This window comes from Mycetocola sp. BIGb0189, from assembly GCF_024810155.1.
GTDB lineage: Bacteria > Actinomycetota > Actinomycetes > Actinomycetales > Microbacteriaceae > Mycetocola > Mycetocola lacteus.
Genome location: NZ_JANUED010000003.1, coordinates 56,677 through 283,040 on the forward strand (window position 1 = coordinate 56,677; position 226,364 = coordinate 283,040).

Genomic DNA, 226,364 nt, shown 5'->3' on the forward strand with positions numbered 1-226,364 from the left:
AGGTGGACGCCGATGTGGCCGCCGCCCTCGAGGCGCGCTTCCTGCTGACCCGCCACAAGCGTGCGCTTCCGGTCACCCCGGATGACACCTGGTGGGTCGCCGGCTAACCCCCGAAACCCACGTCTCCGATGGCCTCCGCGAGCATACTCGCGGGGGCCATCGTCGGCGTCTCGGCCGCCAGATTTCCCCAGGGGAGAAGGGCGATCAGCACCAGCACGGCGACCACAACCAGCAGGATCAGGACACCAAAGACCCGCCGCAGCAGGGGCTTGAGCGCCTCGGCATGCTTGGAACGAGCACGCGCAGTGTCGCGGTCATCGACTCCCAGCTCGCGCTGCATGACCGGTACCAACGTCTTGAACGCCCGGCTGGCTGCCCAGTACCGTCTGCGCGCGAGCAACGCCTCGGCCACATCGCTGCGCGAATCCAGGGTGTCGCGGTGGGTCGGACCCAGGACGCGTGCGCGATCTCGCGCCACCGCCCGGTAGATCGCCTCGGCCTCCTCATGCCGACCCAGAATCGTGAGTCGGCGTCCAAGCCGTGAGCGCAGTCCCAGCGCGTCGGCGGAATCGGGCGCAAACGCGGTCGCGCGGGCGATCGCCGCCCGCTGCTCGACCATGCTCTGCTCGATGTCTCCATTCTGGAAGAGGCCCTGGGCGAGGCGGCCCTGCAGCATCGCAAACCCGAGCGGGTCGGCATCGGGATCCAGGTACGGAATCACCTCACGATAGGCGGCCACGGCCTCGGCGGGTGAGCCGATACGGAACACGGCATCGGCCACGCCGCGGCGGGCCTGAAGGGTTTCCGGATGGGTGGGTCCCGCCACCTCGCTAAACGTGTCGGCTGCCTGACGGAAGGCGACCAGGGCGTCGGCAAAGCGACGCTGATCGGCCAGCAGGATCGCCCGCCGCAGCGAGATGCGCGCACCGGAGAGCCCGGCAGCCCCCTCACCCAGCGAGGCAAGGGACTCGGCGACCACCGCGCTGGAGGCCTCGGTGTTACCCCGTGCTCGCTCCACATCGGCCAGGTTGTCCACCGTATCCAGGGTGCGCGGATCCTCGGGGCCGAACACGCGGGTGCGGTCGGCCAGGAGGGCGCGGAAGCGTTCGGCCGCATCCTCCAGATGCCCGGCGCGATACGCCGTCCAGGCACGTGCGCTGCGCGAGGAGAGCGCCTCGGTGCTATCGGGTCCCTGCGCCGCGATCCGGGCTTCGATCAAACGATCGAGCTCGGTGATGGCCAGGTCGTAGTCGCCGAGATGTTCGTGTTCACGAGCCAGGTTGTGGCGGGTGGTGAGAATATCGGGGTCCGCATCGGCCGTGCGTTGGCGGCGAGCCTCGTCGGTCACGTCGATGTCCGCCATCTGGTTGCGCAGGAGTTGGATCCACTCGTTTCGGGCGCGGTCATGCTGATCCAGTTCGCAGGCGATGAGGGCCAGGTTACCCAGCACCCGTCGATTTCCCGGAGTGTTTTCGGTCAGTGCCTGGGCGCGCAGCGGTTCCAGGAGACGCTGCGCCTCAATGTAGCGATCCGCGCGAATATAGGCGACCGCCAGATCATTCTGACTGGCCGGATCCTCCGGGGTGCTCAACTCACGCAGAATCGAGATGGCTTCGTCATCCCGGCCCACATCGGTCAGGGTCATGGCGAGTCGGCGACGCACCACGTCGCGAGATGCCGGGGTGATTTCGGGGATATCCAGTGCAGCCTGGAAGGTGGCGATGGCCTCATCGGTGGCACCCAGCGTACGCAGGGTGAAGGCAATCCGGTCGCGATTTTCCAGGATGTCGTCGGGGGTGCCCTCCTGGGAAATCAGATCGTCCAGGCGTCGATACTCCTCGAGGGCGCGTGCGTGACGCAGCGTATCGATCAGACGTGCAGCCCAGCGCTGCCGCATCAGGATCACGGCCTCATCGCCCGCACCCGCCTCCGTGGTGAGGCGTTCGATCGAGGAGGTGAAGACCTCATCGAGGGTGTCGCCGGTGAGTGCCCCCTCCAGCTCGCCGCGTTCGGTGATCACGATGCGTCGACGCAGGATTGTGCCCAGCAGGTCGGGATGCGGGTGGGTGCGAAGATCATCCAGCAGATCGGTATAGGCGATCTCGGCGTCTCCATAGCGCCCCAGGAGCCCCAGCAGATACGCCACATCCTCGCGGACATCCAGGGTCGTGACCGCTCGCGGTCCATCGGACTGTTCCAGTGCGATCAGAGCCGCGCGATAGGACTCCAGGGCCGCCTCGTAGTCGCCCGAGGTGCTGGCGATTCCGGCCACGATGCGGTGCGAACGAACGGTGTCTGGATGTAGGGGCCCCAGGGCCGAGAGGCGCCGATCTCGTAGGTCGTGGGCCATCTCCAGGGCCTGCGGATAGCGGGTGAGATCGGCGGTCAGCCGCACCCGAATTTCGCGCACCCGGAATGCCTCAACCGCATCCTCACCGGCGACCGCCTCGATGTCCGCAAGCAGACGCGTGCTCTCGGTGAGGGCCGCGTCCTGCTCGCCCGAAAAGGCGGTCGCCAGGACCCATTCGACCCGGGCACCCAGGGATTCGGCGGAGTCGGCACCATTGAGCACGCTCCACTGCCGGGAAACCTGTGCCCACAGATCGGCGGCCTCATCATCGCGGTCGATCATATAGAGCAGCGCGGCCTTTGCCGCTAACGCACGGGTGGCCTCGGCCGAACCCGCCGCGCTCAGCGAGGCGGTCGCAATATGTTCGTCCAGAATCTCAAGTGCGCGAACGGTCCCCTCGCTGCGCAGGAGCTGAAGGAGTTCTTCTCGAGAATCAAAACTCATCGGAGGCCTTTCGCGGGATGTGCGCCTAGCCTACTCCGAGCGGATTAGAGCGGGTGCGGGGTATTGCGCTCGGGGTCGGTGCTGGCGGCGCGTGCCGAGGGATCGATAGCCGCAACATCGTCGATCAGCTGCTGGGTACGGGTGTCGGCACCGAGCACCGCGCCCTCGGAGGCCGCGCTCTCGGAGGCCGCGGGCGCGGCGACCCAGGCGTCGGAGGAGGGGGACACCCGCGGGTTTTCGGTGACGTCGGTGCGCCAGCGCAGCAGGTCTTCCTCGAAGACCTTCTTGGCGCGACGCGGCTTGTTCTGCCACTCGATCAGGCGGTCACGGAACTCGGCCACCACCGGATCCAGCTGGAAGCCGAAGGCCGAGGAGTTGCGCTTGAGTTCGGCCAGCTGATGTGCGGACCAGTTGGCCGCCAGGGCCGACCCGTAGACGGGAAGCAGGCGCAGGGTGATGTCTGCCTGACCTACGGCACGGTCGGCGAGGACCTGTTCCTGCGGGGTGAGCGAAGCCCACACGGCGGCCTCGGTGGAGGCATCCACCAGGGCCGCGATGGCCGCGGTTTTTGCGTCGCGGTCGCGGCGATTGATCAGCGCACGGATGGCCCCGCGCACGATCAGGCCGGAGACAATCACCGACACCAGAATGGCGACCGCGGTGACGGCGGCGGAGAACAGGGTCGGGTGGGCTGCGTCCGAGCCAATCCAGGAGATAAAGTCGTGCCAGGTGTCCATAGTTCGCACCCTACCCGCGATCTTGTCGCTCGGGCCGTGCCGCGGCCACCGTGTCGCGAAATTTTGCGGGAATTTCCCACCCAAGCACGCGTCGGGGCCGTTTGTTAGGCGCAGCGCAGGCAGTCGACCGCGTCATCCGCGGACCAGAACTCCCCGAGCGGAGTGAAGGACCCCGCTAGGGGGCTGAAGCGCTTGGCCACAAAGACCTCGCCCTCGGGGGTGTCCCGGGCTTCAAGATGGCCCACGATGCGGTCATCGCGCGCGATGACGCGCCACAGGGCGGGGCGTACCGGGTGCAGGCGCAGGCCTCCGTGGGCCTGGATGAGCGTCGGAGTTGTCATGTGAATGACGGTACGTCCACCCACCGACACCGGGACACGCCCGAACCCGGGGCGCGAATCCGGTGAAAGGCCGTGAATGCATCACGTCTGGAATGCGCGGGCCCCGGTGCGGGTTATAGTCGCAGAGAATACGTGCCCGCGGGCGGGTAGGGAAAGGACTGAAATCATGACCACGAGTTTTGTTTTGGCCGGCGGATGCTTCTGGTGTCTGGACGCGGTCTATCGCACCCTGGATGGCGTGAGCGAGGTGGTGTCCGGGTACACCGGCGGCACAACCCCCAACCCCAGCTATGAGGCCGTCTGCACCGGGCATACCGGTCACGCCGAGGTGGTTCGGGTGGTGTTTGACGAGAGCGTGATTCCCGCGGACATCATCCTGGATGCGTTCTTCACCCTGCATGACCCGCGTCAGCTCAACCGTCAGGGCAACGATGTGGGCACCCAGTACCGCTCGGCAATGTTCTACACCGATGAGGCCCAGCGCGAGCTGTTTGAGGCCGCCCGGGAACGTGCCGCCGATATTTGGGACGGTGAGGTGGTGACCGAGATTTCGCCGCTGGGGGAGTTCTTCGACGCCGAGGACTACCACCAGGACTTCTTCGCCAAGAACCCGGGCCAGGGATACTGCCTGGCGGTGGCCGTACCCAAGGTTAATAAGGTACGTCGCCGCTTCGCCGAGTACATCGTCAGCTAGCGAGCCACCGGGGTTATCCCCAGGCGCGGCCATGATTGGGGTTATCCCCAACCGTGGCCGCGTCGTGGTTTTTTGACCCGCCTTCGCCAAGACTGAAAACGGTTGCTCCCGCGAGGCTCCCTACCCATCCGGCACACACCTGGTCTCGCGGGGGCATCCGATTGGCCGTGGGGACGCACAGTAGCGGCCCGGTGCGCCCGTGTTTTCATCGTTCATGCGTACAATCGGAGGCACGCGTGCCGGGACCCACCCCGTGCGTCGTGAGAATTTTCCAAGAGAGAGATGGTGGCCCCGTGAAGATGACCCGGAGCGTGCGTGTTGGACTGGTACTGGCAGCCGCACTCGCCCTGGCCGGATGTACGGCAACCCCCACCCCTCGGCCGTCGGCCACGGCGAGCTCCGGCACCAGCGAGGCCCCCGCGGTGCCCGCCGAGCTCAAGCCCGAGGGTACCGCCGAGGAAAACCTGCCCTTCTTCGACCAGGTGAACCGTGCCACGGTCGCGGCCAAACCCGAGGCCGTCGGAAAAGACCTGATCGACGGTCTGGTCGCCGCCGGATTTGATAAGGCGGCGATGCAGGTATCCGAGGATAAGACCACGCTGGGCCGTCCGGTGGACGCCATCGAGTTTGCGGTCCTCTGGAAGGATCAGTGCCTGGTGGGTCAGTTCGGTGCCACGGTGCAGGGCTATCACTCCACGGTGCAGCCCAAGCTGGACAACGGCGGTTGCCTCATCGGCAAGACGCGCACGATCGACTGGTAACACTCCGAATCGTTGCCGGCGGGTGACGAACCGGGGAAGCCTGCGCGGCCCGCCGTCGTTTCGGGCTGACGTGGACGCCGATCCCCACTAGACTGGTGTCGATATGGCTGAATACATTTACTCGATGGTCCGCGCCCGCAAGGCGGTTGGCGACAAGGTTATTCTCGACGACGTCACCATGGCGTTCCTCCCCGGAGCGAAGATTGGTGTGGTTGGTCCGAACGGTGCCGGTAAGTCCACGATCCTGAAGATCATGGCGGGCCTCGACACCCCCAGCAACGGTGACGCAAAGCTCACCCCCGGTTTCACCGTGGGCATCCTCATGCAGGAGCCCGAACTGGATGAGACCAAGACCGTGCTGCAGAACGTGCAGGATGGCCTCGGTGAAATCAAGGTTCAGGTAGACCGCTTCAACGCGATCTCCGCCGAGATGGCCGAGCCCGACGCCGACTTCGACGCGCTGCTGGAGGAGATGGGCAAGCTGCAGGAGGCCATCGACGCCGCCGACGCCTGGGACCTCGACTCCCAGCTGGAGCAGGCCATGGACGCCCTGCGTTGCCCGCCCGGTGACGCCGAGATCTCCAACCTCTCCGGTGGTGAGAAGCGCCGCGTTGCGCTCTGCAAGCTCCTGCTGCAGAAGCCCGACCTGCTGCTGCTCGATGAGCCCACCAACCACCTCGACGCCGAGAGCGTGCTGTGGCTTGAGCAGCACCTGTCCAAGTACCCCGGTGCGGTCATGGCCGTGACCCACGACCGGTACTTCCTCGACCACGTGGCCGGTTGGATCTGTGAGGTCGACCGCGGTCGCCTGTACCCCTACGAGGGCAACTACTCGACCTACCTGGAGAAGAAGGCCGAGCGTCTGCAGGTCCAGGGCAAGAAGGACGCCAAGCTGGCCAAGCGCCTGACCGAGGAACTCGAGTGGGTGCGCTCCAACGCCAAGGGTCGTCAGACCAAGTCGAAGGCTCGTCTGGCTCGCTACGAGGAGATGGCGGCCGAGGCCGAGCGGACCCGGAAGTTGGACTTCGAGGAGATTCAGATCCCCGCGGGTCCGCGTCTGGGCTCGGTTGTGCTCGAGGCCAAGAACCTGAACAAGGGCTTCGGCGACCGCACCCTGATCGACGGTCTGAGCTTCTCGCTGCCGCGTAACGGTATCGTCGGAATCATCGGCCCCAACGGTGTGGGTAAGACCACCCTGTTCAAGACCATCGTGGGCATCGAGCCGCTGGATGGCGGCGAGCTCAAGGTTGGCGAGACCGTCAAGCTGAGCTACGTTGACCAGTCCCGTGGCGGCATCGACCCGGAGAAGACCCTGTGGGAGGTTGTGTCCGACGGACTCGACTACATCCAGGTGGGCAACGTCGAGATCCCCTCGCGCGCCTACGTCTCGACCTTCGGATTCAAGGGTCCGGACCAGCAGAAGAAGGCCGGGGTGCTCTCCGGTGGTGAGCGCAACCGTCTGAACCTGGCGCTGACCCTGAAGCAGGGTGGAAACCTCCTGCTGCTCGATGAGCCCACCAACGACCTCGACGTGGAAACCCTCTCGAGCCTCGAGAACGCCCTGCTGGAGTTCCCCGGTTGCGCCGTGGTCATCACCCACGACCGGTGGTTCCTGGACCGCATCGCGACCCACATTCTCGCGTATGAGGGCACCGAGGAGAACCCGGCCTCCTGGTACTGGTTCGAGGGTAACTTCGAATCCTACGAGGAGAACAAGATCGAGCGTCTCGGCCCCGACGCCGCGAAGCCGTCGCGCGCCTCGTACCGCAAGCTCACCCGCGACTAGCTGATTCTCGGCGGTCTGCGGCGGGGAAACCCGCCCAGGCCGCCGTTTTTCATTCCCCGATGGAGGTTCTGTTATGAAGATTGATGTGCCACTGCCCCTGCGCTGGTCGGACCTGGACGCCTACAACCACGTCAACAACGTGGAGTTTTTCCGCCTGCTGGAGGAGGCCCGCGTGCGGGTGTTCTGGACCCGGCAGCCCGGGGAATCCGATCTGCCCGCCGATCTGGCGGTCATCTCGGCCGAGGCCGGCTCGGGCATCATGACCCTGATCGGGTCGCAGCGGATCGAATATTTGGCACCGCTGTCCTACCGCCAGAAGCCCATCATCATTCGCCTGTGGGTGGCGCGTCTGGGTGGTGCCTCGATGGAGGTGCACTACGAGGTGCGGGACGGCGCCGCCGAGGATGCCACGGTTTTTGCGATCGCCTCGACCACGATGGTCCTGGTGGATGCCGCCTCGGGTCGACCGATGCGGGTACCCGCCGAACAGCGTGAGGCGTGGACGCCGCTGCTGGAGGACCCGGTGGTCTTCCGCGAACGCTAGCCACAACCGGAAACGGCCCCGATTATTCGGGGCCGTTTCTGCGTGTGGAGCCTAGTCGCGCGCGTCGGGGACCCGAACCATGCCCTCCTGGGCGATGCTGGCAACCAGGTTTCCGGCACGGTCAAAGATCTTCCCGCGGGACAGGCCGCGACCGCCGCGAGCCGAAATCGACTCCTGGACGTACAGCAGCCACTCGTCGGCGCGGGCCGGACGATGCCACCACATCGCGTGGTCCAGGCTGGCAATCTTCAGGCCCGGGGTGGCCCAGGGGATGCCGTGGGCGCGCAGGATCGGCTCCAGGATCGTATAGTCGCTGGCATAGGCGATGGCGGCGCGGTGCAGCAGGTCGTTATCCGGCATGTCTCCCAGGACACGCATCCAGACGGCCTGGTGCGGGGTCTTTTCGGGCACCTGGAAGTAGATCGGCGTGGGGATGTGTCGAATATCGAAGGCGCGGCCGGTGGCCCACTGCTTGGCCACCGGGTTGTCGATGCCGGCGAGCATATCGGCGGCGCTGGGCAGCGTTTCGGGATCGGGGATGCCCGCGGGCATCTCATCCTGGTGTTCGAGGCCCGGATCCTCGTCCTGGAACGAGGCGATCATCGAAAAGATCGGGCGTCCGTCCTGATAGGCCTGGGTGCGCCGGGTGCTGAAGGAGCGACCGTCGTGGATGCGGTCCACCGAGAAGGTGATCGGCAGATCGACGTTGCCGGGCCGCAGGAAGTAGCCGTGCATCGAGTGCACAAACCGGTCATCCGCCACGGTGCGGGCGGCGGCCACCACGGACTGTGCGAGTACCTGTCCACCAAAGACGCGTCCGCCGGGGGCCCACTCCGAGGGTCCGGTGAAGATGTCCTCGCTGGTTCGGGCACCGGTATCGGTCAGATCCAGCGCGTGCAGCAGCGAGTCGAGAGGGGCAGACATAGAACTCCTTGTTGGTAAAACCTACGGGCTCTAGTTTAGGCCGCCTCGCGACGGCGGGTTGGGAATGCCGGGGCGTCCCGGATAGTTTAGAGGTGTGATGGATACCTCCTTTACCCTGGCCGATTCCGAAACCCGATCCGACCTGAGCGTGTTTGTGCAACGCGCCGGACGCGTGGATCGGGAGGCTGTGCGCCTGGTGGGCGCCGGGGGAGTGCTCGCGGTGTCCAGCCCGGTTTTGGTCCCGCGCGGCATCCTGTCCAGCGGACCCACGATCCTCGGGCTGCGCACGTTTGCGCTGGCCGAGGACGCCTCCTTTGACACCGTGGTGGCTCCCGCCTCGGTTCTGGAACGGTTGGCCCGGCTCGATGCGCTGGGGACCGCGCTGCACGAGGTGCGCCTGCCTCCCGCCGAGGTTCGCGCCTCCTGGTCGGGAATCGCCGCGCCGCGCGGGGGCTGGGAGCGCACCGGAAGCGTGAGCGCGGGGGTACTGCGGGCCGGTGCCCGCGCCGGGGTCGCCGAGATTGCCGCCGCGCTGCCCGCCAATGCCGGGGATCCCATCGTGGCCGGGGTGCGCATGGGCGTCTGGGGACGCGACCTTGAGGACGCCCCGGGCCTTCCCGGCGGCGTGGCCTTCGCCGCCGATGCGCTGGGTTTCCTGGGACCCGATGACGCCGAGGAACTTGCGATTTTCACCTCCGGGTCCTGGACCCGAATCACCAGCCTGCGCGGTCACGTCCTGGTGCGTCGCTCGGGCGGCGGCCTGCTGGTGAACTAGTGTCGCGGCCGGTATCGACACGCTGTGACGAGTCGCGGCGGGACACATCCTCGGCTCATCTCCGCCCGAGGCTTGCCCGTCACCGGGCCTGCTCGGATAATAGGGTGATGGACCTGCCCTTGCCGCCCAGCGCCCCGACGATTCCGATCCGGGAAGATCTGCGGCTTCGCCCGTGGCGCGTCGGCGACGAGGATGTCTTGACCGCCGCCTGCCAGGACCCGGAGATTCAGCGCTGGACCACGATCCCCACCCCGTACACCCGCGAGAATGCCGACTTTTTCTTGGAGATTACCGCGAGCGATTGGGCGTCGGGCGCCGGCGGGTCGCTGGCGCTGGTGAACCCGAGGGAGGACGTTCCGTTTGGCTCATTCGGTTTTGTGAGTATCCGCGCCGACCATCGAGCCGCCGAGATCGGTTACTGGCTCGCAGCTGAGCAGCGCGGCCACGGCTATGCGTCCTCCGCGGTGATCGCGCTGAGCGAGTACGCGCTGGGTCTGGTCGGCCTGGACGAGGTATACCTGCGCATTGATCCGCTCAACCTTGCTTCGGCGGCCGTGGCTCGCCGCGCCGGATTCGAACGCACCGAGACCGCGGTGGCCGATGCCCGGACCCCCGAGCTACTCGACACCTACACCCGCTTCGCCGCGCGCGCTGGACACTCCGCCCGCTAGTCCCGGGAGCGAGTCTCGCCGCGCGCCGCGTCGTGTGGCGTTTGGGTTACTCCTCGAACGTGTTGACCATCGCGGTGGCGGCACGGGAGAGGTAGTCCCAGAGGATCGCGTCATCGGCGGGGGAGAGGTTCATCTTGTCGACCCCGGCGCGCATGTGGATCAGCCAGCGGTCGCGCGCGGCGGGGTTCACCTTGAACGCGTTGTGACGCATGCGCAGGCGGGGGTGACCGCGCTGCTCGGAGTATGTGGTGGGTCCGCCCCAGTACTGCTCCAGGAACATCAGCATGCGCTCGGTCGCCGGCCCCAGATCTTCCTCGGGGTACATCGGGCGGAGGATCGGGTCGTCGGCGATGCCGCGATAGAACTCGTTCACCAGGATCTCAAAGGCCGGGCGGCCGCCAAAGCGCTCATAGTCGGTGCGACCGAGCAGGTTTTTGGGATACTGACCCTCGGGGGTGGACATAACGCTCCTTCTCAATCCTCCGGCACGTATCCGGCCGGGCACCTGGGTGCCCTTCCAGCCTACTCGGTGGGCGGAGTCTGCCCCGCCGGGTTATCCCCGGTGGACTTGCGTCGCGGCGCACGCTTGGAGGCGGGCTTGTCATCCGCCGGCGGCTTGGTGAGGCTCTGGTTGACGGTTCCGATCGGGCGGGTGCGCGGCGGCTTGGCCCCGAGGACGCTGCCCGCGCTGTCGAAGCCGGACAGGACCACGGCCTCGAGCGAAGTGAGCGGCACTTCCTGCTCGCGGAAGTCCTGGAACAGGCGGGTGCGCAGCTCGCGGGAGACATCATCCTTGGCGGCGGTGCGGGTTTTGACCACCACGCGTACCACCAGGGCGTCGGCCGACACCGACTCGATGCCCCAGACCTCGGGGCGATCGATGATGCGCGAGCGCCACTTCGGCGTGTGGGCGAGCGTGTTTGCGGTTTCCAGCGCCAGCTCCTGGGCGTGAACCACATCGGAGGTGTAGGGCACCGCGAGGTCCACGATCACGCGGGACCATCCCTGAGAGGTGTTTCCCACTCGGAGGACCTCGCCGTTGCGGACAAACCAGAGTGTGCCGTTGACGTCGCGAATCTGTGTGACCCGGATTCCCACCCGCTCCACTACGCCGGTGGCGAGGGTGGTGGCGCCGCCAAGCTCCACCACGTCGCCCACGCCCAGCTGATCCTCCATCACCATGAACAGGCCGTTGAAGACGTCCTTGACGATGTTCTGCGCACCAAAACCGAGGCCGGCACCGAGGGCCGCGGTGAGCAGGGAGAGTGAGCCGATGAGCTTATCGTCAATCACGTTGACGATCATCACGATAGCGATAATCACCACGACCACGTTGACGATGTTGCTCATCACGGTGCCCAGGGTGCGGGTGCGCTGGACCAGTCGGACCGCGGCGAGCGGGGAGACACTCAGCGCCTGCGTGTCCTCGGCTCCCTGGTTCTTTTTGACGCCGTTGACGATCTGGCTGACCACCCGGCGGATGAACAGGCGCAGAATCCACGATGCGATGATGGCGCCCGCGATGATCAGTGCTACCTGCACAAGCTTGCCCAGCGGGCTCAGCATGAAGGCGCCGATGGTGTCCCAGATGTTCTGTACGACGACGTCCGGGGTGGTGGGGGTGTCCGGTGTGGTTGCCATGCCTGAAAGTGTAGCGGCGGGCACCCGGGAGATCCTGGATGCCCGCCGCTAACGGGTGGTGTCGCGCGTGGCGACCGCCGAATGTACCGGCTTTAGATTAGCCCTGAGCGTCGCGTAGATTGGCCCTGAGCGTCGCGTGGATTAGCCCTGAGCGTCGCGCTCGCGTGCCGCCAGGGCGCGCTCGGTGCCGGCGACGGCCTCGAGAACGATCCGGCGCAGTGCGGCGGGGCGCTCGGCGTTGGCCGCGAGCCAGGCGTGGGCGGCGTCGCGCAGATCGGAGTCGATCAGCGCGGACGGGTACAGGCCCGAGATCAGCGGTTCGGCCACGTGGTAGGCACGCTTTTCCCACAGGTCGGCGATGGCGTCGAAGTACAGGGTGCGGAAGGGCTCCTGATCGGCGGCATCGTGCAGACGCTGGAAGCCCAGCGTGGTGGCCGAGACGATGGCGTTGGCGGCGGAGTCATCCACCACCACGCTGTCCCAGGCGCGCTGCTTGGCGGCGACACCCGGCAGGGCGGCGCGAGCCTGAGCGGCGGCCTTGGCTCCACCGGCGGTGTTGTCGGCGGCCAGGGCGGCGTCGATCTCGGCGTCACCCACGCGACCACCGGTTGCCAGGGCGCTCAGCAGCTCCCAACGCAGGTCGGTGTCCACGGTCAGCTCGGCGAGGGTCTCGCTCCCGTCCAGCAGGGCGGCGACCACGTCGAGGTGAGCGTCGGTGTTGGAGACGGCGGCGAAGAACTTCACGAACTGGAACTGGGCGTCGCTGCCGGCCTCGGCACCGCGGGCCAGGGCCAGCAGGCCGTCGCCCACCTTGGCCAGGGTCTCCTCGCGGGTGTCCTCGGCCACATAGGCCTCGGCCGCGAGCAGCAGCTGGTTCAGGGTGGTGCGCAGGGTGGTGGACTCGGTCTCGGTGGCGATGTGGTTCAGCACCAGGTCGACGTAGTCGCGGGCCGGGGTCTCGGCATCGCGCGTGGCGTCCCAGGCGCTGCTCCACACCAGGGCACGGGCCAGCGGGTCACTGATGTCGGCGAGGTGCTGTGTAGCAACCTCAAGGGAGGCGGCATCCAGACGAATCTTGGCGTAGGCCAGGTCGTCGTCGTTCAGCAGGACGAGGTCCGGACGGGTGCGACCGATCAGCTCGGCCACCTCGGTGCGCTCGCCATCCACGTCGAGTTCCAGACGGTTCTCGCGGACCAGCTTGCCGTCGACCAGGTTGTAGAACCCGATGGCCAGGCGGTGCGGGCGGATGGTGGGGTAGTCGGCCGCGGCGCTCTGCAGGATCGCGAACGAGGTGATCACGCCGGCCTCGTCAACCTCAATCTCGGGACGCAGCGTGTTGACGCCGGCGGTCTCCAGCCACAGGGTCGACCACTCGGAGAGGTCGCGGCCCGAGGCCTTTTCCAGCTCAACCAGCAGGTCGGCCAGCACGGTGTTGCCGAAGGCGTGCTTCTTGAAGTACGCGGAGACACCGGCGTAGAACGCGTCGATGCCAACCCAGGCGGCGAGCTGCTTGAGTACCGATCCACCCTTGGCGTAGGTGATGCCGTCGAAGTTCACCAGCACGTCGTTGAGGTCGTTGATCTCGGCGACGATCGGGTGGGTCGAGGGCAGCTGGTCCTGACGGTACGCCCAGGCCTTCTCCATGGCGGCGAAGGTGGTCCATGCCTCGGTCCACTCGGTGGCCTCGGCGGTGGCGATGGTCGATGCCCACTCGGCGAAGGACTCATTCAGCCACAGGTCGTTCCACCAGCGCATGGTCACGAGGTCTCCGAACCACATGTGGGCCAGCTCGTGCAGTACGGTGACCACGCGACGCTCCTTGATGGCGTCGGTGACCTTGGAGCGGAAGACGTAGGTCTCGGTGAAGGTGACCGCACCGGCGTTTTCCATGGCACCCATGTTGTACTCGGGCACAAACATCTGGTCGTACTTGGCGAAGGGGTAGGGCACGTCGAACTTGTCTTCGAAGAAGGTGAAGCCCTCGCGGGTCTTGTCGAAGATGTAGTCGGCGTCCATGTACTCGGCCATCGAGGCGCGGGCGAAGACACCCAGCGGGATCACGCGGCCATCGCTCGAGGTGAGCTCCGAGCGCCAGACCTGGTACGGACCGGCCACCAGGGCGGTGATGTACGAGGAGATGCGCGGGGTAGGCTCAAAGCTCCAGGTGCCCGACCCGTTGCCGTTGTCCACAGGATCGGGGGTGGGGGAGTTGGAGATGACCTGCCAGGCCAGCGGCGCGGTCACGGTGAAGATGAAGGCTGCCTTGAGGTCGGGCTGCTCGAAGACCGCGTAGACCTGGCGGGAGTCGGGAACCTCGAACTGGCTGTAGAGGTAAACCTCGTTGTCGGCGGGGTCGACGAAGCGGTGCAGGCCCTGACCGGTGTTGGTGTAGGCGTGGTCGGCGTCGACCACCAGCACGTTGTGCTCGGCCAGGCCGGCCAGCGCGATGCGGCTGTCATCGTTGATGGCGGCCACGTCCAGCGCGGTGCCGTTCAGGGTGACCGAGTGTACGGTGCGGGTCACGGCGTCGATGAAGGTCGAGCTGCCCGGGGTCGCGGTGAACGTCACGGTGCTCACGGTGCGGAAGACCTCGTCACCGGTGGTGAGGTCAATGTTGATGTCGTAGGACTCGACCGAGACGATGGAGGCGCGCTCGGCGGCCTCGGTCCGGGTCAGGTTTTCTCCGGGCAATTTCACTCCTTGCAGTGGATGGGATTGTGTCCAACATTCAGCGTACCGCGTGATCGGCCCGGAATACCGGGGTTGTGGAAAGCCCGCGGTGTGTGACGACTTGTGGAGGAAAGACACGCCGGGTATTGTTCTAGTTGAAGTAGAACAAGTGGAGGTGGAATGTTTCTGACGGTAGATCCACAATCGCCGGTCACGCTCTATGAGCAGCTTGCGGCGAGCGTACGCGCGGGCATCCTAGACGGCAGCATTGCCCACGGCGAGCGCCTGCCCAGTGCCCGCGAACTCGCCGGATCCCTCGACCTGAACGTGCACACGGTGCTGCGTGCGTACCAGGCTCTGCGCGAGGAGGGGCTGCTCGATCTGCGCCGTGGCCGCGGTGCCGTCATCACCGCGCCCAGTCGAGATCTGGCCGAGGTGACGGCGGCGCTGGACGCCCTGATCGGCGCCGCGAGCGCCGCCAGAATCGGCCCCGACACCCTTATCTCGCTTGTTCGCGCCCGCTTATCATCCACCCAGACCACCCAGGAAGGCCCCCGATGAACCTCACCGTCACCCCCACTCGCACCGCGGCCCAGACCCGGCTGGTGGCACTGTTTGCCCTGATCCTTCCCGCCCTGGCCGGTCTCGCCGCGGCGGGGCTGATTCGCGCCTGGCGCGATGACCTGCCCGCCGAGGTGATCACCCACTGGGGTCTCGCCGGCGAGGCAAATGGCTGGACCTCGGTCGCCTGGCTCCCCGTGGCGGTGGGACTCCCGATACTCGGGGTCGCGCTGCTTCTGGGCCTGCTGATTCTGCTTCCCAGCGCCGCGCGCGGTGGACGCCTGGGCATCGCCCTGCGCTCGGGGTTTTCCTGCCTGATTGGTGGGCTCCTGGCCGCCCTGCTTCCCGCGACCGTGATCCGTCAACGCACGGGACCGGGCCAGGATGATCCGTCGGTGCTGATTCCATTTTTTGTGGTGGCCGTCGCCTGGGTAGCGCTCAGCGTCCTCGGGACCATCCTCATCCGGCGGGCGTTTCCCGCCGATGTCGCGACGCCCGAGAGCGAGGCGAACGCCCCAACTCTGGACCTCCCCGCCGATGCCCGTGCGGTGTGGATCGCCTCCGCCTCCATCGGCACCCTGATGCGGGTGGTACTCGGTGTGGTCCTGCTCGGCCTGATCACGCTGCTGGCCTGGCAGCTACTGGTGGATTCCGAATTCAACCCGGTCGCCGCGATCATCACCGCGGTCATCGTGGTGGTGCTGGTGTCGGTCCTCTCGATGTTCTCGTGGCGGTTGCGGGCCGATCGGGCGGGCTTCCGCGCGCACGCGACCCTCGGCTGGCCTCGGGTGGAGATTCCACTCGACGAGATCGTGGGCGCACACGTGGTGGAGGTCAACCCGGTCGCCGACTTCGGTGGATGGGGATGGCGCGTGGGCGCTAACAGACGACTGGGGATCATCCTGCGTTCCGGCTCCGCCCTCGAGGTAGAGCGTCGGGACGGGCGGCGCCTGGTTATCACCCTGGCCGACCCGCAGACTCCCGCGGCTCTGCTGAACACCCTGGTGCAGCGAGGCAAGTGGCCCGCGACTGCCGCGGACTAGCCCCGCGCGGCCACTGCGCCGTTCCGTATCTGTCGCGGACTCACCCTGCGCGGTCAATGCGACATTATGCGACGCGGCCCATGCTCGGCGCAGACCCGGGGGTTACGGTGAGGGGGAACCCGACACACACCTGTGACAATCGGGTTCACCCCGATGATTCGTGCCACCTGCAGGCCGAGATCATCCGCACCGGTGGCGATTGAACCCCCTTCTCGCCACCGGTGTATTCCCGGTAGGCTCGGATCACCCGCCGAGCAAGGAGCCCGTGATGAGTGCAGAGGATGCAGCCACCCCGACCGGATCGCGTGTGCGCACCCGGGCTCGACTGTTGTTTTTGGTGCCACCGATGATTCCCGGGGTGATCGGTTCCCTGGTGCTGGCCCTCTGGTCTCCGCGTTTGCCCGTGCAGGTGGTGTCGCAGTGGTCGATGATCACGGGCGAGGCAACCAGTACCATCCCGCTGGGCTGGACCATCGTGTTCCCGCTGCTATTTGCGCTGCTCATCACGCTGATCATCGCGGTGCCCGCATTCTGGGTCATCCGTGGACAGACCCCGGCCAATACGATCGCCGTGCAGCAGGGCATCGGGACGGCTATCGCCGGGGTCGGCGTGGTGATCCTGCTGTCGATAACCGTGCTGCAGCTCAATCGTGACGGACAGACCTGGGCCAACTCGGTCCTCCCGATCCTGATCGCCGGGGCGCTGTGGTGCATCATCGCGAGTGTGGCCGCGGCCAGGGTCCGCCGGATCATCCCCAAACTGCGCGCCGTCCGCGTGGAGAACGGGTAAATTCCCCTCCGCTCCTGCGCAAATTCCCAGCCTTGCCGATTGCGCATGCGTGGCGTTCACGAATGCGATTGAATAGGGACATGGATACCGTAGATTTCTGGTTTGACCCGTCGTGCCCCTGGGCCTGGATGACCTCCCGCTGGGTCGATAATGTGTCCGCGCAGCGTGAGCTGAATGTGACCTGGCACCCGATGAGCCTCGCCGTGCTCAACGAAAACAACGCCGACCTCACCGAGGAGCGTCGTGCGGGCCTGGCCAAGGTGCTGCGGTACAACCGCCTGGTGACCGGTGTGGCCGAAGAGGTCGGCCCCGAGCACATCAAGCCGCTGTACGACGCCCTGGGCACCCGCATTCACCCGGGTGGACGCACCGATCAGGATGCGATCATCGCCGAGGCGCTCGCCGAGGTGGGCCTGGATGCCGGCCTGGCTGCCCTCGCCGATTCCGAGGCGCACGATGTCGCGCTGCGTGAGAGCCACGGCAGCGGAATCGCGCTGGTGGGTCAGGATGTGGGCACCCCGATTATCGCCGTCAACGGCACCGCCTTCTTCGGTCCGGTCATCTCCCCGGCACCCGCCGGCGAGGAGGCCCTGCGCCTCTGGGACGGAGTGCTCGCGGTATCCTCGTACCCGGGCTTCTTTGAGCTCAAGCGCTCGCGCACCGTCGGCCCCATCTTCAACTAAAGGATTTTCACGAATCATGCGTATTCACGTCGCCACCGATCACGCCGGCCTCGAATTTAGTCGCGCGCTGCAGGACCACCTGGTGAGCCTGGGCCACGAGGTGGTGGACCACGGTCCCACCTCCTACGATGCCCTGGATGATTACCCGGCCTTCTGCATCAACGCGGCCGCCGCGACCGTGGCCGACCAGCGTGCCGGCGTTCAGGCGCTCGGTGTGGTGTTTGGCGGATCGGGCAACGGCGAGGCCATCGCCGCCAACAAGGTTGAGGGTGTGCGCGCCGCGCTGGTGTGGAACCACTCCACCGCCACGCTGGCTCGCGATCACAACGACGCCAACGTCATCTCGATCGGCGCCCGCCAGCACGAGGAGTCCGAGGTGCTCGCCTTCGTGGAGGCCTTCATCGCCGAGCCCTTCTCGCAGGATGAGCGTCACGTGCGTCGCATTGCACAGCTGGCCGAGTATGAGACCACCGGTGATATCGCCGGTAAGGGTGTCGAGCGCCCGGTTTCGCGCGGCTAGTCGACCGTGCCCGAGGGACACTCCGTACACCGCATCGCGCGGCAGTTTGAACGCAATTTTCTGAACACCCCCGTGTTTGCATCGAGCCCGCAGGGGCGCTTTGCCGAGGGTGCCGAGGTCCTTAGCGGTCATGAACTGCTGCGAGTGGACGCGGTCGGAAAGCAGATGTTTGCCGAGTTTGATGGGGACCTCTGGCTGCGGGTGCACCTCGGGCTCTACGGGGCGTGGGATTTTGCCGGAAGTATCACCACCGATCCCACGATTGCCAGCGCATCGGGGCGGATGGGGCAGACCAACCAGCGCGGAACCGCGCTGGATCCCGGACTGCTGATCGATCGCGGCGGGGAGGACTCGATCGCCTCGATCGGCGCTCCGCGCAACGCCCGGATGCGCATGTCCGAGCAGACCAAGGCGCTGGCCGGCACCGAGGACGAGACGTTCCCACCGGAACCGGTGGGCCAGGTGCGCCTGCGCCTCCTCACCGAGACCGCGGTGGCGGACCTGCGCGGCCCGACCGCGTGCGAGGTCATGACCCCGGACGCGGTTCAGGCAAAGATCGACTCCCTGGGCCCGGATCCGCTGACCGATGACTCGGCCGCGGCCGAGGAGAAGTTTGTGGCCGCCGTACGCAAGCGGCAGGTCGCCATCGGGCAGCTGCTGATGGACCAGTCGGTGGTCGCCGGGATCGGCAACGTCTATCGCGCCGAAATGCTCTTCCGGGCCGCGCTCAACCCGCATATCCCGGGCAAGCAGGTCCCCGAGGATGTGGTGCGTGGGCTCTGGCGCGACTGGGGTGTGCTGCTGCGGATCGGCGTGGAAACCGGCCAGATGATGACCATGGACGACCTGGATCCCGAAGCCTATGTGGCGGCGATGGGGAACCTCGCCGATCGGCACTGGGTCTACCGCCGGGCCGGTCTGCCGTGCCGACGCTGCGGCACCAACATCGCCCTTGAGGTGATGCAGGCCCGCAAACTCTACTGGTGTCCCGGCTGCCAGCTCTAGACACAACACGAACCCCGGTCCACTCGGACCGGGGTTCGTGTTTTTAGCGTGGTGCAAAAACCTCTAGCGCAGCGCGGAAATCGCGTGCACCAGGTTTTTGGCTTGACGCAGGCGTGCCTCGTAGGTCGCGCCCACCACCAGCAGGAGGACTCCGCCAAGCCCCGCCCACACCGCCCAGGAGAGGGTGTCGGTGATGGCGCGAATCAGCGGGAACGCCTGCACGATGACGTGTGCGAGGAGCACAGCGGTGCCGATCACAAACGGTGCTTGGAGCCTGCCCAGCACACCCCAGAGCACCAGGGCAATGCACACCACGCCCAGCCCCACCAGGCGGGTGGGGTACGGATCCACCCAGCCGGCGATCAGGGAAATCACGGTACCCAGGGCGAGTGGCAGCCCGAGCACGGGCATACTGCGCAGGGCCGGGGCGCGGCGCAGCACCAAGATTCCGATCCCGGTGGCGGCGAGGATCGCGGGTGCAACCCCGAGTTCGGCCGCGGCGTGGGCCAGCAGTCCGGCCAGGATTCCATACACGCCGGACACCGTCAATGCGGTGATCCAGAATGCCCTGCCCCAGCGTGAGAGCGCATAACCGGCGACCGCGATGATGGCAAAGAGGATCGCCAGGAGCAGCAGCGTCGTGCGCCGATGATCGGTGCCGACAACGCTCATCACACTCACCACGACAAGCGCGGCAAATCCGATCAGACCAATCGCCGAGTCGACCCTCCCGAAGGATTCGCGCCGCATTCTGGGCAGGAAGATCAGGACCAGCGCCACGAGCATGCACGTCCACAGTTCCTCGGGGCTCGGGAAGGCCGAGCGTTCTGGACCGGTGAGGAACAGGGCCCGGACGCTCGCGACAACCAGCAGGGTGCCCGCCGTCGGCCAGAGGGTCAGCATGCGCACCGGCAGGTTGCGCCACTCGGCGGGGAGGAACCGCGCGGCTCCGGCCAGGAGTAGGGCAACCAGGCCGATGAGCAGGGCGTTGACATCCCCAAACCGAATACCGTCGATCGCCACGCTGAGGGCCGCACCGCCCGCCACGATTCCCAGGCCCAGGGCCGCACCCGAGGGCTTGGGGTGGACCGGGTTGCGCGCGATGGTCAGCAGAATCAGCAGGGCAAACAGTGCCGCCGAGGGAACCACATAGGCGCTGGCCGTCTCGATCTGGGCCCGGCCCAGGGCAACCCAGAGCGCACAGCTGGCGATTCCCAGGGCGAGGACCAGTTGAAAGCGCCGTGGCCCGCTGGGATGCAGCAGCGGATTTCCGTGTGCACCGGCGGATATACCCGCGGCCACCGCCAGAATCGGCAGCGCGGCCCAGGCGTCTGGAAGGTTCAGCCCGGCAAGGAAAACCGGTAGGGCGATGAGCAGAAGGGACACATCGGTGATGACCCGGACCCAGGGGATCTCACTCAGCCGGGTCGAACCGGAGGTGAGCGGGTGTGCCAGGCGGCGCACCGCGGCGGCAGGAGCACCCAGGAAACGCTCGCGCAGCGGAGTGTTTCCCGCCACGCTGAGCAGCAGCACCAGGATTGCCAGCGGAATGGTCACCTGCACACCGGCACTGAGCGATAGCGCGGCCACGGCCAGCGCGGTGAGCAGGATCGTGGTGCCAATGAGGAGTTGCCGCATCCCGGTGTGAATGCGCGCGGGACGCAGCACCGGCACCAACGCCCCGAAAACGCCCACCACGGGGAGCAGCGCGCGCAGCAGGTCGGGACGAGGCTCAACGATCAGTCCGGCCGCAAAAAACATGCCCGCCACGATCAGGAGGAACGCGGCACCGACTCCGGCAAGACGCGCCTCGGAGGCCCCGGCGGAACTCACCCGGAAGCGGCGCGAGAGCGGGGGAATCACGCTGAGTAGGATCGCGATAGCCGAGGCATACACCATCTCCCAGCCCGCCACGATCGTGAGGGATGCCGGGGCCTGCGCCAGTACGATGCGCCAGACCAGAGCGATCCCGAGCACGAAGGCCCCGAGGGACAGGATCCAGCGCTGGTGGATCGGGGTGGCATCCTGCGGATCCTGTTCGGCACGGATTCGCCAGAGGATAACCGCGGCCAGCGTCAACGTCAGGATCCCGATGCTCGCGATCGGCTCGGAGGGGGACCGCACCAGGGCCAGGAGTATGCTCGCGCCGGCGAGCGCGGCCGGGACGAGCCAGAAGGTCACCCCGGGGAGGCGTCGCGGCAGACGGATGGATGTTTCGGCCAGTAGCAGGACAATCACCAGGATGAGCGCGGACTGGGCGAACCGCGACTCCAGCGCGAACACGCTGAGGGTGGCCGCCAGGGTGGCCGCGGCGAGGAGCCAGGGCAGGACATCACGCAGGGCGCGCAGGCGTTGAGCGGCATATCCCAGCGGGACCAGGGCGATCACCAGCATCGCCAGCCCGGGAAGGGCGGTGCCGAGGAAGTCGGCCGCGTGCGGCGACGCCGATTCGGCGGCCCGTTCGGAGACATACCAGCCCAGGGCGCTCAGGGTCACCACGGCCGAGACGACCCAGCCGGTCCACCCGGGGAGCAACGTGGCCGGGGAAGGTTCCTCTCCGCGGCGAGTGAGGAACCAGATGCCCGCGGCGGTTACCGCGCTGGAGAGGACCACCGTTAACAGCGCGGGGAGTGCCGGCGGGGAGAAGGCCTGGGCGACCTCAAATAGTGTGCTCCCGAGCAGCCCCAGCGGGGTGAGCGCGCCCAGGAGGGCGGCTCCCGTGCGCCCGGCTATGCGGAGCGCCGGCGACGAGGTGAGGAGGGCAAAGCCCAGCCAGGCCAGCGCGGTCGCGCCCAACAGGAGGACGAGGAGGATGCTGCCGCTTTGGGAGACCCCAATCACACTGCAGGTGGCGACGCTCACGAAGCCCAGTCCGAGCGATTCCAGGAGGACACGTTCGGGGGCGCGGCGGGCGCGTGAGCGCAGGAGCCGGGATCCGGCAACCGCGATGACCAGGGCCGCGAGCGCCCCCAGCCAGACGGTCTGGGAGGCGTTTGCCCCGAGCGATCCGGCTAACCCAAACGCGGCCAGCGGGAGCAGGAGGGCGGCGATGAATGCGTAGCTGCGCACGTGGGTGAGCCGCTCGGCAAGGATCGCCAGTGCACCCACGATACCCACGCCCAGTCCGGCCGAGAAGACCGGGTCCAGGCCCGAGATCCCCGCCACATCGAAGGCGCGCACCAGGCCGGCATCAATCAGCGCGAGGATCGTGCTGAGGATTGCCAGCGCCTGGGCCGTGGAGGGCAGACGTTTCACCAGGAATCCGGACACCGCGGCGGTCGCGGCGGCCACACCGAGCAGGATCACCGCGCGCACCGGCGGGGTGGTGCCCAGATAGGCGAGTGTCGCAAAGAACAGGGCCGCGGCGACCAGCAGCACCACACCCAGGGTGAGCAGCGTGGTTTGGATGCTGGAGCGGCGCGGGGCACGGTCGTTGTCCACCTGCGTATCGGCGGGGCGTCTCGGAGGGGCCGAGGCATTGGGACGGACCGGCGCAACCGGATGAGCCGGGGTCACCGGGTTGGCCGGGGCAATCGGGGCAACCGGGGGGCCTGCGATTACCGGGGCAACCGTGGCCGCGGGCCGTGGCTGCGCGTACGGTGCGGCGGGAACGTCCTGTGCGGACATTGCGGCCACGGGGGCAATCCACTCGGGTTCCGATGTCCGGTGATTGTCGCCCTCGGACTCAGACTCGGTGTCGGGATCGGTGTCGGTGTCGGTGTCGGGGTCTGGGCCGGCCGGATCGATGGCTATGGGTTCGACGGTATCGCCGGTGATGACATGCTCGGCCGTCTCGGCCGTCTCGGCCGTCTCGACCGTCTCGACCGTCTCGATAGTCTCGGCTGTCGGCACTGTCGGCACTGTCGGCACTGTCGGCACTGTCGGCACTGTCGGCACTGTCGGCACTGTCGACAGGATCGGCGGCAGCGCGGAAATCGGGGGCGCGGCGGGCGGCGCATGCGGTGCCGCGATCGGAAGGGCCAGGATGGCGCGTCGCCGCTCCTCGGCCAGGTCCCCGGCGGCTCGGCTCACCTGGGCAAGCTCCACCGCATCATCATGGTTGAGCGCGAGCCCACACGACGCACAGCGCACACCCGACAGCGCCGCAAAGCAGCCCGGGCAGCGCGAGGGATCCATTAGCGCCAGCGCGCTCGGCGGCCACGCTAACGTGTCCGCGGTGCCCGCGGGAAGGCTCTGTCGGGACCGCATCGTGGCGATCAGTCCGGCGCGCTCGAGCAGCGCCGCGTCCAGTGCCTGGCTGCGGAGGCGGATCAAACCGGCAACGCTGGTGCGGACATCGAGGTCGCACCGCCCACAGATGCCAATCGCCGGGATCCCAAAGCACGAGGGGCAGATCCGAGAATCACGCAATTGGGCGATATCGGAGGGCCACGCGGGGTATCGAGTGAGGGTCATCTTGTCCTTTGGCGCCGGGGCAGTGAGAATCCTGCCTGCCTGGCAGACTACGGAAAAGCGGAGCGGAAGGGGGCAAATTGAACGCGAATTGCCGAAAGTCCCGCCTTTTTCGTCGCATCGATGGAAAATAAACCCCTGATTGTCCACCATTTGGGGGACTCGCAGTCGAGATGGAGACAGAGGAGAAGGCGACCCCGTGAGGTCGGGGGTGGAGCTACTCTGCGGACATCGCGGATCGCCAGCGATACTCGCTCTGCGGTCGCCCCGGCGTGCCCAGGCGCGGGGTTCGTTCCACACTGCCGCTTGCGGTGAGGTATTCCAGGTAGCGGCGAGCCACCACCCGAGACATCCCCACCTCCTCGGCGATCTCGGCGGCCGAACACGCGCCGTGCGTGCGCAGCGCATCGGTGACCAGCTGTAGCGTATCGGGGGCGATGCCCTTGGCCGGTGCCACCCGGGTTGGCGGGCGGAGCGCGGAGAACAGCGAATCCACCTCCTGCTGGGTGGACTGACCGCTCGCGCAGAGATCTCGACTGTGGAAATCCCGAAACTGGGCCATCCGTTCGTAGAAGGTCGCAAAGGTGAAGGGCTTGATTAGATACTGAGCCACGCCCAGGGCCAGCGTGCGGCGCACACTCTCCGCCTCCCGTACGCCACTGATCACGATCGCATGGGTGTCGGTCCCGCGGGCGCGGATGTGTCGAAGCACGTGGAGGCCGCTACCGTCGGGCATCGTGATGTCCAACAGGATGAGATCGATGGGGTGGGCGTCATCGCGTAGGATCGCCACCGCCTGATACGCCCCCACGGCCTCGGCGACCACCACAAAACCGGGTACCCGCTCCACAAATGAACGGTGCAGTTCCACGATGAGGGGGTCATCATCCACAATCAGGACCCGAATATTTTCCGGTTCGGTCATCGTGAATCCTTTCCCGTGGCGGCGGGGAGCGAAACCCGGAGTGTGGTGGGATGCTCATCCACCGCGATGTGCCCGCCCGCCCGGGTGACAATGTCCCGGACCAGGGCAAGCCCGATTCCCCGGGTGGCCGAGGGGGCTGCCTTGGTCGAGTAGCCGTGATCGAACATCCGTGCTCGGGATTCCTCGCTGAATCCCGCCCCGCTATCGGTCACCGAAATCTCCACGGTCTCGGCACCGGCGGCGCGGATTTCCAGGTGCACGGTGTGTGGCCATTCGCCGGACGCCGCGGCGTCAAACGCATTGTCAATCAGGTTGCCCACGACGGCGATCGCATCGATGGGGCTCAGCGCGAGTGCGGGGGCTTCGGGATCGATCACGGTCTCGAAATCGAGTCCGCGCTCCGCCGCCTGAGCGGTTTTCCCGAGGAGAAGCGCGTTCATCGTGGATTCGGAGGTTGCGGGTACGGCCAGGCTATCCACGAGCTCCTGGTTGTGATCGGCGGTTTCGGTCAGCAGGGTGATGGCCTCCCGGGTGCGACCCAGTTCGAGCATCGCCACGGCCGTGTGCAGACGATTACCGTGTTCGTGGTTCTGGGCACGCAGGGCCGCCCCCAGGGTGCGCAGCGATTCAAAGGATGTGGTGGCATCGCGCACATCCGCGGCGCTCAGGTCTCCGGTGAGGCGTCGCGTGTAGTGCCTTCCCAGCAGGGCACCCACCACTCCGGCTGCCAGCAGGCCGGCGGTGAGGGTGAGGATCAGGGGCAGCTCATCGCGAATCGATGCGCCAACCGTGCCCAGCGTGACCCCGGCCGATACCCATCCCACAAGCTCGGTGCCGCCCGGGGCGAACACCGGGACGATCGTGCGGATCGAGGGGCCCAGAGTGCCGTCAAAGACCTCGGTCAGCTCGGTGGGGGTGTCCGGGATGGTGCCCAGGTAAAAGTCACCGATCTGGGACTCCTCCCGATGGGTGAGCCGGATGCCGTCGGTGGTCATGATGGTTATGTAGGTGATGCCCGCCCGATCGATGAGTGTGCGTGTGATCGGCTGGAGGGTCGTGGAAGCCTCGACTCGCTGGGCGGGGCCCGCGTCCACCCCGGCCAGTGCCTGGCGGGTGGTGGGGGAGAGCGCGAGGGTTGTGGCAATGGCCTCGGTTGCCCGCTCGGCCTCGTGTTCCCCGGCGCGCTGACGATCCCAAATCAGCAGCCCACCCACGGCAAGGCCGAGGATCACGGCGATCAGGCTGAGCGCCAGAAACACGCTCGACGATGCGCTGCGGGTACGTTTTTGGACCATTCCGTCATTGTGCCACGCGGCCGGCACACGCGGCGTTTTGTCGCGACCAATACGACCAAAACTCCGGGGTGCGCTGGGTGCGGTCGTAGCGTGAGGGAAATTGATCTGGTGCCCTGCCCGCACCGCATCCGAACAGAGACGTTTCAGGAGGAACTCGTGGCACAAAACGTTGTACATCGCACCGTCCCGCGCCGGCCGCGGCGCTCGTGGGATCGACACACCTGGCTGTATGTATCGGTGATTATCGCCGTGGTTGCCGGAGCCCTGCTGGGGCTCATCGTCCCGGATGTGGCCATCGCACTCGAACCCCTGGGGAAGGCGTTTGTCTCCCTGATCAAGATGATGATCGCCCCGATTATTTTCTGCACCATCGTGATCGGGGTCGGGTCGATCGCCAAGGCCGCAACCGTCGGCAAGATCGGCGGTCTGGCGCTGATCTACTTCCTGATCATGTCGACCTTCGCGCTGGCCATCGGCCTGGTGGTGGGCAACCTGATCCACCCGGGCGAGGGCCTGGACATGCGCGGTGCCCACTATGAGACCAAGGGGGAGGCCGCGGGAACCGTGGACTTCATCCTGCAGATCATCCCGCCGACCTTCTTCTCGGCCTTCACCGGGGAGAGCGTGCTGCAGGTCCTCTTTATTGCGCTGCTCACCGGTTTTGCCCTCCAGGGGCTGGGCACGCGCGGCGAGCCCATTATCGGCGCGATCAAGCAGCTGCAGACCCTGGTGTTCCGCATCCTCAGCATGATCCTCTGGCTCGCCCCGATTGGTGCCTTCGGCGCGATTGCCGCGGTTGTGGGTAAGACCGGTGCCGCGGCGATCTGGGGTCTGGGGATCCTGATGATCGCCTTCTACATCACCTGTGTGCTGTTCATCGTCGGGGTGCTGGGCTCGCTGCTGTACTTTGTGACCGGCCTGAACATCTTCAAGATGCTCAAGTACTTTGGCCGCGAGTACCTGCTGATCGTGGGAACCTCCTCATCCGAGTCGGCGTTGCCGCGGCTGATCGCCAAGCTGGAACACGCCGGGGTATCGAAGCCCGTGGTGGGCATCACGGTGCCCACGGGCTACTCCTTTAACCTGGATGGAACCGCGATCTATCTGACCATGGCCTCGCTGTTTATTGCGACCGGGATGGGGCAGCCGATGAGTATCGGCGAGCAGATCGGTCTGCTGGTGTTCATGATCATCGCATCCAAGGGTGCCGCCGGGGTGACCGGGGCGGGACTGGCGACTCTGGCCGGCGGTCTGCAGGCGTACCGTCCGGATCTGGTGGATGGTGTGGGAGTCATCGTGGGGATCGACCGCTTCATGTCCGAGGGGCGTGCGTTGACCAACTTCACCGGTAACGCGGTCGCGACCTTCCTGATCGGTACCTGGACCGGTCAGATCGACCGGGCCCGTGCCCGCAGCGTGCTGGCGGGGGAGTTGCCCTTCGACGAGTCGACCATGACCGCCGATGGACACGGTGACTCCGCCGCACAGCCCAAACAGGAGCCGGCGCAGGCACCCACGCGCTAGGTCGTGTGGAACGTCCCGCGCCGAGCGTCGGCGCGGGACGTTCCGTCGACAGCCGTATCGCCCCCGTCTGTGTCCTACACACGGGGGCGATACGCCGTTAACCAGCGCCGCGCCCTCGCCCGAAGGCGAGAGCGCGGCGAAAACCCGGGGAATTACTTGCTGAGGTGAGCGACCAGGAACCAGCGGTCCTTGTCCAGGCCACGAGCGATCTCGATCGCAACGTCCTGGCTGGTGGCGTCGAGCTCGGCGAGCTCGTCGATCGCGGTGTTGACCGAGACCAGGGCGGCGTCGATCTGGGCGATGACCTCGGCGATGGACTGGTCGGACTGCACGAATCCGGCGGTCAGCTCACCCGTGGTGGTCTTGGCGGCGACGGTTGCGAGGCGAGCGTCTACCGGGAGGCCGAGTGCAACGATTCGCTCGGCGGCGAGGTCGGACCAGTCCTGGGCGTGCTCCACGACGGTGTCGAAGAGTTCGTGGACGCCGACGAAGTTGGCTCCGCGCACGTGCCAGTGGGCCTGCTTACCGTTGATGACAAGAGCCTGGAGGTCGAGAACGACCGGGCTGAGGAACTGGGCAACTCCGGCGGCAACCTCTGCGCTGACGGAACTGGTGGCGACGGTCTGGGTGTTGGTCATTTTTTCCTTCTTTCCTCGGTGTTAGATACAACGGTACGCGGATAAAAACATTCCGCAAGCAAGATTAGGCTCGTCTTACGCCGTGTTTCGGCGGTTTTTGGGCCCCCAATGCGGGGCCGTTTGACCGCGAGATGACGCGTGTTTTCGATTCGAATTCATGATTCCTTCAGCCCGTACTCAGCATCCAAAATTCATCTAAAAAGGTTCGAGACTAGGCTGAAACCATGTCTGAGACTCCGGATTTTTCGATCCTTACCCTGCCCGATCTCCCCGCTCCGCGCATCGCCGCGGATGCCTACGTTGCCCCCGGTGCCCGCATCGTGGGGGATGTGAGCGTGGGCCCGCGGGCGAGCGTCTGGTTCAATGCGGTGCTGCGCGGGGATAGCGCCTCGATTGTGCTGGGCGAGGGGAGCAACCTGCAGGACGGCGTCGCGGTCCACGCGGATCCCGGGTCCCCGGTGCTGATTGGACGCGATGTCTCGGTGGGACACAACGCGGTGGTGCACGGCTCCACGATCGGCGATGGTGTGCTGGTGGGGATGGGCGCGGTGGTCCTCAACGGCGCGGTGATCGGGGAGAACTCGCTGATCGCCGGCGGCGCCGTGGTACTCGAGGGGGCCCAGATTCCCGCGGGATCGCTGGTAGCCGGTGTCCCGGGAAAGGTTCGGCGCGCACTGACACCCGAGGAGATCACCGGGATTCGAGACAATGCCGCCCGCTACCGGGCGAATGCGGCGCGATACTCGGCTCTGTAGGGGGGCGTTTGGGACCTAGCGCTTGGATTTGCGCTGGGCGCGACCGCTAGCGGCGAGAAAGATGATGCAGACGATCATCATGAGGACACCCGGGCCGAATCGACCAAGCCCGAGCAGGATCCCGCCGATCAGAAAAACCACCGCTCCCACCAGGGTATAGACGGCGGCGAGTGAGCGGAGTTTCATGGTGAACGGAGTGGCTTTCTCGGGGAAGTAGGCGAGTGCGGGGCGCCATTGCCCCGTACCCTGTGCGCCAGTCTGGCACATGCGGGAGTGGGCATCCGGCCGTTTCGGGTGGGCTGTGACCTGATCGTTAGGTTCGAACAGGTGTTTAGTAATCGTCCTCGTCGACGGGCGGTTTGGGGCCGCGTGCCGAGAGTCCACTGAGTACCAGGGCGAAGATGGTCAGGGTCACGCTTACGGTCGCCAGCGGGTTGGCCACGCCGATCCCGATCTCCTGGGCAATCTCGCCGCCGCTGAGGGACACCATCGAGACCAGACCGTGTTCGGTGATGTCGGGCACCAGGAAGCCGAAGCCGATGCCGCATACCCACGAGATGATCAGAGTTGCCACGGCCGAGGGGCGCAGGTTGTACCCGCGTTTTGCGGTGAGGATGATGTTGCGGGCAACAAAGATGTTGAGGATCGCGTAGACCGGCCCCAGGCTGTAGGCAAACCAGCGCACGAGGTCGCCGTCGATACCGACCAGGGTGCGTCCGGCGACGATCCAGAGCGCCACCGCGATGCCGATGACCGCGGCCACATACCCAAAGACCCCGGCGTGCGGGGTGCGGACGGGATCGGGGCGCACGCTCTGCCGCGGTGCCTCCCAGGCATCTGCGGGCGCCTGCTCCGCCGCTCCGGATCCGGCGTGAGATTCGCGCTCCGCCTGAGCATCCTGCGTAACTGCGGGGGACGGCTTCGCTGCCTCGGGGCTGACCGGATACTCGGACGGGGAATCGGACACGGGCACACTACCTTTGAACGCGCATTGGGGACCCCTCCATTATCGCCCGCATTTTAGACGCGCGTGCCCGCGCGGCGCGGTGGATGGTTTTTCGAATGTTTCCTCCGAGTCGCGCGCTGATACGCTGGCCGCGATGACTCTCCACACCGACTATCTCCGCGCCTACGATCTGCAGCTACGCACCACGCCCGAGGTGCGCACGGCCGAATCCGTTTTTACACTGGGTGCGCTCACCCTGGCTATCTTCCCCGGCGGACACGGCTTTGTGACCTATGCGGGACTGGATAAAACGTCTCGGGCGTCGATTGTTCAAACCGTGAATGATGCGCTCGCGTTTTTTGTTGAGCGCCCCGACATCGTTGATGTGGAGTGGAAGACCCGCGCCCATGATGATGCTCCCGATTTACACGCAGTCCTAACCCGAGCGGGTTTTGTGGCCGAGGAACCGGAATCGGTGATGATCGGAGCCCTGACCGACCTCATTTTGGACGATCCCTCTCCGGCGCTTGCTCGGGAGGGGATCACCGTGCGCCGGATCACCACCGAGGCCGAGGTTCGGGCCATGAGTGCGATGTCCGCCGAGGCGTGCGGCGAAGAGGAAGACTCGGACAGGCTGGGGGAGCTGCTGGGCGAACTCGCGAGCGAAAACGGAACCGAGTTTTGGGTGGCCCTGGCGGATGAGCGCATCGTCAGCGCGGGACGCCTCGAGCCCGTGCCGGGGACCGAGTTTGTGGGCATCTGGGGTGGGTCGACCCTGCACGCGTATCGCGGTCGGGGGATCTACCGGGCACTCACCGCGGCCCGTGCCCGATCCGCGCTCGCCGCGGGGAAACGATTTGTGCACTCGGATTCCACCGAGTTCTCTCGACCGATTCTGGAACGCTCGGGGCTGATCCGCGTGACCCAGACCACTCCGTACCTTTGGGAACGCTAGCGCGACGAGGGGTGTGGTGTTGACCTATCCGCTGGAATCTTCCCGGCATGAGGCGCGCCACGTGGACGCCGACTTCTTTAAAGAGGAGTGGACCACCCTCGACGTCTTCGCGCAGCTCGCATCGGAGCGTTAGCGGCGCTGCCCGCTCACCGTTGTCTCGGGTGCGTCGACGAGGCGGATCGGCGCGGTGTCGGAGGGGCGCAGCCCGTCTAGAACATCAAGGCGTGACAGCTCTGCATCATCATCCTGGATGATGTGTGAGACAAATCGGGCCCATAGCTGCTTCATATTTCCACGCTAGATCGCCGTTTTGAGCGGTTCCCGTGGAAAGACCGTAGGAATGCTGTGTGTGTCGCATCCCGGCGTGGTGCGAGCGCTCTCCGCATCACACAAAAAAGCCCGGCACTCGTTTCCGAGAGCCGGGCTTTTAGCTGGAGGGGATGACGGGAATCGAACCCGCATCATTAGTTTGGAAGACTAAGGCTTTACCACTAAGCTACATCCCCACTCCGGAAGGTGACTTCCGGGGTGTGATTTCATCGTAGTACACGTTGGCCTCGGTTGCGCACTTCGCGGTGCAACCCGGGCGCGGCGCGACAAATTGGGGCGCCTCCGACACCCCGGGTTTTGAATTGGTGTCGGGACGGGTGTTTTTGTCAGCTAGACTTGCGGAGGTCAATTAGCCTGCCGTGCATGCGCGGAATTGACTAAAACCGGCTTTACTAGCCGGGGCGTAGCTCAGCTTGGTAGAGCGCCCGCTTTGGGAGCGGGAGGTCGCAGGTTCAAATCCTGTCGCCCCGACGAGGCCCACTCCTCACCCGAGGACGAATTTCCAACAATCAGGAGAACACATCATCGTGAAGTCGACGGTCGAACAGCTCAGCCCCACCCGCGTCAAGCTCAACATTGAGGTGACCCCGGAGGACCTGCAGCCCGCCATCAAGCGCGCCTACGCACAGATCGCAGAGCAGATCAACGTGCCTGGTTTCCGTAAGGGCAAGGTGCCCGCAGCCATCATCGACCAGCGCGTCGGTAAGGGTGCTGTCATCGAGCAGGCAGCCAACGAGGGTCTGGACGGTTTCTACCGCGCAGCCGTCGAGGAGCACGGTGTGCGTGTTCTGGGTCGCCCCGAGGCAGACATCACCGAGTGGCCCAACGAGAAGGACTTCTCCGGCGACCTGAAGGTCACCATCGAGGTTGACGTTCGCCCCGAGGTCACCCTGCCCGCCTACGACGGCATCAAGCTTGAGGTTGAGGCCGCAGAGGTTACCGACGCCGATGTGGCCGAGGAACTCGAGTCGCTGCGTACCCGCTTCGGCACCCTCGTCACCGTCGACCGTCCGGTCAAGACCGGTGACTTCGCCCAGATCGACCTGATCGCCACCATCGAGGGCAACGAGGTCGACAACGCCTCCGGCATCTCCTACGAGGTCGGCTCGGGCGAGCTGATCGAGGGCATCGACGAGGCCCTGGACACCCTCACCGCCGGTGAGACCACCACCTTCACCGCCCCGCTGCTCGGTGGCGAGCACGCCGGCAAGGACGCGGAAATCACCGTGACCCTGACCGCCGTCAAGGAGCGCGAGCTGCCCGAGGCCGACGACGAGTTCGCTCAGATCGCTTCGGAGTTCGACACCATCGCCGAGCTGACCGAGTCGCTCAAGGAGCAGGCCGCCAGCAAGAAGACCTTCGGTCAGGGCGCAGCCGCTCGCGAGAAGCTGATCGAGCACCTCCTGGAGACCGTTGAGGTTGCCGTTCCCGAGAAGCTCGTTGAGGACGAGGTGCACCGTCACCTGGAGAACGAGAACCGTCTCGAGGACGACGCTCACCGCGCCGAGGTCAAGGAGTCTTCCGAGAAGACCTTCCGCACCCAGATCCTGCTCGACGTGATCGCCGAGACCGAGAAGGTTCAGGTCAGCCAGGAAGAGCTGACCCAGTACCTGATCCAGGGTGCCGCTCAGTACGGCATGGAGCCGGGCGAGTTCATCCAGGTTCTGGACCAGAACGGTCAGATCCCCGCCATGGTCGGCGAGGTTGCCCGCAACAAGGCCCTCGCAATCGTCCTGGGCAAGGTCAAGGTTGTTGACGCCAACGGTGCCGACGTTGACCTCTCGGGCTTCATCCCCTCGGAAGAGGAAGAGGCCGCCGAGGTTGAGGCTGCTGACGAGAAGTAATTCTCCGATTCACTAAAACCGCCCCCGAGCAATCGGGGGCGGTTTTTGTTTGTTAGGGCGAGGCGGTGCCGCCTGCCGTGAGAAGATAACTTCTGTTGTGGGCGCATATGTCCGCACATGGTTTTCCAGAGAAAGACGGCGTGTGCCCGACATAACCCCTGCTGCCGAATCCCCGCAAGCGCCCGGTCCCTGGTGGCGGCTCAACGTGGCGGGTGTGATCTTCGGGTTGATTCCCGCGTACCTCTCGCTGACTCCGTCGCTGCTGCCACGACCGGCGATCCTCCAGGGGGTCATGACCGCCGTCATCTTCCTGCTCGGCTATGCGTTCGGGCGCTTGCTGTGGGCCATCGGGCGACGTGTGCTTCCCTGGCGAGTCTCCGCGCGGGTGCGGCGTAACGTCTGGATCGGCGTGCTGGTGGTGACCGCAATGGGTCTGTCTGGCCTGGGGGCCGCGGCCCTCGCGTGGCAGAACGAGGTGCGCGAGCTGGTGGAGATGCCGCCCGGAGGCGCGCCGCATGCGGGGCTATTCATCCTGGGACTGCTGCCCGTTACGCTACTGGGCCTGGCCATCGGCCGTGGATTCTCGACCCTGTATCGTCGCAGCCGCGCCCGTCGCGGGACCCCGATTGCGCTGGGAATCTCGATCCTCGTGGGAATTGTGGCCGCCGCCGTGATCGTCTCCGGGGCGATGTTCGGGGTGGACCGCATCTACGCGGCCTCCAATGCCGAACCCGCCGAGGGCCTGCGCGCGCCGACGTCCTCCGAACGTTCGGGTGGGCCCGGATCCGAGATCCCCTGGGACACACTTGGCCGCCACGGTGCCGCATTTGTGTCCGAGGGGCCCGATGCGCAGCAGATTCGCGATGTCACCGGGCAACCGGCGATCGAGCCGATCCGTGTGTATGCGGGCCTGAAGTCTGCTCCCACAACCCGGGAGCGCGCGGCCTTGGCCGTGCGTGAACTTGAGCGCACCCACGCGTTTGATCGCGATGTGCTCGTGGTGGCAACCGCGACCGGGTCGGGCTGGCTCGAACCGCAAACCGTGGATGCGGTGGAATACCTGCACGGGGGTAACACCGCAATCGTCTCGATGCAGTACGCGTACACCCCGAGCTGGGTCTCGTTTGTCTTTGATCCCGATGCCCCGGTGGCCGCGGCCCGCGACCTGTTTGATGCGGTCAGCGCGGCGATCCACGCGCTGCCCGAGGGGGCACACCGCCCCAAGCTCATCAGCTACGGGCTGAGCCTCGGTGCTCAGGGTGCCCAGGCCGTCTTTACCTCCCTCGCCGACGTGCGCGCTCGGACCGACGGCGCGCTGTTTGTGGGATCACCCAACGGGACGCCGCTCTGGCAGAAGCTCCAGTCCATGCGCGACCCCGGCTCGCCCGAGTGGCAGCCGGTGCTGGACGAGGGTCGGGAGGTGCGCTGGATGGCCAAGTCCGGTGACCTCGACCTGCTGCCCGGTGCCTGGGACTATCCGCGGGTGGCCTACCTGCAGCACGCCAGCGACCCGGTTACCTGGCTGGGGCCGGACCTGCTCTGGCAGGAACCCGACTGGCTGACGCCGGGACAGCGCTCCGACCAGATCAGCCCGGATATGCGCTGGATCCCGGTGGTCACGGCCGCCCAGGTTCTCATCGACATGCTGATGGGAGAGTCGGTGCCCGCGCGTCACGGACACAACTACGGCGATCTGATCGTCGAGTCGTGGCAGGCGGTGACCGGATCCTCGGTCACCGATCCGGCCGCCCTCGCGCGGATTCAGCACACCATCATGCAGATGGCGAGCATCCAGCCCTTCGGCGGGTAGGCGCGGCTAGACCGAGGGGATCAGACGCACCAGGGCCTTGCCGAGGTTGGCCCCGGTGAACAGACCCTGAAGGGCGTCGATCGCCTGGTTGAATCCCTGCGTCACGGTCACCTCCAGGGGGACGTCACCGGAGAGGATGTGCGGAATAAGGAAGTCCTCGAACTCCTGCTGCAGGTCACGGTAGGAGGCCACCAGGTATCCCTCCAGGCGCACCTGCTTGTCCACCAGGGTGAAGAGGTTGCGTGGGGCAACGGGAGGCTCGGTCGCGGTGTATTGGCCGATGGCCCCCACCCAGGCGATGCGGCCTCGCGGCTTAACCAGGTCGATCGCCAGGGCCAGGTGGTCGCCACCCACACCCTCCAGTACCGCATCGAATCGACCGGCACCCTCGGCGCGTAACCGGGCCAGCGCCACGGCATCCCGGGAGGCGATAACCCGGTCGTAGGCACCACCGGCGAGCAGTCGCGTGGCCTTCTCCGGGGAGCTGGTGATGCCCACGATGGGACTCGCGCCGAGCAGCCGGGCGATCCTCGCCGCCGCGGTGCCCACGCCGCCGCCGGCCGCGGTGACCAGCAGCGCCTGACCGCCGCGCAGCTCGGCGATGCGAGTGAGGCCCACATAGGCGGTCAGCCCGGTACCGCCGAGGATACTGAGGTAGGCCTCGAGCGGGACGCCCTTGGGCGGCGTGATCTTTCGCGCCTCGGCGGCGGGAACCAGGGCATGGGTGGAGTACCCACGGCGGTGCAGCACAAGGTCGCCGGGGCGAAACGCCGGCGAGGTGGACGCCAGGACTCGCCCGGCCGAGCGCCCTTCGAGTGGGGCGTGCAGCGCCCAGTCGCCGTCCATCATTTCGCGATGGTAGGGGTCCACCGAGAAGAGGACGTTCTGCACGAGCAACGTCGGCGGGGCAAGCCGGGGGAGTGCGGCGAGGTCGAGCTTTTCGCTCACCACCTCGAAGTGCTCGGGCCCGGGCAGTCCGGTGGGCCGGGCGACCAGCTGAAAGCGGTGCGACAGAACGGACACGGGGCACCCTTCGGTTGGTGGTGGGATCGTCTTCCCTCTATCCTGGCGTGAATCATCGCCCGCGTGCCCATAAATGACGGCCATGTTGTTAGCCCCGAGCGAACGTTTTAGCAAGATGCGCGCCACGGTGCTCGCGTGTGTTGGTGCTGTGCGAACCTGCGGTGTTGTTTGCCCCGAGCGAACGTCTTACGTGACGGTGCTCGCGTGTGTTGGTGCTGTGCGAACCTGCGGTGTTGTTTGCCCCGAGCGAACGTCTTACGCCACGGTGCACGCCGTGGGCGAACACGCCAGCGCGATGCCTTCGGGCGCGATAGATTCAATTCGACGCACAAAACGAATGGAGCGCGACATGGCCGACATCACACCCCAGCCCGGTGTATTTGACCGTCTTCTGAAGGACCGAATCATCTGGCTCGGCTCCGAGGTCCGCGATGACAATGCAAACGAGATTGCAGCCAAGCTGCTGCTGCTTGCTGCCGAGGACCCCGAAGCAGACATCTTCCTCTACATCAACTCCCCGGGTGGTTCGATCACCGCCGGCATGGCGATCTACGACACCATGCAGTTTGTGCCCAATGACATCGTGACCGTGGGTATCGGTATGGCCGCCTCGATGGGCCAGCTGCTGCTGACCGCGGGCACCAAGGGCAAGCGCTACATCACCCCGAACGCACGCGTGCTGCTGCACCAGCCCCACGGTGGCTTCGGTGGTACCTCTAGCGACATCCAGACTCAGGCTGCCCTGATCAACGACATGAAGCAGCGCCTGGCGAAGATCACCGCCGACCAGACCGGTAAGACCGTCGAGCAGGTCAACGAGGATGGTGACCGCGACCGCTGGTTCACCGCCGAAGAGGCTCTGGAGTACGGCTTTGTGGACCACATTCGTTCCTCGGCTACCGACGTCACCGGTGGCGGCGGAACCGAATCCAAGTAACCGGCGCGAAACGACAGGATAGAGAATATGCAGACCCCTACTTTCCAGGCCGGCGGCTCGATGCTGCAGAGCCCGAGCTCGCGCTACATTCTGCCGAGCTTCGAGGAGCGCACCGCCTACGGTTATAAGCGTCAGGACCCGTACGCAAAGCTCTTCGAGGACCGCATCATCTTCCTCGGTGTGCAGGTGGATGACGCCTCGGCCGATGACATCATGGCGCAGCTGCTGGTACTGGAGTCGATGGACCCCGACCGCGACATCATGATGTACATCAACTCGCCCGGTGGATCCTTCACCGCGATGACCGCGATCTACGACACCATGCAGTACATCCGTCCGCACGTGCAGACCGTGGTGCTCGGCCAGGCCGCGTCGGCCGCCGCCGTGCTGACCGCCGGTGGTACCCCGGGCAAGCGTCTGGCACTCCCGAACGCCCGTATCCTGATCCACCAGCCGGCCGTGGGCCAGGGTGGTGGACAGGCTTCGGACATCGAGATCCAGGCCGCCGAGATCGCCCGCATGCGGGTGTGGCTTGAGGAAACCCTCGCCCGTCACACCAAGCGCACCGTGGAAGAGGTCCACAAGGACATCGACCGCGACAAGATCCTCTCGGCTCAGGAAGCACTGGAGTATGGTCTGATCGACCAGATTCTGGAGAGCCGCAAGAACCCGCTCGCGATTACCGCGTAGCAACTGCTTTACCCGCGAGGCGCGTGCTGAGATTCTCAACACGCGCCTCGCGTGCATTCCACGCCATAACGGTCGTGAAGGAATGCGGCGGGGCCGGACACACGACGTCGGTGGCCTCGACTAGGCTCAAGGTGACGGTAACCTTGGGGGTAACCCGGATCTGGAGGAATCATGGCACGCATCGGTGAAAGCGCTGATCTACTCAAGTGCTCCTTCTGTGGCAAAAGCCAGAAGCAGGTGCAGCAGCTGATCGCCGGTCCCGGCGTGTACATCTGTGACGAGTGTGTCGAGCTGTGTAACGAGATCATCGAGGAGCGTTTGGCCGAGGCCGGCACCGAGGAGACTCCCGAGTTTGACCTGCCCAAGCCGCGTGAGATCTTTGACTTCCTCGAGGAGTACGTCATCGGTCAGGAGGGGGCCAAGAAGGCTCTCGCCGTGGCCGTCTACAACCACTACAAGCGCATTCAGGCCGGCGGCACGCTGGCCAGCGCCGAGGATCGCGCCGATGAGGTGGAGATCGCCAAGAGCAACATCCTGATGATCGGACCCACCGGTTGCGGTAAGACCTATCTGGCCCAGACCCTGGCCAAGCAGCTCAACGTGCCCTTCGCGGTGGCGGATGCCACCGCGCTGACCGAGGCGGGTTATGTGGGTGAGGATGTCGAGAACATCCTGCTCAAGCTGCTTCAGGCAGCCGACTTCGATGTGAAGCGCGCCGAGACCGGCATCATCTACGTGGACGAGGTCGACAAGATCGCCCGTAAGGCCGAGAACCCCTCGATCACCCGCGATGTGTCAGGTGAGGGTGTGCAGCAGGCGCTGCTGAAGATCCTGGAGGGCACCGTCGCCTCGGTGCCGCCGCAGGGTGGGCGTAAGCACCCCAACCAGGAGTTCATTCAGATCGACACCACCAACGTGCTCTTCATCGTGGCCGGTGCGTTTGCCGGGCTGGAGGAGATTATCTCGGCCCGCGCGGGCAAGAAGGGCATCGGTTTTGGTGCCCCGCTGCACGCCGATTCCGATGGCACCGACTGGTTCTCCGAGGTGCTCCCCGAAGACCTGCACAAGTTTGGTTTGATCCCCGAGTTCATCGGTCGTCTGCCCGTGGTCACCGCGGTCACGCCGCTGGATCAGCAGGCACTGGTGGAGATTCTGACGGTTCCGAAGAACGCCCTGGTCAAGCAGTATCAGCGCATGTTTGCGCTCGACGGTGTTGCGCTGGAGTTCGAGCCCGAGGCCGTCGAGGCCATCGCCGATCTCGCGGTGCTGCGCAAGACCGGTGCACGCGGATTGCGCGCCATCATGGAGGAGGTGCTGGGGCCGATCATGTTCGAGGTGCCCTCCACCACCGAGGTGGGCAAGGTCATCATCACCCAGGCCACCGTGGTGGAAAATGCCGCCCCGACCCTGGTGGTGCGCGAGCGTCGAGTGCGGGAGAAGTCCGCATAGCTCAGCTTGATCCATCGCCGAAAAGGCCCTTCACGACATGCGCGTGACGGGCCTTTTTGACGTGTTCACCGGAAGTTCACGGCCCACCCAAAATGGTTGTTCGGCACGCCGTGGGAGCCCTGGAACTCAATACATAACGAGCGTAAAGTTATTGGTGGGAGGCGATCCCTCCCATCCGGATTACGAGTGAGGAGCATCCCATGAAGGCAGCACGTTTCTACGACCGCGGTGACATTCGAATCGACGAAATTGCAGTACCGGAGGTGACCGCCGGTACCGTCGGAATCGATGTGGCCTGGTGTGGAATCTGTGGTTCCGATCTGCACGAATATCTGGATGGGCCGATCTTTGTTCCGCCGGCGGGACACCCGCACCCGATCTCCGGCGAGGAGGCTCCGATCACCCTCGGCCACGAAATGTCCGGGGTGGTGTATGCGGTGGGCGAGGGCGTCACCGATATCGAGGTGGGCCAGAAGGTTGTGGTGGAGCCCTACATTATCGACCCGCAGTACTCGACTGAGCCGGGCACCAACTACCACCTGACCCCGAACATGAACTTCATCGGCCTGGGCGGCCGTGGCGGCGGGCTGGGAGAGAAGATCACCGTGGAGCGTCGTTGGGTGCACCCCATCGCCGACAACGTGCCCCTGGACGAGGCCGCGCTGATCGAGCCGCTGTCGGTGGGATATCACGCCTATGTGCGCAGCGGTGCGCAGGAGGGCGACGTGGCGCTGATCGGCGGGGCCGGCCCGATCGGTCTGCTCACCGCCGCGGTCCTCAAGGCCAAGGGGGTGACCGTGGTGATCTCCGAGTTGAGTGAGCTGCGCCGTCAGAAGGCTCTGGAATCCGGGGTTGCCGACCACGCGTTTGACCCTTCGAAGGTCAACGTGGTGGAGGAGGTCAAGGCGCTTACCGACGGCCGCGGTGCCGATGTTGCGTTCGAGTGCACCTCGGTGAACGTGGTGCTGGATACCCTGGTGGACGCGATCAAGGCCGGCGGTACGATCGTGGTGGTCTCGATCTGGGGCAAGCTGGCGACCGTGGACCTGCAGAAGCTCGTGGTTAAGGAGATCGACCTGCGCGGCACGATCGGCTACATGGGGAACCACCCGGACACGATCGCGCTGGTGGAGTCGGGCAAGATCGACCTCAAGCCGTTCATTACCGGCAAGATTGGGCTGGATCAGCTGATCGATGAGGGCTTTGACACCCTGATCAACCGCAACGAGACCGCGGTGAAGATCCTGGTCTCGCCCTCGGGCGCGGGACTCTAGACGCTGGCTGCGGGCGTCTAGTCCCTAGATGAGCGGGCGACCGGCCGGTTTCGGTCGGTCGCCCGCGGCCTGTTTTCCCGTCGGTTATGGCGAGGTGAGGACGAGGGTACGATCGCAGGCGGCCGCCAACGCGGTCGAGTGCGTGGCGATCAACACGATGCCGCCGGACGCCGCCCGCTCGCGCAGAACATCAAGGACGATCCGTTCGTTCCCCGCATCGAGGGACGCGGTGGGTTCGTCGGCGAGGATGATCCGCGGATCCTTGACGATCAGCCGGGCGAGCGCGACCCGCTGCTGTTCCCCGCCGCTGAGCTGGTATACGGGCGTGCGCTCGCGCCCGCCGAGCCCGACCCGGTCCAGTGCCGCGGCCGTGCGCGCGGCGAGGATTTTACGGCCGGGGGAGCGCACCAGGCCGAGCCGGATGTTGGCGGCGGCGCTGGCCGAGCCGACCAGGGCGAAGTTCTGAAAGAGGTAGCCGAGCACGTCTCGGCGAAACCGGCGGGCGCGGCCGGGGCCGAACCGAGTGAGCTCGTCCTCGCCGACGGTGATCCGCCCCGAGCTTGCGGGTTCGAGCAGGCCGATCGCGTTGAGGAGCGTGGACTTGCCCGAGCCGCTGGGGCCGGTCACCGCGACCAGCTCCCCGGGCGCAACCTCGGCGGAGAGCTGATGCCAGAGCACGCGTTCGCCGTAGCGCTTGCTCAGATCGTGCAGGGTGAGTGGTGCGGGGTTAGTCATCGGAACCTCCGGTGCGTCGGCTGCGGGTGGGGAACAGGTGGAGTCCGGCAATCAGGACGCCGGAGGAGAGAGCAACCACGGCGACGCCGGCCAGGAAGACCGGGAGCATGGAGGGTTCGACCGGGTCACTGCTGCGGTACTGTGATCGTCTAGCGATCTCTGCCACGAGGATCCCGAGCCCGGCCACGGCAAGAATTACCTCAGCGAGGAGGATTCGCCGGAACCGCCTGGTGAACCGCCATCCCGAGGCGAACTGGACAAATAGCTCGGTCGAGCGGTTGCGCGTGGTGAACTCGGCGGTACCCAGCGCCCCGCCGATCAGGACCAGGAGCGCGGCGATCGTCCCGAACACCGCCCCGGTCAGGTCACGCGCGGTACGCTCACGCTCCACCTGCGCGGTCTCGCCGGCGGGTTCGTAGGAGCGAATGATCTCTCCGAGGCCGGCGGCTGTGATCTGCGTGCCCTGGGGTATCGCGATTCAGCATGATGACGCCGCCACCCGAGGCTGTCGCGGCCAGATTATAGTCGGAGATCGTACCGGAGCCCGTGGGAGTGACAAGGATGATCGTGTCAGTGAGCCGCGCCGGGGAGGCCTCGCTCGCTCGCTGGGCAAACGTGAAGATCGACTGTCCGTCGCGGATTTTCTGGGCGTCCACCGACGGCGGTTCGTTCGGGGGAGCCGAACGGTCTTCGGCGTTTTCGCGGCTGCTTTTGACCGCGGCGACGAGGGCGTCGCGCTCTGCCCACCGAGACGCGGGAATGAGAAGTGTGAGCGCGGCAGGATCGGGCACCACGACGGTACCGCGGTCATCGTGAAGGGGTTGAGAGTCCAGAAACTTCGGATTGACCCGAAAAACCGGCAGTTCGCCGGTGACCGAAGTGAGCACGTCCGACGATGCCAAAATGATGGTTCCGGACTGCTCCTCGGCGCGAATGAGCGCCCCGAGCGCGGGCATCTGCGCCTCGGCCACCGAATTATTTTGGGCACCGCTGAGGTTGATGAAGTTGGCGGTGGGGTAGGCCCGCCACTCTGTGAATGCCTGATTCTTCTCCTCTAGATCCGCACGGGTTTGAACCAGGGGAAACATGAGAATAAGCGCGAAAACCAGGGCGGGCACGCGAGTAACGAGGAGCAGCGGAAGGGAACCGCGTGCGATCGAACGGCCGGTGAGTGCGCGGTGGATGGGCACTCGGGTGGTGATCAGGATGGCGGTTGCGTGGCAGGCGATCAGCAGTGTTAACAGCACGAGTGCGGTCTTCGCCGCGACCGTGAGATACAGCGGCAACTGGTTACCGCCGTTGCCGCAGACGACTAGCACAGTAGCGCCCAGGATCAGAAAAATCCACGCGGGCCAGAACCCGAGGAAAACATCGGCGAGGTCGCGGCCGAGGAGGCGGAGGATGGTCGCTCCGTGGAGCCGTCCGATCGCGTAGCGACGAACGGACGTCAGTGCGCTGAGGACCGTGAGGAGCACGCTGAGGAGGGCAAGTGCGATGAGACCCGGGGCCATCGGTTCCTGGATGAACCAGATGAGGAACGGCCGTGGGTCCGAGAGATCGACGAATTGAGTGGTGTAGCCCGCACGCTCGAATACTGCGGCGACACGATCACGATCGTTGGGGGACCCCTGCAGCACAAAGTCCCCGGCGAGGTCTCCGGTAATTTGTGGGTCAAATGCTTCCACTGTGGCACTGGTTCCCCGTCCAAACTGTGGGTAGCCCGAGCGCACCCACTCGGCCAGATCGCTGCGCGGATCACCGATGATCATGTCCCACGTATTTTGGTTTGCTGGGTGTTCGGGATCTGCGCGAAATCTGGCGAGGGTGTATCGCCCCTCGGTGGCGACTCGGGTGAGCTTCGACAGTGTATCGGCAGCCGGGGCAACACCCCGATCACTCGCCACCGCCTTGAACGCGAGATTCCAGCCGAGGGACCCCGTTCGGTCCTCCATCACTACGAGCGTCGCAAACACGCCCGCGAGTACCCCGGCCAGCGCAAGGAAATACGCCAGCCGGAGTCCTCTGGTCATGGTGGCATCCCTTGATTAGTGTGTGGTGGAGCCTCGATGGGGCGAGGTGGCGGCCACGGTACGCGCCGAAACCTGGGAGTCAGATAAAGAAACCGAAGTGTGACGCCGGGTGGCGCCAGGTTTCGTTTTGCCGTGGGAAACCATGAATATGACATCCAAAACGTCATAAAAGGGGTCTGGAATCATGGTCGTAATTGCGCCACGCGGGAGAACGGGCGTGATTCCGTCACACGGTCGGGGGCCCTCAGTATCGACTCCTAGGCTGGCCCTATGGCAAGTATGGAACGGTACACGCTGGGGCATCACCCCAGTGTTCTTCGCACTCACTCGTGGCGGACGGTCGAGAATTCGGCCGCCTATCTTTCCCCGTATCTGCTTGCTGGCTGTCGCGTCCTCGATGTAGGAAGTGGCCCCGGAACCATCACCACAGACATCGCCCAGAGAGTATTTCCGGGCGATGTTTTTGGTTTAGACGCCTCCGAATCGGTTACCCAGCAGGCTACTCAGCGTGCGGCCGGACTCGGCGTCGACAACGCCCACTTCCTCGCCGGGAGCGCGTATGAACTGCCCTTCGAGGACAACTCCTTCGACATCGTGCACGCCCACCAGGTACTCCAGCACCTCGGCGACCCGGTTGCCGCACTCCGTGAAATGCGCCGGGTGACCAAGCCCGGCGGCATCGTCGCCGCGCGCGATGTGGTGTACGGATCCGCCTCCTGGTATCCACTCCTGCCCGGCCTGGATGAGTGGATGCGCGTGTATCAGGAACTGGCCCGCTCCGGCGGGGGAGAGCCCAACGGTGGCCGCTTCCTCAAGGCCTGGGCATTGGAGGCAGGCTTCACCGAGGTGCGCGCGACCGCATCGGTGTGGGGCTTCTCCGAACCCGATGAGCGCGAGTGGTGGGGCGGAGCCTGGGCCGAGCGCGCGTCCTCCTCCAACTGGGGACCGGACGCGATCAGCCAGGGTATCGCCACCGAAACCCAGATCCAGCAGATCGCCGACGCCTGGACTGCCTGGGTCGCCGACCCCGCCGGTTGGTACGCGATGCCGCACGGGGAGATCCTGGCGGTCGCGTAGCCGTTCGAGGTGCCCGCGACCCACGTCGTGGGCCTCGGGCACCTCGCGCACCGGTGTGTGGTCCCGCGCGGAGTAGACTCCGAGCATGAGTGACCTGGACCTGCGCAAGCTGCGCTACTTTCTGGTGGTGGCCGAAGAGCTGAACTATGGGCGCGCGGCCGAGCGGCTGCACATCGCGCAGCCCGTGCTGAGCCGGCAGATTACCGCGCTGGAGGGGGAGCTGGGCGCGACCCTGTTTGAGCGGTCGAGCCGCGGTACCCGGCTCACCGAAACCGGGACCGCGCTGGTGGACGACGCCCGCGCGCTGCTCGCCGGGGCCGCCGCGCTGCAGCGCCGGGCGCGCACCGCGGGACGGCAGGGACCGCACCTGACCATCGGATTCATGCCGGGCCTGATCATCACCTCGGTGGTGCGCGACCTGGTTGAGCGGTTCCCCGGGCTCACCGTGGATGTGCAGCGCACCGGCTGGGACACCCAGGTCGAGACCCTGCTGGACGGCAGTATCGACGCGAGCTTTGTGCGTCTGCCGGTGCCGCGTCGCGGCCTGCACGTGATCGAACTGTTGCAGGAACCGCGCGTGGCAGTCCTCCCGACCGGACATCCGCTGCTGGAGCTGGAGGAGATTACCCTCGCCGCGCTCACCGCCGAGAACCTCCTGCAGGATCCCGACGCGGTACCCGAATGGCGCGACGCGGTCCTCACCGTGCGCCCGAACGCGCTCTCGCTGGATCGGATCGGCCTGCCCGTGGTGAACACGGTCGAGGAGAAACTGGAGTACGTGGCCGCCGGGCGAGGCATCGTGATTTTGCCCGCATCCACCGCGGCGTTTTATACCCGCGGAGACGTGGTGAGCCGGGCGGTGAGCGACCTGCCACACGGTCGAGTCGGGCTGGCGATCCCCGCCGATCGGCAGACTCCGGTGCTCACCGCGCTGAGCGAGATCGCCGAGCGGGAGGTAGACACACTGATCGCCGAGCGGGTATCCATCATGGACGTCTAGCCGCTCATACCCGCAGGGTATTGAAGCGAGGGAGAAGGGTGTTGGACGGACGGGTGCGCCCGGGCGCATCTTGGGGATGAACGAATCTGATCATCCGAAAGGCACCCCGTGTCCCACTCCTTTCTCACCGCCCGCGGCACCGCGCTGCTGGCGGTATCCACCGGCCTGATAGCCGCGAACCTCTACTATATTCAGCCGCTAATTCCCACCATTGCCGCCGACCTGGGGATCGCGGTATCCACCGTGCAGGTGCTGCTCACCGCGAGCCAACTGGGGTTTGCGCTGGGAATCCTGCTGATCCTGCCGCTTGGCGACCTGATCCGCCCGCGCACCCTGATCACCGTGCTGCTGAGCATCGAGGCGCTCGCGCTGGTGACCCTGGCCCTGTCCACCAACGCGGTGGTGCTGGGGATCGCCGTCACCGTGGTGGGCATCACCAACCTCAGCGCCCAGGTGATCGTGCCCGCCGCCGCGAACCTGGCGGCCCCCGGTTCGGCCCCGCGGGTGGTCAGCACGGTGATCGGTGGCCTGCTCACCGGCATCCTGCTGGCCCGCACCGTGGCCGGGCTGATCGCGACCCCGTGGGGATGGCGACCGGTCTTTATCGGCGCGGCGATCCTCATGGTGGCGCTGATCCCGGTGCTGCGCCGTGTCCTCGGCGGGGCCGCCCGCCCGGCCGCCCCCGGCACCCGCTACTCGGCGATCCTCGCCGGGACCGTGCGGATCTTCCGTGCCCATCCCGAGCTGCGCATCCGCTCGCTCTACGGCGCGCTGATGTTTGCCCTGTTCAGCCTGCTGTGGTCCACCCTCGCGCTGCTGCTGGAGCGCTCACCCTATGGCTACTCCGAGGCGGTGATCGGGCTGTTTGGACTGCTCGGTGTGGCCGGCGCCCTGTGTGCGACCCTACTGGGGCGCATCCGCGGACTCTCGGCCGGAACCCGGACCGCGCTGCTGATCCTGGTGGCGCTGATCGGGGCGGTCGCCCTGAGCGCCGGAGCTACCAATGTGGCGGCGCTGATCGTGGGCATCCTGTTGGTGGATGTGGCGGTCCAGGGCATCCACGTGACCAATCAACACGTGATCTATGCGGTGATTGCCCCGAGTGAGCGCGGCCGCGCCAACGGCGTGTACATGGCCGGATACTTCGGCGGTGGAGTCATCGGGACCGCGCTGGCCACCCTCGCCTGGGGCATCGACGGCTGGTCGGGGGTGGCCACCGTGGGCATCGCGATCGTTGTGATCACGGGCATCGTGCGCCTCTTCGACCGGCCCCGGACCGCCCCCACCTCGCGCGATACCGCCCAGGTATCAACACACGCATAAAGGGTCTTGGACGCCCACACCCCACAGGATTGAGCATAGAAACATGACAGTAAACAACACCTCAAAGATTGTTATCCTTGGCGGAACCTCGGGCCTCGGCCTGGCCGCCGCTCGTGCCGCGGCGCTCGCCGGAGCACGGGTTTTCATCGGATCCCGCAACCCCGAATCGGTGCGCCGGGCCCTCGCCGAACTTCCCGAATCGGTGACCGGTTATGCGGTGGACGCGGCGGACTCCGCGAGCGTTTCCGCCTTCTTCGACCTGGTGGGGGAGTTTGACCACCTGGCCTACACCGCCGCCGAAAACCTCGCCGCGGTTCCGCTCGCCGACTTCACCCCGGAAAAGGCGGCCGCATTCTTCGGGCTGCGCCTGTTCCACGCCCTCGACGCCGTGCGCCTCGCGGTTCCGCACCTGCGAGCCGGAGGGTCGATCACGCTGACCAGCGGCACCGCAGCTTTCCGCGGAGGCCCCGGCTGGCTGCTCGGATCCGCCGCCTCGGGTGCCACGATCTCCGCGATGCGCTCGCTCGCGGTGGAACTCGCCCCGCTGCGGGTCAACGCGGTGGCACCGGGCGTGGTGCGCTCGCCACTCTGGAACGGCATGAGCGAGGCCGACCGCGAGGCCATGTATGCGGGCACCGCCGCGGGCCTGCCGATGGGCCGGGTGGGCGAACCCGAGGACGTGGCCAAGGCGTTCCTCGCCCTGATGGATCAGGACTTTGTCACCGGGACCGTCTCGGTTGTGGACGGCGGGACGCTGATCGTCTAGGTAACTGGCACGGAACGCCCGTGGGATCGGTGGATCCCACGGGCGTTCCGTTTGTCTTGCACGCTAGACCCGCGGCGTCACGAACTCCAACAGGTTGCCGAACGGATCCTCGGAAATCAGGCGGCGATACGGCGGGAAGAACTCGTCCATTTCCACCGGGAGGCCGTACTCGCGCAGGCGGATCGAGAGCAGGTCGAGGTCCCGGGTCATGATGCCGGGGCGGGCGCGGCGGGCCGGGCGGAAGGGATCCTCGACACCCAGGTGGATTTCCAGGGCGTCGCCGCGGAACCAGACGCCGCGACGCGCGATCAGCACCGTGGGCTTGCGGATCTCGGTGAGGCCGAGCAGTCCGCCAAAAAACGCTCGGGCGTCGTCCTCGCCGCCGCGCGGCATCGCCAGCAGGACGTGCTGGAGGCCCAGACCAAACGGGGTGTCCGGAACCGGATCCTCTCGGTGGGGCAGCGGCTGCGGAATCACGGGGCTCCTTGGTGTGGTGCGGCGTCGGAGTATCGGGGCGGATCGGGTAGCGGTCCGGTGCTGGCCGGGGGAGACCCGGCATTGGTGCGGGGAGGGCCGGCGGCCGGTTTACCAGTCGTCGTCGGTGTCGGGGGTGCCCGGCTCGGTGACGCTCGCGGCGCTGCCGTCCGGGTTCAGGACCAGCAGGGTGCCGTCTTCCAGTTCCAGGTGCGGGCGGCCCTCCAGATAGGTGAGGGTCCAGCGCCAGTGTGCCAGCTCCGCCGCCGAAAACGACAGCTCCCGGACCGCCTCAACCTCGCGCACCGGAACCTCGGCGGCCGCGGGCAGGGCGGCGGGCAGTGCCGCGCCAAATGCCCATCGAGTACCCAGCTGCATGCTAGTTTCCCACCTCCACGGTCCGGTCATAAATAATGTACGGGGCCTCCTCGGCCACCTGCGCGTACAGCGCACGTGCCCGGGTGTTATCCGGGGCGGTGATCCAGCGCACCGTGGGTGCGCCTCCCGCCCGGGCAAACTCGGCCACCCCGTCCAGTAGCTGACGGCCGAGGCCCTGTGCACGCACGTCGGGGTCGATCACCAGGTCTTCGAGATAGAGGCCCATCTCGCCGGCCAGCGGCCGGGCGATCCAGCGCACGTGCGCCAGACCGACCGGCCGATCCGAATCATCGGTGACCACCAGGGCGTGCAGCTGGTGCTCGCCCCGGGTGATCCAACCCCACACCAGTGCCGCGTGCTCCTCGCTCACACCGTCTCGGAAGAGCCCCGCATAGGCGGAGAAGAGACGATGCCAGTCGGTGAACTCGTCGGCACGGATGGGGCGGACACTCATGCTAGGCCTCGGGAACCTCGGCGAAGACGATCTCGGTCACGGTGAGCTCATCGCCGATCGCGGTCTTCAGCTCGGCGATGCGTCCCACACCCTGCAGGTCGGTCAGGGCACCCTGCAGGAGGGCGATCTGCTCGGCCGAACCGGCAATGGTGGCGGTGTCTACCGGGGTCTTCTGCGAAGCCTTGGCGTCGGTCTTCGCGCGGCGAATACCGATCAGTGCGGCGCTCGCAAGCGAGAACAGTGCGGGGTCACCGGTCGCGGGAACCTCATCCGCGCTCGGCCAGGTGGCCGAGTGGATGCTGCCCTCGCGGAACCAGGACCATGCCTCGTCCGTGGCGAACGGAATGAACGGCGCGAACAGGCGCAGCAGCACGTCGAGTGCCAGGTGCAGCGCGGCCACGGCGCTGGCCTGGGCGTCGCCCGGCTCACCGTAGGCGCGCTCCTTGACCAGCTCCAGGTAGTCGTCGCAGAACTCCCAGAAGAAGGACTCGGCGATTTCCAGTGCCTTGGCGTGGTCGTAGTTCGCAAACGCGGCGGTGGCATCGGCCACTACCTTGTTCAGCGTGGTCAGCAGGCTCTGGTCCAGCGGCTCGGTGACCGCGGCGCCCGCGGGGGCCTCGAAGCCGAGGATGAACTTGGTGGCGTTCAGGACCTTGATCGCCAGGCGGCGACCGATCTTGATCTGCGTCGGGTTCTGCGGGTCGAATCCGGCATCGGTGCCCAGGCGGCTGGTCGCGGCCCAGTAGCGGACGGCGTCCGAACCGTGCTTTTCCAGGATGTCCGCCGGGGTCACGACGTTGCCCTTCGACTTCGACATCTTCTTGCGGTCGGGGTCGAGGATCCAGCCGGACAGCGCGGCGTCGCTCCACGGCTTGCGGTCGTCCTCAAGGGTCGAGCGCAGCATGGTCGAGAACAGCCAGGTGCGGATGATGTCCTGACCCTGCGGACGCAGGCTGAACGGGGCAACCAGGTTCCACAGCTCGGGGTCGCGCTCCCAGCCACCCGCGAGCTGCGGGGTCAGCGAGGAGGTGGCCCAGGTGTCCATCACGTCAACCTCACCGATGAAGCCGCCGGCAACGCCGCGCTGGTCCTCGGTGTAGCCGGGTGCGGGGTCCGCGGTGGGGTCAACCGGCAGCGACTCGGCGGTCGCGGCGATCGGGGCGTCGTAGTTGGGCTCGCCGTTTTCGTCCAGCGGGTACCACAGCGGCAGAGCCACACCGAAGAAGCGCTGACGCGAGATCAGCCAGTCGCCGGAGAGTCCGTTGACCCAGTTCTCGTAGCGCACGCGCATGAAGTCGGGGTGCCAGTTCAGCTCGGTGCCGAGCTCCAGCAGGCGGGCGCGCAGCTTCTCATCGCGGGCACCGTTGCGGATGTACCACTGACGGGTCGAGACGATCTCCAGCGGCTTGTCACCCTTTTCGAAGAACTTCACCGGGTGGGTGATCTTCTTGGGCTCGCCGATCAGCGCGCCGGCCTCGGTCAGCAGCTCGACCACGCGGGTCTTGGCGCTGAACACGGTCTTGCCCACGAGCGACTCGAAGGCGGCCTTGCCGGCCTCGGAGGTGATGGCCTCGGGTGCCTCGGCGATCACGCGGCCGTCCTTGCCGATGATGGTGCGGTTCGGGAGGTCGAGCTCGCGCCACCAGATGACATCGGTGAGGTCACCGAAGGTACAGATCATCGCAATACCGGCACCCTTGTCGGGCTGAGCCAGGTGGTGCGCGAGCACGGGCACCTCAACACCAAACACCGGGGTGGTCACGGTGGTGCCGAAGAGGTCCTTGAAGCGCTCGTCATCGGGGTGTGCCACCAGGGCAACACAGGCGGCGAGCAGCTCGGGACGGGTGGTCTCGATCTCGATGGTGCCGCCATCGGCCTTGGCGAAGGACAGGCGGTGGTATGCACCGGGCTGGTCCTTGTCCTCCAGCTCGGCCTGGGCCACGGCGGTGCGGAAGGTTACGTCCCACAGGGTCGGGGCGAGGGCCTGGTAGGCCTCGCCGCGCTCGAGGTTGCGCAGGAATGCCAGCTGGCTGGTGCGGATCGCCTCGGGGGAGATGGTGCGGTAGCTCTGATCCCAGTCGACCGAGAGGCCGAGGTCGCGCCACAGCGACTCGAACTGCTTCTCGTCCTCAACGGTCAGCTTCTCGCACAGCTCGATGAAGTTGCGACGCGAGATAGGCAGCTGATCGGCGGCCTTGCTCGACTTGCCGTCGCCACCCTCGTGCGGCGGCACGAAATCGGCCACATAGGGCAGGGTCGGGTCGCAGCGCACGCCGTAGTAGTTCTGGACACGACGCTCGGTGGGCAGACCGTTGTCATCCCAACCCATCGGGTAGAAGACCTGCTTGCCGTTCATCCGCTGGAAGCGGGCGACCACATCGGTGTGGGTGTAGCTGAAGACGTGACCGATATGCAGCGAACCGGAGGCGGTGGGCGGCGGGGTGTCGATCGAGTACACGCAGTCGTGACCGGCCTCGAGGGCGGCGGCACGGTTGAAGCGGTAGGTTCCGGCGTTTTCCCAGACCGAGCCCCACTTGGCTTCGAGGCCTTCGAGGGCGGGCTTGTCGGGGACGGGGGTGCTCATCGCATGCTCCGGTTTCGTTATGGGCGGCACGGTGTGTACGTGCCTAATGGGTGACTAACGTCCAGTTTAGCGGAGAGGCGTCCGGCCGCGTGGCGAACTGCCGTGTCGAAGTCGCGCGTCGGCCACGCACGGCTCGTTCGCCGGGAGAATCGCCAGTATGTGACGAAAAAAGCCGAATCCCTTCTGAGCGTCCAGCGGCTACCCAAGGTCTGGTGTGTGACTTGTCGAACCGGGGACAAATTGTCGCCGGCGATCACTGAATCAGGAGAACATGATGAACAGGATTGGAAAGCTCGTCACCACGGTCGCCGTGAGTGCCGCGCTCATAGTAGGCGGAGGCATAGCCGCAAACGCTCAGGGGAACTCGACCGATTTTGGCGGGATTCTGAACAAATATCAGCAGTCGCGGTACTTTGTGACGCAGTCGAAGAGTAGCAACGAAAACTCATCCATCAATTTCAGCGGTATCGGCGCAAACTACTCGGCGAATGTGAAGGCCGAAGATGTGAACTCCGGAAACCAGTTTGAGGAGAAGAAGGGGCTCGGGACGGGAGTCAATCACGAGATTCCGAACGGAACCCCGGCGGGCGGACGGACCAGGCTCATCCTGACCAATAATGTGTGGGCGGTGGTCGATGTAGCGATCAGTGGCTCGTTCACCACGAAATAGCTCACGGTGACGCTAGCAAGGGTAAAAGTGTGGCGGCGGGGGAGCGTCCCGGCATGGGGGTTTCCCTCCGCCGTGCTTCTTGCCGTGCTGATACTCGGGCTGTATACCGGCTTGCGGGATTCCTCACACAGCCTCGTAAGCGGTCCCGAGGGTGTGTACGCCTCCTTCGCCGGCAGCGGCATTCGCCTGTTGCTGCCGCTTGCGGCCGCATATCTGGGCGGCGGTCGACTCGCCCGTGAGCTGCGTGCGGGGTGGATTCCCTTTGTGCGGGCACGAATCGATATTCGTCGATATCTGGTGACACTGCTGGGGCGTGGGGTCGTAGTTTCGGGGGTGGGGTTTGCGCTAATCGGGCTGATCTGGTGGATCGCCGCCGCCACGATCGTTCCCACCCTGTTTCCTCGCGCCATTGTGCCCGAGGAGTTTGGGCCCTCGGCCGAAGCCGTGCGGACGGCAGCCGAATTGGGTGGCCCGCTGGTGGTGCTGCTGCGCGGTGGCGGAGTGATTTTTGGTGCCGGTGTCGCGCTGTGGCTGGGCCTACATGCGGCCGTGTTCGCCGCGCTGGGCTTTGTTGCGGCACTGGTGATTCGGAGCCGTGTGCTGGCGCTGCTGTTTCCGCTGGCCGTGTACATGATTCAGAGCGTGATCGCGCAGGTTGGGAGCAGGCCGGAACTCTCCTTTATCATTGGTGCCGTCTATCCGGGTGGGCTGCAACGCTTCACGCTGGGTGATGCGCTCGCTCCGGGGCTGATCCTTGCGGTTCTGGTGGCTCTCGCTCTGGTGATCGTGCTGGCACGTTCCCGATCGCAGCCGAGACTGGCATAGGTTCCCGGCATGCGACGCTCCCTTTTTCATGGCTTTGGTCAGGGGCTACACTCACCCGCGGGACCGGTCATGATCGCGCTCATGGTTGCGCTGGCCCTGGCGGCATCGACGGTACGCCCGCCGAGCCCGGATACCAACGCATGGGACCTCTATTTTGTGGTGGTGGGGAATCCCCAATTGGGCGGGATTCTGATCCTGCTCTGGGCGGTTCCCGTGGCGCGGGCGCTCAGCCGAGTAGCCCACCCGGACACCCTGATGCGTTCCGGATCCCGAGCCCGCGCCGTCGGGGAGGCGACGGGAGAACTCACGGGGAGGGCGTTTGTCCACGTGGTGATGGTCTGCGCCGCCGCCCTGGCGATCGCCGCGCCGCGCGGCCTGGGAGTGGGCTGGAGCAGTCAGGCACTCGGCCGCACCTCGGCGGAGCCTGCGGAGGATGGCGCGAGCAGTTTTGCCAATTACCTTGATCTGCCAATCGTTGCGGTATTGCTTCACCTGCTTTGGGTCATGCTCGCCCTCTCCCTGCTGACGGTAATCGCCCTCGCGCTCGCCGCTGCCGGATTCACGAGGGCCGCACGAGTGATCGTCCCGATCGCCGGAACACTGATCACGCTGGCCGCATTTGGTGCCCTGCCCTGGCCGGATCCGCCCGCCCGAATCGGGACGGTATCGCCCGTCTGGAGCATTGACCCGGCGAGCCTGGTAGATCCCGGTCATGCCCTGAATACCGGAACGTGGCCGGGAGCATGGACGCTCCTTGGCCTACTCGTCTTCGCCTCGTTGCTCGTCCTGTGGCACCGTGACGGAGGCCGTCTCCGGGGCGGACCATGGCTGAGCGTGGGTGCCCTGGTTGCGGCAGGTATCATCACCGTGTGGGGCGCAGGTGACGTGGCGGGCACCCCGAATGAGATTGTGGCAACACTCTTTCCCGGCAGGTTTGGGGACCCGATCGGGTATGTTCGCACACTGCTTTTGCCCCTGGTCGCGGCCACTCTCGTGGCGCACTATCTGTCGGTCCCGGGGGCTGCCTGGCACCTGCAGCAGGTGCTTCGCCGAGGTAGCCACACCCGATGGCTGAGTGTAACCCTGGTGCGGTTCCTCGTCCTGGCCGTGGTCACGGCCAGCGTCGGGCTGATTCTTGTGCTGATTCGAGCACCGAGTGTGATCACTGCCGAACCTGGTCACGCGGGCACCCGCGGCCTCGGTGTGCTCGCGATTCTCACCCTGGGCCTGTGTGCGCACACACTCATGCTGCTTCTGCTGGTACTCCTGCTGTGGTGGGTCCGGGCAATCGAATACGCGTGGCCGGTGGCGCTGGGAACATATGTGGTCCTCGGTTATCCAGCCATCGTTTCGCTGGGACCGATCGCCCCATTCATGTCGCTGGGGATCGATCCGGGCCATTCCGCACACCTGTGGCCCGATCTCGCCGGTCCGCTCATCCCGGCGTTAGGTCTTGCATTCACCCTGGGGATTCTTGCACGCACGCACATCCCGTATCCGCTTCACACGGCTCTGGAAGGAGCTCCCTCATGATTATCACGGTCACCGAGCTGGCCAAGCGTTTTCGCGGTCAGGCCCTGTACGAGCGAGTAAACCTGGAGATTAGACCGGGCATCATCCATGCGTTGGTGGGGCCAAACGGCTCGGGGAAATCGGTCTTGCTTCGGCTGCTCTGCGGCCTGCTGAAGCCCGATAGTGGGGATGTGGTCATTGACCCGCAGTTCCTTGACCGGCGCAGGGTGTTCCCGGATCGTTTTGGTGTTCTCATTGATCGTCCCGGCGCACTGCCCCATCTCAGCGGTATCGCCAATCTCACGGCGCTGGCCCGGATCCGCCATCGCACCGGCAACGCCGAACTCGCGGCACTCATGCGCTCATTTGGTCTGGACCCGGAGAACTTACGACGCGTTCGACACTACTCGTTGGGGATGAAGCAAAAGCTCGCACTCTGCCAGGCATTTATGGAAGATCCCCGGGTACTCATTCTGGACGAGCCCTTCAACGCGCTTGACGAGATCTCGGCACAGAACCTTCGAGAACGGTTAAGAGGTCTGGCGGCGGACGGCGTCACGATTGTATTTACCAGCCATGATCCGCGAGATGTGGAACTCCTGGCCCAGCGGATCTTCGTGATTGAGCACGCGCGCGTGGTGGAGCGTTCCCCGGTGCCCTAGATCGTCGTGGTGAGCCTAGGCTAGGCCGACGGGATCTCGGGGACGGCGGTCTCCGCGTTCATTCGGGCCGCCTCAAGCTCGGCAGCGTCGCGCTGGAACTCCTCGGCGGATGCGCGGGAGAGTGCGGTCTGGTTGCCGCAGTAGGCGCAGGAGATCATGTATTGACCGTGCCCAAACGGGAACACCGGGATGAAAAAGAGCGTGAACATTGAGCGAACCCGGACCAGGCGCTGGGCGGCCTCGGCGTTGCAGAATGTGCAGACGAAAAACAGCGCGGCAACGATGCGCTGGGTGGTGCGTGAACCAAAAATGATCATGACGGTGTCCCCCTGGATGTATCGGCCCGAATCCGAGCCGATACACATGCTGTCACGCGGCGGAGGAGCCTGAGCCAGGGTGGCGGATAACGGTGTGAGGGGCGACGCACGCGGTGGTGTCATCGTGTCCGATCGGTGTCGGGATCCCCAACCAGACACCGATCGGACACGAACCCGCGGCGGGGTAACGCGGCGGGACGCTCGCCTCTCACCCGGAGTCGCGGCAACACCGAGACGGTGGGCGCGGGTGATCGGCGGTAGGGCTATCCAATCGTGCCCGGTCGACTCGGTCAACTCCGCATTGCGCCCGATGATGATGGATGACCGAGTGTTGCGTCGGGTTGCGCGGTGAGGCGTCACGGCACGGAGCGCGGACACCAACCTGCTAGTGTTCGGCGCGGTGAAAATCTCGTTCGATGCGGGCGAAGGCCAGGTCCCGGGCCTCGGCCCAGGCCGCGAAGGAGTCCAGCACATCGGCACCCTCGGGGAGTGCCTGCCCGGTCTGATCGTCGATGGCTACCCACCCATTCTTCCGGGCCAGGGTGCGAATGCTGGTCACGATATCGAGGTTGTTGCCACGGACACAAAAGTGCACGGCCACGGGCCCGTCTGTCGGGGGCGTGGCGGGCAGATCACGGTCGTCGGGAGCCCGCAGCGTACCTGCCACGCCCTCCCGCAGGGTGTCGAGCACCGGCGCTGCCGAGGTCAGGGAAATCTCGGTGAGCCCGGTTGCCGACTCCCAGAGCCCCTCGGTCCTGCTCAGCCATTCGGCTCCGGCAAAGACGGCGGCAATGCGTGCGTGAAGATCGTCCGGGTCACCCAGCGGATCCAGCGCGAGCACATGCTCGGTTGAGCGGTTCATATTGGGGCGAATCAGCGTTGCATCCCAGCTCATGGCACTCCTCGATCGGGCCGTCAGATAACCCAACCACGCTAACACCGGGCGAGATCCCTCCGGGGCTCGGGGACCGATTTTGCACAGTCACTCGGGAGAGCGGATTTCCGGTTATGTGCGGGACCCGGGAGTGGGGGCTTCGAGTCCACGTCGAAACGTCGCCAGGACCGAGTCGAGGGAGGTTTCGATGCTCCGTGGCATCTCGAACGCACCGGCGAGGGTGAGCTCCACAAAACCGTGCAGCAGTGCCCGCAGCCCCCGAATTGCGTCTATTCGTTCGTCCGGTCCCAGCGAGAACTCCGCCAGCGCCTCCTCGATGCGTTCGAGAACCCGCAGCGCCGCCGCCTCATGGTGGGTGTTTTCGGGATCGGGGGCCCGCAGCGAGGCGCGGTAGAGGCCGGGCTCGGTGCGAGCGAAGGCGAGGTAAGCATGGGCGATGGTTTCCAGCGAGGGCGCATCCCTCAGTGCCTCATCCAGCGAGAGGACCGCCGAGGCGGACACCGCGGCGCGCAGGGTGTCGAGATTATCGACGTGATTGTAGAGACTCGGTACTCGCACGCCGAGTTCGCGGGCAAGGGCGCCGAGGGAGAGCGCTTCAAACCCCTCGGCGCGCACCAGCTCGATGGCCGCCTCGCGCACCCGGTCGGGGGTGAGTCCCGCCCTAGCCACGCTGCGCCCGGGCAAACTCGATGATCGCCGGGGCGACGATCTCCGGACGCTGGGACTGCGGATAGTGCCCGGCCTCGGGGACCATGAGCGTGTGGCCACCGGTCTGAGCGGCGATCCACTGTGCCTCGGCGCGAGCGTCCTTGAAATCGGGGTCCTTCTCGCCCATGACCACGAGGGTCGGGGTCTTGGTGGTGAGGGCGGCCTCGGCCGGGGCGTGGTCCGCGCGGGTGGTGAGGCGGAAGGCGTGGAAGGCATCGCCCGGGCGCAGCGCCTGGCGGACGCTGGCCAGGTACTCGCCCTGATCGGCGGGCTTGGTGCCGGCATAGAGGTTGGGGAGGTAGCCCATCCAGACCGCGCGTCCCCAGAGTGGCTGCAGCAGAATGTTGAGGATCCAGCCGAGGTTGCCCGTGGGGTTGCGGACAAAGGGCCCCACCAGGACGTTGCCACGAACGTGGGAGGACTCGCGGGCGGCCATCACGGCGGCACCGGCGGCCATCGAGTTGCCCACCACAATCGCATCCTCGTTCAGGAAGTCGAGCAGGGCAACGATGTCGGTGGAGGTTGCGGCATCGCCGTAGTTGGTGAAGGTCTTGTCGCTGTCGCCGTGACCACGCAGGTCCATCGTGATCACCGAGAAGCCGGCGGCCACGAGGGCCGGGGTGGTGTGTCGGTAGGAGGTGCGCAGATCGCCCATGCCGGGAATGCAGACAATGAGCGGGCCCTCTCCGGTGCGCTCGAAGGCGATGCGCCCCTCGGGGCGGGTGAGGTACTGGATGCTGTTTGTCATCTCAAATCCTTTCGATGACTTAAAACTAACGCTATTAGTTTTTGATGTCAATCCGGTCTGCCAAACTGAGTGGATGAAACGAATCGACCCGCTTCCCTCCGGTGATGAGCGCGCCATCCTGGTGAGCCTGCTGGACTACCATCGCGCGACCCTGCTCGACAAAACCGCGGGGCTTGACGCCGCACAGCTAGCCGAACGCACCACCGTCTCCACCCTGACCCTCGGTGGCCTGCTGCGTCACCTCACCTTCGTGGAGGACGTCTGGATGGTGCGTCGATTCCGAGGCGAGAACATGCCCGAACCCTGGGCGAGTGCCCCCTGGTCCGATGATCCCGACTGGGAACTCACCTCCGCCGCGGGGCTTTCCGCGGAGACACTGCGCTCGGACTATGTGGCGGCGATCGAACGCTCCCGCACCATCCTCTCCGAGGGAAACTTCGATGCGCTCGCCGCTTTGCCCGATCAGTATGGTGCTCACTGGAACCTGCGCGGGATCATCGCGCACCTGATCGAGGAGACCGCGCAGCACAACGGTCACGTCGATATCATCCGTGAGGCGCTGGATGGGACCGTGAGCGACTAGGGTGCAGCGAGCGCGCCGGATCCCGGTGGGCGTGGCCCGGGTGGGCTAGCGGTGCGCCGCCGTATCGGCCAGGAGCGCCCGGGTGTACTCGTCCCGCGGATCACCGAACACCCGCTCGGCGGGACCCGACTCACGGATCTCCCCGTCCTTCATGACCGCAACCGTGTCGGAGACATGGCGCACCACGTCGAGGTCGTGGGAGATGAACAGCAGTGAGAGCCCGCGCTCACGCTGAAGCGCATCCAGCAGATCGAGTACACGTGCCTGCACGGTGAGATCCAGTGCCGAAACCGGTTCATCACACACCAGGATGTCGGGGTTTTGAGCCAGGGCGCGGGCGATCGAGAGCCGTTGTCGCTGACCGCCGGAGAGCTCCCGCGGTCCGCGCCGGGCCAGTGTCCGGGGCAGGCCGACCGCATCCAGCGAGTCGGTGATGGCGCGCTGCCACCCGGCGGCGCGCAGGGTCTGTCCGTTCGAGTGTGCGTCGGCGAGGATCTGATCGACGCTGAGCCGGGGATCGAAAGTGGCCAGCGGATCCTGGAAGATCGCGCCGATCCGGTGCCGTCGCGCCCGCCGGGACGATTCGGGGGCGGGCACCCAGGGCTTGCCCGCCAGGGTGACGGATCCCGCATCCGGGGTCTCCAGCCCCAGAATCAGGCGCGCGAGGGTACTCTTGCCCGAGCCGGATTCGCCGATCAGGCCGAGCGTGGCACCCGGCAGCAGGGTAAGTGTGGCATCCTGAACGGCGGAAACCCGGAATCCTCGGGTGTCGAAGGTCTTAGACAGGCCGTGGGCCTCGAGGATCGGCGTGGCGGTGGCGGTGACGGCCTGTCGGGTGAGGTCGTTCGGGGCCTGGGCTGATCGAGGAGCCGGCGCGGAGAGCAGCGGCACACCCCGGGGTACGCTCGCGGGGGAGGCCGCCAGGAGGATCCGGGTGTATTCCTCGGCGGGCTGTTCCAGGATCCGGGCGGCCGGACCGCGCTCGATGATCCGCCCCTCCGACATCACCGCTACCGTGTCGGCGATTCCGCGCACCGCATCCAGGTCGTGACTGACCAGCAGCAGCCCGGTGCCCGCATCGCGCAGCGATCCGAGCAGGTCGAGGATCCCGCGACGCACCCGCGCATCCAGGGCGGTGGTGGGCTCATCGGCGATCAGCAGCTCGGGTTCCCCGGCCAGGACGCTGGCGATCAACGCGCGCTGACGGAGCCCGCCGGAGAGCTGGCCGGGACGCTGCCGGATGCGCGCCTCCGGCTCGGGCATCCCCACCGCGCGCAGCAGTTCGAGCGCCCGCGCATGCCGTGCGGAGGCCCCGAGTCGGGTGTGGAGCTGAAGGGTGCGATCAATCTCATGGCCGATCGGGCGCAGCGGATCCAGGGCACCCAGTGCGTCCTGGGGAATGAGCCCCACCCGGCCGCCGCGGAGTCTTCGCAGGGCACGCTCGGAGAGACCGAGCACGTCTGTGTCGCCCACGCGCAGAACCTCGGCATCCACCCGCGAGCCGGTTCCGGCCAGGCCGAGGATCGAGCGGGCGCTCACGCTCTTGCCCGAACCGGATTCGCCGACGAGCGCCACGCACTCACCCGGCGCGATGCTCAGGTCGAACCCCGCGACCACCTCGGTGGTGCCAAACCGGATGCGCAGCCCGCGCATCTCCAGCAGCGGGGTGGGGGGAAGGGTGCTCATGATGCGCTCCGATCGGTGCGGGCGAGCCCGCGGCCCAGGACCGTCGCCGAGACGGCGGTCAGGACGATGAAGAGGCCGGGGAAGAACGTGAGCCACCAGAAGGTCGCGATGAACTGACGTCCCTCATTGAGCAGCGCACCCCACTCGGCGGCGGGGGGAGCGACGCCGAGACCCAGGAAGCTCAGCGCGCATACCCAGACGATCGCCTGACCGAGCCCCAGGGTCGCCAGGGAGGCGAGCGAGCGCGCGGTGCCGGGAAGAATGTGCCGGGTCAGGATGCGCACCCGCCCGCGTCCCTGTACTCGGGCCGCCTCGACGTAGCCGGATCCGGCAATCTCGCGCACCCGTCCGCGAATGATGCGGGCGTAGCCGGGAGCGGTGGCAAGTCCCACGGCCACGGTGGCACCAAACGCGCCGGGCCCGGAGATCACCATGACCAACAGCGCGAGCACCAGGCCGGGGAACGCCAGCAGCACCTCGATCAGTCGGGAGGTGCCAAAGTCCAGCCAGCGCGGGCCGAGACCGGCCAGGAACCCAAGAACCGTGGCCAGGCCGATGCCCAGCGCGGTTGCGCCGAGGCCGATCAGCAGGGAGGGGCCGGCACCGTGAATCACCCGGGTATAGAGGTCACGGCCCGACCCGTCGGTCCCGAACGGATGGGCGCCGCCGGGCGGCTGGAATCCCGCGGCGGGATCGATGGCCAGCGGATCACCGGGGGCAAACAGTGCGGGGAAGATCGCGGCGATCACCAGGAACAGCAGGACCAGCGCGGCGATCAGCTGGGGGATGTCGCGGGCGCGCAGGCGGAAACTGTGTGGCTTGGGCGCGCGCCGAGGGTGGGTCCCGTCGGCGGGCCGTGGGGACCGCGCGTTGGGGGTACGGTCGGGGCTCGCAGGCTGCGTGATTTCTCTCATGCGCCAGCCTCCGCTTCGGAGCCAATGCGCAGCGCCGGGTTCAGCACGCGCTCGGCCAGATCGGAGAGCACACTGACCACCAGATACGCGGCCGCGGCCACCAGGGTCAGCCCAATCACCAGCGTGACATCACGCACCTGCACGGCCGACACCAGGGTGCGCCCGAGGCCCGGCCGGGCGAAGATCGTCTCGACCACCACGGCACCACTCATCAGCGATCCGAATGCCCAGCCGGTCAGCCCGATGGCCGGTCCGGCCGCATGCCGCAGCGTGTGCCGGGCAAACACCGAGACGGCGGATTCTCCCCGGGCCTGCGCGGTGAGGACAAAGGGCTGTGCGGCGGCATCCTGCAGGGCCTCGCGCAGCAATTGAGCGAGGAAACCGGCCAGGGGGATTGCCAGGGTCAGCGCGGGCAGGATGATCCCGCGCGCATCCGGGGTGGCGATCGCGGGCAACCAGCCCAGACCGGTCGCAAACAGCAGGATCAGGACGCTGCCCAGCCAAAAGTGGGGGAGGACCGCGGCGGTCATCTCGATTCCGGCGGCGATGCGCGCGGCCACCGGACCTCCGGCCACCGACCATAGTGCGAGGCCCAGCGCGATGATCCAGGCGATCGCCAGCGACCAGAGCGCGAGCTCCAGGGTGCCGGCGAGCTGTTCCCCCACCACCTCGGACACCGGGGCATGCAGCGAGTACGAGGTGCCCAGCTCGCCCCGGAGGAGGCGACCAAGGTAGTCGAGATACTGCTGCCAGAGCGGCAGATCAAAGCCGTTCTCGGCGCGCACTCGGGCCAGAGCCTCGGCGGAGGCCTGGGATCCGGGACCGCCGAGGAACGCCTGGGCGGGATCACCGGGAATCAGCCGGACCGCAAAAAACGTTGCGGTGGCCGCGGCCCACAGCACCAGGATCGCGCCGCCGATGCGCAGCGCGACCGCGGCGATGATCCCGCGGGAACCACGAGCGCCCGCCCGCACCGAAGCGGTGCGGGCGGGCGAGGCGGCGCCGGGCCGAGTGGAGCTAGCCGGCAAACGAAACCCCGCGCAGCAGCGGGTTGCCCACCGAGTTGACCTCGCCCACGCCGGTCAGCTTGCCGGAGTAGAGGAAGTGGTTCTGCTGGTCGTAGAGCGGCAGGATGTAGTAGCCCTCGAGGATGGTCTTCTGGGCCTGCTCGTACAGGCTGGCCCGCTCGGTCTGATCGCCGGTCTCGGCGGCGCGGGTCAGCAGATCATCCAGCGCGGGCAGGTTGACCTGCGCGTGGTTGGCGAAGTAGCCACTGGGAGCCGGGGTGATACCGGAGGAGTCGTAGAGGATGCGCAGCACATCCGGACCCACCTTGGTGTACGGAGCGCTCACCAGGTCGTAGTCGTTTTTGCCCAGTGCCTCGTACCAGGAGGAGAGGTCCAGCGGGGTGATGGTGATCGCGATCCCCAGCCCCTTCGCCTGCTCCTGAATCTGCTCGAACAGGGACTGCTCGGCGGGGATGGACTGGTTGGTGCTGACCGGGAAGGTCAGGCTGAGCTTTTGCCCATCCTTCTCGCGGATGCCATCCGCGCCGGGCACCCAACCCGCCTCGTCCAGGAGCTTCTTCGCGGCGGGCACGTCGGTGTCAAAGAGCTTCGGCTCGGAGAATCCGAGCTTTTCCACGCTGGACAGCGGCGAGTAGGAGCGCTTGGCGGTCCCAAAGAACAGGGTCTTGATGCCGGCATTGACGTCCACGCCGCGCACCAGCGCCTCGCGTACCCGCTCGTCGGCAAGCGGGCCGCGGGAGGAGTTGAACTCGATCCGGTTGACCGATCCCGGACGCGGGGCATCGAGGTGCTTGATCTCATCGGAGGCGGCGCTGGCGGCGATGGTGTCGGGCTGGGCATTATCGATCATCTGCACATCCCCCGAGCGCAGTGCGGCGATACGGGTTGCCGAGTCGGGGATGAAGCGCCAGGTGATCTTTGCCAGCGCGGGCTCGCCCTTTCCGGTGGTGTAGTGCGGGTTGCGGCTGAGGGTCACGCTGTCCTGGCGCTTCCAGGAGTCGACCACAAACGCGCCGGTCCCGATCGGGGCCTGGCAGTTTTCATCCTGGCTGCGGGCGAGTCCGGCGGGGGACTCGATTGCGAGCCAGGGCTGGCTGAGGGATTCCAGCAGCGCGCTGTCGGGCTGGCTGAGGTTCAGGGTGACCGTGTGGGCATCGGTCGCGGTGGCCTTTTCCACCTTGGCGAGGGCCAGGTATCCGGTCGAGGACTTGGTCTCGGGATCCTGGACGTGCTCGATGTTGCGCACCACGGCGGCGGCATCCAGCGGGGTCCCGTCGCTGAACTTGACGTTATCGGCCAGGGTGAAGGTCCAGGTGAGGCCGTCCGGGGAGGTGGTCCAGGACTTGGCCAGCCACGGTGTGAATCCGCCATCCTTGTTCTCGGCCACCAGCTGCTCGAGGAACTGGGCCGCGAGGAGCGACTGCGGGTAGTTGCCACCCACGTGTGGGTCCAGGCAGGTGGGTTCGGCGTCTCCGCTGGCGTAGACCAGGGTCTTGTCGGTGGAGACGGGATCGGTCGGGGCCACGGCCGAGCAGGCCGAGAGCGCGAGGGCCGAACCAAGAAGCAGCGCGGGCGCGGCGAACCGGCGCAGGCGACGATGGGTATTCACGGGAACCTTCCTGCCGATCCGGGTTTTTGGATCGGGTGCAAGAACCCAGCCTAGCGCGAGTGCGGCGTGGATGTAAAACGTGTGTCGGACGCCCGCTAGGCTGGGGGAAAATCTGATGAAAGGACACCCCCGGTGACCGAAGTTCCTCCCGCCGCCCGTGTGGGCCGCCCGCGCCGGTCCTCCCGTCAGATGCTTGAGGATGCCGCGGCAGAGTTGTTTCTGGAGCAGGGGTATCCGGCCACCTCGATCGAGCAGATCACCCAGCGGGCCGGTGTGAGCCGAAACACGTTCTTTAACTACTTCGGGGCCAAGTCGGATCTGCTGTGGATTGACCTGGATCAGTCCATCACCGCACTGGTTACCGCGCTCGGGTCGCCCACCTCCGAGGAGGAGGGGACCCGGCTGGAGCGGCTTTCCGCACTCATTCTTGCGGTGGCCGCCGAACATCCGGCCGCCCGCGTCCCCTGGGCCTTTAGTCAGGCCGAACTGATGGGGACCCGGGCGGATTTGGAGGCGTCGGCCCCGGCACGCCTGCTGGCGCTCGCCGAGGCGATCCAGGCGTTTGTGGCCCCCGAGGAAACCGAGTTTGTCGCCCGCACCATCGGATCGGTTGCGGCCGGGGCGATTGCCGCCGGCGTGGCCGCCTGGATTGCCGCGGGTGTGCGCCGCGAACGCCTGGAAATCTACGTGGCCGATGCCCTGCACCCGGCCCTGGCCGGATTCACCGATCTCGCGAAGGGGACCCGATGACCGAGGCCTGGCCCGCACCCGTCTATACCCCCATCGAACCGCCGAAGCGTCGCCGTCGCGGTCTGATCATCACCCTGAGTGTGCTCGCGGTCCTGGTCCTCGCCGCCGGGGGTGTCCTCTTTGCGCTGGGTCAGGGCGCGGGAAGCACCGCGACCCTGCGAATTGTCCAGCAGAATAATGCCCACGCCGACGCCTCCTATGTGCTTGCCGGATGCGAAATCCAGGCGGGGCAGACCGAGTGCACCGCAACCAATGGTGAGGTATGCAAAGGTGCGGCCGACGGTCAGCAGTGCACCAAGATTCCGATTCCCGAGGACCGCCGACTGCGGGTGCAGACGGCACTCGGCCAGGACGCCGCCTGGGTGACCGCGCAGCTTGGATGGGACTCGTTCCAGGGGGCCGGGGATGCGAGTGACGCCGGATCCTGCACCTTCATCGGCGAACCCGGGCAGTCCTTCACCTCGCACCCCTTCGGCACCGAGGTGGACTATACGATCACCCGCACCAACGCCTTCGGCCAGACCGAGACCAGCGAGGCCCTGCACGGTTTCCGTATGCTGGGCCACGCCTGCGGCGAGCCCGAGGACCCCGATCACGACCATGACGAGGATGGCGAGGGCGGGCACTAGTCCGCGGGTTCCGGCGTGGTCGCCGGATCGGCCGTGATGACCGGCCGCCGAGCGCATGCAATCCAAAAGGCGATCAGCCCCCAGGGCACCGCCCAGAGGAGCGTGAGGAATGGCGATCCGAGGCGATCGCCGAGTTCGGGTTGCATCGCCGTGGTGAGGATAGCGCTGCGTAGCTGCACTGCCGCGGCACCGACCAGCGCAAGCGTTCCAAACGCGCTGGCGGCAGACCAGCGACCCACACTCTGGTCGAGGGTAATGACGAGGGTCACCGCGATGATGGTGCAGAATATCGTGGGCACTAGGGCACCCCAGAAGATTTCACTCTGATCTTGGTATCCATCCGGTATCCCGGCAAGGGTCCAGTGTGTGGCGACTGGTCGCTCGATGACGGGCTGGCTGCCTGCGGATCGGAGGAGTGCGATGAGCGGGAGCAACGTCAGTAATGCGGCCCAGGCAAAGCGAATTTTGACTCTCAAGATGCTCCTTCTAATGCCGGTTGATGACCGCGTTCGGATGTCTTGAGGGACGGTGGTCCATCCCCGACGTTTCGGATTCGCCGGTTGCGATGACGGGGAGGTGTGTGGGGCCGAGATTCGGGGGCGGTGTGTAACGCCGTGGAGGGAAATCCGAGTCCTGGATTGAGGCGCTACGATCCTCCCACCTTCCATACGCGTTTGGCTGGGAGTCCGCGGTGTACCCGGAAGGGTGTCGTGGCACTCGCGGCGCGGGGATTTCATCACACCGTTAATGAGAATCGCTCTCATTAAGCTACGCTGTGATGTGTGACCGACAACAGCCGTGCAGCCACCCTCCCATCCGCCCCCTCGCCGCGTCGCCCCGCGCGCTCTCGGACCGGGGTCTGGGTGCTCCTGCTGAGCGTCGCGATTCTTGTGGTGCTCCTCACCTCCGCCGCCACCGGTCCGCTGGGCACGACGCCGCTTGAGGCCGCGCGCATTATCCTGGGACACCTGCTGCCCGGGATGCCCTGGATGAGTGATGGCAGCCTGACCGGTGCCCAGGACCAGGCCGTGTGGATGTTCCGACTCCCGCGCACCCTGCTGGCGGGCATTGCCGGGGCGAGCCTGGCGCTGGCCGGAGCCCTGCTCCAAACGAACGTACGCAACCCGCTGGCCGAGCCCTACATCCTCGGGGTGTCTGCCGGCGCCGGGGTGGGCGCCGTCCTGGCGATCGTGGCCGGATCCACGGCGGTGGCCGGGTTGAGTCTCAACGCCGCCGCCTTTGTTGGGGCGATCGGGGCCACCTTCCTGGTGTACGTGTTGGCACGTCAGGGCGGGATTATCGCCCCCTCGCGCCTGATTCTTGCCGGGGTTGCCCTGGGGTCCCTGCTCGCCGCGATCACCAATTTTCTGACCCTGACCACCTCGGCTCAAAACGTCTACAGCGTCCTGTTTTTCCTCCTGGGCAGCGTCTCGGCGGCCACATACGGCCAGCTCCTGCTGCCGGCCGGCGCCCTCGTGCTGGTGGGAACCTACGCGCTGCTGCGCTCGCGTGCACTCAACGCGATGCTCGCCGGGGATGAGACCGCCACCGCGCTCGGGGTCAACGTGCCCGCGCTGCGTCGCACCCTCCTCCTCGCCACCGCCCTGCTCACCGCGACCACGGTTGCCGTCTGCGGCGGCATCGGATTTGTGGGGCTCGTGGTGCCACACGTAATCAGGATGATCGTGGGGGCGGATCATCGCCGGATGATCCCGCTGGTCATGCTGGGCGGAGCCTTCTTCCTGATGCTCACCGACCTGCTTGCCCGCAGCGTCGCCCAGCCCGCCGAGATTCCGTTGGGAATCCTGACCTCGGTGGTGGGTGCTCCCTTCTTCCTCTGGATCATGCGCACCTCGGGTGCTCGGATGGGTGGGACCCGATGACGGGCGTGGAGTTTCAGTCGGTCAGCGTGGAGTTGGGCGGTCGTCGCCTGGTCACCGAGGTCAGTCTGAGTGTGCCCGCCGGGAGCGTGCTGGGCATCCTGGGGCCCAACGGTTGTGGAAAGTCCACGCTGCTGCGCACCGCCTATCGTGCCCAGCGTCCCGCATCCGGGCGGGTGCTGGTGGATGGATCGGATGTGCAGACCATGTCCGCGCGGGATGTCGCCCGGCGCGTGGCCGTCATGGCGCAGGAATCCATCCAGGAGTTCCCCATCTCGGTACGTGACATGGCGATGCTGGGACGGGTCCCGCATCAGCGTGGCTTTGGCGGAGACTCCGAGCGCGACCTCGACCTGGTTGATCAGGCGCTGAGCGATGTGGGCGCCACCCACCTGGCCGAGCGTCCCTTCACCGTGCTCTCGGGTGGGGAGAAGCAGCGGGTCCTGCTCGCGCGGGCCCTCGTTCAGGACGCCCCGATCCTAATCCTCGACGAACCCACCAACCACCTCGACATCTCGTTCCAATTCGAGCTGATGTCCCTGGCTACGAGCCGCGGACTCACGGTCATCACGGCCCTGCACGATATGAACCTGGCCAGCGAGTTCTGCACCCACGTGGCGCTCATGCGCGCGGGAGAACTGCAGGGCATCGGCGACCCCCACGACATTCTCACCCCGCGGAGCATTCGCGCAGTCTTTGGGGTGGACTCGCGGCGCATCACCCATCCGATCACCGGTCGGACCCTGATCGCCCTGGCTCCCGCACCCTCCCATCCCACCCAAGTGAAAGTGATACCCGTATGACAACAAAAACCCTCCTTCCGCTGGCCGGACTGCTCCTGGGCGGATTCCTCCTCAGCGGCTGTGGCCAGGCCGTGTCGACCCCCGATACCGGCGCGAGTGGGTCGGCCTCCGCGGTCACCCTCACCAACTGCGGCCGCACCCTCAGCGTGGATCGTGCCCCCGAGCGTGCGGTGGCCATGAGCCCGGCCCAGTCGGAGATGCTGATCAAGCTGGGCCTGGCGGACCGCGTGGTCGCCGAGGCTCAAACCCACGGCCAGCCGCTCGCCCCCGAACTCGCCCAGGACGGCACGGTGAGCCAGCTGAGCGACCAGATGCCACCCTCCCGCGAGGTCCTGCTGGGGGTATCGCCGGACTTTGTCTACGCGCCGACCACCTATGAATTCACCGCCGAGCAGGGCTTTGCGGACATTGCGCAGCTAAAGGCCGCGGGTGCGAATGCGTACGTGGCCACGGCCGGATGTTCGGATCGCCGCAGCGTGGCCGAGGTGAGTGACCTCCTGGAGGACATCACCAACCTGGGCCAGATCTTCGGGGTGCCGGAGCGCGCCGCCACGGTGGCAAACGAGGCACAGGCGGCGCTGGACGAGGTTGCCGCCCGCACCGCCCAGCAGCCCAAACCCAGTGTGGCCGAACTCTTTGTGGAGGGCACCAGCATCTCGGCGATCGGCGCGGGGATCGAGTACAACATGATCCAGCTCGCCGGCGGTGACAACGTGTTTAGCCCCGAGGATCCGGCGTTTGCCAGCTTCTTCTCGGCGGTCATCTCACCCGAGACGCTGATCGCCAAAAACCCCGAGGCCATCGTGTTTACCACCCTGGATGCCGCCCACGAGCAGGCCACCCGGGACTACCTGCGGGCCACGTTCCCCCAGGTGGCGGCGGTTGCCAATGACCGCCTGATCGCGATCGCCTCCGACGATGTGATGCCCGGAACCTGGGGCAACATTCGTGCGGTGCAGCAGATCGCGCAGGGGCTGCACGCGTCCTAGTCGCACAACAGAGGGGCCCTGGCCGATCGAATCCGATCGGCCAGGGCCCCTTTGTTGTGGTTAGCCCCTCGGCCCGGGTTCGCGGTGCAGTGCGGGGAGCTGCACCACCCGGTCGCAGCGGGCGAGGGTTGAGGGACGGTGCGAGATGGTGATCACGGTGGTCTCCCCGCGCAGCGCCTCCAACGCATCCAGCAGACTCGATTCGGAGCGCGCGTCCAGGGATGCGGTGGTTTCGTCCAGGATCAGGATTCGCGGCCGCCGGACCAGGGCGCGGGCGAGTGCGATGCGGGCGCGCTCGCCGCCGGAGATGCCCGATCCCGCCTCGCCCAGCTCGGTGTGGACCCCGGCGGGCCAGCGGCCGGGGTCCAGGGTGAGTCCGGCCCGGGGCAGGGTGTGGAGTGCGGTGTCCTCCGTCAGGGTTGGATCGGCCAGGCGCAGGTTGTCCCACAGGGAGCCGTGGAAGATCGTGGCGTCCTGCTCCACCAGGCCGACGTGGCTCCGGTAGCCGGACAGATCCAGGTCGCGCAGATCGTAGTGTGCTCCGGTTTCGGCGGTCAGATGAATGCTGCCCCGATCCGGCTCCCAGAGCCGAGCGAGCAGACGAGCCAGCGTGGTTTTGCCCGACCCGGATCGCCCGGCGATGCCGATGTGCTCACCGGCGGCGATGGTGAGCCAGGTGGGAGCCAGGGCGGGGGCATCCGGGGCGTAGGAAAACTCGACCGCGTTGAGTTCGAGCCCGAGCGGGCCCGCGGGCATCCGCATCGAGGATCCTCGGCGCGTGGACCCAGGCGAGGGATACTCGGCGGGCCGCTCGGAGGACTCCACGATGGGTCGCTCGGTGGATCGCTCGGCGGACCCCTCGATGGCCCTCTCGACAGGCCCCTCTGTGGGCAGGGAGATTCCCGCAACAACCGTGGCCGCGCTGGCACGGTGCGGCTGCAACTGGGTGAGGACCGCGACCGCCTCGGTGAGCGGCGCCAGCACGGTGAGGGTGCCGGCGATGACCGCGGGAATCCACACCCGCTCAAGCCCCGGCTGATTCCAGGCCAGCACAAACACCACAATCAAAATTGCCAGTGTGCAGAGCTCTCGAATACTCGCCGCGGCGCTCTCACGCACCCGCAGACGCCGCTCCAACTCGACGATTCGCCGCGTGGAGGCGGAGAGCTGCTCACCCACACGGTCCCGCAGATCGAAGCTCAGGATTTCGCGGGTGCCCGAGAGGACATCCACAACGAGGGCCGACTGATCCGACTTCGCCCGCTGGATGCGCTCGCCGAGTCGCGCATTCTTGCGCAGCAGCGGGAGGCTGAACGCCACAAGCGCCGCGCATCCCAGCGCAAATCCCACCGCCAGCGTCGGGCCCAGGCCACCCAGCGCGAGCAGCGCCCCGATGAGGAGGACCGCGGCTCCGGCCAGCTGGGTGAGCGTGTGCGCGTAAAAGAACTCAAGTTTTTCGGTTTCGCCCATCGCGGTCGCGGCCAGGCGGCCCGTGTGCTGATCGGGTGAGCGGGAGGGGACGCCGCGGGCGAAACCGTCAAACAGTGCCATCCGAAGCGCCGCCAGTACCCGATAGGCGATCGAGTGGGAGATATCCATCTCGTGCCAGGTGAGGACCGCGCGCAGCAGGACCGCGCTCGCCGCGGTGATCCACCAGCCGGGTTCGGCCAGGCGATGCTCCACCAGGGCGAGCGTGACCGTGTACGAGCCGGCCACCGCGAGGAACACCAGCGCGAGGTTGTTGGCCAGGCCCACCAGGCCAGTCCAGATCAGGGCGCCGCGGTGGGCGGAGAGGGCGGGGATGAGCGCCCAGAGCGGATCGGTGCGGGGCGGCGTGGTACTCATCGAGTCTCCGTGACAGTCGGGATGGGTGTGGACGTAGGTGTGGATGTGGATGTGGGCGCTGCGGCTGGGGTTGAGGCCCGGTGCAGGGTCCCCGCGCGCAGCGTGAGGACGGTATCGGCGGCCGCGAGCGCCTCGGCCCGGTGCGCGATCATGATCACGATTCTGCTGCGGGCCTCCTCACGCAGGGTTGCCAGCAGGTGTGCGGCCAGCTCGGGGTTCAGTGCCGAGGTGGGCTCATCAAGCAGCAGGATCGCGCGGTTGGCGAGGAGGCCGCGGGCCACACTCAGGCGCTGGATCTGCCCGCCCGACAGGGACCGCCCGGACTCGGACACCCGGGTATCAAGCCCCAGCGGCCAGGATGTGAGTTCACGGCCGAGCCCGGCTCGGTGCATCACCGCGAGCATGTCCGCATCCGAGGCATCCGGGGCCACCGCGCTCAGGTTGGCGCGGATGGTGCCGGGGAACAGGTAGGCGTGCTGGGAGACCACGCTGATATCCTCGGGCCGCAGGGGCCGACCATCGAGGCGGCACTCGCCCGATGCCGGCAGAAATCCCAGCAGCACATCAAAGAGCGTGCTCTTGCCCGTGCCGGAGGGGCCGGCCAGCGCGGTGATGCCGCCGCGGGTAATCGTGGTGGTGACCTCGTTGAGTACCGGGGGTGAGTCCGGGGCGTAGGCAAAACCGAGCCGATCGAGTCGGAGCACGCCGCCGCGAGACGGATGCGGTTCGTGATCTCGAGACTGCTCGTCTGGTTGGTGTGGTTCGCCCTTACGGCGCTCCTCCCGGTCCCGGTGCGTCCCGCCGTCCGGGGCACCGGGCCGCGTATCGGATGCCGCGGATTCGGCCGGTGTGTCGGTGTCTCCGATGGCGGCATCGATGCTGCCCAGCGCCGACATCCCCAGGTACCCGGCGTGCCAGTGCCGAGCCAGGTCCCGCACGGGTCGGAACAGTTCCGAGGCGAGCATCAGCGTGAACAGGCTGAGGGCCGGAGTCCCGCCCAGCAGCCCCGAGGGCAGGACACCCAGCGCGCTCAGGGTGGTCAGCGCGGCGGCGGCGAGCAGGCCCGCCTGGATGCCGAGGTCGGCGAGTGCCGTATCCGCTAGGGAAACCCGCATCGTGCGAACCGTTGCCCGGTGGAGCGCATCGGACCGGTCGTTCAGGCGCACACGAAACCGCGGCACGGCATCCAGGATCTTCAGGGTGCGCATGCCCTGGAGCCCCTCGGCAAAGTCGGCACTGAGCGCCTCATAGGTGTCCCAGTGGGCACTTCCGCGCCGGGTGAGCAGGCGGCTCCACAGCCGGGGTGCACCCACGGCGATGAGGAGCGCTGCGGCCAGGGCGGCGGCGAGAAGCGGATTGATGATCGCGATCACGATCAGCAGGATCGGGCACAGGATCTGAAGCTGCAGGGCGGCGGGAATATACGCGATCACATAGGGCTCGACCCCATCGGTGCCCTCGCCGAGGGCGAGCCTGCGGGTACCCGCGCGCTCGGACGCGTCGCGCAGCCGCCGGGGATGCAGCAGCGCCCGGGTGAGTGATCGTCGAACATCCTCCCGCACCCGGCCGCCCAGCGTGCTGGCCACCCGGACCTGAACCTGGGTGAGCAGCGTCCGGGCGAGTCCGCAGGCCAGCACGGCGGCCAGGCTGAGCATCACCCGACCGACATTTTGGGGCTGGCCGGGCAGGAGGCCCGAGAGTGCGGCGGCGAGAAACCAGGCCTGCGCCCAGTAGGTCGCGGTCCCCGCGCACACCACCAGGGTGAGTGTGTTTCGCAGGGCGTGGTGCGGGCGGGTGAGCGCCCAGAGACGCCGATTAGTGAGCACCGTGTGCTCCCTTCGATTGTTCGGAGCGAAATCCCAGGCCGTGCAGGGTCAGCGGGGTGCCGGGATGGGCGTGCCAGCTCCCGATGGGACGAAACCCCAGGGGGAGACCTGCGCCCAGGCAGGAATAGAGGATGGTGGCCGCGCTGGTGGATGCCCACCACACGGTGGCCGGAGTGGGTGACCGGTCGGTGTGAAAGCGCACCAGGCCGTGGAGCGAACGGATCCAGTGCTGCCCGGCGCACGAAGCAGCGAGCGAGGGATCGGCGAGCCCGTCGGTGCCGATCACCTCGATCCGGCAGTCGGGTGGCGGCTGGATACTCGCGAGGGCGGTGAGGACGCGTTCGGTCGCGACCTGCGCGGCATCTGGCGCCTCGGGGGCGTGCAGCGGAAGGCTGCGTCGCCGCGCGAGTGCGTCCGAGGCCAGGGGATGAACGGGGGAAGGTGCGGAAACCGACCCCAGGAAATCCCGGTCGAGGGTGTCCACCCAGGCCACGGTCTCCGGGTCGGTGTGCGACTCGCGTTCGGGGAGTGGGCGGGGACCGGCGTCGGCCCGGGGGCGACCGGTTTCGGCTGCCATTTCCTCAAGGATCACCGAGGCATCGGCCCGCCCGAGACGCTCCGCGGCTGCGCGCGCTCGCCGGTTCGGGTGGCCGATCCACAGCGCGGTCAGCAGGAGCTCGGGCCCGGTGCCCGGCCAGACCTCCTGCCAGCGCGCGTAGGTCGGTAGCCCCAGCACCCGTGCCAGCTCGCCGGGGGCCGCGGAAATCCGCTCGCACTCCAGTCCGTATGCCGCCGCCCGGTGGATGATGCCGGACAGGGCATAGGCGGTATCGGCGATGAGCAGCGGCGGGGTGCGGTGATGGTACTTTCCGCGGGTGCGCTGAGGGAGGACACCGAGCACCACCAGGGCACCGCGGGGTGTGCGGCCGGGCTGAACCATCCCCGCGCGGCGCACGAGAGTGGCATCCTGCGGATCGAGCGCAAACGTTCCGGGGGAAAGATCGCATCCGTCGCCGGCTACCAGGTGCACCTGGACCGGATAGCATCCGCCGGCGGATGGAATAGCCCGCCGTGCGGTGCCCGTGGGCTCCCGGGTGAGCGAGTCCGGATGGAAACCGCGCGGACGCCACAGCTCGTGCAGAATCGCCGCGATCGGGACCTCCGCCAGAGGCCTGGGCGCGACCCGCTCGCCCCGATCCCAGTGGTTCTGACGCGGGCCCGGATGAATCGTGTCCGCGGGCACGCGCGAGGACCAGGCCTCGGCGAAGAGCTGCCGGGCATGGTCGGCGGGTGGGGGGAGCTGGAAGGGGGTCATGGTCCTACATGTGGGGTGGCGGCACGAGGGTGAAGTCCTCGGGCTGGGTGGGGATGCGGGTGCGCCAGCCGCGAGCAAGGGCGGCCTCGGCGAACCGCGGGCAGCCCAGATAGGCAAAGGCCGCCGGGGCGTTGGGCACCAGGCCCTCAACCACCACCCGAACCACGCTGAGTCCGGTTGTCGCGACGTCCGAGGTGGTCAGATCGCGCGTAAAGATCTGGTGGCCGGCATCAATCAGTCGGCGATACACGTCGGCGGGGACGGTCGCCGGGATGTCCGCGATATCAACCAGCCCGAGGGCGGGCTCCTGGAAGCGCCGCGCGAGCGGGTGAACCTCGGGATCCAGCCACACCTGGACGTGGGCACCGAGGTCACGCACCCGGGAAAAGTGGGTCCCGGTGTCACTCAGGTAGCGCCGATCCTCCCGATGATCCAGGTAGAGTCCGCGCGCCATCAGCCCGGCCTCGACCGCCTGGAAGACCCAGCCATCCGCCTCGGTGATGCCCTGCGTATAGACCCACGTATGCACGGCCTCCAGGACGGCCTTACGGGCGGCCTCGGCCGGATCGGTCTTGCAGGAGAACCCGGCGGCATACAGCCCGGTTTCGGGATCGAAGACCAGGGCTGCCATGACCGGAGCGAACTCGCTGGGCAGCTCGACGATCCAGTACCTCAGGTGACTGCCGGCCATCGCCTCGGTGAGCCCGGGAACCGACTCGGGACGAATGCCCCGGGCCTGACCATCCAGGTGCCACCACACCTCCAGGGCGTCGCGTTCGATGGTTTCCAGCAGTGCACGATCGCGGGCGTCGGCATATCCCTGCCCGGTGGCGATGCCCGCATAGTTGAGGTGATGGATGCGCGGCAGGTGGGCAAAGCGTCGCTGCCGCCAGTTGAGCGAGACCAGGCTGGCCGGAAGCCACACGTCCTCCCCGTCGGGGTAACGGGTGCAGCGCATCCAGAGGGTTTCGGTGTGCTCGTCGAGGTTGCGATACGGAAAATCGGGGGATTCCAGCTGCCAGGCGGCAAACCGAGGCAGCGCACCGAGCTCAACGATTCGGTGGCCCGCGGCTCGCAGCTCGCTCGCGGTGCCGATCAGGTGCTCTGCGTCGGGGACCTCCCGCGGGATGAAGTTGCCGCAGTATCGCTCCATGCCCTCGGCGACCGCGGCAATCCAGGCCTGTCGGGGATCACCAAACGTGGTGCCCAGCGAGACGCGGTCGGCCGGCCAGTCGCCGAGCCAGCGGGCATCGGACACCTCGGCGGTCATCGAGGTGTAGGCGGGCGGCGCGTTTTCCGGGGTGAGCACCGAGCGGACCCGGCGAATGATGCCCGTGTGCTCGTCCACCAGGGTGTGTAGGGGGAGCAGGTTGAGGGCGTCGGCGGTGGTCATCGGGAGTCCTTCCAGGGGGTGGGCATCGTTGGATCGGTGGAGGGGGCGCGCGCATCGGTGACCCACGGAGTATCGGGATCCCCGGTGAAGCGGTGGGCGGACGGGAGCATCGCGGCGTCGCCGAGGACGTGTTCGATGCGTGCCATCAGACCCCCGTGAGCGCGCAGCACGCGGGCGGTCTCGGGGGCGAGGTCCGCGGTGAGGCCGTGCCCCCAGGGACCGGTGAGATAACCGGTGCGCCCTCCCGCCCAAGCGCGGGCAAGGAGGTGTGCCTCCCGAGTGAAAAAGTCGGTGTCTCCGCCGATGACCAGCAGTGTGGTGGTACAGGAGCCATAGCGCGCCGCGAGATCGAGGGGCCGGGCCTCCCAGAGTCGCTGCCAGAGGGCCGGCGCCTCCGCTCCGTATTCGGAGGGGGAGACCACGCCGGCAACGCCGTGGTGCCGAGCCCGCTCAACCCGCCGATCCAGCTCGGCGGGGCTCAGGGGAGTGCGGGAGGTGCGGGCGAACCCGTGTTGGTGCCACCATCCGATGCGGTCACGCAGGCGCGGTGTGCCGTCTGGATCATGCGCGGTTTCCCAGAGACCCAGGGCGGGCACCATCGCGATCACCGCGCGGACCGTGGGAACCCGTGCGGGACGGGTGTCGAGCCAGTGGGCGGCTTCCAGGGCGCAGTGGGCATCGTAGGAGGCGCCTACCAGGAGGACCTCTCCCTCGATGAGTCCGAGTCGTTCCATTTCGACCACCGTGCGTCCACCGTCCGTACCCTCATGGTGATAGGGGTGCCAGCTGCCCGGGGACCCGTATCGTCCACGCACGTCCTGAACCGCGACCCGAAAACCGCGGCGCACCCAGGAGAGTGCGTGCTCTCGCTGGGCGACACGAGCGTAGGGCGTGCGGATCAGGACGGTGCCGCGGGGGCGGCCCGGCGCGGGTTCATACAGGTCGGTGGCGAGGTGGATGAGCGGATCGACGGCGATCCCGAGTGTGCGTGGCTCGGTCATCACGGCCGGGATTGGGAACGGGGTTGCGGCCTCGCGGCGGGCTCGGGAAACGCCAGGACCGGGTGCTCGGAGGCGGCGAGGGTCGCGCAGTCCAGCATCCAGAGTATGCGGCGCAGCCGGGGCAGCTCGGCCGTGTTGTGCTGCCAGGCGGCGATGATCTGGCGCAGCCGGGCCCCGGCCATGTCGAGCGCGACCGGATCGAGGTCATCCAGACCAGGCCTGTGCTCTCCGGCCGTGTCGAGCCAGGCGTTGAGGTCCGCGGCGGCCGGGGAGGCGGCGATGCGGCGACGCAGAACCTGAGAGCCGGTGGGATCTTCGGGCCCAAGCATCAGGGGGTCGATCAACACCAGATCGCCCTCGCGGTAGCAGCGTAAAACCCCGGTACCCGAGGCTGCCAGATGGTCCAGCTCGCGGTGCTGGGTGCGGTCGGCGACAACCTGCACGATGAGGGCGCGATCGGGTGAGGTGGGGGAGCGGGGTGTCGCGTCGAGGCCGAGAAGGGCCGGCGCGAGTGCGGCCAGATCGGCGGGATCACCGGCGATGGTGATGCCCTCGCGTCCGGGAATCGGGGCCGCGTGTTGTGCGGCGCGCGCCGCCAGGCGTTCCCCAACCTGTCGGTGCAGGTCCGCCGCGGAGGCCGCGGTTTTGCTCGCGGTGACCCGGAGGAAGGTGCCGTCGGATGCCCGGACGACCGTGTGTCCATCGCGGGTGAAGAGCTCGGGTGTGGTGTTCACGGGTGTCCTTGCCTGATGGTGGGCGGGCACCCCGCGAGGCGAATCCGAGGATCCGCCCCGCGGGGACTGTGACCGACTAGTCGAACGGGTTCTCGACGAGTGCGTTCGAATGGCTGGCAGACAGGTGGGCCAGCTGCTCGGTCTCTTCAACTTCGGTCAGTACCACGGTGTTTTCCATGGGGTTCCTTTCGTCGGTGTTTCTTCGTGCTGCCGGTCGGCAACGACTTCACCCTATAATTAAATGATAATCATTATCAATAACAGTTTCGAGGGAGAGCCCAGATGGACGTACTCGTGGTGGCGGACCAGCGCGGAGAGGCGATCGGATTTATCGACACCGATTCGGCCTCGCTGACGGACTGGTGGCGCGGTCAGGTTGTGGCCGAACATGCCGGAATCCTGCCGCTGGGCGGCGGAAAATGCGCCTGGGTGGACGACGCCGGCGGTGCCCTGGTGGTGGTTGACGTTCTGGCCCGGGAGGTGCGCGAACGGGTGTCGGTGGCGATCCCCGGTGAGCATCTGGCGTGTGATCCGAGTGGTCGTTTCCTCGGCGTGTCGACCGGGTTGGGTGCCTCCTGGGAGCCGTGGAGTGACCTAGTGAGCGTGGTGGATCTGGACGCCCCCGAGAGACCCCGGTCCCGCCGGGTGCGTACCCGAGCGGGGGAGCCCGGTGTCATCGTGACCGGGGGTGTACATCCACCCCGCGTGGTGCTGCGCCACCGCGAACCGGGCGCACTGGAATCGCTGGATGTCGCGGAGATTCTGCGGGTGGGTGTGCACTGTCCCGAGCTGCACGCGGACGAGATATTGCCGATCGGTGACACCGGTCACGGCGATGTCTACGATCCGGTTTCCGGGCAGATGTGGGTCGCCACCGACCAGGGACTCGAGTGCAGTGATGTGATCGGAGTGGTGCCTCGGGCGCGGGGTGTGCGCCCCTGGGAAGCACCGGGCCGCGCCTACTTCCTGCGCTTTTGCCCGAGCCGCCGGATCATCGTCGCGGTCCTCAGGCAGGGCGGCGATGCTCCCCGCGACTGGGCCGACTGGGAAAACACGCTCTGGGTACACACCATTGATACCGGACAGACGCGCACCGCTCCGCTGGGGAAGGGGCTGATTTTTCGATTCGCACTCACGGCGACCGGGATTGCGGTGGCGCGGGTGCACCCCGAGGGGGACGACCTGGCGGTCTTCGACCTCGACGCGGCGGAGGTGCAGGTTGAGAATGATCCGGCGATGAGTCTCGCGGCCCAGACCGTGGGCGAACGCGCGCCCGCGGCGGGGGTGCCCCTCGGACTGCGCGGAACCTGGAGCCTGGCTCCGATGGATCGGGCCCCAAGACCCGGGGTCGAGCCCTGGGACAATGCGGACCGCCGGGCCATCGCCGCATCCGCACGGGATGAGCGTGTCGCGCTGACCCGGGGTGGACACGGCGAGGTCCTGTTGATCGACACGGCCAATCCCTCCGCCTCGCCGGTCACCATTCGGGTACCCGGGGCACTGCGGGACGGCGGACACCTCTCCTGGATCGACGCTGCGGCACCCGCACCCGGGGATCTGGTGGGGCGATGAGCGACGCCAGCGTTCTCGATGCGGAGGGCGCCCGCCGGGCGCGCGCCTACTTCCGGGAGGCCCTCACTCGCTGGGACACCACCGCGCGGCAGGGAATGCCGCAGATTGCCCGAGGCATGGCCGTCTACACCTGGCGTGGACGGGGGGAGGACTTCCCCCGTCTCTACCGCGAATCCGCATCCACACTGGGTGCCGCGTGTGCGCCCGGGCGCACGCCGACCCCTCCGGACCCGGGCACGGCACTGCCGGTGCCCGCGGGCCGGGTGGTGCGTGGGTTTGCGCTTGATCCCACCGGAAGGCGGGTGGCCGCGCTGCTGGGCACCCCCGATTCGGAACTCGCCGAGGTGTGGATCCTGGCCGCCGACACCGAACCCGTTCGCCTGGACGTTCCGCCCGTGTGGCACGCGCGCCCGGTGTGGATCGATGCCGGGCCGCACCACGAGGCGGTCCTGTGGGTCCTCACCGGCAAGCCGCCGATTCATGAGGTGTGGCGGGTGGAGGGAGCATCCGGGGATGCGCGTCCGTTGGGTCTGCCCGCGGAACTTGCCCACACCCCCGAGGGGCTGCGGCTGCGCATTGAGGGCGGTTCGGGCGGCGTTCGCCTCATCGCCCGGCACCCGGGGACCGCGCCGACCACCTGGATTTTTCGGGAGGGTGGCTGGGTGTCGGAGCCCGGCAGCGCGGCATCGCTTGTGCCTGTGCCTGCAACCGTGCCTGTGCCCGTCCCCACGGCTGGCCGTGTCGCGCTGGCTACCTCCCTCGGTGAGGTCACCGTGCGCGAGGGGGAGAACGCGGTGGTGCTGTCACTCGGAGGAACGCCCGTCCATGCGCTGTCCGCGGCCGAACGGCTCCTTGCCCTGAGTGTGAGCGAGGATCAGACCGGGGTGGCCCTCTGGGTGCACAGCGCATCGCCCGAGCGCCCCTCGGGGGTTGTGTGTGTGGACCTGGCCCGCGCATCGGTATCGGCATCTGCGTCGGCAGCGGGGGCGGGTCGCGGCGACGAGCTCAACACGCATCTGCACCTGACGGTCCTCGCCCGAGATGGGGTTCCGGTTCCGCTGGTGGTTTCGCTGCGGCGCGAGTTTTTGGCGGGGGACCGTCCGCGAAGCCCCCGACCCCTCCTGCTGTCGGTCTACGGAGGATTCGGGGTGCACCATCGCACCGAGGCGGAGCCCACCGTGGCGGCCTGGCTTGAGGCCGGGGGCGTGTTTGTGGCCGCGCAGGTGCGGGGCGGCGGCGAGCTGGGTCCCGAGTGGCATGAGGCGGGGCGCGGGGCACGGAAGATCCGGGCGGTGCACGATTTGATCGATGTGGCCCACGCCCTGGTGGCCGGAGGATGGACCCGCGCCGAGGATCTGACGGCGCTGGGTGCCTCCCACGGCGGGTTTGTGGTGGCCGCGGCGGCACTGATTGATCCGTCCGCGTTCGGGCGCGTCATCGCGGTGGCCCCCGTGCTGGACACCGTGGACCTGCGCCGCCACGGCCTGGGAACGCAGTGGCTGCACGAGTTTGGTGTGGATGGGGAGACGACGCCTGCCCAGCGCGCCGAGTACTCACCGCTGCACCTGGCGATCGCCCGGGAACGCGCCGAAAATGTGCCGCCCATCCTGTGCTGCATTCTGGGCCGGGATGAGCGCGTGGACAACACCGCGGCCCCGCGGTTTGCCGCCGAGCTGAACAGCCGCGGCGGGCGGGTGACGCTGCTGACCGCGGCGGGCGACGGTCATGCCCAGCGTGCGGCGGGGGCCCTGCTCGAGTTTTCGGCGACCCTGCTCGGCTTCGCCGCGGGGACAACCCCGTGGATGGGGGTGTCCGCGACGTAGGGGGCTAAACCGTCCCGATCAGCGCCACCACGCTGGCCCACACACAGGCGGCAATCGCCACGCTGAAACCCAGCAGCCAGAAGACCGAGGGGATGTGGGTCTGCCGGGCGAGGATAAAGGCATCCGAGGATTCCAGGTTGCGGTGCTTTCGGCCGTGCGCGGCAAATACGTTCCCGAGGCCTCGAAGCGATCCCACCAGCAGGGCCAGGCCCACGGTGATCAGCGCATAGGTCTGCATCACCGAATCGGCGTAAAACCACAGCGCCGCGCCGCCGGCGAGGGTGGCCAGGGCGATCAGGATCGCGCCCCACCCGCGCAGGAAGATCAGCGAGAGTACCACCAGGATCGCGCCGCCAAGGATCGCCGCCCGGGTGTAGCCGGCGGTCGCGGTGAGGATCAGTGCGGCCCCCACGATCGCCGGCGCCGGGTAGCCCAGGAAGCCCGAGATGACCGCGGTGAAGGATCCACCCGAGCTGATCGTCGAGCCGCCGTGATTGGCCCCCACCCGGATCGCGCGCACCCGGCGACCCAGCAGCCCGGCCGAGAACGCGTGGCCCAGCTCGTGAACCAGCGTGGTGAACATCCCAAACCAGCGCCAGGTTACCCGCGGCACGCTCAGCAGAATCGCGGCCAGGATGATCGATCCGAGGATCAGCGGCTCCAGGGTCACCGGTGCGGTTCGTCCGAGGAACGCATCGAGGGTGTCGCCCCAGGAGGCGGGGGTGTGGGCGAGGGAGTGCAGAGAAATGGGGGTGCCTTTCGCGCGGGGAACACCCTATTCTCCCGAGCTTCACTGAACGTTCGCGCTACGCGCACCTGAGCGCTCGCCGCACCCCGAATTTGCCGGTACACTTGTGGATACCAACATCGATCCGGCCATCACCGGGGAGTTTTCGGAAGAGCGCGGCTGCGGCCGCGGGTAGAACCGAACGGGTCAGGCCCGTCACAGCCCAATGAAGCGATTCGCCCCCTGCCCGGGGATCAGCGAATAAGCGAGGTGGTACCGCGGCTCATGTCGTCCTCGCAGGAGAAAATCTCACTGCCAGGAGTTGCACATGTCGTATCCGAAGTCCCAGGACTCCCAGCCCGGTGCCGCGTTCGGTATCCAGGCCTCGCCGCGTTTCCCCGAGATCGAGGAGCAGATCCTCGAGTTTTGGCGTACCGATGGGACGTTCCAGGCCTCGATTGACAACCGCGAGGGTGCCCCCGAGTGGACCTTCTATGACGGCCCTCCCTTCGCCAACGGCCTCCCGCACTACGGTCACCTGCTGACCGGCTACGCCAAGGACCTGTTCCCGCGCTTCCAGACCATGCGCGGCAAGCAGGTCCACCGCCGCTTCGGTTGGGACACCCACGGTCTGCCCGCCGAGCTCGAAGCCGAGCGTGAGCTGGGCATCACCGATAAGAGCCAGATCGAGGAGATGGGTCTGGCCGCGTTCAACAACGCCGCGCGTGAGGGTGTGCTGAAGTACACCCGCGAGTGGGAGCGTTATGTGACCCGCCAGGCGCGCTGGGTCGACTTCGAAAACGACTATAAGACCCTCGACATCGACTTCATGGAGAGCGTCATCTGGGCGTTCAAGCAGCTGCACTCCAAGGACCTCGCCTATGAGGGCTACCGGGTGCTGCCGTACTGCTGGCGCGACCAGACCCCGCTGTCCAACCACGAGCTGCGGATGGATGACGACGTCTATAAGGACCGTCAGGACCAGACCGTCACCGTGACCTTCCCCTTCGCCGGCGAACGCGCCGACGCCCTGGAGCTCACCGGTGTGAAGGCCCTGGCCTGGACCACGACCCCGTGGACCCTGCCCACCAACGTTGCCCTGGTTGTGGGCCCGGCCATCAGCTACGCCGTGCTGCCCGCGGGCCCGAACGGTGCCCACGACGGTGGCGACGCCGCTTCGCAGTACCTACTGGCCGCCGACCTGGTCGGCAGCTACGCCAAGGACCTGGGGTACGAGGATGCCGCCGCGGCCACCGCCGCGATCACCCGCACCCTGGTTGGCGAAGAGCTGGTGGGCACCCGCTACACCCCGGTGTTTGACTACTACCAGTCCACCGAGGACCTGGATATGTCCAACGCCTGGCAGATCCTCTCCGACGACTACGTCAGCACCACCGACGGTACCGGTATCGTCCACCAGGCCCCGGCCTACGGTGAGGACGACCAGCGCATCTGTCAGGCCGCCGGCATCCCCGTGGTGCTCTCGGTGGACGAGGGTGGACGCTTCCTCCCCGAGGTGACCGACGTGGCCGGCGAGCTGTGGTTCGAGGCCAATAAGCCGCTGACCAACCTGCTCAAGGAGAAGGGACGCCTGCTGCGTCAGGCCAGCTACGTGCACTCCTACCCGCACTGCTGGCGCTGCCGTAACCCGCTGATCTACAAGGCCGTGTCGAGCTGGTTTGTCAAGGTTCCCGAGTTCAAGGGTCGCATGGGCGAGCTCAACCAGGAGATCAACTGGGTTCCGGAGAACGTCAAGGATGGCCAGTTTGGTAAGTGGGTGGCCGGTGCCCGCGACTGGTCGATCAGCCGCAACCGCTACTGGGGTTCGCCGATCCCGGTGTGGAAGAGCGACAACCCCGACTACCCGCGCATCGATGTTTACGGATCGCTGGATGAGCTTGAGGCCGACTTCGGTGTGCGTCCGACCGACCTGCACCGCCCCTACATCGACGAGCTGACCCGTCCGAACCCGGACGACCCCACCGGCCAGTCCACCATGCGCCGGATCACCGATGTGCTGGATGTCTGGTTCGACTCGGGCTCGATGCCCTTCGCCCAGGTGCACTACCCGTTCGAGAACCAGGAGTGGTTCGAGAGCCACAACCCGGCCGACTTCATCGTCGAGTACATCGGGCAGACCCGCGGCTGGTTCTACATGCTGCACACCCTGTCCACCGCACTGTTTGACCGTCCGGCGTTCAAGAACGTCATCAGCCACGGCATCGTGCTGGGTAACGACGGCCAGAAGATGAGCAAGTCGCTGCGTAACTACCCGGATGTGAACGAGGTCTTTGACCGCGACGGATCCGATGCGATGCGCTGGTTCCTGCTCTCCAGCTCGGTCATCCGCGGCGGCAACCTGGTAGTCACCGAGGAGGGCATCCGCGAGGGTGTGCGCTCGGTCCTGCTGCCGATGTGGAACTCCTGGTACTTCTTCTCGATGTACGCCAACCTCGCCACCGAGGGCGGCTACGACGCCAAGCGCCGCACCGACTCGACCGACGTGCTGGACCGCTACATCCTGGCCAAGACCCGTCAGCTGGTCATCGAGGTCACCGATCACCTGGAGCACTTCGACACCCCGTTGGCCGCGGCCGCTCTGCGTGACTTCGCCGACGTGCTCACCAACTGGTACGTGCGTCGCTCGCGCGACCGGTTCTGGGCGGGCGTGGACGCGGACGGTAACGGCAGCGAGGCGTTTGACACCCTCTACACCGTGCTGGAAACCCTCACCCGGGTGGCCGCGCCGTTCCTGCCGCTGGTGACCGAGCAGATCTGGAAGGGTCTGACCGGTGGCCGTTCGGTGCACCTGACCGACTACCCGAGCGCCGATGAGCTGCCCGCCGATGACGCGCTGGTGGCCGCGATGGACCAGGTCCGTCAGATCGCCTCGACCTCGCTGGCCCTGCGCAAGAAGGCCGGTCTGCGCGTGCGTCTGCCGCTGGCGACCCTCACCGTGGTGGCCGCCGACACCGCGGGCCTCGCGGCCTTCGAGTCGACCCTGCGCGATGAGCTCAACGTCAAGTCCGTCGAGTTCGTGGAGCTCGCCGAGGACAGCGCCGCAAGCTACGGCATCACCTCGAAGCTCGCCGTGAACGCCCGTGCCGCGGGTCCGCGCCTGGGCAAGGAGGTGCAGACCGTGATCAAGGCGGCCCGCGCCGGCGACTGGAGCCAGGACGGTGACGTGGTCACCGCCGGTGGCATCGCCCTCGAGCCGCACGAGTACGAGCTGACCCTTGAGGTGGGCGATGGTGGTTCGGCCGACAACGCGCTGGCCCTGCTGGCCGGTGGCGGATTTGTGCTGCTGAACACCGTGACCACCCCGGAGCTGGAGGCCGAGGGCCTGGCCCGCGACGTGATCCGCGCGGTGCAGGACACCCGCAAGGCCGCCGGCTTTGAGGTGTCCGACCGGATCCGCCTGGACCTGGTCTTCGCCGACGCCGCCGACGCCGAGGCCGTGACCGTGGCCACCGAGCTGGTGGACATCGCCGGGGAGACCCTCGCCACCGAGTTTGGCCTGATCGGTCTGCCCGAGGGTTCCGCCCTCGCGGCGGCCGAGGGCACCGACTGGCTGGCTGAGGTGCTCGATGAGCGTCCCGAGTTTGCGCAGTCGATCGCCGCGGGCAAGTTCGCCAACGCCGGTCGCTTCATCGTGGCGGTTTCCCGCCTCGATGCCTCCACCGACATCTAATTCCCACCTTATTTCACACTCAGTAGTGCGATCCGGGTTCGTCCCCGCGGCCCGGATCGCATATCGAAGGGATCGGCTCTTATGACTCACTCCTCCAACGAACCCGAACTTCCCGCCGACGCGGCGGCCGAGGACGCGGCGGAACTCGCCGCGCTTGGTGAACCTGCCCTGCCCGCTGATGCGGCGGCCGAGGACGCGGCGGAACTCGCCGCGCTTTCCGGTCCGCTGGGTCTTCCCGTCTCCGATCCGTCGGATGTGGGGGAGGACGCCGAAACCGACGTGGATGAGGAAATCCTCAACAGCGAATTCGACACCGACCGTGCGGCGGTCGTGTTTGCCAAGCTGATGCAGCGCACCGGCGAGGTGGCCCCCGAGCCGCGCCTGGATGCCACTGCCCGCGTGCTGGAGCTGCTGGGTGACCCGCAGCACCAGGTCCCGGTGATTCAGATAACCGGAACCAACGGTAAGACCAGTACCTCGCGGATGATCGAGTCGCTGCTGCGCGCCCACGGGCTGCGCACCGGGCTGTTCACCAGCCCGCACCTGGTGCACTTCACCGAGCGCATCTGCATCGACGGTAAGCCGATCGCCCACGCGGCGGTGGCCGATAACTGGGACGACATCGAGCCGTTCCTGGAGATCGTGGACGCCGAGCTGGTGGCCGCCGGCAAGCCGAAGATCACCTTCTTTGAAGCGCTGACCATCCTCGGATTCGCCTGCTTCGCCGACGCCCCGGTCGATGTGGCCGTGGTTGAGGTGGGCATGGGCGGCACCTGGGATTCCACCAACGTCGCCAACGCTCAGATCGCCGTGCTGACCCCGGTGGACCTGGATCACGTGGGCAAGCTCGGCCGCAACATCGCCGAGATCGCCGCGACCAAGGCGGGCATCATCAAGCCCGGTGCGATCGTAGTGTCGGCCGCGCAGAAGCCCGAGGCGCTGGAGCAGATCAACGCCCGCGCGGCCGAAGTGGGGGCGACCGTGGTGTTGCAGGATCGCGACTTTGAACTCACCGAGGACATCGTGGCCGTGGGTGGTCAGCAGATCACCGTGCGCGGTCGCGCGGCCACCTATTCCGAGCTGTACCTGCCCTTCTACGGGGATCACCAGGCGCAGAATGCGGCCGTGGCGATCACCGCGGTCGAGGCGTTCCTCGGCGACGGCGAGCGTCCACTGGGCGAGGAGCCGCTGACCGAGGGTCTGGCCCTGGCTACCAGCCCGGGACGCCTGCAGCTGATCGGCACCGACCCCACCATCCTGGTGGATGCGGCCCACAACCCGCACGGTGCGCGTTCGCTGCGCGCGGCGATCGAGCGCTACTTTGACGTGGATGAGGTGGCCCTGGTTGCCGGCATCCTCAGCGATAAGGACGCCGCCGGAATCTTCCGCGAGCTGGCCCCGATCGTGACCACCGCCCTGGTGACCCGCTCCAGCTCGGAGCGTTCCACCGACGTGGATGCGCTCGCGCAGATCGCCCTGAGCGAGCTGCCCGACACCCTGGTTGCCCCGTATGAGGAGCTGGTGGACGCGCTGCTGGCCGCCCGCGAGTGGGCCGATGAGGCGCCGCGCCGCATGGTTGTGGTGACCGGATCGATCGTGCTGGGCGGCGAGGCGATCGAGATCGCCGCCGACCGCGAGTGGAAGGCGTAGTCGTGGCGGGACGAGTCCGGCGCCAGCGCGGCGTCAAGGAGATGCTGCTGTCGATCATCCTGGGTTTTGAACTCATCATCATCGGCCTGGCCTCCCTGACGGTGTTTGGGCTGAAGGCCGCACCGGGCGAGCCCTGGTATGCGCTGGTGGGTGGCGGCGTGGTCATCGTGATCATGCTGGTCGCCCTGGCCACGCTGAAGAGCCCGCTGGGCGAGATTCTCGGCTGGGTGGTGCAGGCATGCCTGGTGGCCGCGGGCTTCCTGGTGGGCGAGATCTGGGTGGCCGCCGCTCTGTTCCTGGCACTCTGGATCTACGGTGTCTACAAGGGCACGCAGCTCGACGAGCGCAACGCCGCCTTCCGCCGGCACCAGGAGGCGGCCGGCGAATAGCCACCGTTTCCCTGCCACCTCTACACACGCCGCGGCGCGGGTCCTCCGGGATCCGCGCCGCGGCGTTTGTGCGTGTCTGCGACCGTGTCCACCTTGTCCTGCGGCCAACGCCTGGCTCTCGGCCAGATCCCCAGAACCGCGGCATTTTTCCTCTTGAAGGCACGTTCTTTTCTGGCGAAGCCTGGGATTCGTCCACCCTTCGACGTAGCGTTCTCGCAACGGACACCGCTTCGAGTGTCGCGTTCTTTAGCGGGAAGGGTGCGGGGAGTGCGTAAGCGCGGGGTGGCGGGGATCGCGGTGGTGGCCTGTGTCCTCACCCTGATTCTTGCTGCCCTGATCACCGACTTGCGGGATCGTTCCCTTCCCGAGGCGGTGGGGGCACGGGCGAGTGTCGTGCTGACGTATCCGTCCGGTGCGACCGACGACGCCCGTCTCAGATCCGACCTTGCCGCAGCGAGTGCGCGATTCGGGTTGGGGCTGGTGCGGGCACTTCCGGCGGCAGTATCGGGAGGTGGATCCGTGTACGCGGAGCTCGAACGGGAGCGTGATCGCCCCAAGAGCGTTCCTCGATTCGGTCCGCTGCCCGCGGCTAGCCTGGTTGGGGCAGATCGGCTTGAGTCGAGCCCGACGGCGGGGGAGTATCTGGTTACGGGGACAACCGCGGACCGCGCCGGTTTCGCTCGCTGGGCACGTTCGGTCGCAATCGATATGAGTTGGCGTCAGGACTCCCCGGGGGAGACTATACGCCTGGTGCTGAGCCAACCGAGCTTTCTCATGGCGACGCTTGCGGTCTTCGGGCTGAGCATTGTTTCCATGCTCGGCTGGCTCACGGTCCGAGCGCGCGGGCGAGCGCTCAGTATCCTGGCGGGGATCCGTCCGAGCAGGGTTTTGCTTGCGGATATTCGCCTCTTTAGCGGCACGTTCCTGGGAACCTCCACCGCGCTGACGGCCGTGACGGCGCTCATTGTTGGGCTGTGGCGCGGCTGGGTATTTGTGCCGCGAATCGCCACCCTCCTGGCGGGCGGAATTCTCACTGGGTGGATTCTGGCTGTTCTGGTGGGGGTCTCGGTAACGGCCGCATCTCTTCCGACGTCACGGATGCTGGCTCGGCGGATACCGCCCATGCGTGCACTGGGACGCGTGGGTGCGATCGCTCGAGTGATCCTGCTGGCCGCGGTTTTGGGAACGCTGTCGCCCGCACTGAGTGCACAGGCGCAGGCTTCGGACGCGGCGCGTCAACTCTCGCAGTGGGAAAGTCTGGGACAGCGCACGGAGATCGTGATCCCATCCGGTACCGAGGAGCGGTGGCAGCGTCTGAGAACCCCGGTTGCGGCCATGCTGCGCGCTGCCGATGAGCGCGGCTTGGCGGCGCTATCGATCGTCTGGGAGCGGGAGCAACTGCGTGAGTATGGGGTAACCGGAAATATCCCGGCGGCGATCATGTTTGCCACGCCGCGCTGGTTTCCCGAGGATCGAGTTCCCGCGGGAACCCGCAATCGAGCCTCGCAATCACTGCGCGAATCCTTTCGGCAGGATCTTGAAAACTGGACCGGGACGTCCGAGCAGGCTCGTTCTGTTTCAGAAAGTCTCGAGCTGTTGACTCCGGTGCCGGGCACCGATGTCCTCGGAGTGGGACTCGGAAACGGCACCCTGGACGCGCGACCAGGGGTGGGAATCGTGATGTTTGAAAACCTCAACGTGTTCAATAATGATTTTCTCGCCGCACTCGCAACCAGCGGCAATATCGTGCTTCGTGATCGTGAATCGGCCCAGCAGCTGCTCGCCGAATTTGGGCTACAGGGTGAGGTGCGCGCACGCTACATTGCCGAAAACGGGCTGGTTCAGGCGCAGTTCGCCGCGGGTTTTGCCACGCTGAGCGCCGCGGCCTTGGCCGCACTCATACTGGGGCTCGTGTTGGCCACCATCCTGGGGGCGCGCATTCACGCGGAGGTGAATGCGCGGGCCGACCATCCGCTGCGGGTGGCCGGCGTACGGCCACTACGTGTGGTGGCCGCCCGGGTGCGAACCGAGAGCATTCAGGCGGCCGCGGTGGTTGTGACCATCACCGCAATCGTTGGCATCGCCCAACAACCGGGGTTCTGGATCGTTGCCGGTGTGGGGGTGCTCGCGATCCTCCTGACCCCGCTCACCCATATGCGCGCCGGACAGCGCGTGTTTGTCAATCTGCGCCACCGACGTATTTAGGGAAGACCATGCACGTTGAAACCCAAAACCTCGAGGTCCGCCTCGCCGATCACACACTGATTCGGGGAGTCTCACTGTCCTGTGCCCCGGGAACCATCACCGCGCTCTCCGGGCCCAGTGGCAGTGGTAAGACCGCCCTGCTGCATACACTCGGGCTCCTGATCCCGATTTCGGGCGGCAAGCTACTGGTAGACGGGACCGATTTTTCCCGCGCCTCGGAGCGTACCCGTCGCGCATTCTGGCGTGAGCATGCGGCTTTTGTCTTTCAGGACTATGGCACCATCGAGGAGCGTACGGTTGCAGCCAACACGGTTATGGCGCTGGGCCCACTCGGGGCCACCGTGCGTGGAGACGCCGGAAAACTGCACGCGGCGCTGGAACAGGTGGGGCTCTCCGGGCGCGAGCGGGAGCTTGCCGCGCGGCTCAGCGGTGGCGAAAAGCAGCGGCTCGCGATTGCCCGTGCCATCTATCGGCAGGCGCACCTGATCCTCGCCGACGAACCCACCGCCTCACTCGATGCCGGCAATCGCGCACGAGTGATGAGTCTGCTGCGTACGCGGGCGGAGGCCGGCGCAACGGTGGTCATCACAACCCACGATGAGGACTTTGCCGATACCTGCGACACCCGATTTCGACTCGGATAGTCACGTGCACCCGTGTGAAGGGGGATCCTTATCCCGCGGCGTCCGCACTACCGCGCCACCACCTCCACACCCAGGCCGGTGCAGAAGGTGATCAGCCGGGGGAGTCCGGCCGTGGGGTCGTCGAAGTCCCAGTGGAGCTCGGATTCGGGGGCGAGGGCCTGGGGTGCGCGGTCTCCGAAGAGCACGAATGCACGGTCCGAGTTGCACTGGCGGCTCATATAGGCGATGCCGTCGAACCCCGCTTCGTGGGCGGCGCGTGCCCAGTGCACCGTGTGTTCATAGTGGGCGGCGGGGGTTGCGGTGACCTGGTCGGCGCTCACCCCGAGCCGGCGTAGGCCGAGGCCCAGCAGCGCGGCAAGGCGCAGCGGGCGGGTCGTGGTGATTCGGGAGAGACGTCGGCCACGGTACGCGGAGGGGAGCAGGATGCCGCCACTCAGCGGGGTGTCGTGGAGCAGGGTTTCGGCGATCGCCGCCTGCTCGGTTTCGGCCGCATAGAGCACCGGAACGACCGGATCCCCGAAAAAGGCGAACCGGCTGGGTGCCCCGTACCCGGGATTAAAGGTGGTCGCCAGGCGCTCGGCCGCGTGCACGCGAAACAGGTCTTGGCCCGCGGGGAGCTCGATCGTCTCGGGATCGAACGGTTCCGGCGGTGCCGGAACTACCAGCCGGGGTTCCATGCGCGCCGGGCAATCTCCAAAACCCGCTCGGGATCGGTGTCGATGAGGTCGACCGGACGGGCGCCGTCTGCGACATACGTGGTCGGCGAACACAGCCACAGGACCGCGTCGATCTCATCCCATCCGCTCGTGTGGGCGAGTGCCACCAGCGGTTTCACGAGGGGCTTCACTCGGCCGCGCTCGCGATCAAACTGGAACCCCGGATAGACAAACCGGTTGAGCCGTTTCAGGGCCAGGAGCTCGCCGCGCCCGCGCATATCGCTCGCCAGCGCACGAATGGCGCTCGGGGTGGAGGAGGAACCGAGGATCTTGGCCACCTCTGCGCTGGTGAGTAGACCAAACTCGGTTTCGATCGCCCGGATCGCGTTTTCACCCGCCTGGGCACCGCGGGCCAGGGCCGGATGTGGGGTGTGGGTCGTGCGGGCGAGAACACCGGAGAGCTCGCTCACCGCGGTCCGGGCGCGTACCCGGTCCAGGAGGTCGGCCACCTCTGCGGGGGTCGCGTCGGCACCGGTCACCGCGCGCACGGCCTCGTGTACCAGGGCGGCGTCGGCGGCGGTGCGCTGCTGCTTGATCGGCATGATTCCTCCGTTTCCTACGATCGAGTCTAACGTTGGTATCGCCGGAGATCCAGGTTTTCCCGCGAAATTCCGGGCTTTTCCGCATCGCTGAAAAAACATGCCGACTGTTTTGTGACGATCCCCGTGCCGGAAACGTCCTAGTAGTGTCGCCGCTTCAGGCGATCCGCACCACCGAGTGCGGACAGGTTTGTGAAGGAGAACATCATGGCTAACGTAACCGGAACCAACCCCCAGACGAAGATCGACCCGACGGCCGCGGCCGCCGGAAGCCTCGGTGGCAAAACCACCATTGATGACGGAGTCGTCGCCAAGATCGCCGGTATTGCCGCCCGCGAGGTTCCCGGCGTCTACGCCCTCGGCGGAGGTGCCGCCCGTGTGGTCGGCGCGATCCGCGATGCACTGAACACCACCGATCTCACCCAGGGCATCAGCGTCGAGGTGGGCGAGAAGCAGGCCGCCGCCGACGTGACCATCGTGGCCGAGTACCCGGTATCCCTGCAGAAGGTCGCCGATGACGTACGCGCCGCGATCTACCGGGCGATCGAGGACCTGGTGGGTCTCGACGTCACCGAGGTCAACGTGACCGTCAACGACGTCCACATCCCCTCCGAGGATGACAACGAGGAGCAGAAGGCTCCGCAGGAGGCTCGAGTCCAGTGAGTAAGTCGGGAGTGGGGGCCGCAATCGGTGCGGTCCTCGCCCTGACCTGGATCGTGCTCGGCTTCTGGGCCTTTGTGCTCGTGGCCGTCGCGATGCTGGTGGGAGCGGGGATCGGGCGGATTGTTGATGGCCGACTGGATGTGCGCGCCCTGGCGGACGTGTTCCGTGGACGGCGTTCCTCGTCATGACCGGGGACGTCCGAGCCGATACCGGTGAGCGCAAACTCATCGGACGGACCACCGTCACGGGCCGGGCGCTTCAGCATCTCGCGGTGGGGCTGGTGCGCGATGCCGCACGGGTGACCGCCCAGGACGTATCGGTTTCCTTTTCGGATGAGGCCGGCGCGTTGAAGGCCACGGTGACCGTTCCGGTTGCCCTCGGCCAGCGTCCGGGGGACACCCTGATCACCCGGGCCGAGGCGCTTCGTGAAGCGGTGATCCGTGGGTTGGAGTCGCTTGCCGGACGCACCGTCTCGGTGGTGGACATCCGCTATTCGGGTGTCCGTGAAGTTCGCGAGAGGAGGGTTCTATGAGTATCGACACACAGGTGTACACCCGCGTCCTCCGGCGCGAGAGTCACGATTCACGCACCGCTCCGGCGGTGGTGACCGCGAGCCTGTTAGCCCTCCTGCTGGGTGCCCTGCTGGTGCTGGGTATCTGGATGATCATCGATGACCGGGTGGCCACGGGGGTGGCCGAGTTCCTCTCCGGACGTCACGTCGCATTCGATGTGGGGGCCGTGGCGCTGGGCGGCGGAATCCTTCTGCTGCTCCTGGCCATCCTGCTGATCTGGCTGGCGCTCGCGCCGGGTCGTCGCGATCGTCGATCGCGCAGCACCGACCGGCTGGCGATCCTCGTGGATAACGGGGTCCTCGCCGATACGGTGGCCGATCGGGTCGCCGAAGCCGAGGGCTTGGACCGCAGCAACGTCTCGGTGGTTGTGGGTCGCACTCGGGCGAGTGTGCACGTCACACCCACCAGCGGTGTGGCGCTCAATCCCGAATCCGTGCGTGAGGTCGCCCGGGAGACCCTCACCGCGGCCGGCTTTGTCAGCGAGGTTCGGGTACGAATCGCCGAACGGGGAGTGGTCTCATGAATGCAACCAATCGCATCGTGAATCGTGCCCTGCTGCTGGTCACCGGGCTCGCGCTCGCGGTTGTCGGCGCATTCCTTGCGCTGGCCAGCGGGCGTCTGCCCGCCTGGGCCGATGGTGTGCTGGATACCGTGGCCGGCTGGCTATCCGGGATCGGCGACTGGCTGGGATCGTTCTGGTTTGAACTGCCCGGCGGGGTGGCCCTCTCCGGGGCGGCCGTGTTGGCCATCGCCAAGATCATCGTTTTGCTGGTCCTGCTGATCATCTTCCTCTCCACCCGGGGAGGAGGAAAGACCGCCACCGTCCTGCGGGCCTCGGGGGAGCAGGGGGAGACCGCGCTGGATGCAAATCTGGCCGACACCCTGATCGCCGCCCGACTGCGGGAGAGCACCGATGTGCTCTCGGCCAGCACGAGCGTCTATCGGGTGCGACGCGCCCCGGCGATCCGGCTTGCCGTGACCCTGCGACGCGGAGCCCGGCTCCCGCGCGTGCTCGATGAGGTTCAGCACGCCGTGCGTGACTGGGATGCCCTGGCCGGCACAACAATTCCCGTGATTCTGCACCTGCAGGGTCGGGGATGGCTGGACCGGTGGCGCTCGGCAACGCGGGTGCGCTAGGTCGTCAATCTCAACAATCGTCAATCTCAACAAAAGGAGTGGTACGGATGCCAAAGAATCTCTTAATCATCGCAATCCTCGTGGCGGCGGCCTATTTTGTGGGCGTGCAGTCGGCAAAAAACCGCGGCAAGAACTATGAGGATCTGCGTCACCAGGTTGAACGTTTATGGACGAGTCCGGACGCCAAGAAGGCCCGGAAGAAGCTCGCCAAGAACGCCCAGAAATCCCTCGAGAAGACGCGTAAGTCTCTCGTCGGCAACTAGATCATCACGAAACAGAGGAGTCTCATCATGAGTGCAGAAAACCGAATCAAGGCAGCAGCGGACACCGTCGTCGGAAAGGCCAAGGAGGTCATTGGCACCGTCACCGACAATGACAAGCTGGTCGCCGAGGGCAAGGCCGATCAGGTCAAGGGCGATGTGAAGGACACCGTCGAGGACGTCAAGGACGCGTTTAAGAAGTAGTCGAGTCGGGGGCGAGCCACAGGGCTCGCCCCCGTTCACGTGACGATAGATAACGAATGGACAAAATACTCTTGTTTCGCGCGAGGCGGCGGGAGAGGATGAGTGCACAGCCAAGCCGCGGTCGGAGAAATCCGGGTGTGGCTGGCGGCGAATACTCATCGACTGAGGGGGACGGGGTATGAGCGGTGAACGGTTCTCTAGTGCGCTGGAAAACGCGGATGACCGGATCGTTGCCGGGCGGGCGGCCGACGGTGACACCGCGGCCTTCGCGGTCTTGGTCCGCAGGTATACACCCATGATGCGCGCCTATGCCCGCCGCATCCTACCCGGCAGCGCCGAGGTGGACGATGTGGTGCAGGACACCTTTATCACCGCCTGGGCGCAGCTGCCCGAGTTGGAAAATCTCGAGCGGGTGAAGAGCTGGCTGATGAGGATCACCAGCCGCAAGGCCGTGGATCGACTGCGCAGTAGCAAACCCCATGCGGATATTGACCTGGTGGAACCCGTGGCATCACCCGCCGCGACCCCACCACGTCGAGCCGAAGCGCTGGCGAGTGTTGCGGCTCTGAGCGCCGCGCTGAAAGAATTGCCGGACGCGCAGCGTGAGTGCTGGGTGCTCCGGGAGCTTGGTGATTACGGGTATGACGAGATTGCCGAGGAGCTGGATCTGCCACTCTCGACCGTCCGAGGCCTGCTGGCCCGCGCCCGAAAATACATCATCGTACGGATGGAGCAGTGGCGATGACCGGTGAACCAGACTATGACCTGAAAACCCTCGGCGTGGAGCCGGAGGAACTCGACGGGTTTACCCTCGAGGACCTGACCGACTACCTGGATGCCGGGCGCACGCCCGCCAATCCGGCGATCGAGGAGTCCGCGGGGTGCCGACTCGCGCTGGACGCCCTGGAGCGCCTGCGCGCGCTCACTCCCGAACTGCTGGCCGCGGATGTCGCGGCGGAACCGGCCACCGACGAGGGCTGGGTTCAGGGGATCTTGGCGGGGATCGCCCTGGATGCTCGGGCCGGCCGTCGCATTCCGCTGACCGAAGAGGTGCCCGGTGTTGATCTGGGCATCACCGAGGGTGCGCTTCGTGGACTCATCCGGGCCGCCGAAACCGCGGTCCCGGGTGTGCTGGTGGGACGCTGTCATCTCGACGGGGAGGTGGAGGAGTTTGGTGCCCCGGTCGGAATCCGGCTGGAGGTCGGCGTGGCCTTTGGCACCCCGATCCCCGCGGCCATCGCGCTGCTACGCGCAGAGATTGCCACACGTCTGCACACCCACACCGGGTTGAAAATCACCGGGATTGACGTCTCGGTGCGTGATGTGGCGGCACCGGACACCACCGGTCAGGGTGACCGATCGCAGGGAACCGAGCCGGAGGAAAACCGATGAGTACCGTCGAAGACTTTGAACTGGCCGCCGAGATTGAGGCGACCGTGCGCGCACTGCCGGGCGTGACCGGGGTGTTTCAGGCTGGGCTTACGGTGGCGCGGGTGGTCGAGGTGGGCGCTCGCCTGCTGGGGCTGCGCGATGGGGCGGCCACGCTTGTGCTGCTGGAGCGGGAATCCGATACGGTCCGGGTCAGCGTCGCAATCGGCGTGGACTCCGCATTCGGGGCCACCGAAACCGCCCGGCACACCCACGATGCGGTCGATACGTTACTGCGGGCCAGGGGGGACGCCGCCTCCAGCATCCAGTTGACGGTTGTGCACATCGAGGAGACGGCAGCACCCCGATCCATCCTGCCCGAAGCGGACGGAATAGCCCCGGTGTTGCCTGATCTGGTGTGAGGCTAGACGCGGGTCAGCCCTGGCGAACGTCCACCGGTAGTCCCGGGGCTCCCGCGCGATCATCACGAATAAACCACACCAGGACGAGTGCCGCCGCGATAACCGCGAAGTTGCCCAGCCCGCCAATCGCCGTGAGCGGGGAGTCCACCGAGTGCGCGGTGGACAGGAAAATGGTGGGGTCGGTGGAAGCGTGCAGCAGGATCGGCCAGATCAGGTTCCCGGTGACCCGCAGGGCAAGGTACATGCACAGGCCGAACGCGAACGTGTAGACCAGCTGGAATGCGGTAGCAAATAGTGGCTGGCCGGTCAGCAGGTTACTGGCGTGGAGGCCTGCGAACACCGCCGAGGACACCAGGGCCACGGTGATCTCTCGGTACCCGGCGTTGCGCAGCAGCCGGATCACAAGACCGCGGGTGAGGAGCTCCTCGGCAAAGCCGATGAAGAGCCCCGCAAGTAGCCAGGTGGCAACAATCTCAAATCCGTTGGCTGCATAGTCGATGGTGAGCAGGTGCAACACGTTGAATGCGAGCACCACGATGACGGCGATCCACATCCAGCCGCGGCCGGTGATGGGTTGGCGTGCAAACAGTGGTCGCAGCCATCCCAGGGAGAGGGAAAACCCGACCAGCAGCGCCCCGCCGACTGTCAGCGGCAGGATATAGCCCACCAGGATTGCCGCGGCCGAGCCCTCCGCGGTGTGCTCGGCCAGGGGGAGGAAGGCCAGCGAGAACACGTTGTACAGCACGATGTATGCGACCGCCAGCACGATCGCTCGCCACCATCCACCACGCTCCCAAAACCGTGCCCATGCGCTGGTCGTGCGTACCGAACTCGTCATGTTTCCCCCTTCGCGGTGAATCTCGCACCTCGACGCTGCCCGCGCAACGCCGTGTTTCGGCGTGGCACCGGCACCCCGCTACTGCGAATGTAGCGTTAGGTCTCGGCTCAAGAACAGCGTTCCCGCTCCCGGCGTGCACCCCAGTTCAAGGGGGTGCGCGGCGGGTATGAACGTCAGATGTTCGTCCGCCGCGCCGCCACGGTTCCCCGTCGGATCACCGGGCTTGTTATCGTGTGTGTGGGCTTTTGCCCTCCCCCTTTCCCAGACCTAGGAGGTCCCCATGGCCGTTGAAGAAACCCTCGTCCTTGTTAAGCCGGACGGTGTTGCCCGCAAGCTCAGTGGCGAGATCATCCGCCGGATCGAGGCCAAGGGCTACTCGGTTGTTGACCTGCGCATGGTCCAGCCGGAGCGTTCGCGTCTTGAGCAGCACTACGCCGAGCACCAGGGCAAGCCGTTCTACGAGCCCCTGGTTGCGTTCATGCTGGAGGGCCCGGTTGTGGCCATCCGCGTTGCCGGTGACCGCGTGATCGAGGGCTTCCGTGTCCTTGCCGGCACCACCGACCCGACCCTCGCCGCCCCCGGCACCATCCGTGGTGACTTCGGCCGCGACTGGGGCCTGGCCGTGCAGCAGAACCTGGTCCACGGATCCGACAGCGTCGAGTCCGCACAGCGTGAGCTGGGCCTCTGGTTCGACTAGGAGGCATCCAAAAAACGGCACCCCGAGGGGTGCCGTTTTTTGTTGGGGCAGAGTGCGTTGTGCCGCGTCTCCCGTGGTGAGACCTCGACCGATGCGTGGCCCTAAACCGTGACTCCCGGACGCTTGATGGCCGCGCCCACCACGACCGGTTCGGCGCTCTCGATCGGTAATTCCGCCAAGACTTCGGTGGTGAATTGGTAGAGGTGCTCCAGGCTGGCAAACCACGCCGCCACGTTGAGGCTGAAGGCTCCGGCAATCGCCAGGGCACCGTGAACGGCCGGATGGCGAGCCAGCGCCTGGCCCACGGCCTCCAGGTGGCGCGGAGAAACCCGCATCCAGAAATTTACGTCGATGGGTAGGCCCAGGCGCGCCGGGTTTACCGCCGTTTCAAACAGGACCTGGCCGGAGGCGCGCAGGGCCGTAAGGCGGCGACGCACGGTGGATTCCGGGGCGTCGATGCGGGCGGCGATCTGCGCGGCGCTGGCGCGGGGCTGCGCGCCGAGGGCCCTGATGATTGCCGCATCGCGGGCGCTCAGGGACTCGGCGGACGGTGGCCGCGAAAACGTCTCGGGCGGGGTAAGGGCCCGGCGCTCTTCGGCGCTGAGCACGTTGAGTCGCCAGTTCCTCGCCTCGGAGAACACGTGCAGAATCGGGTGGGCCGCGACCGCGGTAATCGCGCCGGAGGCGGGGAGCTGGCGCGCCACCAGCTGTCCGGCCACGTCGGACTCGGCGATCAACACCGCCGCCAGTTCATCGCCCCCGATGGACGCGTCGATATAGGGGATGTCCTCCCGTCGGGCCAGGGCCCGCCCGAGCTGGTCCAGCTTGCCGCCGAGGATATGGATCCGCAGCATGAGCGCCGTGCGAGTGGGCGGGGGAGTGCGGGCGATGATGCGCAGCTCACCCGAGTCCAGTAGAGTGTTGAGTCGCCGTCCGGCAGGTCGCACCCCGAGGCCCAGGACGGACGCGAGGTGCTCGATCGAGACGCGCGGGTCGCACTGGAGGGCGGCAATGATGCGTTGATCCGTGAGGCTCAGTGCTAAATCGCTCATGTATCTGATCCTACCGGCATATACCGCTCAGATTCTGAGCAAGATGGGACCGACATGGTCCGCCGGTCCCATGCTCAAGAGATGAGCACACACACCACATCGATCTCGTCCCTCTGTCAGCCGATCGACATCGCCCTGCGCGATGCCGGCGCACACCTCCTGACCCGTCCGCGGATCGCCCCCACCCCGACCATGTCCGCGTTTCGCGCGGCGTTCGACGCCCTGGAAACCGACGTGATGGCCATTCTGCGTCCGGCCCTGGCCGCGCTTGTGCCGGAGGCCACCTGGATTGATGAACTCGACGCCGCCGCCCTGCCGCGGGGCCGGGCCTGGCTGGTCGACTCCGTGGACGGCGCGGTGCAGTACATGCGCGGGCTTCCCCAGTGGTGCCTGACCGCGACCCTGCTTCAGGACGGTGAGCCGGTCCTGGCGGTGCTGCACAATCCGGTCCTGGGTGAAAGCTACACGGCCATGCGCGGGGAGGGTGCGTGGCGTAACGGTAATCCGATTGTTCCGTCGGAAACCGGCGATATTGCCGTGGCTCTGGTGTGCACCAGCCAGCCGCCCTTCGCCGCCCAGGATCCCGCGTCGGTGGCGTCTGCCGGCTCCTCGCTTGCGCGGGTGCTCGGCGTGGCCGGGGCCGTCCGCAATCTGGGTCCCACCTCCTGGCAGATAGCCGATGTGGCGGCCGGACGCCTGGATGGCTTTTGGGAGTACGGTGATGACCGCTCCAATCTGCTGGGGTCCGTGCTGATCGCCCGTGAGGCTGGCGCATTCGTCACCGATACCGCCGGTGAGCCGTGGACCCCGAGCTCGCCCTCGATTCTGGTGGCCACCCCGGCGCTAGGCGATACCCTGCTGGACGCCCTGGCTCGCTAAACACACAGCCCGCCCGGTTGCTCCGGGCGGGCAATGTGGCGGCGACGAACTATCGGATAATCGCGCGGCGCAGCAGGCGCCAGGATCCGAGGCTCGCGGCGATAATGGCGACGCCCGCGGCGATGGCCAGCCACCAGGGCTCAAACGCGGCGATAATCTGGGCGGCCTGGGGAACCAGGATCAGCACGGCCACGACGAGCACCAAGCCGATGCCGATGCCCAGCAGGATCGGTCCACGGTTGCTGAAGCGAATCCAGGCGGCCCCGAACACCCCGGCCACGGTCAGGATTGACAGCACACCCAGGAGAACGATCACAAAGGTCGCGAACAGGTTGCCCGTGCCGAGGATCGCGATGTCAAAGATGTAGAAGCCCACAAACCAGTGGTTGGTCGCCAGTTCCAGCGCGGCCAGGACGGTCAGCACCACGGCCAGGTAGGTGGCAATCACCAGGTTCCACAGCAGTGTGCCCAGGGTGAAGGCCCGCCGGGTGGCCCCCAGGGTGATCGCGAACCGGAACGTGGTCGCGGTCGAGGACACACCCATGTAGCCCAGGAACCCACCCAGTGTCCAAACCAGCCCGGGGTTGGATCGGGAGCCCTCGATCCACCCGGTCGTTCCCGGCTGGCTGCCCGCCCGCCAGAAGATCAGCGAAATCAGAATCGATAGCACCGCGACGATGCCCACGTAGAGCACCGGCACCCCGAACGTCATCCGCTTTCGTGTGAGGTGCAGTTGAGTAACTGCGAGCACTGAATTCATGGTGGGTCCCTTCGTGGAGGTGGCGGGAATGAGCGTCTGGGCGGAAGCCTCGAGTACGGTCATGCTGCCACCGCCTCGGCTGCGGAATCGCTGCCAAACGCGGTCACCAGATCGGCCACGCTGACCTCCTGGATGCGCGCCCCGGCTCTGTCTGCCCGGTCGATGAAGGCGGCGTCGGCGGTGCCGCGAATGGTGGCCGAGGCGAGGCCGGGGACCGTCTGGAGTCGCAGGACCTCGCGATCCGCGACCAGCTCGCGAATGGCATCATCTCGTCCGCTCACGGTGAAGGCGAGACGGGGAATCTCCTCGATATCCGCGTCCAGCAGGATTCGTCCCGAATCCACGATCAGCACCCGGTCAAAGAGAGACTCGGACTCTTCAACGTGGTGGGTGGAGAGGATCACGGTGCGTGGGTACTCGGCCACATCGCGCACCAGGGCCTCATGAAAGTAGCGGCGTGCGTTGACATCGAGCCCGAGGTAGGGCTCATCCATCAGGGTGAGCGGAGCGCGAGATGCCAGCCCCAGCACGATGGCCACCGCGGAGAGCTGGCCGCGGGAGAACTTCTTCACCGACTGATCCAGCGGTACCCGGAAGCCCGCGACGAGCTGCCGGGCAAACTGCGCATCCCAGTGGGGGAGGAAGCGCGGGGCAATGGTGAGCACGTTGCGCACGGTGAAGTCATCGGGGTAGCGCTGATTATCGCGCACCAGGTTGATCCCGGCCAGTGTGGGGGCGTGTTCGAACGGGGAGTGTCCGTTGACGTGGATGCTTCCCGCGCTGGGCAGATCCTGGCCGGCGATCAGCGAGAGCAGCGTCGTTTTGCCCGCACCGTTGCGCCCCAGGAGGCCGCAGATGCTGCCGGCGGGCAGGGTGAAGGATACGCCGTCGAGTGCGGTGTGTGAGCCGAAGCGTCGGGTGACGCCGTCGAGGACAAGATGGTCGGTCATGAGGGTTCCTTTGCGATGGTGTCGCGGACCAGGCGCTCAATCTCGGTGGGGCCTAGCCCGAGCAGGTTTGCTTCGCGAACCAGGGGTTCAACAAAGTCGGCGCGGAGTCGTTCTCGACGCTGAGCGAGCAGGAGCTCTCGAGCGCCGGGGGCGACAAAGATGCCGATTCCGCGTTTTTTGTAGAGGGCGCCCTGTTCCACCAGGAGGTTGACGCCCTTGGAGGCGGTGGCCGGGTTCAGATCAAAAAACACGGCCAGGTCGGTCGCCGAGGGCACCGCCGATTCCTCCGGGTAGGTTCCGGAGACGATGTCATCGGCGAGCCGTGTGGCGAGCTGCTGAAAGAGGGGAGTGGTACCTGTGAACACACCACCACTCTAGTCCATTAGTTGACTAATGGACCAGTGGGCCGAGGAATTTCTTTTGGGAATGTTTTCTCCGGCTGCCGGGTTGGCCTGGGTATGACTGAACCCATCAAGGTAGACATCTGGTCCGACATCGCGTGTCCGTGGTGCTTCATCGGCAAGCGCAAGTTTGAGGCGGGCGTCGCCGCCTTCGCCGCCGGTTCCGATACTCCGGTCGAGGTGGAGTATCACTCCTTCGAACTGGCACCGGATACCCCGGTTGGCTTCGAGGGAAGCGAACTGGACTTCCTGGTGAACCACAAGGGCATGCCCGCCGAGCAAATCACCGAGATGCTGGGGCGCGTGACCGGAATTGCCGCCCAGACCGGCCTGGAGTTTAACTTCGACAAGCTGCGTCACACCAACACTGTGCTTGCCCACCAGGCGCTGCACTTTGCCAAGGCACACGGTAAGCAGCGCGAGCTCGCCGAGGTGCTCTTCCGGGCATACTTCACCGACGGAAAGCACGTGGGAAACATCGCCGACCTGGCCGAGCTGGGCGCCACCGTGGGATTGGATGCCGCGGAGCTGACCGCCGCCCTGGAATCCGACCGCTATCTGGCGGATGTGCGTGCCGACCAGGCGCAGGCGCAGGGATACGGAATCCAGGGCGTCCCGTTCTTTGTGATCGACGGCAAGTATGGGGTGTCCGGCGCGCAGGAGGCACAGGCGTTCGAGCAGGTTCTCACCCAGGTCAGCGCGGAGCGCGGCGCATGAACGGCCCCTTCACGCTGATCGGCGACCCCGCGGCCGAGGCCTGCGGACCCGATGGCTGCGCAATCCCGGTTGATCATCCCGCACGCATCTCGGCGGGCGAGCCCGATGCGACGGCACCGACAGCGGAATCGGCGGCAATGCTCGAGGGCTAGCGTCACCATATAAAAACACCGTGTCACCCCTACTGGGGGACACGGTGTTTTTATGTGCCGAGCGACACGCCCGGAGGTTAGAGGCTGCCGAGAACATCCAGACGCAGCTGGGCGATCACGGCGACGATGATGTAGATGGCCAGGGTCAGCGGGATGATCCAGGAGAGCAGGGCGCCGGCCACGCGGCGCACACCCGCACCGGCGGGGATGTTGCCCTCGCGCAGGTTGTAGAGGGTGACCGACAGGAACGAGGGGATCATGACCGACCAGGTGAGCATGCACCAGGGGCACAGGGTGCCCAGGACGAAGATCGACTGGGTGATCAGCCAGATCACGAATACGATGCCGCCGAGCATGCCCACGTTGAAGACCACCCAGAACCAGCGCGGGAACCGGGCACCGGCCAGGATTGCCACGCCGACCACGATCGGTGCGATCCAGGCACCGAGGCCGATGATCGGGTTCGGGAAGCCAAAGACCGCGCCCTGCCACGAGTTCAGGTTTGCCGAGCACTGAACCAGCACGCTGACGTCACACCCCAGAGCCTGGCCGGGATTGGTGAGCGCGTGGAATTTTTCGACGGTGAGTTCAAAGGCGGCAAACCATCCCACGAGGCCGGCCACAATCAGGAAGATGGCGAGCAGGCGTGGTTGACGCGTCGTTTCGGTGCTGGTCATGCTCGAATTATGACATAGCGATTTGGGAAAAATGCGAAGGTCATTCGCATGTTGATGCCTCCCGCGTGCGATAATGAGAGCTGTGCAGGTTTCGCCGCGCGAAACCTGGATGAACGAAGGCTTGTCAGGTGCCGAGCGCGCCTGATGCGCGAGTGAGCGTTGGGAAACGCCCCCGCAAAGCGATCCGAGCCACGGGGCCGATCGCTGTAGTGCATAGGATTTGGTGAGTTGAACGCCCAGGCGTAGAGATTCGCCCAAGATTCCCGGATGGTAGCGCGGCTACTAATCGGATGAGGAGTGCACCAGTAATGGTGAATAAAAACAAAAATGAGGCAGTACCTGCCGGCACTAATGACGCCACAACCGATGGGGTTTCGGAGACGAACCCCCCGGTGACCGAGGAAGCCTCGTCGCGTGCCCCGCGCCGGGCTCGCGCATCGCGCCGAGTGAGCGCCTCCGCCGGTGCGGCCACCGCACCGAGCGACGCCGTGGTCACCACCGAGGCATCCTCGGGTGCCGCACCCGAGGTTCCCGCCACGTCTGCGGTTTCGTCGTCGGCGGCCGCCACCGAGACTCAGGTCGATGAGGCCAGCGGCGCACAGGCCGCCGGTGTCGAGCCTGCGGGTGCGGAAGCCGCCGAGCCGGCGGCACCGCGTCAGCGTCGTCGGGGTCGCCCGACCAAGGCTGAGCAGCAGGCCAAGGCGGAGGCCGCCGAGGCCGCCGCACGTCAGGCCGCCGGGGCCGAGGGTGCCGCCGAAGCGGTGACCGGTTCCGAGTCGCCCGCCGGGTCAGTGCCTGCTGAGTCAGTGTCTGCCGGGTCAGTGCCTGCTGAGTCAGTGCCTGCCGGGTCTGCGTCTGCCGGGTCAGCGCCTGCTGAGGCTGTGTCTTCGTCTGCCGAGTCTGCGACCGCGGGTTCCACCGCTGTAGCCGCCGAGGCCGCCGCTCCCGCGGCCCCCGAAGCCGCCGGTGCCCCGGCTGCCGAGTCGTCCGCCGCTGCCTCGGATGGTGCCGAAGCCGCTGCCGAGCCCGCCGCTGCCGAGACAGCCGTCGTGGAGGTCCCTGCGGCCCCGCGGATTGTCAGCCCGCTGCCGGTGCCGTTTGTGTCGGCACCCTCCACCGCCCTGATCTTCCTGGCACCGGACCTGCCCCCGCTGCCCGCCCGCCCCGCGCGAGCCGAGTTTGAGCCGGAGGAGGACGAGGAGTACTCGTCCACCCGTCGCCGCTCGCGTCGTCGTGGCGGCAACCGGGACAACGCTCGTGACGAGCGTCCGAGCGCCCGCGATAACGTTCGCGACAACCCCCGTGACGGTGGCCGCGATGGCTACCGTGAAAACTCGCGTGACACCTACCGTGACGGCGATCGTCGCGAGAACACCCGCCCAGCACGCGAGCCGCGCGAGGCCGTGCTGATCACCGAGCCGCAGAAGATCAAGGGCTCGACCCGCCTGGAGGCCAAGAAGCAGCGCCGCCGCGACGGTCGCGATGCCGGTCGTCGCCGCGCCGTGGTCACCGAGGCCGAGTTCCTCGCCCGCCGCGAGGCCGTGGATCGCACCATGGTGGTGCGTGAGAAGAACCAGAAGATCCAGATCGGCGTGCTCGAAGACAAGGTCCTGGTTGAGCACTACGTCGCCCGCAACGAGGAAGCCTCGCTGATCGGCAACGTGTACCTCGGTCGTGTGCAGAACGTGCTGCCCAGCATGGAGGCCGCGTTTGTGGACATCGGGCGCGGTCGCAACGCCGTGCTCTACTCGGGTGAGGTCGACTGGGAGGCCGCCGGTACCACCGGTAACCAGCCCCGTCGGATCGAGCTCGCGCTCAAGCCCGGCGACAAGATCCTGGTCCAGGTCACCAAGGACCCGGTGGGTCACAAGGGTGCCCGCCTGACCAGCCAGGTCTCGCTGCCCGGTCGCTACCTGGTGTACGTGCCCAATGGCTCGATGTCGGGTATCTCCCGCAAGCTGCCGGACACCGAGCGTGCCCGTCTGAAGAAGATCCTCAAGGCCGTTCTCCCCGAGAACACCGGCGTGATCGTCCGCACCGCGGCCGAGGGTGCCACCGAGGAGCAGCTGACCCTGGATGTGAACCGCCTCACCTCGCAGTGGGCGCACATTTCCGAGCAGGTCAAGAAGGCCAACGCCCCGGCCCTGCTGCACAGCGAGCCCGACCTGCTGGTCAAGATCGTCCGCGACGTCTTCAACGAGGACTTCCAGTCGATGGTGATCGCCGGAGACGATGCCCGCGAGATCATCACCAGCTACCTCCAGCAGGTGGCTCCGGACCTGGTCGATCGCGTCGAGCGCTACGAGGGTAGCAAGGACGTCTTCGACGAGTACCGCATCACCGAGCAGATCGAGAAGGCCCTGGACCGCAAGGTGTGGCTGCCCTCGGGTGGTTCGCTGGTCATCGACCGCACCGAGGCGATGACCGTGATCGACGTCAACACCGGTAAGTTCGTGGGCTCCGGCGGAAACCTTGAGGAGACCGTCACCAAGAACAACCTGGAGGCGGCCGAGGAGATCGTTCGTCAGCTGCGACTGCGCGACATCGGTGGCATCATCGTGGTTGACTTCATCGACATGGTCCTGGAATCCAACCGTGACCTGGTGCTGCGCCGCGTGATCGAGTGCCTGAGCCGCGACCGCACCAAGCACCAGGTGGCCGAGGTCACCTCGCTGGGTCTGGTTCAGATGACCCGGAAGAAGCTGGGTCTGGGTCTGCTGGAATCCTTCAGCGAGCCCTGTGAGACCTGCGCCGGCCGCGGTGTCATCGTGCACCACGACCCGGTTGTGAAGCACAAGCAGACCCCGCAGCCCGAGCAGCGTCGTCGTGGCAAGGGTGGTGCCGGTCAGCAGCAGAACACTCAGCAGCAGAACGGTGGCCACAACAACGGTGCCGCTCAGCAGCAGCCCGCCGCCAAGGCCGCGACCCACGCGATCACCGATGATGCCAAGAACATGCTGGCGCAGATTGCCGCCAGCACCATCGCCGGAACCCACGAGCACGAGGGTGCCGCCGAGGCTACGGCCGAGGCCCCGGTGGTCGAGGTGCGCAAGAAGCGTCGTCGCGGTGGAAAGAACCGTGACTCGCAGCTGCTCCTGGAGCAGACCGAGTCGCCGGCCGCCGAGCTGGCGGCCCTGCTGCAGCCCGTGACCGAGCCCGCTCCGACCGAGTCGGCCACCCCGGCCGCCGCCGAGACCGCGTCCGCGCCGGTGACCGAGGATGCTCCCGCCGAGCGTCCCGAGCGTCCGGCCCGCGGTGGCCGCGGTCGTGCGAGCCGTCGCGGCGGACACGAAACCCTGCCGCTGCTGGACATCCCGCTGGAAGCGGTTCGAAAGAACCACAAGGTGGACGTCAAGGTGGCCGAGGATCTGCTGGGTTCCGTCCTGGACGCCCTGCCCGAGCCCAAGCAGCCGGGTAAGGGACGCAACCGTAACCGTCGGGTCAGCACCCAGGCGCTCACCGGTACCCCGGTGCGTCACGACGGTGAGGCTCAGCCCACCGCGGAATAGGCACAAAAACGGCAATCGCCGCCCCGGCTTCGGGGCGGCGATTGCCGTATGTTCGGGGGATTAGTCCTCGCGCAGGAACCCGTTGGAGTGGGTGGCCAGCGCGTAGGCAAACTCGTCGGCGATGCTGAGCTCGCGGTTGGTGACCCACTGCTGCTGGAGCCCGTCGGCCAGGGCGATCAGCGCGCGGGCGTCGCGAGCCCGTTCGGGCAGCGGGCGTGTATCGCCCCGCATCTCCAGGAACTCGCACAGCTCGTCGGTGATTCGGGTGTAGCGTTCCCGGAAGTACGCCGCCGCCGGATGTTCGGGGGAACTCGCCGCCGCAGACATCGTCACAAACAGCTCCACCAGTCCGGGGCGCGAGGTGTTGGCCTCCAGGATCGCAATAAAGTCACGGATCGGGTGCTCGGGGGTGATGGTCGCCCCGTCAACCTCGTCGCGTCGCTGAAGAATCTGCACCAGCAGGTCCTCGCGGGATTCGAAGTAGTGCATGACGCCGGCCAGGCTCAGTTCACAGCGCGCGGCAACCGTGCGCAGCGAGGTGCCGCGGTAGCCCTCGTCGGCAAACACCTCGAGCGCCACGGTGAGGATCTTTTCGCGTTGTCGGGTGCCTTTGGGGGAGAGGGGAGTGCGATCAGACATTGGCCCATCGTATATCAGACAGGGGGTTTCGGAGTAAAACCGTTCACTGTATGCTTTTGAATGTCAGCGTCGACCAAAAGGAGCATCGTGACACACGCACCACTTCCCACCGACGCCCCCGCACCCGGGGGCGAACCCGCGCGTTTTGACCGTAAACTCGGTGTTCTGCTGGGCACGCTGCTTCCCGCCAACATCGCGATGTTCATGGTGTGGGGTGCCACCGCCTCGCTGCTGCTCTCGTTGCAGATTCAGGAGATTGACCCGAAAAACAAGGAGACCAACCTCTCCCTGGTCCTCACCGTCGGTGCGTTTTGTGCGATGATCGCGCAGCCCCTGGCCGGCCTGGTGTCCGACCGGACCCGCAGCCGGTTTGGTCCGCGCGCCCCCTGGATCGTGGGTGGCGCCCTGGTGGGTGGCCTCGCGCTGGTGGGTATGGGGCTCGGCACCTCGGTCTGGCAGATCATGATCGCCTGGATCGCCGTGCAGATCGCCTATAACTTCGCCCAGGGTCCGCTGAGCGCGGTCATGCCGGACCGGGTTCCCCGGCCCCTCCGCGGAACCTTCTCGGCGATCATCGGCCTAGGGCTCATGCTCGGCATGGTTGGCGGCCAGATGGTGGGCTCCCAGTTCGCCCGAAACATCCCCGTGGGCTACGTGTTCTTTGCCGGAATTGCGCTGGTGGTGCTGACGCTGTTTGTTGTTCTGAATCCCGATAAGGATAACCGCGAGCGCCCCCGCGAACCGTTCAACCTGAGGGTCTTTTTGAGCGGGTTCTGGGTCAACCCGGTCAAGCACCCCGACTTCTTCTGGGCCTTCACCGGAAGACTGCTGCTCAACGCCGGTTACCTCATGGTCAGCACCTACATGATTTTCATCCTCCAGGAATACATCGGGGTCAGTAAGGAGCGCGCAATCGAGCTCACCCCGCAGTTTGCGCTGCTGAGCATGGCGGCCCTGCTGGTCTCCACGCTGGTGGCCGGGCCACTCTCGGACAAGCTGCGTCGTCGGCGTGTGTTTGTCATGGTCGCGGCCGGGATCCTTGCCCTGGCCCTGTTGGTCCCGCTGCTGATGCCCAATGAGGGCGGCATGGCGCTTTTCTCCCTGGTGTCCGGCTTTGGATTTGGCGTCTTCCAGTCGGTGGATACCGCGCTGATCAGCGAGGTGCTGCCCAGCAAGGAGGATTTCGCCAAGGACCTCGGCGTGATCAATATCGCCGCCACGCTACCGCAAACCCTCGCGCCGGCCCTCGCCGGGATTATCGCGCTGAGTTTTGGCTACGCACTTCTCTTTCCGATCGGCATCGTCCTGGTTATCCTGGGCGGGCTTGCCGTGATTCCTGTTCGTTCCGTTCGCTAGCTAGTACACCCCCTGAAAGGTCATCATGTCACAACACCCGCAGACCGAATCGATCCTTGCTGGACTCACACTCGAACAGAAGGCTTCGCTGCTCAGCGGTGCCACATTCTGGGAGACCGAGGGGATTGAGGATGCCGGCGTGCCCTCAATTATCGTTTCCGATGGACCCCACGGCGTGCGCCGTCAGTCCACCGGAGGCGACCACCTGGGCCTGCTCGACGGCGAGCCCGCCACCTGTTTCCCGCCCGCGGTGGGCCTCGGATCCAGCTGGGATCCCGAACTCGTCGAGCGCGTGGGCGAGGCCCTCGGCCGCGAGGCGCAGGCCAAGCGGGTGAGCGTGCTGCTGGGCCCGGGCATCAACATTAAGCGCGACCCGCGCTGTGGCCGTAACTTTGAATACCTCTCCGAGGACCCGCTGCACGCGGGTGTGCTGGGCAGTGCGTTTGTGCGTGGCGTGCAGTCTCAGGGCGTGGGCACCTCGCTCAAGCACTATGCGGCCAATAACCAGGAGACCGACCGCCTGCGTGTCAGCGCCGAAATCGACACCCGGACCCTGCGTGAGCTCTACCTGCCGGCCTTCCGCCGCGTGGTCACCGAGACGCAGCCGTGGACCGTGATGTGCTCCTATAACAAGATCAACGGCACCTTCGCCTCCGAGCACAACTGGCTGCTCAACACCGTGCTGCGTGATGAGTGGGGTTTTGAGGGTGTTGTGGTATCGGACTGGGGTGCTGTGCGTGACCGTGTGCCCTCGCTGGCCGCGGGCCTTGACCTGGAGATGCCCACCACCGTCGGGCGTACCGACGCCGAGGTGGTGGCCGCGGTGAAGGACGGTTCGCTGGATATCGCCGTCGTGGACACCGCCGCGCGACGCCTGATCGACCTCGCCCTGAGCGGCCAGCAGGGCCTGTGGGAAAACGCCGAGCTCGATGTGGACGGACAGCACGCTCTCGCCCGCGAGATTGCCGGGCGCAGCATCGTCCTGCTGCGCAACGAGGACGCCATCCTCCCGCTGACCCCGGGTGCCGGCCCGGTCGCCGTGATCGGTGAGTTCGCTCGTACTCCGCGCTACCAGGGTGCCGGAAGCTCGCAGATTGTGCCCACCCGCCTGGATAACGCGTTGGACGCCATTCGCGAGATCTCCGGTGAGGACGTGCCGTTCGCCGCGGGCTTCACCCTCGATGGTGTTGCGGATGCGGCACTGGCCGACGAGGCCGTGCGTGTGGCCGCCTCGGCCGAGACCGTGCTGTACTTCGCCGGGCTGCCCTCGAGCGCCGAGTCCGAGGGCTTTGACCGTGACGACATCGAGCTGCCTGCCGATCAGGTTGCGCTGCTGGAGCGTCTGATCGAGGCCAACCCCCGCATCGTGGTGGTGCTGAGTAACGGTGCCGTGGTGCGCGTCTCGGACTGGAACGAGCGGGTGCCCGCACTGGTTGAGGGCTGGCTGCTCGGCCAGGCCGGCGGCGGCGCGATCGCCGATGTGCTCTATGGCGCGGTCAACCCGTCGGGTCGCCTCACCGAGTCGATTCCCGAGCGCCTGCAGGACGTGCCCGCGTTCACCTCGTTCCCGGGTGAGCAGGGGTCGGTGCGCTATGCCGAGGGCCTCTATGTGGGCTACCGTCACTATGACACCCGCGAGGCTGCGGTGAGCTATCCGTTTGGATTCGGGCTGTCCTACACCTCGTTTAGCTACGACCACACGGCCGTTCGGGTGGACGAAGACACCGTTCACGTGAGCGTCCAGGTCACCAACACCGGCAAGCGTGATGGTCGCGAGGTGGTTCAGGTTTACACCGGCCTGCCCGGCGCCGAGGTCTCACGTCCCGTGCACGAGCTGCGTGCGTTTGCCTCGGTGGAGGTTCCCGCGGGTGAGACCCGCGAGGTCGCGCTGAGCTTCCCGATTTCGGAGCTGGCATACTTTGCACCGGTCGCCGACGCGTGGAGCGTTGAGGGGGGAACCTATGTGGTTGAGATCGCCGCGTCCTCGCGTGACATCCGTGCAAGCCTGGAGATCCAGATCGAGGGCGACCCGTCGCCGATCCCGCTGAGCATCAACTCGACCCTGGGTGAGTGGCTCGCCCACCCGATTGGCGCTCCGATCCTGAATGCGGCCCTCGCCGAGGTGCTGGCGTCAACCCCGGCCGTGGGAGCGATGCTGAACGACCCGCACATGCGCAAGATGGCCGAGCAGATGCCGATGACGCAGGCCGTCTCCTTCGGCGCGGTCACCACCGAGCAGGTGCAGGCGCTCGTGGCCGCGGTGGAGCAGGCTAGCGCCTAGGCCTCACCGCATACGGTGCGGGGCGACATCCATTTCGGATGTCGCCCCGCTTTGCCGTCTAGTGGTTCTGCAGGCTGTGCGATTCCGCTCGTGCCAGGCGACGCTCGCGCTCGGTGATCCGCAGGCCGCTGGCGATCAGGCGACGGGTCAGCGTCTTGGGGGAGACCGGGGTGGCACCGGCGGCGATCAGGCTCTGGTAGACCCGGGCCGGGACGTCATAGTGGTCCAGGTCGAACCCACGGCGCGGAATCTCATTCTCGGCGGCGAAGGTGTGCAGCTCGTCGAGGGACTCATCGCTGACCAGGTGCGACCAGAGGGTGCCGTGGTTGGGCCACATCGGGTCATCAATCAGGATTGTCATGTCACAGAGTCTAAGCAGATGACGCTCCGTTTCATTCCCGGTTGTCACCGAAAACACGCCGGGCGACGACACGAGCCCGAGGGTATTTGGTAAGCGGGCGTTAATCGGCTAACCTTGAACCTTGGAACGCGTGTGCTTATCCCACACGTAAAACCAAAGTTTTCTGACAGCCGTTACTCTGATCCCACTGGGTTCCGGCAGGGCAGTGACACTCAGATATGCACGTAATCGGAGCTCAGCTCCCCAGAGAATAGGTATCTACAGTGGTTTACGCAGTAGTACGCGCCGGTGGCCGGCAGGAAAAGGTTGAGGTCGGCTCGATCATCACCACCAACCGCATCGCGGGCGACAAGGACGGGAACGTGCAGCTTGCTGCCGTTCTCCTCGTAGATGGTGACAAGATCACCTCCGACGCCAAGTCGCTTGAGAAGGTCGCCGTGACCGCCGAGGTTCTGAACGACCTCCGCGGCCCGAAGATCGTCATCCAGAAGTTCAAGAACAAGACCGGTTACAAGAAGCGTCAGGGCCACCGTCAGGAGCTCACCCGCCTCAAGATCACCGGCATCAAGTAGAGACGCTAAGGAGATCCTCTAATGGCACATAAGAAGGGTGCGAGCTCCACTCGCAACGGTCGTGACTCGAACGCTCAGCGTCTCGGTGTAAAGCGTTTCGGCGGCCAGACCGTCAACGCAGGCGAGATCATCGTGCGTCAGCGCGGAACCCACTTCCACCCCGGTGTGAACGTGGGCCGTGGTGGCGATGACACTCTGTTCGCTCTGGCAGCCGGCTCGGTTGAGTTCGGTGCAAAGGGTGGCCGCAAGGTTGTCAACATCGTGGCGGTCGACGCCTAAGTCGCGTTTCCGCTACATTATGTGAGGGGTGAGCTTCGGCTTACCCCTCACGTGTTTTCCGGGAACCTTCGGAGAACCTGCTTTCGCGCGAGATCCCGCGCATTTTCTACAAGGGGTACAGACCGTGACCACGTTTGTCGATCAGATCACTCTCCACCTCAACGCCGGTAACGGCGGCGATGGTTGCGTCTCGGTAAAGCGCGAGAAGTTTAAGCCGCTGGGCGGGCCCGATGGTGGCCCCGGCGGTAGCGGTGGTGACATCGTTCTCGTGGCCGACCCCAACACCACCACCCTGCTGGCCTACCACCGCTCCCCGCACCGTCGCTCGGACAACGGTGGCCCGGGTATGGGTGACTACCGTGGCGGTACCAACGGTGAGGAACTGGTGCTGCCGGTTCCGCTGGGAACCGTTGTGAAGACCCCCGAGGGCGAGGTCCTGGTGGACCTGACCCAGGCCGGGGACCGCTTTGTCGCGGCCGAGGGTGGCCACGGAGGCCTGGGCAACAACGGCCTCGCCAACTCCAAGCGCAAGGCCCCCGGCTTCGCCCTGCTGGGTACTCCGGGTGTGGAGCGCGACCTCATTCTTGAGCTCAAGACCGTCGCCGATGTGGCGCTCGTGGGCTACCCGTCGGCTGGGAAGTCGAGCCTGATCGCGGCGATGTCCGCGGCCAAGCCGAAGATCGCCGACTACCCCTTCACGACCCTGCACCCGAACCTCGGTGTGGTCGACTCGGGCAACACCCGCTACACCATCGCCGATGTCCCCGGACTGATCGAGGGTGCCAGCGAGGGCCGCGGTCTCGGACTGGAGTTCCTGCGCCACGTCGAGCGCTGTGCGGCCCTGCTGCACGTGCTTGACTGCGGCACCCTGGAGCCCGGTCGCGATCCGATCAGCGACCTCGACATCATCCTCGGTGAGCTGGAGGCCTACCCGGTCCCCGAGGGTCAGAAGCCGCTGACCGAGCGTCCGCAGCTGATCGCCCTGAACAAGATCGACGTCCCCGAGGCACGCGAACTCGCCGAGTTCGTGAAGGCAGACCTGGAGGAGCGCGGCTACCGCGTATTCCTGATCTCCGCCGTGAGCCGCGAGGGTCTGACCCAGCTGAACTACGCCCTGGGCGAGCTGGTTGAGGAGTCCCGTGCCGAGGTTGTGGCCGCGATCGAGGCCTCGCCGCGCATCGTGCTGCGCCCCAAGGCCGTGGATCGCTCGGGCTTCCAGATCCGCGTCGAGGGTGGATCCTACGGAAACCTGTTCCGCGTGCTCGGCGAAAAGCCGTGGCGCTGGGTCCAGCAGACCGACTTCAACAACGACGAGGCCGTGGGTTACCTGGCCGACCGCCTGCACAAGCTCGGCGTGGAAGACGGCCTGTTCAAGGCCGGTGCCGTGGCCGGATCCACCGTGGTCATCGGTACCGGTGACGGCGTGGTCTTCGACTGGGAGCCCACCATGAGCTCCTCCGCCGAGATCGCGACCCCGCGTGGAACCGACCCGCGCCTCGACCAGCTCACCCGTCCGACCGCCAAGCAGCGTCGTGCCGACTACCTGGACCGCATGGACGCCAAGGAGGAGGCCCGTCAGGAGCTCCGCCGCGAGGGCGAGACCGGCTTCTGGGATGTGGACGCGGAAATCGCCGAGGATGCGATCCTCGCCGATGGCACCGTGGACTATGACGATGAGGATGCCGATTTCGATGACGACCACGGGGTTGAGGTTATTCAGCTTCGCGGTGAAAGCGAGTAAAACCGCGTGACCCTGCAGAACCGTGCCGAACTGCGTGGCGCCCGCCGCGTAGTTGTGAAGGTGGGATCCTCCTCGATCAGCGGCGACAACGTCGCCCAGATCACCCCGCTCGTGGACGCCCTCGCGGCGGCCTACGGGCGCGGTACCGAGATTGTCCTGGTGTCCTCGGGTGCCATCGCCACGGGTCTGCCATTCCTCAACCTCGACCGCAGACCGACCGATCTTGCTACCCAGCAGGCGGCGGCCGCGGTCGGGCAGAATCAGCTGATTCACCGCTATCAGGAGGAGCTGGACCGTCACGGCATCATCGCCGGACAGGTGCTGCTCTCCGCCAACGACCTGGCCCTGGATGCTCACCGCGTTAACGCGCAGCGGGCGATGTCCCGGCTGCTGGGTCTGCGCATCCTCCCGATCGTCAACGAAAACGACACCGTGGCCACCCACGAGATCCGCTTTGGTGACAACGATCACCTGGCCTCGATGGTGGCGCGCCTGATCGGGGCGGATGCCCTGGTGCTGCTTTCGGACATCGAGTGCCTCTACACCCGCCCGCCGAGTGAGCCCGGAGCCGAACCCATCCCGCTGGTGCCGTTTGGCGCCGAGCTGGAAGGTGTGGAGTTCGGCGAGCCCGGCAAGGCCGGTGTGGGCACCGGGGGAGCGGCCACCAAGGCCTCCGCCGCGCGCCTGGCCGCCGACAGTGGCACCGCGGTGCTGATCACCTCGACCCCGAACGTCGCCCGCGCCCTGGATGGGGAAGACCTGGGTACCTGGTTCGAACCGCGCCCGCAGGCATAGGTCGCCGCGGCGGTCGGGGTCTCCCGGGAAATACCCGGCGGCGGAAACCGTCGCACCGCTTCGGGGGTGCCGGGAAACGCCCGCGACTGCAGGACGCCCCACAACTGGGGACACGCCGTTCTGCACCGTTTCTCGGGTTTGTCACAGAAGTGACGCGTGTCGGTGTGAACTCGCTACACTAACGGCATGAGTGAACGCGATGCCCAGCAGGTAGAGACCGTCGTATTTGAGCGCCTGCGGGGCACCCGCGAGGCCGCCCGAGGGCTGGCCATCGCCAACGGAAACCTGCGTAACGCGGTCCTGGAATCCATCGCCGCCGGGATCGAGGAGCACACCGAGGCGATCATCGCCGCCAATGCCCTGGACCTCGAGGCGGGGGAGCGTGCCAACATTGGTGCCGGACTGCTGGATCGGTTGCGCCTGGACGCCCCGCGCATCGCCGCGCTGGCTCGCGCCGTGCGTGAGATCGCCGCACTGCCCGACCCCCTGGGTCAGACCGTCCGCGGCAGCACCCTGCCCAACGGCATCAAGCTCGATCAGGTGCGGGTTGCCTTCGGCGTGATCGGGGCGATCTACGAGGCCCGACCCAACGTCACCATCGACATCGCGGCGCTGGCCATCAAGAGCGGTAACGCGATCGCGCTGCGCGGGGGAACCGCCGCCGAAAACTCCAACCTGGTGCTGGTGCGGGTCCTGCGTGACGGGCTCGCCGCCAACGGGCTGAACCCCGACGCCATCGTGAGCGTAGACGACTTCGGCCGCGACGGGGCCAACGCGCTGATGGCCGCCCGCGGCCTGGTCGACGTCCTGATTCCGCGCGGCAGTGCCTCGCTGATCCAGGCGGTGCTCAACACCGCCAAGGTACCGGTCATCGAAACCGGTGCCGGCGTGGTTCACATCTACCTGGATGAGTCCGCGCGTCTGGACTGGGCGGTGGATATCGTCCACAATGCCAAGGTGCAGCGCCCCAGCGTGTGCAACGCGGTAGACACCGTGCTGGTGCACCGCGGTGCCGCCGAGCGGGTCCTGCCCGCGGTGCTGGACGCGGTGTCCCGCTCGGGTGTGCGTCTGCTTGCCGATGAGCGCACCCGCGAGCTCTACCCGAACGTGGAGATTGCCACCGCCGAGACCTGGGCCACCGAGCACATGACCCTGACCCTGGGGGTCAAAATCGTTGACGATCTCGACGGTGCCCTCGCACATATCCGTGAGTACTCGACCGGACACACCGAGTCGATCATCACCGAGGATGTTCGCTCCGCCGAGCGATTCCTGGCCGAGGTCGACTCCGCGGTGGTCATGGTCAACGCGTCGACCCGGTTCACCGATGGCGGCGAATTCGGCTTCGGAGCCGAGGTGGGCATCTCCACCCAGAAGCTGCATGCCCGTGGCCCGATGGGCCTGTCGGAACTGACCAGCACCAAGTGGATCGTGCGTGGCGCGGGTCAGGCCCGAATCTAACCGGTAGACTGGTCCGAGGCGATTCTTGCCCGAACTGTGAATTGGAGAACTGATGTCGATCTCGACCATCCTCGTTTCCGCTGCTGAGGCGGCGCACACCGAGCTGCCCATGCCCCCCTTCATGTACGGCGTGGTTGCGCTGGTAGCGCTGGCGATCCTCGGTGTCACCACCTTCACCTACCGCGACGTAGCCAACCGTCACAGCCAGAAGCCGGCCGCACAGCCGGGTGCCGGTAGCCACCACTAAGGTAGGTTCGTCAGGATGCAGGCCGGTACACGGCGCCCGCGGATCGGGGTCATGGGTGGAACCTTTGACCCGATTCATCACGGTCACCTGGTGGCCGCGAGCGAGGTAGCCCAGTCGTACGACCTGGATGAGGTGGTGTTTGTCCCCACCGGTCGTCCGTGGCAGAAGAGCCGCGTGACCGAGGGGGAGCACCGCTATCTGATGACGGTCATCGCGACCGCCTCCAATCCGCGGTTTACCGTGAGCCGGGTGGATCTTGACCGTGAGGGCCCCACCTTCACGATCGACACCCTGCGGGACCTGCAGCGTCAGCGTCCCGACGCCGAGCTGTACTTCATCTCGGGTGCCGATGCGGTCCAGCAGATCCTGGGCTGGAAGGACGTGGACGAGCTGTGGTCGCTGGCCAAGTTCGTCGCGGTCACCCGTCCGGGCCATGTGCTCACCGAGGAAGCGCTTCCCAATAAGGATGTCGCCGTGCTTGAGGTTCCCGCGATGGCCATTTCCTCCACCGACTGCCGTGCCCGTGTCAAAGACGGCTCGCCGGTTTGGTATCTCGTACCGGACGGCGTCGTTCAGTACATCAGCAAACACCACCTGTATCGGAGTAATGCATGAGTACATCATCCGACGATAAGCCGCTGTCGCGTCGTCAGCTGCGAGAGCGCACGCAGGCGGGCCAGACGGCGCAGGTTCCCGTCGTAGCGCCCCAGACGCCGCCCGCAGAGGCGCGTCCGGCTACCCCCGCCGCCGGTTCCGAGGCGCCCGCCCCCGACACAAATAGCACCGCGCCGCTGGATGCCGGTGCCATTCGTGCGTTGATCGAGGCCGAGCGCAGCGGAGCGACCCTGACCCGCCGGCAGATGCGGGATCTGGAGCGTGCACGCGGTACCGGAACCGCCGCCGATGCTGCCCGCGGTGTCACCACCGAGCGTCCCGCCCCCGCGGATGTTTCGACGCCCTCTCCGACCCTGTCGGATGCGTTCCTGGCACCCGCGCGCGACCGTGCCGCGGAAGCCGAGGCCGGTGCCGCCGCGGTGCGGGCCGAGGTAGAGCGGGTCGCCGCCGAGAAGGCCGAGCGTGAGCGTGCCGAACATGAGGCTGCCGAGCGTGCGGCTGCCGAGAAGGCCGAGGCCGAGCGGGCCGCGACCGAGCAGCTCAGTGCACGCAGCAAGCGTGCGCTGAAGAAGGCCTCCCGCAAGGACGAGGCCGAGAAGGCCGCGGCCGAGGCTGCCGCCGAAGCCGAGGCGCGTCGGGTTGCCGATGAGAAGCGCGTCGCCGACGAGCGGGCCGAGGCCGAGCGTGAGCGCGCGGCGCGTGCCCAGGCCGCCGCCGCGACCCCCGATGTGCAGCTTCCGGGAGCGTCCTTCGGGGTGCTGCCCGGAAACATCGACGAGACCCAGGCGATGCCGCACCTGGGCGATGCCTTCGGGCTGAACGGCGCGGGTCGCGGCAAGGCCACCGGCTTTGATGACATCATCGCTCGCGGTGTGGACACCACCGGCGGCAGCTCGACCACCACCAACGCGCTGATCCTGCCCTCGGTCCCCGGCAGCGGTCCGCTGAGCGGTCCCGTGCTCGGATCGGGTGAGGTTATCGTGACCGGCACCATCGACCTGCCCGGCAGCCTCTCCAACACCAACCAGAACCGCCTGGAAAAGGGCGATCTGGACACCATGTTTGACCACGATGAGGACCCGCAGCCGGTAACCGCGGGCAACCCCGTCTCGGCCAGCCGCGCCGTGAGCTCGCACACCGCGACCCGCGACGTGATTGCGCCGCCCGCCCCCGTCAAGAACAATCGACTGCTGATGACCCTGTCGGTAACGGCCGGAGTCCTCGCGGTGGCCCTGGTGGCCGTCGTGATTATCGCCATCGTTTCCGGGTCTATCTGACCCACCCCACACACCACCGAAAGGTATTTATGACTTCCGAACTCTCCGTCACCGAGGCGATCCAGATCGCCGCACAGGCGGCGGACGCAAAGGGCGGATCCGAGCTGATCGCGCTGGACGTTTCCCAGCCGCTGCCCTTTGTTGACGCATTCCTGATCGTCACCGGCCGAAACGAACGTAACGTGATCGCCATCGCCGGCGAGGTTGAGGACAAGCTCAACGAGGCCGGCGTGAAGACCAAGCGTCGCGAGGGTCGTGCCGGCGGACGCTGGGTACTGCTGGACTTCGGTTCGGTAGTGGTCCACGTCTTCCACGATGAGGAGCGTTCCTACTACGACCTCGAGCGTCTGTGGAAGGACTGCCCGCAGATCGAGATCACCCTGCCGGAGCCCGTCTCCATCACGCAGTAGGCCGCATTCGCGCGGGCGACTCGCCCGCGCGGCGTGTCCGATTTTCCTCGCCGTGTCCTCGTGTTGTAATCTAAACATGTTGAACACGAGGCCACGGCCGAGTGAATAACAATCTGGGTCTGTGGCGCAGCTGGTAGCGCACCTGCATGGCATGCAGGGGGTCAGGGGTTCGAGTCCCCTCAGATCCACCCAGAGTGCAGTAGGCACAAAAAATACCCCGTCTTCGGACGGGGTATTTTTGTTATCGCGTGGTGTCGGGCACCAGCAGGTTTTTCACGATCAGGGTGCCCCAGAGTGTCCGGGCGGCCACCAGGATCCACAGGGCCGTCAGGATCAGATAGCCTCCCACGGCGAGAGCCGACAGCAGTGCAAGCCCGGTGTGGGCGGCGAGGCCGCTGAGGCCGGTGACACAGGTGCCCACCGGGAAGGTGAAGGACCACCAGGTCAGTGAAAACGGCATGCCGATGCGCAGGGTACGAACGGTGATGATGGTGGCGATGAGGGCCCACAGCAGGGCAAATCCCAGGACCGGCACCCCGTAGGCGATAGCGAGCAGCCCGGCGATCTCGGCGTGGGCGGGGGAGAGGGTTCCGTGAGCCGCCGTTGCCAGCGCGCATGCGGCCGTCACTGACTGACCCAGCGGTCCCAGGACAATCCAGTAGGTGGGGGCCGCCGCCGCGGCACCCACGCCGTGGCGAATCAGGCGCATCCAGATAAACCCGATGATCATCAGCGACGCGATGAGACTCATCCCGAACAGGGCGCCACATACGACCATGAGTGTGGTGCGCTGCTCCGGCGTCCCGAGGGTGGGGATGAGGAGCGCACCCCCGGTTGCCGAGACCATCGGGGGAACCACGGGCATCAGCCAGCCGCCGAAGGCGTCGCGGCCCCGCAGCCCGAGGGTCGTGAAGCTCAACATCGGAATGGCGACCGCACAGACGAGCCCCAGGACGGTGCCAAGGGTCCAACAAGTCCACGCGATCGGGATGGTTGCGGCCCCCAGAATCGGAGTGCCGAGGAGCAGGGCACCGGACCCCACGGTGAGGATCGCCATCGGGAGTGCGCCGTAGAAGTGGGCGAAGACCGGATGGCGGTGATGGCCTCGGGCGGTCTGGGGGTAGCGCCGGTGGTGACGGAGGAAGCCGGCCAGGAGGAGCACCAGGAGCGTGGCCGCGAGCACCCACACGCCCCGCGCCGCATCGCGCAGCCAGGGAGCGCCCTGGGGGAGGGTCGCGGCGGCGGTTGCGACGATGCCGGTGCCCATCACCGTGGCAAACCAGTTGGGGGTGAGGAGTGACACGGTCAGGCTGTGTGGTGTGCGGGTGCTCATGTTTTCATCCTTCTCCCCGGGCGGAGGCCTGGGTAGTCGGATAGGCTTGGGGGCATACAAGCGATGATTGTGACGGGGGGCAGATGTCGGACATTGAACTTGCCGCCCTCCGGGTGCTGGCCGCGGTGGCCGAAACCGGGAGCTTCTCGGCGGCCGCGGCGCGGCTGGGGATCACCCAGCAGGCAGTCTCCGCGCGCATGCGCAGTCTTGAGGCGCGGATCGGCACCGCGCTGGTGCGACGTTCACCCCGCGGATCCGCGATGACCGCGGAGGGCACGGTGATCGCGGGCTGGGCCGCCGAGGTGCTCGCCGAGGCCGATCGTTTCGCCGAGTCGGTGACGAGCCTGACCGCGGTATCGACCACCCCACTGCGCATCGCCGCGAGCCTGACGATTGCCGAGTACCTGATTCCCGGATGGTTGCGCGAACTGCGTGCCACGGGTGAAAAGCGCGCCGAACTGCGGGCACTCAACAGTGCGGGTGTGATGGATCTTGTTTCCGCGGGGGCCGTGGAGCTGGGGTTTGTGGAAACCCCCGAGATCCCCGCCGGGCTGGAGTCCACACGCATCGCCGCCGATGAGCTGGTGGTAGTGGTGGCGCCCGGACACGCGTGGGCACGTCGGCGCTCGGGCATTACCGTCGCCGAGTTGACGCGCACGCCGCTGATCATGCGGGAGCTCGGCTCCGGAACGCGTCGGGCATACGAGACCGCCCTTGAGGCGCACGGGGGTGTCGAGGCACCGGCATTGCCCTACGCGGTCCTTCCCACAACAACGATGGTCCGAGCGACCGCTCTGGCGGGGGAGGCTCCGGCGGTCTTGAGTGTGCTCGCCGTGGCCGAGGCTCTGGCATCGGGCACCCTGGTGGCCGTCCGGGTACGTGGACTGCGAATCACCCGCCCCCTGAGCGTGGTGTGGCCCCGGGGAACCCAGCCATCGGCCCGTGCCCGGGTGCTGCTCGCGCTGATCTCCGAGGGTCGGGGGGTTGTCGCCCGCGGGGAATGACGGGGATTCTTTCGTTCCCACGTCATTCCCCGGCATAGCCCGCTACGGCTGACTCGGCTTGGCTACCTGGGCGCCACCCCACAGCGCTCCCGGGTTTGCCCGGCGCGGGTAGCGTTCCAGCATGCGCGTATACAGCTCCTCGGCGTTGCCCGTGGCCGCCTCCACCTCATTGAAGTCGCGCAGGTAGCGCGCGGTTTCGAGCAGGATATCGGGACTGTCGAGCGCGTCGGGTCGCTTATGCGCGGCCACCACGGCGGTGGGGTTGAGACGTGCGAGCTTCTCGGCGGCCCGAGCCCACTGCTCGCGAGTCTCGGTGGTGGTTTCGGCCGTGTACTGGTGAGTGTCGTTATAGACGGCATCGCCGCCCACGATCAGACCGAGATCCGGCACCCACAGAACCGTGCTGTCGGGGGTATCGGTAAAACCGGTCTCGATGACATCGAGGTTGTGTCCCTCGAGCGTGAGCCGACCCGATTCAAGCGCCTCCGGGAGGACCACGGCGGGAATCTGTCCGGGGAACAGCCTGCCCCAGAAGTTCTCGATCGATGCAGGGGACCCCTGAACGCGGGCGCCGGCCACCGATCCGGGGGAGGCGACCGCCCGTGCCGTGGGGAATGCCTCCAGGAGCTGGCCGATGCCAAAGAAGTGATCGCCGTGACCGTGGGTGATGAAGACGTGAGTGAGCTCACGCTGGAACGAGCGCACCCAGGCGATGAGCTCCTCGTTCTGCTCGATCGTGGTGAACGTGTCGACAAGGATCGCGTGCTTCTCGCCGAGAATGAGCGTGGCGGCGTTGGCGACCCACAGCAGATCCTCGGGTCCGTGGGGAAGATTGCGGGTCACACCCTGCCGGGTGGTGGTGAGGACTGCGTAGGAGAGGGGCATGATGGGATCAATTCTGTGTGGGGGTGAGGGTCTCGTCGAAGACATCGGCGAGGGTCGTGCGGGCGAGCTCCTGGCGGACTGCCTCGTCCACCCGTGCGTAGGTTGGCTTCAGGGCCGGACGGATGCCCCGAGCGACCGGACAGGTAGCGCTGGGTTCATGACGGTGCAGGGCAAAGGTTTCCTCGGGTCCCAGCGCGAGGTTGATGTCCCAGAGGGTCATCGTGTCGGCCGGTTTGTTGAGGCGCCATCCCGCGCCGCGACGGGATTCGATGAGTCCGGCCTTGGTGAGGTCGCTCATCATCCGGCGGACCACCACGGGGTTGGTTTTGATGCTGTTGGCAATCTCCTCCGAGGTGGAATAGGTGCTCCCCTGGCGCTCGTTCAGAGCGGCCCAGACGAGAGCATGGATGGCGATGGTTAGTTTGCTGTTTGCGCCCATGCGGCAAGAGTAACATTAATTGTTACTTACGGCGATCCGGTTTCGGCTCACACTTGCCGAGGGATAAACGGTGCACACGTTATGGGAAAAGATGACGTTTCATGACGCCCGATGACAAACCGCTCCGGCCGAGTGGATAGCGTGGTCTCTAATCCGCTAAATGCAGAACCCCGCCCTCCCGCATCGAGATGAGTTTTTGTGTCCGCCAGTGCCGCCGCCCGTGTTCGCTTTGATCGCGTCGAGAAATCCTTTCCCGGGGCGACTCGCGGCGAGGCCGAACGGCATGTGCTGCGCGATATCGGCCTGGATGTGACCCCCGGAGAGGTACTCGCCATTCTGGGTACCTCGGGATGTGGAAAATCCACCCTGCTGCGCATCGTGGGTGGCCTGGATTCCGCAAGCGCCGGGGTGGTCTCACTCGACGGCGATCCGATCCACGGCATCGATGAGCGCACCGCGATTGGATTCCAGGAACCTCGGCTGCTGCCCTGGCGGACGGTGACCCAGAACGTCGCCCTCGGCCTGCCCGCCGGCACCCCGGCCGCCGCCGGACGTGAGCGAGTCGACCGCCTGATCGAGCTGGTGGGGCTGAGTGAGTTCGCCGATCATCGCCCCCGGGAAATCTCCGGCGGCATGGCTCAGCGCACCTCGCTGGCCCGCGCCCTGGCCCGTACCCCCGGCGTGCTACTGCTGGATGAGCCCTTCGGAGCCCTGGACGCCCTCACCCGGATGCGGATGCAGGACCTGTTGCTCCAGATCCACGCGGTGGAACCCGCCACCATCCTGCTGGTGACCCACGATGTGGATGAGGCGCTCCAACTGGCCGACCGCGTGATTCTGCTGGGTCATGAGGCCGGAGTGCCCGGAGCCACCATCATCGAGGAGCTCACCGTGCCCGGGACGCGCCCCCGCGACCGTGGCTCGGCGGAGCTCGCCGAGCTGCGCGGCCGGCTGCTCTCGGGGCTGGGCATTGATCGTCACGGCAGCGCCCGCGGCATCGAAACCGAGGCCGGAATCCCCATCTTCCCCTACTAGCCCTCCCCAGGCTGACACCCCATTTCCGTCACACGTCACAGAGGAACCCATGAAAACCCGTTCACGTACCCTGTTTGCCGCCATCGCGCTCGCCGCGGTCACGACCCTGGGCCTGTCGGCCTGCGCGGGGGAGGACGCGGCCCCGGCCGAAGGCGGGTCCAAGGGTGGCACCCTCAACATCGACTTTGCCACCTACAATCCGCTCTCGCTGATCATCAAGGACAAGGGCTGGCTCGAGGAGGACCTGAAGTCCCAGGGTGTCAGCGTCAACTGGATCCAGTCGGCCGGTTCCAATAAGGCCAACGAGGGTCTGCGCGCGGGTGCGCTGGATGTGGGATCGACTGCCGGTGCGGCCGCACTGCTCAACCGCGCCAACGGCTCGCAGATCAAGGCGATCACGATTGCCAATAAGCCCGAGTGGGCGGCCCTGATCGTGGGCAAGGACTCCACCATCACCAGCGTGGCCGAGCTCAAGGGTAAAAAGATCGCCGCCACCAAGGGCACCGACCCCTACTTCTTCCTGCTGCAGTCTCTCGCCGAAGCAGGCCTCAGCCCCGAGGATGTGACCATCGAGAACCTGCAGCACGCCGACGGCTGGTCGGCGCTTCAGGGCGGCTCGGTGGATGCCTGGGCGGGTCTCGATCCGATTATGGGTGGCGCGCTGGAAAACGGGGCAAAGTTCCTCTACCGCAACGTGGACTTCAGCTCCTATGACGTGGTGGCCGCGACTGAGTCCTTCATCCAGAAGCGACCGGACATCGCCCAGACCGTGGTGAACGCATATGCGGATGCGCGGGCGTGGGCCCTGAAGAACCCCGAGGAAACCGCAACCATCCTGGCGAAGACCGCGAGCCTGGACGATGCGGTGGCCACCAGCGTGATCACCGACCGGACCAACTTCGACGTGGACCCGGTGCCCGGCGACGCCCAGGCGAAGGTCCTCAGGGTTATCGGCCCGGTCTTCGTGGAGACCGGTGACGTGGCCGGCCAGTCCCAGGTGGACGACGCCCTGAAGTCCCTGTTCGAGCCGAGCTTCGCCAAGGCCGCGAAAACCACCAACCGTTCCTAACCGCATGGGTCGACCGCGCCGCGCGGTCGGCCCATGATCCCCTGGAAGAGTCATGACCAACGCCTCAACACCCACCGTCCCCGCCCGGCGCGCGCTTCGCCCCGGCTCGCCCCGGTCACGCACCCTTACCGTGGTGCTCGGCGGGGCGATCCTTCCGCTGATCCTGCTGGCCGCCTGGCAGACCATCGCGTCCCTGGGCGTCATGCCGACCTCGCAGCTGCCCTCCCCGGCGATGGTGTGGAACGCCGGTGTTGACCTCGCTCAGCGCGGGCTACTGCTGCCCAATATTGGGATCTCGGTGCAGCGGGTGTTCCTCGGCTTCGCGTTTGGCGCGGCGGCTGGCCTCTTCCTGGGGGCTATCGTGGGGCTCTCTCGGTTTGGCGACATCCTGCTCGCCCCCACCCTCGGCGCGCTGCGCACCGTGCCCTCGCTGGCCTGGGTGCCGCTGCTGATTATCTGGCTGAAGTACGGTGAGGTGTCCAAGGTCACCCTGATCGCCATCGGCGCATTCTTCCCGGTCTACACCACCGTCTCCGCGGCGCTGCGGCACGTGGACAAAAACCTGGTGGAGGCCGCACGGGCTTTTGGGTTGAACGGGTTTGCGCTGTTCCGCACCGTGCAGCTGCCGGCCGTGCTGCCCTCGGTCATCTCCGGCCTGCGCCTCGCCCTCGCCCAGGCGTGGCTGTTCCTGGTGGCGGCCGAGCTTTTGGCCGCCTCGATGGGGTTGGGATGGCTGCTCTCGGACTCGCAGAACAACGGACGCACCGACCGGATCTTCCTGGCAATCCTGCTCCTGGCTATCATCGGTAAGCTCAGCGATGCCCTGATCGGGCTCTTTGCCCGCTGGGCCAATAAGCGCTGGGCCTAGGCGCGGAGAGGGCCGCGCGTTAGCTCAGGAGTGCGCGGATATCCTCGGCGGTGAGGGCGGCGCCTACCGCGTCGTTCCCGGCGAACATTGCGTCAAACAGGGCGGCCTTTTTGCGCTGCAGGGCGAGCACCTTCTCCTCGATGGTGTCGCGGGCGATCATCCGATAGACAAACACGTGCCGGGTCTGGCCGATCCGGTGGGCCCGGTCGATGGCCTGGTTCTCGGCCGCCGGGTTCCACCAGGGATCCAGCAGGAACACGTAGTCGGCGGCGGTGAGGTTGAGGCCCACCCCGCCGGCGCGCAGACTCAGCAGGAAGACCGGGGCGTCGCCGTTCTGGAAGCGATCGATGACGGCCTGCCGATGGGTGGTGGAGCCATCCAGCATCTCCCAGGCCAGGCCCGCTCGGGCCAGCCGGTCGCCGATGCGGCGCAGGAATGAGGGGTACTGACTGAAAACCAGCGCCCGGTGGCCCTCGGCGTGGGCCTCACGCAGGTGTTCGATCAGCAGGTCGATCTTGCGGGCGGGGATATCCGCGTGCTCCTCGGCGTCGATCAGAGCCGGATCCAGCGCGAGCATGCGCAGCAGCGAGAGCGAGCGGAACACGATAAAGCGCTGCCGGTCCAGGTCGTCCAGGATGTCCAGTACCTTCTGCCGTTCGCGCTGCAGGTAGACGTCGTAGAGATCGCGATGCGCGGGAGCGAGGTCCACCTCGATGATCTGCTCCTGTCGCTCCGGCAGCTCGGGCGCCACCGACTCCTTGGTGCGCCGCAGCACAAACGGACGGATGCGCTCGCGCAGCCGGGCAAACAGCGCCTGCCGGTGTGCGGCGCGATCGGCCGGGCCCCGACCGGCCCCGATACCGCGGGAGATGCCCGCGGGTTCGGACTCAATCGGGCGAATGTATTCCAGGGTGAAGCGCGCGGCCGGGGGGAGCAGTCCCGGGGTCACAATCGCGAAGAGTGCGTGTAGGTCGGCGAGCGAGTTTTCCAGAGGCGTCCCGGTGAGGGCGAGCTTCCACTCGGCCGGGAACTCGCGCACGCGGGCATGGGTTTGTGAGGTGGCATTTTTGACCGCCTGAGCCTCGTCCAGGATCAGACCGGCCCAGGGGCGGGTGGGGTCGTTGTACTCGGCGGCATCGAGCCTCAGCAGCGTGTAGCTGGTGATCAGGATGTCGGCACCCTCGGCCAGGGTCGCGATCGAGTCCTCGCCCGAGGCGCGGGTACCGCGCACCGTGCGGACCACGAGACCCGGGGTGAAGCGGGCCGCCTCCGCCGCCCAGTTGGCCACCACCGAGGTGGGGGCCACCACCACAAACGGTCCGGCCTCCGGGTTTCGGGTGCGTGCGTGCCGGATGAGCGCGAGGCACTGGAGGGTCTTACCGAGCCCCATGTCGTCGGCAAGGATGCCACCCAGGCCGTGCTCATAGCCGAAGCGCAGCCACCCCAGTCCGGTACGCTGATAGGGACGCAGGGTTGCCGCCAGCCCCTCGGGTTCGGGGGCGTCGGCGGGGGTATCGGCGGTCAGCGCATCCACCAGCAACTGCCACGCCGGATCTGCCTCGACGTGGTCCGCCTGATCGGCCAGCTCGCGCCAGAGACCCGCCTGAGCGGGCCCCACGCCGATCCCGGTCTCCCACTCGGGGGCATCGGTGCCCGCGTGGATCAGCTCGGCCAGCGGGGCAAACGCCGGATGCTTGAGGGAGAAGTAGGTGCCGTCCACCAGCTTGAGTCGACGCGCGTTGCGAGCGAGGGCACGGAAGAGTGGTTCAAACGGGATCTGAATGCCGTCCACGGTGACCGTGACTCCGAGGTCGAACCAGTCGGTACGGGTTCCGGGTTCGGCGCGCACACTGATGATCGGGGTGCCGGTGAGGTGGCGATACTCGGGGGACATCCCGTGCTGTTCCACCCGGACGCCGGGTAGGTCACGCAGGGTGGGCAGCAGCTCGGTGGAGAATTCGGCCGCATCGAAGTCGCGCAGCTTACGCGGGGCGGGGACACTGCCAGCGCTGCCAGCACCGCCAGGGGCGGGATCAATGCTCCAGTCTGCGGGCAGGGTCCCCTCGGGGAGCACATCGGCGAGATCGGGAATGATGCCCGCGCGGACGTGCTCCCACTCCCAGCGCAGCGCCATCACGTGCCGCGGCTCGTGCTGCACGTGCAGCACCAGAGTGGTGGGGCGGGGCTCGGGAACCCGGACGCTCGCATCGGCGCTCCGCACCTCCAGGCGTTCGACCAGGGCCGGCAGGAAGTCGCGCTCAAATTCGGCGCGCTCGGCATGCGGAATGCGAAGCGGAGACCCGCTGAGCAGTTCGGCATATTCGGCGGGCAGCGGGCTGGCCAGCCGCGCCAGGGTGAGCGTGTGCGGGGCTGCTTCGGAGAGCGTGTAGAGCCCGTGGGTGCCCAGCGGTCGGGTATGCGTGGGGGAAACGGAGGCGTCATCGACGAGCACCCGTGGGCTCACTACGACGTCGTCATCGGTCCGAGCGATGTCAAGTGATACCTGGGCGGAGGCGGCCATCCGCACCTCGGGAGTGGTGCGTGATCCCACCAGGGCAATGCCGAGGGTTGCCGCCTGATCCAGCAGCGGCCAGAGCAGCGGATTATCGAAGTTGTCCAGGGTGTACCACTGGGGATCCTGGCCCGTTTCGGCCGGGACGCTCGAGCGATACAGCGCCGTGAACTGCGCAAACCAGTGCTGCTCTTCGGCACCCAAGCCCAGTCGGTGCCGCTGGTGGGCGATTGTGGTCCAGCCGACTCCGGTGGTGACCCAGCCGCGTGCCCCGCGCAGCACCGGACGCACGGCCAGCCGCAGGAGCGAGTGTCGGGCGGGGTTCAGGATGGTCGCGGTGGTTGCCGCCTTGGAGGTGGGTCCGTTCCAGCGTGCGGCCGTGCGCGGGATCGTCTCCCGCAGCTCGGCTCGCAGCGCCAGCTTGGGTTCCTCCCGAGGCGGTGTGGCCGCGATCGGGATGAGCCGGTCGCGCCAGTTCGAGGACGAGGGCGACGGATCGGGCATACCGGTATTCTCTCACCCCGCACCGACACGCTAGGCGTGCGGCGGGCCGATCGGGATCACCGGGGTGCCATAGTCCGTGATCGTGTACTGGCCACAGCGGATCACCTCGGGTGCGCGGGTGCCCGCGGGCAGCTCGGGCAGGTTCACGGCACCCCAGGGGCCCTGAACCACCACCGAGGCCTTCTCGGGTGTCGGGGTCGCCCGGTTGTCCAGCCAGATGTAGCGGTTGAACGCATAGTCCACCTGGAGCAGCTTGCCCGGTTCGGCGAGTCGGCCGTTGACCGGACGAGCATCCCAGAAGGATCCCACGGCTACCTCGTCATGGCTCGCAAGCCAGTTCGCCGTGCAGACGATATCCGCCTCATACTGATTCGCTCGGGTGCGGTCGGGCATGACCGCCACGGTGATCACGATCATCGCCGCGGCGATCAGCACCACCGAGGCACCTCGTTGCGCGACCGAGTAGCGATGTACGGTGAGTTCGGCCGTGCGTTCCAGCCAGGCCGGCCACACGCGCTGGTCGGCAAACAGCGCGGTCACCGCGAGCAGTGGCGCAAAAAAGATCGGGGTCAGATAGCGCGGGGCGTCCGTCCCCAGCAGCAGTCCGCCGCCCACCACCACGAGCGGGGAACCGACCGCCACCAGGGCCACAAACAGGGTGACCGGGCGATGTTCGTGTACCGAGCGTCGGATGACAAACACGCCGGTGCCGATGCACACCATCAAAATCAGGGCACCGATGATGCCGCCCGGGGTCGAGAGATACTCGGCCGCGGCCTGTCCGTAGGCGGCCAGCGAGATCGACAGACCATCGGGGCGGATATAGGTGTCCGCGGACTTGGCGATCAGATCGCCCAGTGCACCGCGGGCGGCATACCCGATGACCGTACCCAGTGTCAGGGTGAGCGCGAGCAGGATCGGGACGCGCGGGGATCGCGGGAGCCGCAGCAGCCAGCCAAAACCGAGGGCAAGGATCGCCGGGACGCACAGCCAGCCGGCGATCAGGGGGTTGCTCAGGGTGGACACGGCCACCAGCACTCCCAGTGCCGTGAACGCCAGGGCGTTCCGCAGGCGCGAGCGGCGCGGGGTGCCCTGCCCGGCGGCACCGAGGATCCATGCGCAGAGCGCCACCCCAAACAGCAGGGCGATGGTGGTGGCCGCATAGTACGTTGTGGTCATCACCAGGGTGGTGAGCTCAAAACTCCCGCGATTGATGCTCGACTCGGTCAGGGTGAGGAACACCAGCACGGCAAACCCGGCCAGGGCCGCGATGATCGCTCGATTGGGCTGAGCGGGGGCACCCGGATCGCGGCGCACGGCACCCGCGGTGAAGCGCAGCGCCCCGTAGATCAGCAGCTGCGAGCAGACGGCAAACGCGAGCTGGGCGGCCGGTCCCGACCCAAACACCGTGGCCAGCACAAAGTAGAGGCCGAGCTCGGGGATGAACAGCACGCTGGAAAGCGCCCAGTGCTGCGGCTCGCCCGAGACCAGCGAGGCGTGCACCAGCAGGGGGAACACCGAGTCGCCGTCGTGGAACAGCAGCCACGCGCGGTCGGTGTTGACCAGGTGAGCCAGCGCGATCACGGTGAGTAGCAGCGCCGACCCCCACCCCATGAGCTCGGCACCCAGACGCGTCATACGCGTGCGTGTATCCGGGGGTACCGGCGTCGTCATCATCCGCAGTCCTTCCGCGGGGCCGGCCCCGCACGGATGTGCCGGGGGAGGGCCGTGGCTGCCGCCGCTGGACTCAGTATGCCGTTTTTTAGCTGGGGATTCACCTCTCCACGCCGCGGATGTGGGGGCCGGAATCCGACACCAACTACGCGGTCCAGACCCCCGAGGTAGCGCGGCGGTGGCTGCCCAGTAGATGGGTGTCCACGATCCCGCACGCCTCCATCAGCGCAAACATCGTGGTGGGCCCCACAAACGTGAAGCCCTCCGCGCGCAGGCGTTTTGCCAGGGCCTCGGACTCGGCCGAGCGCACGGGAATCTCGGCGAAACGCAGCGGCCGCGGCGTCCGATCGGGCCGGAAGGACCACACCAGCTCCGCGAGGCCGGGGCCGCCGTCGCGGAGGGCCAGGGTTGCCCGGGCGTTCTGGATGGTCGCCTCAATCTTGCGCCGGTTGCGCACGATGCCCGCATCGAGCAGGAGCCTTGCGATGTCATCCTCGGTGAACGCCGCCACACGCTCGGGATCGAATCCCGCGAAGGCCGCCCGGAAGGCCGGACGCTTGCGCAGGATCGTGGCCCAGGACAGACCGGACTGGAACGCCTCCAGGCTGATCCGTTCAAACATCCCGGCCTCATCCCGCACCGGCATACCCCACTCGGTGTCGTAGTACTCACGCAGCAGCGGGTCTCCGGCGGCCCAGGGCGGGCGGGCGAGGCCGTCTGCGCCGATAATCAGGTCGGGGCTGATCTGATGATCCGCGCTCATGCCCGACCCCGCTCGGCCTCGAGCAGCGCCCGCTTGGCGTCGAGGCCACCAATGTAGCCGCCCAGCTGTCCGTCGGTGCGCAGCACGCGATGACAGGGCACCACGATTGGCAGCGGGTTGGTGGCGCAGGCGGTTCCCACCGCCCGCATCGCCCGGGGGCGACCCAGCGCCTCGGCCACGTCGCGATAGCTGAGCGTGTGCCCAAACTCGATCGACGGCAAGAACCGCTGAACCTCGCCGCGGAACGGGGTGGTCAGTCTGCGATCCAGGGTGAGGTCAAAACTGCGGCGTGCACCGGCGAAGTACTCATCCAGCTCGTGTGCGGCGCGGTCCACCGGGTCGGCATCACGCAGGATGCGCGGTCCGATCTTCTCGGCGAGGGTGCCCAGGACGGTGTCGAAGTCCTCACGCTCGAAGGCCACCCGCACGAGCCCCTCGGGGGTAGCGGCCAGCAGGAGGCGGCCCAGCGGTGAGTCGATGATCGAGTAGGCCACCTCGCGGGTGCCGGTGGTGCGTGCGTGGGTGAGGAGATTACCGTGCAGTCGGCCGAGCACGGCGGCTTCTTCGGGGGCGGTGTCAAAGGCGGTCATGCGGATTCTCCGTCCGTGTCAATCGGGAAGGGAAGGGTCAGGGTGGCTCGTAGGGTGTGTACCCCGTCGGCGCCGGCGCGACGTGCGGCGGCCGGGCTGATGCCGGTCTCCGCGGCCACCTCGGCATAGGGGAGGCCCGCCAGGTAGTGCAGGGTAATCGCCGTGCGTTGACCGGGCGGGAGGAGGGCAATGGCCCGGTAGAGATCCAGGTGGGTGGCTTCGGGGATGCCGAGCGTCGTGGGTGTTTCGGGCACCACATCCAGGCTGGGTCCCTGTTTCCCCTTCGCCCGCAGCACATCGATCGCCTTGCGATGAGCCACCGTCACCAGCCAGCCGCGCACATTCTCGATTCGGGCGATCCGATCCCAGTCGGCCAGCGCGGCCACGAAGGTCTCGGCCCAGGCGTCCTCGGCATCGACGTGCCCGCCGAGGACCGCGCGACAGACGCGCAGCACGGTGGCACCGTGCGTCTCGATCGCGGTTTCAAACGGAAGTGGTGTGGGCATGGAATCCTCGGGGTGGGTGGCATGTTCTGTCAGGCTAACGCGCACCGCCCACCAAATGTGAGGTTGGACCGGGGAAGCCGGTAACGTTGACCCGTGGCTCGCCCTCACAATCGCGGGCCCTCGGAAGGAATATCGCCGTGACCGCACGTCGCATTGCGCTTGTCGCCCTGCACTCTTCCCCGCTCGAACCGGTTGGATCCGGTGAGGCCGGTGGGATGACCATCTACCTGCTCACCCTCGCTCGCGCCCTGGTGCGTGCCGGGGAACGGGTGGATTTGATCACGCGACGCACCGACCCCGCCGACCCCGCCGTGGTGGAGCTGGAGCCGGGCCTGCGGGTACGCCTGATCGATGATGGCGACCCCCGCTACCTGGACAAGCCGGACCTGCTGCCGCCGCTGATCGAGGCGTTCTCCCGCGAGCTCGCCGCCGGGGAGCGCTATGATCTGATCCACTCCCACTACTGGTACTCGGGGATGGCCGCGCTGCCGGTGGCCCGCGCCTGGGGTGTCCCGCACGTGCAGACCTTCCACACCCTGGCCGCTCTCACCGCGACCCTGCGTCCGCCGGGAGCCGGCCCGCAGGAGCCCGAGCGGTTCCGCGGAGAGGCCTGGCTTGCCCGCGAGAGCGACCTGGTCATCTCGCTCAGCCGAGCCGAGGCCGCCCAGATCACCGAGGGCAATGTGCGCGTGGTGGCACCGGGCGTGGACCGCGAACTCTTCCACCCAGGCGGGCCCGCCGGGGACTACCTGCTGATCGCCGCACGCCTGCGCACGGTCAAGGGGATCGACCTGGCCATCGACGCGCTCGCCCGCATCCCCGTGGATGAGCGACCCGAGCTGCGGATCGCCGGTGGAGGAACGCCCGCGCACCGACGTCGCATCACCGATCACGCTGCGGCTGCCGGGGTCGACATCCGTCTGCTGGGCAGCCTGGACCGCGAGCACCTGGCCGCGGCCATGCGTTCGGCCGCGATCGTGCTGATCCCCTCCTACTCGGAAACTTTCGGCCTGGTTGCCACCGAGGGGGCCGCGAGCGGTGTCCCGGTCATCGCCTCCCGCGCCGGCGGCCTGCAGGACGCCGTGCGCGAGGGTGTCAGTGGTCTCCTCGTGGATGAGCGCAGCCCCGAGCTGTGGGCCGAGGCGATCATGTCGCTGATGAACGACCCCGAGCGTCGCCGGGAGCTGGGCCAGCGTGGCCGCGAGTACTCGGCCGAAACCGACTCCCGGGTGGCCGCCGCTCGCGTGCGGGAGCTGTACTCCGAACTGATCGCGGCCCTGGCCCGTGACTAATCCGGCCGGGACGGGCGCGCTGCCCGCCGAGTTTGCCGCCGGGGTGGTGTTTGTTCACGCGCATCCCGATGATGAGACGCTCACCACCTCGGCGCTGATCGCCGCGCTCGCCGAGGCGGAGATTCCCGTCACCGTGATCACCGCGACCCGTGGCGAACGCGGAGAGATCGTGCCCGGCTCGGTTCCGGAGGGGGCCGACCTGACCGCCGTGCGCGCCGAGGAACTGCGTGCGGCCCTGGCGGCGCTCGGCGTGACCCGGCACCACTACCTGGGCGAGGGGCGACGTCACTACCGCGACTCGGGCATGGTCTGGGGCGCCGATGGTCGGGCAGCCCCCGCCCTCGACCGGGATCCCGAGGCCCTGACCGCCGCCGACCCACATGAGGTGGATTCCGACCTGCGTACACTGATCCAGGCCGCCGCGCCTACCCCCGGCGCTCTGGTCACCTACGACTCCGACGGCGGCTACGGACACCCCGATCACCTCGCTACCCACGAGGCCACGCTGCGGGTCGCCACCGCGCTGAACGTGCCACTGTTTGTGGTGCTGGATCCGACGGACACGGACTTCGACCTGGAGATTCGCCGCGACGCTCACACGGTGCGCGTGCGCGCCGCCCATGCCGCCCACGCCAGCCAGTTCAGCCTCGCCGAGACCTCGATCACCCACTCCGGCGGTCAGCACCAGGACCTGCAGGCGGTCGAGCGATACCGGCGGCTGCGCTAGGGCGTCGAGTCGCTGGGGTGCCGAGTCGCTGACTTGCTGAGTCGCTGGGGCACTGGGGTGTTGAGTCGCCGAGTCGCCGAGTCGCTGGGGCACCGAGACTCCGGCTGGGGTGCCGAGACGCTGAGCCGCTGGGGTGCCGAGTCGCTGAGTCGCTGGGGCCCCGAGGCACATGCCTTTTTAAACGCGACCCCGTTTTGACACGTAATTGACGCCTCAAAACGGGGTCGCGCGCGCAGGGGGTATGCCCCCGGGACGACGATCGAGTGTGGCCAGGCCGTGTTGAGACGGCATCCAGGGCTAGTAAACCGTGCCGACACCGCCACCGACACCGACACCGCCACCGCCGCCCACACCGGTGCAGGTGCTGGTCCGGGTCCTGAGGCTACGGAGCCGCGGGTGCCTCGGTGGTGGTGGAGCGGCCGAGCGGGATCACCAGGGGTGAGCCGGTGACCGGGTCGGTGATGACGCGGCAGGGGAGCGCGAAGACATCCTCGACCAGTTCCTCGGTGATGACCTCGGTGGGGGTTCCACTGGCGCGCACGGCACCGTCCTTCATCGCGATCACGTGGGTCGCGTAGCGTGCGGCGTGGTTGAGATCGTGCAGCACGGCGACCAGGGTTTGTCCACCCTGATTGAGGTCGCGGAAGAGCTCGAGCACGTCGATTTGGTGGGCGATGTCGAGGTAGGTGGTCGGCTCATCCAGGAGCACGGCCCCGGTTTCCTGAGCCAGGACCATCGCGACCCACACGCGCTGCCGCTGTCCACCGGAGAGCTCCTCAACCAGGCGGTCGGCGAGCTCGGTGGTCTTGGTGGCGGCAAGCGCCGCGGACACGGCGGCCTCATCGGCGGCAGACCAGCGGGTGAACAGTCCCTGGTGCGGGTAGCGGCCGCGGGCCACCAGATCGGCGACCCGGATGCCATCGGGCGCAATCGAGGTCTGCGGCAGCAGGCCCAGCCGACGCGCGAGTTCCTTGGTGCCGAGTTTGGCGATGTCGCCTCCGTCCAGCAGCACGGTGCCCTCACTCGGAGTGATCAGCCGGGCCAGCGAGCGCAGCAGGGTCGACTTCCCGCACGCGTTGGGACCCACGATCACCGTAAACGAGCCGTCGGGAATCTCGACCGAGAGCTCGGAGCTGATGACCCGGCGATCGTAGCCGATCGAGACTGCGTCGGTGCGCAGCTTCGCGCTTGAGGGGGCGAGCGTCGATGCCTGCTGGGTCATGTTTCTCCCGACGTGGATGGGGTGTAGTGAGGGTATCCTCACCACACGCTAGCGCGAATTTACGGGAATCGTGCCGACGTGGTGTCGACGTTACGACGCCCGACGGTTCGATTCCGGCACCTCGGCCTCGACCTGGTCCGCGGCGGCGGGCACCGCGAGTCCCAGCAGGGTCTCCAGTGCCTCCAGATAGCGGTCGTGCTCACCGGCGCGAGCCAGCTCCCGAGCACGCACGGTGGGCACGTGCAGCATCCGTCCCATGAGGTGGCGCAGGGCGCGTTCGGCCACACCGTCGGGGTCGCGCGGGGCCACCCGAGCCACCTCCTCCTCGAGGATCGCATGGGCGTGTCGGCGCATCGCGACCACGGCCGGGTCCAGGCCCTGCTCGGACGTCACCTGAATGAACTTCTTCGCGGCCCGGTTGACCAGCACGCGGGCGTGATCGGTAGCCTGGACCTCCTCGAGCGGGGCGTGCAGGCGGATGGTTTCCAGATCCAGTAGCTCGATGCTCCCGGCCTCCACCACGTTGGGGTTGACGTTGCGGGGCAGGCCCAGGTCAATCACCAGCTGGCGGGCGGGTGCGACCACCGGGCAGCCGGGCGCATCCTCATGTCCGAGCTGGGGTGGTGCGAGCGGGGCGTGTCGCCTTCCGGTGGTTACCGTGTCGGCATCCAGCACATAGTCGGTGGCCGTGGTGCAGGTCACAATCAACGAGGCTTCGGCCACCGCGGTTTCAAAGTCGGCGGCGGCCACCGGTTCAATATCGTGGCTTTGGGCGAACTTTGCCGCGCGTCCCGAGGGGGAGTAGACCGCCACCTGGGTCACGCCGCGATCGCGCAGGGCCGCCAGGCTGGCCCCGGCGTAGGCACCGGTGCCGATGAGCAGCACCTGCAGGGCCGACCAGTCGGGCACGCGGCTGTCACTGAGGTCGAGGGCCAGGCGCACCAGGGAGCGTCCGGCGCGTCCCAGCGGGGTCTTATTTTTGACCGCGCGAGAGGTCTGGGAGGCGCGCTGAAACAGACGTTCGAGGTCGCTCGTGGTGGTGTCCTCGGCGCGGGCAAATTCCAGGGCCCGGCGCACCTGACCGGCGATTTCCCCCTCGCCCACGACCACGGATTCCAGACCCGAGGACACGGCGAACAGGTGGCGCGCGGCCTCCTCGCCCACGTGCAGATCCCAGGTGTCCACGAGCTCGGCGGAGTCGAGATTTGCCGAGGACGCGGCGGCCGCGGTCAGCGCCGCGCGTGCCTGGGGCGGGGTGCCCGCGCTGTCGAGTTCCACGTACGCCTCGAAGCGGTTGCAGGTATTGATGATGACGGCCCCGGCGATGGTCGGGTCGGCGTCCAGCAGGGCGCGCTCAAGGCGTCCCTCGGCGGCGGAGAGACGTTCGAGAAGGTCGAAGGAGGAGTTCTTGTGGCTCGCGGTCAAACAGATCAGCACCCATCCATACTAACCCCAGATTTTTCGCGTCTGACCGGGACATACTTCCCGACACTCTGTCGGTGGCGACTCGACCGGGTGTCGGCAACTTTTGCCGTGAGGTTTGAGATGATGGGGTCATGCTTGTCCCCACCACACACCCGCTTCAGGCGGGCCTCACCGCCGAATCCCCCCTAATTTCGGCGTATCGCGGCATCCGTCCCGCCACGACCCCCGTCTGGTTCATGCGTCAGGCCGGGCGTTCGCTGCCCGAGTATCGCGAACTGCGTGTCGGCACCGAAATGCTCCAGGCGTGCCTCACCCCGGAGCTGGCCAGCGAGATCACGCTGCAGCCGGTGCGTCGCCACGCGGTGGACGCGGGCATCTTCTTTAGCGACATCGTGGTTCCGCTCAAGCTGGTTGGCGTGGATGTGTCGATCGTGCCCGGTCGCGGACCGGTCATGGGTAAGGCCGTGCGCACCGCCGCCGACGTAGCCGAGCTGGTGCAGAACGATCCCGCCCAGCTGGATAGTGCCCTGGGCCCGATCATTGACGCCGTCGCCCGCACCGTGGCCGAGCTCGGCACCACGCCGCTGATCGGGTTCGCCGGCGCGCCGTTCACCCTCGCCGCCTACCTGGTGGAGGGGGGCCCGAGCAAGGATCACATCCGCGCCCGCACCATGATGCACGCCGACCCCGAGTCCTGGGCCGCGCTGATGACCTGGACCGCCGAGATCACCGGCCGCTTCTTGCGTGCCCAGGTCCTCGCCGGCGCATCGGCCGCGCAGCTGTTCGACTCCTGGGCCGGATCGCTCTCGCCCGAGGACTACGTGCGCCACGTGGCCCCGGCCAGCGCCCGCGTGCTCGACTTCGTGCGTGATCTGACCTTCGAGGTCTCCGGCACCGAAACCCGCGTGCCGATCGTCCACTTCGGTGTGGGTACCGGCGAGATCCTGCCGCAGATGCGCGATGTGGGGGCCGATGTGGTGGGGATCGACTACCGCACGCCGCTGGATGAGGGGATCCGCCGCCTGGGCGCCTCCGTCCCGGTCCAGGGCAACGTGGACCCGGCGATGCTCGCCGCCCCCTGGAACATTCTGGAGGCGCACGTGCGCGACGTGCACCGCCGCGGGCTCGATGCCCCCGCTCACGTGATGAACCTCGGCCACGGCGTCCCGCCGGAGACCGACCCGACCGTGCTGACCCGCGTGGTAGAGCTGGTGCACTCGCTGTGATCGAACCGCGTCATGTTGTGATCGTCGGCGGCGGGGTCGCCGGCCTGGTGGCCGCACTCGACTGCCTGCGCGTGGGTATCCGCGTCACGGTGATCGAGGCCGCCGAGCTGCTGGGCGGATCGGTCTCCCCGGTCACCGTGGGCGATACCGTCCTCGATGGCGGTGCCGAGAGCTATGCGACCCGCGGCGGCCACGTGCGTGAGCTGCTGGTGGAGCTGGGCCTTGAGGATCAGATCGTGGCCCCGAACCCGGCCGGTGCCTGGCTGCGCCGCACCGACGGTGCCTCGGTGCCGCTGCCCAAGACCGCGCTGCTGGGAATTCCGGCCAACCCGCTGGCCGAGGATGTGCGCCGAGTGATCGGGTCCAAGGGCGTCATGCGCGCCTACCTGGACCGCGTGCGTCCGGTGCTGACCATCGGCCGCGAAAAGAACCTCGCCGAGCTCGTGCGCAAGCGCATGGGCGATGCGGTGCTCACCGAGCTGGTGACCCCGGTGGTGCGCGGGGTGTATTCGGTGGGTCCCGAGGAGATCGACGTGGATCGCGTCGCCCCGGGCCTCAACCAGGCGCTGACCCGGACCGGTTCCCTGGGGGCGGCCGTGGCCGAGCTGACCGATGCCTCCGGCCCCGCCCGCGCGGGTGCCAAGGTCGAGGGGATCATCGGCGGCATGCATACGCTGGTTTCGGTATTGGCGGCGGAGATCATCCGCCGCGGTGGCGTGATCCAGACCGGGACGCCGGTGGCCGGGCTGCACGCCGGTGCGGTGTCCGCCGAGGACCTGCCGATCATCGACTCCGAAGATTTTGTGGCCACCGAGGGCTACTCGATTCCCGAGGCCCCGGGGGAGCATACGCTCTGGACCCTGCGCCTGGAAAACCACTCGGTGCTCTACGCCGACCGGGTGATTGTGGCCACGGCCGAGCTGCCCGCGTTTGACCTGCTGGGCCCGGTTGTTGCGGCCCTGGCCGAGGAGACCGCCCAGATTTCCCCCGAGGTGGTCCTCGCCTCGCTGCTGCTGGACGCCCCGAACCTCGACGGGCACCCGCGCGGCAGCGGCGTGCTGATCGCCGGCCATGCCGGACAGAGCGGCGTCCAGGCCAAGGCTCTGACCCACTCGAGTGCGAAGTGGGCCTGGCTCGCCGAGGCGCTGGCCGAGCATCCCGGACGTCATGCGGTCCGGCTGTCCTACGACCCGGTGGCCCTGGGGGAGCGGGACGACTCCGAGCTGGCCGAGATCGCCCGCACCGATGCCGCCGCGATCCTCGGCGTGGACCTGCCCGCCGAGAGCGTGGCCGGGTTCGCCCGTACCCGCTGGCGCAGCACCCCGCCGGGTTCCGCTCAGGGCGCGCGGGAGCGTGCCGAGCGGATCCGTTTGGCCGTGGCCGCGGTTCCGGGACTCGATGTCACCGGTGCCTGGCTGTCGGGAACCGGGCTCGCCTCGGTGGTCCCCGACGCCCATGAGACGGCGAAGCGCGTGCGCCACCTGATCGCCGCCGAATACCTGGAGAACGGCGAACTGGCCGCTCCCACCCAGACCCCCACATCCGATAACAGTCCGAATTCAAAGGAGTAGCTTTGTCCATCGACACCAGCCCGGTAAACACCCCGGACTCTCCCTTCGGTTACACCCTCTGGCTTGTCCTGCGTCGTAACCCCGCGTTCCGTGGCGAGTACTCCGACGCCGCCGTGGCCGAGCTGAACGCCGCCGTGGACACCCTCGCCGAAAACGGCGTGGTCACCCGTGGCTTCTACGACGTCTCGGGCCTGCGCGCCGACGCCGACCTGATGATCTGGATCCACGGCGACCGTGCCGAGGACCTGCAGTCGGCCGCCCGTGTGCTGCGCCGCACCGAGCTGCTGCGCGAGCTGCTGCCCACCTGGAACGCGCTGGGTGTGCACCGCGAGGCCGAGTTCAATAAGCGTCACGTGCCCGGCTTCCTGACCGGCAAGGATCCCAAGCAGTGGATCACCGTCTACCCGTTTGTGCGCAGCTACGAGTGGTACCTGCTGCCCGAGGACGAGCGTGCGCGCATGCTCGCCGAGCACGGCCGGATGGGTGGCACCTTCCGTGGGGCCATCGCCAACACCGTGTCCTCCTTTGCCCTGGGGGACTACGAGTGGATTCTGCCGATCGAGTCGGATGAGCTGACCGAACTGGTGGACATGATGCGTGAACTGCGCGCGACCGACGCCCGCCGTCACGTACGCGAAGAGGTACCGTTCTATACCGGCCGGCGGATTCCGGCCGCCGAGATTGTTGAGGTGATCCGATGAGTGACCTGCAAACCCCCGCCCAGACCGGCGGCTGCGGCGGCAACTGTGCCTGCTCGCGTGAGGGCTCGGCCGAGGCCGTGACCATCGAAACCGCGCCGGCCGCGACCGATACTTTGGCAACCGAGGCCGCCGCGCCCCGGGCTGCTGCTCCCGCGGACATCGTGCCCGGTGCGACCGAGGCCGCCGCGTCCCAGACTGCTGCGCCCGTCGCTCTCGTGCCCGGTGCGACCGAGGCCGCCCGTTCCGGTGCTCCCTGGGTCGAGACTCCGGTGGACTATGACGCGATCCTGCTCGCCGGCTTCGGCGGGCCCGAGGGTCAGGACGATGTGATTCCGTTCCTGCGCAACGTGACCCGCGGCCGCGGCATCCCCGAGGAGCGCCTCGAAGAGGTGGCCGTGCACTACCGCCACCACGGCGGCGTGAGCCCGATCAACGACCAGAACCGTGAGCTCAAGGCGGCCCTGGAGGCCGAGCTGGCCAGCCGCGGCATCGACCTGCCGGTGATCTGGGGAAACCGCAACTGGAACCCCTACCTGCGCGACGCCGTGCAGGAGGCCCACGATCGCGGCTACCGGAAGCTCATCGCGATCGCGACCAGCGCCTACTCCTCCTTCTCCTCCTGCCGTCAGTACCGCGAGGACTTCGCGATCGCGCTGGATGAGACCGGCCTGGAGGGCCAGATCGAAATCGACAAGGTGCGTCAGTTCTTCGACCACCCCGGCTTTGTGACCCCGTTCATCGAGGGTGTCGGCGATGCGCTGGCGAAGATCGTCCAGGATGTGCGCGATATCGACCTGGCCCGCGAGGTCAAGGTCCTGTTTGCGACCCACTCGATTCCGTCCACCGACGCCGTGCGCTCGGGTCCGTCCGAGCGCGGCTTCGGCGAGGGTGGCGCGTATGCCGCCCAGCACCTCGCCGTCGCCGAGGTGGTGATGGCCGCGGTTCAGCAGGAGCTGGCCCTGGACCAGGATGTGCCCTGGGAGCTGGTCTACCAGTCCCGTTCGGGCCCGCCGAGCATGCCCTGGCTTGAGCCCGACATCAACGACGTGATCGAGGAGCTGCCGGCCGCCGGTACCCGCGCCGTCGTGATCGTGCCGCTGGGCTTCATGAGCGACCACATGGAGGTCCTCTGGGACCTGGACAACGAGGCCACCGAGTCGGCCGAGAACGCCGGACTGTACTCGCTGCGGGTGCCCACCCCGGGTACCCACCACGAGTTTGTGAAGGGTCTGGTGGACCTGGTTCTGGAGCGTCGCGACGGCACCCCGGTGTCCGAGCGTCCGGCGATGACCGACCTCGGTCCCTGGTATGACGTGTGCCGTCCGGGTTGCTGCGAGAACGTGCGGGCGGGCTTCAAGCCGGCCCTGGCGGGAATCGCCCCGTGACCGAGCAGTCTTCTCCCGCTGCCCCGGGTACCGTTCTGCGGATCGGTACCCGGGGCAGCGCCCTGGCGCTGGCGCAGACCGGCGATATCGCCCGCGCGATCACCGCGGCCACCGGCATCGAGACCGTCCTGATCCCGGTGACCACCCACGGTGACGTGACCCGGGCCTCGCTCGCGAGCCTCGGCGGCACCGGCGTGTTCGCCTCGGCCCTGCGCGACTTCCTGCTCGCGGGGGAGTGCGACCTGGTGGTCCATTCCATGAAGGACCTGCCCACCGCCGCGGCCCCGGGCCTGGCGATCGGTGCGGTTCCCGTGCGGGCGGATGCACGAGACGCGCTGTGCGCGCGCGACGGGCTGACCCTCGCCGAGCTGCCCGAGGGCGCCCGGGTGGGGACCGGATCCCCGCGGCGGATCGCGCAGCTGCGTCGTCGCCGTCCCGACCTGGAGATCGTCGATATCCGTGGCAACATCGACACCCGCCTGGGCTTTGTGAGCTCGGGTGAGCTGGATGCGGTGGTGCTCGCGGTGGCCGGCCTGGAACGCCTGGGCCGAGACGGTGCGATCACCGAGCGCTTCGAACTGTCCGAGTGGCCGCCGGCCCCCGCCCAGGGTGCGCTGGCGATCGAGGTTCGGGCGGAGTCCGTGGCCGCACCGGTGACCGATCCGATCCGCGCGGCCCTGAACGCCATCGAGCACCCGGAAACCCGTGCGGAGGCCGCCGCCGAGCGCGCGGTGCTTGCCCGCCTGGAAGCCGGATGCGCGGCACCGATTGGGGCCCACGCGGTCCTTTCCGACGGTACGCTGGCGCTGCACGCGGCCGTCTACGCTCCCACCGGGACCGACCTGCGCGAACGCACCGAGGGTGTCGAGGTCTTGGCAGACACGCTGCTGACTGCCGCCGCCGAGCTGGGATCCGACCTGGCCGATGCGCTGCTCGCCGACGGTGCCGCCGAGATTGCGCCGCTGACCTAGACCGATGAATACACACGCAGAACCCGCCATTCACGGCACCTGTTCGGCCCTCGCGGGCCGCCGCGTCCTGGTGCCTCGCGATGGACGCTGGGGTGTTCAGGTTGCCGAGAACCTGGCCGCGCACGGCGCGACTCCGGTGATCGCTCCGGTGATCGATTTCGAACCGGCTCCCGATGCGGCGGCGCTCGAACAGGCGCTTGAGCAGCTGGCCGCGGGGGCATTCGACTGGGTGACCGTGACCAGCGCGACCACGGTCCGGGTGCTGCGTGCCCATGCCGCAAAAATTCCGGAGACCACCCGGATCGCCGCGGTAGGCACCGCAACCGCCGCCGCCCTGGCCGAGGCCCGTTACCGGGTGGATTTGATGCCGCCCGAGGATCACACCGCCCGCGGTATGGTCGCGAGCTTCGGTGCGCTGCACGCACACCCCGGTCTCGGCCGGGTGCTGGTGCTGGACTCGGCCCTCGCGGGCCCCACCCTGGTGGACGGGCTTGCCGCTCTCGGTGCCGACGTGATCCGGGTGCACGCCTACTGCACGATCCCGGTGGAACTCACCCCCGAGGTGCGCACCGCGCTGGCTCTCGGCGACATCGACGCGATCCTGGTGACCTCGGGGAGCGTGGCCGTCCAGATCATCACCCAGGTGCCCGACCTGTCCGCCGACGTGGTCAGGGTCAGCATCGGGGATCGCACCACCGAGGCGGCCGAGGCTGCCGGGCTGGCAATCACCATCGAGGCACCGATCCGACATGCCGAAAGCATGATCGAGGCCCTGGAAATCCACTATTCTTCCCCCACCCCCGGACTCGCCGTGCCCGATCGCGGCGGAGAGGACACCCCATGAATTCCCTGCCCGAGCGGCCCCGCCGCCTGCGCCAGTCCCCGGCGATGCGTCGCCTGGTTTCCGAAACCCGGGTGGATCCCGCACAGCTGGTCCTGCCGCTGTTTGTGAATGAGGACCTCACCGAAAAGCGCGCGATCGGCTCGATGCCCGGCGTGTTCCAGCACACCCTGGACAGCCTGCGGGCCGCCGCGACCGAGGCAGCCGAGGCGGGCGTGGGCGGCGTGATGCTGTTCGGGATCCCGACTGTGCGCGACGCCGTGGGCAGCCAGGCCGATGCGCCCGAGGGCATCCTGCAGCGCGCGACGCGCGCCCTACAGGCCGAGGTGGGCGACGCGCTTGTGGTGCAGACCGACCTGTGCCTGGACGAGTTCACCGACCACGGCCACTGCGGTGTGCTCACCGAGGACGGTGCCGTGGACAACGATGCCACCCTCGAGCGCTACGTCTCGATGGCGCTGGCTCAGGCCGAGGCCGGCTCGATGTTGCTGGGCCTCAGCGGCATGATGGACGGTCAGGTCGGCGCGATCCGCGCAGCCCTGGACCGCGCCGGTCACATCGACACCGCGCTGCTGGCCTACTCGGCCAAGTACGCCTCGGCGTTCTACGGTCCCTTCCGCGAGGCCGTGGACTCGCAGCTCCAGGGCGACCGTCGCACCTATCAGCTTGATCCCGGCAACCGCCGCGAGGGCATGCGCGAAACCCTGCTGGACCTCGCCGAGGGCGCGGACATCGTGATGGTCAAGCCCGCGATGTCCTACCTCGACGTGCTCGCCGACGTGGCCGCGATGTCCACCGTCCCGGTGTGGGCGTACCAGGTGTCCGGTGAGTATGCGATGATCGAGGCCGCCGCCGCAAACGGCTGGATCGATCGTCGCCGAGCCATCGAGGAGTCGGTGATCGGCATCCGCCGTGCCGGTGCCGACGCCGTGCTCACCTACTGGGCCACCGAGCTGGCCACCTGGCTGCGCGCCTAAACTTTCCCGTTCCCGATATCTAGGAGCCCCCATGACCCACGCCGATAACGCCGACCTCTTTACCCGCGCCAAGTCCTCGATTCCCGGCGGGGTGAACTCCCCGGTACGCGCCTACGGTTCGGTGGGGGGAACGCCGCGTTTCCTGGTGTCCGCCCAGGGTGCCCGGGTGACCGATGCCGAGGGTACCGAGTACGTGGACCTGGTGTGCTCCTGGGGCCCGGCGATCCTCGGCCACGCGCAGCCCGACGTGGTGCACGCGGTGCAGGAGGCCGCCGCGCGCGGGCTCTCGTTTGGGGCGTCCACTCCGGCGGAGACCGAGCTGGCCGAGCTGATCCGCGAGCGTGTGAGCGTGAACGGGGTGAGCCCGATCGAGAAGGTTCGACTGGTCTCCACGGGGACCGAGGCGACCATGACCGCGATCCGGCTGGCGCGCGGATTCACCGGGCGCGAGCTGCTGGTGAAGTTTGCCGGTCACTATCACGGACACTCCGACGGCCTGCTGGCCGCCGCGGGTTCGGGCCTGGCGACCCTGGCGCTGCCGGGTTCGGCCGGGGTGACCGCGGCCACCGCCGGGCAGACCCTGGTGGTGCCCTATAACAACCTGGATGCGCTGCGCGCGGTCTTCGCCGAACACGGCGAGAACATCGCCGGGATCATCGTCGAGGCAGCCTCGGCCAACATGGGTGTGGTCCCGCCGGCACCGGGCTTCAACGCCGCGCTGACCGAGCTTGCGCACGCCCACGGTGCCCTGGTGATCCTGGATGAGGTGCTCACCGGATTCCGCGTGGGACCCGCCGGATTCTGGGGTCTGCAGGCCGCGGCGGGGGAGGACTACGTGCCGGACCTCTTCACCTTCGGCAAGGTCATCGGCGGCGGCATGCCGCTGGCCGCTCTGGGGGGCCGCGCCGAGGTTATGGACCACCTGGCCCCGCTCGGCCCGGTGTATCAGGCCGGAACGCTCTCGGGAAACCCGGTTGCCGTTGCCGCGGGCCTGGAGACCCTGCGCCGCGCGACCCCCGAGGTATATGCCCACCTGGACATTGTCGCCGATACCCTCTCGTCCGCGGTGTCCGCGGCGCTCACGGTGGCCGAGGTCCCTCACGTGGTACAGCGCGCCGGCAACCTGTTCTCGTTTGTGTTCGCCGAGGCGGCCCCGGTGAACTACGCCGAGGTTCAGGCACAGGATGCCTACCGCTACGGTCCGTTCTTCCACGCGATGCTGGATGCCGGCATCAACCTGCCGCCGAGCGTCTTCGAGGCCTGGTTCGTCTCGGCCGCGCACGATGAGGACGCCGTCGCCCAGATCCTCGCGGCGCTGCCCGCCGCCGCCCGCGCCGCAGCGGAGGCCACTCCCGCCTAGCCCCTCTTCCGATCCAGACCCGATGCCCGGGACAGATTTTCCTGTCCCGGGCATCGCTGCGTTTACCGGAAGTTCACAGACAAACGTTTTGCGAATGCCCCCTCCACGGGGTATATTCCATGTGGAATAGTTTTGTTGGAGGAAATAGTGGCCGAGGTTACACTCAAACCGATCGAGATCGTGGCGTTGGGGTTGCTCCTGGAGCGTCCGATGCACCCGTACGAGATGTATCAGATCGCCACCCAGCGTCGCGAAGACACCGTGGTGAAGGTGAGCCCCGGCTCGCTGTATCGCGCGGTCTATGCGCTGGAGCAGAAGGGATACGCGATCGCCGCACAGGTGGAACGCGAGGGTGCTCGTCCCGAACGTACCCTGTTTGAGATCACCGATCCCGGCCGCGAGCGACTGTTTGTGGATGTGGCCGAGCTGCTGCGCACCCCGATGACCGAGCGCCCTCGCGTTCTGCAGGCGCTCTCCGAGGCGCACGTGCTGCCCGCACCCCGGGTGCGCGAGCTGCTGACCGAGCGCGTGGAGCAGCTGCGAGCCCGGGTAGACAAGCTCCGCGGCGATATTGCGATGGTTGAAAGTCTGCGTGTGCCCGAGATGTACTGGATCAACGCGCCCTATCAGCTCACCATGTACGAAGCCGAGATCTCCTGGGTCGAAGCTCAGCTCGCCCGCCTCGACTCCGGCGCACTGCCCTGGGAAGACTGCCGATCGCCCGAGGAGCGTGCAAGCGCCACCGCGGCCAAAACTCGCAACTTCTATCCGGCCCCCTAAATTTTTGATCCCCCTCAGTAGAAAGTGACACTCATGTCAACACCTCCCGCTACCGCCGTGCGGCCCTGGCCGGCGCTGTGGTCGCTGGTCATCGGGTTCTTTATGATCCTGATTGATACCACCATCGTTTCGGTGGCAAACCCCGCGATCATGCGCGGCCTGCACACCGACATCAACACCGTGATCTGGGTGACCAGCGCCTACCTGCTGGCCTATGCCGTTCCGCTGCTGATTACCGGCCGCCTGGGTGACCGGTTCGGTCCGAAAAACCTCTACCTGATCGGTCTGACGATCTTCACCCTGGCTTCGCTGTGGTGCGGCCTGTCGGGCAGCGTCGAGGTCCTGATCATCGCCCGCACCGTGCAGGGTCTCGGTGCCGCGCTGATGACGCCGCAGACGATGGCCGTCATCACCCGCATCTTCCCGCCGGATCGTCGCGGCGCGGCCATGGGCCTCTGGGGCGCCACCGCCGGTGTGGCGACCCTGGTGGGTCCGATCCTCGGTGGCGTCCTGGTGGACGGCGTCGGCTGGGAGTGGATCTTCTTCATCAACGTCCCGGTGGGTATCGTCGGCTTCATCATGGTGTGGCGCAACGTGCCGCAGCTGGCCACCAGCCCGCACCGCTTCGACCTGGTGGGCGTGTTCCTGAGTGCCGCGGGTATGTTCCTGCTGGTGTTTGGTATCCAGGAGGGTGGCACCTATGACTGGGGCACCATCGTGGGGCCGATCAGCGTATGGGGTCTGATTATCGCCGGCATCGTGGTGCTGGCAGCCTTTGTGGGCTGGCAGGCGATCACCAAGTCCGAGCCGCTGCTGCCGCTGGACCTGTTCAAGGACCGCAACTTCTCGGTGGGTAACCTGGTCATCACGACCGTCGGGTTCACCATCACCTGCATGTCTCTGCCGCTGGTGTTCTTCTACCAGACCGTGCGTGGGCTGACCCCGACCCAGTCGGCGCTCATGCTCGTGCCGATGGCCGTGATCTCCGCGGGTCTCGCACCCGTGGTGGGCAAGATGATCGACCGGGTCAACCCCAAGTGGTTTGCGCTATTTGGTCTGACCGTCCTGTCGGTCTCGCTGCTCTGGTACTCGCTGCTGATGACCCCGGATCAGCCGCTGTGGATGATGCTCTTCCCAAGCGCGCTCCTCGGTTTCGCCAACGGTTTCATGTGGGGCCCGGTATCCAATATGACCACCCGGAACCTGCCCCCGCATAAGGCCGGTGCCGGTTCGGGTGTGTTCAACACCACCCGTCAGATCGGTGCGGTGCTGGGTAGTGCCAGCATCGCCGCGCTGATTCAGGCCCGCCTGACCGCAGAGATGCCCGCCGCTCCGGGTGGAGCCTCGGGGCTGTCCGAGATCGGTGGGGGAGAGCTGCCGGTGTTCCTGCACGAGCCGTTCACCACCGCGATGTCGCAGACCCTGCTGCTGCCCGCGGCGATCGCCCTGGTGGGTGCCGTGTTTGTGCTCTTCTTCCAGAAGCCGAAGAAGGCCGCGTGGGCCGCGCCGGAGACCCGCGCCGCGGCGTCGGTTCCTGCCGAGGGATAAACGTCCTCGTTCTCACCTCACGCATCGCGCGATATGCCCCAACCGGCATGTCGCGCGATGTGTGTTTGTGGGGGAGGGGCCGCCGCGTAGCGCGGGGTAACCGCGGCGGCCGCTTGCCGCTGGAATCCGCGAAACGACGCGCCCGAGCCCGGATGCCGGCGGCTGCGGCGCGTCGCCCCGAATCTCGGGCCGGAGGGTCGTTTGGGTGTCGTCTCAGGGGTGCTCGATTGGGAGATCGGTGCCGCGGTGTTGTAGAGTATAAGAGTTCCAAGCGCGAGAGATCGGGCAAGGAAATCTGGGTCTGTGGCGCAGCTGGTAGCGCACCTGCATGGCATGCAGGGGGTCAGGGGTTCGAGTCCCCTCAGATCCACCCCGGTGCAGTAGCACAGTAAAAACCCCGTCTTCGGACGGGGTTTTTGCATTGCACCGCGAGCGGCGTTTGCCACTCCCGGATCGGGGTGGCGTCGACTTGCGGCGGATGCCACGATGGGGTGTGCCTAAATCCTCCCACTCGCGCAAAAAGATCGCGCGTCGCCTGAGCCGCTCGCTGACCGAATGTATCCCGGTTGAAATTGTCGACCGCTTCTCGGATGGGGAAACTCGCACGGGTCTGGTGTTGGCCCTGGGGGAGGACTGGATCCTGCTGCAGAGCATTCGTGATGCGGGGTTCTACGATGGCTATGCCATTCTGCGTCGAAAGGACATTCGCCGAGTCCGCCTTCGGGACACCTTTGTTCCCTATTTGCGTGAGCACCGCGAGTGGCCGCCACCGCTTCCCGCCGGGGAGATCAACCTGGCTTCCGCGGCGACCATCCTCGCCGATGTGGCACGGATTGCTTCGGTCTTCGTTTTTGCCGAGGAGTGGCGTCGCCCCGGTGCGGTGTGGTTAGGGACCCCGGTGGAGTGGGATGCTCGGGCAATGTGGATCGTGATGATCAACCCGGACTGCACCTGGGAAGACGGTGCCCGAGAGGCCCTGTTCACAAACCTCACCCGGGTGGAGTTCGACGATGACTACAGCCGCGCCGTCCACGCGGTCGCCGGGCCCATGCCTGCCTGGGGATCCGAACCCTCGGAGGATCCAGCCTCGGTTTAGCGAGCCGTGTGCAAGGTGGCAATTGCCGCCTGCCACGTGCCACTATGGGGTGTGAAAAACACGCAGCAGAAACCATCGAAGATTTCCCGGAGACTCGAGCAAAGTTGGCGTGAGGCTGTGCCCGTGCGAATCCAGCACGAGGGGACACCCGGAGAACCCCTCGACGGTATCGTGCTGGACGTCTCGGCGGAATGGACCCTGCTCGCCCGGCTGCGTGATGGAGCCTATCTCGACGGTTACTCGGCGATCCGGACCGCGGATATTTCGGCGGTTCGTCCGGACGACCGCTTCCTGCCGTTCCTGAAAGCCCAGCGGAACTGGCCGCCCGCGCGGCCGACCCACCCGATCGATCTGGGGAGCGCGCAGGGCGTGGTTCGGGGTGCACTCGACAACGCGCCCGTCCTCGGGTTTTACCGGAGCACCGCACCTTCCGGGGGTTTCTGGATTGCGCACGGGATTGCCGTCGTCGAACCGCACTGGTGGTACCTGACGATCTCGCCGGAGGGAACCTGGGATGAGGGGGATGAGCGGGCACGAATCGACGAGGTTTCCCGCGTCGATTTCCTCACCGACTACCTCTCGGTCCTCCAGAAGAGCGCGGGCTCGCCGCCCGAGGACTCGGTCATGGTGCCCCGTCCGACGGGTGCCGCGCGCTAGCAAATTCGGGGACGGCTCCGGGAGCGAGAAGCCGGGCAGAGCCACCCTGGGAATTTCTACAGGTATGTTATACAGTTAACCTGTACGAATGGAGTTCCTCATGATTCTCACGAAGTTTGCCCACGCCTGCGTTGTGCTGGCTACCGATACCGCCTCGCTGGTGATTGATCCGGGGACCTTCACCCCCGAGGCTGCCGCCCTCCTGGAGTCGGTGGATGCGGTCCTCATCACCCACGACCATTTTGACCATGTGGACGAGGAGACGCTGAAAGCGGCGCTCACCGCCCGTCCCGAGCTGCGGGTGTTTGCGCCTCAGACGCTCGCCGAGCGACTCTCCGGCGGTTCCGTCCACGCCGTCTCCGACGGGGAGAGCTTTGCCGTGGGAGGCATCGATGTGCGCGTCTTTGCCGGCCGGCATGCGGTGATTCACCCCGATATCCCGCAGATCGACAATGTGGGATACCTCGTGGGTGGCACGGTTTTCCATCCCGGCGATGCCTATCTTGTGCCCGAGGTTCCGGTCGAGGTGCTGCTACTGCCCACGAGCGGGCCCTGGACCAAGCTCGGAGACGCGGTGGGATATGTGCGGGCGGTCGCCCCCACCCGGGTTGTGCAGATCCATGAGCTGATGTTGAGCGAGCTGGGTCAGCGATCCACCGCCAACTTTATCGGAGCCGAGGGGCTGACCGATGTGCCGTTCCTGATGCTGCCGCCGGGGGAGGGTCTCGACGTGGGTCCGGTGTCGTCGGTCGGCGCGTAGTGGCTGTGGATGCTATCTGGTGATCGCCGCGGTAAGTCGATTGAGGATGCTTGAGAGGCGCTGCAGGTCGCGCCGTTCCTCGTCCGTTAGTTCTTCGGCGATCGCCGCATCGATCGTGGACGCTCGGCCCGCACGCGCCTGGGCAAGGGCCGTGCGGCCCGGGGCGGTGATGGTGATGAGCAGGCTGCGTTTGTCGTCGGGGTTCGGGGTTCGGTTCACCAGTTCGGCGCGTTCTAGATCGTCGACCGTCACTCGCATGCTCTGGTGGCGGACGTTGCGTTTCCGGGCGAGCTCGGCGATCGTCGCGGGACCCTCGCGGTCCAGATATCCCAGCGTCGCGGCCTGGGCATCGGGCAGCGTGTCGGCGGATGCTCGGGTTGCGCGGACAAAATCGCCCACCGATCGACGAAGCCGTTCGGCCCACTCTGAAGATTCGGTCATGGTGAAATAGTACAGCAAGGCTGTATTCGTAGGGATTTGGGCGATGCCGGGGGTGAAATCTGACACGGGGAGACTCGCTCCTGCTACATTGACCCCATGTGGGAACAGACCACCGCCCCCGCCGGCGGATATCAGAGCGAGATCAACGTGGTACCGATGCCCCTGGCCACAGTGGTCTCTCGTACGGTGCTGGGTGTCGTGTTGACGGCGGGAGCGGCCGTGCTGGTGCCGATCTCGCTGAATCTGCGACTCGAACTCGGCCTGTCCGCAGCGATCATGGTTCCGATTACGGTGGCCCTGGCCGTGGTGGCCCCGATCATTGTTGGGTTGGTTCTGCTTGCCCGGGTGGGTCGTGGTACGGAAACCGTCACGCTCGAAATCCACCCCGCGGAGATTGTGCTGCGCCGCCGCGGCTCCCGGCGCGTGTACGCCCTGAAGGAGCTGACCCGCGTGTACCTGGTGGCCTTGGGTCGCGGTGCACGCATCGAGGTGCATACCGCGAACGGGGATGCGATCACCCTGCTCACGGGCCTGGCTCGTTCCGCTCGCGATGGCTCCGGCACGCTGACGCAGATACCCGCCGAGGCCGCCAGGATGCTCGCGGATGCCGGCCTTGCGGCGGACGACACCGAACCAAACCGGCAGTCCTTCACCCGCAACCTGACGAACACCCCCGTGTCTCCCCACCGGGTCTAAGGTTCGGCCGCTTCGGGTGCGCGTGCGGGGGTGGAAGCTCACCCATCACCTCAACCAATGATCGTTGAGGTATCGGGGTTGGGGCGTTGTCCACAATGCCGCGACTTCGCGGATCTCTCCCCAGATCCTGTGCTTCGTGGCACCCGCGGGACCGGGTTTCTTAGCGTTAGTGGATGACGAAACCTCAACCTCTCCGCTGCGTGCGATGGCCCACTATCGCGCTCATTGGTCCGCGCAACGAGAAGACAAGATCTTCGAGAATCGACGCGCGAGCGGCGAGCGAGGCACCGCATCGCTGGGATTTACCGTTACACAGATTCTGCGCGCGATTTCCGTCTTAGTGACGGCGTCCAGACGTCGGCGTGCGACTGAACTCGGCGCTGTTATCCGAAGCATCGTGACCCAGGCCTCGCGGCAGCTAGTTGACTCGGAAATCGACCAGCTCCTGATATCGGATGTGAACGAGCAGCGTCGAAGGGGACGACATGTCCCGCTCGGACTGCTGAGCGGGGCACTTATTGCGCTACCCGTGCGTGTCTCAGGTGTGACCGTCGGTGTGCTCGCCGTCCTGAGCGAGGTTCCTAATTGTTTCGCGGGCGGTGACCTGGTTGTCCTCCAGTGCTTTGGCGAAGCGCTGGGAATTGTGGAAAGCCTCGCGGGATCACGCGGTTCGCCCGTGCACCCCCGGTGAGTAAGGTGGCACCGGTGTGTCATTTGGGTGGATTCGGATCTAGCCTGATCGAAAGGAGGTGAACGATGCGAGATATGTGGGTTTGGACGATAGAGACCGGCAGGTGGGAGCCTGATGATAGACAAGAACAGATCGAGGCCGAGTGGACGGAATACCTGCGCAAATTTGAGGCCTCCCAGGCGGACTTTAACCGGCAGATGGGGCTGAGTAGGTCGAGCAGACGCCGACGTTGGTTTCGGCGGAACGGTTAGATGCGCGCGAATACACGAACCGCCGCCACCCGAATTGGGTGACGGCGGTTGTATCCGCGGTGAGGCCTCTGCAGGCCTAGTCGCGAGGGCTTCCCCGCCGCGTTCGGTGGCGAAAAGTTCCCACAATGGATGTTGGTCCGAGGTGCATAAAGAAACTGTGGCGCTGACGCCCGCGTTCCGCTAGTGTTTGGCCAGCCGCACGATCGCGAAAATCACACTACTTTGTTGTGAAATGTATTGTGACGACGAATAGCTGTGGATACCCGCTGCACTAACCAGAATGAGATTCCCCCACATGCCCCCTGCCCTGACACGGCCATACTTCCGTGCAAACTTCCAACTCGCGGCGGTCGCCACCGTGGCGCTCATCACGATTCCCGTTGCCAGCACCGTCCTGAGCTCCGACGGGGCGGCGGCGGTACCCACGCCGTCGTCGACCGTATCCACGCTCGCCGAAGTTGCTCGGCCGAGCATCTATTCCCAGACGACCGCGGGAACGTGGCTGCAGGGCGGAGCGGTGGATCCCAGCCGTGACCGACTGTACCTGGCCGATGACCAGAAGGATGACACCCCGAGCCTCTCCGTTCTCAACCTGAGGAATGGAACGGCGTCAACCATTCCGCTGGATGGTGAAACCTACGCGCTCGATGCGGCCGTCTCGCCCGTCGGAGGGACCGTGTACGTCGTCCACAACACGACGGATGGGTTTGTCTCCGTGGTTGATCCCGGTGCCACCTACACCGCGACCTCGCTGCCTCCCACCGTCGAGGTCGGGGGGAACCCCCAAAAGGTTGAGGTGGGAGCGGATGGACGCGCCTACGTCGTCAACGTGAGCGGCGACACGGTGTCGATCCTTGGACGCGCGGACGGCGCCGATAAGCTCAAGGTCGTTCAGACGCTGTCGTCTGTCGCCACGGCCGGGGCAACGAGCGCGATCGACAACGACCGCAACCTCCTCTTCATCGCGAGCGAATATGCGAAGCTCGTCACCGTGATCGATACCGCGACTACCCCCGCGGCCGTCATCGGCACCTTCCCGGTGACCGACACCCCCACGGGAATCGGCGTGGACCCGCGAACCGGAGCGGTCGTTATCGCCAGCTCTGATACCAACGCCGTGTCGTGGTTCTCCTCCAACAACGGATGGGCGACGGCCGCGATCATTCGCAGCGAAGCCCTCGGAACCGTGAACGCTGACACACTCCTCCCGCTCTCGGTTGACGTGCTCAAGGATGGTACGGCTCTGGTGGTCACACAGGTTTTCCCGTCGGAGACGAAGTCCTTTGTCTCTGTGGTGCCCGCCGATGCGGGTGTTGCCCGGACAATCCCCGTGGGAAACCTCGCTTTCTGGGGCGTGCTGGATCCGCAGCAGGGTGGTTCGTTCTACGTTCCGAACGCGGGTAACGGAAACGTCTCCGTCCTCGCCAATGTCACCCTGAGCGCCACCGCCTCACCCGTCTCCTACGGGCAGCAGGCCGAGGCCAAGGCCACACTCACGAGAGCCGACGGATACCCGATCACCGGTTCGATCGCCTTCGCCGACTCCGCACATGATTCACTGGGCACCGCGACCGTTGACGCATCCGGAACGGCAACATTGAACCTGGGTGTGCAGCCTGCGGGAAGCTTCCCGTTCACCGCGACGGTACAGTCCCCGGTATCCGTCGCGCTGAGCGCCACAGCATCCGCCACCACAAGAAAGGCATCGTCTGGCACGTCGCTCGCCGTTGCCTCCGCTGCACTCGTTGAGGGTGGCAGCGCATCGGTGACCGTGTCCGTTACCGCGAGCCACGGAACGGTACCCGGAGGTACCGTGACGCTCAGGAACGGTGCGACGGCCGTCGGCTCGGCACCCCTGGTCGATGGACGTGCGACGTTACCGCTGAGTAACCTTACCGCGGGCACCAGCCAGCTCGTCGCCACCTACTCGGGAGACGAGAATCATGATGCTTCGGAGTCTGACGGTGTCACTCTGTCGGTGAAGGCACGAACCGCCGCTGCTGTTGTTAGCAAGCCCACCGCAGGGGTCGGCGATAAGCTCACGATCAATCTGACGGGTTTTGTCCCTCATGAGACCATTAACCTCACCCTGCACTCTGATCCGATAGAGCTGGGGAGCGTCGTTGCCGACGAGGCGGGTTCTGCTGTGTTCACGTTCGCGCTTCCGGAGGTGGCGGCCGGAAAGCACACCATTGTTGCTGTGGGTGCTTCCTCGAATCGCACGAGCTCAACCGAGATCCTGGTTCCTAAGCCCGGGGCCGACCCCGGGACCCACCCTGGGACCGACCCCGGAGCTGACCCCGGAACCAACCCCGGAGCCGAACCGGGCAATGGCCTCCCCGAGACTGGCGCGACCGGTGTGCCTCTCGGAGTGGCACTTGGAGCAGTCGCGTTGCTGCTCGGAGCTGGCCTGCTGGGAGGGCATCGACGCGCACAGCGCTCACGCAATTCATAGGGCCTCGCGGGGCGAGCGGCGGGGTCCGCCAGCGCTATCGCCAGCCGATACAAAAACCGCACTCGGGTCGACTTCGGGGGAGAGTACACGCGTGCCCTCCGCGAGACGGCCAGCCCCGATGCCGGCCTGGCGTCTCGCTGCTGAGTAAGCCCGCGGCCTGCATGCCGCACACCAGACAGAACCGTCGCCTCCCGCGTGGGAGGCGACGGTTCTGAGCGAGGTGCTGGGTGCCTAGTTGACGTCCAGCGGGCTCGGGCCCACGCGGCCGGAGAGGTCCAGCGGGTCCAGGGCGTCGATGGCGGCAACCTCGGCGTCGGTCAGCTCGAAGCCGAAGACGTCGAAGTTCTCGGCCATACGCTCCTTGCGGCTGGACTTCGGGAAGACGATGAAGCCCTTCTGCAGGTGCCAGCGGATGACCGCCTGTGCCGGGGTGACGCCGTGAGCCTCGGCGGCCTGGGCGACCGCGGGGATCTCGAACAGCGGGTACTTGCCCTGACCCAGGGGACCCCAGGACTCGATGTGGGTGCCGTTGGCGGCGGCCCACTCGAGCACGTCGCGCTGCTGGAACGCCGGGTGCAGCTCGATCTGGTTGATCGCGGGCACCTCGCCGGTGGCGGCAACCAGGGCGTCCAGGTGCTCGGGCAGGTGGTTGGAGACACCGATCGAACGGGCGAGCCCGGCGTCGCGGATCTCGATCATCTTGGACCAGGCGTTGACAAACGAGTCGTTCTTCGGGGCCGGCCAGTGGCTCAGGTACAGGTCGACGTAGTCGAGGCCGAGCTTGTCCAGGCTGGTGCGGATCGCCTCGTGAGGCAGCTCGCCGGCCTGGTGGTCGATCCACAGCTTGGTGGTGATGAAGAGCTCTTCGCGGGGGATCCCGCTCTTGGCGATCGCGGCGCCCACGCCCTCCTCGTTCTGGTAGATCGCGGCGGTGTCAATGTGGCGGTAGCCCACCTCAAGCGCGTCGGTGACGGCCTGCTCGGCCTCATCGGCCGGTACCAGGAAGACACCAAAGCCGAGCTGGGGAATCGAATGTCCGGAATTCAGGGAAATGGTAGGAATGCTCATGACCCCAGCCTAGGGAGCGGTAATCTAGAAGTCCAACAGTTGATACTGATGGTTTTGAGAAGTGGAACTAATACATGGATTTACGGCAGCTGGAACACCTCGTCGCCCTCGCCGACGAACGCCATTTTACGCGGGCAGCCGAGGCATCCGGCATCTCCCAGTCGGGTCTGTCCTCCTCGATTCGGAACCTTGAACAGGAGCTCGGGACGCCGCTTTTTGATCGAACGTCTCGGCGTGTTGAACCCACCGAGGCGGGCCTCGCGCTCATCCCGCACGCGCGGCTGATGCTTGAGCAGGCCGCCCGTGCACGAGATGCGGTCATCCAGACCTCGCACCAGGTGTCGGGTTCGCTGCGGATCGGTGCCGAACAGTGTCTCGGATTTGTGGACATTGCCGCGGTGCTTGATCGCTTCCACCGACGCTATCCGCTGGTGGAAACCGAGTTTGTTCAGGCCGGTTCCCACGACCTGGTGGGCAAGGTCCGCAGCGGGGCGGTGGATGTGGCCTTCGTCGCAGCGACCAAGCATCTGGGCGCCTTGCCGCGCGTTGTCCTGGGGCAGGAAACCCTGGTCATTCTGCACGCCGCCAACCACCCGCTTTCGGCGATCCTGACCCCGGGGTGGGAAGACCTTGCAGGCATGGACTTTGTCGACTTTGCACCCTCCTGGGGCGTGCGCACCCTGAATGATGAGGTGCTGGCGGCGCACGGCGTCAACCGGCGCGTGCGCTGCACCGTGAATGACGTCCACGCGCTGCTGGAGCTTGTGGGTCGGGGGATGGGGATCGCGATCGTTCCCGAGCATGTGATCGGCAAGCCCGAGGCACGCGACCTGATCGTCCGGGACCTGCCCGGGGCTGCCACCGCCGACTGGACCGTCTCGGCCATCACCGCGACCGCCGCGGCCGATCCCCGCGCGGTCCCGGCCAACCTGTTGCTGGAGCTGTTGGATTCGGGACGCTGCCTGCCCGACCACTGCACCCCTGAGCACGCACACCGCGAGTATGCGGCACGGGTGCTGGCCCGCACCGAAAACGTGGCAATCGAGCGTGCGCCGGAACCTGAGCGCTCGTTCCGGTAGCGCGAGGAGTCGAAAACGCGCCCATTCCGTTTCTCGTTCGCTCGGTGCGAACGCGGGAAAACCCCGGAATCTGGCGGATGTTTAGTTCCCCTGACGGCAATGCGACAGCGAAGCGTGCGAAATCGGCGCCACCCATTGACGAGTACATACCGAGGCGTATGGTTCCGGATGGGCCAGGCGAGACGTTCGCCGGTCCGGGAAGGAAATCATGGCTACCTATGATGTGGCAAACCGTTCGGCAATCGTGTCCGGAGCGGGTGCAGGAATCGGCCGCGCCGTCGCGGAGCTCCTGGCGGCAAACGGAACAGCGGTGCTGCTGGTTGATCGTGACCAGGCTGCCGTCGAGGCCGTGTATCAGGAGATTATCGCGCGCGGAGGCGCCGCGGCCACGTTTGTTGCCGACGTGACCAGCCCCGACTGGGGAACCGAATCGGTCCGCCTGGCCGAGGCGATGGCGCCCCTGGGCATCGCCGTCAACAACGCGGGTATTTCGGGACCGTCGGCCCCGCTGACCGAGTACACCCCCGAGGACTGGCACCGTGTGATCAGCATCAACCTCGACTCGCTCTACACCGGAATGCGTGCGCAGATCCCGGCGATGGCCGCACACGGCGGCGGCGCCGTGGTGAACCTCGCCTCGATCCTCGGCACGGTTGGCCAGGCCGGCGCCTCGGCGTATGTGACGGCCAAGCACGGCGTGGTGGGCATGACCAAGTCCGCCGCGCTGGAAAACGCGCGCACCGGTGTCCGGGTCAACGCGGTCGCCCCCGGGTATGTCCACACCCCGATGATTCAGAACATCACCACGCCGGAGAGCTACGCGGCCCTGGTCGCGCTGCACCCGATGGGGCGTCTGGCCACCGCCGAGGAGATCGCCCAGATGGTCGCCTTCCTCGCCAGTGATGCCGCGGGATTTGTGACCGGAAGCACCCACCTCGTGGACGGCGGCTACAGCGCCCGCTAGTTTCGACGTTCGCCCCGGGCGGATCTGAAACCCCGGGGCGATCCCGAAACTCCCAGGCATGCTGTCATAGGGTTGAATTCTTCCCCGCACGTCCCTGGCCCTCGGGCCGCTGAGAAAGTTCCCCCCTATGTCGCCCAACCCGTCCCCGTCTCGCGCCCGTCTTGGTGCGCGCGGACGCGCGATCATCGTGTTTGTGATCGCCCTCGCCGTGTTTGTCGCGACCTATCTGCTCGGGGTCCAGAACGATGTGGGACAGCGCGCCGAAAACGCACTCCTGCGCGCCTCGACCCTCTCCAGCAACGTTCCACCGCCCCTGGACTGGGTGAGCCTGCAGTCGATTGCAATCCTGGCGGTGTTGATCGCGTTGATCGCGCTCTGGCGATCGGGCGTCGGCGGGGCGATCCATACGGTGCTTGCCATCGGGATCGCCGTGCTCTCGGCCAAGGCCCTGAAAAACGTGTTCCTGGAGCGTCCCGAATTCCATCTGGAAAACCCAGGGAACTCATTCCCCAGCGGGCATGCGGCCGTGGTGTCGGTCCTGGTGATGGCCCTGATTCTGGTGCTGCCCTCCACCGGGCGCTGGATCGTGATGCTGCTCAGCGCCCCGCTGCTGGTGACCATCAGCGCCCAGCTCCTGATGTTTGGCTGGCATCGCCCGAGCGACGTGTTTGGTGGGTTCGCGCTGTCCCTGGGCACGCTGGCGTTTGGCACCATCATTCGCCCCGCTCGGGGTCCGGTGGAATCGGGTACCCGGGGGCTGCGCCTGGTGCGCACGCTGTTCATGGTGCTGGGCACCCTGGGCTTTGCCGTCGCGTTTGCGGTCGGTGTGGCCGGGCTGGGTGCCGGACTCAACACCCGGGTCATGCTGGCCGGCGAAATCGCCGGTGGTGGTGCGGCGCTGTGGGTCCTCGCCCTGGTGTCGCTGCTGCGGATCCCGGTGCGCGGACGCCGCTAGCGCGGCGGCGCCGGCGTACCCGCTAGGCCGGAAACACCGTCGAGAGCAGCACGACGTTGACCGCGGTGCCCGCGAAAATGCTCAGCAGTGCGTTGTGCTTCCAGAGCTGAAGCCCGATGGTGACGTTCAGCGCGATAAGCGTCGGGAGCGCGGGGGAGAGACTGGTGAAATCCACGTCTCGGAGGCAGTAGAGCACCAGCACAATCATGATGCCCGCGGGCAGCTCCTCGGCGAGATATCGCACGGCGGCACTGCGCCTCAGCGGGGTGACCGCGAGCAGGGGGACCGCGCGGAGGGCAAACGTAATGCCTCCGGCGACCAGCACGGTGGCAAGCAGATAGCCGGGATCGATCATCGTTCCTCCTCGCCGTGATCCACGTTCGATGTATGCCGCGCTCGGCGTGTGCGCAGCCAGAACCGGACCAGGAGGCCCGTGGTCAGCAGCGACATCGCGATCGGCAGCATGTGTTCGGGGGACAGCGCGATGCCGATCAGGCCCGAGAGCAGGGCGATGACCGCGGTGGGCAGGTCGCGGCGGGCGCGATATGCCTCGATAGCCAGCACCACAAACAGCGCGGTGAGGGTGAATTCCAGCCCGGGGAGATGGAGCTCCAGCCGGTTCCCGGCCAGCGCGCCAACGGTCGCCCCGAGCACCCAGTAGAGCTGACAGAACACCTGGATGCCGATGATCCGGGTGCCGGACCAGTTCTCCCGGGGGCGGCCGGTGGTGATCGCATAGGCCTCATCGGTCATCGCGTATGCCGAGTACAGCTTGCCCAGGCCCGGGCGCACCCGGTGGATCGGGAAGGAGAGTGCGTAAAAGACGTGGCGCACATTAACCACCAGGGAGGTGAGGGCAATCGTGGAGAGCGGTGCGGCGACCATCACCAGCCCCACCAGGATGAACTCGAGTGATCCCGCATAGACGACGGCGGTAAAGATCGTGGCCCACCACCAGTCCAGGCCCGCCTGGGAGACCAGCAGGCCGAATGCGAGCCCGAGGGGGAACAGGGCACCTCCGGCACCCGCGGTGTCAAAGAACGCCAGCTTAAGCTCACCAAGACGCGCCCGACGGCCGTCGGGTCGCGGGCGAGCGCCACGCCGGGCCGTGGGTGCGGGTTCAGGGGTCACAACGCAATTTTAGGAAAAAGCGTGGCTTATTTTGTACCCGATATGAACCTAGAATGGTAATTATGAGCAACAAACCCGCCCTGGACGCCATCGATCAAGAGATATTGTTACTGCTTGCGCGCGACGGACGGATGTCCAACGTGGATCTGGCCCGCCGGGTGGGGCTGACCCCGCCCCCGTGCCTGCGACGCGTGCGTCGTCTGGAGGAGGCGGGGATCATCGCCGGCTACGGCGCCCAGGTGGACTACACCGCGATGGGTCGGGGCTTCGAGGTGGTGGTGGCCGTGGACATCGGGGTCAACGACCGGGTCACGATGGAGAAGTTTGAGCAGGACGTGATCGCGATGCCCGAGGTGGTGGAGCTGCGCCGAATGTTTGGCCGCCCCGACTACTACATCCGGGTTGCCGTGTCCGACTCGGATGCCTATGAGATGTTCCTCACGTCCAAGCTCTCCACGCTCTCCCCGGTGACCCGGGTGGACTCGCACCTCACCATGAAGCTGTTCACCGACACGCTGCCCGAGGGGGATGCGCGCTCGTTTGAGCCCTAGTCCTCGGGCTGCGTCGGCGAGACAATCGTGATGGTCCCGGTGTGCACGGCGATCTCCTCGGCGGAGATCAGGGTGATCGGGCCGGTGTGCGGATCCGCGGGCACCACGGTGACCGGCATCGTCGGCGTGGGTTCCACGCTCGCCGGCAGTCCGCCGAGCATCCGCGACGAGATCGCCAGCGCGACCAGCGCCAGGGCCGCGGTGAAGGCGAAGACCAGCAGGAACGGCCCGCTTCCTCCGATCAGGGCCGAGCTGAACAGCACCCCGGCGATGGCCAGCGAGATGGCGCTTCCAAACGAGTCGGCGATGGTCAGTGCCGCCGAGTTAAAGCCCTGGTTGGTGGGGGTCGAGTGGGCCAGGGTCAGCACACCCAGGCGCGGGTAGAGCATGCCCACCCCGAGCCCGGCGACGGTCCAGGCGGCCAGCGCGATCCACGGCGAGAGGTGCAGCAGTGCAACCGCAAAGAGCCCGCCGATTGCCACAAACGCGATGATCGGGGCGCTGCGGGCGATGAACGCGTTGGGCAGGCGGTCGCCCATCCGACCCTGCAGCGCCGAACCCACGGCCCAGCTCACGGCACCACCGGTGAGCGCGAAGCCCGCGGCGGTGGGGGAGAAGTCGTAGTGCTCGATCAGCAGGTAGGGCACGTAGATCTCCGCACCAAAGAAGGTGGCGGCGACCACCGCGCGCATGCGGATGACACCGGGCAGACCCCGGCGCAGTCCCAGTACACCCGCGGGCAGCAGCGGGCGGACGGCGATCAGCCCGATCGCCAGGGCGACCACGGCAACCACCAGGCCGCCGGGACCCTGCTCGCCCGCCAGGCTCAGGGTCAGCACGGACACGGCGGCCAGGGTGGCCCAGAGGATGCGCGGGGCGTCCCAGGCGGCGCGCACCGGGGCGGTGCCGTCTGCATCCGCGGCGCGCAGCGTGTGCTCGCTGGCCGAAAGGCGGCGCAGCGTCGGGGTAACCAGTGCCAGGGCGCACACCACCAGGACCACCACACCCAGGAAGACCCAGTGCCAGCTCCAGGTGTCGGCGACGAATCCGGCAATCACCGGTCCCACCAGCGAGGGCAAAACCCAGGCGGCGGAGAAGCAGGCAAACATCGGCGGGTGCAGGCGCGGAGGCAGTGCGCGGGCGACCATCACGTAGAGGGCCACGGTGATCGCGCCGCCGCCCATGCCCTGGGCCAGGCGGCCCAGCAGGAACGGGAACATCGCGGTGGCCAGGCCCGAGGCGATCAGGCCGATGGTAAACATCGTCACCGCGGCCAGTAACGGCCGGGTGGGACCGGAGCGGTCGGCCCAGTTGCCCGCCACCACCATGCCGATAATGCCGGTGGCCAGGGGGCCGGCAAAAGCCAGGGCGTAGAGGGATTGTCCGTTCAGATCGGCACTGATCACGGGCATGATGGTCGTGACCGCCATCGACTCAAAAGCGCCCAAAAATACCAGGGCGCAGGCGCCCAGGGTGACACTCAAAAAACGGCGGGAAAACAGGGAATCCTGTGCGGGGGAAGGGGAAACACTCACACGTTCAACTGTAGCGGTCGAATCGATTTGAAAACGCCGTGAGGAGGGGGTGAAAGCGCCCGTTTATCCAGAGTTCACGGGCGCTCGATCGCCCTAGTCCTGCCAGAAGGCGTCTTCGGCATCCTGGTCGGTGCTGAAGAGCCAGATTTCGGCGATGCGGTCATCGGCGATACGGAACACATCCACCCCGTTCATGCCCAGGTCGGGGCGTCCGGGGCGCTGTGCCGAGAAGGCCACGGTGGTGGCCACGGTGTCACCGTTGACCATGCGGGTCTGGGTCTGCAGGGCAAAGGTGCCCTGGCTGCGCTCCATAAACCCACCCAGCAGGGCGAGTACCGCGTTGGGTCCGACATGGTCGCCGGAGAGCGGGTTGGCGCCGGGCTGGTGCCACACGACCGCGGGGTGCAGGGCGGCGGCCAGGGCTGCCATGTCTCCGGTGGCGAGGGCGTCTTCGTAGCGCTGGTAGGCGGCGGGAATGCTCATGATTTCTCCTTGGGGTTGTCCTAGGACAGTTATGTCAGGAGGGTGCCGGTTACCTCAACGTAACCGGCATCTCGGCACTAGGCTGGGGGCAACCCGGAGTGAATGGAAGACCTGTGGAGTGGAACATCTTTTCGCGCAGCTGCCCCTCGCGCACCTCGCTTGCGCAGATCGCGAATAAGTGGACGGCGATGATCGTGATCAGCCTGGTGGCCGGCCCGCTGCGCTTTGGCGAGCTGCACACCCGGATCGAGGGCATCAGCAAGAAGGTTTTGACCGACACGCTGCGCTCCCTGGAGCGCGATGGCATGCTGATTCGTGCCGACGGGCGCTATGCCCTCACCGAGCTGGGACGCACCCTCGAAGAGCCCCTGAAGGCACTTCAGGTCTGGGCGGAATCCCATATCGAGGATGTCCTGGACAACCGCGACCGCTATGACAGCGCCGCCGATGAGGCCATCCTGGCCGGGATTCCCCGCGCCTCCTAGACCGTGGCGTGGCGTCGGAGCCCGCGAGGGCGCGCGTCCGACGGGTGATTAGCCCGCGAGGTCCGCGGCGGCCGGTGACTAGCCCTTGGGGGTCTTGGGTGGGGTGCCCGGGGAACCCGCGGGGCGGGTGCGCTCGAGGTAGTCGCCCACGTAGGTGACCACCATGCGGGCCGACTCGGTGAGGAAGAACTCATCGCCCTCGGGGGAGAGCTCAAACGCCCGCGCGACCAGCGAGTCGGTGACCTCCACCACAACCTCGATGTGGCGACCAAAGTCGGGACGCGGGACCACGTTGAAGTGGTTGGCAAACAGCTCGCCCACGCGACGCGCGGCAATCATCCGGTTGGTTTCGGTGGCATCATCCTGGTGCTCGTCGATAATGTTGCCCAGCCGCAGCCAACGGAAACCCGGCTCGGTGCGGAAGAAGTCGGCGTAGCCGGCGATGACGTCGGTCACGGCCTCGTCCCAGTCGGCCTCGGGACGGTGCGAGATGCGGGCCACAATCGCCTCGAATACGCGCTCCTGGTTGCGGGTGGCCAGCGCGCGAGCCACGGCGGGTAGCCCATCGAAGTAGCGGTAGATTCCGGGGCCGGACATGCCCACCCGGCGGGCCAGCAGGGAGAGCGAGATGGCCGAATAGCCAACCTCGTCAATAAGCTGGGCAAAGGTGTCCAGAATCAGGGTCACGCGCTTTTCGCTGCGCTCCTGGCGCGGGGCGCGGCGCATACCGGTAATCTCGCCGGCGGTAGCGGTGCTGTCGGACTGGGGGAGTCGATCGCTCGTCATGGACGGCTCCTTTCGAAGGGCTGTCCCAGTTTAGGGGATTGTGTGTGGGTGTTTCGTGAGTGTAGGCGGCGTGGGGTGACCTAGCCGCCCGAGGGGGTAAAGCGATACCCCATCCCCAGCTCGGTGACGAAGTAGCGTGGCCGGGATCCGTCAACCTCAAGCTTCTGGCGGATCTGGGACAGATACACCCGCAGATAGTTGGTTTCCCGCCCGTATTCGGGGCCCCAGACCGCGTGCAGCAGTTCGGTCTGGCTGAGTAGGCGTTCGGGGTTGCGGGCGAACTGCTCAACCAGCAGCCACTCGGTGGGGGTCAGGCTGATCGGGGTGCCCTCGACCCGGACCCGTTTGGTGGCCAGATCGATTTCGAGTCGCCCGTCGGCGGTGGTCACGCTGGCCTCTGCCTGTTCGGGCGTGCCGCGGCGCAGGGCCGCCCGCAGTCGGGCGAGCAGCTCATCCATCGCAAACGGCTTGGTCACATAGTCGTCGGCCCCGGCATCCAGCGCCTCGATCTTGCTCGCGGATTCCTGCCGGGCGGACACGATCAGGATCGGCACCCGCGACCATCCGCGGATCCCGCGAATCACCGTGAGCCCGCTCACATCCGGCAGACCGAGATCCAGCAGGATCACGTCGGGATGTTCGTGCGCGGCAAGGTCCAGGGCGCGAGTGCCGTCGGGGGCGTGCAGCGCGCGGTAGCCGCGCGCCCGCAGGTTCACCAGCAGGGCGCGGGCGATGTTGGCGTCGTCTTCCACCACGAGTACCGTGCTCAACTCGGGCTCCTCTCGGATGGATGGGTGGGATCCGCGGCGGGGAGGGCGAGCACCATCGTGGCACCCCCGCCGGGGGTTTCCTCTATCTCCAGGGTGCCACCGATTCCCTCGGTCAGGCCCCGCGCCACGGCGAGTCCCAGCCCGATCCCGGTTCCGGCCGGGGCATCACCCAGGCGCTGGAAGGGCCGGAACACCGTGTCCTGTTCGGTGCGGGGGATGCCCGGTCCGTGATCGATCACACGCAGCTCCACCCGATCCTCGACCCGGCCCCCGGACACCCCGACCTGGGCACCCGCGCCGTGATTGAGCGCGTTATCCAGCAGGTTGGCGAGGATGCGCACCAGCAGCCCGTAGTCGCCAAGCAGGCGCAGATCCTCGGGAATCGACAGCGAGATGTCGAGATCCCCGGGCAGCGCGGCCAGCGCGCCGGCCACCACGTCGGCGGCCTCCAGCGGCGCCTGTTCGAGCCGGATCTCCCCGGCCTGTATCCGACTCATGTCCAGCAGGTTGGTGACCAGGGTGTTGAGCCGGTCGGTGGAGTCCTCGATGGTGAGCAGCAGGGCGGCCTCATCCTCGGCGCTGAACTCCACATCCGGCAACCGGAGGCTCGACACCGCGGCCTTGATCCCCGCCAGCGGGGTGCGCAGGTCGTGGGAGACCGCGGCCAGCAGCGCGGTGCGGATCGAGTTGCCGGCGGCGAGCTCCTGGGCCTGCACGCGGGCACGGTCCAGCTCGTCCTGGGCAAGGACGCCGAGCAGGCGGCCCGCATAGGCCTCCAGGACGCGCTGATCGGAGGCCGAAACCGGCGCGCCCACGAGCAGCAGCGCGTGGGTCTTGTCGATCCGGATTGTGCTGGTTGCCGAGCCCGGTCCCTGACACGCGGGTCCCGAGGTCGCCACGGCCTGCCACACATCGGCACCGGTGGGTTCGGGATTGTGCGAGGCCAGGGTGACCGCGTCCTGGCTGAAGGTTTCGCGCAGGCTGTCGAGCAGCGACTGCACCGAGGCCCCCTCGCGCAGCACACCCCCGGCGAGCTCGGAGAGCAAGGCGGCCTGGGCCTGGGCCGCGGCGGCCTCGGTGGTGCGCCGGGCGGCAAGGTCCACCACGCGCGCCACCCCGGCGGCCACCAGGAGGAACAGCACCAGCGCGACCACGTTCTCGCTCTGGTAGATGGTCAGGGTGTGCACGGGCGGGGTGAAGAACCAGTTGACCAGTGCGGTGCCCACCAGCGCGGCGATGATCGCCGGCCAGAATCCGCCGAGCAGCGCCACAAACACCACCAGGGTGATGTAGCCCAGCAGGGTCAGGCTCAGCGAGGTCGCCCCGGGGCCGAAGCTGAGGAAGAGCGCGGTGACCACAACCGGGCCGACCAGGGCGGCGATCCACCCGGCGATTCGGCGCGAGCGGGTCAGCGCGGCCCCGCGACGGGCGCGCGGTTCGCGCTTGCCGTGTGCGGCCTGATGGGTGACCATGTGTACGTCGATATTGCCGGCCGCGGCGATCACGCGCGAACCGATGCCCGGTCCGCGCAGGCGGCGCAGCCAGCCCGAGCGGCTGACACCGAGCACCAGCTGGGAGGCGTTGACCGAGCGGGCAAAGTCGAGCAGCGCCTTGGCCGGGTCCTCACCCACCACGGTGTGCCAGGTGCCGCCAAGCTCCTCGACCAGCGTGCGGGCGCGGGCAAGCGCGGTGGCGTCGGAGGCGCGCAGGCCATCGTCCTGGATCACGTGCACGGCCAGCAGCTCGCGTCCGGCGATCCGACCCACGATGCGGACCCCGCGGCGCAGCAGTGTCTCGGTTTCCGGGCCGCCGGTCACCGCGACCACGATGCGCTCGCGGGCGGGCCAGGTGGTGTTGATGCTCTTTTGGGTGCGGTACTTCTCCAGCAGCTCATCCACCTGATCGGCGAGCCACAGCAGCGCGAGTTCACGCAGGGCGGTGAGGTTGCCGATTCGGAAGTAGTTGGCGAGGGCCGCGTCCACCCGGTTGGCCGGATACACGTGTCCGGCGCCGAGTCGGGCGCGCAGTTCATCCGGGGTGAGGTCCACCAGCTCGATCTCATCGGCGGCGCGCAGCACCCGGTCGGGGATGGTTTCGCGCTGGGTGATCCCGGTGATCGCGGTGACCACGTCGTTGAGGGATTCCAGGTGTTGAATGTTCAGGGTCGTGTAGACGTTGATCCCCGCATCCAGCAGGGTCTGCACCTCCTCCCAGCGCTTCTCAGGACCGCCGGTGGTGCCCTCGGTGTGCACCACGCTGTGGGCCAGCTCGTCCACGATGGCTAGCGTGGGTTTGCGTGCCAAGATCGCGTCCACGTCGAGCTCGCGGAAGCTGCCGCCGCGGTAGGACACCTCGCGCAGCGGAATCGCCGGGATGCCCGCTCGCAGCTCGCGGGTGCGCTCCCGACCGTGGTCCTCGATCAGCCCCACCACCACGTCGACCCCGGCCGCGTGCCGGTCGTGGGCATCCTTCAACATGGTGAAGGTTTTTCCCACGCCCGGCGCGAAACCGAGGTAGACCTTGAGGGTGCCACGGGCAACCCGTTCGCTCACTGAGCCTCGCTTCCTGCGGCGTGCTCCAGAGCCAGGTTCAGCTCCAGCACGTTGACGGTTGGGACGCCGATGAACCCCAGCAGCGGTTCCTCGGTGTGTTCGCGCACGAGTCTGGCCACGGTCTCCTCGGAGAGGTGACGGGCGGCGGCCACGCGTGCGCTCTGTAGCCGAGCGTACTCCGGGGAGATGTCCGGGTCGAGGCCCGACGCGCTGGCAGTCAGCGCATCGGCGGGAACCTTGTCCGGGGACACGTTCTCGGTTTTGGCGACCTGGGCGCGCAGATCATCGATCTGCTTGGCCAGGTCCTTGGAGGTGGGGGCAAGGTTGGAGGCACCGGAGTTCAGCGCATCGTACTTGCCGGCCGAGGGGCGCGGGTGGAACCAGGTGTCGCCGGTGAAGTCCTGGCCGATCAGCGAGGATCCCACGACCTTGCCGTGGTCGGAGACCAGCGAGCCGTCGGCGGCCGCGGGCATGGCCCGGCCCACCAGGAGGATGGCCGCCGGGTAGAGGATACCCAGCAGGACCGTGAGCACCAGGAGGGTGCGCAGCGCGGTCCCGAAGGAGCGCAGTGAGGAGGATGCAGACATGTTCGTGAACCTTAGATCGGATCGTTTTTAGTTGAGGCCGGGGATGAGGGTCAGGATGAGGTCGATGACCTTGATCCCGAGGAAGGGGATGATCAGCCCGCCCACACCAAACACGAGCAGGTTGTGGCCGAGTAGCTTGGCCGCCGCCTGGGGGCGGTAGCGCACGCCGCGCAGGGCCAGCGGGATGAGCACGATGATGACCAGGGCGTTGAAGATCACCGCCGAGAGGATCGCCGACTCGGGGGAGTGCAGGCCCATGATGTTGAGCGCCGCAAGGCCCGGGAATGCGGCCACAAACATGGCCGGGATGACCGCGAAGTACTTGGCCACGTCGTTGGCAATCGAGAAGGTGGTGAGTGCGCCGCGGGTGATGAGCAGCTGCTTACCGATCTCGACGATCTCGATCAGCTTGGTGGGGTCCGAGTCGAGGTCCACCATGTTGCCCGCCTCCTTGGCGGCGGAGGTGCCGGTGTTCATCGCGACACCCACGTCGGCCTGGGCGAGCGCCGGGGCGTCGTTGGTGCCATCCCCGGTCATGGCGACCAGGTGGCCGCCCTCCTGTTCGCGGCGGATCAGGGCGAGCTTATCCTCGGGGGTCGCCTCGGCCAGGAAGTCGTCGACCCCGGCCTCTGCGGCGATGGCCTGCGCGGTCAGCCGGTTGTCACCGGTGATCATGACCGTGCGGATACCCATCGCCCGCAGCCGAGCGAAGCGCTCGGGCATGCCGGCCTTGACGATGTCCGACAGGCGGATCACGCCGAGCACCCGGGCGGGCATCTCGGGGGCGTGGGTGGCCACCACCAGGGCGGTGCCACCCCCGGCGGAGACCTCATCGGCGATGGTGCGCGCATCGGCGGGTACGGTACCGTCATGGGCCTCGACCCAGGCGAGTACCTCGTTGGTGGCACCCTTGACGATCTTCTCGCCGGTGGGCAGCACGATCGCGCTCATCCGGGTCTTGGCCTGGAAGGGCACAAACTCGGCGTCGGCCGGGGCGGCGATCGCGCTCTGGGCGGGGAACTGCTCCTCGGCAAAGGTCACCACCGAACGGCCCTCGGGGGTTTCGTCGGCGAGGGAGGAGAGGCGGGCGGCGCGGGCCAGATCATCGGCGCTCACGCCGGTCACGGGCAGCAGGCCGGTGGCTTTGCGGTCACCCTCGGTGATCGTACCGGTCTTATCCAGCAGCAGGGTGCTCACGTCCCCGGCGGCCTCGACCGCGCGGCCCGAGCGGGCCAGCACGCCACGCTGAACCAGGCGGTCCATGCCGGCGATGCCGATGGCCGAGAGCAGCGCGCCGATCGTGGTGGGGATCAGACAGACCAGCAGCGCGGTCAGGACGATGAGCGACTGCCGAGCCCCGGAGAAGATGGCCAGCGGCTGGAGGTTGAGGATCACCAGCAGGAAGATGATGGTCAGCACGGCCAGCAGGATGTTCAGTGCGATCTCGTTGGGGGTCTTCTGCCGGGTGGCACCCTCCACCAGGGCGATCATCCGGTCGAGGAAGGTCTCGCCGGGTTCGCTGGTGATCTGCACGATGATGGTGTCCGAGAGCACCCGGGTGCCACCGGTGACGGCACAGCGGTCGCCACCGGATTCGCGGATCACCGGGGCGGATTCGCCGGTCACCGCGGACTCGTCCACGGTTGCGGCACCCTCGATCACGTCGCCGTCACCGGGGATCACCTCTCCGGCGCGCACCCTCACCCGGTCGTCGCGGCGCAGCGCGGTCGCCGGGACGATCTCGATGTGACCGTTTGCGTCCAGTCGTGCCGCGGTGGTGGTGGTGCGAGCGGCACGCAGCGAGTCGGCCTGGGCCCGTCCGCGTCCCTCGGCCACGGCCTCGGCCAGGTTGGCAAAGACCACGGTGAGCCACAGCCAGATGGCGATGCCCCAGGCAAACAGGCTCGGGCTGATGATCGCCATCACGGTGGTGAAGGCGGCACCCACCTCGACCAGGAACATGACCGGGGTCTTGATCATGATGCGCGGGTCGAGCTTGCGCAGGGCCGCGGGGATGGAGGACACCATCTGGCGGGGGCTAAACGCGCCCCCGCTGGTGCGGGCAGTGGCGGCCTTGGTGGCCGGTTGTGCGGTGGTAGTGGTGGACGTGGACACGGTGCTCCCTAGAGGATCCGAGGTTGTTTCTGTGGTGGGGGTAGTCATTAGCCGAGCGCCTCTGCGATCGGGCCGAGCGCCAGGGCCGGCAGGAAGGTCAGTGCGGACACCAGGAGTGCTACACCGGCCATCACGCCGATGAAGAGCGGACGGTGGGTCGGCAGGGTACCGGCGGTATCCGGTACGCGGCGCTGCTCGGCGAAGGTGCTGGCGAGGGCGAGGACCAGGATGATCGGCAGGAATCTACCGGCGAGCATCACCAGTCCCAGCATCACGTTGAGCACCGGGGTGTTGGCACTCAGCCCGGCAAAGGCTGAACCATTGTTATTGGCCGCCGAGACAAACGCGTACAGCAGTTCGGTCAGGCCGTGTGGTCCGCTGGTACTGAGGGAGGCGCGCACACTGGGCAGCGAGAAGGCCACCGCGGTGCCGATCAGCACGGTCGCGGGCATCACCAGGATGGCCAGCGAGGCGAGCTTCATCTGGCTGGGGCCGATCTTCTTGCCCAGGTATTCGGGGGTGCGTCCAACCATCAGGCCGGCGATGAAGACCGAGAGGATTGCGATCATCAGCATGCCGTACATGCCCGAGCCAACACCACCGGGGGAGATCTCACCGAGCACCATGTTGAGCACCAGCAGCCCGCCACCCAGCGGGGTGAAGCTTGAGTGTGCGGCGTCGGTGGCACCGGTCGAGGTCATCGTGGTGCTGACCGCGAAGAAGTCCGATCCGATCACGCCGAAGCGCAGCTCCTTGCCCTCGAGCGCCGAACCGGCGGCGTGCAGGGCTCCGCTGGCGTTGACCAGCTCGGAGGCGATCACACCGGCCAGGGAGGCGATGTAGAGGATACCCATGGCCGAGAGGATCGCCAAGCCGTGCTTCTTGCTGCCGATCATCACACCGAAGGTGCGGGTCAGGGCCACCGGGATCAGCAGCATCAGGAACACCTGCAGCAGGTTGGTCCAGGCACTGGGGTTCTCGAAGGGGTGGGCGGCGTTGGCATTGAAGTACCCGCCACCGTTGGTTCCGAGGTTCTTGATCGCCTCCTGGGAGGCCACCGTTCCACCGGGGATGTGCTGAACCGCGCCGCCGAGGGTGTGCACGGTGACCGGGTCGGCGAGGTTCTGGACCACGCCACCGGCCAGCAGCACAATCGCGAAGACCGTGGACAGCGGCAGCAGGATGCGCACGCTGCCGCGCACCAGGTCCACCCAGAAGTTACCCAGCTGGGTAGTTTCGGTGCGGGCCAGTCCGCGGAACAGCGCGACGGCCACCGCGATACCCACCGCGGCGGAGAGGAAGTTCTGCACGGCCAGACCCACGGCCTGGGCGGTCACGCCGAGCGCGGCCTCACCGGAGTAGGACTGCCAGTTGGTGTTGGTCACAAAGGACACGGCGGTGTTCCACGCCTGGTCGGGGGTCAGCCCGGTGTGTCCACCGGCGAAGGGCAGCACCGACTGGGTGCGCACAATCAGGTAGAGCAGCAGGATGGAAACCAGCGAGAACCACAGCAGCGAGCGCAGGTAGGAGCGCCAGCCCTGTTCGGCGTCGGGGTTGATGCCTCCGAGGCGATAGATCGCACGCTCTACCCGCCAGTGGCTCGTCGTGGTGAACACCCGCGCCATATAGTCGCCCAGCGGGCGATAGCAGAGTGCGAGTGCGGCGAAAACGAGGAGGATCTGCAGGATCCCCGGGATCAGCGCGGCCATCAGAAGCGCTCCGGGTGCAGCAGGGCCACGGTCAGATAACCGAGGGCCAGGACAATCAGAACGAGTCCGGTGATGGAGTCGAGGCTCATAGCTTCTCGATTCCACGAGCGGCCCACGCACACAGCGCGCAGAACGCGATGGTGATGCCGATAAAGAGGATGTCTAACACGAAAATCTCCCGAGACGGAACCCCCGGTCCCGAACGGTTCGGGCGGGGTGCCTCTCTAGGTAACCTCGGGAACGGATCGTGTAGGGATCGTCTTAACGCCGTCCTGACACCACACTGCGCTTTCTTAACGCGCTCTTAACACCGTGCTAGAGCAGGCGTGCTCGCAGCGTCTCGGGGGAGTCCGGGGAGAGCAGCGCCGGGGCGATATCCAACACCGAGTGGGCACCAAACTGTCCCCGGGCGCTCAGCTTTGCGGCGGCGCGGGCATAGGCCACCAGCACGCTCGCGGTGAACTCGGGATTGGAATCCAGGGCGAGCCGGTATTCGATCACCTGGGAGGTTCCCGGGGAGGACTGCCCGCTGCGGATCACAAACCCGCCGTGCGGCATCGCCCGGTGTTCGCGGGCAAACTCCTCGGCGTCGATCACGGTGACCGTGGTGTCATACTCGTCGAAGTAGTGCGGCATGGTCACGATCGCCTGGCGAATGGCTTCCTCGTCGGCCCCGTCTTCCAGGACGATCACGCACTCACGGGTGTGCTTGTCCCGGGTGGAGAGGGTCGGGCGCTCGCCGGAGCGGACCTTTGCGATCGCCTCCTCCGAGGGAATCGTGTACTGCACGCCCGCGGCGACGCCGGGAATGCGACGGATCGCGTCCGAGTGTCCCTGGCTGAGGCCCCGGCCCCAGAACGTGTGCGTATCGCCGTCGGGGAGGATGGCCTCGCCGTACAGCCGGTTGATCGAGAACAGACCGGGATCCCAGCCCACCGAGATGATCGCCACGCGCTCGCCGGAGGTTGCGGCATCCATGGCCGCAAAGTACTCAGGCACGCGGGCGTGGGTGTCAAAGCTGTCCACGGTGCTGAAGCGGGCGGCGAGTTCGGGACCGTGGATCGGCAGGTCATCCTTGGAGCCGCCACAGAGAATCAGCACGTCGATCCGGTTTTCGAGCCCGTCCAGGGCGTCGATTCCGAACACCCGGGTCTCCGGGCGGGCGGGGCTCAGGGCCTCGGGGTCGCGCCGGGTGAAGACACCCACGAGTTCCAGATCCGGGTTGAGGGCGAGCGAGGCCTCCACTCCGCGACCGAGATTTCCGTACCCCACGATGCCGACCCGAATCTGCTGTGTCATGCTGTGCTGCTCCCTTACCGCGCCTAGCGCTCCCGGATAAACGAACCCCCACCCTAGCGCAGTGCCCGTGCGGCCCGGCGGCGGGGTGCACGCTCGTGCACCGGGGTGTGGCGGCGGGTTTAGCATGGAACCATGTCCGTAACGCCGGTGACCACCGAGTCCTTCGAATCCGTTCTTGAATCCAACCGCCTGGTGATTCTTGATCTCTGGGCCGCCTGGTGCGGCCCCTGCCTGGCCTTTGCCGACGTGTTCCGGGCCTCCTCGGCCGCGCACCCGGACGTGTTTTATGGCTCGGTGGACACCGTGGCCGAGCCCGAGCTGGCCCAGAAGCTGGGTGTGCGTTCGATCCCGACCACGCTGATCTACCGCGGGGGACACCTGGTCTACTCGCGTGCCGACGTGCTGACCGCCGCCGATATCGACGACGCCCTGATCGAGGTCCGCAGTTCCGGCGCCTGCTAGCGCGGGACGCGGCGGGGGACACGGCGGAGCATGCGGCGCGTGCGGGTTTAGCCGCGCAGCACCGGCATCGCCGAATCGGTATCCAGCAGCGCACGGGCGGCCGACTCGACCCGGTTGATCCGCCACCACACAAAGAATCCGATCAGCGTGAAGGCCCCGTAGAACAGATACATAAACGCCGAGGCGTAGTACCCGGCGCTCACCAGCAGCGGCACACCCACGGCGTCCACGGCCACCCAGATCAGCCAGAACTCGACCCACCCGCGGGCCATCCCGTAGGTGGCGAGCAGCGAACCCATGAAGATCCAGGCGTCGGCCCAGACCGGTTCGAAGGAGCCCAGCGCGCGGAACACCGGCGTGAGGATCGCGGTGCCACCCACCAGGGCGACCACCAGGAAGATGCGCTGCTTCCCGCTGGCCCAGCGCGGCGAGATCGCCACGGCCTGGCCCCCGCGGGACTGGTGCCAGCGGATCCAGCCGTACACGGCCACGATCAGGAACATGATCTGCCGTCCGGCCTGACCCAGCAGGTTTGTCGGGTTCGGGGTGTGGAACACCGCACCCAGGAACACCGTCAGCAGCAGCAGGTTGCCGATGATGCCGACCGGCCAGGCCCAGGACTTACGGCGCATGCCGCCGATCGCGCAGATCAGCCCGAAGACGTTGCCGATGATTTCGCGCCAGAGGATCGTTTGCGATCCGATGTGAAGCTGGGCGTCAAAGAGCCAGGTAATGACGTTCAATGGTTTTTCTCCTTCCGCGTGCGAAACTGCGGGGGAAATACCAAGGGAATGTTAAACGTCAACAAACACCAAAGCGTGCTTCTCTCATCCAGACTCTAACTGTCGGTATCGGAATTTCACCGATTCGGCCACAAAGTTTCCCATGCGGTTCGCGGACTATCACCGCCGGTTCGGAATTACACCGACCCCGGAGCACTCGATCAGTCTAACGCGGGCCCCGTGGATTTTGTTCCGCACGCTCGTGTGGGCCGGGAGGATGACGATTCTTGACATCGGTGCGGCGTTCCTAGGCGGCCACCGGGTCGATGAGTTCGGGACTGTTTCCGCGCACCGGACCCACCCGATCCACGCGGAAGTCCCGCGCCCAGGCGGCTCCGGCCTCGGCCACCGTGCCCAGCAGGGCGGCATCGCCGGTAACCGAGCCGTCGATCCAGTGGAGCCACAGCTCCCGTGGGAGGAACACCGGATTACGGTCATGAATCTCGGCCAGGTTGGGTGCGGTGGGCTGGGTCAGGATGGTCGCGGTGAGGTGCCAGCGTGCCGGGTCATTCTCCGGAAGCGCGGGGTCCGGCCACCAGGAGTAGAGCCCGGCAAATGCGGTGATCTGATGGGCTGCGGGACGGATGAAATAGGGCACCTTGACCCCGTCCTCGGTGCGCCACTCATAGTAGCCGGTGGCAAACACGACGGCGCGCTGATGCCTGACCGCGGTTTTGAACGTGGGCTTTTCGGCGGCGGTTTCGATCCGCGCATTGAACGTGGGGAACTTGGGGCGCAGCGTCTCGGACCAGCGTGGGACCAGCGACCAGGAGGCACTCTCGAAACGCAGCTCACGATTCAGCTCGGGCCGCGTGGCCTCGAGCAGGATCGGGATCTGCTGGGTCGGGGCGATGTTCCAGGAAGGCTGCCACGACGGCCGCCACTCGGCCGGAGCGCGCCCGGTCTCCTCGATAAACTCGACGATCATGCTGTTGATCTCGCCATCCATGGCAAAGCGTCCACACATGCGCAGCCTCCTTTCCTGAGATGTTATCCGCTGGTGGGGACATCGTGGGAGAATTGAGGCATGGATCCCACACTGCGCTGCCCGTGCCTGAGCGGCCTCACCTACGGTGAGTGCTGCGGTCGCGCCCATGCCGGCACCCCGGCGGCCACGGCCGAGGCGCTGATGCGCTCGCGCTTCTCGGCGTTCGCAGTGGGCGATGTGGACTACCTGCTGCACACCTGGCACCCGCACACCCGTCCCGGTGCCCTGGAGCTCGACCCCGACCTGCGCTGGTACCGCCTCGACATCGAGGGCACCAGCGCCGGCGGCCCCCTGGACCGCGTCGGCACGGTCGAATTCACCGCCTACTACCGCTCCCCGGACGGCAAGGGCACCCAGCACGAACGCAGCCACTTCACCCGCGAAAACGGCCGCTGGTACTACCGCGACGCCGACCCCACCATCGGCTAGCCGCTAGTCGCTAGTCGCTAGTCGCTAGTCGCTAGTTAGCAGCCGTGTGGCGCTTAGCCCACTCCTGGGACGATCCTGATTGAGACGCGGTCCGGTCCGGTCCAGTGCGGCCCGGTGTGGTGAGCGGGGGGCACGTCGCCGTTTCTCCCACACACATGCCCCTGTGGCGACTAGGCATTTTGACACGTCAATTACGTGTCAAAATCCCGCCCTGTTTCTCCTCGCACACGCTTCTGTGGCGAGTACCGGTTTTGACGTGTCAATTACGAGTCAAAACGACCCTCTCTCTCTAAAAGGGATAGGGGCGGGGAGGGTGGTGCAAACAAGGCAAATGGGAAAAGCGCCTCCGATGTCTCCGCTGTCACCGATGCTGCCGATGCTTCTGATATCTCCGCTGTCACCGATGCAGCCGATGCGTCTGAAACCTCCGATTCATCTGGTACCCCGAATCATCTGGTCCCCTCCCGATTTGTCTGCGACGTCCCTGATTTCAGTGCATCCTCGGCGTTCGGAGCGTTCGGAGCGTCCGTGATGTCCGTGGTGGAACCGGTGAGTTGATCCCGGGACGAGTTCTGATTAGCCTCGCTCAGGTGAACGAGCGGTTGCGCAGGCGTAGGGACCTCGGGCTGTCACAGGCCGGGGCGGCTAGGCGCGCGTCCGTGAGCGTGTCCACCTGGGCACGGTGGGAAGCGGATCCGGTGAGAGTCAAGGACGGTACGCGTGCGGTCTGCGCGCGCGTGTTGGGCTTGGAAGAACGGACGCCGGAGGTTCGCCGGGCGGAGCAGGACACGCTGGAGTGGAAGTGGCTGAGCGGGAGTTTTCTTACACCGGGGCAGGCGCAGGTGCTGGTGGGAATTCTGGAAGGCTGGGCCGACAAGCACCTCGCCCAATGGCTGTTGGAACCCGGGCAGCGCCCGCTTTTTCAGGTTCCCCCGTTTGTCTATTTTGATGCGCGGGTGATGTTTCGTATAGCCGAAAACAGGGCGTTCGCGGATGCCGTGGCGAGAGCCTGTCGCGGGATCGCGAAGGAGTTGATGCGCGGGACCGGGGCCGGAGGGGCTGGAATGGGACATCCCGCTCTCTCCGGGACACCGGCGGGTGAGCGAGCTTCTTGACGCGCGGCATCCGTGGACCTGGTTCGACCACTCCGACGAGATAATCGTGAAGTTCGATGATCTCTAGCCGGGCCAGCGGGCCGGACGGTAAGCGGGCCAGCGCGGCTGGGGGCTAGGCGTCCCCGGTGATCTCCTCGCGGATGCGGCGGAGGTCTTCCATCAGTGAGCCGATCAGGATCCAGTGCAGCGGGTTGGGCTTATGGATGGTGATCGGCGCGGTCAGCATGGGTTCCTCGATCGGAACCGACAGTTCGGGATCGCGGCCGTCGAGGATGCGGGCATCGGCGAGCAGGCGCAGGTCATGGGCGGCGCGGGAGAGTTCCTGGGCGATCGCCCGGACGGTGGGTTCATCGCGCAGCCCGTCGTCATAGTGGTCGTGGAAGGCGCGGCTCATTCCCACAACCCGGTTGGTCAGCGCGCTCAGGGTGTGGATCAGAGCCTTGGTTTCGTTGAGGCGATCCCGATGGTTGCTTCGGCGGGGATTCATCGTGAGTGATTCCTCGCCCACCCGAATCGCCGCCAGGGCCTTATCGCGCATGGGACGCAGGAGGCGTGCCGAAATCATCAGCGAGTCCAGCTCCGCGCGGCTCTGCTTCGAGGGGAGCGCCGCGGCCAGATCATCCAGCTGCGCCGCAACCGATTGGGCCAGCTGCGCGGCCTCACGCTGGGCGGGGGCGAGGATCACCGGCGGCACGATCGCCGCGTTCACCACAAAACCGATGGCCACACCGATCAGGGTCTCCAGGATTCGATGCCAGGCGTAGTCGGGGGTGGCACCGCCGATCGCGAGCACCAGCATCGCCGAAATCGGGATCTGGTTCGAGGAGCCGGGGGACAGGCGGAACACCCAGGCCACCATGATCGAAATCACGATGGCGAGCAGGATCGCCCAGCTCTGCAGGCCAAACACCAGGTTGACGCCGGTGGCGATCAACACCCCACCGATCACACCGATGCTGCGTTCGATCGCCTTACCGGCGGACTGATGCAGGCTCGGTTGGACCACGAGCAGCGCGCCCACCGCCGCGAACACGGGCATCTGCGAGGGCAGCACCGCGGAGGCGGCAAACCAGGCGAGCACGGTGGCGATGGACGTCTTGAGCGCCTGAAGCAGGGGAATCCGCGAACTGGTGCGGATCAGAGAGGTCAGGCGCATGACCCCAGAATATCGGATGGATGCATCAGGGGTGCTGGGCGCGTCGGATAACGACTGGACCGGAAACGCGTTGCGATCCGGACATTCCTCACCGAGTCGGCGGAGGAGACACGGGAATTAGTCGGGCAGGTGAGCGTTTTTGAGGAGGGCCAGCAGGCCGGCACCGTCGGGTGCCGAGAGGCGCAGCACGCCGTCGCTCTCGCTGTCCTCCACGTCGTCGTGACGGCTGCGGCCGCCGGCCAGCACGGCCTCGCCGGTGGACATACGTCGAATCGCGATCGCCCGCACCTGGCCCGGGTGAGCCTGGGAGAAGTCGCGATAGAGGTCCTCGTCATGCTGGCCGTCGTCGCCAACCAGGAGCCAACGAATGTTGGGGAATTCGCTGGCGAGTCGGTCGAGGTTCTGAACCTTGTGGTCGCGGCCGCTGCGGAACCAGCGATCTACGGTGGGACCCCAGTCGGTGAGCAACAGCGCGCCGGCCGGATACAGGTTTCGGGACATGAAGCGGTTGAGGGTCGGGGCCACGTTCCAGGCGCCCGTGGAGAGGTAGATGATGGGGGAGCCGGGACGGGCTCGCACCATCCGGTCCAGGAACACGGCCATTCCGGGGACCGGGACGCGGGCGTGCTCATCCAGCACAAAGGTGTTCCAGGCGGCGACCAGCGGGCGCGGGAGGGCGGTGACCATGACCGTGTCGTCCACGTCGCAGATCACCCCGAAGCGTGCCTCGGGATCCACGATGAACACGTCGGCCGATACGGGCTCATGCCCCTCGGTGGTCAGCGTGATCTGCTGCCATCCCGGCTCAAGCTCGGCGGGAATGACCGCATCGATCAGGCCACCACGGTCGGCGCTCAGGCGGTGTTCCACTCCGGCAACGGTGACGATGACCTCGGCGTCCACCACCGGCACGGTGATGAACGAGCGCCAGCCGCGAATGCGACGGGAGGAATCCTGCTCACGGGTTTGCGGATGGGTGGTGCTTCCGCTGAGGAGCACGCGGCACAGCACACGGACCCAGGTGGTTGAACCATATCCGGTGTAGGGGACCACGGTTCCCCGCCAGCCGCGCTTGCGGCCGCGGCGTTCTCGCCAGGCAAGAATGGCATCGTCAATTCGGGCGGCGCGATGAATGGTTGCCGAGACCATCGCGGAGGGGGAGTGACGTGCGGTGTCGTCGTGGTCAGGCGTGGGCACGGTTCAATTCTGTCATGCTTTGGGGTCGGTCGGGTCCTCGGGGAGGTCCAAATGCTTCGCCTCGCCGCGTCCGATGAGTTTTTTGATGCCCCACACGACCACCAGGAACGCGGCAATAATACCCACAAAAATGTATCCGGCACCGTGAAGTTGGTCGGCCATCTGCCGATATCCACCGGCCGCGGCGGACGCGACACTCACATACGCCCCCGCCCAGATCACACATGCGGGAATTGTCCAGGCAAGGAAGCGACGATAGGTCATACGACTCATTCCCACGGTTAGCGGGATGAGCGAGTGGAGTACCGGGAGAAACCGTGAGAGAAACACCGCGATGCCGCCGCGGCGATCGAGGTAGAGTTCGGCGCGTTGCCAGTTCTTTTCCCCGATTTTGCGCCCCACCCAGGAGCGGCGGATAGCCGGACCAAAGGTGCGGCCGAGCCAGAACCCGATCGATTCCCCCAGTAGGGCACCGATGATGATCGCCAGGACCATCGCGATGAACTCCACCGGCCCGGACACCGCGGTAGAGGCGATGATCACGATGGTATCCCCGGGGACAATCAGGCCGATCAGGACGCTGGTTTCCAGCATCATGCCGATTCCGGCGAGCAGCGTGCGCAGCACGGGATCAACGCTCTGGACAAGGTCGAGGAAGCCGCCGAGGAAATCGTTCACGCGTCTAATCTACGGTAAACACCCCCACCAAGACCGCATCTGGCACCCATTTGGGGGAGTCCTCGTCACCCGTTTCGGGGATTGCGACACCGTGTCGGTTAATATGCGAAACGTGTGGTCAGACCACAGGGTCAAATCATGCTAATCTGAGGTCAACAAGACAGGTCGTACCACAGGAATTACCTCCCTGCACGGAGCTGACGGTCGCATAGTCCACGTAGTTGTCTTGCGTAAACCAGGAGCGTTTGTGACATGAACGAAATTCTCGATCCGCTGATACTGTCCCGGTGGCAGTTCGGTCTCACCACGGTGTACCACTTCCTGTTTGTCCCCTTGACGATCGGGTTGGCCACCACGGTGGCGATCTTCCAGACCGCATGGGTGCGGACCGGTAAGGTGCACTACCTGCAGCTCACCCAGTTCTTCGGCAAGATCTTCATGATCAACTTCGCCATGGGTGTGGTCACCGGTATCGTGCAGGAATTCCAGTTCGGTATGAACTGGTCCAACTACTCCCGATTCGTCGGTGACGTGTTTGGTGCCCCGCTGGCCCTCGAGGGTCTGCTTGCATTCTTCTTTGAGGCCACCTTCATCGGTGTCTGGATCTTCGGGTGGAATAAACTCTCGCCCAAGCTCCACCTCGCCTCGATCTGGTGTGTGGCCTTCGCGACGGCGCTGTCCGCATACTTCATCATCGCCGCCAACGCGTTCATGCAGAACCCGGTGGGCTACCAGATGAACGCCGAGAAGGGTCGCGCCGAGCTCACCAGCATCGGCGAGCTGCTCACCAATAAGGTGGCACTGGCCGCCTTCCCGCACACCATCGCCGCGTGTTTCATGGTGAGTGCCGGTCTGATCGTCGCCGTCGCCGCGTACCACCTGTCGCGTAACCAGCACCTGGACACCATGCGTCCGGCGCTGAAGTTCGGTCTCTGGATGATGCTCATCGCCGGTGCCGGCACCATGTTCTTTGGTGACCAGCTCTCCCTGGCCATGGTGCAGACCCAGCCGATGAAGATGGCAGCCGCCGAGGCGCTTTACAACACCGCCACGGGAGCAAACGCCTCCTTCTCGATCTTCACGTTTGGTACCCCGGACGGACAGCATGAGCTGTTCTCGATCCGCGTGCCCTACCTGCTGTCACTGCTCTCCACCCACTCGTTCGATGGAACGGTTGAGGGTATCCGCGAGCTGCAGGCTCAGTACTCCGCACAGTATGGTCCCGACACCTACTCACCGACCATCTGGATCACCTACTGGGCGTTCCGCTGGATGATCGGTCTGGGCATGTTCCACATGATCGTCGCCGCCGTGGGCCTGTTTGTGACCCGCAAGGGCCGCAGCCCCAAGCGCTGGGTCTGGCGCGTCGCCATCTGGTCTTTCCCGGCCTCCCTGCTGGCCATGTCGATCGGTTGGGTCTTCACCGAGATGGGTCGACAGCCGTGGATTGTGTTTGGTCTGCTGAAGACCAAGGACGCCGTATCGCCCGAGCTGACCGGGTTCCAGGTGCTCCTCTCCCTGATCGGATTTACGATTGTCTACGGTGCACTCGCCGTGGTCGAATTCGGCCTGATCCGTAAGGCAGCCATTGCCGGCCCCGCGCCGGTGGAAACCGCAGACGACGGTTCGGACACTCCGGTGCCCACCGCGACGGTCTACTAGGTAAAGGGAAACCATCATGGATCTTGCACAGCTTTGGTTCTGGATCGTCGGTGCCCTGTTCATCGGCTACTTCATCCTCGACGGCTTCGACTTCGGTGTGGGCATCTCGCTGCCCTTCCTCGGTAAAAACGACTCCGAGCGTCGCGTCCTGATTAACACCATCGGTCCGGTCTGGGACCTCAACGAGACCTGGGTCATCGTGGCCGGTGCGTGTTTGTTCGCCGCGTTCCCCGAGTGGTACGCGACCCTGTTCGCCGGGTTCTATCTGCCACTGTTCCTCATCCTGATTGCGCTGATTCTGCGCGGTGTCTCCTTCGAGTACCGCCACCAGCGCAAGCACGAGAGCTGGAAGCGCTCCTTCGACACGATGATCTTCATCGGGTCGGTTATCCCCGCACTGCTCTGGGGTGTCGCCTTCGCCAACGTCGTACGCGGCGTTCCGCTGAACGAGCACTTCGACTACGTGGGTGGGTTCTGGAACCTGCTGAACCCGTATGCGCTGCTGGGTGGTGTCACCACGCTGCTGCTGTTCTTCCTCAGCGGTCTGTACTTCATCCTGCTGAAGACCGATGGTGACCTGCACGCTCGGGCTCAGAAGCTTGCGGTCAAGGTGGGGATCATCACCATCGTGGTTGCGGCCAGCTTCCTGGTGTGGACGATCATCATGTCCGAGTTCAAGCTCGCCACGATCATCTGCTCGGCGATTGCCGCCGTGGCTCTGATCGGCGCGGTTGCGCTCAACTACCTCCGCAAGGAGGGGCTGAGCTTCGCGGCCGTCGCCGTGACCGTCGCCGCCGCCGTGCTGACCCTGTTCGTGACCCTGTTCCCGAACGTGATGCCCTCCACGATCGACCCAGCAACCAACAGCCTGACCATCGAGAACGCCTCGTCCTCGACCTACACGCTGGAGTTCATGAGCTGGGTGGCCGTGATCGCACTGCCCCTGATCCTGCTCTACCAGGGCTGGACCTACTGGGTCTTCCGGAAGCGGATCACCCACGCGACGATCGAGGCTGCGGCCCACTAGGGTCCATTCACGATGCGTCCGCTTGACCCCCGCCTGCTGCGCTATGCCCGTTCAATCCGCGTCTACCTCGCGGCTCAGACCCTGATTGGATTGGTCACCACCGCGTGTGTGATCGGCTTTGCCGCCGTTCTTACCCGGATCGTGACCGGGGCCCTGGATGGAGATTCGCTCTCCGTCCTGGGCCCGTGGCTCGGCGCGCTGGTGGGGGTCGCTGCGGTTCGCGCGCTCACCGTGTGGGCGAGCGAAACGCTCTCGATGCGCGCGGCCGGCCGGGTCAAGGCCGAGCTGCGCGGCAAGATCCTCGACGCCACCCGAAAGCTCGGTCCGAGCTGGCTGGCCCGGCGCGGATCGATCTCGGTCGCGACCCTCTCGGGCCGCGGCATGGATGCGCTGGATGACTACTTCGCCAAGTACCTGCCCCAGCTGATCCTGACCGCCCTGGTCACCCCGATCCTCGTTGTGGTGATCTGGTGGCAGGACTGGGTGTCGGGCATCGTTGTGGTGGTCACCCTGCCGCTGATTCCGTTTTTTATGGCGCTGGTGGGATGGGCAACCCAGTCCATCCAGCGCACCCAGTGGGACACCCTGGGTAAACTCTCGCGCGGCTTCGTCGACCTGCTCGGCGGCCTCGCAACCCTGAAGATTTTTGGTCGCCAGCACCGCCAGGCCGACCGGATGCGCACCATCACCACCGAGTATCGCCAGGCGACGATGAAGGTGCTGCGGGTGACCTTCCTCTCCGGCTTCGTGCTGGAGCTGGCCTCGAGCCTCGCCGTCGCGATCGTGGCGGTGGGCATCGGCCTGCGCCTGGTTGAGGGCGGCATGCTGCTCTCGGTAGGACTGTTTGTGCTGCTGCTGGCCCCCGAGGTATTCCTCCCGCTGCGCAACGTGGGCACCAACTTCCATGCGGCAGCCGAGGGCGTGACCGCCGCCGAGGATGCGTTTGCGATTCTTGATGAGGCGGCCGCGCTGCCCGAAGGCACCACCGGCACTACCGCCTCGGATGTGGCCGGCCGGACTGCGGGCACCGGAATGGTATTCGCCGCGGTGCGCGCCCAGCACGAGGCCGATGCGCCGCTCTCGCATGAGCCGATCAGCGCCGAGGTCCGGCACGGGAAGCTCACCGTTCTCTCGGGCCCGAGCGGCGTGGGTAAGTCCAGTCTGGTCGGCGCTCTGTTGGGCTTCACCGACTTTAGCGGCGAGATCACCCGCGACGGGGTCTCCCTGCGCGGAGTCCCCGCGGGGGAGCGGGACTGGCTCGCCTGGGCCCCGCAGCGTCCCGGCCTGACCGCCGGCACCATCGCCGAGAACGTCACCCTGGGCGACTCGGACCCCGACCCCGCCGTCCTGGCCTGGGCGCTGGAGACCGCGGTTGCCGATGATCTGGACGCGACACGTGACCTGGGTGTGTCCGGTGCCGGTCTCTCCGGCGGGCAGGCGCAGCGTGTGGGCATCGCCCGGGCGCTGTACCGGATGCGTCGACGTGACTGCGCGGTGCTGATCCTGGATGAGCCGAGTTCGGCGCTGGATCACGCCACCGAGGCGCGTCTGGTGAGCAACCTGCGCACCCTGGCCGCGGCGGGTGCCGCCGTGCTGGTGCTCAGCCACCGCGGGGCCTTCCTGGAGGGTGCCGATACTCGAATTGATCTGGTCCCGATCCCCGTACCCGCAGCCGAGCCGATCGAGGTGGACGCATGAGCGCAACAGTGACCCCGGCCCCCTCGGTGGTAACCACCCGGGACGTGCTGAAGGCCGCGCGACCGCGCGGCAAGTACGCCACCGGCGGGCTCCTGTCGGCCATCGGATCGGCCCTGGCCACCGTGGCCCTGATGGCGTGTAGCGCCTACCTGATCACCCGCGCGGCCGAGATGCCGCCGATCATGTACCTCAACCTGGCAATCGTGGGGGTGCGCGCCTTCGCGCTGGCCCGGGCCTTCTTCCGCTACCTGGATCGACTGTTCAGTCACGAGGCGGCCTTCCGTCAGCTGGAAACCGTGCGGGTGGGGCTGCTGGAGCGTCTGCTCCCGATCGCCCCGGCGGGCCTTGCCCGCTCACGCCGCGGTAGCCTGCTGTCCACGCTGGTGTCGGATGTGGACGAGATGCAGAACCTGGGCCTGCGCGTGATCCAGCCGCTGCTGACCGCGCTGGGTGTGTCGATCATCGCGGTTGTCGGCGTGGCACTGCTCTCCCCGGGCGCGGCCCTGGGACTCGCGGTTGCACTGATCCTGACCTTTGCGCTGAGCGCCTGGGCCATCTCAGTGGTCGCCGCCCGAGCCGAGCGTTCGCTCGCCCCGCAACGGGCCAACCTACTGGATTCCCTGGTGGACTACCTCGGTGCGCTCGATGTGCTGGTGGCCTACGGTGCCGAGCCCGCGGCCCGTGCCCGGGTGGACGCGGCGGACAAGGCCCTCACCACCTCGCTGGTTAAGCGTGCCAGCGGCACCGGCATCGCCGCGGCGGCCCTGGCCCTGTTCACCGGCGTGGCGATTGCGATCGCCATGATCAGCGCGATTCCGGTGCTGCACGAGGGCGGCCTGTCGGGCCCCGGCCTGGCCGTGCTGGCCCTGGTTCCGCTCGCGGTGTTTGAGGTCGTGGCCAACGTGCCGCTGGCCCTCGGTGCCTGGCGTCAGGTGCGCTCGAGTGCCGAGCGGATCGCCGGTGCCACCGACGCCGAGCGTGCGTCCGACGTGCCCGCCGAGGTGGGCGCGACCGAGCTGGTGCCGGTGCCCGGTGCCGATCTGCTGGCGTTTTCGAACGTCGCGATCCGTCACCCCGGTGCCTCCGAACCCGCGCTGCGCATCGACTCGCTCAACATCGTGGCGGGCGAGAGCCTGCTGATCGAGGGCCCGAGCGGCGCCGGTAAGACGACCCTGGCCCACGCGCTGGTGCGCTTCATCGACTACACCGGATCGATCCGGTTGCAGGGCACCGAGCTCTCCTCGCTGCATCCCGATACCGTGCGTACGGAAATCGGTCTGTGTGAGCAGGTGCCGTACCTCTTTGACGAGGACATCCGCCAGAACCTGCTGTTCGCACACGAAACCGCCACCGATGAGGACCTGGAACTGATCCTCGACCAGGTGGGCCTCGGCGACTGGGTGCGCGAGCGCGGCGGCCTGTCCGCCCGCGTGGGTGAGCGTGGTGCGCTGGTCTCCGGCGGCCAGGCTCAGCGCCTGGCCCTGGCCCGCGCGCTGCTGCACGAGTTCCCGGTAATTGTGCTGGACGAGCCCACGGCGAGCGTCGAGGGTGACCTGGCAACCGCCCTGATCGCCGACCTGGTGGGCGTCGCCCGCGCCCACGGACGCACGGTCATCCTGATCTCCCACGCCGACGTCGCCGGTGACCTCTTTGACCGTCACCTGCGCATCGAGGCGGGCACCCTCGTCACCGCGGGCTAGCACGGCACAGAAACACCATTCACGCCGCGTGCACCGAACTTCGGGCACGCGGCGTGTAGTGTTGTGCGTCGTTGATGCGCGGGGAGTGACGTGGTAAAAAATCTGTTTGTGGACCTGCGCCCGCTCCGAGACGCACCCGCGTTTGCTCGGATCTGGACGGGAAATACGCTTCAGGGACTCGGGGCGCAGGCTGCAATCATTGCAGTTACCTTTGTCGTGTTTGAACGCACCGGATCCTCACTCGCGGTTGGGCTGATCGGTCTGTGTGTGGCAATTCCGCTCATTGCTCTGGCCCCGATTGGTGGCCTCCTCGCTGACCGTGCGGACCGTCGTCGACTCGCTCGCCTCACGGCATCCGCCCAGACGGTAGTAGCAGTCGGATTCGTGGTGCAGGCACTGGTGCCGGAAGTGTGGCTGGGTGTTCTGTACATACTGGTGGCGGTGCAGTCGGCGATCGGTGCACTGGCAGTACCAGTCCGGCGGACGCTGCTGCGCACAATCGTGCCGCCGGCACTGCTGCCCGCGGCGATCATCCTGACCCTGTTATCCGGCAATCTCGGGATGATTCTGGGCCCCGCGCTGGGTGGGCTGCTGCTCTCGGTCGGGATGGCATGGGCGTGTTTTGGACTCCAGTTGGTGGGCAGCGTGGCCGTGCTGATCGCCGCGATCCTCCTCCCTGTCATTCCCGGATCCCCGAAACCCGGGGCCACCGGGTTTGGCGGGCTTGCCGAGGGGGCCGTGTTTGTGATGCGTCACCGGGTGCTGCGCGGGGTGTTCCTGGCGGATCTAAGCCTCACCCTGCTCGCGCTTCCGGTCGCGTTACTACCCGCGCTCACCGCCGAGCGCTTTGGCGGAGATCCGGTAATCTTTGGGCTGCTCAGTGCGTCACCGGCGGTGGGTGCGGCGCTGCTCGGGCTCGGATCCGGGGCGCTTGGTCGCATCCGTTCCCGGGGCCCGGCTCTGCTGCTGACGACCGCGCTGTTTGGTCTGCTCATGGTGTGCGTTGCGCTCTCGGGTCACTGGTGGATCACGCTCATTTTGCTTGGCCTGGGCGGTATCTTGGACGCGGTCAGTGTCTCGCTCGCTCAGATCATCGTGCAGGAGGAAACACCGGACGATCTGCGCGGCCGGGTTGGCGCCCTCGAACACATGGTCGGGATGGGCGGCCCACAGCTCGGTGCCGCGCGGGCCGGAGCGTTTGGGAGCTGGTGGGGTGCGAGCATCGGCATCGCCGCCGGAGGGGTCTGCGCGATTGTGGCCGCCGCCGCTCTCGGCGCTCATCGCGGCGGGTTGCGGGGGTATCGGGCCGCGGAGTCCACCGACGGGGACGAGCCTCGCTAAACTCTGAGGGTGAACCTGAGTTTTAGTGCCCGCGTGCTGCCGGGATGGGTTGAACCCGATGCGGTCGCCGAGGCCCTGATTGGTGATACCGCGTTCTCCTTTTGGTTGGATGCCGGCGCCGGTGCGGAAGCGGGCCCCACCTACCTGGGCATCGCCAGTACCGTGGTCACGGCCGATCGGTCCGCGGGCACGGTGTGCCTGCGCGAAGGCACCTGCGATCCGAGCCTGTTCCTGCCCGCTGCGGACCTGCCCGACCTGCATGCGGTGCTGGAGTCGGTGCTTGATCGATTCCCGGCGATCGCCGCCGACGTTTCCGGGTTCGGGGGCGGCTGGATCGGGTTCCTCGGCTACGAGTATGGTACCGACCTGGTGGGTGCACCCGCCGCCGCTTCGCGTCCCGGCGCGCTGCCGGATGCCGGCTGGATGCTGGTGGATCGGATGCTGGCCTTTGACCACGGTGCGCGTACCGTGACCCTGATTGAGCGCACGGACCTGCCGACGGATCCGCGGTGGGAGAACCCTGGTGCTGGTGCTGGTGCTGGTGCTGCTGCCCGTGTGCCCGCCTCTGCCGATCACGCCGCGCAGATAACCGCTCCCGCCGCGGGTGCGCCGCCCGTTCCGACCTGGCGTCACTCCGAGGTCGAGTACCGTGCGCTGGTGGAGCGCTGCCGTACCCTGATCGCCGCCGGCGAGGCCTACCAGCTGTGCCTGACCAATGAGGTCATAGTGCCGGGGGCTTTCGATCCGCTGGCTCTCTATCAGCACCTGCGCACACTGAGCCCCACCGACCGCGGGGGATACCTACGGTTTGAGGACACCGCCCTGGTGTCCTCCAGCCCCGAAACCTTCCTCTCCGTGGACACCGTGCGCAGGGTCACCACGCGTCCGGTCAAGGGAACGCGGCGTCGCGATGCCGATCCGATCCGGGACGCCGAACTCGCCGCCGAGGTTCGCGCGGATGAGAAGGAGCGCGCCGAAAACCTGATGATCGTGGATCTCATGCGCAACGACCTGGGGCGGATCGCTGTGCTCGGCTCGGTCACCGTCTCGGAACTGCACGTTGTCGAGACATACTCCCAGGTGCATCAGCTGGTTTCCACCGTCGAGGCCACCATGCGCCCGGACGTACATATCGGAGACCTGTTGCGCACCACGTTCCCCGCGGGGTCCATGACCGGTGCCCCCAAACACCGTGCGATGACCCATCTGGCGGCGATGGAGGCCGGGCCGCGCGGCGCCTATGCGGGAGCATTCGGGTATCGTGACGCGCGCGGATCCCTGGAGCTGTCGATGATTATCCGCAGCATTCTTGTGGAGCCCGGGTGCGCGCGGATCGGTGCCGGGGGAGGAATCACGATTCTGTCGGACCCGGGCCGCGAGTATGCCGAATCCCGTTTGAAAGCGCGCGTGTTGCTCGCGGCACTGGGCGTGGCCGAGACCGATCGCTAGCCCGCGGAGAGCCGTTCGCCACGGGCATCCGGATCGGCACCCGCGTCGGCACCCGGGACCCCGCAATCCGCGGTAACCTAGACGGATACGTGTTCTTTTGCTAGAACCGTTTGTCCTCCACCGTGAGTGGCCACCGAGCGTCGCACCGCGACCGCCCGATTTCGCTTGAGAATGAGAGTTTTGTGAGCACCAACGAGCCCAACATCGAAGAGAAGTACGACTTCTCCGCCATCCAGGACCGCTGGCTGGGGATCTGGGACAAGCTTGCGCCGTTCAATACGGCCGATGTACCCGATGATGCACCGCGCAAGTACGTGCTGGACATGTTCCCGTACCCCTCCGGAGACCTGCACATGGGTCACGCCGAAGCGTTCGCCCTCGGTGACGTCCTGGCCCGCTACTGGCGCGGACAGGGCTACTCGGTGCTGCACCCGATCGGTTGGGACTCCTTCGGTCTGCCCGCGGAAAACGCGGCCATCAAGCGTGGCATCGACCCGCGCGAGTGGACCTACCAGAACATCGAGCAACAGAAGACCTCGTTCCGCCGCTACGCGACCTCCTTCGACTGGAGTCGCGAGATCCACACCAGCGACCCCGAGTATTACCGCTGGAACCAGTGGCTGTTCCTGGAGATGTTTAACAAGGGCCTGGCCTACCGCAAGGACAGCCCGGTCAACTGGTGCCCCAACGACCAGACCGTGCTCGCCAACGAGCAGGTGGTCGACGGCCGCTGTGAGCGCTGTGGCGCGCTGGTGACCAAGAAGAAGCTGAACCAGTGGTACTTCAAGATCACCGACTATGCGGACCGCCTGGTTGATGACCTGAGCCTTCTGGAGGAGGGCTGGCAGTCCAAGGTGCTGAGCATGCAGCGCAACTGGGTCGGCCGCTCGAACGGTGCCGATGTGACCTTCGAGATCGAGGGCCGTCGCGAACCGATCACCGTCTACACCACGCGTCCGGACACCCTGTTTGGTGCCACCTTCATGGTTGTTGCCGCGGATGCCGACCTGGCCGCCGAGCTGGTGGCCGAGGCCGACGCCGAGACCCGGATGAAGTTCCAGGACTACCTGGAAGAGGTCAAGAAGGCCAACGACATCGAGCGTCAGGCCACCGACCGCGAGAAGACCGGTCTGTTCTCCGGCCGATACGCGATCAACCCGGTTAACGGCGAGAAGCTGCCGATCTGGATCTCCGACTACGTGCTGGCCGACTACGGCCACGGCGCGATCATGGCCGTGCCCGCACACGACCAGCGTGACCTGGACTTCGCCAAGGCCTTCGATCTGCCGATCCGCATCGTGGTGGACACCGAGCCGGTTGAGGGCGCGGACGCCGTGGTCGACCCGGCCGAGAGCGGCATCGCGCTGCCCGGTGCCGGCAAGATGATCAACTCGGGCAAGTTCGACGGCCTGACCAAGGCCGAGTCGATCCCCGCGATCATCGCCGACCTGGAGGAGCGTGGCCTCGGTCACGCCTCCAAGAACTACCGTCTGCGCGACTGGCTGATCTCGCGTCAGCGCTACTGGGGCACCCCGATCCCGATCATCCACTGTGGTGACTGTGGTGAGGTTCCGGTTCCCGCCTCCGAGCTGCCGGTGCGTCTGCCCGAGAGCGCGGGCCTGGATCTGCAGGCCAAGGGTGCCAGCCCGCTGGGTGCAGCCGAGGACTGGGTGAACGTGCCCTGCCCGACCTGTGGCAAGCCCGCCAAGCGCGACTCGGACACCATGGACACCTTCGTGGACTCCTCCTGGTACTTCCTGCGCTTCCTGTCCGCCAACTCGGACGAGGTGGCCTTCGACGTCAACGAGGCGAAGAAGTGGGCACCGGTTGACCACTATGTGGGTGGCGTCGAGCACGCGATCCTGCACCTACTGTACGCGCGCTTCATCACCAAGGTGCTGCACGACCTCGGCTATGTCGACTTCGTGGAGCCCTTTACCGCGCTGCTGAACCAGGGCATGGTGCTCATGGATGGCTCCAAGATGAGCAAGTCCAAGGGCAACCTGGTGGAGTTCGCCGGCGAGCTGGATGCCTACGGTGCCGACGCCCTGCGCGTGACCATGGCCTTCGCCAGCCCGCCCGAGGACGACATCGACTGGGCGGATGTGTCCCCGGCCGGTGCCGCCAAGTTCCTCGCTCGCGCCTGGCGGATCTCGAAGGATGTGACCACCCCGTCCGGCAGCATTGCCGACGACGGTGACCGTGCCCTGCGCCGTGAAACCCACCGCTTCCTGGCCGATGCCCCCGCGCTGATCGAGTCGTATAAGTTCAACGTGGTGGTCGCCCGCCTGATGGAGCTCACCAACGTGACCCGTCGCGCGATCGACTCGGGCCCCGGTGCCGGTGACCCCGCCGTCCGTGAGGCCGCCGAGGTTCTGGCCACCGCCCTGAACATCTTCGCGCCGTTCGCGGCCGAGGACATGTGGGCCAACCTGGGCTTCCCCGCCCCGGTTGCGCTGGTGCGTTGGAAAGATGCAGACCCGAGCCTGCTGGTGGCCGACTCGGTGACCGCGGTCTTCCAGGTCAACGGCAAGGTGCGCGACCGCGTGGACGTGGCTCCCGATATCTCCGCCGCCGACCTCGAGGCCATCGCCCTCGCCTCCGAGGGCGTCAAGCGCGCCATCGGTGAGGGCCAGATCGTCAAGGTCATCGTGCGCGAGCCCAAGCTCGTGAACATCGCGATCAAGGCGTAGTACACACACAGAACGGGGCGGTTTCCGAAGGGAAACCGCCCCGTTCTGTGTCTGTGTCTGATGCGTGAGCGGTGCTATTTGCCGTGCGGGTCCAGGCTGTTGACCGCGGCGACGGTCTGCTTATAGTACCCGCGTGCCTCCCCAAACCGGAGGAATTTCACCCGTTCCACCAGGATTTCTTCGGCATCCGGGTTCTCGTGGATCAGCGCCACCGTCTCGGCAATGAACTCGTCCAGCGGCATCGCGAACGCGCTCTCGCGCTGGCCGGGCAGGAGATCGGTGGCCACCGACGGCGGCACCAGCTCCAGCATGCGTACCGAGGTTTCGGCGAACTGGAGGCGCAGCGACTCGGTCAGCATATGGATTGCCGCCTTGGTCGCGTTATAGGTCGGCGTCGCCATGAGCGGGGTGAAGGCGAGGCCCGAACTCACCGTCATGATGGTGGCAGCCGGTCGACTCTGGAGGTGTTCCACAAACGCGCCGATCAGGCGGATCGGCCCGAGCAGGTTGGTGACGACGATCTCTTCGGCGGAGTCAAGGAACCCGCTCGGTCGGGTCCAATCTTCGACACGCATGATTCCGGCCATCGCGATCAGCACGTTGAGTTCGGGGTGGGCGTCGATCACGGCGGTGGCGGCCTGCTGGATGCTGGCCCCGCTTGTGGTGTCGATGTGCACCGTGTGAATGCCCGGGTGAGTGGCGGCGATTTGGTCGAGCAGCTCGGTGCGTCGTCCGCCGATGATGACCGTGTTTCCGGCGTTCTGCAGTGCGAGAGCCAACGCCAGACCGATGCCGCTGGTCGCGCCGGGAACGAAGATCGTGTTTCCTGAAATGTTCATGTTTCGAGTATTGATCCGCTCAGGGACGCGTACCAGAGAGCGGTTATCGGGGGAGGGAGAGTCCCTGGTTTACCCGGTGGGAACGGAGGATACTGGTCACATGGATCGCGACGCTCTCAGCCTGTTTCTCTCCCGCCACCGCGGCGATCTCAAACCCGCTGACGTCGGCTTGCACGCGGGCCCGAGACGGCGCGCCCCCGGATTACGCCGCGAGGAGGTCGCGCAGCTCGCCCAGATGTCCACCGACTATTACACGCGGTTGGAGCAGGGTCGCAGCACGCAGCCGAGTGCGCAGATCCTGTCTGCGCTAGCGCGAGCACTCAGGCTCTCCCCGGACGAGCGTGACTATCTGTACCGGATAGCGGGTTTGGCCGCTCCCGACCGCTCGGCCACCGGCGAGTATGTGGCACCCGCGCTGCTGCGGGTCCTGGACCGGCTTTCGGACACACCCGCGCTGATCGTCTCCCTGCTCGGGGAAATCCTGGTTCAGAATGCGCCCGCGGCCGCGCTATACGGGGAGACCAGCCATCTCACCGGGTGGGAACGCAGCGAGGTTTATCGTTGGTTTGCCCATCCCGAGACCGCACGCACGCTCTATCCCGAGTCGGATCGGGATCGTCAGGGGCGCGCCCAGGTGGCGTCGCTTCGGGCCGCGCTGGGCCTAATGGGGCAGCATTCGCGCGCCGCCGATCTGGTGCGAGAGCTTGAGCGCGTGAGCCCCGAGTTTGTCACGCTGTGGGCAGAACAGCGTGTCCAGCGGCGATTCGCCGACCACAAAACGCTGATCCATCCCGAGCTTGGTGAGATCGAAGTGGACTGTCAGACGCTTTTCACCGAAGATCAAACCCAGGCCCTGCTGGTGCTCTCGGCCGCGCCGCGAAGCGAGGCCGAGAGCAAGCTCCAGATGCTCAGCGTGGTGGGTATTGAGCGCTTTGGGTCCGGTTCATAACCAAAACTAGCCGGGGATGATGCGCATGGCCGCCGTTGCCGAATCCTGCACCAGCTGGGTGACCGATCCATTGCCGACAAATCCCGGGTCTTCGCCGGTGAGTGCGCGCACAATCGAGCGGATGATCACCACATGGCACACCACGATGACCGACTGTCCGGCGTACTGTTCGGCAACCTGAGCGAGGAAGTCTCGCACGCGCAGATCCACCTCCGCGAGGGTTTCAGCCTCGGGAATATCGCCCTCGGGCCAGCGCTCTCGGGCCTCGTCGCGGGGCATCCCCTCGGCTACGCCAAAACTGCGTTCGATGAGGAGCGGGTTGATCACTGCGGGTCGCAGATCCAGCGCCGTGGTGATCGCGGCGGCGGTTTCGCGTGCGCGAGAGAGCGGAGAAACCAGTGCGATATCCCAGGAATGCTCGCCCGTCCTGAGCGCATCCGCGGCGGCAGCCGCCTGGTCCTTGCCCGCGGCGTTGAGCGGAATATCCACCTGCCCCTGATACTTATGGGCGGCATTCCAATCGGTTTCACCGTGGCGAATAAGGGCGATGCGGGCGGGGGATCCCGAGTGCGTCATGCGATTTCTCTTTCTTGCGGGGGGGCGTCGCGGGGGAGTCGTCGCCTCCCTCGGCGGCAAGTATCGTCCCTCTCACGCTAACGCATGTGCCTGGAGTCTCCGGCGGCGTGTCCCCGGCCGGTTCGCGGTGGCCCTCCTCCACAGTGACAATTCTGCCCCGGGTTATCCCCAGGCTGAGGTCCATCACCCTCCACGGCGACGTGCCCACCCTAGCCTCGAACCATGACCTCACACACCGCATTCATCCCGCATCCCGCGCACCGTTCTCCCCGGGAGGACGTCCCGTGGCCGGCAGACCCCGGAGCCACCCGTGTCGGCCCACCGCGCCACGCTCGCCCACCGGATCGAGCGTTCGAGCCACCGGGCCCCGGCGCAACCGGAGTCCTTTCGCCACCCGCGGAGGGCGACACCGGTGGACCTGAACGACCGCCCATCGGCGCTGCCCCGGATATGTCGTCGAGCCGGGTGCGTGGGTTGATAGCGCGGTGGAGGGGACTGGGGGTCCGCGGGCGTGGCCTCGCGGTGGCCGGGGTGGTTGTCGCCCTGGTGACCGGTATCGTTCTGATTCGCTTACTTGACCCCGATGCGGCGGTTTCCACGACGGCCACGGGGTCATCTTCCGTGGCAGTCTCGGCGACGGACTCCGAACGGCCAGCCGAGACACCATCGAGTGTTGACTCGGTTTCCGACAGTGGAGATTTCGCTTCGGGCGGTTCGCCTCGCGCCGATGAATCCTCACCCGCTGCGGGCGACGCCTCCCCCGCTCGCTCGGGGCCCGCGACCGACTCCGTACCCGTGACCGTGCACGTGGTGGGTGCCGTGGCTGCCGCCGGGCTCTACACCCTGACCGGCACCGCGCGCGTGGACGCGGCGATCTCGGCGGCAGGCGGTGCGCTACCGAGCGCGGATATTGCCCAGATCAATCTGGCCCGCAGGGTTGTTGACGGGGAGCAGATCCGTGTGCCCGCACAGGGGGAAACCGTGGTGCCGGCTTCGGGTGGCGCGAGCGGAGTCGCGGGGAGCGGTGACACCCCTCCCGCATCGGGCCCGATCTCGTTGAGCCAGGCGACCGCCGAGCAGCTTGATGCCCTACCGCGCATTGGGCCGGCTCTGGCTGCTCGAATTATCGAGTGGCGAACATCCAACGGTCCGTTCCGAAGCGTCGACGATCTGGCTCGAGTCTCCGGCATCGGCCCGAAAATGATCGTGGCGCTCCGTGGGAAGGTCACACCATGACGGTATCCGAGGTGCTGTGCCGCGTTGGAAAAGGAGCGTGGCGATTGAGTGATCCGGGCCGAATACCCGGTCCCTATCGGCTCGTCCCGGTTGCACTCGTTCTGTGGGGCTTGTCTCTGGGCTTGTCTGTGGGCTCGTCCCTGGGCTTGCCTGTGGACTCGCCACGGTTTGGTTCACGCACCCTCTTTCTTGTGTCGGGGATCATCCTGGCGGTTGGAATTCCGTTGAGTGGCGCAAGCATTCTGGTGTATCGGCGACGGCATCAAGACTCGCGGGGTTCCGAGCTGCGTGCGGTTGTGCGCGCGGCCATGGTGGTGGCGCTGACACTTGTCGCGGCTGTGGGCACGACAAACATCGCGCTGACGCGTGCCCGAGTCGAGGCAGATCCGCTCCTGAGCTTCATTCGGGCCACACCCTCGGTCAATGAGGCGGAGCCGCCCCTGCTGGGGTATCGGGCAGCCCCCGCACGCGCACCCACCGTGTCGATGCGTATTCGCGCTACCGAGCGGGCGCGCCCGATCGTCGCGGCACCGGATGGCACCGAACGCATGGTCCTCGCCGCGCGGACCGTGAGTGTGCGGGGAGCACCCAGCGATGTTCCGGTGTTGCTGGTAGGCGCGCGCCTGGACGCGCTCAGAATCGGAGACACGGCAGACGTGGACGGCAGCGTACGAGAAAGCGCACCCGGGACCGGGGAGGTCGCCTGGGTATCGGTACGCGCAGTTCCTCGAGTCGAAACCCCCGCACCCGGCGGACCTGCTCGGATGGTTCAGCGCGCGGTGGATGGACTGCGCGAGGGGCTCGTCCAGGCGGCGTCGGTTCTCCCCGGAAACGCGGGCACGCTGCTGCCGGGCCTGGCAATCGGGGAGACACGAACGCTGCCCGTCGATCTCGATCAGGCCATGCGCGATACCGGCCTGACCCACCTGGTGGCGGTATCGGGTGCCAACTGCGCGGTGGTGATTGCCGTGTGCGCGGGGTTGGCCGCCCTGCTGGGTGCCGGGCGGAGGATCCGAATTGTGGCGGGGACGATTGGCCTCGGCGGCTTCGTCCTGCTTGTGGGTCCGGACCCCAGTGTGCTGCGCGCCGCGGTGATGGCCGTGGTGGCCCTGGCATTTTTGTTGTACGGGCGGCCCGGCGCGGGCATTCCGCTGCTGAATATCGCGGTGATTGTGCTCCTCCTGGTGGATCCCGGTCTTGCCGGCGACTATGGATTCCTCCTTTCGGTGGCGGCGACGGCCGGGCTGTTGATGCTCAGCACCCCGATCGCCACGGTTTTGAAACGGTGGCTTCCGGGCTGGCTGGCCTATGCGCTCGCGATTCCCACCGCTGCCCAGCTGGCATGTGGCCCGATTCTTATTCTGCTGCGACCGGAGATGACGATGACCGCTATTCCCGCCAACCTTCTTGCCGAACCCGCGGCACCCCTGGCCACGCTGATGGGTGTTATTGCCTGCATCGCGCAGGCACTCTGGCCCCCACTGGGATTCGTCGCCGTGTGGATTGCCTGGCTCCCCACCGCCTGGATCATTGCGGTCGCGCGGTTTTTCGCGGCCGTGCCCGGCGGCATCGTGTCCTGGCTGCCGGGGCCGGTGGGGGCACTCGGACTCTGCGCGCTCACCGTGGTGGTTCTGGGATGTATTTTCCACCGCGCACGGCGTCTGCGCTGGGGTGTTGCCGTCTTGGTGACCGGAACACTGCTGACCGGTGCGGCGGTGGTCCCGCCCATCCTTGCCCGTGCCGGCACGCCGCAAAACTGGATCATCGCCGCGTGCGACGTGGGTCAGGGTGATGCGGTACTTGTGCGCTCTGGAGGCAGCGTGGCGCTGATTGATTCGGGTCGGGAGCCCGCTGCCCTTACCCGGTGTCTGGATCGCCTTGGCATCGATCGAATCAACCTCTTTGTGCTGACCCACTATGACGCGGACCATAGCGGGGGCATCGGCGCGCTGGACGGTCGCATCGACACCGCGTTGATCGCCACCCCACACTCGGAACAGGACAAACGCGTGCGCGCGCAATTGCCCTCCGGTGCCAGACAAGCGCGCGATGGAGATCGAGGAACCCTGGGCGGCCTGAACTGGCGGGTGTTCTGGCCACCTCCGGCGCAAGACGGGTTGAGCGCCAACGGTTCGGCAGTGGTGTGGGGATTCGTCGGGGAGGGCACTCGGGCGCTATTCCTCGCGGATCTCGGGGGCGATACCCAGGCGCTATTGATCCCCTCCCTCGCGGCGAGCGGGTACGCGCATGCTACCGACGTTGTAAAGGTTGCACATCACGGTAGCGCCGATCAGGATCCCGAGCTCTACCGTGTTCTTCACCCACGAATCGGAATCATCTCGGTGGGCGCACGCAACACCTACGGGCATCCGCGCGCCCAAACGCTCGACTTCCTCCGGGCACTGGGCGTCCGAACTATGCGCACCGATTTGAACGGAACCGTGTATATTGTCCGAACCGGGCGCGGGCTGGAGGTGAGAACCGAGAGATAACTAGTGGGTGGCCTCATCCAGGACTGCGGCCACCGCCTCGATCTCAACCAGCTGGTGGTCATAACCGAGAACGGTGACACCCAGGAGCGTGCTGGGCACATCATGATCTCCGAAGGCATCCCGCACGACGTTCCAGGCGCTCACCAGGTCATCCTGACGATTGGAGGCCACGAGGACTCGGGTGCTGATCACATCTGTGATGCTGGCACCGGCGGCCGCCAGAGCCGTCTCCATATTGGCAATGCAGGAGGCGGCCTGAGCGGCATAGTCACCGATGCCGGCGGTGGACCCGTCGGCATTGAGGGGGCAGGACCCGGCAAGGAAAATCAGACGTGCTCCGGCGGGTGCGGTTGCCGCATAGGCATACTGTGCGGTGTCGGACAGGGCGGCGGAACGAATAAGGGTAACGGCTGAAGACATGACTTCCTTCACTGTTGTGTGCGGGGTGGTTTGGGGCAGCGGGCGAGCGCCAAACGCACTTAAGCATACAGTGTTCGTTTAGTGTGTGCGTTGACCTATAGTGGACACCGTGAGTTACTGGGATCATCCAAAGCCGGTGCGGCGAGCCCGCGCCGTCCACATCGACGACGTCGCGCGCGCGAGTATGCGGCTCCTGGATGAGGGAGGGATGCAGTCGCTCAGCATTCGCTCGGTGGCGGGGGTGCTCGGTGTCGCGGCAGCGAGCCTGTATTCGCGAGTTGAGTCGGTGGATGACCTCTATGATCTTGCGCTGGATTGTGCAATGCAGGGCGATCCGGTCATGGGGGAGGCGGTGATTTCCGCGGCGCTGAGCGAGCTGATGCTCGCCTATTATCGTCACCTCGTCCGCCACCCATGGGCCGTGCGAGTGATTGCGATGCGCGCGCCGCGCGGGCCGCACTATGTGCGGCTCAGCGATCGAATGGTTGTGCTGTTGAGCGAGGAGGGCGCGCGCGATCCGCTGGGAACCGCGTATATCCTCGCGAACTATGTGATTGGTTCGGCGACCACCGCGGCGATGGCCCGGAGTGAGCGCGATTCACGCGTGGAGCACGCGCTTGGGCCGGATTATGCGCGGCTCAGGGCGCTGGACCCGGTGGAGCCCGAGTCCATCATGCGAGCCGGACTGGATGTGCTCATTGCGGAGCTGCCCGCCCGTCCGTGAGATGCGCTCCTGGAAACGTTGCTCGCCAGCTCGCCAGCTCGCCAGCTCGCCAGCCAGCCTGCCGGCCCGCCCTCCAGTAATTCTGCAAGCCAGCCCGCTAGCTAGCTAGCTAGCCGACCGGCCTGCCTGCCAGCGCGTGAGATGCGCAACCGGGCCTCGATTCCCGGTGGGGAACCGAGGCCCGGTAATGGAGTGGATTCCTAGGCTTCGCCGCGCGAGCGTCGAAGACGCAGGGCCGCGTACCCCAGGGCCAGCAGGGCACCCGCGACCCCGAGTGCCAGCAGGGGGAACGATTCGCCGGTGGAGGCGAGACGTGCGTTATCGGTTCCCGCGCGACCCGAGGCCGTGGTCGAGGCTGCGGTCGACGTCGGTGCGGTCGGTGCGGCCGTGACTACCGGTCCCGTGGAGGTGCCCGAAGTGGGGGTGCTGCCCGGCGTGGGTTCGGTTGGCGCGACCGCGGACCACGTCACCTCGGCCTGTGCACGTACGGTGGCCGTGCGTGCCTGAACCAGCACGATGGACTGTGCGTGTGCGGTGGCCGTGGGGGTGCTGCTTCCCTCGGCCGCAACGGAGATGACGTTTCCGGTGGGTCCGGCCGCCGAGGCGGTTGCCGTAAGGGTGGCCGAACCGGCGGAGGTGCGATCGCGCAGATCCAGATAGATGGACTGACCATCACGCACCGCGGACGCATCAATCGCGGTGCCCTGCGCATCGGTGATACGCACATCCGGAGCCGAGACGCTCACCGATTCCTGATTGGTCTTGACGGTGAAGGGCCCGGCCAGGCTTCCGGCAGTCTGCGTGGTGCTCGGTGCGGTCAGTGAGGCGCTTGCCGCGCTGGGGAAGGGTGCCGGGGAGGGGGCTGCGTTTGCCCCATGAATCAGATACCAGTAGACGGCTTCCGAGTTCGGGGTCTCCCAGTTCCAGGCGGCGTCGAAGTTCAGGTCGGTATAGCGCCAGATCGCGTACTGGGTGGCTTCGATGGCGTCGTTGACGGCGAGGTCGGTAATTCCGGCCGCGTGTGCCAGTTGTTCCAGGTCGACCGTGGGGTAGCTGTGGGTCAGAACCCAGAGCACGCGGTCCTTGATCTCCCTGTTGGTGAACGCGTTGTTGCCGAGGAAGTTGTCCAGCGAATCGACGCGACCATCCACATCCGTGCGCGCGCTCACATTATGTTCCACGCAGTATGCCCAGCCATCGGGGTCGCCCACCCCGGCGCTGTGATACCAGATGGGGAAGAGCCTGGTGCCGCCGTAGCCCTGGCCGGGGCCGACGTGAACGGTGTCACCGGCAGAGACCGTCGTCGATGTAGAGGTCGGTTCGGCAGCCAGGGCAGCGGCGGGTGCCAGGATGCCGCCCAGGGTGAGAGCCGCCGCGCCGATCCAGCTGGCCAGCCGACGGGTGGTACGTGGTGGATGGGGTGTCATGGGAGTGGCCTTTCGGGGAGAAAGTGTGCGCGCCGCCGGGTGCGATGGGCTGCGCGCGGAGAGTGAGGACAGGGAAATAATACTGACAAATACGCACGTTATGTCACCCAACGGAGGGGGAATATTTGGTGCCGATTCCCGAGCGTATATGCCACCTGCGTTTGGCGGCAATACTGAGGCCCAATGCATGACGAGAGGCCGAGGGAGGACGCCTTCTCCGCCGGTGCCCGTGGTCGCGGTTTGACGGCCTGTCCGCAGCCAAGGCCCGAGGGAGCCGGTAGTCTGGATCTAGATGATCGGCACCCTCGGTGCTCCGATCGTGAAACGGAGGACACGGTGGCGGCAGCTCGCGGCACAACAACGGCAAAGGCAAGCGCGAAGGTGGCGATCCCGCAGCTCGCGTGGAACCAGATTCGGCCGGCCTCCGTGGTGTTGGTGAGCGGAACCGAGGGCTTCCTGGCCGACCGGTCGATCCGGATCCTGCGCGACCTCCTGCGTGCCGAGGACCCGAGCCTTGAGCTCAGCGAACTCACCGCCGACACCTACGTTGCCAGCGAGCTGGCAACCGTGGCGAGCCCCTCACTGTTTGGGGAGCCCCGGTTTGTTCGTATCGATGCGGTCGAGAAGTGCTCCGATATCTTCCTCACCGAGGCCATCGACTACCTGGCCAACCCACCCGAGGGCGCGACCGTGGTGCTGCGGCATGCCGGGGGAGTGCGCGGGAAGCGTCTGCTGGATGCGATCCGTGCCGCCAAGGGCACCGCGATCGAGGTGGTGTGCACCGAGCTGAAGAAGGACTCGGAAAAGATTGATTTTGCCGCCGCCGAGTTTGCGACGGCCGGTCGCCGCGCGCGTCCGGATGCCGTGCGCGCCCTGGTGTCCGCGTTTTCCGGAGACCTGGCGGAACTGGTGGCCGCGTGTACCCAGCTGATGGCCGATACCACCGGGGATATCACCGAGCAGACGGTCGCGCAGTACTATGGTGGCCGCGCCGAGGTGACGGCGTTCGCGGTGGCGGATCTGGCCATTGCCGGCCGTGCCGGCGAGGCTCTGATCGCGCTGCGTCAGGCGATTCACTCGGGTACCGATCCGGTTCCGATGGTCGCGGCCTTTGCGATGAAGATGCGCACGATGGCTAAGGTGAGTTCCAACCGGGTTCCCGGTGCTCAGATGGCGCGCGCCTTTGGGCTGGCACCCTGGCAGATTGATCGGGCCAAGCGGGACCTACGCGGCTGGAATGATGCGGGCCTCGGGGCGTGCATCCGTCTGATCGCCGACACCGATGCGATCGTCAAGGGGGCGCCGGGAGATCCGCAGTTCGCCCTGGAGCGCATGGTCTCGGCCATCGCCAGCCGCGGACGCACGCTCGTTCGTCGCTAGCGCGCGGCGCACCCTTCTGCCCTGCGGCAACAGCAACAGCAACAGCAACGGCAACGGCAACAGCACCGGCCCGGCGGCTACGCCCGCGCAGCACCAGAGTTTGCGTGGCAGGATTCGCGCGCAGCAATCAAGGCCGCACGGCTAGGTCCCACACCGCAACTAGGCCCACACAGCAAAAATCCCCGCCCTCCGAAGAGGGCGGGGATTCTCAAAGCAGAATTACTTGGCGAGCAGTGCGTCAACCTGCTTGGCCAGAGCCGACTTGCGGTTAGCAGCCTGGTTCTTGTGCAGAACGCCCTTGCTCACGGCCTTGTCCAGCTTCTTCGAAGCGGTACGCAGGGCCGACACGGCGCGGTCCTTGTCGCCGGCGACGACGGCCTCGCGGGTGTGACGGACGACGGTGCGCAGCTCGCTCTTAACGGCCTTGTTGCGCTCCTGAGCCTTCTTGTTGGTACCGATGCGCTTGATCTGCGACTTAATGTTTGCCACTTTAGTTAGTCTTTCGTTTGTTCCGAATGGGAGTGTCGGTTAGCGAGAGAGGGCGCCGTCCGACTGTTTCGTGTGGATACTCCGCACGCAAGTCAAGACCCGAGTCTATCAGTTCCCGTCACTCTCGCCCAACCACCGCGACCTGGCGCGTCGTATCCCCGCCCTTCGGCGGTGCGCATTCGCCCCGGCCACTCCTTTCATGGGAGAATGGCGAGAAGGACACGTGTGTCCATGCCCGGTTTTCCGGCACCTGATTTTATTTGTGACCATTAACAACCAGAGGAACGCGTGAGCCCCCAAGCTGTAAAGGCCCTAGAGCCGGCGAGTACCCCGTCGGAGTTCATCCGTAATTTCTGCATCATCGCGCACATCGACCACGGTAAGTCGACGCTTGCAGACCGCATGCTCGGCATCACCGGCATCGTTGCCAACCGTGACATGCGCGCCCAGTACCTGGACCGGATGGACATCGAGCGTGAGCGCGGTATCACCATCAAGAGCCAGGCCGTGCGGATGCCCTGGTCGGATGAGAGTGGTCAGTCCTATGCACTGAACATGATCGACACCCCCGGTCACGTCGACTTCTCCTACGAGGTTTCCCGTTCGCTGGCCGCCTGTGAGGGCGCGATCCTGCTGGTGGATGCCGCCCAGGGTATCGAGGCGCAGACCCTCGCCAACCTCTACCTGGCGATGGAAAACGACCTCACCATCATTCCGGTGCTGAACAAGATCGACCTGCCCGCGGCAGACCCGGACAAGTACGCGCTTGAGCTCGCCAACCTGATCGGTGGCAAGCCCGAGGACGTGCTGCGTGTTTCCGGTAAGACCGGCATGGGTGTCGAGGCGCTGCTGGACCGTGTGATCCGCGACATCCCCGCCCCGGTGGGCAACGTGGACGCCGAACCGCGCGCGATGATCTTCGACTCCGTATACGACGCCTACCGCGGTGTGGTCACCTACGTCCGGATGGTGGATGGCACGCTGAAGCCGCGCGAGCGCCTGCAGATGATGTCCACCGGCACTACCCACGACCTGCTGGAAATCGGTGTGTCCTCGCCCGAGCCCGTTCCGTCCAAGGGACTGAGCGTTGGTGAGGTGGGCTACCTGATCACCGGCGTGAAGGATGTGCGTCTGTCCAAGGTGGGCGACACCGTCACCCACGCGCAGAAGCCCGCAACCGAGGCTCTGCCCGGCTACACCGACCCCAAGCCGATGGTGTTCTCGGGTCTGTACCCGATCGACGGATCTGACTACCCGATCCTGCGTGAGGCCCTGGACAAGCTCAAGCTGTCCGACGCGGCACTGAACTACGAGCCGGAAACCTCGGTGGCCCTGGGCTTCGGATTCCGCTGTGGCTTCCTGGGTCTGCTGCACCTGGAGATCATCACCGAGCGCCTGGAGCGCGAGTTTGGTCTGAACCTCATCGCGACCGCGCCCAGCGTGATCTACGAGGTCACCACCGAGGATCGCAAGACCGTGACCGTGACCAACCCCAGCGAGTTCCCGACCGGCAAGATCCACGCCGTGTCCGAGCCGATGGTGCGTGTGGCGATCCTGGCGCCCAAGGACTACGTGGGCACCATCATGGAGCTGTGCCAGAGCCGCCGTGGCGCGCTGCTGGGTATGGACTACCTCGGTGAGGATCGCGTCGAGCTGCGCTACAACATGCCGCTGGCCGAGATCGTGTTCGACTTCTTCGACCATCTGAAGAGCCGCACCCAGGGCTATGCGTCGCTGGACTACGAGCCCTCGGGTGAGCAGGAGGCCGACCTGGTGAAGGTCGACATCCTGCTGCAGGGTGAGGCCGTGGACGCCTTCAGTGCGATCGTGCACCGCGACAACGCCTACTCCTACGGCGTGCTGATGACCGAGCGCCTGTCCAAGCTGATTCCGCGCCAGCAGTTTGAGGTGCCGATTCAGGCGGCGATTGGTGCCCGCATCATCGCCCGCGAGTCCATTCGTGCGATCCGTAAGGACGTTCTTGCCAAGTGCTACGGCGGTGACATCAGCCGTAAGCGCAAGCTGCTGGAGAAGCAGAAGGAAGGTAAGAAGCGCATGAAGATGGTCGGTCGTGTGGAGGTGCCCCAGGAGGCCTTCATCGCCGCGCTGTCCGGTGACGTGGAATCCGGTAAGGGTAAGAAGTAACTCCCCGTAGTGGCGAGCTCGGGTTAGACTTAACCGTGCTCGCCCTCGGGGCGTGCCCCAAACAGGCCGCCAGGTGGCCGAAGAATTGATCGCGGAACGAAGCAGACAGAAAAGAAGTAGGGGATGCGCCGCAGTAATTTCGAAGACCAGCCCGTTGACTATGCCGCAGTCGGGGCCACCCAGGCTGCCGACCTGATGCAGTACCCGCCGCAGGGCTATGTGCCCGCCGAGGACAGCATCCGTCTGGGCAGTGGACGCGAACGCTACGAGGCCGCAGCATCGACGCTGCTGAGCTGGGGCGTGCAGCGTGATGCCGGGATCGATGTGCACGATGTGCGTCCGGGCAGCGGAAACGAGTACACCGGAATTCAGTTTGATGATGAGGGTAACGCCGTTGCCCCCAACCGCCGTCACAGTGAGCAGCGCTTCGCCCCCGATGGCAGCGCATTCCTGGATGCCGGGACCACCGCCAAGCTGCGTGGCAAGATCGGCCGCTACAACCTGGAATCCAAGATCCGGGTGGTGTACCTGGTGGAGAACCAGAACTCGACCGCGTTCGCCTATGGAACGGTTTCTACCGCTCAGATGAGCGGCGAGGAGTCGTTCATGGTGGAGCTGCGGGACGATGACTCGGTGTGGTTCACCGTGCGCTCCTTCATGCGCCCGATCGGTGCCAAGTACCGTGCCTTCCCGCCGCTGGGTCGTGCCCGGATGACGGCGATTGCCACCGCGTATATGCGTGCGCTGTCTCCGACGTGGGCGAGCCCCACCACCTAATGGGAGCACTACCCCTCGGAGATCCCGCCCCCACCGACGGCTCTCTGCCCGCCACCGCGCGCATCGGCAGTGAGGATCGTCCCTTCAGCTTCTATTTGCACGTCCCGTTCTGCCGGGTTCGCTGCGGATACTGTGACTTCAACACCTACACCTCCACCGAGCTGCGCGGCGCCAAGCAGGTGGACTACGCCGATGAGGCTATCGCCGAGGTGGCCCTGTCCAAGCGTGTACTCGATGCCGCCGAGGTAGCGGTGCGCCCGGTTGACACGGTCTTTTTTGGTGGCGGAACGCCGACCCTGCTGCCCGCGGATGATCTGGCCCGCATGCTGCACGCGGTCCGGGGCACCCACGGATTCACCCCGAACGCCGAAATCACCACCGAGGCCAACCCGGACTCGGTGGATGAGGCCTACCTGCAGACCCTCAAGGATGCCGGATTCACCCGGGTGTCCTTCGGGATGCAGTCGGCCGTGCCGGAAACCCTGGCGACCCTCGATCGCAGCCACACCCCCGAGCGTGTGCCGCTCGTGGTTGAGTGGGCCAAGAAGGTGGGCCTGCAGGTGAGCGTGGACCTGATTTACGGTTCGCCGGGGGAGACCCTGGAACAGTGGCAGCGCAGCGTGGATGCGGCTCTCAGCTACGGGCCCGACCACATTTCCGCCTACTCGCTGATCGTCGAGCCTGGCACCAAGATGCACCGGCAGATCCGCAGCGGCGAGCTTCCCGAACCCGATGAGGACCTGCAGGCGGACATGTACGAGTACGCCGATCAGGCGCTCTCGGCCGCCGGATTCTCCTGGTACGAGGTGTCCAACTGGTCGGTCTCCCCGGAAACCCGCTCGCGGCACAACCTCGCCTATTGGCGCGGTGCCGACTGGTGGGGCATCGGCCCCGGCGCGCACAGCCACGTTGGCGGGGTGCGCTGGTGGAACGTCAAGCATCCCGCTGCCTACGCTCAGCGCATGGCCGAGGGAATCTCCCCGGGCCTCGGGCGCGAGGTACTGGACGATGAGACCCGCGAGATGGAGCGAATCCTGCTGGAATCCCGCACCGCCGAGGGTATCGCGATTGCCGGACTGGACGCCGACGCGCGCCACGAAATCCCGCGCCTGATCGCCGACGGCCTGATCGAGGGTCCCGCCGCCCTGCGCGGCCGGCTCCAGCTGACACTCCGCGGCCGCCTGCTGGCGGACGCCGTGGTGCGCGCGCTGGTGGGATAGCGGGTTCGCACAGCGGGTTTGTGTAGCGGACTCGGACGCTGGCTCGAGGCGTTGGGTTGAGTCGCTAGATTGGGATACCGGTTCGAGGCGGACTAGATGTGGCTGGGGGTTATGCCCGGCCCGTGGCCCACGCCTCGGCGAGCAGTCGGTAGGAGTGCTCGCGCACGGCGAGGCTGTGAGCCTGGGTGGTGATGACAAACTCGTCCGCACCGGTCGCGATCTGGAGAGCGCGCAGTCGGGCAACCACGGTTTTGGGGGAGCCGACGATGCGCGTGGCGACCCGGTCGGAGACCAGCAGCGCCTGCTCGGGGGTGAGCGGGTACGCGGCGTCCGTTTCGGGGCTCAGATAGGGGCCGGCCACGTAGTCGGTGCGGATCGAGTAGAGCCAGCGTTCGAACGGCTTGGCCAGGCGCTGTGCCTCCTCGTCGGTGTCGGCGACCAGCACGTCCACCGAGACCGCAATGTACGGGGAATCCAGCTCGGCGGAGGGCACAAACGCGTCCCGGTAGGCGCGGACCGTTTCCAGGATGTTCTGCGGGAGCGCGTGATAGTTCGCCCCGAACCGCAGGCCGTGTGCCCCGGCCACCTCGGCAGAGACGCCGGCCGAGCTGCCGTGCACCCAGACCTCCACGTCGGCACCCTCGGCGGGGGACGCGGTGATGTGCACGTTCTCGGGAACCTCCCCGGGAGCGGTGAAGGTGCCGCGCAGGAAGCCGAGGATGTCCTCCACCTGTGCGCCAAAATCGGTGGGGTTACCGGGAAAGCGGTTGAGCAGGCGGTCGTTCAGGCCCGCGCGAGCATCGTTGAAGGGGGTGACCACCCAGGACGGGATCACCACGCCGTCCACCTCGCGGTGTTCGCCGATCGGGCCGGGACGGGTGGTCCCGGCCTCCAGGGCCGCGTTGGTCTGCCGCCCACGCTCGCGCTGCTCGGCGCTCGGGCCGCCGCGGCCGATGCCCAGGTCGAACCCGCGTCCGGTGAGCGTGGCCACGGTACCGGCGACCTCGGCCACCTGAAGCGGCGTGTGGTGGTCCACGATGATGACCGCGGTGCCCACCCGAATGGTCGAGGTCGCCCGGGCGATGGTCGGAGTCAACAGGACCGAGGCAGCTCCGGCACCCCCGGGAAACAGGTGGTGCTCGGCCACCCAGTAGCGCCGATAGCCGGCCTTCTCGACGGCCTGGGCCAGCGCGATCGTCTCGGCAAACGCACTCGCGGCTTCGCCGCCCTCGGAGATGAGAACCAGGTCAAGAACGGAGAGCGGAATTGCGGTGGGGAAAGACGTCATCCCGCTATCCTCCCAAGCCTGGCGCGCCCGCAATACCCCCGCGTCACAGTGCGCAATGTTGCGTGACATAGCGTCACCGATGTTGGAAACTTCGAGGAGATTCCTAAAGTGATGCCATCCCCCCTTCCTCCCTGGAGGCAGTCCCACCCCGGCTGGCGTATGTCGTGGGGATTCACCGAAGGAGCACGCATGACCCACTCACGTATTCGTCGCCGCAGCACCCTGGCGCTGATCGGGATGGCCGCCCTGGCCGCCCTGACACTGAGCGCGTGTTCGTCCTCGGCCGCGCCCGCGGCCTCGCCATCGTCCTCGGCGTCCGCGGAGAAGGTCACCCTGGGCGACCCGGCTAAGCTCAAGCTGGTGAAGGACGGCGAGCTGACCGTCCACGTGGACGATCCGGTGTGGTCGCCCTGGTTCATCGACAATAAGCCCGAGAACGGCAAGGGTTTTGAGAGCGCGCTGACCTATGCGGTGGCCGACAAGCTCGGCTTCACCAAGGACCAGGTCAAGTGGGGCTACACCGCGTTTGCAGCCTCGTTCACCCCGGGCCCCAAGAACTTTGACCTCTACACCCAGGAGGTCTCGATCACCGATGAGCGGGCCAAGGCCGTCTCATTCAGTGATCCCTATTACGTCTCCCGCAGCGTCGTGATCACCAAGGACAACTCCCCGGCGCTCGAGGCCAAGAGCGTGGCGGACCTCGCCAAGTACCGCTTCGGAACCGTTGCCGGAACCACCCAGGACAGCTACATCACCCAGACCATTAAGCCTCAGGATGTGCTGTCCTTCGACACCGTGGCGCTGAGCACTCAGGCCCTGGAAAACGGCCAGGTGGATGCGATCGTGGTGGACCTGCAGATCGGCCAGAACGTGGTGCTCAACCAGTTCAAGGACCTCAAGATCGCCGGCCTGCTCAAGGACAACGGTGTGAGCAAGGGCATGGGCTTCGTCTTCGACCTGAACAGCCCGCTGGTGCCCTACGTGGATGAGGCCCTGGCCGAACTGCGTGCCGACGGCACCATCGACAAGCTGGAGAAGGAGTGGCTGCCGCTGCCCGAGCAGGTTCAGGAGTACACCCAGTAACAATGGCTTCACCACACAATCCCCCACCCGAGAGTGCACCGGGCGCGAACCTGCGCCGGGTGCACCTCGGTGCGTTTTACCCCAATGACCACCACCACACCCTCTGGGGACATCCCGAGGCCGGCAGTCAGATCGAGTTTGCCGACTTTGCCCGGTTTGCCCGCAGCGCCGAGCGCGGCCTGTTCGACTTTGTGTTCCTCGCCGAGGCCAACTGGCTCCAGGAACACCGAGGACGCGTGGTGGAGCACGCGATCCTCGATAAGCCCGACTCGCTCACCGTCCTCGCCGGCCTCGCCGCCGAAACCGAGCGGATCGGACTGGTCGCCACGATCGGCACCACGTTCTCCGACCCCACCGATGTGGCCACCCGTCTGGCCACGCTGCACCGCATCTCCGGCGGCCGGGCGGGCTGGAACGTGGTGACCTCGCACACCAGCTTCGGCGTGGGTGCCTCCGCCAACTTCCGTCCCGGGCGCATGGTTGCTCACGCCGACCGCTACCGCCAGGCCGAGGGGTTCCTGGCCGAAACCGCCCGCATCTGGTCCGGTGCCGAGGCCGCGGCCGGGCTGGCCGCGCTGCCCGGTCCCGGACCGGCGATCGTGCAGGCCGGCGGTTCCCCCGAGGGTCGTGACCTGGCTGCCGCCCACGCCAACGTGATCTTCGCCGGAAGGCGCAGCATCGAGGCATCCCGGGAGTTCTGCGCGGACCTGCGGGTGCGTCGCCGGGCCGCCGGTCGGGCGGACGACCTGATCATCCTCCCGTCCACCTCGTTTGTGCTGGGGGATACCGAGCAAGAGGCGCGGGAGATCGCCGCCGAATGGCGACTACAGGAGGTCACTCCGAAGGTCGCCGTGTTCCTCCTGGAGGAGGTGTGGGGGATCGACCTCACCGACTTTGACGTGGACGGTCCGCTGCCCACGCAGGATCCCGACTGGGAGCACGCCGACCGCTATGCCCGCGGGCAGGTGGGTGGGGAACGCGACGCCCGCGTCCTGGTGGAGTCCTGGCGCACCCTGCAGCGCGAGCGCGGGCTCTCCACGCGCGCTCTACTCGGAGAGGTGCGCGCCCGCCGCGACTTTGTGGGCACGCCCAAGAGCGTCGCCGATCAGATCAACCACTGGGTGCAGACCGGGGCCGCCGACGGCTTCGTGGTCAACCCCTCGGTGGTGCCCAGCGGACTCGACGCCTTTGTGGACCGGGTCATCCCCGAGCTGCAGGAACTGGGTGTCTATCGCACCGAATACGCGGGGAGTACGATCCATGATCACCTCGCCGAGAGGGGAGACGCATGAGCATCGACGATCGGGTGGCCGCCCAGGCGGAGCAATCGGGTCAGGTGGATCAATCGGGTCAGGCGGATCAGGTCATTCAGGCAGGTCACGCCACCCCGACGGAACAGACGGCGCAGACGGCAGCGCCGCTGGGCCGCCCCGGCCCGCCGAAGCTCAGCGACGCCGAGCTGCAGGCGCTGCTGGTGCGCCCGGTGTGGTGGAGGCGCGCGGATGTGCGCCGCTCCTCGCTGATCGCCACGGTCAGCACGCTGGCCCTGCTGGCGGTCCTCGGTTTTGGGCTGTCCTCCTCGGCCGGCTGGGAGTCGTTCCAGGCGGCGTTCCTCAGCCCCGAACACTTTGTGCTGTCCTTCCCCAAGGTGTGGGACGGCTTCCTGCTGAACGTGACCCTGTTCATCATCCTCGAACCCATCGTGCTACTGGTGGGCCTCGGGCTGGCGCTGCTGCGTAACCTGTCCTCGCCGGTGTTCTTCCCGCTGCGGGCCTTCGCGATCGGCTACATCGACCTGTTCCGCGGCCTGCCGGCGATCCTGGTCATCCTGATGCTCGGGATGGGCATTCCCGCGCTGCGGATCGAGGGGCTGAGCTCCTCGCCGCTGTTCTGGGGTGCGGTGGGCTGCGTGCTCACCTCGGCCGCCTATACGGCCGAGACCTATCGGGCGGGCATCGAGTCGATCCATCCCAGTCAGCGCGCCGCCGCCCGGGCCCTGGGCTTCGGACACGGCCGAACGCTGTGGTACATCGTGCTGCCGCAGGCCGTGCGCCGCGTGGTGCCGCCGCTGATGAGCGGATTCATCGCCCTGCAAAAGGAGACGGCGCTGATCTCGGTGATCGGTCCGATGGAGGCCTCGCGCGCCGCCCAGGCGTACTCGGCCACCACGTTCAACTTCACCTCCTACCTGGTGGCGGCGGTGCTGTTTGTGAGCATCACGATTCCGCTGACCCGGTTGACCGATCACCTGCTGCGCCGTGCCCAGCTGCGCCGCGGCATGGGAGGAGCGGTATGAGCGGGGTTGCGGCAGTCAGTATCCGCAACCTCTCCCAGGCGTATGGGGAGAATCTGACCCTGAAAAACGTCTCGCTTGAGGTCGCACCGCACGAGGTGATCGCACTGATCGGCCCCAGTGGGTGTGGCAAGTCCACGCTCCTGCGCACGATCAATCTCTTGGAGGACAGCCTCGCCGGTGAGATCCTGGTGCACGGTGAACCCGTGACCGGGGAGGCCGGACGTGGCGGACGCGACCGCGTACGCCGCCGGGTGGGCATGGTCTTCCAGCAGTTCAACCTGTTCCCGCACCTGACCGTGCTCCAGAACATCACCCTCGCCCCGCGCAAGCTCGGCGGTCTATCCAAGGCCGACGCCGATGCCAAGGCACGTGCGCTGCTGGCCCGGTTTGGCCTCGCCGAGAAGGCCGACGAGTATCCCGACCGACTCTCCGGCGGGCAGCAACAGCGGGTGGCGATCCTGCGCGCGCTGGCCACCGAACCTGAGGTGATCCTGCTGGATGAGGTCACCTCGGCGCTGGATCCCGAAACCGTCGGGGAGGTACTCGCCCTGATCCGGGAGCTGCGCGACCTCGGCCTCACCCTGATCCTCGCCACACACGAGCTGCAGTTTGCCCGCACCATTGCCGACCGGATCGTGTTCCTCAGCGCGGGTGAGATCGTGGAGCAGGGCACCCCCGCTCAGATCCTTGACCACCCCGAGCATCCGCGAACGAGGCAGTTTGTGGCCAGCATGATTCACCCCGAACGCGCGCCGAGCGCCGTTCCCACCACCAAGGAAACAATCGGATGACTTCCCCCACCCCGACCCCAAAAATTGAACTCCACGTGCACCTGGAGGGTGCCGTCCGACCGCACACCCTGTTTGAGCTGGCCCGAAAAAACGGGGTCACGCTGCCGGTGGCGAGCCTTGAGGAGCTCGAGCGCTTCTACAACTTCACCGATTTCAACCACTTCATCGACGTGTGGAATGTGACCACCGACGTACTGTTCAACCCGGATGACTACCGCCGGGTGGTGGTGGACTATGCCCGCGAGGCCGCAGGCTTTGGTGCCGTGTATCTGGAGGGCATCTTCTCACCGGGGCAGTACTACGTGCGCGGCATCGATCCCGACGAGCTGTTTACCGGCTTCACCGATGGCATCCAGGAGGCGTTTGAGGAGACCGGGGTGATCGTGCGACTGACCCCGGATGTGGACCGCAATCGTCCCGCCGAACTCAGCGAACAGATCGTCCGCGACGCCGTGCGCTATCGCGACCGCGGCATCGTGGGAATCGGGCTGGGAGGTCGCGAGCGCGCGGCCCCCACCTCGAAGTTCACCCGGATGTTCCAGATCGCCCGCGACGGCGGCCTATCCTCGGTCCCGCACGCGGGTGAGGATGACGGCCCGAAGTCGGTGCGCGAAGCCATCGACCTGCTGGGTGCCAACCGGATTCGGCACGGATTCCGGGCGATCGAGGATCCCGACCTGGTGACCGAGCTGATCGAGCGCGGCATCGTGCTGGATGTCTGCCCGACCTCCAACCTGCGCACCCGCGTGATCGATCGCCTGGAGGATCACCCGATCGGCGCGCTGGTTGCCGCGGGGCTGCCGGTCACCGTGAATACCGACGACCCGGCGATGTTTGGAACCGACCTGGGCCGCGAGCATGAGATCGCCCTGGCGGCCGGCGCGAGTGCGCGTGGTCTCTACTATGCGGGCGTGCTTGGGCAGGTGGGTGGTCCCGAGGTGACCGAGCGCCTGCGCAGGATCGGTGCCGAAACCTGGGGGGATGCGCCGACGGTCGCCACCGAAACCACCGAGTCGATCACCCTGTCGGGCGGCGTACGATGACCAAGACATTTGTGGTCGGGGTGCAGCTGAGAGATGACCCGATCGGTGCCGCCGCGGATGGATCGGGGAGTGCCGAGCTGATGGACCTGATCAGCGGGGCCGAGTCTGCGGGGTTCGATTATGTCGGCCTGGACGATGCGCTCCTGGGTTCCGGAAACGGCGTTCCGCGTGCCACCGCGGGGGAGACCCTCGCCTATCTCGCGCGGCGTACCGCGCGGATTGCGGTGGTACCCGGCGTGGCCGCGCACTATGTGGAACCCTTCCACGCGGCCAAACGGGTGGCCACCCTCGACTTTGTTAGTGAGGGTCGTGCGGGTGTTTTGGTACAGGCGGAAAGGAGCGCGGCGGCCGACCGGCTGGTTCCCGCGGCGAGCGAGCTGGATGAGTCGGCTCTGCGTGCCCAGGCGGCCGAGTTTACGCACGTACTGCGTCAGCTCTGGGATTCCTGGGAGGATGATGCGACGGTGCGGGATCGGGCAACGGGGCAGTATGTCGACAGTTCCCGGGTTCATCCAATCGCGCACGAGGGTCGTTATTTTCGGGTCCGGGGGCCGCTGATCACCCCGCGTCCGCCGCAGGGGCAGCCCCCGGTATTCGCCCGCGCCGGGAGCAAGGCGGGCGCGCGCGAACTGTGGAGCGGGTCCTCCGAAACCACGTCGCCCGATGTGATCCTGGTGGATGAGGCGGATGCGGAGGCTATCCTCGCCGAGTATCCCGCGAGTGCCACGTCCCGACTGATCGTGGTGCTTGCCGGCGAAGATGCTCCCGGGCTCACCGCGCGGATCGCTGCGTGGCGGGCGACCCCCGGGATTGCCGGTGTGGAGATCCGGACCGATGCCACCGGGCTGCGTGCGCTGCTGGCCGGCGGGTTTGTGTCGGCCCGAGCGAGCGACGCCGGGGAAACCACCCTCGCCGGGCGGCTCGGACTGCCGCGACGCCCCAGTCGATTCGCATCCGCACGCTAGCGCAGACTGCCCCTACACAAAACCGGCCACCCTACGGTGGCCGGTTTTATGTGTGCTACTTGATGAAGCGGTAGGTGAGTGGATAGCGGTAGGGCTTGCCTCCGCTGGATTTCGATCCGCCGATAATGGCGAAGACGAACTCGGCAATCTGGACCACGATAGCCAGGGGCACGAGTGCGTACCCAATCAGGATGGGCATCGTAATCCCGCCAACAATGATGAGCGCGCAGATCAAAATCCAGGCGGAGAGTTGGAAGTTCAGCGCCTCCTTGCCCTCCTGATTCACGAACCGGCCACGGCGACGCAGGGTGAGCCAGATGATCAGCACCGGGATTGGCCCAAGCACCCCGACAAAGTGCGAGGCGGAGCCCCAGAAGCGGTCCTGCGGATCGGTGATTGGGGTGACGGCGGGCGGCGGTACCGAGTAGCTCTCGTCGCCGTTCTGTCCGGTGGCGTACGCGGCCCGGGTGGGTGTGGGGGCCGGGGGTGCGGTGATGGCGTCGGCGAGCGCCGCGGCATCCATCTGTGTGTAGTCGATCTGCGTGGACGGAGCCTGGGCCCATGCTGCCGATTCAAAGTGCGGGTAGACGGGTTCGGAATCCTCCGCCGCGGCGAAGGCGGGGGCCTGTGGCTCGCCGGGGGCGGGGGTGGGCTGCGTGGGGTCGCTCATGATGGCTCCAGAATAGCGTGCGTTTGGGGCGTAAAGTGCAGCAAAAATGCGGAACGGCCGGCCTTGTTGAGCCGGCCGTTTCGCACATCCAGCCTAGGGAATGAAGCGAAAAGTCAGCGGGTAGCGGTAGGGAGCGCCGCTGCTGGTCTTGACCCCGCCGATGATCGCGAACACGAAGGCGGCTACGCCGACCGGCCACATCAGCAGGAGCAGGATCACGCCGATGCCGATAAAGCTGGTGATCCCACCCACGACGCCAAGGGCGATGCCCAGGAGCCAGGCGCTGATCTGGAAGTTCAGCGCCTCCTTGCCCTCCTGGTTTACAAACGGGCCGCGGTCGCGGAAGATCAGCCACACGATCAGCACGATGATCGGGCCGAAGATGCCGGCGAAGTGCGAGAGTGAACCCCAGAGGCGATCGTTCTCGGGGGTGAGCGGGGCCGAGCTCGCGGACGGGGTGTATCCGGGCTGCTGGCCGTAGGGCTGCTGCCCATAGCCGGGCTGGGGTTGACCCTGCTGCGGGTATCCCGGCTGAGCATTTCCGGGCTGCGGATAACCAGGCGGGGGAGTCTGCGGCGCACCCTGCTGCGGGTATCCGGGCGGCGGCGTGGGCTGCCCGCCCTGCGGAGGCGTGGGCGGCACCGGCGGCACCGCGCCGCCGGGCTGATTGGCGTCCGAGGGTTCGGGATTCGACTGCGTGTGATCGCTCATAGTGGAATTAGGATAACCGCCGCACGGTGAATTCGGTACGTCTGATTACCGACTATCACCAAAATCCGGCGTATCGGTGGTCAAAAAGCACCCGGACCGAGTGTCAGAGATTGGAACCGGACGTCAGAGCGAGCTAGAATTAGCACTCAGTGGTGACGAGTGCCAATCCGTATGTGCGGATGCTCGCCCGCGTCAGATCAGTCCAGATTTCCCGGGGAAATCGCGATGAGGTGGAGGTGACCAATGGTCTCCGAGCGTGGCCTAGCCGTCCTTCGCGCGATCGTGTCTGACTATGTCTCCAGCCGGGAGCCGGTGGGTTCCAAGGCGATCGTTGAGCGCCACTCCTTTGGTGTGTCGGCGGCGACGATTCGCAACGATATGGCGCAGCTGGAGGATGAGGAGCTGATTCACGCCCCGCACACCTCCTCTGGCCGTATCCCCACCGATAAGGGCTACCGGCTGTTTGTGGATCACCTGGCCGAGCAGCGCCCGCTCTCGCCCGCGCAGCGCGGGGCGATTCAGGAGTTCCTGGGCGACGGGGTGGGCCTCGACGATGTGCTCTCGCGCACGGTGCGCCTGCTCTCGCAGCTCACCAACCAGGTGGCGATCGTGCAGTACCCCTCGTTTGCCCGCGCCCAGGTGCGGCACGTCGAGCTGGTCTCGCTGGGGGATGCCCGTCTCCTGGTTGTCCTCATTACCGACAACGGTCGGGTCGAGCAGCGCACGGTCGAGGTGACCGCGCCGCTGTCCACCCAGGATGTGGACGACCTCAAGGTGCGCATCAATCACGAGCTCCTCGGTCACAGTGTCGAGGACGCCTCCCGGGTCCTCGTGCGGGTGCGAGCGCTCGGCGTTCCCGGACACCCGGGTCTGGTGGATCGAATCTGCGATGCGCTGGATGAACAGCTGGCCGAGTATCGCCAGGATCGCCTGGTGATGTCCGGTACCGCCAACCTGGCCCGCAGCGAGGAGGACTTCGCCGGGAGCATCTATCCGGTGCTGGAAGCCCTCGAACAGCAGGTGGTGCTGATGCGCCTGTTTGGCGAGATGAGTATCGATGCGGCGGGGATCACCGCCCGCATCGGCCGCGAGAATGAGCCCTTCGGCCTGGCCGAAACCTCGATCGTCGCGGGGAACTACCGTTCCTCTGCGGGCGAAATTGCCCGCCTCGGGGTCCTTGGACCCACCAGAATGGATTACTCGGGCAACATTGCCTCGGTTCGCGCCGTGGCACGCTATCTTTCCCGCCAGCTCGGCGAGAACTAACCCCGCGGCGTTTACGCCGCCGTTCAACCGGCCACTGCCCACCACGGGCCGCTGGCCACAACAATCAATTGTGCGACGCTTCGGCGTCGCCACCATGGAGGATCACGGGTGGCTGACCACTACGAGGTACTGGGCGTTTCACAGGACGCATCGGCTGAGGACATCAAAAAGGCCTACCGCAAGCTGGCTCGTCAGCTGCACCCCGATGTGAACCCCTCCGAGGAGGCGCAGGAGCGCTTCAAGCTGGTGACCCACGCCTACGATGTGCTGGGTGACGCGGATTCGCGTGCCCGCTATGACCGCGGCGAGACCGGCCAGGGCGGCGGCGACGCTGGCTTTGGTGGCTTCGGCGACATCTTTGAGCAGTTCTTCGGTGGGGGCGGCCAGCAGCGCGGACCCAAGTCGCGTCGCGAGCGCGGTCAGGACGCCCTGCTGCGGGTTGAGCTTGATCTCGGCGAGGTTGTGTTTGGCACCCACCGCGACCTGGAGGTTGACACCGCGGTACTGTGTGAGACCTGTCAGGGCTCCTGCTGCCAGCCCGGCACCCAGCCGGTGACCTGCGACATCTGCCGCGGTTCGGGCACCATCCAGCGTCCGGTTCGTAGCCTGCTTGGTAACGTGATGACCTCGACCCCCTGTGGGTCCTGCCGCGGATACGGCACGATCATCGCCAACCCCTGCGTCGGCTGCCAGGGCCAGGGCCGCGTGCGCGCCCGCCGCACCGTCTCGGTGGACATCCCCGCCGGTGTGGACACCGGTCTGCGCCTGCAGATGCCCGGCTCGGGTGAGATCGGCCCGGCCGGTGGCCCGAACGGTGACCTGTACCTGGAAATGAAGGTGCGCCACCACGACGTCTTCAGCCGCAACGGCGACGACCTGCTGTGCACCCTGGAGGTGCCGATGACCGAGGCGATCCTCGGATCGACCACCACGATCCACGCCCTCGATGGCGACCTCGAGGTCGAGATCAAGGCGGGTGTGCAGAGCTCGGATGTGATCACCGTGCGCGACCGCGGGATCACCAAGCTGCGCGGTCATGGCCGCGGCGACCTGCGCATCGGCATCCAGGTGATGACCCCAACCAAGCTGGACCACAAGGAGCGCGAGCTGATCGAGAAGTTCGCCGCCAAGCGCAAGGATAAAACCGCCGCGCTGGGTGAGTTCCAGCAGGGTCTGTTTGCCAAGCTTCGCGATAAGCTGCGCGGCTAGCATGTCGAGCCTATTTCTGCGCGATTTTGTCGGGGTGCCCGCCGTGGGCGACACGATCACCCTGGAGGGTGCCGAGGCCAAGCATGCGGTGACCGTCAACCGGATCCGTGTCGGCGAGGAACTCTTCCTCGGCGACGGCGCGGGCCTGCTGATCGGTGCCCGCGTGACCGTCTCGACCCCGGGTCTGCTGGAGGCCGAGGCGCTGAGCGTCGAGGTGCATCCGCTGCCGAGCCCCGAGCTGATCCTGGTGCAGGCCCTCGCCAAGGGAGACCGGGACGAGATGGCGGTCCAGGCGGCCACCGAACTCGGCGTGTCCGGGGTCTACCCGTGGGCGGCCGAGCGCAGTATCTCGCGCTGGGACGCGCAGAAGAAGGTCAAGGGTCGCGCGCGCTGGGCGACCATCGCCCGCGAGGCGACCAAGCAGTCGATCCGCCCGCACCTGGCGCACGTACACGATCTGCTGGACCTCGCCGGGGTCGCGGCCCTCGCCGCCGACCACGATGTCCTGGTGCTGGATCCCACCGCGCCGGTCGCGCTGACCGCGCATATGGCCGCCCGCGAGGCCGCCGACACTCGGCCGATCGTGCTGGTGGTGGGACCCGAGGGTGGTATTTCCTCCCGCGAGCTGGACGCACTGGAGCAGGCAGGCGCGCACCGCGTGGTGCTCGGCACCACGATTCTGCGCACCTCGACCGCGGGCCCCGCGGCGCTCGCGGTCATCACCGCGGCGCTGGGCCGGTGGTAGGAGCGGGTCTTCCGGAGGTGTGCGCGGTGAATTCTTCGGCGCGCACACCCCGTACGTTCACCCCGATCGCTAGTATGGAGCTATGACAGCCACCGAGCCGAGTATCTTTAGCCGCATCATCGCCCGAGAGATCCCCGCCGACATCGTCGCCGAAACCGATCACCTGATTGCCTTCCGCGACATCGCACCGCAGGCACCGGTGCACATCCTGGTTGTGCCCAAAACCGAAGAGTATGTGACGGTGGCCGAGCTGGCCGCCGCCGACCCCGAGCTCCTCGCCGAGCTGGTGCTTTTCGCCCAGAACATCGCCAACGAACACGCCGACGGTAGCTTCCGTCTGGTCTTCAACTCCGGCGCCAACGCCGGCCAGACCGTGTTCCACGTGCACGCCCACGTTCTCTCCGGAAAGCTGGAAGAGGGGCGACTTGGTGCCTAACGTGCCCTCGGCCGGAGACACCCCGGTCGGCAGCAACCGCATCGAACGACGCATCCCGATCGACGGGGTTGCGATGGTCCACCTGCTGGGCCCCGAGGATCGCCTGCTCTCCACCATCGAGGGGCGTTTCCCCGCGGTGGATGTGCACGTGCGTGGCAACGAGGTGACTCTGGCCGGGCTGGCACATGATGTGGCCCGGGTTGAGGAACTGATCGCCGAGCTGATCGCGCTGGTCCAGGGTGGACACACGATCGAGCCCGCCGATGTGACCGCATCGATCAAGATCATCACCGATGGTGAGCAGCGTCCCAGCGACGTGCTGGGTCAGAGCATCGTGTCCAGCAAGGGCAAGGCCGTGCGTCCCAAGACCGCCGGTCAGCGCGACTACGTCGATGCGATCGACGAGTACACCATCGTGTTTGGACTGGGACCGGCCGGAACCGGTAAGACCTACCTAGCGATGGCAAAGGCCGTCCAGGCGCTGCTGCGCAAGGAGGTCTCGCGGATCATCCTGACCCGTCCCGCCGTGGAGGCGGGGGAGCGTCTGGGCTTCCTCCCGGGGACGCTGAGCGACAAGATCGACCCGTATCTGCGTCCGCTCTACGATGCCCTGGGCGACATGCTGGACCCCGAAACCGTGCCCAAGCTACTCGCGGCCGGCACCGTCGAGGTGGCCCCGCTGGCGTATATGCGTGGCCGTACCCTGAACGAGGCGTTTGTGATCCTCGATGAGGCGCAGAACACCACCCCCGAGCAGATGAAGATGTTCCTCACCCGGCTCGGCTTCAACTCGAAGATGGTCATCACCGGCGACGCCAGCCAGGTGGACCTCGGCACCGGACTGAGCGGCCTCAAGGTGGCCCAGCGGGTGCTCTCCGAGGTGGGGGATATTCACTTCGCGAACCTGACCAGCGACGACGTGGTGCGCCACAGCCTCGTGGGTCACATCGTTGACGCCTATGGCGAGTATGACGCTCGCCAGATCGCCGCCCGGCACGAGCGAGATCGTGCCGCAGAATTTGCACAGCGCGCCGAAAAGCGCACCGGAACCGGCGGCCCGAGCGGCCGCAACCCCAGGAGGGGCACCAGCTCATGAGCATTGAAATCAACAACGAGTCGGCCGTCGAGATTGACGAGGCTGCGCTGCAGCGCCTGGGGGAGTTCGCCCTGGCCGCGATGCACGTGAGCCCCGAGGCCGACCTCAACATCGTCGCCGTGGATGAGGCAGCCATGGAGCAGCTGCACGTGCAGTGGATGGATGAGCCCGGTCCCACCGACGTGCTGAGCTTCCCGATGGATGAGCTGCGTCCGGGCACCCCCGAGCAGCCGACCCCCGCGGGTCTGCTGGGCGACATCGTGCTGTGCCCGCAGGTCGCCGAGTCACAGGCGGAAACCGCCGGCCACTCGACCCTGGACGAGCTGCTGCTGCTCACGACCCACGGCATCCTGCACCTGCTCGGTTATGACCACGCCGAGCCCGAGGAAAAGCGCGAGATGTTTGGCATCCAGCGCGATATCCTGCTCGGTTTCCACGTGCAGGAGCGACGGTCCTAGGCCGCCAATGAGTGACCATACTTACCTCCCCGCAGCCGGTGGGAGCGTCGCATGAGTGAGCTGATTACCGCCATCGTCGCCCTGATCCTGGTGGCCTTTGCCGCCCTGATGGCCGCGGGGGACGCCGCGATCACGGTCAAGTCCCGCAGCGACCTGCTGGAACTCGCCGAAAACTCGCGCTCGGCCCGCTCGCTGCGGGCGATTGCCGCCGACCCCGGTGCGCATCTGAACGCCCTGGCGTTTATCCGCATCATGGCCGAGTCCACCGCCGCCGTGTTGATCACCCTGGAGATCTCCTCGCAGCTGGATAACTTCTGGCTCGCGCTGGCAATCTCGGCCCTGGTGATGACGATCGTCTCGTTCATCCTGGTGGGGGCGAGCCCGCGTACGGTGGGTCGCCTACACGCCGATGGCCTGCTCAAGGTTGCCGCCCCGCTGCTGCACGCGGTGCGGGTGCTGCTGGGTCCGCTGGCCAACGCGCTGGTTCACCTGGGCAACCGGGTTACCCCGGGCACCACCCGTTCGGTGTCGTTCAACAACGAGGAGCAGCTGCTCTCGATGGTGGATGAGGCCACCGAGCTGGACGTGCTCGAGGAGGATGACCGCGAACTCATCCACTCGATCTTCGAGTTCAATGAGACCATCGCCCGAGAAATCATGGTGCCCCGCACCGACATGATCACGATCGATGCGGACGCCACCGCGGATGCGGCCATGAGCCTGTTCCTGAGCACCGGTGTCTCGCGGATCCCGGTGATCGATGGGTCGGCCGACGCGATCGTGGGTGTGCTCTACCTGCGCGATATCGCCCGTATCGCCCACGAGGGTGACGCGGCGGCCCGCGAACGCGAGGTGCGCGAAACCGCCCGCGCCGCGGTGTTTGTGCCCGACTCGGCCAAGGCCGACGACCTGCTGCGCCGCATGCAGCTGGAATCCAACCACCTGGCCCTCGTGGTGGACGAGTACGGCGGGATTGCCGGCCTGGTCACCATGGAGGACATCATCGAGGAACTGGTCGGCGACATCTCCGACGAGTACGACTCCGACTCCAACGAGGTTGAGGAGCTCACCCCCGGCAACTTCCGGGTGAGCGCGCGTTTGCCCGTGGATGAGCTGGGCGAACTCTTCGATATCGAGCTGGACGACGAGGATGTGGACACCGTCGGCGGCCTGATCGCCAAGTCACTGGGTCGCCTACCCGAGGCCGGTGCCCGCACGATCGTGGGTGGGCTGGAACTCACCGCCGAACGTACCGATGGTCGTCGCGGCCGGGTCACCACCGTGCTGGTCACGCGTGCGCTGATCGCCGAGACCTCGATCCCCACACTTCCGGACGCACCGGGCGACAACTAGCCCCGAACGCTCCAACCCAACACCCCAAAGAGGACACAGCATGACCACCGAAGAACCCACCCGCAAGCCGCGCGGAGGCTTCCCCAAGTACCGTTCGGGATTCGTCTCGTTTGTGGGCCGCCCGAACGTGGGCAAGTCCACCCTGACCAACGCCCTGGTGGGCGAGAAGGTCGCGATCACCAGCGCCAAGCCGCAGACCACCCGGCGCGCGATCCGAGGTATCGTGCACCGTGACTACGGCCAGCTGGTCATCGTGGACACCCCGGGTCTGCACCGCCCGCGCACCCTGCTGGGTCAGCGCCTGAACGACCTGGTGCAGAACACCCTGGGTGACGTGGACGTCATCGGGTTCTGCCTCCCGGCCAACGAGAAGCTGGGCCCCGGCGACCGCTTCATCAACGAGCAGCTCGACCTCTACCCGCGCGCCAAGAAGGTCGCGATTGTGACCAAGGTGGACACCACCGGTGGGGCGAGCATCGCCGCCCAGCTGCTGGCCGTGCAGGAGCTGCGCGAGTGGGACCTGATCATCCCGGTGTCGGCCGTGACCGACGACCAGCTGGACATCCTCACCGACGAGCTGATCAAGCTCATGCCGGTGGGCGGGGCCATGTACCCCGAGGAAACCGTGACCGACGAGTCCGATGAGGACCGCATCGCCGAGTTCATTCGCGAGGCCGCGCTGGAGGGTGTGCACGATGAGCTGCCGCACTCGCTCGCGGTGACCCTCGATGAGATGGTCGAGCGCGAGGACAAGGACCTGCTGGAAATCTACGCGAACCTCTTTGTGGAGCGGGACAGCCAGAAGGGCATCATCATCGGCAATAAGGGTCAGCGTCTGCGCGAGGTGGGCCAGGTGGCTCGCGAGCAGATCGAGGACCTGCTCGGACGTAAGGTCTTCCTTTCGCTGCGGGTCAAGGTGGCCAAGGAGTGGCAGCGCGACCCGAACCAGCTCGGCCGCCTGGGATTCTAGCCGCGACCTCGTAAAATACATCGCGAGGTTGATCTTCGCCTCCGGAGGGGGTATCTATGACCCGCACCTGGGTGTGGCCCGGTAGCGTGGGCTTCGTGTTCCGGCAGCTTACGCGCATCCAGCTTGTGGTCGACCTCGTGGTCGCCGTGGTTTTTGGTGCCATCGTGGTGCCGCTCAGCTACGGCGACGGACTGCCCGGGCTGATCCTGGTCCTGGCCATGGTCAGCGCCCTCGGGCTGCGCCGATTCTCCCCGGGCCTTGCGCTGTTGATCGCCTGGGTCGGGGTCATCGTGCAGCTCTCCGCGGGGCTCCCGGCAACCCTGGCGAATGCGGCGATCCTCGCCGTCCTCTACACCACCGGTGCCTATGCCGAGCGTGCATCCCGCTGGATCGGACTCGGCTCGGCCCTGGTGGGCGGCCTGCTGGCCGGATACTATACGGCCTTCATCATCGTGCGGGGGACCGCGTCCGACTCCGAGAACACCATGCGCACCATCGCGGTGTTCGGGACCCTGGCCGCGGTGGCCGCCGTGGTGGTGCTGGCACTGTCCTGGACCATCGGTCTGCTGGTGCGCACCGGTCGCCGGGCCCGAGCCGAGGGGCGTCAACGCTACCTGGCCGAGCGGGAGCAGTTCGCCGCCCAGCAGGCGATGTTTGCCCTCGAGGAACGCAACCGCATCGCCCGCGACATGCACGATGTGGTGGCGCACTCGCTCGCGGTGATCATCGCCCAGTCCGACGGGGCACGCTACGTGCATCGGGGAAATCCCGACGCCCTGGCCGGAACCCTGGAAACCGTGGCCGGTACCGCGCGCAGCGCGCTGACCGACGTGCGCCTGCTCCTGAGCGAGCTGCGTCACAGCCAGGGCGATGGCCCGCAGCCGGTCCTGAGCGACCTGGGCGGCCTGATCGAACAGATGCGATCCACCGGCCTTGAGGTGCACTACATCGAATCCGGTGAGCTGATTCCGCTGCCCACCGGCCAGCAGATCGCGCTCTACCGGATCGTGCAGGAGTCGCTGACCAACGCGCTGCGGCACGGGGATCGTGCCCGTCCGGTCCTGCTCGCCTTCCACTGGCGTCCGGGAGCCCTCACCGTGCAGATCGACAATGCAACGCTCCCACCCAACCCCGGCCTGCCCCCGCGCTCGGGTGGCCATGGCCTCCCCGGGATGCAGGAACGCGCCGCCCTGGCGGGTGGTTCGGTGGCGTTCACCCCGCCGAGCGCCGGTAACGCCTATCATTTTGTTGTGACGGTTCATATGCCCGCGGGCGCCGTCCGCCCGACTTCCTCGTGAAGGGAAACCCCATGACCGCGATTCGTGTCGCCCTCGTTGATGATCAGTCGCTGTTCCGTGCCGGAATCAAGATGCTGATCGACTCCCAGCCGGACCTGGAGTTTGCCGGTGAGGCCGCCGACGGTCAGGAGGGCATCGAGCTGGTGCGCAACACCGCACCGGATGTGGTCCTGATGGACGTGCGGATGCCTAACCTGGATGGAATCGCGGCCACCGCGGCCATCCTCGAGGAGGCCGATCGCTCCGGCAAGCCCGCCCCGAAGATCGTGGTGCTCACCACCTTCGATCTGGATGAGGGTGCCGCCCGCGCGCTGCGCATCGGGGCCAGCGGGTTCCTGCTCAAGGACACCCAGCCCGAGTTCCTGCTCGCCGCGATCCGTACCGTGTTTGCGGGCAGCGCGGTCATTGCCCCGGGTGCCGTACACGACCTGTTCAGCTCGGTTTCGGCGGCACCGGCGGCCCGCGCGGTCCCCGAGTCCTTCTCCACCCTGACCGGTCGGGAGACCGAGATTTTCCGCCTGGCCGCCGCGGGGCTCAGCAACACCGAGATCGCCACGCATGAGTTCCTCAGCGAGGCCACGGTCAAGACCCACATCAGCCGGGTGCTGGCCAAGCTCTCGCTCCGCGACCGCGTGCAGCTCGTGGTCTTCGCCTACGAGCACGGGCTGAACACCCCGCACGACGCGCAGTAGCGTCGACCGCGCGCGGCCGGTCGAGTTCACCCGCGGATACCCCGCACGACGCGCAGCGGTGCGGCGTGTTCGGGGTGTGGTCATCCCGGATGCTGACCGGCGCGGCCCGGGGATCGGCCGCTGGGATGACGCGGGTTCCCTCCGCCGCTCGATGCCGCGGATGCCCGGCTGTTTCTACTGTGGGGGTATGACCACTTCCTCCTCCAGTCCCGTGCTCGCCGCTCGCCTCGACACGGTCACCAAATCCTTCGGCATCGGCTCGGGTGCCGTGGTGGCTCTCGACGCCGTGAGCCTTGACATCGAGCGCGGCCGTTTCACCGCGATCATGGGCCCCTCGGGCTCGGGTAAATCCACGCTGATGCACATCGCCGCGGGACTCGACTCACCCACCGCGGGTCGCGTGTGGCTCGGCGACACCGAGATCGGCACGCTGGACGATGCGGCGCTGACCCGCGTACGTCGCGACCGCATGGGCTTCATCTTCCAGTCCTTCAACCTGGTTCCCACACTCACCGCGTGGGAGAACATCGTGCTGCCCTTCGACCTCGGCGGCCGCCGCATCGATGCCACCCAGCGCGCCTGGATTACCGACCTGTGCGCCGGCCTGGGCCTGGGGGCTCGCCTGGATCACCGGCCCCACCAGCTCTCCGGCGGGCAGCAGCAGCGGGTGGCGATCATCCGCGCGCTGGCGACCCGCCCCGAGATCATCTTCGCCGACGAGCCCACCGGTGCCCTGGATTCGCGCACCGGCCGCGAGGTCCTAACCCTGCTCGCCGATGCCTGTGCCCGCTTTGATCAGACCATCGCGATGGTCACCCACGACCCGATCGCCGCAAGCTACGCCGACCGCATCGTGGTCCTCGCCGATGGTTCGCTGCGCCACGACATTGGCCGCACCGGTGCCGCCGAGATTTCCTCGCTCATGCTCTCTCTCGAGGAGGCCGCATGAGTCGCGCCGCCGCCGCGGAGGTTCGTGCCTCCTCGCCGGCCGAATACCGCTCCACCGGATCGCGCGGGGGTGCACGCACAAGCAAAATGCGTCTGCGGGACTACCGCGCGAGCATCATCGTGGCCGCGCTGTCGGGGGCGTTCGGCGCGGCCCTGGTGATCGCGACCACCGTGGTGGCCGCGGCGATCGGGGCCCACCAACTCGCCGGGGAGCACGAGTCCGTGCGCCTCACGGTGCTCGTGGTCAGCGCGGTGTTCTTCGCAATCGCGATCTATGTATCGGCGGTGGTCACGGCCAATACGGTCGCCACGGTGATCGCAGGCCGAGTGCGCGAAATCGCGCTGTACCGCCTGATCGGTGCCGACTCCTCCCGGCTGCGCCGAGGCATCGCCCGGGAGGGACTGGTGTGTGCGGCCCTGGGCGCGCTGATCGGTACCGTCCCGATCATCGTCGCCGGCCTGGTGGGAGTGCCGATGCTGGTGGACGCGAAGGTGCTGCCCGAAACCACCTATGATGTGCTGGATCCGCTGCTGATCGCGCCGTTCCTGATCACCATCGCAATGGGCTACCTGGCCTCCTGGGTCGGGTCACAGCGGGTGTCCCAGGTGACCCCGATCCAGGCACTCGGCGTGGCCGCCGCCGATCCCACCCGTCCGGTGGCGCTCGGCCGCCGGGTTGGTGCCTCCGTGCTGCTGATTGGTGGGCTGTTCGCCCTGCTGGGCGGCGTCGCGCTGGGGCTGTTCTCCCCGCTCGGGCTGCTGGTGGCGCTGGTGGGTGGCGTGCTGTCCTTCAGCGGAGTCGTCATGCTGTCCCCGGTGCTGATGCCGGCTCTGCTGCGCCTGACCGGGCGCTGGATGGGCCGTAGCCCGGCCGCTCGGATCGCCGCCGCCAACGCCGTGCGCTATCCCGAACGCAGCGCCCGCAGCATGGTGGGCATCGTGATCGGGGTCACCCTGGTCACCATGTTTGCGGTCGCCAGCTCGACGTACGTGCAGATGATGATCGGGATCGCCGACGCCCAGCCCGAGTACGCGGACGGGATGAACGAAATCCTCACGATGACCCTGGCGATCTTCTCCGGCCTGTTTGGATTCTCGGCGCTGATCGCCGCGGTGGGCCTGGTGAACAACCTGGCGCTCGGCGTGATCCAGCGAGCACCGGAGCTGGGGCTGCTGCGTACCCTGGGGTTCTCGACCGGTCAGATTCGCCGGATGATCATCACCGAATCCGCCCAGATGACCCTGGTGTCGGTGTTCTTCGGACTGATTTTGGGAACCTTTTATGGCTGGTGTGGTGCCCAGGCCACGCTGGGCGCGATGCTTGGTCACGGCCTGGTGACACCGGCCCTGCCCTGGGGTGTGTTCGGGATCATCCTGGTGCTGGCAATTGTGGTGGCGATCGGGGCTTCGCTCGCCCCCTCGCGCCGGGCCACGCGGGGGAGTGCGGTCGCCGCACTGGCCGCCGACTAGGCAGCGTTCCGCCGATTCTGCGACTCGATCACCCCGCCCCACCCGTGTCCTCCGGAGACACGGGTGGGGTGGGGTGTGTCGATTTGGTGCTAGGCTAAACGCGTGTTCTTTGCGGGTCTGCTCCTTAGCTGCCGCGACGAGGCTTAGTTCAAGCCCCTCTCGTCGCGGCGTTTGTTGGCTTCACCCATAATTTTTGAGGAGATCCCCGCAATGAAGAACAACCAGAAGCCCTCGGCCATGCCGATCCACAAGTACGTTCCGTACTCCCAGCAGATCAACGTGAATCTGCCCGATCGCACCTGGCCCAGCAAGGAAATCACCCAGGCCCCGCGCTGGTGTGCGGTTGACCTGCGTGATGGAAACCAGGCGCTGATCGACCCGATGAGCCCCGAGCGCAAGCGCATCATGTTCGACCTGCTGGTCGAGATGGGCTACAAGGAGATCGAGGTCGGGTTCCCGAGCGCGAGCCAGACAGACTTCGATTTCGTGCGCAGCCTGATCGAGGAAAACGCGATCCCGGACGATGTGACCATTCAGGTCCTGACCCAGGCCCGCGAACACCTGATCGCGCGCACCTACGAGTCGCTGAAGGGTGCCAAGCAGGCCATCGTTCACCTCTACAACTCGACCTCGGTGCTGCAGCGCGAGGTGGTGTTCCGCGCCGATAAGGCCGCGATCACCAAGCTGGCCGTGGACGGCGCGAAGCTCTGCAAGAAGTACGAAGAGACCATCCCCGAGACGGACGTGTACTACGAGTACTCGCCCGAGAGCTACACCGGCACCGAGCTGGAATACGCCGTCGAGGTGGTCAATGCCGTCCTCGAGGTCTTCGTCCCGACCCCCGAGCGCAAGGTCATCATCAACCTGCCCTCGACCGTCGAGATGGCCACCCCGAACGTCTACGCCGACTCGATCGAGTGGATGGGTCGCCACATCAACAACCGCGAGAACGTGCTGATCTCGCTGCACCCGCACAACGACCGCGGCACCGCGATCGCCGCCGCCGAGCTGGGCTACCTGGCCGGTGCCGACCGCATCGAGGGCTGCCTGTTCGGTAACGGT

Annotated in this window: 219 protein-coding genes, 4 tRNA genes and 1 riboswitch (2 of these 224 only partly in view); of the genes, 136 read left to right on the plus strand and 87 right to left on the minus strand. The window is 66.7% G+C overall.

The window, feature by feature from the left end; genetic code table 11:
- A protein-coding gene (gene nadE, locus M2390_RS05010; protein ID WP_259177454.1) for an ammonia-dependent NAD(+) synthetase crosses the window boundary here: on the plus strand, positions 1-107 show its 3' end. Its footprint begins 721 nt before the window's first position; only the last 107 of its 828 coding nucleotides appear in the window; its start codon lies off the left edge, out of view; the stop codon is at positions 105-107.
- Here nadE and M2390_RS05015 read toward each other — a convergent pair.
- From M2390_RS05015 to M2390_RS05025, 3 genes are all read right to left on the minus strand, one after another.
- Entirely contained in the window at positions 104-2,794 is a 2,691-nt protein-coding gene (locus tag M2390_RS05015; protein ID WP_259177455.1) for a tetratricopeptide repeat protein, read from the minus strand. The genes nadE and M2390_RS05015 overlap by 4 nt on opposite strands.
- A gap of 44 nt (positions 2,795-2,838) precedes the next feature.
- On the minus strand, positions 2,839-3,531 hold the full coding sequence (locus tag M2390_RS05020) for a hypothetical protein (protein WP_259177456.1): 693 nt from the start codon (positions 3,529-3,531) through the stop codon (positions 2,839-2,841).
- A gap of 104 nt (positions 3,532-3,635) precedes the next feature.
- Positions 3,636-3,872 carry a hypothetical protein gene (locus tag M2390_RS05025; protein WP_259177457.1) on the minus strand — a complete coding sequence of 79 codons (237 nt, stop codon included), beginning with the start codon at positions 3,870-3,872 and terminating at the stop codon, positions 3,636-3,638.
- Between the two features lie 166 nt (positions 3,873-4,038).
- Here M2390_RS05025 and msrA point away from each other — a divergent pair, with 166 nt between their 5' ends.
- The 4 genes from msrA to M2390_RS05045 all read left to right on the plus strand — a co-directional run bounded on the left by msrA (position 4,039) and on the right by M2390_RS05045 (position 7,657).
- Complete coding sequence (msrA, locus tag M2390_RS05030) at positions 4,039-4,566, plus strand: peptide-methionine (S)-S-oxide reductase MsrA (RefSeq protein ID WP_259177458.1); 528 nt, start codon at positions 4,039-4,041, stop codon at positions 4,564-4,566.
- 299 nt (positions 4,567-4,865) lie between these two features.
- Positions 4,866-5,327, plus strand: coding sequence for a DUF6993 domain-containing protein (locus M2390_RS05035; RefSeq protein ID WP_259177779.1), 462 nt, complete (start codon positions 4,866-4,868; stop codon positions 5,325-5,327).
- A 103-nt stretch (positions 5,328-5,430) separates the two neighbouring features.
- Complete coding sequence (gene ettA, locus M2390_RS05040; protein WP_121688903.1) at positions 5,431-7,113, plus strand: energy-dependent translational throttle protein EttA; 1,683 nt, start codon at positions 5,431-5,433, stop codon at positions 7,111-7,113.
- A gap of 73 nt (positions 7,114-7,186) precedes the next feature.
- The gene (locus tag M2390_RS05045; protein ID WP_259177459.1) at positions 7,187-7,657 is read left to right on the plus strand and encodes a thioesterase family protein; all 471 of its coding nucleotides are present in this window, start codon (positions 7,187-7,189) and stop codon (positions 7,655-7,657) included.
- A gap of 51 nt (positions 7,658-7,708) precedes the next feature.
- Here the strand turns inward: M2390_RS05045 and M2390_RS05050 are convergent, their stop codons facing one another.
- Positions 7,709-8,581, minus strand: a complete 873-nt coding sequence (locus tag M2390_RS05050; RefSeq protein WP_259177460.1) for an acyl-CoA thioesterase II — start codon at positions 8,579-8,581, stop codon at positions 7,709-7,711.
- Positions 8,582-8,678: 97 nt separating this feature from the next.
- On the opposite strand from M2390_RS05050, the gene M2390_RS05055 reads away from it, so the two are divergent.
- Positions 8,679-9,356: a hypothetical protein gene (locus M2390_RS05055; protein ID WP_259177461.1), complete on the plus strand. Its 678-nt coding sequence runs from the start codon at positions 8,679-8,681 to the stop codon at positions 9,354-9,356.
- Positions 9,357-9,463: 107 nt separating this feature from the next.
- Positions 9,464-10,027 carry a GNAT family N-acetyltransferase gene (locus M2390_RS05060; RefSeq protein WP_259177462.1) on the plus strand — a complete coding sequence of 188 codons (564 nt, stop codon included), beginning with the start codon at positions 9,464-9,466 and terminating at the stop codon, positions 10,025-10,027.
- 46 nt (positions 10,028-10,073) lie between these two features.
- Here the strand turns inward: M2390_RS05060 and M2390_RS05065 are convergent, their stop codons facing one another.
- The 3 genes from M2390_RS05065 to pepN all read right to left on the minus strand — a co-directional run bounded on the left by M2390_RS05065 (position 10,074) and on the right by pepN (position 14,359).
- Positions 10,074-10,490 carry a globin gene (locus M2390_RS05065; protein WP_121688898.1) on the minus strand — a complete coding sequence of 139 codons (417 nt, stop codon included), beginning with the start codon at positions 10,488-10,490 and terminating at the stop codon, positions 10,074-10,076.
- A gap of 59 nt (positions 10,491-10,549) precedes the next feature.
- Positions 10,550-11,668, minus strand: a complete 1,119-nt coding sequence (locus tag M2390_RS05070) for a mechanosensitive ion channel family protein (protein WP_259177463.1) — start codon at positions 11,666-11,668, stop codon at positions 10,550-10,552.
- A gap of 141 nt (positions 11,669-11,809) precedes the next feature.
- Positions 11,810-14,359 carry an aminopeptidase N gene (gene pepN, locus M2390_RS05075; protein WP_259177464.1) on the minus strand — a complete coding sequence of 850 codons (2,550 nt, stop codon included), beginning with the start codon at positions 14,357-14,359 and terminating at the stop codon, positions 11,810-11,812.
- A 159-nt stretch (positions 14,360-14,518) separates the two neighbouring features.
- On the opposite strand from pepN, the gene M2390_RS05080 reads away from it, so the two are divergent.
- From M2390_RS05080 to M2390_RS05105, 6 genes are all read left to right on the plus strand, one after another.
- On the plus strand, positions 14,519-14,899 hold the full coding sequence (locus M2390_RS05080) for a GntR family transcriptional regulator (RefSeq protein WP_187978013.1): 381 nt from the start codon (positions 14,519-14,521) through the stop codon (positions 14,897-14,899).
- Complete coding sequence (locus M2390_RS05085; protein WP_259177465.1) at positions 14,896-15,942, plus strand: DUF1648 domain-containing protein; 1,047 nt, start codon at positions 14,896-14,898, stop codon at positions 15,940-15,942. The genes M2390_RS05080 and M2390_RS05085 overlap by 4 nt, the downstream gene beginning before the upstream one ends.
- A gap of 268 nt (positions 15,943-16,210) precedes the next feature.
- A complete protein-coding gene (locus tag M2390_RS05090) occupies positions 16,211-16,732 on the plus strand; it encodes a hypothetical protein (protein WP_259177466.1) in 522 nt (173 codons plus the stop codon).
- 80 nt (positions 16,733-16,812) lie between these two features.
- A complete protein-coding gene (locus M2390_RS05095; RefSeq protein ID WP_259177467.1) occupies positions 16,813-17,415 on the plus strand; it encodes a DsbA family protein in 603 nt (200 codons plus the stop codon).
- Positions 17,416-17,431: 16 nt separating this feature from the next.
- Positions 17,432-17,935, plus strand: a complete 504-nt coding sequence (locus M2390_RS05100; protein ID WP_030148811.1) for a ribose-5-phosphate isomerase — start codon at positions 17,432-17,434, stop codon at positions 17,933-17,935.
- Positions 17,936-17,941: 6 nt separating this feature from the next.
- Positions 17,942-18,940 carry an Fpg/Nei family DNA glycosylase gene (locus tag M2390_RS05105; RefSeq protein ID WP_259177468.1) on the plus strand — a complete coding sequence of 333 codons (999 nt, stop codon included), beginning with the start codon at positions 17,942-17,944 and terminating at the stop codon, positions 18,938-18,940.
- 63 nt (positions 18,941-19,003) lie between these two features.
- Here the strand turns inward: M2390_RS05105 and M2390_RS05110 are convergent, their stop codons facing one another.
- The 3 genes from M2390_RS05110 to M2390_RS05120 form a co-directional block, all read right to left on the minus strand.
- Entirely contained in the window at positions 19,004-23,215 is a 4,212-nt protein-coding gene (locus tag M2390_RS05110) for an alanine and proline-rich secreted protein Apa (RefSeq protein ID WP_259177469.1), read from the minus strand.
- A gap of 355 nt (positions 23,216-23,570) precedes the next feature.
- The gene (locus tag M2390_RS05115) at positions 23,571-24,278 is read right to left on the minus strand and encodes a response regulator (RefSeq protein WP_259177470.1); all 708 of its coding nucleotides are present in this window, start codon (positions 24,276-24,278) and stop codon (positions 23,571-23,573) included.
- Positions 24,275-25,573 (minus strand): ATP-binding protein, encoded by a 1,299-nt coding sequence (locus M2390_RS05120; RefSeq protein WP_259177471.1) that lies wholly within the window; start codon positions 25,571-25,573, stop codon positions 24,275-24,277. The genes M2390_RS05115 and M2390_RS05120 overlap by 4 nt, the downstream gene beginning before the upstream one ends.
- 156 nt (positions 25,574-25,729) lie before the next feature.
- Here M2390_RS05120 and M2390_RS05125 point away from each other — a divergent pair, with 156 nt between their 5' ends.
- The gene (locus M2390_RS05125) at positions 25,730-27,097 is read left to right on the plus strand and encodes a cation:dicarboxylate symporter family transporter (RefSeq protein ID WP_259177472.1); all 1,368 of its coding nucleotides are present in this window, start codon (positions 25,730-25,732) and stop codon (positions 27,095-27,097) included.
- 152 nt (positions 27,098-27,249) lie between these two features.
- Here M2390_RS05125 and M2390_RS05130 read toward each other — a convergent pair whose 3' ends face one another.
- Positions 27,250-27,735 carry a Dps family protein gene (locus M2390_RS05130; RefSeq protein ID WP_259177473.1) on the minus strand — a complete coding sequence of 162 codons (486 nt, stop codon included), beginning with the start codon at positions 27,733-27,735 and terminating at the stop codon, positions 27,250-27,252.
- 224 nt (positions 27,736-27,959) lie between these two features.
- Here M2390_RS05130 and M2390_RS05135 point away from each other — a divergent pair, with 224 nt between their 5' ends.
- Positions 27,960-28,490: a gamma carbonic anhydrase family protein gene (locus tag M2390_RS05135; protein WP_259177474.1), complete on the plus strand. Its 531-nt coding sequence runs from the start codon at positions 27,960-27,962 to the stop codon at positions 28,488-28,490.
- Positions 28,491-28,505: 15 nt separating this feature from the next.
- Here M2390_RS05135 and M2390_RS05140 read toward each other — a convergent pair whose 3' ends face one another.
- Positions 28,506-28,676 carry a hypothetical protein gene (locus tag M2390_RS05140; protein ID WP_183091961.1) on the minus strand — a complete coding sequence of 57 codons (171 nt, stop codon included), beginning with the start codon at positions 28,674-28,676 and terminating at the stop codon, positions 28,506-28,508.
- A 145-nt stretch (positions 28,677-28,821) separates the two neighbouring features.
- Positions 28,822-29,457 carry a hypothetical protein gene (locus tag M2390_RS05145; RefSeq protein ID WP_259177475.1) on the minus strand — a complete coding sequence of 212 codons (636 nt, stop codon included), beginning with the start codon at positions 29,455-29,457 and terminating at the stop codon, positions 28,822-28,824.
- A 133-nt stretch (positions 29,458-29,590) separates the two neighbouring features.
- On the opposite strand from M2390_RS05145, the gene M2390_RS05150 reads away from it, so the two are divergent.
- Entirely contained in the window at positions 29,591-30,391 is an 801-nt protein-coding gene (locus M2390_RS05150; protein WP_259177476.1) for a GNAT family N-acetyltransferase, read from the plus strand.
- A 129-nt stretch (positions 30,392-30,520) separates the two neighbouring features.
- On the opposite strand, the gene M2390_RS05155 is transcribed toward M2390_RS05150, so the two are convergent.
- Both M2390_RS05155 and M2390_RS05160 read right to left on the minus strand, forming a co-directional pair.
- Complete coding sequence (locus M2390_RS05155) at positions 30,521-30,679, minus strand: hypothetical protein (RefSeq protein ID WP_259177477.1); 159 nt, start codon at positions 30,677-30,679, stop codon at positions 30,521-30,523.
- Between the two features lie 144 nt (positions 30,680-30,823).
- Positions 30,824-30,897 (minus strand) — tRNA-Gly (locus M2390_RS05160).
- A 221-nt stretch (positions 30,898-31,118) separates the two neighbouring features.
- Between M2390_RS05160 and M2390_RS05165 the strand changes: the two genes are divergently transcribed.
- From M2390_RS05165 to M2390_RS05175, 3 genes are all read left to right on the plus strand, one after another.
- Positions 31,119-31,192, plus strand: a tRNA-Pro gene (locus M2390_RS05165).
- Positions 31,193-31,248: 56 nt separating this feature from the next.
- Positions 31,249-32,565 carry a trigger factor gene (tig, locus tag M2390_RS05170; RefSeq protein WP_183091958.1) on the plus strand — a complete coding sequence of 439 codons (1,317 nt, stop codon included), beginning with the start codon at positions 31,249-31,251 and terminating at the stop codon, positions 32,563-32,565.
- A gap of 142 nt (positions 32,566-32,707) precedes the next feature.
- The gene (locus M2390_RS05175) at positions 32,708-34,375 is read left to right on the plus strand and encodes an alpha/beta hydrolase (RefSeq protein WP_259177478.1); all 1,668 of its coding nucleotides are present in this window, start codon (positions 32,708-32,710) and stop codon (positions 34,373-34,375) included.
- A 6-nt stretch (positions 34,376-34,381) separates the two neighbouring features.
- On the opposite strand, the gene M2390_RS05180 is transcribed toward M2390_RS05175, so the two are convergent.
- Positions 34,382-35,398: an NADP-dependent oxidoreductase gene (locus M2390_RS05180; protein ID WP_259177479.1), complete on the minus strand. Its 1,017-nt coding sequence runs from the start codon at positions 35,396-35,398 to the stop codon at positions 34,382-34,384.
- Positions 35,399-35,735: 337 nt separating this feature from the next.
- Between M2390_RS05180 and M2390_RS05185 the strand changes: the two genes are divergently transcribed.
- The 4 genes from M2390_RS05185 to M2390_RS05200 all read left to right on the plus strand — a co-directional run bounded on the left by M2390_RS05185 (position 35,736) and on the right by M2390_RS05200 (position 39,748).
- A complete protein-coding gene (locus tag M2390_RS05185; RefSeq protein WP_255505794.1) occupies positions 35,736-36,335 on the plus strand; it encodes an ATP-dependent Clp protease proteolytic subunit in 600 nt (199 codons plus the stop codon).
- A gap of 27 nt (positions 36,336-36,362) precedes the next feature.
- A complete protein-coding gene (locus tag M2390_RS05190; protein ID WP_030143854.1) occupies positions 36,363-37,025 on the plus strand; it encodes an ATP-dependent Clp protease proteolytic subunit in 663 nt (220 codons plus the stop codon).
- Positions 37,026-37,196: 171 nt separating this feature from the next.
- Positions 37,197-38,474, plus strand: a complete 1,278-nt coding sequence (clpX, locus tag M2390_RS05195) for an ATP-dependent Clp protease ATP-binding subunit ClpX (RefSeq protein WP_030143853.1) — start codon at positions 37,197-37,199, stop codon at positions 38,472-38,474.
- 200 nt (positions 38,475-38,674) lie between these two features.
- Positions 38,675-39,748 carry a 2,3-butanediol dehydrogenase gene (locus M2390_RS05200; RefSeq protein ID WP_121688875.1) on the plus strand — a complete coding sequence of 358 codons (1,074 nt, stop codon included), beginning with the start codon at positions 38,675-38,677 and terminating at the stop codon, positions 39,746-39,748.
- Positions 39,749-39,832: 84 nt separating this feature from the next.
- On the opposite strand, the gene M2390_RS05205 is transcribed toward M2390_RS05200, so the two are convergent.
- Genes M2390_RS05205 through M2390_RS05215 form a run of 3 tightly spaced genes read right to left on the minus strand, consistent with a single transcriptional unit; the run spans position 39,833 to position 42,513 of the window.
- Positions 39,833-40,483: an ABC transporter ATP-binding protein gene (locus tag M2390_RS05205; RefSeq protein WP_259177480.1), complete on the minus strand. Its 651-nt coding sequence runs from the start codon at positions 40,481-40,483 to the stop codon at positions 39,833-39,835.
- Entirely contained in the window at positions 40,476-40,874 is a 399-nt protein-coding gene (locus M2390_RS05210; protein ID WP_259177481.1) for a hypothetical protein, read from the minus strand. The genes M2390_RS05205 and M2390_RS05210 overlap by 8 nt, the downstream gene beginning before the upstream one ends.
- Positions 40,864-42,513, minus strand: a complete 1,650-nt coding sequence (locus M2390_RS05215; protein ID WP_259177482.1) for a hypothetical protein — start codon at positions 42,511-42,513, stop codon at positions 40,864-40,866. The genes M2390_RS05210 and M2390_RS05215 overlap by 11 nt, the downstream gene beginning before the upstream one ends.
- 270 nt (positions 42,514-42,783) lie before the next feature.
- Between M2390_RS05215 and M2390_RS05220 the strand changes: the two genes are divergently transcribed.
- The 4 genes from M2390_RS05220 (at position 42,784) to M2390_RS05235 (ending at position 46,679) form a co-directional block, all read left to right on the plus strand.
- Positions 42,784-43,590: a class I SAM-dependent methyltransferase gene (locus M2390_RS05220; RefSeq protein ID WP_259177483.1), complete on the plus strand. Its 807-nt coding sequence runs from the start codon at positions 42,784-42,786 to the stop codon at positions 43,588-43,590.
- Between the two features lie 85 nt (positions 43,591-43,675).
- Positions 43,676-44,590: a LysR family transcriptional regulator gene (locus tag M2390_RS05225; RefSeq protein ID WP_259177484.1), complete on the plus strand. Its 915-nt coding sequence runs from the start codon at positions 43,676-43,678 to the stop codon at positions 44,588-44,590.
- Positions 44,591-44,698: 108 nt separating this feature from the next.
- On the plus strand, positions 44,699-45,913 hold the full coding sequence (locus M2390_RS05230; protein WP_259177485.1) for an MFS transporter: 1,215 nt from the start codon (positions 44,699-44,701) through the stop codon (positions 45,911-45,913).
- 43 nt (positions 45,914-45,956) lie between these two features.
- Complete coding sequence (locus tag M2390_RS05235) at positions 45,957-46,679, plus strand: SDR family oxidoreductase (protein WP_259177486.1); 723 nt, start codon at positions 45,957-45,959, stop codon at positions 46,677-46,679.
- A gap of 63 nt (positions 46,680-46,742) precedes the next feature.
- Here the strand turns inward: M2390_RS05235 and M2390_RS05240 are convergent, their stop codons facing one another.
- From M2390_RS05240 to valS, 4 genes are all read right to left on the minus strand, one after another.
- Complete coding sequence (locus M2390_RS05240) at positions 46,743-47,156, minus strand: glyoxalase (RefSeq protein WP_245601221.1); 414 nt, start codon at positions 47,154-47,156, stop codon at positions 46,743-46,745.
- Positions 47,157-47,264: 108 nt separating this feature from the next.
- Positions 47,265-47,531 carry a hypothetical protein gene (locus M2390_RS05245; RefSeq protein WP_259177487.1) on the minus strand — a complete coding sequence of 89 codons (267 nt, stop codon included), beginning with the start codon at positions 47,529-47,531 and terminating at the stop codon, positions 47,265-47,267.
- Position 47,532: 1 nt separating this feature from the next.
- Positions 47,533-47,985 carry a GNAT family N-acetyltransferase gene (locus tag M2390_RS05250; protein WP_259177488.1) on the minus strand — a complete coding sequence of 151 codons (453 nt, stop codon included), beginning with the start codon at positions 47,983-47,985 and terminating at the stop codon, positions 47,533-47,535.
- Position 47,986: 1 nt separating this feature from the next.
- Complete coding sequence (gene valS, locus M2390_RS05255; protein ID WP_259177489.1) at positions 47,987-50,569, minus strand: valine--tRNA ligase; 2,583 nt, start codon at positions 50,567-50,569, stop codon at positions 47,987-47,989.
- A gap of 271 nt (positions 50,570-50,840) precedes the next feature.
- Here valS and M2390_RS05260 point away from each other — a divergent pair, with 271 nt between their 5' ends.
- The 4 genes from M2390_RS05260 (at position 50,841) to M2390_RS05275 (ending at position 54,238) form a co-directional block, all read left to right on the plus strand.
- Positions 50,841-51,239 (plus strand): hypothetical protein, encoded by a 399-nt coding sequence (locus M2390_RS05260; protein WP_259177490.1) that lies wholly within the window; start codon positions 50,841-50,843, stop codon positions 51,237-51,239.
- A gap of 111 nt (positions 51,240-51,350) precedes the next feature.
- Positions 51,351-52,064: a hypothetical protein gene (locus M2390_RS05265; RefSeq protein ID WP_259177491.1), complete on the plus strand. Its 714-nt coding sequence runs from the start codon at positions 51,351-51,353 to the stop codon at positions 52,062-52,064.
- 9 nt (positions 52,065-52,073) lie between these two features.
- The gene (locus tag M2390_RS05270) at positions 52,074-53,597 is read left to right on the plus strand and encodes a hypothetical protein (protein ID WP_259177492.1); all 1,524 of its coding nucleotides are present in this window, start codon (positions 52,074-52,076) and stop codon (positions 53,595-53,597) included.
- Entirely contained in the window at positions 53,594-54,238 is a 645-nt protein-coding gene (locus tag M2390_RS05275; RefSeq protein ID WP_259177493.1) for an ATP-binding cassette domain-containing protein, read from the plus strand. Before M2390_RS05270 ends, M2390_RS05275 begins: the two co-directional genes overlap by 4 nt.
- 20 nt (positions 54,239-54,258) lie before the next feature.
- Here the strand turns inward: M2390_RS05275 and M2390_RS05280 are convergent, their stop codons facing one another.
- From M2390_RS05280 to M2390_RS05295, 4 genes are all read right to left on the minus strand, one after another.
- A complete protein-coding gene (locus M2390_RS05280) occupies positions 54,259-54,555 on the minus strand; it encodes a zinc ribbon domain-containing protein (protein ID WP_259177494.1) in 297 nt (98 codons plus the stop codon).
- A gap of 385 nt (positions 54,556-54,940) precedes the next feature.
- Complete coding sequence (locus tag M2390_RS05285) at positions 54,941-55,450, minus strand: hypothetical protein (protein WP_259177495.1); 510 nt, start codon at positions 55,448-55,450, stop codon at positions 54,941-54,943.
- 111 nt (positions 55,451-55,561) lie between these two features.
- Entirely contained in the window at positions 55,562-56,119 is a 558-nt protein-coding gene (locus M2390_RS05290) for a TetR/AcrR family transcriptional regulator (protein ID WP_259177496.1), read from the minus strand.
- Positions 56,112-56,906, minus strand: coding sequence for an alpha/beta fold hydrolase (locus M2390_RS05295; RefSeq protein ID WP_259177497.1), 795 nt, complete (start codon positions 56,904-56,906; stop codon positions 56,112-56,114). The genes M2390_RS05290 and M2390_RS05295 overlap by 8 nt, the downstream gene beginning before the upstream one ends.
- Before the next feature lie 73 nt (positions 56,907-56,979).
- Between M2390_RS05295 and M2390_RS05300 the strand changes: the two genes are divergently transcribed.
- Positions 56,980-57,489 (plus strand): DinB family protein, encoded by a 510-nt coding sequence (locus M2390_RS05300; RefSeq protein ID WP_259177498.1) that lies wholly within the window; start codon positions 56,980-56,982, stop codon positions 57,487-57,489.
- Between the two features lie 45 nt (positions 57,490-57,534).
- Here M2390_RS05300 and M2390_RS05305 read toward each other — a convergent pair whose 3' ends face one another.
- From M2390_RS05305 to M2390_RS05320, 4 genes are read right to left on the minus strand one after another with little or no spacing between them, the layout of a single operon-like run.
- Positions 57,535-59,175: an ABC transporter ATP-binding protein gene (locus M2390_RS05305; protein ID WP_259177499.1), complete on the minus strand. Its 1,641-nt coding sequence runs from the start codon at positions 59,173-59,175 to the stop codon at positions 57,535-57,537.
- Positions 59,172-60,089, minus strand: a complete 918-nt coding sequence (locus tag M2390_RS05310) for an ABC transporter permease (protein WP_259177500.1) — start codon at positions 60,087-60,089, stop codon at positions 59,172-59,174. Before M2390_RS05310 ends, M2390_RS05305 begins: the two co-directional genes overlap by 4 nt.
- The gene (locus tag M2390_RS05315) at positions 60,086-61,117 is read right to left on the minus strand and encodes an ABC transporter permease (protein ID WP_259177501.1); all 1,032 of its coding nucleotides are present in this window, start codon (positions 61,115-61,117) and stop codon (positions 60,086-60,088) included. The genes M2390_RS05310 and M2390_RS05315 overlap by 4 nt, the downstream gene beginning before the upstream one ends.
- Positions 61,107-62,726: an ABC transporter substrate-binding protein gene (locus tag M2390_RS05320; protein ID WP_259177502.1), complete on the minus strand. Its 1,620-nt coding sequence runs from the start codon at positions 62,724-62,726 to the stop codon at positions 61,107-61,109. The genes M2390_RS05315 and M2390_RS05320 overlap by 11 nt, the downstream gene beginning before the upstream one ends.
- Positions 62,727-62,858: 132 nt before the next feature.
- Here M2390_RS05320 and M2390_RS05325 point away from each other — a divergent pair, with 132 nt between their 5' ends.
- Positions 62,859-63,476, plus strand: coding sequence for a TetR/AcrR family transcriptional regulator (locus tag M2390_RS05325; protein ID WP_259177503.1), 618 nt, complete (start codon positions 62,859-62,861; stop codon positions 63,474-63,476).
- The gene (locus M2390_RS05330; RefSeq protein ID WP_259177504.1) at positions 63,473-64,105 is read left to right on the plus strand and encodes a hypothetical protein; all 633 of its coding nucleotides are present in this window, start codon (positions 63,473-63,475) and stop codon (positions 64,103-64,105) included. Before M2390_RS05325 ends, M2390_RS05330 begins: the two co-directional genes overlap by 4 nt.
- Here the strand turns inward: M2390_RS05330 and M2390_RS05335 are convergent.
- Positions 64,102-64,404: a hypothetical protein gene (locus tag M2390_RS05335; protein WP_259177505.1), complete on the minus strand. Its 303-nt coding sequence runs from the start codon at positions 64,402-64,404 to the stop codon at positions 64,102-64,104. The two genes, M2390_RS05330 and M2390_RS05335, sit on opposite strands and share 4 nt — an antisense overlap.
- Positions 64,405-64,887: 483 nt before the next feature.
- On the opposite strand from M2390_RS05335, the gene M2390_RS05340 reads away from it, so the two are divergent.
- Genes M2390_RS05340 through M2390_RS05350 form a run of 3 tightly spaced genes read left to right on the plus strand, consistent with a single transcriptional unit; the run spans position 64,888 to position 67,777 of the window.
- A complete protein-coding gene (locus M2390_RS05340; protein WP_259177506.1) occupies positions 64,888-65,988 on the plus strand; it encodes an iron ABC transporter permease in 1,101 nt (366 codons plus the stop codon).
- Positions 65,985-66,788, plus strand: coding sequence for an ABC transporter ATP-binding protein (locus M2390_RS05345; protein WP_259177507.1), 804 nt, complete (start codon positions 65,985-65,987; stop codon positions 66,786-66,788). Before M2390_RS05340 ends, M2390_RS05345 begins: the two co-directional genes overlap by 4 nt.
- Positions 66,785-67,777, plus strand: a complete 993-nt coding sequence (locus M2390_RS05350; RefSeq protein WP_259177508.1) for an ABC transporter substrate-binding protein — start codon at positions 66,785-66,787, stop codon at positions 67,775-67,777. Before M2390_RS05345 ends, M2390_RS05350 begins: the two co-directional genes overlap by 4 nt.
- Positions 67,778-67,837: 60 nt before the next feature.
- On the opposite strand, the gene M2390_RS05355 is transcribed toward M2390_RS05350, so the two are convergent.
- The 7 genes from M2390_RS05355 to amiA form a co-directional block, all read right to left on the minus strand.
- A complete protein-coding gene (locus tag M2390_RS05355; RefSeq protein ID WP_259177509.1) occupies positions 67,838-69,622 on the minus strand; it encodes an ABC transporter ATP-binding protein in 1,785 nt (594 codons plus the stop codon).
- Positions 69,619-71,448 carry an ATP-binding cassette domain-containing protein gene (locus tag M2390_RS05360; RefSeq protein ID WP_259177510.1) on the minus strand — a complete coding sequence of 610 codons (1,830 nt, stop codon included), beginning with the start codon at positions 71,446-71,448 and terminating at the stop codon, positions 69,619-69,621. The genes M2390_RS05355 and M2390_RS05360 overlap by 4 nt, the downstream gene beginning before the upstream one ends.
- A complete protein-coding gene (locus M2390_RS05365) occupies positions 71,438-72,763 on the minus strand; it encodes a hypothetical protein (protein ID WP_259177511.1) in 1,326 nt (441 codons plus the stop codon). Before M2390_RS05365 ends, M2390_RS05360 begins: the two co-directional genes overlap by 11 nt.
- 4 nt (positions 72,764-72,767) lie before the next feature.
- Positions 72,768-74,156 (minus strand): YcaO-like family protein, encoded by a 1,389-nt coding sequence (locus M2390_RS05370; RefSeq protein WP_259177512.1) that lies wholly within the window; start codon positions 74,154-74,156, stop codon positions 72,768-72,770.
- Positions 74,153-75,157, minus strand: a complete 1,005-nt coding sequence (locus M2390_RS05375) for a CocE/NonD family hydrolase (protein ID WP_259177513.1) — start codon at positions 75,155-75,157, stop codon at positions 74,153-74,155. The genes M2390_RS05370 and M2390_RS05375 overlap by 4 nt, the downstream gene beginning before the upstream one ends.
- Positions 75,157-75,891: a hypothetical protein gene (locus M2390_RS05380; RefSeq protein WP_259177514.1), complete on the minus strand. Its 735-nt coding sequence runs from the start codon at positions 75,889-75,891 to the stop codon at positions 75,157-75,159. The genes M2390_RS05375 and M2390_RS05380 overlap by 1 nt, the downstream gene beginning before the upstream one ends.
- A 76-nt stretch (positions 75,892-75,967) precedes the next feature.
- The gene (gene amiA / locus M2390_RS05385; protein WP_245601218.1) at positions 75,968-76,069 is read right to left on the minus strand and encodes a streptamidine family RiPP; all 102 of its coding nucleotides are present in this window, start codon (positions 76,067-76,069) and stop codon (positions 75,968-75,970) included.
- 104 nt (positions 76,070-76,173) lie between these two features.
- Between amiA and M2390_RS05390 the strand changes: the two genes are divergently transcribed.
- Together M2390_RS05390 and M2390_RS05395 are read left to right on the plus strand one after the other, a co-directional pair.
- A complete protein-coding gene (locus M2390_RS05390; protein ID WP_259177515.1) occupies positions 76,174-77,463 on the plus strand; it encodes a hypothetical protein in 1,290 nt (429 codons plus the stop codon).
- Positions 77,460-79,286: a prolyl oligopeptidase family serine peptidase gene (locus M2390_RS05395; RefSeq protein WP_259177516.1), complete on the plus strand. Its 1,827-nt coding sequence runs from the start codon at positions 77,460-77,462 to the stop codon at positions 79,284-79,286. Before M2390_RS05390 ends, M2390_RS05395 begins: the two co-directional genes overlap by 4 nt.
- A gap of 4 nt (positions 79,287-79,290) precedes the next feature.
- Here M2390_RS05395 and M2390_RS05400 read toward each other — a convergent pair whose 3' ends face one another.
- Positions 79,291-79,956 carry a M50 family metallopeptidase gene (locus M2390_RS05400; protein ID WP_259177517.1) on the minus strand — a complete coding sequence of 222 codons (666 nt, stop codon included), beginning with the start codon at positions 79,954-79,956 and terminating at the stop codon, positions 79,291-79,293.
- Between the two features lie 385 nt (positions 79,957-80,341).
- Here M2390_RS05400 and ileS point away from each other — a divergent pair, with 385 nt between their 5' ends.
- The 5 genes from ileS (at position 80,342) to M2390_RS05425 (ending at position 88,592) form a co-directional block, all read left to right on the plus strand.
- Positions 80,342-83,704: an isoleucine--tRNA ligase gene (gene ileS / locus M2390_RS05405; protein ID WP_259177518.1), complete on the plus strand. Its 3,363-nt coding sequence runs from the start codon at positions 80,342-80,344 to the stop codon at positions 83,702-83,704.
- Positions 83,705-84,049: 345 nt separating this feature from the next.
- Entirely contained in the window at positions 84,050-85,354 is a 1,305-nt protein-coding gene (locus tag M2390_RS05410; protein WP_187978303.1) for a folylpolyglutamate synthase/dihydrofolate synthase family protein, read from the plus strand.
- A gap of 2 nt (positions 85,355-85,356) precedes the next feature.
- Positions 85,357-85,743, plus strand: a complete 387-nt coding sequence (locus tag M2390_RS05415; RefSeq protein WP_187978068.1) for a DUF4233 domain-containing protein — start codon at positions 85,357-85,359, stop codon at positions 85,741-85,743.
- A gap of 267 nt (positions 85,744-86,010) precedes the next feature.
- Positions 86,011-87,948: a hypothetical protein gene (locus tag M2390_RS05420; protein ID WP_259177519.1), complete on the plus strand. Its 1,938-nt coding sequence runs from the start codon at positions 86,011-86,013 to the stop codon at positions 87,946-87,948.
- An 8-nt stretch (positions 87,949-87,956) separates the two neighbouring features.
- Positions 87,957-88,592: an ABC transporter ATP-binding protein gene (locus M2390_RS05425; protein WP_259177520.1), complete on the plus strand. Its 636-nt coding sequence runs from the start codon at positions 87,957-87,959 to the stop codon at positions 88,590-88,592.
- A gap of 47 nt (positions 88,593-88,639) precedes the next feature.
- Here M2390_RS05425 and M2390_RS05430 read toward each other — a convergent pair whose 3' ends face one another.
- Together M2390_RS05430 and M2390_RS05435 are read right to left on the minus strand one after the other, a co-directional pair.
- Positions 88,640-89,269: an RES family NAD+ phosphorylase gene (locus tag M2390_RS05430; RefSeq protein WP_259177521.1), complete on the minus strand. Its 630-nt coding sequence runs from the start codon at positions 89,267-89,269 to the stop codon at positions 88,640-88,642.
- Positions 89,251-89,850, minus strand: coding sequence for a hypothetical protein (locus M2390_RS05435; RefSeq protein WP_259177522.1), 600 nt, complete (start codon positions 89,848-89,850; stop codon positions 89,251-89,253). The genes M2390_RS05430 and M2390_RS05435 overlap by 19 nt, the downstream gene beginning before the upstream one ends.
- A gap of 204 nt (positions 89,851-90,054) precedes the next feature.
- Here M2390_RS05435 and M2390_RS05440 point away from each other — a divergent pair, with 204 nt between their 5' ends.
- The 10 genes from M2390_RS05440 (at position 90,055) to M2390_RS05485 (ending at position 94,473) form a co-directional block, all read left to right on the plus strand.
- Positions 90,055-90,510: an Asp23/Gls24 family envelope stress response protein gene (locus M2390_RS05440; RefSeq protein ID WP_259177523.1), complete on the plus strand. Its 456-nt coding sequence runs from the start codon at positions 90,055-90,057 to the stop codon at positions 90,508-90,510.
- Positions 90,507-90,698 (plus strand): DUF2273 domain-containing protein, encoded by a 192-nt coding sequence (locus M2390_RS05445; RefSeq protein WP_121688837.1) that lies wholly within the window; start codon positions 90,507-90,509, stop codon positions 90,696-90,698. The genes M2390_RS05440 and M2390_RS05445 overlap by 4 nt, the downstream gene beginning before the upstream one ends.
- Positions 90,695-91,042: a hypothetical protein gene (locus M2390_RS05450; RefSeq protein ID WP_259177524.1), complete on the plus strand. Its 348-nt coding sequence runs from the start codon at positions 90,695-90,697 to the stop codon at positions 91,040-91,042. Before M2390_RS05445 ends, M2390_RS05450 begins: the two co-directional genes overlap by 4 nt.
- The gene (locus tag M2390_RS05455) at positions 91,039-91,605 is read left to right on the plus strand and encodes a DUF6286 domain-containing protein (protein WP_259177525.1); all 567 of its coding nucleotides are present in this window, start codon (positions 91,039-91,041) and stop codon (positions 91,603-91,605) included. Before M2390_RS05450 ends, M2390_RS05455 begins: the two co-directional genes overlap by 4 nt.
- Complete coding sequence (locus M2390_RS05460) at positions 91,602-92,219, plus strand: hypothetical protein (RefSeq protein WP_259177526.1); 618 nt, start codon at positions 91,602-91,604, stop codon at positions 92,217-92,219. The genes M2390_RS05455 and M2390_RS05460 overlap by 4 nt, the downstream gene beginning before the upstream one ends.
- A 47-nt stretch (positions 92,220-92,266) precedes the next feature.
- Entirely contained in the window at positions 92,267-92,482 is a 216-nt protein-coding gene (locus M2390_RS05465) for a hypothetical protein (RefSeq protein ID WP_259177527.1), read from the plus strand.
- A gap of 27 nt (positions 92,483-92,509) precedes the next feature.
- Complete coding sequence (locus M2390_RS05470) at positions 92,510-92,683, plus strand: CsbD family protein (RefSeq protein ID WP_030143798.1); 174 nt, start codon at positions 92,510-92,512, stop codon at positions 92,681-92,683.
- 178 nt (positions 92,684-92,861) lie between these two features.
- Positions 92,862-93,428 carry an RNA polymerase sigma factor gene (locus M2390_RS05475; RefSeq protein ID WP_259177528.1) on the plus strand — a complete coding sequence of 189 codons (567 nt, stop codon included), beginning with the start codon at positions 92,862-92,864 and terminating at the stop codon, positions 93,426-93,428.
- Positions 93,425-94,075 carry an Asp23/Gls24 family envelope stress response protein gene (locus M2390_RS05480; RefSeq protein ID WP_259177529.1) on the plus strand — a complete coding sequence of 217 codons (651 nt, stop codon included), beginning with the start codon at positions 93,425-93,427 and terminating at the stop codon, positions 94,073-94,075. Before M2390_RS05475 ends, M2390_RS05480 begins: the two co-directional genes overlap by 4 nt.
- Entirely contained in the window at positions 94,072-94,473 is a 402-nt protein-coding gene (locus tag M2390_RS05485) for a hypothetical protein (protein ID WP_259177530.1), read from the plus strand. Before M2390_RS05480 ends, M2390_RS05485 begins: the two co-directional genes overlap by 4 nt.
- Positions 94,474-94,486: 13 nt before the next feature.
- Here M2390_RS05485 and M2390_RS05490 read toward each other — a convergent pair whose 3' ends face one another.
- Entirely contained in the window at positions 94,487-95,311 is an 825-nt protein-coding gene (locus M2390_RS05490) for a CPBP family intramembrane glutamic endopeptidase (RefSeq protein ID WP_259177531.1), read from the minus strand.
- A 280-nt stretch (positions 95,312-95,591) separates the two neighbouring features.
- Between M2390_RS05490 and ndk the strand changes: the two genes are divergently transcribed.
- Positions 95,592-96,008, plus strand: coding sequence for a nucleoside-diphosphate kinase (gene ndk, locus M2390_RS05495; RefSeq protein ID WP_030143793.1), 417 nt, complete (start codon positions 95,592-95,594; stop codon positions 96,006-96,008).
- Between the two features lie 101 nt (positions 96,009-96,109).
- Here the strand turns inward: ndk and M2390_RS05500 are convergent, their stop codons facing one another.
- Complete coding sequence (locus M2390_RS05500) at positions 96,110-97,060, minus strand: Lrp/AsnC family transcriptional regulator (RefSeq protein ID WP_259177532.1); 951 nt, start codon at positions 97,058-97,060, stop codon at positions 96,110-96,112.
- Between the two features lie 81 nt (positions 97,061-97,141).
- Here M2390_RS05500 and M2390_RS05505 point away from each other — a divergent pair, with 81 nt between their 5' ends.
- Positions 97,142-97,939: an inositol monophosphatase family protein gene (locus M2390_RS05505; RefSeq protein WP_259177533.1), complete on the plus strand. Its 798-nt coding sequence runs from the start codon at positions 97,142-97,144 to the stop codon at positions 97,937-97,939.
- Positions 97,940-97,988: 49 nt separating this feature from the next.
- Here M2390_RS05505 and M2390_RS05510 read toward each other — a convergent pair whose 3' ends face one another.
- The 3 genes from M2390_RS05510 to M2390_RS05520 are packed head-to-tail and all read right to left on the minus strand — an operon-like array spanning position 97,989 to position 100,014.
- Positions 97,989-98,762, minus strand: coding sequence for a hypothetical protein (locus M2390_RS05510; RefSeq protein ID WP_259177534.1), 774 nt, complete (start codon positions 98,760-98,762; stop codon positions 97,989-97,991).
- Complete coding sequence (locus M2390_RS05515) at positions 98,759-99,649, minus strand: ABC transporter ATP-binding protein (RefSeq protein ID WP_259177535.1); 891 nt, start codon at positions 99,647-99,649, stop codon at positions 98,759-98,761. Before M2390_RS05515 ends, M2390_RS05510 begins: the two co-directional genes overlap by 4 nt.
- Positions 99,646-100,014 carry a GntR family transcriptional regulator gene (locus tag M2390_RS05520; RefSeq protein WP_259177536.1) on the minus strand — a complete coding sequence of 123 codons (369 nt, stop codon included), beginning with the start codon at positions 100,012-100,014 and terminating at the stop codon, positions 99,646-99,648. Before M2390_RS05520 ends, M2390_RS05515 begins: the two co-directional genes overlap by 4 nt.
- Positions 100,015-100,107: 93 nt before the next feature.
- On the opposite strand from M2390_RS05520, the gene M2390_RS05525 reads away from it, so the two are divergent.
- Both M2390_RS05525 and M2390_RS05530 read left to right on the plus strand, forming a co-directional pair.
- Positions 100,108-100,767 (plus strand): DsbA family protein, encoded by a 660-nt coding sequence (locus M2390_RS05525; RefSeq protein ID WP_259177537.1) that lies wholly within the window; start codon positions 100,108-100,110, stop codon positions 100,765-100,767.
- Complete coding sequence (locus tag M2390_RS05530) at positions 100,764-100,919, plus strand: hypothetical protein (protein ID WP_259177538.1); 156 nt, start codon at positions 100,764-100,766, stop codon at positions 100,917-100,919. Before M2390_RS05525 ends, M2390_RS05530 begins: the two co-directional genes overlap by 4 nt.
- Positions 100,920-100,996: 77 nt before the next feature.
- Here the strand turns inward: M2390_RS05530 and M2390_RS05535 are convergent, their stop codons facing one another.
- The gene (locus M2390_RS05535) at positions 100,997-101,596 is read right to left on the minus strand and encodes a vitamin K epoxide reductase family protein (protein WP_259177539.1); all 600 of its coding nucleotides are present in this window, start codon (positions 101,594-101,596) and stop codon (positions 100,997-100,999) included.
- A gap of 881 nt (positions 101,597-102,477) precedes the next feature.
- Here M2390_RS05535 and M2390_RS05540 point away from each other — a divergent pair.
- A complete protein-coding gene (locus M2390_RS05540) occupies positions 102,478-105,105 on the plus strand; it encodes an Rne/Rng family ribonuclease (protein ID WP_396822690.1) in 2,628 nt (875 codons plus the stop codon).
- A 60-nt stretch (positions 105,106-105,165) separates the two neighbouring features.
- Here M2390_RS05540 and M2390_RS05545 read toward each other — a convergent pair whose 3' ends face one another.
- Complete coding sequence (locus M2390_RS05545) at positions 105,166-105,744, minus strand: TetR/AcrR family transcriptional regulator (RefSeq protein WP_259177540.1); 579 nt, start codon at positions 105,742-105,744, stop codon at positions 105,166-105,168.
- Positions 105,745-105,831: 87 nt separating this feature from the next.
- Between M2390_RS05545 and M2390_RS05550 the strand changes: the two genes are divergently transcribed.
- Together M2390_RS05550 and M2390_RS05555 are read left to right on the plus strand one after the other, a co-directional pair.
- Positions 105,832-107,100, plus strand: coding sequence for an MFS transporter (locus M2390_RS05550; RefSeq protein WP_259177541.1), 1,269 nt, complete (start codon positions 105,832-105,834; stop codon positions 107,098-107,100).
- A gap of 25 nt (positions 107,101-107,125) precedes the next feature.
- Positions 107,126-109,381 (plus strand): glycoside hydrolase family 3 C-terminal domain-containing protein, encoded by a 2,256-nt coding sequence (locus M2390_RS05555; RefSeq protein WP_259177542.1) that lies wholly within the window; start codon positions 107,126-107,128, stop codon positions 109,379-109,381.
- A 58-nt stretch (positions 109,382-109,439) separates the two neighbouring features.
- On the opposite strand, the gene M2390_RS05560 is transcribed toward M2390_RS05555, so the two are convergent.
- Complete coding sequence (locus M2390_RS05560) at positions 109,440-109,742, minus strand: DUF4031 domain-containing protein (protein ID WP_259177543.1); 303 nt, start codon at positions 109,740-109,742, stop codon at positions 109,440-109,442.
- A 263-nt stretch (positions 109,743-110,005) separates the two neighbouring features.
- On the opposite strand from M2390_RS05560, the gene rplU reads away from it, so the two are divergent.
- The 10 genes from rplU (at position 110,006) to M2390_RS05610 (ending at position 117,327) form a co-directional block, all read left to right on the plus strand.
- The gene (gene rplU, locus M2390_RS05565) at positions 110,006-110,314 is read left to right on the plus strand and encodes a 50S ribosomal protein L21 (RefSeq protein ID WP_030143782.1); all 309 of its coding nucleotides are present in this window, start codon (positions 110,006-110,008) and stop codon (positions 110,312-110,314) included.
- 21 nt (positions 110,315-110,335) lie between these two features.
- Positions 110,336-110,593 carry a 50S ribosomal protein L27 gene (rpmA, locus tag M2390_RS05570; RefSeq protein WP_030143781.1) on the plus strand — a complete coding sequence of 86 codons (258 nt, stop codon included), beginning with the start codon at positions 110,336-110,338 and terminating at the stop codon, positions 110,591-110,593.
- Between the two features lie 124 nt (positions 110,594-110,717).
- Positions 110,718-112,334, plus strand: coding sequence for a GTPase ObgE (gene obgE / locus M2390_RS05575; protein WP_121688817.1), 1,617 nt, complete (start codon positions 110,718-110,720; stop codon positions 112,332-112,334).
- Between the two features lie 6 nt (positions 112,335-112,340).
- Positions 112,341-113,129, plus strand: coding sequence for a glutamate 5-kinase (proB, locus tag M2390_RS05580; RefSeq protein WP_121688816.1), 789 nt, complete (start codon positions 112,341-112,343; stop codon positions 113,127-113,129).
- Between the two features lie 186 nt (positions 113,130-113,315).
- Positions 113,316-114,590, plus strand: a complete 1,275-nt coding sequence (locus M2390_RS05585; protein ID WP_259177544.1) for a glutamate-5-semialdehyde dehydrogenase — start codon at positions 113,316-113,318, stop codon at positions 114,588-114,590.
- 52 nt (positions 114,591-114,642) lie between these two features.
- Positions 114,643-114,837: a hypothetical protein gene (locus M2390_RS05590; protein WP_043321966.1), complete on the plus strand. Its 195-nt coding sequence runs from the start codon at positions 114,643-114,645 to the stop codon at positions 114,835-114,837.
- 15 nt (positions 114,838-114,852) lie between these two features.
- Positions 114,853-115,452 (plus strand): nicotinate-nucleotide adenylyltransferase, encoded by a 600-nt coding sequence (gene nadD / locus M2390_RS05595; protein WP_030143777.1) that lies wholly within the window; start codon positions 114,853-114,855, stop codon positions 115,450-115,452.
- The gene (locus M2390_RS05600; protein ID WP_259177545.1) at positions 115,449-116,729 is read left to right on the plus strand and encodes a hypothetical protein; all 1,281 of its coding nucleotides are present in this window, start codon (positions 115,449-115,451) and stop codon (positions 116,727-116,729) included. The genes nadD and M2390_RS05600 overlap by 4 nt, the downstream gene beginning before the upstream one ends.
- 29 nt (positions 116,730-116,758) lie before the next feature.
- Positions 116,759-117,139: a ribosome silencing factor gene (gene rsfS / locus M2390_RS05605; protein ID WP_121688813.1), complete on the plus strand. Its 381-nt coding sequence runs from the start codon at positions 116,759-116,761 to the stop codon at positions 117,137-117,139.
- Between the two features lie 115 nt (positions 117,140-117,254).
- Positions 117,255-117,327 (plus strand) — tRNA-Ala (locus M2390_RS05610).
- 53 nt (positions 117,328-117,380) lie between these two features.
- Here M2390_RS05610 and M2390_RS05615 read toward each other — a convergent pair.
- Positions 117,381-118,472, minus strand: coding sequence for a TDT family transporter (locus M2390_RS05615; protein ID WP_259177546.1), 1,092 nt, complete (start codon positions 118,470-118,472; stop codon positions 117,381-117,383).
- An 83-nt stretch (positions 118,473-118,555) separates the two neighbouring features.
- On the opposite strand from M2390_RS05615, the gene M2390_RS05620 reads away from it, so the two are divergent.
- The gene (locus M2390_RS05620) at positions 118,556-119,476 is read left to right on the plus strand and encodes a LysR family transcriptional regulator (RefSeq protein ID WP_259177547.1); all 921 of its coding nucleotides are present in this window, start codon (positions 118,556-118,558) and stop codon (positions 119,474-119,476) included.
- Positions 119,477-119,518: 42 nt separating this feature from the next.
- Here the strand turns inward: M2390_RS05620 and M2390_RS05625 are convergent, their stop codons facing one another.
- Complete coding sequence (locus tag M2390_RS05625; RefSeq protein ID WP_259177548.1) at positions 119,519-120,361, minus strand: MBL fold metallo-hydrolase; 843 nt, start codon at positions 120,359-120,361, stop codon at positions 119,519-119,521.
- Between the two features lie 7 nt (positions 120,362-120,368).
- On the minus strand, positions 120,369-120,800 hold the full coding sequence (locus M2390_RS05630; RefSeq protein ID WP_259177549.1) for an Rrf2 family transcriptional regulator: 432 nt from the start codon (positions 120,798-120,800) through the stop codon (positions 120,369-120,371).
- Positions 120,801-120,998: 198 nt separating this feature from the next.
- Between M2390_RS05630 and M2390_RS05635 the strand changes: the two genes are divergently transcribed.
- From M2390_RS05635 to M2390_RS05645, 3 genes are read left to right on the plus strand one after another with little or no spacing between them, the layout of a single operon-like run.
- Entirely contained in the window at positions 120,999-121,835 is an 837-nt protein-coding gene (locus M2390_RS05635) for an ABC transporter ATP-binding protein (protein WP_259177550.1), read from the plus strand.
- Between the two features lie 49 nt (positions 121,836-121,884).
- A complete protein-coding gene (locus M2390_RS05640; protein WP_259177551.1) occupies positions 121,885-122,904 on the plus strand; it encodes an aliphatic sulfonate ABC transporter substrate-binding protein in 1,020 nt (339 codons plus the stop codon).
- A 52-nt stretch (positions 122,905-122,956) separates the two neighbouring features.
- Positions 122,957-123,772, plus strand: a complete 816-nt coding sequence (locus tag M2390_RS05645; protein WP_259177552.1) for an ABC transporter permease — start codon at positions 122,957-122,959, stop codon at positions 123,770-123,772.
- 19 nt (positions 123,773-123,791) lie between these two features.
- On the opposite strand, the gene M2390_RS05650 is transcribed toward M2390_RS05645, so the two are convergent.
- The 5 genes from M2390_RS05650 to M2390_RS05670 all read right to left on the minus strand — a co-directional run bounded on the left by M2390_RS05650 (position 123,792) and on the right by M2390_RS05670 (position 130,321).
- Complete coding sequence (locus M2390_RS05650; protein WP_259177553.1) at positions 123,792-126,788, minus strand: DEAD/DEAH box helicase; 2,997 nt, start codon at positions 126,786-126,788, stop codon at positions 123,792-123,794.
- A gap of 30 nt (positions 126,789-126,818) precedes the next feature.
- A complete protein-coding gene (locus M2390_RS05655; RefSeq protein ID WP_259177554.1) occupies positions 126,819-128,426 on the minus strand; it encodes a hypothetical protein in 1,608 nt (535 codons plus the stop codon).
- Positions 128,427-128,607: 181 nt separating this feature from the next.
- Positions 128,608-129,225 carry a DNA-3-methyladenine glycosylase I gene (locus M2390_RS05660; protein ID WP_259177555.1) on the minus strand — a complete coding sequence of 206 codons (618 nt, stop codon included), beginning with the start codon at positions 129,223-129,225 and terminating at the stop codon, positions 128,608-128,610.
- Positions 129,222-129,815: a methylated-DNA--[protein]-cysteine S-methyltransferase gene (locus M2390_RS05665; RefSeq protein WP_259177556.1), complete on the minus strand. Its 594-nt coding sequence runs from the start codon at positions 129,813-129,815 to the stop codon at positions 129,222-129,224. The genes M2390_RS05660 and M2390_RS05665 overlap by 4 nt, the downstream gene beginning before the upstream one ends.
- On the minus strand, positions 129,812-130,321 hold the full coding sequence (locus M2390_RS05670) for an RNA polymerase sigma factor (RefSeq protein ID WP_259177557.1): 510 nt from the start codon (positions 130,319-130,321) through the stop codon (positions 129,812-129,814). The genes M2390_RS05665 and M2390_RS05670 overlap by 4 nt, the downstream gene beginning before the upstream one ends.
- 137 nt (positions 130,322-130,458) lie before the next feature.
- On the opposite strand from M2390_RS05670, the gene M2390_RS05675 reads away from it, so the two are divergent.
- From M2390_RS05675 to M2390_RS05685, 3 genes are read left to right on the plus strand one after another with little or no spacing between them, the layout of a single operon-like run.
- Entirely contained in the window at positions 130,459-131,613 is a 1,155-nt protein-coding gene (locus tag M2390_RS05675) for a glycosyltransferase (RefSeq protein ID WP_259177558.1), read from the plus strand.
- Positions 131,606-132,340, plus strand: a complete 735-nt coding sequence (locus M2390_RS05680) for a PIG-L family deacetylase (protein ID WP_259177559.1) — start codon at positions 131,606-131,608, stop codon at positions 132,338-132,340. Before M2390_RS05675 ends, M2390_RS05680 begins: the two co-directional genes overlap by 8 nt.
- A 60-nt stretch (positions 132,341-132,400) precedes the next feature.
- Positions 132,401-132,538, plus strand: coding sequence for a hypothetical protein (locus M2390_RS05685; RefSeq protein ID WP_259177560.1), 138 nt, complete (start codon positions 132,401-132,403; stop codon positions 132,536-132,538).
- A 184-nt stretch (positions 132,539-132,722) separates the two neighbouring features.
- Here the strand turns inward: M2390_RS05685 and M2390_RS05690 are convergent, their stop codons facing one another.
- On the minus strand, positions 132,723-133,562 hold the full coding sequence (locus M2390_RS05690; RefSeq protein ID WP_259177561.1) for an ABC transporter ATP-binding protein: 840 nt from the start codon (positions 133,560-133,562) through the stop codon (positions 132,723-132,725).
- A gap of 90 nt (positions 133,563-133,652) precedes the next feature.
- The gene (locus tag M2390_RS05695; protein WP_259177562.1) at positions 133,653-134,999 is read right to left on the minus strand and encodes a glutamyl-tRNA reductase; all 1,347 of its coding nucleotides are present in this window, start codon (positions 134,997-134,999) and stop codon (positions 133,653-133,655) included.
- Between the two features lie 119 nt (positions 135,000-135,118).
- On the opposite strand from M2390_RS05695, the gene hemE reads away from it, so the two are divergent.
- From hemE to M2390_RS05765, 14 genes are all read left to right on the plus strand, one after another.
- Complete coding sequence (hemE, locus tag M2390_RS05700) at positions 135,119-136,213, plus strand: uroporphyrinogen decarboxylase (RefSeq protein WP_259177563.1); 1,095 nt, start codon at positions 135,119-135,121, stop codon at positions 136,211-136,213.
- Positions 136,210-137,784 (plus strand): NAD(P)/FAD-dependent oxidoreductase, encoded by a 1,575-nt coding sequence (locus M2390_RS05705; RefSeq protein ID WP_259177564.1) that lies wholly within the window; start codon positions 136,210-136,212, stop codon positions 137,782-137,784. Before hemE ends, M2390_RS05705 begins: the two co-directional genes overlap by 4 nt.
- Positions 137,785-137,792: 8 nt before the next feature.
- The gene (gene hemQ, locus M2390_RS05710; protein ID WP_396822692.1) at positions 137,793-138,485 is read left to right on the plus strand and encodes a hydrogen peroxide-dependent heme synthase; all 693 of its coding nucleotides are present in this window, start codon (positions 137,793-137,795) and stop codon (positions 138,483-138,485) included.
- Positions 138,486-138,700: 215 nt separating this feature from the next.
- Positions 138,701-139,870, plus strand: a complete 1,170-nt coding sequence (locus tag M2390_RS05715; protein ID WP_396822693.1) for a ferrochelatase — start codon at positions 138,701-138,703, stop codon at positions 139,868-139,870.
- On the plus strand, positions 139,867-140,841 hold the full coding sequence (hemC, locus tag M2390_RS05720) for a hydroxymethylbilane synthase (RefSeq protein WP_259177567.1): 975 nt from the start codon (positions 139,867-139,869) through the stop codon (positions 140,839-140,841). The genes M2390_RS05715 and hemC overlap by 4 nt, the downstream gene beginning before the upstream one ends.
- Before the next feature lie 4 nt (positions 140,842-140,845).
- On the plus strand, positions 140,846-141,685 hold the full coding sequence (locus M2390_RS05725) for a uroporphyrinogen-III synthase (RefSeq protein ID WP_259177568.1): 840 nt from the start codon (positions 140,846-140,848) through the stop codon (positions 141,683-141,685).
- Positions 141,682-142,659 carry a porphobilinogen synthase gene (hemB, locus tag M2390_RS05730; RefSeq protein WP_259177569.1) on the plus strand — a complete coding sequence of 326 codons (978 nt, stop codon included), beginning with the start codon at positions 141,682-141,684 and terminating at the stop codon, positions 142,657-142,659. Before M2390_RS05725 ends, hemB begins: the two co-directional genes overlap by 4 nt.
- A gap of 31 nt (positions 142,660-142,690) precedes the next feature.
- On the plus strand, positions 142,691-144,019 hold the full coding sequence (gene hemL, locus M2390_RS05735; protein ID WP_259177570.1) for a glutamate-1-semialdehyde 2,1-aminomutase: 1,329 nt from the start codon (positions 142,691-142,693) through the stop codon (positions 144,017-144,019).
- 147 nt (positions 144,020-144,166) lie between these two features.
- A complete protein-coding gene (locus tag M2390_RS05740; protein WP_259177571.1) occupies positions 144,167-144,799 on the plus strand; it encodes a PadR family transcriptional regulator in 633 nt (210 codons plus the stop codon).
- Between the two features lie 33 nt (positions 144,800-144,832).
- Positions 144,833-146,347 carry a DHA2 family efflux MFS transporter permease subunit gene (locus M2390_RS05745; RefSeq protein ID WP_259177572.1) on the plus strand — a complete coding sequence of 505 codons (1,515 nt, stop codon included), beginning with the start codon at positions 144,833-144,835 and terminating at the stop codon, positions 146,345-146,347.
- Positions 146,348-146,644: 297 nt separating this feature from the next.
- Positions 146,645-146,717, plus strand: a tRNA-Ala gene (locus M2390_RS05750).
- A 123-nt stretch (positions 146,718-146,840) separates the two neighbouring features.
- Positions 146,841-147,443, plus strand: a complete 603-nt coding sequence (locus tag M2390_RS05755; RefSeq protein WP_259177573.1) for a hypothetical protein — start codon at positions 146,841-146,843, stop codon at positions 147,441-147,443.
- A gap of 123 nt (positions 147,444-147,566) precedes the next feature.
- Complete coding sequence (locus M2390_RS05760) at positions 147,567-148,100, plus strand: hypothetical protein (protein ID WP_259177574.1); 534 nt, start codon at positions 147,567-147,569, stop codon at positions 148,098-148,100.
- A 100-nt stretch (positions 148,101-148,200) separates the two neighbouring features.
- The gene (locus tag M2390_RS05765) at positions 148,201-148,860 is read left to right on the plus strand and encodes an MBL fold metallo-hydrolase (protein WP_259177575.1); all 660 of its coding nucleotides are present in this window, start codon (positions 148,201-148,203) and stop codon (positions 148,858-148,860) included.
- A gap of 12 nt (positions 148,861-148,872) precedes the next feature.
- Here the strand turns inward: M2390_RS05765 and M2390_RS05770 are convergent, their stop codons facing one another.
- Entirely contained in the window at positions 148,873-149,301 is a 429-nt protein-coding gene (locus M2390_RS05770; RefSeq protein ID WP_259177576.1) for a MarR family winged helix-turn-helix transcriptional regulator, read from the minus strand.
- Positions 149,302-149,397: 96 nt separating this feature from the next.
- Here M2390_RS05770 and M2390_RS05775 point away from each other — a divergent pair, with 96 nt between their 5' ends.
- Together M2390_RS05775 and M2390_RS05780 are read left to right on the plus strand one after the other, a co-directional pair.
- Positions 149,398-149,997: a hypothetical protein gene (locus M2390_RS05775; protein ID WP_259177577.1), complete on the plus strand. Its 600-nt coding sequence runs from the start codon at positions 149,398-149,400 to the stop codon at positions 149,995-149,997.
- 1,237 nt (positions 149,998-151,234) lie between these two features.
- Positions 151,235-153,394, plus strand: a complete 2,160-nt coding sequence (locus M2390_RS05780; protein WP_259177578.1) for an Ig-like domain repeat protein — start codon at positions 151,235-151,237, stop codon at positions 153,392-153,394.
- Positions 153,395-153,625: 231 nt separating this feature from the next.
- On the opposite strand, the gene M2390_RS05785 is transcribed toward M2390_RS05780, so the two are convergent.
- A complete protein-coding gene (locus M2390_RS05785) occupies positions 153,626-154,462 on the minus strand; it encodes an aldo/keto reductase (RefSeq protein ID WP_259177579.1) in 837 nt (278 codons plus the stop codon).
- A gap of 74 nt (positions 154,463-154,536) precedes the next feature.
- Here M2390_RS05785 and M2390_RS05790 point away from each other — a divergent pair, with 74 nt between their 5' ends.
- The 3 genes from M2390_RS05790 to M2390_RS05800 all read left to right on the plus strand — a co-directional run bounded on the left by M2390_RS05790 (position 154,537) and on the right by M2390_RS05800 (position 157,460).
- Positions 154,537-155,541: a LysR family transcriptional regulator gene (locus M2390_RS05790; protein ID WP_259177580.1), complete on the plus strand. Its 1,005-nt coding sequence runs from the start codon at positions 154,537-154,539 to the stop codon at positions 155,539-155,541.
- Positions 155,542-155,749: 208 nt separating this feature from the next.
- Positions 155,750-156,505, plus strand: coding sequence for an SDR family NAD(P)-dependent oxidoreductase (locus M2390_RS05795; protein WP_259177581.1), 756 nt, complete (start codon positions 155,750-155,752; stop codon positions 156,503-156,505).
- Between the two features lie 127 nt (positions 156,506-156,632).
- Positions 156,633-157,460: a phosphatase PAP2 family protein gene (locus tag M2390_RS05800; protein ID WP_259177582.1), complete on the plus strand. Its 828-nt coding sequence runs from the start codon at positions 156,633-156,635 to the stop codon at positions 157,458-157,460.
- A 22-nt stretch (positions 157,461-157,482) separates the two neighbouring features.
- Here the strand turns inward: M2390_RS05800 and M2390_RS05805 are convergent, their stop codons facing one another.
- On the minus strand, positions 157,483-157,815 hold the full coding sequence (locus M2390_RS05805; RefSeq protein WP_259177583.1) for a branched-chain amino acid transporter permease: 333 nt from the start codon (positions 157,813-157,815) through the stop codon (positions 157,483-157,485).
- Positions 157,812-158,591, minus strand: a complete 780-nt coding sequence (locus tag M2390_RS05810; protein ID WP_259177584.1) for an AzlC family ABC transporter permease — start codon at positions 158,589-158,591, stop codon at positions 157,812-157,814. The genes M2390_RS05805 and M2390_RS05810 overlap by 4 nt, the downstream gene beginning before the upstream one ends.
- 62 nt (positions 158,592-158,653) lie before the next feature.
- Between M2390_RS05810 and M2390_RS05815 the strand changes: the two genes are divergently transcribed.
- The gene (locus M2390_RS05815) at positions 158,654-159,142 is read left to right on the plus strand and encodes an Lrp/AsnC family transcriptional regulator (RefSeq protein WP_081864054.1); all 489 of its coding nucleotides are present in this window, start codon (positions 158,654-158,656) and stop codon (positions 159,140-159,142) included.
- Here M2390_RS05815 and M2390_RS05820 read toward each other — a convergent pair.
- Both M2390_RS05820 and M2390_RS05825 read right to left on the minus strand, forming a co-directional pair.
- Positions 159,139-160,677, minus strand: a complete 1,539-nt coding sequence (locus M2390_RS05820) for an MFS transporter (RefSeq protein ID WP_259177585.1) — start codon at positions 160,675-160,677, stop codon at positions 159,139-159,141. The two genes, M2390_RS05815 and M2390_RS05820, sit on opposite strands and share 4 nt — an antisense overlap.
- 93 nt (positions 160,678-160,770) lie before the next feature.
- Entirely contained in the window at positions 160,771-161,160 is a 390-nt protein-coding gene (locus tag M2390_RS05825) for a nuclear transport factor 2 family protein (protein ID WP_259177586.1), read from the minus strand.
- Between the two features lie 113 nt (positions 161,161-161,273).
- On the opposite strand from M2390_RS05825, the gene M2390_RS05830 reads away from it, so the two are divergent.
- Positions 161,274-161,645 carry a helix-turn-helix domain-containing protein gene (locus tag M2390_RS05830; RefSeq protein ID WP_259177587.1) on the plus strand — a complete coding sequence of 124 codons (372 nt, stop codon included), beginning with the start codon at positions 161,274-161,276 and terminating at the stop codon, positions 161,643-161,645.
- 78 nt (positions 161,646-161,723) lie between these two features.
- Here the strand turns inward: M2390_RS05830 and M2390_RS05835 are convergent, their stop codons facing one another.
- From M2390_RS05835 to M2390_RS05870, 8 genes are all read right to left on the minus strand, one after another.
- Positions 161,724-162,431: a TetR/AcrR family transcriptional regulator gene (locus M2390_RS05835; protein ID WP_259177588.1), complete on the minus strand. Its 708-nt coding sequence runs from the start codon at positions 162,429-162,431 to the stop codon at positions 161,724-161,726.
- An 80-nt stretch (positions 162,432-162,511) separates the two neighbouring features.
- Positions 162,512-163,201, minus strand: coding sequence for a response regulator (locus M2390_RS05840; RefSeq protein ID WP_121688775.1), 690 nt, complete (start codon positions 163,199-163,201; stop codon positions 162,512-162,514).
- Positions 163,198-165,753, minus strand: a complete 2,556-nt coding sequence (locus tag M2390_RS05845; protein WP_259177589.1) for an ATP-binding protein — start codon at positions 165,751-165,753, stop codon at positions 163,198-163,200. Before M2390_RS05845 ends, M2390_RS05840 begins: the two co-directional genes overlap by 4 nt.
- Positions 165,750-166,340: a potassium-transporting ATPase subunit KdpC gene (gene kdpC, locus M2390_RS05850; RefSeq protein WP_259177590.1), complete on the minus strand. Its 591-nt coding sequence runs from the start codon at positions 166,338-166,340 to the stop codon at positions 165,750-165,752. The genes M2390_RS05845 and kdpC overlap by 4 nt, the downstream gene beginning before the upstream one ends.
- A gap of 27 nt (positions 166,341-166,367) precedes the next feature.
- Complete coding sequence (gene kdpB, locus M2390_RS05855; protein WP_396822620.1) at positions 166,368-168,503, minus strand: potassium-transporting ATPase subunit KdpB; 2,136 nt, start codon at positions 168,501-168,503, stop codon at positions 166,368-166,370.
- Positions 168,503-170,164: a potassium-transporting ATPase subunit KdpA gene (gene kdpA / locus M2390_RS05860; protein ID WP_259177591.1), complete on the minus strand. Its 1,662-nt coding sequence runs from the start codon at positions 170,162-170,164 to the stop codon at positions 168,503-168,505. Before kdpA ends, kdpB begins: the two co-directional genes overlap by 1 nt.
- Positions 170,164-170,253: a K(+)-transporting ATPase subunit F gene (kdpF, locus tag M2390_RS05865; protein ID WP_121647648.1), complete on the minus strand. Its 90-nt coding sequence runs from the start codon at positions 170,251-170,253 to the stop codon at positions 170,164-170,166. The genes kdpA and kdpF overlap by 1 nt, the downstream gene beginning before the upstream one ends.
- A 226-nt stretch (positions 170,254-170,479) precedes the next feature.
- Entirely contained in the window at positions 170,480-171,463 is a 984-nt protein-coding gene (locus M2390_RS05870; protein ID WP_259177592.1) for a diaminopimelate dehydrogenase, read from the minus strand.
- Between the two features lie 132 nt (positions 171,464-171,595).
- Between M2390_RS05870 and M2390_RS05875 the strand changes: the two genes are divergently transcribed.
- Complete coding sequence (locus M2390_RS05875) at positions 171,596-171,925, plus strand: co-chaperone YbbN (RefSeq protein WP_259177593.1); 330 nt, start codon at positions 171,596-171,598, stop codon at positions 171,923-171,925.
- Between the two features lie 47 nt (positions 171,926-171,972).
- Here M2390_RS05875 and pnuC read toward each other — a convergent pair whose 3' ends face one another.
- Positions 171,973-172,668 carry a nicotinamide riboside transporter PnuC gene (pnuC, locus tag M2390_RS05880; RefSeq protein ID WP_043321983.1) on the minus strand — a complete coding sequence of 232 codons (696 nt, stop codon included), beginning with the start codon at positions 172,666-172,668 and terminating at the stop codon, positions 171,973-171,975.
- Positions 172,669-172,739: 71 nt separating this feature from the next.
- Positions 172,740-172,868, minus strand: a riboswitch (FMN riboswitch).
- 86 nt (positions 172,869-172,954) lie between these two features.
- The gene (locus tag M2390_RS05885; protein WP_259177594.1) at positions 172,955-173,674 is read right to left on the minus strand and encodes an SOS response-associated peptidase; all 720 of its coding nucleotides are present in this window, start codon (positions 173,672-173,674) and stop codon (positions 172,955-172,957) included.
- A 60-nt stretch (positions 173,675-173,734) separates the two neighbouring features.
- Between M2390_RS05885 and M2390_RS05890 the strand changes: the two genes are divergently transcribed.
- Positions 173,735-174,124, plus strand: coding sequence for a YchJ family protein (locus tag M2390_RS05890; RefSeq protein ID WP_121688767.1), 390 nt, complete (start codon positions 173,735-173,737; stop codon positions 174,122-174,124).
- A gap of 659 nt (positions 174,125-174,783) precedes the next feature.
- Positions 174,784-175,239, plus strand: coding sequence for a hypothetical protein (locus M2390_RS05895; protein ID WP_259177595.1), 456 nt, complete (start codon positions 174,784-174,786; stop codon positions 175,237-175,239).
- A gap of 112 nt (positions 175,240-175,351) precedes the next feature.
- Here M2390_RS05895 and M2390_RS05900 read toward each other — a convergent pair whose 3' ends face one another.
- From M2390_RS05900 to M2390_RS05910, 3 genes are all read right to left on the minus strand, one after another.
- Entirely contained in the window at positions 175,352-176,395 is a 1,044-nt protein-coding gene (locus M2390_RS05900; RefSeq protein WP_259177596.1) for an FUSC family protein, read from the minus strand.
- Between the two features lie 117 nt (positions 176,396-176,512).
- The gene (locus M2390_RS05905) at positions 176,513-177,544 is read right to left on the minus strand and encodes an App1 family protein (RefSeq protein WP_121688975.1); all 1,032 of its coding nucleotides are present in this window, start codon (positions 177,542-177,544) and stop codon (positions 176,513-176,515) included.
- A gap of 60 nt (positions 177,545-177,604) precedes the next feature.
- Positions 177,605-178,270, minus strand: a complete 666-nt coding sequence (locus tag M2390_RS05910) for a DedA family protein (RefSeq protein ID WP_259177597.1) — start codon at positions 178,268-178,270, stop codon at positions 177,605-177,607.
- A gap of 252 nt (positions 178,271-178,522) precedes the next feature.
- Here M2390_RS05910 and M2390_RS05915 point away from each other — a divergent pair, with 252 nt between their 5' ends.
- The 7 genes from M2390_RS05915 to leuS all read left to right on the plus strand — a co-directional run bounded on the left by M2390_RS05915 (position 178,523) and on the right by leuS (position 189,840).
- Positions 178,523-179,932 carry a cytochrome ubiquinol oxidase subunit I gene (locus M2390_RS05915; protein ID WP_121688763.1) on the plus strand — a complete coding sequence of 470 codons (1,410 nt, stop codon included), beginning with the start codon at positions 178,523-178,525 and terminating at the stop codon, positions 179,930-179,932.
- A gap of 16 nt (positions 179,933-179,948) precedes the next feature.
- Positions 179,949-180,959 carry a cytochrome d ubiquinol oxidase subunit II gene (gene cydB / locus M2390_RS05920; protein WP_259177598.1) on the plus strand — a complete coding sequence of 337 codons (1,011 nt, stop codon included), beginning with the start codon at positions 179,949-179,951 and terminating at the stop codon, positions 180,957-180,959.
- A 12-nt stretch (positions 180,960-180,971) separates the two neighbouring features.
- Positions 180,972-182,657 (plus strand): thiol reductant ABC exporter subunit CydD, encoded by a 1,686-nt coding sequence (gene cydD, locus M2390_RS05925; protein ID WP_259177599.1) that lies wholly within the window; start codon positions 180,972-180,974, stop codon positions 182,655-182,657.
- Positions 182,654-184,357, plus strand: coding sequence for a thiol reductant ABC exporter subunit CydC (gene cydC, locus M2390_RS05930; RefSeq protein WP_259177600.1), 1,704 nt, complete (start codon positions 182,654-182,656; stop codon positions 184,355-184,357). Before cydD ends, cydC begins: the two co-directional genes overlap by 4 nt.
- A gap of 90 nt (positions 184,358-184,447) precedes the next feature.
- Positions 184,448-185,698 carry an MFS transporter gene (locus M2390_RS05935; protein WP_259177601.1) on the plus strand — a complete coding sequence of 417 codons (1,251 nt, stop codon included), beginning with the start codon at positions 184,448-184,450 and terminating at the stop codon, positions 185,696-185,698.
- Between the two features lie 9 nt (positions 185,699-185,707).
- Positions 185,708-187,147 (plus strand): anthranilate synthase component I family protein, encoded by a 1,440-nt coding sequence (locus M2390_RS05940; protein WP_259177602.1) that lies wholly within the window; start codon positions 185,708-185,710, stop codon positions 187,145-187,147.
- A 182-nt stretch (positions 187,148-187,329) separates the two neighbouring features.
- Complete coding sequence (gene leuS, locus M2390_RS05945; protein WP_259177603.1) at positions 187,330-189,840, plus strand: leucine--tRNA ligase; 2,511 nt, start codon at positions 187,330-187,332, stop codon at positions 189,838-189,840.
- 74 nt (positions 189,841-189,914) lie between these two features.
- Here the strand turns inward: leuS and M2390_RS05950 are convergent, their stop codons facing one another.
- Positions 189,915-190,679 (minus strand): SDR family oxidoreductase, encoded by a 765-nt coding sequence (locus tag M2390_RS05950; RefSeq protein ID WP_259177604.1) that lies wholly within the window; start codon positions 190,677-190,679, stop codon positions 189,915-189,917.
- A 100-nt stretch (positions 190,680-190,779) separates the two neighbouring features.
- Here M2390_RS05950 and M2390_RS05955 point away from each other — a divergent pair, with 100 nt between their 5' ends.
- A complete protein-coding gene (locus tag M2390_RS05955) occupies positions 190,780-191,628 on the plus strand; it encodes a helix-turn-helix transcriptional regulator (RefSeq protein ID WP_259177605.1) in 849 nt (282 codons plus the stop codon).
- 6 nt (positions 191,629-191,634) lie between these two features.
- Here M2390_RS05955 and M2390_RS05960 read toward each other — a convergent pair whose 3' ends face one another.
- Positions 191,635-192,204 carry a histidine phosphatase family protein gene (locus M2390_RS05960; protein ID WP_259177606.1) on the minus strand — a complete coding sequence of 190 codons (570 nt, stop codon included), beginning with the start codon at positions 192,202-192,204 and terminating at the stop codon, positions 191,635-191,637.
- A gap of 795 nt (positions 192,205-192,999) precedes the next feature.
- Here M2390_RS05960 and M2390_RS05965 point away from each other — a divergent pair.
- Both M2390_RS05965 and M2390_RS05970 read left to right on the plus strand, forming a co-directional pair.
- Positions 193,000-193,440 carry a ComEA family DNA-binding protein gene (locus tag M2390_RS05965; protein WP_259177607.1) on the plus strand — a complete coding sequence of 147 codons (441 nt, stop codon included), beginning with the start codon at positions 193,000-193,002 and terminating at the stop codon, positions 193,438-193,440.
- A gap of 224 nt (positions 193,441-193,664) precedes the next feature.
- A complete protein-coding gene (locus M2390_RS05970; RefSeq protein WP_259177608.1) occupies positions 193,665-195,932 on the plus strand; it encodes a ComEC/Rec2 family competence protein in 2,268 nt (755 codons plus the stop codon).
- Here the strand turns inward: M2390_RS05970 and M2390_RS05975 are convergent, their stop codons facing one another.
- A complete protein-coding gene (locus M2390_RS05975) occupies positions 195,933-196,352 on the minus strand; it encodes a RidA family protein (RefSeq protein WP_259177609.1) in 420 nt (139 codons plus the stop codon). It lies immediately after the preceding gene.
- A 109-nt stretch (positions 196,353-196,461) separates the two neighbouring features.
- On the opposite strand from M2390_RS05975, the gene M2390_RS05980 reads away from it, so the two are divergent.
- Positions 196,462-197,076, plus strand: a complete 615-nt coding sequence (locus tag M2390_RS05980; protein ID WP_259177610.1) for a TetR/AcrR family transcriptional regulator — start codon at positions 196,462-196,464, stop codon at positions 197,074-197,076.
- 200 nt (positions 197,077-197,276) lie between these two features.
- Here M2390_RS05980 and M2390_RS05985 read toward each other — a convergent pair whose 3' ends face one another.
- Complete coding sequence (locus tag M2390_RS05985; protein WP_259177611.1) at positions 197,277-198,503, minus strand: Cys-Gln thioester bond-forming surface protein; 1,227 nt, start codon at positions 198,501-198,503, stop codon at positions 197,277-197,279.
- 336 nt (positions 198,504-198,839) lie between these two features.
- On the opposite strand from M2390_RS05985, the gene holA reads away from it, so the two are divergent.
- Positions 198,840-199,883, plus strand: coding sequence for a DNA polymerase III subunit delta (holA, locus tag M2390_RS05990; RefSeq protein WP_259177612.1), 1,044 nt, complete (start codon positions 198,840-198,842; stop codon positions 199,881-199,883).
- Positions 199,884-200,102: 219 nt separating this feature from the next.
- Here the strand turns inward: holA and rpsT are convergent, their stop codons facing one another.
- Positions 200,103-200,372, minus strand: coding sequence for a 30S ribosomal protein S20 (gene rpsT, locus M2390_RS05995; RefSeq protein WP_030143693.1), 270 nt, complete (start codon positions 200,370-200,372; stop codon positions 200,103-200,105).
- 288 nt (positions 200,373-200,660) lie between these two features.
- On the opposite strand from rpsT, the gene lepA reads away from it, so the two are divergent.
- The 3 genes from lepA to hemW all read left to right on the plus strand — a co-directional run bounded on the left by lepA (position 200,661) and on the right by hemW (position 204,514).
- Positions 200,661-202,517 (plus strand): translation elongation factor 4, encoded by a 1,857-nt coding sequence (gene lepA, locus M2390_RS06000; protein ID WP_259177613.1) that lies wholly within the window; start codon positions 200,661-200,663, stop codon positions 202,515-202,517.
- Positions 202,518-202,640: 123 nt separating this feature from the next.
- Positions 202,641-203,294 (plus strand): DUF1990 family protein, encoded by a 654-nt coding sequence (locus M2390_RS06005; protein WP_030143691.1) that lies wholly within the window; start codon positions 202,641-202,643, stop codon positions 203,292-203,294.
- The gene (hemW, locus tag M2390_RS06010; protein WP_259177614.1) at positions 203,294-204,514 is read left to right on the plus strand and encodes a radical SAM family heme chaperone HemW; all 1,221 of its coding nucleotides are present in this window, start codon (positions 203,294-203,296) and stop codon (positions 204,512-204,514) included. The genes M2390_RS06005 and hemW overlap by 1 nt, the downstream gene beginning before the upstream one ends.
- 109 nt (positions 204,515-204,623) lie before the next feature.
- Here the strand turns inward: hemW and M2390_RS06015 are convergent, their stop codons facing one another.
- A complete protein-coding gene (locus tag M2390_RS06015) occupies positions 204,624-205,802 on the minus strand; it encodes an LLM class flavin-dependent oxidoreductase (RefSeq protein WP_259177615.1) in 1,179 nt (392 codons plus the stop codon).
- Between the two features lie 189 nt (positions 205,803-205,991).
- Between M2390_RS06015 and M2390_RS06020 the strand changes: the two genes are divergently transcribed.
- From M2390_RS06020 to M2390_RS06045, 6 genes are read left to right on the plus strand one after another with little or no spacing between them, the layout of a single operon-like run.
- Positions 205,992-206,885 carry an ABC transporter substrate-binding protein gene (locus M2390_RS06020; RefSeq protein ID WP_259177616.1) on the plus strand — a complete coding sequence of 298 codons (894 nt, stop codon included), beginning with the start codon at positions 205,992-205,994 and terminating at the stop codon, positions 206,883-206,885.
- Between the two features lie 2 nt (positions 206,886-206,887).
- Positions 206,888-208,177: an LLM class flavin-dependent oxidoreductase gene (locus M2390_RS06025; protein WP_259177617.1), complete on the plus strand. Its 1,290-nt coding sequence runs from the start codon at positions 206,888-206,890 to the stop codon at positions 208,175-208,177.
- On the plus strand, positions 208,174-209,181 hold the full coding sequence (locus M2390_RS06030; RefSeq protein ID WP_259177618.1) for an amino acid ABC transporter permease: 1,008 nt from the start codon (positions 208,174-208,176) through the stop codon (positions 209,179-209,181). The genes M2390_RS06025 and M2390_RS06030 overlap by 4 nt, the downstream gene beginning before the upstream one ends.
- The gene (locus M2390_RS06035) at positions 209,178-209,972 is read left to right on the plus strand and encodes an amino acid ABC transporter ATP-binding protein (RefSeq protein ID WP_259177619.1); all 795 of its coding nucleotides are present in this window, start codon (positions 209,178-209,180) and stop codon (positions 209,970-209,972) included. The genes M2390_RS06030 and M2390_RS06035 overlap by 4 nt, the downstream gene beginning before the upstream one ends.
- Positions 209,969-211,015, plus strand: coding sequence for an adenosine deaminase (add, locus tag M2390_RS06040; protein ID WP_259177620.1), 1,047 nt, complete (start codon positions 209,969-209,971; stop codon positions 211,013-211,015). Before M2390_RS06035 ends, add begins: the two co-directional genes overlap by 4 nt.
- Positions 211,012-211,980: an LLM class flavin-dependent oxidoreductase gene (locus M2390_RS06045; RefSeq protein ID WP_259177621.1), complete on the plus strand. Its 969-nt coding sequence runs from the start codon at positions 211,012-211,014 to the stop codon at positions 211,978-211,980. The genes add and M2390_RS06045 overlap by 4 nt, the downstream gene beginning before the upstream one ends.
- A gap of 55 nt (positions 211,981-212,035) precedes the next feature.
- Here the strand turns inward: M2390_RS06045 and M2390_RS06050 are convergent, their stop codons facing one another.
- Together M2390_RS06050 and M2390_RS06055 are read right to left on the minus strand one after the other, a co-directional pair.
- The gene (locus M2390_RS06050; RefSeq protein ID WP_259177622.1) at positions 212,036-212,650 is read right to left on the minus strand and encodes a DUF4870 domain-containing protein; all 615 of its coding nucleotides are present in this window, start codon (positions 212,648-212,650) and stop codon (positions 212,036-212,038) included.
- Between the two features lie 93 nt (positions 212,651-212,743).
- A complete protein-coding gene (locus M2390_RS06055; protein WP_259177623.1) occupies positions 212,744-213,361 on the minus strand; it encodes a DUF4870 domain-containing protein in 618 nt (205 codons plus the stop codon).
- A gap of 243 nt (positions 213,362-213,604) precedes the next feature.
- Here M2390_RS06055 and hrcA point away from each other — a divergent pair, with 243 nt between their 5' ends.
- The 13 genes from hrcA to leuA all read left to right on the plus strand — a co-directional run.
- A complete protein-coding gene (hrcA, locus tag M2390_RS06060; protein WP_030143677.1) occupies positions 213,605-214,627 on the plus strand; it encodes a heat-inducible transcriptional repressor HrcA in 1,023 nt (340 codons plus the stop codon).
- Positions 214,628-214,735: 108 nt separating this feature from the next.
- On the plus strand, positions 214,736-215,836 hold the full coding sequence (gene dnaJ, locus M2390_RS06065) for a molecular chaperone DnaJ (RefSeq protein ID WP_259177624.1): 1,101 nt from the start codon (positions 214,736-214,738) through the stop codon (positions 215,834-215,836).
- 1 nt (position 215,837) lies between these two features.
- Positions 215,838-216,581, plus strand: a complete 744-nt coding sequence (locus tag M2390_RS06070) for a 16S rRNA (uracil(1498)-N(3))-methyltransferase (RefSeq protein WP_259177625.1) — start codon at positions 215,838-215,840, stop codon at positions 216,579-216,581.
- 82 nt (positions 216,582-216,663) lie between these two features.
- Positions 216,664-217,017 (plus strand): histidine triad nucleotide-binding protein, encoded by a 354-nt coding sequence (locus tag M2390_RS06075; protein ID WP_030143674.1) that lies wholly within the window; start codon positions 216,664-216,666, stop codon positions 217,015-217,017.
- Position 217,018: 1 nt separating this feature from the next.
- Positions 217,019-218,113: a PhoH family protein gene (locus M2390_RS06080; RefSeq protein WP_396822696.1), complete on the plus strand. Its 1,095-nt coding sequence runs from the start codon at positions 217,019-217,021 to the stop codon at positions 218,111-218,113.
- A complete protein-coding gene (ybeY, locus tag M2390_RS06085) occupies positions 218,110-218,571 on the plus strand; it encodes an rRNA maturation RNase YbeY (protein ID WP_030143672.1) in 462 nt (153 codons plus the stop codon). The genes M2390_RS06080 and ybeY overlap by 4 nt, the downstream gene beginning before the upstream one ends.
- Before the next feature lie 51 nt (positions 218,572-218,622).
- A complete protein-coding gene (locus tag M2390_RS06090; RefSeq protein WP_121688740.1) occupies positions 218,623-219,924 on the plus strand; it encodes a hemolysin family protein in 1,302 nt (433 codons plus the stop codon).
- 40 nt (positions 219,925-219,964) lie between these two features.
- Positions 219,965-220,894, plus strand: a complete 930-nt coding sequence (gene era / locus M2390_RS06095) for a GTPase Era (protein ID WP_051701850.1) — start codon at positions 219,965-219,967, stop codon at positions 220,892-220,894.
- A gap of 56 nt (positions 220,895-220,950) precedes the next feature.
- Complete coding sequence (locus tag M2390_RS06100) at positions 220,951-222,192, plus strand: sensor histidine kinase (RefSeq protein WP_259177626.1); 1,242 nt, start codon at positions 220,951-220,953, stop codon at positions 222,190-222,192.
- 11 nt (positions 222,193-222,203) lie between these two features.
- Positions 222,204-222,884, plus strand: coding sequence for a response regulator transcription factor (locus M2390_RS06105; protein WP_259177627.1), 681 nt, complete (start codon positions 222,204-222,206; stop codon positions 222,882-222,884).
- Positions 222,885-223,071: 187 nt separating this feature from the next.
- Positions 223,072-223,833, plus strand: a complete 762-nt coding sequence (locus M2390_RS06110; RefSeq protein WP_259177628.1) for an ABC transporter ATP-binding protein — start codon at positions 223,072-223,074, stop codon at positions 223,831-223,833.
- Complete coding sequence (locus M2390_RS06115; protein WP_259177629.1) at positions 223,830-225,302, plus strand: ABC transporter permease; 1,473 nt, start codon at positions 223,830-223,832, stop codon at positions 225,300-225,302. Before M2390_RS06110 ends, M2390_RS06115 begins: the two co-directional genes overlap by 4 nt.
- Before the next feature lie 210 nt (positions 225,303-225,512).
- Positions 225,513-226,364, plus strand: partial view of a 2-isopropylmalate synthase gene (gene leuA, locus M2390_RS06120; RefSeq protein WP_259177630.1) — the 5' end (the start) only. It continues 909 nt past the right edge of the window; the window shows 852 of its 1,761 coding nt (coding positions 1-852); the start codon lies at positions 225,513-225,515; its stop codon lies off the right edge, out of view.

Excerpts from the sequence above, each read along its gene's own strand:
- M2390_RS05090 (WP_259177466.1), top strand. The coding sequence starts at position 16,211 with ATGAGTGCAGAGGATGCAGCCACCCCGACCGGATCGCGTGTGCGCACC.
- M2390_RS05890 (WP_121688767.1), top strand. The coding sequence starts at position 173,735 with ATGGATCCCACACTGCGCTGCCCGTGCCTGAGCGGCCTCACCTACGGT.
- M2390_RS05435 (WP_259177522.1), bottom strand. The coding sequence starts at position 89,850 with ATGCCGATCAAGCAGCAGCGCACCGCCGCCGACGCCGCCCTGGTACAC.
- kdpC (WP_259177590.1), bottom strand. The coding sequence starts at position 166,340 with ATGTCTGCATCCTCCTCACTGCGCTCCTTCGGGACCGCGCTGCGCACC.
- M2390_RS05480 (WP_259177529.1), top strand. The coding sequence starts at position 93,425 with ATGACCGGTGAACCAGACTATGACCTGAAAACCCTCGGCGTGGAGCCG.
- M2390_RS05825 (WP_259177586.1), bottom strand. The coding sequence starts at position 161,160 with ATGAGCATTCCCGCCGCCTACCAGCGCTACGAAGACGCCCTCGCCACC.
- M2390_RS05295 (WP_259177497.1), bottom strand. The coding sequence starts at position 56,906 with ATGACAAACAGCATCCAGTACCTCACCCGCCCCGAGGGGCGCATCGCC.
- M2390_RS05775 (WP_259177577.1), top strand. The coding sequence starts at position 149,398 with ATGTGGGAACAGACCACCGCCCCCGCCGGCGGATATCAGAGCGAGATC.
- M2390_RS05190 (WP_030143854.1), top strand. The coding sequence starts at position 36,363 with ATGCAGACCCCTACTTTCCAGGCCGGCGGCTCGATGCTGCAGAGCCCG.
- M2390_RS05960 (WP_259177606.1), bottom strand. The coding sequence starts at position 192,204 with ATGACGCACTCGGGATCCCCCGCCCGCATCGCCCTTATTCGCCACGGT.
- M2390_RS05505 (WP_259177533.1), top strand. The coding sequence starts at position 97,142 with ATGAGCACACACACCACATCGATCTCGTCCCTCTGTCAGCCGATCGAC.
- M2390_RS05140 (WP_183091961.1), bottom strand. The coding sequence starts at position 28,676 with ATGAAACTCCGCTCACTCGCCGCCGTCTATACCCTGGTGGGAGCGGTG.
- M2390_RS05655 (WP_259177554.1), bottom strand. The coding sequence starts at position 128,426 with ATGACGCGTCTGGGTGCCGAGCTCATGGGGTGGGGGTCGGCGCTGCTA.
- M2390_RS05250 (WP_259177488.1), bottom strand. The coding sequence starts at position 47,985 with ATGAGTGTCCGCCCCATCCGTGCCGACGAGTTCACCGACTGGCATCGT.
- M2390_RS05115 (WP_259177470.1), bottom strand. The coding sequence starts at position 24,278 with ATGACCGAACCGGAAAATATTCGGGTCCTGATTGTGGATGATGACCCC.
- M2390_RS05950 (WP_259177604.1), bottom strand. The coding sequence starts at position 190,679 with ATGAACATTTCAGGAAACACGATCTTCGTTCCCGGCGCGACCAGCGGC.
- M2390_RS05955 (WP_259177605.1), top strand. The coding sequence starts at position 190,780 with ATGGATCGCGACGCTCTCAGCCTGTTTCTCTCCCGCCACCGCGGCGAT.
- M2390_RS05440 (WP_259177523.1), top strand. The coding sequence starts at position 90,055 with ATGGCTAACGTAACCGGAACCAACCCCCAGACGAAGATCGACCCGACG.
- M2390_RS05485 (WP_259177530.1), top strand. The coding sequence starts at position 94,072 with ATGAGTACCGTCGAAGACTTTGAACTGGCCGCCGAGATTGAGGCGACC.
- M2390_RS05275 (WP_259177493.1), top strand. The coding sequence starts at position 53,594 with ATGATTATCACGGTCACCGAGCTGGCCAAGCGTTTTCGCGGTCAGGCC.
- ettA (WP_121688903.1), top strand. The coding sequence starts at position 5,431 with ATGGCTGAATACATTTACTCGATGGTCCGCGCCCGCAAGGCGGTTGGC.
- M2390_RS05065 (WP_121688898.1), bottom strand. The coding sequence starts at position 10,490 with ATGTCCACCCCCGAGGGTCAGTATCCCAAAAACCTGCTCGGTCGCACC.
- M2390_RS05640 (WP_259177551.1), top strand. The coding sequence starts at position 121,885 with ATGAAAACCCGTTCACGTACCCTGTTTGCCGCCATCGCGCTCGCCGCG.
- M2390_RS05975 (WP_259177609.1), bottom strand. The coding sequence starts at position 196,352 with ATGTCTTCAGCCGTTACCCTTATTCGTTCCGCCGCCCTGTCCGACACC.
- M2390_RS05790 (WP_259177580.1), top strand. The coding sequence starts at position 154,537 with ATGGATTTACGGCAGCTGGAACACCTCGTCGCCCTCGCCGACGAACGC.
- M2390_RS05765 (WP_259177575.1), top strand. The coding sequence starts at position 148,201 with ATGATTCTCACGAAGTTTGCCCACGCCTGCGTTGTGCTGGCTACCGAT.
- M2390_RS05100 (WP_030148811.1), top strand. The coding sequence starts at position 17,432 with ATGCGTATTCACGTCGCCACCGATCACGCCGGCCTCGAATTTAGTCGC.
- M2390_RS06105 (WP_259177627.1), top strand. The coding sequence starts at position 222,204 with ATGACCGCGATTCGTGTCGCCCTCGTTGATGATCAGTCGCTGTTCCGT.
- hemW (WP_259177614.1), top strand. The coding sequence starts at position 203,294 with ATGGGAGCACTACCCCTCGGAGATCCCGCCCCCACCGACGGCTCTCTG.
- M2390_RS05375 (WP_259177513.1), bottom strand. The coding sequence starts at position 75,157 with ATGACCGAGCCACGCACACTCGGGATCGCCGTCGATCCGCTCATCCAC.
- amiA (WP_245601218.1), bottom strand. The coding sequence starts at position 76,069 with ATGGAAAACACCGTGGTACTGACCGAAGTTGAAGAGACCGAGCAGCTG.
- rpmA (WP_030143781.1), top strand. The coding sequence starts at position 110,336 with ATGGCACATAAGAAGGGTGCGAGCTCCACTCGCAACGGTCGTGACTCG.
- cydB (WP_259177598.1), top strand. The coding sequence starts at position 179,949 with ATGGATCTTGCACAGCTTTGGTTCTGGATCGTCGGTGCCCTGTTCATC.
- add (WP_259177620.1), top strand. The coding sequence starts at position 209,969 with ATGACTTCCCCCACCCCGACCCCAAAAATTGAACTCCACGTGCACCTG.
- M2390_RS05615 (WP_259177546.1), bottom strand. The coding sequence starts at position 118,472 with ATGAGCACCCGCACACCACACAGCCTGACCGTGTCACTCCTCACCCCC.
- M2390_RS05670 (WP_259177557.1), bottom strand. The coding sequence starts at position 130,321 with ATGCCCACACCACTTCCGTTTGAAACCGCGATCGAGACGCACGGTGCC.
- M2390_RS05530 (WP_259177538.1), top strand. The coding sequence starts at position 100,764 with ATGAACGGCCCCTTCACGCTGATCGGCGACCCCGCGGCCGAGGCCTGC.
- M2390_RS05080 (WP_187978013.1), top strand. The coding sequence starts at position 14,519 with ATGTTTCTGACGGTAGATCCACAATCGCCGGTCACGCTCTATGAGCAG.
- M2390_RS05225 (WP_259177484.1), top strand. The coding sequence starts at position 43,676 with ATGAGTGACCTGGACCTGCGCAAGCTGCGCTACTTTCTGGTGGTGGCC.
- M2390_RS05795 (WP_259177581.1), top strand. The coding sequence starts at position 155,750 with ATGGCTACCTATGATGTGGCAAACCGTTCGGCAATCGTGTCCGGAGCG.
- M2390_RS06030 (WP_259177618.1), top strand. The coding sequence starts at position 208,174 with ATGAGCATCGACGATCGGGTGGCCGCCCAGGCGGAGCAATCGGGTCAG.
- M2390_RS05545 (WP_259177540.1), bottom strand. The coding sequence starts at position 105,744 with ATGTCTGATCGCACTCCCCTCTCCCCCAAAGGCACCCGACAACGCGAA.
- M2390_RS05585 (WP_259177544.1), top strand. The coding sequence starts at position 113,316 with ATGAGTGAACGCGATGCCCAGCAGGTAGAGACCGTCGTATTTGAGCGC.
- M2390_RS05410 (WP_187978303.1), top strand. The coding sequence starts at position 84,050 with ATGCAGCGCACCGGCGAGGTGGCCCCCGAGCCGCGCCTGGATGCCACT.
- M2390_RS05560 (WP_259177543.1), bottom strand. The coding sequence starts at position 109,742 with ATGACAATCCTGATTGATGACCCGATGTGGCCCAACCACGGCACCCTC.
- M2390_RS05050 (WP_259177460.1), bottom strand. The coding sequence starts at position 8,581 with ATGTCTGCCCCTCTCGACTCGCTGCTGCACGCGCTGGATCTGACCGAT.
- M2390_RS05800 (WP_259177582.1), top strand. The coding sequence starts at position 156,633 with ATGTCGCCCAACCCGTCCCCGTCTCGCGCCCGTCTTGGTGCGCGCGGA.
- M2390_RS05425 (WP_259177520.1), top strand. The coding sequence starts at position 87,957 with ATGCACGTTGAAACCCAAAACCTCGAGGTCCGCCTCGCCGATCACACA.
- M2390_RS06100 (WP_259177626.1), top strand. The coding sequence starts at position 220,951 with ATGACCCGCACCTGGGTGTGGCCCGGTAGCGTGGGCTTCGTGTTCCGG.
- M2390_RS05270 (WP_259177492.1), top strand. The coding sequence starts at position 52,074 with ATGCGACGCTCCCTTTTTCATGGCTTTGGTCAGGGGCTACACTCACCC.
- M2390_RS05025 (WP_259177457.1), bottom strand. The coding sequence starts at position 3,872 with ATGACAACTCCGACGCTCATCCAGGCCCACGGAGGCCTGCGCCTGCAC.
- M2390_RS06045 (WP_259177621.1), top strand. The coding sequence starts at position 211,012 with ATGACCAAGACATTTGTGGTCGGGGTGCAGCTGAGAGATGACCCGATC.
- cydC (WP_259177600.1), top strand. The coding sequence starts at position 182,654 with ATGAGCGCAACAGTGACCCCGGCCCCCTCGGTGGTAACCACCCGGGAC.
- M2390_RS05805 (WP_259177583.1), bottom strand. The coding sequence starts at position 157,815 with ATGATCGATCCCGGCTATCTGCTTGCCACCGTGCTGGTCGCCGGAGGC.
- M2390_RS05450 (WP_259177524.1), top strand. The coding sequence starts at position 90,695 with ATGACCGGGGACGTCCGAGCCGATACCGGTGAGCGCAAACTCATCGGA.
- M2390_RS05395 (WP_259177516.1), top strand. The coding sequence starts at position 77,460 with ATGAGCGACGCCAGCGTTCTCGATGCGGAGGGCGCCCGCCGGGCGCGC.
- M2390_RS05625 (WP_259177548.1), bottom strand. The coding sequence starts at position 120,361 with ATGCCCCTCTCCTACGCAGTCCTCACCACCACCCGGCAGGGTGTGACC.
- M2390_RS06090 (WP_121688740.1), top strand. The coding sequence starts at position 218,623 with ATGAGTGAGCTGATTACCGCCATCGTCGCCCTGATCCTGGTGGCCTTT.
- M2390_RS05690 (WP_259177561.1), bottom strand. The coding sequence starts at position 133,562 with ATGACCCAGCAGGCATCGACGCTCGCCCCCTCAAGCGCGAAGCTGCGC.
- M2390_RS05490 (WP_259177531.1), bottom strand. The coding sequence starts at position 95,311 with ATGACGAGTTCGGTACGCACGACCAGCGCATGGGCACGGTTTTGGGAG.
- M2390_RS05345 (WP_259177507.1), top strand. The coding sequence starts at position 65,985 with ATGACGGGCGTGGAGTTTCAGTCGGTCAGCGTGGAGTTGGGCGGTCGT.
- M2390_RS06015 (WP_259177615.1), bottom strand. The coding sequence starts at position 205,802 with ATGACGTCTTTCCCCACCGCAATTCCGCTCTCCGTTCTTGACCTGGTT.
- M2390_RS05600 (WP_259177545.1), top strand. The coding sequence starts at position 115,449 with ATGAGTACATCATCCGACGATAAGCCGCTGTCGCGTCGTCAGCTGCGA.
- M2390_RS05815 (WP_081864054.1), top strand. The coding sequence starts at position 158,654 with ATGAGCAACAAACCCGCCCTGGACGCCATCGATCAAGAGATATTGTTA.
- M2390_RS05365 (WP_259177511.1), bottom strand. The coding sequence starts at position 72,763 with ATGACCCCCTTCCAGCTCCCCCCACCCGCCGACCATGCCCGGCAGCTC.
- ndk (WP_030143793.1), top strand. The coding sequence starts at position 95,592 with ATGGCCGTTGAAGAAACCCTCGTCCTTGTTAAGCCGGACGGTGTTGCC.
- M2390_RS05455 (WP_259177525.1), top strand. The coding sequence starts at position 91,039 with ATGAGTATCGACACACAGGTGTACACCCGCGTCCTCCGGCGCGAGAGT.
- M2390_RS06035 (WP_259177619.1), top strand. The coding sequence starts at position 209,178 with ATGAGCGGGGTTGCGGCAGTCAGTATCCGCAACCTCTCCCAGGCGTAT.
- M2390_RS05060 (WP_259177462.1), top strand. The coding sequence starts at position 9,464 with ATGGACCTGCCCTTGCCGCCCAGCGCCCCGACGATTCCGATCCGGGAA.
- M2390_RS05215 (WP_259177482.1), bottom strand. The coding sequence starts at position 42,513 with ATGACCAGAGGACTCCGGCTGGCGTATTTCCTTGCGCTGGCCGGGGTA.
- kdpB (WP_396822620.1), bottom strand. The coding sequence starts at position 168,503 with ATGACTACCCCCACCACAGAAACAACCTCGGATCCTCTAGGGAGCACC.
- M2390_RS05300 (WP_259177498.1), top strand. The coding sequence starts at position 56,980 with ATGAAACGAATCGACCCGCTTCCCTCCGGTGATGAGCGCGCCATCCTG.
- M2390_RS05645 (WP_259177552.1), top strand. The coding sequence starts at position 122,957 with ATGACCAACGCCTCAACACCCACCGTCCCCGCCCGGCGCGCGCTTCGC.
- M2390_RS06070 (WP_259177625.1), top strand. The coding sequence starts at position 215,838 with ATGTCGAGCCTATTTCTGCGCGATTTTGTCGGGGTGCCCGCCGTGGGC.
- M2390_RS05045 (WP_259177459.1), top strand. The coding sequence starts at position 7,187 with ATGAAGATTGATGTGCCACTGCCCCTGCGCTGGTCGGACCTGGACGCC.
- M2390_RS05465 (WP_259177527.1), top strand. The coding sequence starts at position 92,267 with ATGCCAAAGAATCTCTTAATCATCGCAATCCTCGTGGCGGCGGCCTAT.
- M2390_RS05620 (WP_259177547.1), top strand. The coding sequence starts at position 118,556 with ATGTCGGACATTGAACTTGCCGCCCTCCGGGTGCTGGCCGCGGTGGCC.
- M2390_RS05020 (WP_259177456.1), bottom strand. The coding sequence starts at position 3,531 with ATGGACACCTGGCACGACTTTATCTCCTGGATTGGCTCGGACGCAGCC.
- M2390_RS05185 (WP_255505794.1), top strand. The coding sequence starts at position 35,736 with ATGGAGCGCGACATGGCCGACATCACACCCCAGCCCGGTGTATTTGAC.
- M2390_RS05630 (WP_259177549.1), bottom strand. The coding sequence starts at position 120,800 with ATGGGCGCAAACAGCAAACTAACCATCGCCATCCATGCTCTCGTCTGG.
- M2390_RS05205 (WP_259177480.1), bottom strand. The coding sequence starts at position 40,483 with ATGACTAACCCCGCACCACTCACCCTGCACGATCTGAGCAAGCGCTAC.
- M2390_RS05900 (WP_259177596.1), bottom strand. The coding sequence starts at position 176,395 with ATGCGCCTGACCTCTCTGATCCGCACCAGTTCGCGGATTCCCCTGCTT.
- M2390_RS05500 (WP_259177532.1), bottom strand. The coding sequence starts at position 97,060 with ATGAGCGATTTAGCACTGAGCCTCACGGATCAACGCATCATTGCCGCC.
- M2390_RS05370 (WP_259177512.1), bottom strand. The coding sequence starts at position 74,156 with ATGACCACCGCCGACGCCCTCAACCTGCTCCCCCTACACACCCTGGTG.
- M2390_RS05770 (WP_259177576.1), bottom strand. The coding sequence starts at position 149,301 with ATGACCGAATCTTCAGAGTGGGCCGAACGGCTTCGTCGATCGGTGGGC.
- M2390_RS06110 (WP_259177628.1), top strand. The coding sequence starts at position 223,072 with ATGACCACTTCCTCCTCCAGTCCCGTGCTCGCCGCTCGCCTCGACACG.
- M2390_RS05390 (WP_259177515.1), top strand. The coding sequence starts at position 76,174 with ATGGACGTACTCGTGGTGGCGGACCAGCGCGGAGAGGCGATCGGATTT.
- valS (WP_259177489.1), bottom strand. The coding sequence starts at position 50,569 with ATGAGCACCCCCGTCCCCGACAAGCCCGCCCTCGAAGGCCTCGAAGCC.
- M2390_RS05095 (WP_259177467.1), top strand. The coding sequence starts at position 16,813 with ATGGATACCGTAGATTTCTGGTTTGACCCGTCGTGCCCCTGGGCCTGG.
- M2390_RS05510 (WP_259177534.1), bottom strand. The coding sequence starts at position 98,762 with ATGACCGTACTCGAGGCTTCCGCCCAGACGCTCATTCCCGCCACCTCC.
- M2390_RS05745 (WP_259177572.1), top strand. The coding sequence starts at position 144,833 with ATGTCAACACCTCCCGCTACCGCCGTGCGGCCCTGGCCGGCGCTGTGG.
- M2390_RS06075 (WP_030143674.1), top strand. The coding sequence starts at position 216,664 with ATGACAGCCACCGAGCCGAGTATCTTTAGCCGCATCATCGCCCGAGAG.
- M2390_RS05220 (WP_259177483.1), top strand. The coding sequence starts at position 42,784 with ATGGCAAGTATGGAACGGTACACGCTGGGGCATCACCCCAGTGTTCTT.
- M2390_RS05650 (WP_259177553.1), bottom strand. The coding sequence starts at position 126,788 with ATGCCCGATCCGTCGCCCTCGTCCTCGAACTGGCGCGACCGGCTCATC.
- M2390_RS05355 (WP_259177509.1), bottom strand. The coding sequence starts at position 69,622 with ATGAGTACCACGCCGCCCCGCACCGATCCGCTCTGGGCGCTCATCCCC.
- M2390_RS05155 (WP_259177477.1), bottom strand. The coding sequence starts at position 30,679 with ATGAAGCAGCTATGGGCCCGATTTGTCTCACACATCATCCAGGATGAT.
- M2390_RS05725 (WP_259177568.1), top strand. The coding sequence starts at position 140,846 with ATGAATACACACGCAGAACCCGCCATTCACGGCACCTGTTCGGCCCTC.
- M2390_RS05555 (WP_259177542.1), top strand. The coding sequence starts at position 107,126 with ATGTCACAACACCCGCAGACCGAATCGATCCTTGCTGGACTCACACTC.
- M2390_RS05070 (WP_259177463.1), bottom strand. The coding sequence starts at position 11,668 with ATGGCAACCACACCGGACACCCCCACCACCCCGGACGTCGTCGTACAG.
- M2390_RS05055 (WP_259177461.1), top strand. The coding sequence starts at position 8,679 with ATGGATACCTCCTTTACCCTGGCCGATTCCGAAACCCGATCCGACCTG.
- M2390_RS05085 (WP_259177465.1), top strand. The coding sequence starts at position 14,896 with ATGAACCTCACCGTCACCCCCACTCGCACCGCGGCCCAGACCCGGCTG.
- M2390_RS05835 (WP_259177588.1), bottom strand. The coding sequence starts at position 162,431 with ATGACGAGCGATCGACTCCCCCAGTCCGACAGCACCGCTACCGCCGGC.
- M2390_RS05015 (WP_259177455.1), bottom strand. The coding sequence starts at position 2,794 with ATGAGTTTTGATTCTCGAGAAGAACTCCTTCAGCTCCTGCGCAGCGAG.
- era (WP_051701850.1), top strand. The coding sequence starts at position 219,965 with ATGACCACCGAAGAACCCACCCGCAAGCCGCGCGGAGGCTTCCCCAAG.
- M2390_RS05870 (WP_259177592.1), bottom strand. The coding sequence starts at position 171,463 with ATGACACAGCAGATTCGGGTCGGCATCGTGGGGTACGGAAATCTCGGT.
- M2390_RS05665 (WP_259177556.1), bottom strand. The coding sequence starts at position 129,815 with ATGACCGCCTTTGACACCGCCCCCGAAGAAGCCGCCGTGCTCGGCCGA.
- ybeY (WP_030143672.1), top strand. The coding sequence starts at position 218,110 with ATGAGCATTGAAATCAACAACGAGTCGGCCGTCGAGATTGACGAGGCT.
- M2390_RS05150 (WP_259177476.1), top strand. The coding sequence starts at position 29,591 with ATGACTCTCCACACCGACTATCTCCGCGCCTACGATCTGCAGCTACGC.
- M2390_RS05035 (WP_259177779.1), top strand. The coding sequence starts at position 4,866 with ATGACCCGGAGCGTGCGTGTTGGACTGGTACTGGCAGCCGCACTCGCC.
- M2390_RS05120 (WP_259177471.1), bottom strand. The coding sequence starts at position 25,573 with ATGGTCCAAAAACGTACCCGCAGCGCATCGTCGAGCGTGTTTCTGGCG.
- hemE (WP_259177563.1), top strand. The coding sequence starts at position 135,119 with ATGCTTGTCCCCACCACACACCCGCTTCAGGCGGGCCTCACCGCCGAA.
- M2390_RS06115 (WP_259177629.1), top strand. The coding sequence starts at position 223,830 with ATGAGTCGCGCCGCCGCCGCGGAGGTTCGTGCCTCCTCGCCGGCCGAA.
- M2390_RS05885 (WP_259177594.1), bottom strand. The coding sequence starts at position 173,674 with ATGTGTGGACGCTTTGCCATGGATGGCGAGATCAACAGCATGATCGTC.
- M2390_RS06050 (WP_259177622.1), bottom strand. The coding sequence starts at position 212,650 with ATGAGCGACCCCACGCAGCCCACCCCCGCCCCCGGCGAGCCACAGGCC.
- msrA (WP_259177458.1), top strand. The coding sequence starts at position 4,039 with ATGACCACGAGTTTTGTTTTGGCCGGCGGATGCTTCTGGTGTCTGGAC.
- cydD (WP_259177599.1), top strand. The coding sequence starts at position 180,972 with ATGCGTCCGCTTGACCCCCGCCTGCTGCGCTATGCCCGTTCAATCCGC.
- hrcA (WP_030143677.1), top strand. The coding sequence starts at position 213,605 with ATGGTCTCCGAGCGTGGCCTAGCCGTCCTTCGCGCGATCGTGTCTGAC.
- ileS (WP_259177518.1), top strand. The coding sequence starts at position 80,342 with ATGTCGTATCCGAAGTCCCAGGACTCCCAGCCCGGTGCCGCGTTCGGT.
- M2390_RS05915 (WP_121688763.1), top strand. The coding sequence starts at position 178,523 with ATGAACGAAATTCTCGATCCGCTGATACTGTCCCGGTGGCAGTTCGGT.
- hemB (WP_259177569.1), top strand. The coding sequence starts at position 141,682 with ATGAATTCCCTGCCCGAGCGGCCCCGCCGCCTGCGCCAGTCCCCGGCG.
- M2390_RS05525 (WP_259177537.1), top strand. The coding sequence starts at position 100,108 with ATGACTGAACCCATCAAGGTAGACATCTGGTCCGACATCGCGTGTCCG.
- rsfS (WP_121688813.1), top strand. The coding sequence starts at position 116,759 with ATGACTTCCGAACTCTCCGTCACCGAGGCGATCCAGATCGCCGCACAG.
- M2390_RS06025 (WP_259177617.1), top strand. The coding sequence starts at position 206,888 with ATGGCTTCACCACACAATCCCCCACCCGAGAGTGCACCGGGCGCGAAC.
- nadD (WP_030143777.1), top strand. The coding sequence starts at position 114,853 with ATGCAGGCCGGTACACGGCGCCCGCGGATCGGGGTCATGGGTGGAACC.
- M2390_RS05780 (WP_259177578.1), top strand. The coding sequence starts at position 151,235 with ATGCCCCCTGCCCTGACACGGCCATACTTCCGTGCAAACTTCCAACTC.
- M2390_RS05430 (WP_259177521.1), bottom strand. The coding sequence starts at position 89,269 with ATGGAACCCCGGCTGGTAGTTCCGGCACCGCCGGAACCGTTCGATCCC.
- M2390_RS05260 (WP_259177490.1), top strand. The coding sequence starts at position 50,841 with ATGATGAACAGGATTGGAAAGCTCGTCACCACGGTCGCCGTGAGTGCC.
- M2390_RS05875 (WP_259177593.1), top strand. The coding sequence starts at position 171,596 with ATGTCCGTAACGCCGGTGACCACCGAGTCCTTCGAATCCGTTCTTGAA.
- kdpA (WP_259177591.1), bottom strand. The coding sequence starts at position 170,164 with ATGGCCGCGCTGATCCCGGGGATCCTGCAGATCCTCCTCGTTTTCGCC.
- M2390_RS05285 (WP_259177495.1), bottom strand. The coding sequence starts at position 55,450 with ATGAGCTGGGATGCAACGCTGATTCGCCCCAATATGAACCGCTCAACC.
- M2390_RS05515 (WP_259177535.1), bottom strand. The coding sequence starts at position 99,649 with ATGACCGACCATCTTGTCCTCGACGGCGTCACCCGACGCTTCGGCTCA.
- M2390_RS06020 (WP_259177616.1), top strand. The coding sequence starts at position 205,992 with ATGACCCACTCACGTATTCGTCGCCGCAGCACCCTGGCGCTGATCGGG.
- M2390_RS05785 (WP_259177579.1), bottom strand. The coding sequence starts at position 154,462 with ATGAGCATTCCTACCATTTCCCTGAATTCCGGACATTCGATTCCCCAG.
- kdpF (WP_121647648.1), bottom strand. The coding sequence starts at position 170,253 with ATGAGCCTCGACTCCATCACCGGACTCGTTCTGATTGTCCTGGCCCTC.
- M2390_RS05330 (WP_259177504.1), top strand. The coding sequence starts at position 63,473 with ATGACCGAGGCCTGGCCCGCACCCGTCTATACCCCCATCGAACCGCCG.
- M2390_RS05905 (WP_121688975.1), bottom strand. The coding sequence starts at position 177,544 with ATGGTCTCGGCAACCATTCATCGCGCCGCCCGAATTGACGATGCCATT.
- M2390_RS05135 (WP_259177474.1), top strand. The coding sequence starts at position 27,960 with ATGTCTGAGACTCCGGATTTTTCGATCCTTACCCTGCCCGATCTCCCC.
- M2390_RS06005 (WP_030143691.1), top strand. The coding sequence starts at position 202,641 with ATGCGCCGCAGTAATTTCGAAGACCAGCCCGTTGACTATGCCGCAGTC.
- M2390_RS05660 (WP_259177555.1), bottom strand. The coding sequence starts at position 129,225 with ATGAGCGCGGATCATCAGATCAGCCCCGACCTGATTATCGGCGCAGAC.
- clpX (WP_030143853.1), top strand. The coding sequence starts at position 37,197 with ATGGCACGCATCGGTGAAAGCGCTGATCTACTCAAGTGCTCCTTCTGT.
- M2390_RS05350 (WP_259177508.1), top strand. The coding sequence starts at position 66,785 with ATGACAACAAAAACCCTCCTTCCGCTGGCCGGACTGCTCCTGGGCGGA.
- M2390_RS05200 (WP_121688875.1), top strand. The coding sequence starts at position 38,675 with ATGAAGGCAGCACGTTTCTACGACCGCGGTGACATTCGAATCGACGAA.
- M2390_RS05460 (WP_259177526.1), top strand. The coding sequence starts at position 91,602 with ATGAATGCAACCAATCGCATCGTGAATCGTGCCCTGCTGCTGGTCACC.
- M2390_RS05280 (WP_259177494.1), bottom strand. The coding sequence starts at position 54,555 with ATGATCATTTTTGGTTCACGCACCACCCAGCGCATCGTTGCCGCGCTG.
- M2390_RS05310 (WP_259177500.1), bottom strand. The coding sequence starts at position 60,089 with ATGAGAGAAATCACGCAGCCTGCGAGCCCCGACCGTACCCCCAACGCG.
- M2390_RS05235 (WP_259177486.1), top strand. The coding sequence starts at position 45,957 with ATGACAGTAAACAACACCTCAAAGATTGTTATCCTTGGCGGAACCTCG.
- M2390_RS05305 (WP_259177499.1), bottom strand. The coding sequence starts at position 59,175 with ATGAGCACCCTTCCCCCCACCCCGCTGCTGGAGATGCGCGGGCTGCGC.
- hemL (WP_259177570.1), top strand. The coding sequence starts at position 142,691 with ATGACCCACGCCGATAACGCCGACCTCTTTACCCGCGCCAAGTCCTCG.
- M2390_RS05590 (WP_043321966.1), top strand. The coding sequence starts at position 114,643 with ATGTCGATCTCGACCATCCTCGTTTCCGCTGCTGAGGCGGCGCACACC.
- M2390_RS05475 (WP_259177528.1), top strand. The coding sequence starts at position 92,862 with ATGAGCGGTGAACGGTTCTCTAGTGCGCTGGAAAACGCGGATGACCGG.
- M2390_RS05130 (WP_259177473.1), bottom strand. The coding sequence starts at position 27,735 with ATGACCAACACCCAGACCGTCGCCACCAGTTCCGTCAGCGCAGAGGTT.
- M2390_RS05985 (WP_259177611.1), bottom strand. The coding sequence starts at position 198,503 with ATGACACCCCATCCACCACGTACCACCCGTCGGCTGGCCAGCTGGATC.
- M2390_RS06055 (WP_259177623.1), bottom strand. The coding sequence starts at position 213,361 with ATGAGCGATCACACGCAGTCGAATCCCGAACCCTCGGACGCCAATCAG.
- M2390_RS05470 (WP_030143798.1), top strand. The coding sequence starts at position 92,510 with ATGAGTGCAGAAAACCGAATCAAGGCAGCAGCGGACACCGTCGTCGGA.
- M2390_RS05245 (WP_259177487.1), bottom strand. The coding sequence starts at position 47,531 with ATGCAGCTGGGTACTCGATGGGCATTTGGCGCGGCACTGCCCGCCGCC.
- M2390_RS05535 (WP_259177539.1), bottom strand. The coding sequence starts at position 101,596 with ATGACCAGCACCGAAACGACGCGTCAACCACGCCTGCTCGCCATCTTC.